The sequence below is a fragment of the Massilia sp. BAP21 genome (assembly GCF_057801335.1).
On sequence record NZ_CM173596.1, the window covers coordinates 1256120 to 1484489 of the forward strand.

Below are 228370 nucleotides of genomic sequence, written 5' to 3' on the forward strand. Positions count from 1 at the left end.
CCCCGCCAGCTCGACGACTTGCTCGAGGACAACCTCGACCTGCTGCGCTGGCGCGGCAACGCACGCGTGGACCTCGAACAACTCCAGCGCCTGGTGCGCGACACGCCCGAGCAGGCCAAGGCCCTGATCGCCACCGAAGGCTATTACTCGCCGCAAGTGTCCGCCGGTCTGGATACGAGCGGCGGCACCCCGGTGGCGCGCGTCATCGTCGAACCCGGCGAGCCGACCCTGGTGAGCGACATCGACCTGGTGCTGCAAGGCTTCGTGCCCTTCGAACAAGGCGGCGCGCCCTACGACGCCGCGGCCCTGCGCAACCGCTGGTCGCTGCCGGTCGGCGCGCGCTTTCGCCAGGCCGACTGGGAAGGCGCCAAGCGCGACCTGCTGCGCGAAGTCGTGCAGTCGCGCTTCCCGCGCGCCCAGCTGGTGGAAACCAGCGCCACCGTCGACCCCGAAACCCGCAAGGCCTCGCTGCGCGTGGTGATGGACAGCGGCCCGGAAATGCGCTTCGGCGAGCTGCGCATCCGCGGCCTGAAGCGCTATCCGTCCACGATCATCACCAACCTGAACAAGATCAGGCCGGGCGACGAATACAGCGAAACGGCGCTCCAGGCGCTGCAATCGCGCCTGCAGGAAACCGGCTACTTCTCGACCGTGGAAGTGAGCGCCGACATGCGCGCCGTGCTCAATGCCGAGATCCAGGAAATGAAGGAAGACGGCGACGACGCCGCTGCGCCGGCGTCGTCGGCTACCGCCCAGGCTGCCGACCCGAACGCCCCCGCCGTCCCCGGCCAGGCCGCCACCGGCGTCAAGCCCCCTGCTCCCGGCCCGACGGTGCTGCCGGTGCTGGTGCGCGTCACCGAAAACAAGCAGAAGAACGTCGAAGTCGGCCTCGGTTTCTCGACCGACACCGGCGCCCGCGCCCAGGTCGGCTACGACGACCTGAACGTGTTCGGCAAGCGCATGAAGAGCGACGTCATCTACGAACAGAAGCGCCAGAGCGCGCGCGCCGATTTCTACTGGCCGACCACGCCCGACGGCTACAACGACAGCGTCGGCGGCGGCGTCGAGCGCGAGGACGTGCGCGGCGAAATCACCACCACCGCCAGCGTGGCCGCCCGCCGCGCCTGGGGCACGCCGGAACTCGAACGCAGCCTGACCCTGGAGGTGCTGGCCGAGAAACGCGAAGTCGCCGGCCTCGACACCACCTATTCGCGCAGCATTCCGCTCACCTACAACGTCACGCGCCGCAAGCTCGACAATTTGCTGCAGCCGACGCGCGGCTATGCGCTGAACTGGCAGGTCGGCGTGGCGCCGCTGCCGCTGCTGACCGATGAAAAATTCATCCGCGGCTACACGCGCGGCGTGTATTACCGCCCGGTCGGCGAAACCGGCACCCTGATCCTGCGCGGCGAAGCCGGCGCCGTCTTCTCGAAGGACAAGGACGGCGTGCCGAGCAGCTTCCTGTTCCGTGCCGGCGGCGACCAGTCGGTGCGCGGCTATGGCTACCAGCAGCTGGGCGTGCAGGAAGGCAACGCCATCGTCGGCGGGCGCTACCTGCTCACCGCCGGCGCCGAGTACCAGTACTGGTTCCGTCCACCCTGGGGCGTGGCCGTGTTCTACGATGCCGGCAATGCCGGCGACAAGTTCAGCGACCTGCATCCGAAGTCGGGCTACGGCGTGGGCGCGCGCTGGCGCAGCCCGGTCGGCCCGATCAACGTCGACGTCGCCTATGGCCACGCCGTCAAAAAGGCGCGCCTGCACTTCTCACTTGGATTTACCTTCTGATGGACAGCGTCGACAACAACTCCACCCCTTCCGCGCAAGCGCAACCGCCGCAGGCGCCCGTGCCCAAGCAGCGCCGCTGGCCGCGCCGCGTCGCCATCGGCCTGGTGGTCACCGGCGTGCTGGTCGGCAGCGCCGCCTGGTACCTGGGCCGCGAGACCACGCTGCAGATGATCGCCGAACGCGCCGCCCGCGCCACCGACGGCAAGCTGACCATGACCGGCATCCGCGGCTCGATCTACGGCGCCATGCACATCGACCGCCTGGTCTGGCGCACCGACGAGCAGCTGGTGATCGCCACGAACATCGACATCGATTGGTCGCCGCGCCAGCTGCTATCGCGCGGCATCGAGATCAGTAAACTCCACGCCGCCGATTTGCGCATGGAAACCCTGCGCGAGTCGGAAGAGCCGACCACCATGCCGGCCACGCTCGAAGCGCCATTCAAGATCGCGCTCGACGATGCGCGCCTGGCGAAAGCCACGTTCGTGAGCAAGGGCGGGAATACCGAAATCTCGAACATCCGCCTGCGCCTGCATGGCGATAAAGTGACATGGCAGCTCAGCGACGCCGTCGCCACGACGCCATGGGGCCAGTTGGCAGCGAACGGCAGCATCGGCGCCCAGCGTCCGTTCAAGCTCGATGCCAACGCCAGCCTGAGCGGCACGCCAACCGGCGGCGCCACCCCGGCGCAGCTGAAACTGCACGCCGGCGGCGACCTGAACCTGACCCAGCTCGACGCATCCGGTTCGGCCGGGCGCGCCGGCGGCCAGGCGCGCATCGCCCTGTCGCCCTTCGCCGAGATCCCGCTGCGCAGCATGGATTTGAACGCGAAGAACATCGACCCCGGTTTCTTCAATCCCGAACTGCCGACCGCCGACCTGAACCTGGTGGTGAAGGCCAGCCTGGACGACAAGCGCAACATCTCCGGCAGCGTCAACCTGGTCAATGATGGCGCGACCGGCACCATCGACCAGCAACGCCTGCCGCTGCGCGCGATGCGCGGCGCACTGGGCGGCAACCTGGATGCGATGAAGATCAGCGACGTGCTGGTCGACCTGGGCGGCGCCGGCAGCTTTACCGGCAGCGGCAGCGTGCAGCGCGGCGAAGATGAAGAGGGCCTCGGCACCGCCAACTTCGCCCTGCACACCGACCGCCTGGATTTGAAGCAGATCCACGGCAGCATGAAGCCGACCAAAATCGCCGGCGACATCGCCGTGGCCAACGCCGGCAACGTGCAGTCGCTGAACCTGAACCTGGTCGACGCCGGCCTACGCCTGGCCGCGCGTGCCAAGCTGGAAAACAACGTCGTCGACATCGAAGAAGCGCGCCTGCTGGCCGGCAAGGGCGTGATCACCGTCACCGGCAACGCCAAGCTGGCCGACGACAAGGCATTCAACGTGAAAGCCAACGCCAGCCGCTTCAACCCGGCCGCGCTGGGCGACTATCCGCAAGCCGACCTGAATGCCGACATCACCGCTGCCGGCGTGCTGGCGCCCGAGTGGAAAGTGAACACCGACTTCGCCCTGCGCCCGAGCCGCCTGTTCGACCAGCCGCTGTCCGGGCGCGGCAAACTCGCCGCCGATGCGAAACACGTGAGCGGCGTGGATGCGACGATCGCCCTCGGCCAGAACAAGGTCGATCTGAACGGCGCCTTTGGCGCCCCCGGCGAAAAACTCAACTGGCGCCTCGATGGCCGCCAGCTCGCCGCCCTGCGCGCCGATTTGTATGGCGCGGTGAACGCCAGCGGCGTCGTCACCGGCACCATGCAGGCGCCGCGCACCACCTTCGAGGTCGATGCGAATGGCCTCGGATGGGTCGCGGCCCAGCGCAAGGCGAACGACGGCAAGCTGCGCGTGAGCGGCGAAGCCTGGCTCGCCGGCAGCGAGGATGCGCGCTTCGTCGAGGTCAAGGCGAACGGCAGCATGAGCCGCTTCAACCCGGCCGCCTTTGGCAGCCCGCTCCCGGGCAGCATCAACGGCAGCTTTGCCGCCAGCGGCCGTTCCGGCGCCGACTGGCGCGGCGCGCTCGATTTGAAGGTGGAAGATTCCACGCTCTCGAAGTCGCCGTTCTGGGGCCATGCGCGCCTGAACGCCGACCGCCGCCACATCTCGAACACCGACGTCGATCTGCACATCGGCCCGAACGTGATCGCGGCCAAAGGCAGCTTCGGCGCCGGGCGCGACCAGCTCGACTGGCGCATCGACGCCGGCCAGCTCGCCGCCCTCGGCCCCGACTTCGGCGGCGCCCTGCGCGGCAACGGCACCCTGACCGGGACCATGGAAACGCCTTCGCTCACTGCCGCGCTGGAAGGCCAGAACCTGAAGTTCGCCGGCACCCACACGGTGCGCTCGCTGCGCGCCAGCGCCAATCTCGGCTCCGGCCGCGGCGGCGCCGACCCGCTGGTGAGCGACATCCAGGTGCTCGACTACGCCAACGGCGACACGCGCATCGCCGCCGCCAGTCTGCAAACGGGCGGCACCCGCGCGTCGCACACCCTGCGCGCGGCCGGCCGCAGCGACGACTTCGACGCTTTAGTTGAAGTGCGTGGCGGCTGGAGCGGGAATGCCTGGAACGGCACCCTGGCCACCCTGCAGAACAAGGGCCGCTATGCGATGACCCTGGCCCAGCCGGTGCCTTTGAAGATCGGCGTGGCACCGGGCGCCGGCGTGGCCGGCCTGGCTTCGCCCGAATCGCTCGCCTTTAACGGCGCCGTGATCAGGCTCCCGACCGGTACCGTCAACATCGCCTCGCTCACCAAGCAGGGTCCGCGCTGGAACAGCCGCGGCGCGGCGGCCGGCGTGCCGCTGAACTACATCGCCCAGTTCTCGCCGGCGCTGCGCGAAAACGTGCAGGGCAATCTGACCCTCGGCGCCGACTGGTCGCTCGATATGCGTGTTGCGAATGGCGGCGCCGCGCCTGCCCTGGCCGGCGGCGTGCACGTGTTCCGCGAAGGCGGCGACGCGATTGTCGGCGCCGACGTGCCGGTGGCCCTGGGCCTGCGCACGCTCGACCTGCGCGCGGACGTCGCCGGCAGCTCGCTGCGCACGCAGGTGGCGCTCGACGGCACCCGTACCGGCAGTGCCCGCGTCGACGGCACCGTGCAGATGCTGGGCGGGCGTGTCGACGCCGACAGCCCGCTGCGCATGACGGCCACGGCCGACATGGCCTCGATCGCCTGGCTGGCCCCGCTTGCCGGCCAGCGCGACCTGGAACTCGACGGCAGCCTGAAGGCCAACCTGACGGCCGGCGGCACCATCGGCACGCCCTCGCTGAACGGCACCGTGAACGGCGACGCCCTTGCCGTGCGCTGGCCGGAACAGGGCGTGCGCCTGCGGAACGGGCAACTGCGGGCGCAATTGGAAGGCGACCGCCTGGTGCTGCAGCGCCTGTATCTGGAAGGCGTGCAGGGCAATGCCACCGCCGACGGCTCGGTGCGCTTCGGTACGGATGGCGCAATGCAGCTGCGCCTGGTGGCGAACAAGCTGGAAGCCCTGTCGCGTCCGGACCGCACGGTGATCGTCTCCGGCGAAGCCAACCTGGTGCGCGACGCCCAGCGCTTTGCGCTGGATGGCCGCTTCAAGGCCGACCGCGCCCTGATCGAATTCGCGCCGCAGGGCCGCCCGACGATTTCCGAAGACGTGATCGTGCTCGGCCGCGGCGCACCGGCAGCGCCGCAGAAGAAGGAAGCGGAGATGCCTTTGAGCATCAACCTGGCTGCGGACCTGGGCGACGACTTCCACCTGCGCGGCCTGGGCATCGACGCCTACCTGGCCGGCAGCGCGCGCGTGCGCATGGTGGGCAATGGCGACCCGCGCGTGAACGGCACCATCCGCGTGGCCAGCGGCCAGTATGCGGCCTATGGCCAGAAGCTGACCATCGACCGCGGCGTGATTACCTTCAATGGCCGCTACGACAACCCATCGCTCGACGTGCTGGCCGTGCGCAAGCAGCCGGAAGGCACGCAGCTGAGCGAAACGAATGTGGAAGCGGGCGTGCAGGTGACCGGCACGGCGCAGGCGCCGGTGGCGAAGCTGGTGTCGACGCCATCGGTGCCGGATTCCGAAAAATTGTCGTGGCTGGTGCTGGGCCACGGCATGGAAGGCACGAGCGGCAACGAGAAGGACGTGCTGAGCGCGGCGGCCGGCGCCCTGTTGGGCGGCAAGGGCGGCACTGGCGGCATCACCTCGAAGCTGGCCAATTCGCTGGGCGTGGACGAACTCGGCGTGGGCCAGGGCCGCAACGGCGACGCCGAGGGCCTGGCGAACACGGTGGTCACGGTCGGCAAGCGGATTTCCTCGCGCGCCTACCTGAGCTTCGAGCAGGGCGCGACCACGGCGTCGAGCCTGGTGCGCCTGCGTTATAAACTGAATCCGCGCTGGACGCTGCAGTTCCAGACGGGGACGAATACGGCGCTCGACGTGCTGTATGCGTGGGCCTTCGATTGAGCGCCTGACAGATCTTGTTGAAGCCTGTCAGACGCTCCGGGTTTTAATGCAGGCTCGGCTTCGGATCGGGGACCGGGTCCTCGTTCTGGGGCGTGTGGACCGGCGTGTGGTGCGGATGCGGTGCGTCGAAGGGTTCTTGCAGCGGCTCTTCGACGGGTACTGGGTCCGGGGCACGGTGCAGGCGCAGCGGCACTGGCAGGGCTGGAATCATGGTCGGGCTCTCCTGGATAATGATGCCATTACCTTAGCATGCGCCGTTTGCGGCCGCCGTCCCGCTGGCGGCGCGCCCCGTTTGCCTCGTTTACAATGCCCGCTTCGACTCAACCGGCAGCCAACTCTTCCACGATGAACATCACCACCCTTGCCCTGCTCGCCCTGACACCCATTCTCGTGTGGCGCATTTATTCGCGCCTGAAAACGCAGATGGCGCGCCAGCGCTCGATCATGTCGCGCCATTACACGGGCATTCTCGTGTTTGGCGCGCTGATCCTGGTGCCGCTGGCGCAGGTCATGGCACGGCCGATGGAACTGGCGGCGCTGGCGGCGGGTACGGCGCTGGGCGTGTTCTGGGGCGTGTTCGCGTTGCGCCGCACGCGTTATGAAGATACGCAGGAGGGCTACTGGTTCACGCCGCCGATGCGGCTCGGGATCGTGATGGCCATGGTGCTGGTGGCGCGTATTTTGTATGTGGTGTTCGAACTGTACACGCTGCAGGGGACGGGGGCGACGGCGACGCGGTTTACCGAGAGTCCGCTGAGCATGTTGTGCGTGGGGCTGACCGGGGGGTACTTCCTGGCGTATTCGGTGGGGTTGCTGGTGTGGCGGCGCAAGTTGCGCAAGGCGATTGATTTGGCGTGATGGATTGGCGGCGCGGCGGTGCTTTTTGGTGCGGCCGCGTGATTGTTGATGTGCGTAGATGTTGTCGTGGGTTCCGTGGTCGCGTCTTCATCACCGCGTGGGCACAAGTGCCCACCCTACAAAACCGGCCGATCCGCCGTTATCATCCGGAACGGCGACCGTAAGGTGGGCACCCCGTGCCCACGCGGAAGCGCGCATACACGCGGCCGCATTCCAGTCGATATGCACGCAAACCGCCAACGTCTCGGAAGCACACCGATAACCCCACCTGGTTTGCACCATGAAAAAGGGGCCCACCGGGCCCCTTCACTCAAGCGGCTTTCGCCTCTTCCTTCCGCCTCTGCAGCACGAAAATCGGCTGCGCCCACTGCGTGTCCTTCTTCTTCTTGCTCGTGATGAGCGTCAGTTCCGAAGGGTCATACACGTCGGTATTGTGCGTCAGCGGCGTGGTCATCAAATACTGCGCATCGGTGTTCTTCAGGAACTCGCCCACCAGCTGGATGTTGCGGATATCCAGGTGCGCAAACGGTTCGTCGATGAAGACAAACCCGCCCGAGCCCTCTTCCGACTTCAGCAGGCCAATCAAGAGCACCAGCGACTTCATCACCTGCTGACCGCCCGAAGCCTCGCCGTCGTTCATGCCGATCTGGTCCTTGCCGTCGAACTTGAAGCGCACGTGCAGGCCGGCCTGCGCCAGCTGCACGTCGTCATTCTCCAGGCGCACCGGGTCGGCCTGGACGTCGATGCCCGCCAGTTCGCCCAGCTCCTTGATGTTCTTCGAGTAGGTCTTGATGGTGTAGCGCAGGCGCTCGATGTAGGCGCCGCGTGCGTTGCCGGTGGCTTCGATGGCGCGGTTATTCTGGTAGCGGCGTTCCTCGGTTTCGCTCTGGCGGCCGGCAAGCTGCTCGTTCAAACGCGCATACTGGTCGATGACGGTCGCATCCAGTTCCCAGTCGTCGCGCGCCAGTGCGTGCTCCAGCGAAGACAAGCGCAAATTCACCTGGTGCGCATTCTGGTGCTGGGCCACGAGGGCAGCACGGCGCGCCGGATTCTTCCAGTTGGCCGGAACCGTGCGCCATTCGCGGCGCATGCCCAGCAAGGCCTTGGCATGCTCGGCGCGCTGCTCGATCTGGCGGCGGTGGTTCAGGCGCAGGCCCGCTTCCGCTTCCGACAAGGCCATGCGCGCGTTCTGCCACACGGTGTCGGCGCGGGTGCGCGCCACGGTCGCGTTCTTGGTCAGGGTCTGCAGCTCGCCCAGGCGTGCGCCGACCTCCAGGCGCTCGGCCTTCAGCGGCGCGATCGAACGCGTGGCTTCCTCGAACTCGGCCTGGCGTGCCGCCAGTTCCTTGGCCGCGTCGACACCGGCGATGCGCGCCTTCAGGCCGCCCACTTCGGCGGCGAGTTTGCTGATCGTGAGCGTCAGCGCATCTTCCTTCGCTTCCAGCGCCGGGAGCGACTTCTGGATCGCTTCCAGGCGCTGGGTCTTTCCGGCCGCGCCGAAACGGTAGCGCGACGGCTCGACGTACAGCGAGCGGCCGCCGCGGCGTTCGCGGTGGTAGGCGTCCGGCGTGATCCACTCATCCGAGCCGGATTTGAAGCCGGCATCAACCGAATCCACGCGGTCGATGCGCGCCAGCTGGTCGATCAGCCACGACGGCGCGGCAGCCGAGAAGTTCACCACCGACAGCAGGCTGTCGTCCTTCATCTTCGGCGCCTCGACGCAGTCCGGCACGATGAAGTGGCGATAGCGTTCTTTTTCAGCCAGGCGGTAGGCCGCCGGCGCATCCTTGGCGCGTTCGAGCAGCACCACCGACGCATAACCGCCGAGCACACCTTCCACCGCGCCCTGCCACTTCGGATCCGTCACTTCGACGATGTCCGACAGCATGGCGTGCGGAATACCCTCGTCGCGCAGGGCGCGGCGCATCTGGCGCTGGGCTTCCGGCTCCGGCATCGCGCTCTTGCCCTGCAGGGCCGAGATGGTCTGCATCTCGACCGCGATCTTGCTCGATACCGCTTCGCGCGCGGCGCGCTGGCGCGCCAGCTCGGCTTCCTTTTCTTCCAGCTGGGAGGCCACTTCCGCCATGTCGGCGCCCGCTTCCGCCGACAGCTTCTGCAGGCGTTCCTTCTGCTCCAGCAGGTTTTCGAGGGGCTTGAGCTTCTGGTTGATCGCAGTCAGGCGCGACGCCAGGGCCGTGCCTTCCTGCTCGAGCTGGGTTTCCTGGGCCTGCGAGTCGGTCAGCGCGCGCTGCTGGGCCGCCAGCGCCTGGCGCTTCTCGGCCAGCTGGCTGTCGGCCTGCAGCATGGGTTTGCGCTGCTCGCGCAGGTGGCGGCTCATGGCGGCCGCCTTTTCGCGCGCCTCGTGGTATTCCAGGCTAGGCAGCACTTCTTCGCGCAGGGCGCTCTTTTCCTTGTTCAGGTCTTCCCACTGGTGGTAGTTGGCCACGCGCAGGCGCAGGCCTTCGAGGTTGATGCGCGAGGTTTCCAGCTCGGCCTCGAAGCGCTTGAGTTCCGTCTCGGTGTCGCGCTGGTGGCGCTTGGCTTCGTCGTAGGCGTCCAGCACTTCCTTGTCGCCGAAGACCTGGAACACCAGGTCCAGCAGCTGGCGCGGCGCGTATTCGCACAGTTTATCCGTCTCGCCCTGCTCCAGGGCCAGCACCTTCGACATCGCCGGCGACAGCCCAGCGGAAGCCAAACGCTTGCGGTAGTTCTCGACACCCAGCCAGTCGGAGGCTTCGGTGACTTCCTCGATCTGCACGTTCCCCGGGCGCATCAGGTACTGGCGCTTCCAGTCGCCGCCGTTCTTCTGCACCTGGCAGAACAGCGTCACTTCGTCGTCGGCGAAGAAGCCCGAATGGCGGAAGGGACGGTTCGACAGCTGGCGCCCGACCGGCTTGTTGTCGACCACGGCGCGCAGCCAGGCGCTTTGCTGGCCCGAGTGGCGCGCATAGTGCTTATACGTGCGGCCCATCGAGCAGTCCAGCCCGAACAGGGTGCGCAGCGCGTCGAGCAGCGTGGTCTTGCCGGAGCCGTTCTGGCCGGCGATGGTGATGATCTTGGCGTCGAGCGGGATGTTCTTGATGCGCTGCCAGTAATCCCAGTGGACCAGCTCAAGTGATTTGATGTGGAACATGGTGTCTCAGTTCGGGGTATCTAGGGATTCGGCGTCGAGGTCGGCGTCGTTCGCTGCGTCGGCGGCCTTGCGCGGCACCACGGCCAGCGGCGCGCGCTTGAACACGTCCGACAGGGCGCCGTTGATGATGCGTTCCTTCAGCAGGTCGGTGTCCATCATCAGGTCGAGCAGCGGGCCTTCCAGGATCACGTCGCCGCGGCGCTCGATGAAGCCGAGTTTCGACAGCACGCCCAAGTTCATGTCCATGCGCGTCTTCTTGCCCAGCTTGTCGCCGAAGTCCGACAGCAGTGCCGTGTAGGAGATGCCGATCGAGGCGTCTTCGGCGCGCGGGATCGGCGCGTCCTTGTCGAACATGTCGCTCTGGTCGTCGGCAAAGGCCGTGTGGGTTTCCTGGCGCTCGCGCTTGGGCAGGATGATCTGCGCCCACAACACCACCAGCAGCGCCACGCCGTCGCGCGTCAGGCCGAAGTTATTGTTCTGCCAGATGTCCTTGGCGCCGAAGATCTTCGGCTCGACGTTGCGGTGCAGCGCGATCGTCACATGGTCGGCATACACGTTGTCGAGCAATTTGAGGCCCGACTCCAGCAGGCGCTTGTCGACTTCGCCGCGGAACTGCTCGTCCGACAGCGCGCGCTTGACCATCTTGTCGTCGCGGCGCAGGGTCTGGTGCGTGAGCAGGCGGGCAATCAGGATTTGTGCATCGTCATTCATTCGGCGTGCCGCTTTCGAGATCTAGTGAGAGGGTTGCAAAGGACATGGCGGCCACTTCCGGGTCGTCGAGCGCCACCATTTCGTCGCGCGCTTCGAATTTGATCGGCAGGCGCGCCAGTTCGGCGGTGGCGCCCTGCAGGCTGGCCTCGGCGGCATCGCCCAAGAGCGGCAGCAAGGAAGCGCGGTAGGACGCCACGGCGAACGATGCCGGCAGCAAGGACTCGTGCAGCTCGACCTTCTTCGGGCCGACGTCCGAGAATTCGGGGAAGTTGCCGAGGTTTGCGAAGTCGGCCAGCTTGTTGATCCAGTCGTCGAGTTCGGCCTGCATGGCCGGGTTGTCGTCGATGGTCAGCGGCGCATCCTGGCCGCTCGGCAGGCCTTTCTGCCCCACGACCACGGCACGCTCGGCCAGCAGTTCGGTCTCGGCGACGTCGATCATCTCGGCCGGCGTGCCGAACAGCGGCACCACCGGGCGGTCGATCGCGCCTTCGGCCAGGCTGGCCAAATCGTCGTGGGCCAGCAGCCAGCGCTTGACGTCGGTGGTCGAGAGACCCGACTGGCCCAGGTGCACGCGCTGGCGTTCGATCTGGTTCAGGGCGCGCGAGAACATGCCTTGCATGTTGAGCAAGGCACTTTGCGCGCGGCCGATCGCCTGCGCCGCTTTATGGGTGGCCGAATCGGCGCGCTCGTCGGAGGTAATCGCGCGCAGGATCACGGAGCCCTTCTCGACCCAGTCGCAGGCCATGTGCCACTTCGCCTGCGAGTTGCGCAGCTTGAATTCGGAACCGGAGGCGATGGCGTCGCGGAATTCCTCGGTCAGTTCGACCAGGCGGCCCAACAGGTGCTTGAGCTGTTCGACGGTCACGCCGCCCACTGCCTGGGCGCCGGCCACCTGGGACAGCAGGAAGCCCATCTCGGCTTCGTCGTCCTCGGGTTTGCCCAGCGCCAGCAGGGTGTCGAGCGCGGACAGCACGTTACGCGCCAGTGGCGTGATGCGATAGACGGCGCTCGGCGCGTCCCAGGCCAGCAGGCCGTGGGTACGCAGGCGGTTCAGCACCGTTTCCAGGCTTTCCGGGATCAGGTAGGCCAGCTTCTGGTTGATGTCGGCGCGCGAGAAGGCCGAGCTGGCGGTGTCGGCGGCCAGTTCGCGCAGCACCAGCAGGCGCACCAGCACGCCGTCCTGGCTGCCGTGGAACAGCGCCGAAAAGGCCGACAGCATGGGCTGGGCCTTCTTGAGGTGGAAAACCTGCTCGATTTCGTCCGGCGCGATGCCGTTCTGGAAATGCACCTGGAGTGGGTCCAGCTCGTCCTGTGCAATGCCATGGGGTTCCGCGGCGAGGGCCGCCTGTGTGTCGATCATCTTGGGATACCAGTCTGCATGCGGACCGCACTGCCTGAGCAGGCAAGCCGATGTGTCCGCGGGGGGCGCCAGTATAACAGTTCAGCTAGCTTAATCGGCAGCAATATTCCCCGGCGGCTGGTGTGGTTTTGCACAAATGACACAAAAATCCGGCACCCCGTACGGCTTGCATGAACTATAAGAAATGCTTCTGAAAGGGGATTTCTTATGAGTTAAACATATATATGCATGCCGGTTTGACAGGCAAACGGCAGAGGTTGAATCTAAGCACGACCGCGGGAGCCTGAGCCCCTTCCCGGTCCCCAGCCGCTGCGACGCAACGGCGCAGCTTCACACCAATAACACCGTTGCATCATGATGAGGAGAGAGGATGAACAAGAAAATCGCCACCCTGTTGTTTGCCATCGGCTTCGGCGCCGCGGCCGCACCGGCCTTTGCCAGCTGCGAGTTCTACTGCGCGTCCGACTATCGCGCCTGCGTCGCGGGCGGTACCCCGGCAGCGGAATGCGCCGCGGAACGCACGGCTTGCCTGCGCGACATGTGCGGCTACGATTACTGATCGGCTAGCTGACAAGACACGAGCCGGCATCCTTGCGACGCCGGCTTTTTTATTTGCGCGTGATGCTCTTGACCGTCTGGTCGATGGTGTCGCGCTCGTCCTCGAAGCGGATCTTCACCGGATACCATTCCTGGCCCGGCGCCAGCCAGACTTCGACGCTGTCGCCGCGGCTGTCGCGCGGCTCGCGCTTGACGTGGATGGTGTCGAGTTCGCCCATGCCGGTGCGGATCTTTTCCTGCTTGATCACCTTGAAGGTCCAGGGTTCGGCATCGCGCCGCCCGGCCACGATGAAGGTCCATTCGCTGCCCGGCTTGAACTTCGCTTCGCCGGCCGCGCGCGCCACCGAGGCCAGCTGCCAGGTGACGGAAGCACGGTCCTGCTCGCCGCCCTTCATGACATAAGGCAGCTTGGCCCCGCTGAAGCTGATCACATTCTCGTCGCGCACGAAGGTGGTCGTCGTCGCATCCTTGCGGTAGCGCTTTTCGGTAAAGGTGTCCGGCGCCAGGCCATAGGCGTCGACCGCACCCTGGCTGCGGTATTCGTTCAGCTTGCCGAGCAGCTGCACGCGCGCTTCGACGTTCACATCGTACTTGCCGTCGCCGGCGCGCCAGGTGATCAGGGCGTCGCCCTTCAGGCCGATGCTTTTCTGCTGGGCGTTCAGGTCGTAGGCCAGGTCGGCCGAGGGCGGCAATTCGACTGCGCGCTTGACCGGGGCGGCAGGCGCGGCCATGGCTGTCGAGACGCCCAGCGCCAGCAGGCCCGCCAGCGCGGAGCACTTGAATAGGTTGCTTCTCATTATTACTTTCCTGTATCGCTTAAAGCTATATTATTCACCGTTTGCGTGGTCACTGCACCGTTGGCCTCCGTATTGCGAATCCGCACCGGATACCAGCCATGCGCCGGCGCCAGCCAGACGTCCAGGCGCGAGCGGTAGGAACCCTCTTTCGGCGGACGCGACAGATGCCAGGTTTGCAACTTGCCGAGCTTGGTGTCGATTTCTTCCTGCCCGACCACGACGAAGCGGAACACGGCGGCGTCGCGGTCTTCGCCGACCAGCATGTCTATGTTGCCGCTCAATTGTGCGACATCCCCGCGCGCGATGGCGGCCAGTTGCAATGGGACACTGGCCTTGTCCTGGGCGCCGGCCGCCAGCGGGAAACTTTTCTGCGAAGCCGAGAAGCTGATCTTGTTGCCGCCCCAGTCGAAGTGGGTGGCGGTGAGCGCCCGGCCGCGGCGTTTTTCCGTCATCTTGATCGGTGCGAAACCGGTCGCGGCCACGGCGCCGTCGCTGGTCAGCACCGCCAGGTTCACGCGCGTGAACACGACCCGGATGCCGGCCTCGAAATTGATGTGATAAGTGTCGTCGCGGTAAGTCCAGTCGAGCTGGGCCTCGCCGCTCCACTGGGTACCGTCCTTGTCGGTACGCGCCACGTCCATCGTCATTTTCGCCGGCGGCGGCATGTCGACCTTGTAGCGGCGCGGTTCCGGCTGGGGTTCGGGAAGCGGCGCGGGTTCGGGCACGGGTTCGGATTCGGGCGCGGGCGTTGCGGCCAGCGCGGGCGCCGCTTCGCCTGCGGCCGGCATGCCTTCCCCCGCGCCGCCCGTGCCCGGCGCGACCGGCGGACCGATGGCGTCGTCGGCCAGCACCGGGCCGGGCTCAGGCAGCGGCGTGGGCGGCAGTTCGGGCAGGGGCGGCGGCGGCAGCGGTGCCGGCTGGGGCAGCGGCGCGGCGTCGGGCGGGGGCGGCGCAGCCGGTTCCGGCAGCAGCCGCGTCTGCACCATGTCCATTGCCGGCGGCACGATCGTGCGCGGCAGGCCCACATGGCCGCCCATCCAGGCAAACAGCAGCGCGTGCAGCAGCACGATCAGCGTGCCCAACACCAGCGCGCGGCGCCGTCCGGCGATATAGGAAACGATACCCATGCACCATAGTGTACCCGGCCACGTGCACGCCTGCTGTCCAGCAGCTTGCGCCAGCCTTTGAACCCGCCTCCTTTATCTGCTACGCTAGGCCAACAACCAACGGAGACCAAGCATGCTCAAACCACCATCGCAGACTGTGCCCGGCATGACGGATACGCTCGAGTTCGTAAAGAATCTGTGGGGCGGCATGAACGTGCCCGGCATGGGGGCCGGCAGCCTCGGCGGCGGCCTGTCCACGGACGAGCTCGACAAGCGGATCACCGACCTGAAGGCCGTGGAAAGCTGGCTGAACCTGAACCTGTCGATGCTGCGCACCTCGATCCAGGCCATGGAAGTGCAGCGCGGCACCATCGCCGCATTGAAATCGATGAGCGACAGCATGACCCAGGCGCTCAGCGGCCAAGGCAGCCAGGGTGGCGACCAGGCGGCCTCGCTGCCGCCCTTCTCCGCCTTCTTCACCGCCAGCGGCGCGCCCGAGCCAGGCAGCAACACGCCGGGCGCCGGCGCCGGCCCGGCCGCGGGGCCAGCCGCCGGCGCAGGTGGCGCAGCTGGCGCAGGTGGCGCAGGTGGCGCAGACGCCACGATGCCTGCCGCCGTCGCGTGGTGGAATCTGCTGCAGGAACAGTTCCGCCAGGCCGTGGCAAGCGCCATGCCGCCTGACGGTTCCGCCACCGCCGCCGCCCCGGCAGCACCGGCCGCCAGGGAACAGCCTGTGAAAGAGCCCACCGACATGGGTGCCCGCACAACCCGCACGAAAGCCGATAAAAGTTAAGTCTTCCGGCGATACTCCCTGCCGTTCGCCCGGCATTTGATTTGACGGGCATCACAAGCGCCCCAGCCGTGCTGAACTGATCAGTACGGCTGGGGCGCTTGACATTCCATGCTTTCCCATCCGCATTTAATCGCACTTGATTTGTGGGAGGCAAGACATGGCCCATCTCGATTTTTCCTAACTGACGGCCGAGCAGGTAGGCGACCTGCGCCGCAAGCTGGAGAGCGCCGGCTGCACCGTGCCGCCGCGTGCCTCCACCCTGGAAGAACTGGCGGGCGCCATCGCCGCCTTCCGCAAGGCCCAGGGCATCGCCGCCAGTGGCCCGCTCGACGAAACCACCTGGCGCCGCCTTGACGCGGTCAGCGGCAGCGTGTTCGGCGAAGTCTTCCAGAACGAACTCGACCTGCTGCGCCCGCGCCCGGACGGCGACGCCACGCAGGTCATGCCGGCCTCCAGCTGCGCGCTGCTGCAGCGCTCGCACGATGGCACCCTCGCCGGACTGGCGCTCTCGGGCGGCGGCGTACGCAGCGCCACCTTCAACCTCGGCGCCCTGCAGGCCCTGGCCGAACTGCGGCTACTGCGCGACTTCGATTATTTGTCGACCGTATCCGGCGGCGGCTTCATCGGCGGCTGGCTGTCGAAATGCATCCGCGAGCGGCGCGGCGACGTGCGCCAGGTCGAGGCCATGCTCACGCAGGGCAGCGCCGGCCAGGCCGTGTCTTGCGAGCCGACCGAAATCCAGTTCCTGCGCCAGTACAGCGACTACCTGTCGCCGAAGAGCGGCACCTTCAGCGCCGACACCTGGACCCTGATCGGCACCTATGTGCGCAACACCTGCCTGAATTTGGCAATGCTGGTGGCCTGGCTCTGCGCCCTGCTGGTGCTGCCGCGCTTTGCGGTCTGGGGCGTGCACCGCATCATCGGCCCGAATGGGCGCTGGGCCGCCTGGTCCGATGCCGCCTGGCTGCTCGGCATCGCCCTGTTCCTGGTTGCCGTGTTCTGCATTGCCCTCTCCATTTCCAGCAAGCCGGAAAACTCGCGCGGGCTGCGCCGCTTTCCGCTCGAGCAGGGCGCGGTGCTGGTGTGCATCAACCTGCCGCTGCTGGCGGCGGGCTTTTTGGTCAGCATCGGGCTGTGGCGCTACGGGGGCGCGGTGCCGGCCCTCTGGGACGACGGGCTGCCGGCGCGCTTTGCCGGCTGGGGCCTGGCCTGGCTGCTGGTGCCGGGGCTGGTGTATTTCATCGTCTGGGCTTGCGGCTGGTATCTGGCGCACGACCGCACCAGCCCCTACCGGAACGCCGGCTACGTCATCTGCCTGGCCGGGGCGGGTGCGGTGCTGGCGGTGTCGCTGAAGGCGGCGCTGGCCTTCGCGCCGGCCACCGTGGTCCAGCTGATGCCGCTCGCCAGCGCACGCATGCTGGCCTGGCCGGCGATCCCGATGCTGACGGTGGCGCTGCTGATCGGCGCTTGCGCCCTGGCGCTGGAACGGCGCCTCGGGCGCTGCCGCTTTCCGGCCGACGTCTCGCGCGCCGAACTGCTGGAAGGCTTCAGCCACTTCGCCTGCGCCATCGGCGCGCTGGCGGTCGGCACGCTGCTGCTGCTGGCCGGCCTGGCCCTGCTGCCCGATCCGCAGCAGCATCCGATCCTGAACAACGCGATCGCCCTGTCCACCTTCGGCATGCCGCTGATGATGACGCTGTTCTCGGTGACGATGACGCTGATGATCGGCCTGATCGGCCGCCTGTACAGCGACGCCAGCCGCGAGTGGTGGAGCCGGCAGGGCGCCTGGTCCTCGATCTTCTCGATCGGCTGGGTGATCATGTTCGGCGTCGCCTTCTTTGCGGCGCCCCTGCTGCACTGGGCCTGGCTGACCTACGAGCCGATCGCGAATGCCGGCACCGCCGCCGGCTGGCTGGTGATGACCATCATCGGCCTGAAGGCCGGCAGCGGCAGCGCCACCGGGGCACCCGGCAGCAATTGCGCCAAGCGCGAACTCGCGGCGCGCCTGGCGCCCTACTTCTTCACGGTCGGCGTGTTCATGCTGCTCTCGACCCTGGTGCAGGCCAGCGTCGCCATGCCCGACGTGCGCTGCCCCAAGCCTGTGTCGCTGCCCTGCGTGTATGCGGCCCACGCGAACGCCACCCTGGCCACCGATGGCGCCACGCTGCTGCTGGCGTTCGCGCTCTTCCTCGGCGCCGCGCTGCTGCTCGGCTGGCGCGTCGACATCAACAAGTTCTCGCTCTACATGCTGTACCGGAACCGCCTGGTGCGCGCCTACTTCGGCGCCAGCAGCGGCACGCGCAAGCCGCATCCCTTCACCGGCTTCGACCCGGAAGACGACCCGCAACTGGCCGACATGGCCGACCAGCGCCCCTACCACATCGTCAATACGGCGCTGAACCTGGTCAGCGGCGAAGAGCTGGCCTGGCAGACGCGCAAGGCCGCCTCGTTTGCCTTCACGCCGCGCTACTGCGGCTTCGAGATGCCGCTGATGCCGGCGCAGGGACCGAAGGGGGGCCTGCGCGACGCCCAGCGCGGCGCCTACCGCCCCACGCGCGAATACGCCTCGAAGTCCGGCGCCGGCGACGACGACGCCAAGGTGCGCCTCGGCATGGCGGTGGCGATGTCGGGCGCGGCGGCCAGCCCGAACATGGGCACCCACTCCTCTCCGCCGCTGAACTTCCTGATGACGATGTTTAACGTGCGCCTGGGGCGCTGGTGCCCGAACCCGCGCAAGGCCGTGTGGACGCATTCCTCGCCGGGGATCGGCCTGTTCTCGTTGATCGCGGAGCTGTTCGGGATGACGAATGCGGACGCCAACTACGTCTACCTGTCGGACGGCGGCCACTTCGAGAACCTCGGCATCTACGAACTGGTGCGGCGCCGCTGCCGCCTGATCGTGGCGGTGGACGTGGCCAGCGACCGCGGCATGGCCTTCGAAGACCTCGGCAACGCGATCCGCAAATGCGCCACCGATTTGCACGTGAACGTGGAGATCGACGTCTCGAAGATGGGCCTGCTGCCTTCGACCAGTCTGTGCGGCGCCAGCTGCGCGGTGGGCACGGTGCGCTACAGCCACGTGGATGCGGGCGGCGTGGATGGCACGCTGCTGTACATCAAGCCGGCCATCGTGGGTTCGGAGAATGCCGATGTGCTCAACTACCGCAAGGCGCACCCGGATTACCCGCACCAGAGCACGGCGGACCAGTGGTTCGACGAGGCGCAGTTCGAGAGTTACCGGGCGCTGGGCTACCACATCACCAGGGCGGCGCTGGCGGCGGCGGCGGCGGCCTCGGAGCGGGCGGATGGGTCGCACGATGTGGCGAAGCTGTGTGCGCAGTTGATGGAGGCGCATGGGTTGGTGGCGGCGCCGGCGCCGGCGCCGGTGCCTGTGCCGCCAGCTTCGGGCAGCCGCGACGCGTTCCGGTAGGGTGGACCGGGCCACGGAAGGCGGCTCCGCCGTCCACGCGTTCATCCAGCGTGTGAGATCGTAGGGTGGGCACGCTGTGCCCACGCGGAACAATGATCATTGTTAGCGCCAGATGTCGCCGCGCATGATGCATATTCGCGGCCGTTCCAAATGCGTCTCGCCGGCGTATCCACCAATGTTGACGTTTCGGGGCGAATCATCTGCGCCGCTGACTACGGACACGCACGTACCCGCGTGGGCACGGAGTGCCCACCGTACGGTTCAGGCCTCGGGCTCCGTTGGCGGCGTCGGTGTTTCCTCAGCCGGCGCCTCTTCCACCTTCGGCACCAGCGCCGCCAGCTGCTCCATCAACTGCGCAAACCGCTGCTGCCCCGGCTGCAGCTGGTCCACATGCGCCAGCACTTCGTGCGCCTCGGCGGCCATCAGTTCGTCGTAGCCCTTTTCCTTCATGTGCGACACCAGCACCTGCGCCGCGTTGAACAAAATCCGCTGGTTGTTCGGCAGCCTGGTGCGCGCACTGCGCATCCATGCCACCGCCTCGCCCAGCTTGCCGGTCTTCCACAGCAGCACGGCCTGGTTCATCAGGTCCGACGCTTCCTTCTTCGCCGCGCGGATCAGCTCAGCGCCCTCCTCGCCCATGCGCGCCTTCTCGAAAATCGCCTGCACCTCGTCGAGCAGCACCGCGTTGTCGTGGTTGTTGCGCGCCACGTGGCACAACAGCTCGACCGGCGCATCCTTCACGCCGACGGCGAACAGCAGGGTCGCCATCTCCAGGCAGGTCGGCACATCCGGCCGTTCGGGATGCGCATTCAGCTGGGCTTCCAGCTCGTCGCCGGCCTTGCGCGCATGGCGGTAGTCGCCGCTTTCGTGGTAGACCAGGCCCTCGGTGATCTTGGCGCGCAGCGGCATGTCGGGATGCTCGGCGCCGAACTCGCGCTGCGCCGCGCCCAGCAGTACCAGCGCCTCCTTCGGATCGTTCTTCAAGCCGCACACGCGCGCCAGCCCGAAGTAGGCGTCGGGCGTCTTGCGCACCGAGTATTCGCCGATCGCGATGCACTTGCGGAAGGCCTTTTCCGCCATCCCCACGTTCCCCAGCTTCAGGCAGACCTTGCCGAGGTTGCGCTGGCGCGGCACCGAGTTCGGCGACAGCCTGGTCGCGCGTTCGAGGATGCTGCAGGCCTCCTCGTACTTGCCCATGTCCTGGTAGACCTGGGCCAGCTGGTCGTAGGCATCGATGTAGTAGCGGTTCTCCGCGATCACGCCGAGGAACATCTGGCGCGCCTGTTCGAGTTCGCCGTTCACCATGCGGATCTTCGCCAGGCCCGAGCGCGCCCACTGGTATTCACGCTCGACCAGCACGCGCTCGTAGGCTTCGCGCGCCTTTTCCGGCTCGCCGCTCTTTTCCATCAGGCGCGCCTTCATGCGCAGCAGCTCGGTCTCGTGCACGCGGCTGGCGGCGATCTGCTCGTCGCACAGGCGCGCCGCGCGCAGGTAGTCCTTCTCGGCATAGGCCTGGTCGATCGGCCGGAACACCTGCTTGCGGTGCCAGGCGCGGTTCAGGCGCGTGAGCAGCACGCCTTCGGTGATCGGCTTCACCAGGTAGGCGTCGGGCTGGTGCTCGGCCGCCCCCATCACGGATTCCACGCTCTTCTCGGCCGACACCATCATCCACACGCTCGACGGCAGCAGGAAGTTGCGCACGCGCGCTTCTTCCAGCACCTGCTGGCCGTTCTTGCCGTCGCCGAGGTTGAAGTCGCACAGCACCACGTCGTAGCGCGTTTTCGCCAACAAGGCAATCGCTTCGCCGCCGCTCGCCGCCTGGTCGATGTTCCGGGCGCCCAGGCTGCGCAGGCTTTCGCGCAGCAGCTGGCGCACGCCGATGAAGTCGTCGACCACCAGGTAGTTCTTGCCGGCCCAGTCGATCTGCTCGGCCTTGCGCTCCAGCGGGCTGTTCATGGCAGGGTCAGGATGAAGCAGCCGCCGCCAAGGCTGCCGCCATTTTCCAGGCGCACCGCGCCATGCCGGCCGCGGTGGCGGTGCATGCGTGCGACTTCGCGCGCGAAGTACAGGCCCAGGCCGGCGCTGTTGGTGCGGAAGTCGACGCCGCTGGACACGCCGCTCATCGCCTCGGCCCCGGCATCCAACAAGGCTTGCGGATAGCCGGCGCCGTTGTCCTCGACGCGGATCTCCAGCAGGTCGCCTTCCTGGCGCAGCGCCAGGCGAATCCGGTCGCGCGTGTAGTTGACGGCGTTGTTGACGGCGTGCGAGACCACGCCGACGATCAGGTCTTCGTCGAGGTGCCAGATCAGGTCCGGATCGACCTCGACGTCGAAGTCGATGCCGCGCGATTGCAGCAGCACCCGGCCCAGGGCCGCCACCTGCTCGGCCAGTTCGACCGCGGGGATAGGCTGCACGTCGAAAGGATATTCAGGCTGGCCGACCTGTTTATATAAGGCCAGCAGCTGCATCAGGTTGTCGTTCAGGCGGCGCGTCTGGTACAGCATCTGCGCCATTTGCGCGAACTGAGGGTCGGCGGTGTCGGTCTGCGGTAGAGCGCCGTCGAGCAGGCGTTCCAGGGTTCCCGAAAGCACGCTGATCGAATTCTTCATGTCGTGTGCGGTCGAGGCCAGGAACAGGGCGAGCTGCTGGGAGTGTTGGGTGTCGTCCATCGCCGGCGCCCTCCTTCCGGCGCAGAAAAGTTGCCACAAGCCAATTATACGCACAGATAACGTCAGCCCAGCGCAGCGAATACGCGGTTTATTCTGGCGCAACAGTGTGTGCGCGTCCGCTACAACCTATTTCTTGCTGAAATTGCAACAGACTCGTACACTTCAATACTGCCGGCAGCGGATTTGGACGGATTAAAGCAGGAATCACCTGCCCCTGGTCGCCATCCTCATTCACAAATTGACAGGACCCTATGCGCGCTCCCGCTTCGCTACGCTTCATGGCAGTCATTCTCCTGGCTTGCGCGGTCAACCTGGCCACTGCCGAAGAGACGGCAAACCGCGTGCAGCCCAAGCCCTGCGATAAGATCCAGTACCCTCCGGAGTCAATCCGCCTGCACGAAGAAGGCATCACCGAAATCGGCTTCCTCATTGGTACCGACGGTCTCGTCAAGAAGACAGTTATCTTGAATCCCAGCGGTTCGGCGACGCTCGACAGGGCCCCGCAAGAAATCCTGTCGACATGCGTGTTCCGGCCCGTCACATCGAATGGCCAGCCAATACCGGTATGGGCTTCAGTCTCGTATCACTGGTTTTTGGAAGATGATCCCGATATGTCCCGCGTGTCGATGCGGCTCGATCTGGTCCTGCAGAAAAAACAGGATGATGCGAACGCACTTTATTACTATGCTTTGCTGAAGCTGAAGCATCCCGCATCCATTGCCGATCGGGAGCATGCTCGGGCCCTGCTCAAACGTGCGGCAGACCTTGGTCATGTGCATGCCCAGTTCAAGATAGGGCAGTTTCACGAGCAAGGCATTGGCGGACCGGTGGATCAGGCCGAAGCCTTACGCTGGTATAAGAAAGCCGCGGCACAGGGTGACGTATTCGCCATCCAGCGTTTGGAAACCGATGCCCCGGCCCCTTGAACGACACCGTGAGGCGGGATGCGCAGACATCCAGATCGAGGTAAACCCGACAGGTTTGTCAGCCGCCCTGGGGCGCCCGGCTGTTACGTCGCGCACGCAACACGAAGCGCGCCGGATCGAGCGCATCGGCCAAGCTGGCCTCCAGCGGCAGCGGCTCGTTTTCCAGGCGCGCCGCCAGCAGCTCGGCGCACAGCGGTGCCCAGATCAAACCGCGCGATGCATAACCGAGCAGCCCGTGCAGGCCGGGATAACGCGGCACATCGCGCAAACGCTCGGTCGTGCCGGCAGCATCGAAATCGGGCAGCGCGCCGACCAGCGGCAGGCGGTCCGGCGCCACGCAGCGGAAACCCACGCGGCCCTGCAGCGGCGCATCCCTGCCCGCCTCCGGGTTCGAGACCAGCGCCTGCAGGCGTTCGATGTTTTCCTGCTGGCTGGCCGCGCGCAAGGCTGGATCGGCGTCGAGATCGTAGGTGGCGCCGGCGCAGGCCAGGCCGTTCGCAGCCGGGGTCAGGTAGGCTTCGCGGCACAGCACGTAGGGCAGCGACGGCAGCGTGGAGGCATCCAGGTGCGTAACCTGTCCGCGCAAGGCGGACAGTGGCAGGCGCGACGCCTGCGCGAAGGCACCAGAGGCCGCGCCACCGGCCAGCACCACGGTCGACGCCTGTGCAACGGCGGCGCCGTCGAGCGTGCGCACCAACCATTCATCAACGCCATCGCCAACGCGTTCCAGCCTGACGCTGCCGACGCCAAAGCGCGCCGTCAAACGGTCGCCGCAGGCCGCCATCATCGCCGCGCACACGCTGCCCGGCCGCGCCCAGCCGCCCTGGCGGAACAGCCAGGCGCCGTCGGGCGCCGGCAAGCCAAGCAGCGCCTGCGCTGCCGACGACTCCAGCCACTCGGCAAACTCGGGCGGCGTCGTCCCTGCCGCCGCGATGGCGCGCGAGGCATCGGCGTGACCAGGATCGCGCGCCAGCTGCATCACGCCGCAATCTGCCCCTTCGATCGCGCGGCCGATGCCGCCGATGCTGTCCCAGTAGCGCAGCGCGTACAGGTAGGCGGCGCGTGTCAGGCGCGTCGGGATGTTGTCGTCCTTCGAGAGCAGCGGCATGAAGATACCGGCCAGGTTGCCCGAGGCTTCCATTGCTGCCTGCGGGTGGCGCTCGACCAGGGTCACCTGCCAGCCGCGCGCGCACAGGCGCTGGGCGGCGGCGCAGCCGGCCAGGCCGGCGCCGATCACGATCGCATGGCGCGGCGGCACGGCCGGCAAAGGCTGGCGCGGCTTGCGGCTGGCGAAGCGTGCACCGCGTTGATTCTCGTCGAACGCAAAGCCCTGCGCTGCCAGCGCGGCCACCTGCTGCGCGTCGAGCGCATCGGCGGCCAGGACCGCGTCGCTTGCCACCAGCCGCGCCAAGGCGCGGGCGAAGCCGGCTCCCTGCATGCCGTCCAGCCGGACAAAGTCGATCCGTGCCGACAGCTGGCTCAGCGCAGCATCGAGCGGCGCGCACAGCAGGTCGAGCGTGACGGCATCGTCATCCTGCGGCACGCGGTGAAAACCCGGCAGCAGGCCCTCCGTCAACGCCACGATGTGCAGGCGCGCCGGCCGCATCGGATCGCGGCGCCAGGCGTCGATCAATGCCGCCACCTGGCTGCCGTCGCCATAGCGCGTGTCGAACACCGTATAGCGTTCGCGCCCCTGCCAGAACGACGATGGATTCACTTGGCGCCTGCGTAACGGAAGCAGTGCGGCGCGTGGTCGTCGACCATGCCGATGCCCTGCATGTAGGCGTAGATGATGGTCGAGCCGACGAATTTGAAGCCGCGCTTCGACAGGTCTTTCGAGAGGCGGTCCGACAGCGCCGTCTTCGTCGGCCGCGTGCCGTCGCTCCAGTCGCCGACGATGGGTTTGCCCTCGACATAGCCCCACAAATAGCTGTCCAGGGTCTGGCCTTCGGCGCGCAGCGCGAGATAGGCCCTAGCGTTGCTGATGGCGGCGGCCACTTTCAATTTATTGCGTACGATGCCGGGATTGGCCAGCAGTTCGGCCACCTTGGCTTCGTCGTAGCGGGCGATTTTTTCGGCGTCCCAGCCGTCGAAGGCGGCGCGGTAGCTGTCGCGCTTGTTCAGCACCGTTTCCCAGGACAGGCCGGCTTGCGCGCCTTCCAGGTTCAGCATCTCGAACAGGCGGTTCTCGTCATGGCAGGGCGTGCCCCACTCGTGGTCGTGGTAGTCGAGGTAGCGGGGATTGGCCGGATTGGCCCAGCTGCAGCGTGGGATCGTCATGCCTGAAGTATACGCCAGGCGAAAGCGATGAGGCAGAGGAGGAGCGGCCCCATAAAACGAAAAAAGCACCCGAAGCCCGAAGACGTCACGTGCTTTTTCAGCAATCGATCGGCCACCGCATGGCGATGGTCAATCGATCTGCCTATTTACCCGCTTACTTGCCCGCTTACTTGCCCGCTTACTTGCCCGACGTGGTGCCCGACTTGGCGGTCGGCGCCTGCTGGGCAGCTTTCAGGTGCTGCTCGACGGTCGGCTGCATCTTGGCGGCCAGGCCCTTGACGTCGGCATCCTTGGCGGACTTCTGGTTTTTCTTCAGCAGCGCCAGGGCTTCCTTGTGCGATGCCACGCCGCCGACTTTCATGTACTCACGGTCGAAGGCTTCGCCGTTCAGCTTGGCCAGCTTGTCCGACATGGCCTTGTGCTTGGCGTCGAGTTCGGTCGGCAGGGTCACGCCCTTGGCTTGCGCCACGGCTTGCACTTCTTGCAGGCCCTTGGTGTGGTCGTCGATCATTTGCTGGGCGAAGGTTTTGACTTCCGGATTCTGGCTCTTGCTCTGTGCCAGTTTGCCCATTTCGACTTCGGCCATGTTCACCATTGCCATGTCCATGATGCCCTTGCTGTCGGCCTTGCTCAGGCTCGAACCGGTGGCGCCGGCTGCGCCCGAGGCGCCCGACGACTGGTCCATGCCGGCAGCCGAGGCGCCGGTGCTGCCGCTCATGCCGTGCGCGCTGTGGGACGACGAGGACGACGACGAGCCGGTCTGGCCGGCGGTGCTGGAGCCGACCTGGGCGCTGCGGTCTTCCATGCCCTGGCTGTTGGTGTTGCTCACGGCGCCATCAGCGGCCGATTTGCCCGTCATGTTGGTGCCGGTTTGCGCACCCTGGTTCTGCAGCTCGGCTGCGGTTTGTGCGTGGACGCCATAGCTTGCGAACATGGCTGCTGCTGCCGATACGGCGAGCAGTCCTTTCAGTGCTTTGTTTTTTTGCATGATGCTCTCCTGGGGTTGGGGAAGGCGCCGGCATCATGTCTCCTGTGCCGGTTCCTGTTCAATGTGACATCGGCATCTCCGAAGCCTGCCGCACCGCGTTGGCGGTAACGGAACGGCAACGGATTCGAGCCAAATCGCAGTGTATCGCCGGGTTCAAGAACCCAGCGCGCGTTAGCCTATTGGCAATATAACGACAGGTGAAAGCAACAGCTACATTGTTCGCAGGGCTTGGGAAATGCAGCGCTGTTTTTCCAGGAAAGCCGTGTCTTTGCCGCTGCGGCGCTTCTTGAACCATCGACGCAACAGGTCATGGAACCCTGCGCGAGATCAATTTTCTGCATTCTTCGCGAACCTACAGTGGACGTTTTCCTGGAAAAGCGGAGTCGACAAATGGTAATGCGTGCCGTGATCTGCAAGGATGACCCCACCTCGCACGGCGGTGTCGTATTGGAAGGAAACGTGCGGTCGACCGCGAATGGCCGCCCGATCGCTCTGCAAGGACACATGACGTACTGCCCTCAATGCAAAGGGAATTTTCCAATTACGGAAGGGTTGAGTTTCCATGGTTACAATGGGGTCGGCACGGCCGTGGAAGGAATGAAGACCGCGTGCGGAGCGGTCCTGATTGCCACCACGACCAAGGGTTTCATGATGATCGACGACCGCTCCGAGGCCGCGGCATCGGCGGCAGCTGCCGCGGCGGCATCGGCGGCGCAGGCCATCCCGCCGAATGCCGGTTCCTTCCGCGCCGTGGACGAGCGCACCGGCAAACCGGTGCCCGGTATGTCCTACCGTATCGAACTGCCGGATGGATCGGTCCTGCGCGGGGTGACGAACGCGGACGGCCATACCGAGCGCGTGACCGGCCATGACCCGGCCACCGTCAGGCTGCACTGGGAATCCGGCACGGCAACCGATGGCAAGTAAGGCGACGGTGCACGGATGGCCGGTCCGATTCCCGACGCAAGCTGCACGCTGTCCCCGGAAGGCACCGTCACGACGGTCCTGGTCGGGCCGAAATGCAAGCTCACCTACGAGTTCGACACCAAGGCAACCAACGCGGGGCTGGCCCTGCCCTATGTGGTGGCGCTCGATGGCCAGGTGGTGCCCGAGCATGCGGACAAGCCGGGCGCGCTGCGCGACAAGCGCACCATCGACCTCATCGTGAATCCCGGCAGCAAGGTCGCCCTGTTCCTGAACAGCGACGTGCATTCGGCTCACCGCAGGAATCCGGTGTACGCGGTCCAGGTCGGCAACAACGACGTGCACGTGAAGATCACCGAACGAACGGGGCGCATCGGCCACGAACACGCCACGCTGGGGCTGCCTGCCTGCCGCGCAACGTCTACGCCGGGCAAGCGGTTGGAAGTGTACGAAGCGGCCCTTACCGGCGACATCTGGATGCAGATCTCGCACCTGTACACGGCCGCCGAAGCCGATGCGCTGCTGCCGGCCGATACCGCCCCGGCGGTGCGGGCCGCGGTGCGCAGCATCTATGCCGGCCTGGCGCGCCCGGAACTGATCGTGAATTTTCCCGCCAGCGATGCGGCGCCGAAACTGACGCTCAGGGTGGAATTTCGCGCGGAAATGCAGGACAACGTGCGGGCCAACACCACGCACTGCCCCTGGCTGACCGGCATCCTGCCGCGCACCCACCCGTGCGCCTTTGCCGCGCTGCTGAGCGAGGCGCATGCCGCCGGCGTCAGCTCGGTTGCCGTCACCTCGGCCTGGCGCCCCAGCTTCGGCTCGATCGCCCACCGCGCCGGGCTCGGGCTCGACATTACTTATCTCGAAGGCGGTGAGAAGCGGGTTTTCCTGAACCGCGCGTTTCTGATCAAAGCGGGTGGGCCGCGCAACGGCAATGTCAGCGAGCGGGAAAAGACGTTGTGGAAGGATCATCAGGATTTGAAGAAGGTGCTGGCCACTGCAGAAAGAGAACGCGATGCGGCGCAAAAACAGCTGAATAAAAACCGCGCCCCTGACAAGACGGCACAACTGGAGGCAGAGCTGGCTGATATCGACAACCGAATTGATGCGTTGAAGGCGCGTGAGATTTTGGCGAGCAAGGCATGGAACGACGAACGCAACCGCAACGAACCCGAGCTTATCCGCAAGCTGCGCGACCGGCTAGGCCGGAACAAGTCCGTGAAGCAGCTGTTCGATCCGTGGTACATGGATGCCAACACGGCGGATAACATACCGCCGGCCCCCAACGAGCAGCGGAAGACAAATCCTAACGAACTAACCCATAACAACCATCTCCACATCACTGTTCTGGAGCCGAAAATATTATGAGGCATTACCTGATCACCATACTCTCGGCCGTGCTAGCCCTGTCCACGCTGCGCGCCCATGCCGCAGGTCCTTCCAGATCGCGCGTCTGGCTTGAGCGTCCGTGGGAAATCCGCTACGTCTTGTTTGCCGAACAAGTACGCAGATTGCATTCCGAAATCAGGGTTTCGCGTGAAATTAACGTGGAAAAGGAAGCACCTGGAAGGGAGAAAATTTATCTATTTGCAGCGGCGCTATTCGAGCCGACAACCACACTCGCTGTGCCTGGAGAGGCCCCGGTCGCCGTCGTGCTGCTGGCATTCGACCGCGCTGGCCGCATCATCAATCAGCAGCGCGCACTCGGCAACATGTCAGCGAAAAAGAACATGCTTGGTGACCTTGTTCTGATCAACAACGATGCGCCCGGCGCAAGACCGTACTATTTCGCCGACTGGTCGCAAGGCATTCCAGGCGACGTCACCTTCTCGCCTGCAGTATGCAGCTCGGACGATACCCGCCGCTACGAGGCCGGCTGGGACAGCGACAGCTACACCGGCAGTTTCGGCTGCCGCGAATGGACCTCCCAACTCTACGCGCGCGACCAGCCCTACATCGACGTCACGTCCTACGCCTCCCACGGCACCTTCATCGGCGAACTGGTCGGCTGGTCGCGCTTCGAGGACCCGCCGAAGCCGGTGATCGGGCGGCATGGCAAGACCTGGCTCTGCCTGCACGAATGCCCGGCCGGCGAACGGCCCGGCGTGATCCCGAACATGAAGGCCTGGACCGCGAAACACGGCTATCCGATGCCCGAGCGCCCGCGCAAGCAGCCACTCTATCCGAATGCCGATTACCAGGATGACCTCAACGAATGAGTGGCGAGGATCTTGGGCAGAGCACGGTGCACTGCCTCCTGGATGACGCTCAGGGTAGAATTTCGCGCGGAAATGCAGGACAACGTGCGGGCCAACACCACGCACTGCCCCTGGCTGACCGGCATCCTGCCGCGCACCCACCCGTGCGCCTTTGCCGCGCTGCTGAGCGAGGCGCATGCCGCCGGCGTCAGCTCGGTTGCCGTCACCTCGGCCTGGCGCCCCAGCTTTGGCTCGATCGCCCACCGCGCCGGGCTCGGGCTCGACATCACTTATCTCGAAGGCGGTGAGAAGCGGGTTTTCCTGAACCGCGCGTTCCTGATCAAGACAGGGGCGCCGCGCAACGGCAATGTCAGCGAGAGGGAAAAGACGTTGTGGAAGGATCATCAGGATTTGAAGAAGGTGCTGGCCACCGGAGAACAGGAATTTAAAGCGGCACAAAATCGGCTGAATAAAAACCGTGATCCTGAGAAAGCCTCCCAACTGGCGCGGGAACTGGCGGATGCCAACAAGCACTTGAGCTCTTTACGCGACCGAGAGAGTGCAGCGCGCAAGGAGTGGGACAAGGAACGCAACCGCAACGAACCTGAGCTCATCCGCAAGCTGCGCGAAAGGCTGGGCCGGAACACATCCGTGAAGCAGCTGTTCGATCCGTGGTACATGGACGTCAACACAGCGGACAACATACCGCCGGTTCCCAACGAGCAGCGGAAGACGAATCCGAACGAACATACCCATAACAACCATCTCCACATCACTGTCTTGGAGCCGAAAATATTATGAGGCATTACGTGATCGCCATTGTCTCGGCCATGCTAGCCCTATTCACCCTGTCCGCCTATGCCGCAGATGGCTCTTCCAGATCGCGAATCTGGCTCGAGCGGCCGTGGGAAATCCGCTACATCCTTTTTGCCGAAGAAAAGGGAACACGACAATCTCGAACCAGGATAGCGAGGGAATTCAATGCGGAACTGGAGGCACCCGGAAAAGAGAAGGTTTACCTGAGCGGCAACGAGCTATTTTCGCCCACGGTCACGCTCTCCGTACCCGGAGAGGAGCCTCTCGCCATCGTCCTGCTAGCGTTCGACCACTCCGGTCGTATCCTCAACCAACGGTCTTTAATCGGCAAGATGTCAGCGAAAAGGAACATGCTCGATGATCTTGTTCTGATCAACAACGTTGCGCCCGGCGCAAGGCCATATTATTTCGCTGACTGGTCGCAAGGCATTCCGGGTGATGTCACCTTCTCGCCGGCAGTTTGCAGCTCGACGGACATCCGTCGCTACGAAGCCGGTTGGGACAGCGACACCTACACCGGCAGCTTCGGTTGCCGCGAATGGACGGCCCAGCTCTACGCGCGCGACCAGCCCTACATCGACGTCACGTCCTACGCCTCCCACGGCACCTTCATCGGCGAACTGGTCGGCTGGTCGCGCTTCGAGGACCCGCCGAAGCCGGTGATCGGGCGGCATGGCAAGACCTGGCTCTGCCTGCACGAATGCCCGGCCGGCGAAAAGCCGGGCGTGATCCCGAATATCAGGATCTGGGCCACGAAACATGGCTACCCGATGCCCGAGCGTCCGCGCAAGCAGCCGCTCTATCCGAATGCGGATTACGCGGACGACCTCAACGAATGAAGGCCGCAGCGCCGGGCATCAGCGGAAGCTCAGCGCCGCCGTCAGATCCCCCGGCCCGCGTGCACCGCGCGACGCAAACGCCGCATTGCGCGCCGCCAGGCCTTCCAGCAGCGGCAGGCCGTGCAGGCGCGTGATCAGGCGCAGGATCGACGTCGTGTCGTAGTAGTTGTGGTCGACCGCGCCCTTCTTCGCATGCGGCGACACCACGATGGCCGGAATACGCGAGCCCGGGCCCCAGCGGTCGCCCTGGGGCGGCGCCACGTGGTCCCACCAGCCGCCGTTTTCATCGAAGGTGATCACGACCACCATGTCTTTCCACTGCGGCGATTTTTTCAGGTGCTCGATCACGTTGGCCACGTGGGCGTCGCCCGATTCGATGTCCGAGTAGCCGGCGTGCAGGTTCAGGTTACCCTGCGGCTTGTAGAAGGAGACGGCCGGCAGCTTGCCCGCCACCGCGTCGGCGATGAATTTGTTCGAGATCGGGCTGTCGCCCAGGCCGCCGTCGCGCAGGTGTTCCTCGCGCGCCTTCGTTCCCGGTGCGAACTGCTTGAAATAGTTGAAGGGCTGGTGGTGGTGCTGGAAATTCGGACGCTGGCCGGCGCCGCGGCCGTCGATCGCCGCTTGCCAGGCGCCGCCATACCAGGCCCAGCTCACGCCCGCGCGCGACAGCAGATCGCCGATGGTGTCGTAGCTTTGCGGGGGCAGCACCGACGGGTCGCTGGCGTCGGCCACGTTCGCGTCGCCGCCCGGCGCCGGACGCACCCAGCTCGGCTGGTAAGGCGGCGCCATGGTGTTCACGGCATAGCCGTCCGGGGTGATGGCGCCGGAATGCACGAACTTCGGCTTGCCGTCGAGCGCGCTCTTCGGCGAATCCGGGGCGACGGCCAGGCGCATACCCTGCGGGCCGTCTTCCAACACGGCGATCTTCTTTTTCGCCGGGGTCTCGGCGGCGTTGAAGAATTCCGGCGTGCGGCCGCTGATCAGGAACTGGTGGTTCAGGTAAGAGCCGCCGAATGCCGCCATGAAGAAGTTGTCGCACAGCGTGTACTCGCGCGCGATCTGCCACAGGCCCAGGTGCTTGTCGGTCTCGCCGTAATGGCCCATCACCAGCGCGCCGGAGTCGCCCCAGGCAACGAAGCCGTCGTTCTTGCCGCCGTTGATCTGCATCTGGTTGTGATAAAAATTGTGCACCAGGTCGCGCGTGACCAGGCCTTCCGGCAGCGGCTTGCCCTCGCCGTCGACCAGCTTCCACGGGCCGTTCGGCAGGTTGGCGATCTTGTCTTCGCCGATCAGGTATTCCTTGCCGCCGATGTCCTGGCGGCCCGGCACCATGCCGCCCCAGATCTTCGGCAGCGTCGGCAGGATCGAGCCGTCGCGGTCCTTCTGCGGCGCGCTGGCCGGCAGCGGCGCGGCCAGGCCGGGGAAGTTGGCGAACAAATTGTTGAAGCTGCGGTTCTCGAGGTAGATCACGACCACGTTCTTGATGTTCGCCTTCAGCTTGGCGTCGAGCGAGGCCGGCCTGGCGGCGGCGCGCCTGGCCGGCGCTGGTGCGGCTTGCGCTGCGGCCGGCAGGCTGCCGGCGATCCCGGCGGCGGCGGCAGCCTGGAAGATGCGGCGGCGGCCCGGGCTGGCGGGCTGGGCGTTATCGCGCTTGTCGCTGTGATCGCTATCGTCGCGATGGTCGTGGTCTTGCATTGCTGCTCCTGTGTTCGCTAACCGGAAACGATGATTATCGTTTCTTTCTTTCCGAAGGGGAACCCACAGGCGCGGGCCGCCATGGCGTATGGACGTGGGATAACAACATCCCGCCGCCGGCAAGCGGGGGCATCGCTGGCCGCATGCCGGGGTCGGTCGGCGCCCGGTGCGCCGCAACGCGGCGCTACGGAGCTTCCTGCGCTTCCTGCGCTTCCTGCGCGATGATGTCGCCAACCGGGGCATCGGGGCCGACGTTCAGCGCGTGCAGCACGTCCTGCGTCACGGCGGCAAACACCGGCGCCGCCACCACGCCGCCGTAATGGCCGCCCACGGTGGGCTCGTCGACCATTACCGCGACGATGATGCGCGGGTCGGACACCGGCGCCAGGCCGACGAAGCTGGCCACGTAGCGCTTGACGTAGCGTCCCGCCTCGACCTTGTGCGCAGTGCTGGTCTTGCCGGCCACGCGGTAGGCCGCTACCCGGGCGCGGGTGGCGGTGCCGCCCGGCCCGGCGGCGCGTTCCATCATGGCGCGCACCTCGCGTGCGACATGGCCCGGGATGACCTGGCGCGCCGGCGGCGGGGCATCGCGCTTGAGCAGCGTCACCGGCACCATTTCGCCGTCGCGCGCGAACACCATGTAGGAGCGCGCCATCTGCATCAACGAGGTCGACAGGCCATGGCCGTACGAGATCGTGGCCTGCTCGATCGGCCGCCAGCTGCGGTAGGGCCGCAGGCGGCCGGCCACGCTGCCGGGAAAGCCCAGGTCCGGCGCCTGCCCGAATCCAAGTTCGGACAGCAGCGTCCACATGCTTTCCGGCTGCATCTGCAGCGCCAGCCTGGCGGTGCCGATGTTCGAGGACTTTTCCAGCACCTGCGACACCGTCAGCGTCCCATGGCGGCTGGCGTCGCCGATCGATGCGGTGCCGATGCGCAGGCGCCCTCCGCCGGTCTCGATCAGCGTATCCGGCGTGGCGATGCCCTGCTCCAGCGCCAGCGCGATCGTGAACGGCTTCATCACCGAACCCGGCTCGAAGGTATCGGTCAGCACGCGGTTGCGCAGCTGGGCGCCGCTCAGGCGGCGGCGGTCGTTCGGATCGTAGTCCGGCAGGTTGGCCAGCGCCAGCACCTCCCCGCTGCGCACGTCCAGCACGACGATGCCTCCGGCCTTGGCCCCGTGCCGCGCCAATGCCGCCGCCAGGTGCGTGCGCGCGATGTGCTGCAGGTTGCGGTCGATCGACAGCGACAGGTCGCGGCCATCGATGGCCGGGCGCACGCTGTCCAGGTCTTCCACCACGCGTCCGAGCCGGTCGCGGATGACGCGCCGCGCACCGGGCGTGCCCAGCAATTGCTCCTGCCGGGCCAGCTCCATGCCCTCCTGCCCGACATCCTCGATGTCGGTAAAGCCGACCAGGTGCGCTGCGATACTGCCCTGGGGATAATGGCGGCGCGTGTCCTCCCTGGCCGCGACGCCGGGAATGCCGAGCGCCAGCACGCGCCGCGCGGTGTCCATGGCGACCTGGCGCTTCAGGTAGACAAACGCGCGATCGGACGCCAGCCTGGCGCGCACCGTGCCCTCGTCCATGTCGAGCAGGCGCGCCAGTTCGCGCAGGCTGGCCGGATCGGCGCCGGCCGCCTGCCCGGGATCGGCCCACACCGCCCTGGCCGGCAGCGATACGGCCAGCACCCGCCCTTCGCGGTCGAGGATGCGTCCGCGGCTGGCCGGCAGCTTCAGCGTGCGCACATGGCGCGCCGCGCCCTGCTTCTGCAGGAAGCCGTCCGACACCGCCTGCAGCCATACCGCGCGCACGGCCAGCAGGGCGAACAGCGCGGCCAGCATGCACAACAGGAAGCGCGAGCGCCAGGCGGGCAAGGCCGGCTCCAGCAGCGGGCTGGTGGCGAACGCGAGTCCCCTGGCGGCAGCCACCCGTGGGCTGGCGCGGCTCATCGGCCTTCACCGCGGGCGGCCGGCTTGCCCTGCCCGGGAACCGGCAGCGCCAGCGACATGCGCAGCGCCGCCAGCCGCAGGTTGAATCCGGCCGCGAGCGCCGCCAGCGTGGCGACGTCGCGGTCGACCCCGTAATGCAACAGCCCCATGTAGAGCGCGCCGGTGACCAGCGACACGGTCGCGTACAAATCGCGCCGCAGCACCAGCGGCACCTGGTTGCAGACGACGTCGCGCAGCAGGCCGCCGGCTATGCCCGTGATCATTCCCATCAGGACCACCACCGCCACATGGACACCGGTTGCCGCCGCGATGTCGCAGCCGATGATGGAAAACGCCACCAGGCCCAGGGCGTCGAGCAGCAGGAAGGCCGACTTCATGCGCTGCAGCAGGCGCGCCGCCAGGGCCGCGGCCAGCGCCGCGCCGATCGTGAACAGCAGGTATTCGGGATGCCGCACCCAGCCCAGCGGATAGTGGCCGAGCAGCACGTCGCGGATCGAGCCGCCGCCCAGCGCGGTAACGGTGCCGACCAGGGCGACGCCGAACAGGTCCAACTTGCGGCGCATGGCCACCAGGGCGCCCGATCCGGCCTCGGCCGAGATGGCGATCAGGTAGATAAAATGAAGCACGTGGTTTATTCGGATGGCTGCGGGAACGCCGATTCTTGCCTACCCACGGCCTGTGCCGGAAGCTACCTGAAGAGTTTTACTGCATCCGTAATAATTCTTCGTTTGGCATGCGGCGCCAGGTTTGCCGCTACCATGATGGCTTTTCCAGAGAAGCGGTATGGATCTCGAACCCAAGCAAGCAGAAGCGTTCATGGCCGTGGCCGAAACCGGCAGCTTCGAACGCGCCGGTGCGCGCCTGAACATCACGCCGTCGGCGGTATCGCAGCGCCTGCGCGTGCTCGAGGCCTCGCTCGGCACGCCCATGATCGTGCGCAGCCGGCCCTGCCGGCCGACCCAGATGGGGCAGCGCCTGCTGCAATACCTGCGCCGCGCGCAGTTGCTCAAGACTGACTTCCAGGCCGACATCCGCGGCGGCGACGCCGGCGCGACCACCGTGTCGATGGCACTGAACTCGGACAGCCTGGGCACCTGGTTCTTTCCCGCCCTGGCCACCCTGCTGGTCAAGGACCAGTTCATCCTCGACCTGGTGGTCGAAGACCAGGACCACACCTTCGCCCTGCTCAAGACCGGCATGGTGATCGGCTGCGTGAGCACGGTGGCCGAGCCGATGCGCAGCTGCAGCGCCGAGGCGCTCGGCACCATGCGCTACCGGCTGGTGGCGAGCCGCGCCTTTTGCGCGCGCTGGCTGCCCGAGGGCCTGACGCGCGAGGCCGCGCGGCGCGCCCCGGTGGTGGCCTATACCCGCAAGGACACGCTGCAATCGAACCTGCTGCTGGAGCATTTCGGCCTGCCGGAAGGCGCCTACCCGAGCCATTATGTGCCCGGGACCGAGGCCCATTTCCATGCGGTGCGCTATGGCATCGGTTACGCGATGGTGCCGGAATGGCTGCTGCACCGCTACGACGACCGCGCCGACCCGCTGGTCGACCTGGCGCCCGCGCACCCGACCGATATCGCGCTCTATTGGCATACCTGGAAGCTGCAGTCGCCGCGCATGGAAGAATTGTCGCGGCATATCGTCAAGGCGGCGCGCGGCATGCTCGCCGGCTGAACGCAGCTCGGGCAAGCCGGACGCATGTATGGCAGCATGGCGGGCTTAGTCATCAAGGAAAACGACATGGACCTCGCATTGAAACGCCAGCTCGAACAACTCGCCGACTTCGGCAGCACGAACGATGCCGCCGTCGGCAAGAGCGGCACGCGCATGCTGAACATCACGCCGGACACCGGCGAATTCTTGTCCGTGCTGGTACGGGCGACCGTGGCGCGCCGCGTGCTGGAGATCGGGACCTCGAACGCCTACTCGACGCTATGGCTGGCCGACGCCGCCCGTGCCATCGGCGGCGCGGTCACCACCATCGAACTGGCGGCGGACAAGACGGCGATGGCGCGCGCGAACATCGCCACGGCCGGCCTGGGCGACATCGTCACGCAGGTCGAAGGCGAGGCCGGCGCCTGGCTGGCGCAGGCGCCGGACGCTTCGGCCGACCTGGTCTTCCTCGATTCGGCGCGCAGCCTGTACCTGGCCTGGTGGCCGGACCTGCGGCGCGTGCTGCGCGCGGGCGGGCTGCTGGTGGTCGACAACGCGACCTCGCATGCCCACGAGATGGCGGACTTCGTCGCCGCGGTGCAGGACGACAAGGCCTTCAACACCAGCCTGGTCCCGGTCGGCAAGGGCGAATTCCTCGCCGTGAAAGCGTCAGCGTGAACCTCAGGACTTGACGGCGCGCGCCGCCTGCGCCGCCGGCCGCAGCGCCGCCACCGCATCGACCAGCAGGCCAGGCGTGACCGGCTTGACCAGGTAGTCGGTGTAGCCGCAGGCGCAGGCGCGGTCGCGGTCTTCCTTGCGCGCAAAGGCGGACAGGGCCAGCGCCGGCACCATGCACAACTCGTTGTCCTCGATGCTGCGCACGCGCCGGATGAACTCGAAGCCATCCATGCCCGGCATGCCGATGTCGCTGATCAGGAGCTGCGGACGCTGCGCATGCAGCAGGTCGAGCGCTTCCTGCGCCGTGCCGGCCACCGCCACCTGGGCGCCGGCGCCCAGCAGGATGGTGCGCAGCACCTCGAGCGAATCGGCGTCGTCGTCCAGCGCCAGCACGCGCATGCCGGACAGGTCGGGCAAGGCGGCCGCCGCGGTCATGTCAAGCTCGCCGCCCGGCAGCGCCGGCGCCAGGCCCCAGCCGGGCAAGGCCGGCTGCAGCGGCAGGTGCACGGTAAAGCTCGCGCCCTGCCCTTCGCCGGCACTGTCGACCGCCACCGTGCCGCCGTGCAGCTCCACCAGCTGGCGCACGATCGACAGGCCCAGGCCCAGGCCGCCGTGCTGGCGCGTGGTCGAGGTGTCGGCCTGGCGGAAACGGTCGAACACGTGCGGCAGGAAGTCGGGATGGATGCCGGGGCCGTTGTCGCGCACCCGGATCGCCATCTGCTCGCCTGCGCGCCACAGCCCCACCTCCACCAGGCCGCCGCCGGGCGTGAACTTGAGCGCGTTCGACACCAGGTTCCACATCACCTGCTGCATGCGGCCGCTGTCGGCCAGCACCGGGCCGGCTTCCTCGTCGAGTTCGGCCTCGAGGCGGATGCGCTTGGCCATCGCGGTCGGGCGCAGCGATTCGACCACGGCGCCGACGAATTCGGCCGGCTTCACCGGCTGCAGGTCGAGCCGCACCTTGCCCGACAGGATGCGGCTCATGTCGAGCAGGTCGTCGATCAGCTGCACCTGCACGCGCGCATTGCGCTCGATGGTTTCCAATCCCTTGCGCAGCATGTCGTCGCCGACCCGCTCCTTTTGCGCGAGCAGCTGCGACCAGCCGAGGATGGCGTTGAGCGGCGTGCGCAGTTCGTGCGAGACGGTGGACAGGAATTCGTCCTTCAGCTGGTTGATGCGCTCGGCCTCGACGCGGGCCTCGACTTCCTGCAGGTACAGGGCCTTGCGCTCCTCGGCCACGGCCAGCGAGGCATCCAGGCTGGCGGCGCGCGCCTGCAGGCGCGCATCGAGCACCGAGAACAGCAAGGCCACGACCAGCAGGCCGACGACGACGACGGCGACGATCAGCGCCAGCTTGTGCTGGCTGATCCAGCCGGTGGCGGCACGGCAGACGCTGCCCTCCGGGAAGCCGGCGGCGGCCATGCCGGTGTAGTGCATGCCGGCGACGGCAAAACCCATCACCACGGCCGCCGCCGACTGCGCCACCCAAGCCCCGGCCGCGCCCTGGCGCAGGCGGAAGCCGATCCACAGCGCGCCGGCGGCGGAACCGACGGCAATCAGCACCGACAGCGCAAACAGCCAGGGATCGTAGTCGATGGCGGGCGACATGCGCATCGCCGCCATGCCGGTGTAGTGCATGGCGTTGATGCCCAGGCCCATCAGGAGTGCGCTCGAGGCCAGCTCGCGCGGGCGCAGCAGCGGCGCGCGCAGCTGCCACAGCGCCATGCCGGAGACCAGCACCGGCAGCAGCAGCGACAGCAGGGTCAGCGGCACGTCGTAGCCCAGCGGGATCGGCAGGCTGAAGGCGAGCATGCCGATGAAGTGCATGGCCCAGATGCCGCTGCCCATGGCCAGCGCGCCGCCGGCGGTCCAGGCCAGGCTGGCATACCCGTGCGCCTGCTTGACGCGGCCGGCCACGCTGAGCGCGGTGTAGGACGCGAAGATCGCGACCAGCACCGAGACCAGCACCAGCGATGGGTCGTAACGTCCTGTGAGCATGGGTAGTCGGGTTTCGAGTTCGGTTTGGCTGCGTCTGATGTCAATACAAACGCAGTATAGACCGGCTTCAGCCGGGCGCGTCCATTGATCGGCAATGTTTCCACAAAGATACACTTTAATCGAAATCATCCGCTTACAGTTGCTTACGAATGCATAACCGCAGCTAACAGCGCGGCGCGCCAGAATCGGTGTGAACAGAAAGGACACCCACCATGCCGCTTCGCCGCCTCGCCCTCCTCGCTTCTTTCTTTGTTTCGCTGTGCTGCGCCCCGCTGGCCCACGCCGGTGACGGCGCCTCCGTGACCCTGCCGAAGGAAGAACTCGACCAACTGATCGCGGCCTATGCCCTCGTCAAATCGCAGTACGTAGAGGCGCCGGATGAGCGCAAGCTATTGACGGCGGCGATCGGCGGCATGCTGGCCTCGCTCGATCCGCATTCCCAATACCTCGGCAAGGATGACCTGGCCGAACTGGAACGGGACAGGCTGGGCGAATACGTCGGCATTGGCGTCGAGGTCGAAGTCGAGGATGGGCAGATGCACGTGGTTGCCGTGGCCGAGGATGGCCCGGCGGCGCTGGCCGGCATCGAGCCCGGCGACACCCTCGAATCGGTGAATGGCGATGCCATCCTGCGCATGCGCGCGGCCGAATTGGAAAAACGCATGCGCGGCGTCCCCGGCACGGCGCTGACGCTGGGCGTGCGCAGCGGCGGCAAGGGCGCGCTGCGCAGCATCGACGTCACCCGCGCCGCGCTGCGCGCCGACACGGTGCGCACCCGCATGGCGGCGCCCGGCGTGGCCTGGATCCGGATCTCGTCCTTCGAAAGCCGCACCGCCGCCGACCTGGCCGCTGCCCTCACCACGCTCGACGCCGGCGCCGCGCCGCGCGGCATCGTGCTCGACCTGCGCAACGATCCGGGCGGACTGGTGGCGTCCGCCGTGGGCGTGGCCGGCGCCTTTTTGCCCGAGGGCACCCTGGTATTCTCGGCGCGCGGGCGCATGGCCGGCGCCGACAGCCAGGTGACGGTGGCCCCGCGCTGCTACCGCGGTCCGAACGAACCCGACGTGCTGGCCGGCTTGCCGGCATGGGCGCGCACGGTGCCGCTGGCGGTGCTGGTCAACGGCGGCTCGGCCTCCTCGGCGGAGCTGGTGGCCGGCGCCCTGCAGGACCATGACCGCGCGCGGATCGTCGGCACGCCAAGCTTCGGCAAGGGCTCGATCCAGACCGTGTTCCCGCTGTCCGATGACAGCGCCGTGAAGATGACGGTGGCGCGCTACTTCACGCCGCGGGGGCGCGAGATCCAGGCGCGCGGCATCGTGCCCGACGTGCCGGTGGCGCCCCTGCGCGGCAGGAGCGGCGCCGAAGGCCTGGTGCTGCGCGAGGCCGACCTGGAACACCACCTGGCGCCGACGCTGCCGGCCCAGGACGGCGCCGCCACTGCTGCCCAGGCCAGGCGCGCCGCGCCGGAAAGCACGCGCCTGTTCGGCAGCGACGACGACCTGGCCCTGGCCACGGCGGTACGCATGCTGGCGCCCGACCTCGGCCTGGCGCACGAAGCCGGCGCCCTGCTGCGCAAGCTGGGCCTCAAAATCGAAGCCTCGGCCCAGGCCGTGGCAAAAAGCCTGTAGCGTCAGCAAACTGTCACCTGGCGGTCAAACGCCTGTCACATTCATCGGCCAACATGGCGCCTGTTCACACGAACACGGCAGCTCGCCTGCCCTACCGGCGCCAGCGGTCGGGAAATATACTGGCACCAATTCCTTCCTGAAGATGATTGCTGCAGTGCGCACGGCGTTTGCCATGCCTGCGCACTGCCGGGCTCCCCGTTTGATCTGGGCCAGAAGCGGCCTCCACACCTGTCCCTAAGCTGGAACGACTGCGTTCGTCTAGCACCTATTCCTGCGTGGCATGTTGATTGAACGCACGACACTGGATCAGGAGGAACAAATGCAAGCGAGAAATACAAGCGGCAGGCTGACCCGTGCAGGCCGCAAGCCCTGGCTGTTGCGGCCCCTGGCCGCAGCCGCAGCCGCATCGGTGGCGGCAATGGCAGCGGCTGCCCCCGCCGGCGCACCCGGCAGCACCGCATCCGGCGGCACGGCGGCGATTCCGAACTACCGCGTCATCCAGCTGTCGCCCTCGAGCGCCTTTGCGGAAATCAACGTCAAGGGCCAAGTCGCGTTCACCGAATTTTCCGCCGGAACCGGCACCCGGGCCAAGTTCTACGATGGCCATACCGTGCGCGATTTGGGCACCCTCGGCGGCCCGAACGCGAACATCGGCGCGCTGAACGATTACGGCCAGATCGCCGGCAGCGCCACGGTCGATGCCGCCGGCGAGGTCTACCACGCCTACCGCTGGAGCAAGGCCACAGGGATGGTCGACATCAACCCGCCGGGTTCCGGGCGCTCGTTCGGGAATGCCATCAACAACCGCGGCTGGGTCGCCGGCGCCGTCGCCTCCGCGCCGGGCCGCTCGCCCCTGCATGCCTTCCGCTGGACGCCGGCCTCCGGCGTGGTCGACCTCGGCTCCTTCGGCAATGTATCCAGCGCCAGTGCACTCAACGAAGCCGGCACCGTCGTCGGCTACTCCGAAGGCCCGGAACTCGGCATCCTCGGCCGCGCCTTCCGCTGGACCGAGGTCGGCGGCCTGCAATCGCTGGTCAGCATCTCGAGCGTGGCCTCGGAAGGCCTCGACATCAACGAGGCCGGCAAGATCGTCGGCAGCGCCTCGTTCGACACCTCGCTCTCCGACCAGGCCTTCCTGTGGACGCCGGGCGGCGGCCTGCAGGAAATCGGCACCGCGCCCAGCTACCTCGCGTTTGCCCAGCGCATCAACGAAAAAGGCCTGGTCACGGGCCAGTACTACAGCGCACCGGTCGATCCGAACGGTTTCATCTGGAGCCGCGACACCGGCCTGCAGCTGATCGGCACGCCCGGCACCGACACCTCGAACACGGGCAACGTCAACAACCTCGGGCAGGTGGTCGGCAGCCTGAATGCGCGCGCATTCGCCTGGACGCGCGCGGCCGGCGTGGTCGACCTGAACACGCGCATCCCGGGCGCCCCGCCCGAGCTCGAGCTGTGGCAGGCCCAGGCGGTGTCCGACAACGGTTCGATCGCCGCCGTCGGCAACACCGGCCTGGTGCTGCTGGTGCCGAGCGCGGCCTATCGCCAGGCGCCGGTGGCCGCGCCGATCAAGCTCACCGGCCCCACCCGCGTGCATTCCCTGCTGTCGTTCTCGTCCTCGTTCCGCGACGTCGACCTGCGCGATACCCACAAGGCCACCTGGACCTGGGGCGACGGCGCCAGCGCCGCCGGCACCGTCAGCCAGGCGGCCGGCAGCGGCAGCGTCAGCGGCCAGTACGCCTACCGGAAAAGCGGTATCTACACGGTGCGCCTGAACATCCTCGACAGCGGCGGCCAGGGCACCAGCGTCGAGCGCAAGCTCACGGTGTGCGGCTGCAGCAGCGGCGCGGTTGCCGGCGAAGGCGCCTTCCTGTCGCCACAAGGGGCCTCGGCGCGCGACACCAAGGGCGGCGGCGTCGCCCGCTTCGCCTTCCTGTCGGAGGCGACGGGCACGCGCGCAAGACAGGGCACTGCGCTGGGCGCGTCGGAAGTCCACTTCAACACCGGCAAGCTGAACTTCCGCAGCACCGCCGTCGACAGCGTGACGGTCGACGGCAAGCGCGTGCGCTACAGCGGCAGCGGCAGCGTCAACGGCGTGGGCGGCTACCGCTTCACGCTGACGGCGCTGGCAGGCGCGGGAACAGCCAAGGACCGCGTTCACATGCGCATCACGCATGCCGACGCCCACAGCAAGGCCGAGGTGGTCGACTACGACAACGGCCTGCGCGCCGGCGCCAGGGCGGCCAGCCTCATGGCCGGCGTGGGCGCCGGTACAAGCACGGCGGCTGAAGGCAGCGCCGTGCTCGGCGACAGGGCCGTCGTGTTCGGCGGGCCGTCGGCGGGGAGTCAATGAGCAATGCGTGAGCAGGCTGGCGCGCGGTCGCGCGCCGCCCATCGGTAACCGAGGGTGCCCGGGCAGGCCGGCATGGCCAGCCTCGGGTGCCCGCATCGAATCAGGAGGAACAAATGCAATCGAACACGACAAGCGGTGCACCCCACGGCGCCGGCTGGAATCGTTGGCTGCTGTGCCCGCTGATGGGCGCGCTGTCGGCGGCGGCGCTGGCAACATCGGGCGCGGCCGTCACGGCATCTGCCGGTGTTAACGGCACAGCGACCAATACAGGGGCCCATCCAGCCGCCAACGGCCATCCGCCGGCGCCCGCCGCCACCAACTACCGGGTGGTCCAGTTGTCGGCGCTCGCCCCCGGCGTGGTGGACATCAACGCCAAGGGGCACGTCACGTTCACGGAAACCGTTCCCGGCACCGACACGCCGCGCGCCAAGTACTACGACGGCTACACGGTGCGCGACATCGGCACGTTAGGGGGCACCGGCGGCGCCGTCAGCCAGGGCATCAACGACCGCGGGCAGATCACCGGCAGCGCATCGACGCCGGGCGGGGCCTACCACGCTTTCCTGTGGAGCAAGGCAACCGGCATGGTCGACATCAATGGGCCCGGCGTCAGCATCTCGAACGCCTACGCCCTCAACAACAAGGGCTGGGTGACCGGCACCGCCGCCTTCTCCGGAACCGGGCCGTTCACCGCTTTCCGCTGGACGCCGGCCACCGGCATGGTCAACCTCGGTTCCTTCGGCAACACCTCCTACGGCTACGACATCAACGATGCCGGCACCGTGGTCGGCTACTCCGAAGGGCCCGAACTCGGCATCGTCGCCAGGGCCTTCAAATGGACGCCGTCCGGCGGCCTGCAGTCGCTGGTCAGTACTTCGAGCGTGGTCTCGTCGGCCAACGACATCAACGAGGCCGGCAAGATCGTCGGCAGCGGCACGAACGACCTCGCGCTCAACGACCGCGCCCTGCTCTGGACGCCGAGCGGCACGCAGGTCGACCTCGGCGCCGACTCCACCTTCCTCTCGTATGCCGAACACATCAACGAAAAAGGGATGGTGATCGGACAGGAAGCCTACAATCCGGTCGAGAGCCTCGGCTTCGTCTGGAGCCGCGAACAGGGCATCCTGCGCTTCGGCACGGCCGACGTCCTGCCCTCGTACGTGACCGACCTGAACAACGCGGGCCAGGTGGTCGGCCGCATCGGCGACCAGGCCATCGTCTGGACCCGCGCCGGCGGCGTGGTCAACCTGAACACGCGCATCCCCGGCGCGCCGCCCGGGTTGACGCTGTTCCAGGGCGAGGCCATTTCCGACAACGGCTCCATCGTCGCCATCGGAAGCACCGGCCTGGTGCTGCTGGTGCCGAGCGCGGCCTACCACCAGGCGCCGGTGGCCGCCCCGATCGCGCTCACGGGCGCCACGCGCGTCAATGCCCTGCTGTCGTTCTCGTCCGCCTTCCGCGACGTCGACCTGCGCGACACGCACAAGGCCACCTGGACCTGGGGCGACGGCAGCAGCAGCGTCGGAACCGTGAGCCAGGCGGCCGGCAGCGGCGACGTCAGCGGCCAGCACGCCTGGCGCAAGACCGGCATCTACACGGTGCGCCTGGACATCCTCGACAGCGGCGGCAAGCGTACCGCGGTCGAGCGCAGAGTGACGATCTGCGGCTGCAGCAGCGCCGTCACCGGCCAGGGCAGCTTCTTCTCGCCGGCAAGCGCGCGGCTGGCCAAAACAGGCGCCGCGACGCCCGGCAGCGCCATTGGCCACTTCGCCTTCGTGGCCGATGCCGGCGGCACGCGCCAGGGCGCAGTCGAAGTCACCGTGGCAGGCCTGGCCCTGCGCAGCACGGCCATCGACGCCCTGAACGTGAACGGCAACCGGGTGCAGGTCAGCGGCAGCGGCACCGTGAACGGCAAGGGCCATTACCGCTTCGCGCTGAGCACGGTCGCCGGCGGGGAGCACGGCGCCAGGGACAGGGTGCGGGTGCGCATCTCGCATAGCGAGCCGGGTACGAAAGTCCAGGTGGTCGATTACGACAATGGCGCCGGCAGCGCGAGCCAGGCAGAAGCCACACGCACCACAGCGCCTGCCGGCGGCCTGCATGCCGATGGCAGCGTGGTCGTCGATGGCGCGCTGTCGTACGGCGTGCAATAAGGTAGCGGGCGCCCCCGGGCGCAAGCAGGGGCAAGCACCGGCGCACCGCGCAGGCCTGCCCCAGGCAGCTGCGCGGTGCGGTTACATCAATCGAACTTCGAAAAGTCCGGCTTGCGCTTCTGGAAGAAAGCAGTAAACGCTTCCTTCGCTTCGGCGCCGACCAGCATGGCGCTGAACTGCTTGTTCTCGACGCTGATGGTCTCGGCCACGATGCCGGCGCGCGGGCGCTTCATGAGGGCCTTGGTGGCGCGGATCGAGGCGGCAGGCAGGGCGACCAGCTTGGCGGCCTGGCCCTGGGCGAACGCCAGCAGCTCGGCGGCCGGCAGCACGCGCGCGACGATGCCCATCTCGAAGGCTTCCTGGACGCCGAAGGCTTCGCCCAGCATCAGCTTTTCGGCGGCGCGGGTGTAGCCGGCGGCTTGCGCCACCAGCAGCGAGGAAGCGAATTCCGGGCACAAACCGAGCTGGGTGAAGGGCATCGAGAACTTGGCATTGTCCGCGGCATAGACCAGGTCGCAGTGCATCAGCATCGTGGTGCCGATGCCGACGGCAGCGCCGGCCACGGCGGCCACCACCGGCTTGGTGCAGCCTTCCAGGGCGCGCATGAACTGGAACACCGGGCGGTCTTCGGTCATGGCGCCTTCGCCGACGTTGTTCAGGAAGTCGTCGAGGTCGTTCCCGGCGGTGAAGATTTCCGGCTTGCCGGTGATGAGGACGACGCGCACTTGCGGGTCTTGTTCTGCGTCCAGCAGGGCGTCGGCCATGGTCTGGTACATGGCGCCGGTGATGGCGTTCTTGCGCTCGAGGCGGTCGAATTCGATGCTGAGGATGCCGTTTTGTTTGTTGGTCTGGATCGTCATTTTTCAGTCTCCGGGGTGTTTTGGGGCACGAAAGACAGCGTGGGCACAGGTGCCCACCCTACGAAAACCGTTAGCACCCAGGCCGACGCAATCGTAGGGTGGGCGCCCCGTGCCCACGCGGTGATAGTCGAAAGCGGCATCAACACGGAGGTCGATCTCGCCGCTTCAACGCAGGATTAAACGCGCTCGATGATACCAGCCGCGCCCATGCCGGCGCCGACGCACATCGTCACCATGCCGTACTTCAGGTTGTTGCGGCGCAGTGCGTGCACGACGGTCGCGGCGCGGATCGCACCGGTGGCGCCCAGCGGGTGACCCAGGGCGATCGCACCGCCCATCGGGTTGACCTTGGAGGTGTCCAGGCCCAGGTCGCGGATCACGGCGAGCGCCTGTGCGGCGAAGGCTTCGTTCAGCTCGATCCAGTCCAGCTGGTCCTGGGTGATGCCGGCGGCGGCCAGCGCTGCAGGAATCGCCACCTTCGGACCGATGCCCATGATTTCCGGCGGCACGCCGCGCACGGCGAACGACGAGAACTTGGCCAGCGGGGTTAGGTTGTGCTCCTTCAGGATCTTTTCGCTGACGACGATCAGGGCGCCGGCGCCGTCCGACATCTGCGACGAGGTCGCAGCGGTGACGGTGCCTTTTGCGGCGAAGACCGGCTTCAGCTTGGCCATCGATTCCATGCTGGCGTCGGCGCGCGGGCCTTCGTCGGCATCGACGGTACGGCGCTTGACCGACACTTCACCGGTAGCCAGGTTCGGCGTGCGGGTGATGATCTCGACCGGGGTGATCTCGTCCTTGAACAGGCCGGCCTGCTGGGCGGCAATCGCCCGGCGGTGCGATTCCAGGCCGAATGCGTCCTGGTCTTCGCGCGACACTTTCCACTGCTGCGCCACTTTTTCGGCGGTCAGGCCCATGCCGTAGGCCAGGCCCACGTTCTCGTCCTTGAAGGTGTCCATGTTGATCGATGGGTGGTGGCCCATCATCGGCACCATCGACATCGATTCGACGCCGCCGGCGATCATCACGTCGGCTTCGCCAACGCGGATGCGGTCGGCCGCCATGGCCAGGGCGGTGATGCCCGAGGCGCAGTAGCGGTTGACGGTCACGCCGCCGACGGTGTTCGGCAGGCCAGCCAGCACCACCGAGTTACGGGCGATGTTGAAGCCCTGCTCCGCTTCCGGGAACGAGCAGCCGACGATGGCGTCGACGATCAGGGCCGGGTCCAGGTTCGGCACGGCGGCCATGGCGCCGCGGATGGCGTGCACCAGCAGGTCGTCCGGGCGGGTGGTCTTGAACATGCCGCGTGGCGCCTTGCCGATCGGGGTGCGGGTCGCTGCGACGATGTATGCGTCTTGAAGTTGTTTGCTCATGTTGGTGTCCTGTATTCAGCCTAGTAGTTGCGCCGCGATTAGTTGCGCACCGGCTTGCCGGTCTGCATCATGCCCATGATCCGCTCTTGCGTCTTCGGGTTGTTCAGCAGTGCGATGAAGGCCTTGCGCTCCATGTCCAGCAGCCACTGCTCGGACACCACGCTGCCCTGGTCGACGTCGCCGCCGGTCACGATCTCGGCGATGGTGTCGCCCAGGTGGTAGTCGTAGGCCGAGATGAAGCCGCCGTCACGCATGTTGACCAGCTGGCCGCGGATCGTCGCCCAGCCGTAGCGGCCGGTCACGGTCACAGGGCGCTTGGCCGGGGCGCGGTAGCCGGCGTCGAACATGGCGCGCGCCTGGACTTTCGCCACGTGCAGCAGCTCGTAGGCGTTGAAGACAATGATGTCGTCTTCCTTCAGGTAGCCCATCGCCTTGGCTTCCAGTGCCGACTTCGACACCTGCGCGGTGGCCGCGTTGGTGAAACCGGTCTTCAGGAATTGCAGGATGTCGTTGCCCTTCGCTTCGGTAAAGGCGCGCACTGCCGCTTCCTTCAGGCCGCCGCCGGCCGGCACCAGGCCGACGCCGACTTCGACCAGGCCGATGTAGGACTCGATCGAAGCCACGCGCTTCGATGCGTGCAGGGCCAGTTCGCAGCCGCCGCCCAGCGCCAGGCCGGCAACAGCAGCGACCACAGGCACGTTCGAGTACTTCATCTGCATGAAGGTGTCTTGCAGTTCCTTGACGATCGGCTCCATTGCTTTCGCGCCGCCGGTCATGAAGGCCGGCAGGGCCGATTGCAGGTCGGCGCCGGCCGAGAAGGCGCCGCCTTCGGTGGCGTCGGTGTTCCAGATCACCAGGCCTTTGAAGTTGGCTTCGGCTTCCGCCAGGCCGCGCTTGATGCCTTTGATGACGCCGTCACCGATGACGTGCATCTTGGTTTTCAGCGAAATGATCAGCACGTCGTCGCCGGTATGCCACAGGCGCACCGAGTCGTCCTCGAACACGGTGGTGCCGGCGGTCTTGGCGTCTTGCGCGCCGGCGCCCAGCACCGGTGCACGGAAGGCCTGGCGCTCGTACACAGGCAGGGTCGAACGTGGCACGTAGCTGTTCGATGCGGCCGAGTACGAACCTTCGGCGGTGTGCACGCCCTTCTCGGCGACCTGGCCTTCGAAGACCCAGGCTGGCAGCGGTGCGTTCGTCAGCGCCTTGCCGGCGTCGATGTCTTCCTTGACCCACTGGGCGATCTGCGTCCAGCCGGCGGCTTGCCAGGTCTCGAACGGACCGACGCTCCAGCCGAAGCCCCAGCGCATTGCGAAGTCGACGTCGCGCGCGTTGTCGGCGATGCTGTCGAGGTGGAACGCGATGTAGTGGAAGGCGTCGCGGAAGATCGCCCACAGGAACTGCGCCTGTGGGTTGGTCGATTCGCGCATGGCCTTGAACTTCTTGACCGGGTCTTTTTCTTTCAGGATGCGCGCGACGATGTCGGCCGCTTTCGCACCGCCGGCTACGTATTCGCCGGTGGCGAAGTCGAGGCGTTGAATTTCCTTGCCGACCTTCTTGTAGAAGCCGCCGCCGGTCTTCTGGCCCAGGGCGCCCTTCTCGATCAGCTTGGCCAGGACGTCAGGCGTCTTGTAGAGGCTGAAGAACGGATCGTCCTGCAGGGTGTCCTGCATGGTCTTGATCACGTGGCCCATCGTGTCCAGGCCGACGACGTCGGCGGTACGGAAGGTGCCCGATTTCGCGCGGCCCAGCTTGGCGCCGGTCAGGTCGTCGACCACGTCCACCGACAGGCCGAACTTCTCGGCTTCATGGATGGTGGCCAGCATGCCGAAGATGCCGACGCGGTTCGCGATGAAGTTCGGCGTGTCTTTCGCACGCACGACACCCTTGCCCAGGACCGAGGTCAGGAAGGTTTCCAGCTGGTCGAGGATGACCGGATTCGTCGACGTGGTCGGGATCAGCTCGACCAGGTGCATGTAGCGCGGCGGGTTGAAGAAGTGGACGCCGCAGAAGCGCGCCTTCAGTTCTTCGTCGAAGCCTTCGGCCAGCTTGTTGATCGACAGGCCCGAGGTATTGGACGCGAAGATCGCGTTCGGGGCGATGTGCGGAGCGACCTTCTTGTACAGGTCGTGCTTCCAGTCCATGCGCTCGGCGATCGCTTCGATGATCAGGTCGCAGCCGGCCAGGACATCCAGGTTGTCTTCGTAGTTGGCGACTTCGATCAGGGCGGCGTCATCCTTGTTGCCCAGCGGCGCAGGCGACAGCTTCTTCAGGCCTTCGATGGCCTTCAAGACGATGCCGTTCTTGTTACCTTCCTTGGCAGGCAGGTCGAACAGGACGACAGGCACCTTGGCGTTGACGCAGTGCGCAGCGATCTGCGCGCCCATCACGCCCGCGCCCAGGACGGCGACTTTCTTGACGGTGAAATTGGTCATGGTTTTTATCCCTAGAAGCGGTTAGAACAGGTCGGCGTCGAGCGCCAGCAGGTTGCTTGCGCCCGAACGTGCCTGGCGGATCAGCATCGCGGTTTCCGGGTACAGGCGGGCGAAGTAGAAGCGCGCCGTGTGCAGCTTCGATTCGTAGAACTTGTCGCCGGAATCTTTCTTTTCCAGGGCGATCTTCGCCATTTGTGCGAAGAAGTAGGAGAACACCAGGTGACCGACCACGCGCAGGTAAGGCACGGCAGCGGCACCGACTTCGTCCTGGTTGGTGAAGGCCTTCATGCCGATTTCCATGGTCAGCTTGGTGACTTTTTCGCCCAGCTCGCCCAGCGGGCTCACGAATTCCGACATCGATTCGTCCAGGCCGTTTTCTTCGACGAAGGCTTTGATCTTTTCGCCGAAGGCGCGCAGCTTGGCGCCGTTGTCCATCAGGATCTTGCGACCCAGCAGGTCCAGCGACTGCACGGTGTTGGTGCCTTCGTAGATCATGTTGATGCGCGCGTCACGCACGTACTGCTCCATGCCCCATTCGGCGATGTAGCCGTGGCCGCCGTACACCTGCATGGCTTCCGAGGTAGCGATCCAGCCGTTGTCGGTGATGAAGGCCTTGACGATCGGGGTCAGCAGCGCGACTTCGCCGGCGGCTTCCTTGCGCACTTCTTCGTCAGGGTGGTTCAGTTCGCGGTCGATCTGCAGCGCGACGTACGAGGTCAGCGCGCGCGCGCCTTCGGCGTAGGCCTTGGCAGTCAGCAGCATGCGGCGCACGTCCGGGTGCACGATGATCGGGTCAGCTGGCTTGTCCGGTGCCTTCGGGCCCGACAGGCTACGCATCTGGATGCGGTCTTTCGCGTAGACCAGAGCGTTCTGGTAAGCCACTTCGGTCAGGCCGAGCGACTGCATGCCCACGCCCAGACGGGCGGCGTTCATGAACACGAACATCGCGTTCAGGCCTTTGTGCGGCTGGCCGATCAGGGTGCCGACAGCGCCGTCCAGGTTCATCTGGCAGGTCGAGTTGCCGTGGATGCCCATCTTTTCTTCGATGGCGCCGCAGAAGATCGGGTTGCGCTCGCCGATCGAACCGTCGGCGTTCGGCAGGAATTTCGGAACCAAGAACAGCGAGATGCCTTTCGAGCCTTCCGGTGCGTCCGGCAGGCGGGCCAGCACCAGGTGGACGATGTTTTCCGACACGTCGTGTTCGCCGGCCGAGATGAAGATCTTCGAGCCGGTGATCTTGTAGGTGCCGTCGCCTTGCGGTTCGGCTTTCGAGCGCAGCAGGCCCAGGTCGGTGCCGCAATGCGCTTCGGTCAGGCACATGGTGCCGGTCCACTCGCCCGAAACCAGCTTCGGCAGGTAGAACTTCTTCTGTTCTTCGGTGCCGTGTTCCTTCAGGCACTCGTAGGCGCCGTGCGACAGGCCCGGGTACATGGTCCAGGCCTGGTTGGCCGAGTTCAGCATTTCGTAGAACGAATTGTTCAGCGAAACAGGCAGGCCCTGGCCGCCGTATTCCGGGTCGCACGCCAGCGCAGCCCAGCCGCCTTCGACGTACTGCTTATACGCTTCCTTGAAACCCTTCGGGGTGGTCACGGTCTTGGTTTCCGCGTCGAAGTGGCAGCCTTCGCGGTCGCCGGAGTGGTTCAGCGGGAACAGCACTTCCTGCGTGAATTTCGCACCTTCTTCGAGCACCTGGTTGATGATGTCGGCGTCGATTTCCTGGTATGCCGGCAAGTTCTTGAACTCTTCGGTGACGTTGAGGAATTCGTGCAGAACGAACTGCATATCCCGAATTGGCGCGACGTACTGACCCATGGTTTTCTCCTGACGAAGGTAAGATTGTTTGAGACTTGCTAGACGGGCTTAGCCCGCTTGATTGCTTTGAGTGGGATTACGGTAATTCTCGATCAGCCGCACGAAGCCGCGGTTGGCGCGCTCCAGTGCGCCGGGGACGCGCAGGAAACGCGCATCGTGGTGCAAGGCCAGGATCAGCCCGTACATCTCGTAGACCAGTTGCTGCGGGTCGGTACCCGCCCGCAGCGCGCCGACGTCGATGCTTTGCTGCACGGCGCGCAGCAGCGCTCCCTGCCAGGCACGCACCATTGCCACCAGTGCTTCGCGGATTGGACCTGGACGGTCATCGTACTCCACTGCGCCACTGATATAGATGCAGCCCGACGCAATTTCTACCGAAACCCGCTTGACCCAGCGTGCAAACATGGACTCCAGACGCGGCAGGCCGCGCGGCTCCTTGACGCTGGGGAAGAAAACTTCCTGCTCGAAACGGTGGTGGTAGAGCTTGAGCACTTCCATCTGCAGGTCTTCGCGCGAACCGAAATGCGCGAAGACGCCCGATTTGCTCATGTTCATGCGGTCGGCAAGCAGGCCGATGGTCAGGCCTTCCAGACCGTTGCGGCTGGCCAACTCGAGCGCGACGTCGAGGATGGCTGCCCGCGTCTGCTCGCCCTTGCGCATGAATTTGGCTGAAGTGTTGATGACTGTCCCCTGGGTGAATCGAAAAATCCGAACGCTCGTACTATTATCTATCGGCGGGTGAATGTCAAACGGGAACTTAGAGGTGGGGTTCTATTGTGCGGGGGTGAGGATTTGTACGGCTGCGCGAACGGTCGTTGAACGCGTGGACGGCCGAGCCGTCCACCCTACCCCCTCCATTACACGTAGGGTGGACGGCTACACCGGACAGGTTGGCGCTCATGCGGCCGTTGCGCCGTCCACGCGTTCAACGGGCACATGATCATCCACGACTAATCAACTTGTGGTTGAACGCGTGGACGGCAAAGCCGCCTCTCGCGGCCCGGTCCACCCCTACTCCCCCGCACGCGTAATCGCCCTGCGATCCCGCTTGGTCGGCCGCCCCTTGATACTGCTGCCCGGTTCCGGGAACAACCTGCGCGCTTCGGAATCGTTCTCGCGCCGCGTGATGCTTTCCTGCGTCTCGCTATATAAAGTGCGCGCGATCGGCGCGCCGCCGCGCTTGTCGGAAATCCCGAGCACGGTCACTTCCCAACGGTCCGAGCCGTTGTCGATGAATATCTTGTCGTTCAGCTTCACGGCGCGGGCAGCCTTGACCGGCTCGCCGCCGATACGCACCCTGCCACGCTCCACCGCATCGGCCGCCAGCGAGCGCGTCTTGAAGAAGCGCGCGGCCCACAGCCATTTGTCGATGCGTACACTATCGTTTTCCATTGCTTGTCCTCTCCTGGTTCAAGCACCCCATATGCTGGCGAGGAGCGGTTTTTTCGACCCCTTCCGGCCAAATCAGGCGTAGCCGATGGCAAAAATCCGCATCGCAAATTTATAGGCCAGGTAAGCCGTCCCATACAGCGCCCGGCGCACCCAGCCAAAGCCGGCGAATTCCTCCAGGTGCACCGGCACCCCGTCCGCCACGCCACGCAGGATATGCGCCCGCACCGCACGCGCAAAGCCGGCGTCGCGCACCACGATGTTCGCTTCCTGGTTCACGAACAGCGACAGGCCGTCGCAATTGCTCGACCCCACCGTGGCCCAGTCGTCGTCGACCACGGCGATCTTCGCGTGGAGTTGCGTCTTGCGGTATTCCACCACCTTGATGCCGGCCGCCAGCAGCTTCGGATAGAAGGATCGCGCCACCGCATCCTGCATCTTGAATTCGCCCACGCCGATCAGCAGCGTGACCTCGACGCCGCGGGCGGCCGCATGTGCCAATGCCTCGCGGAACTTGCGCCCCGGTGCGAAATAGGGATTGGCCAGCAGCACGCATTTGCGCGCCTGGCCAATCGCCTGCAAATAGGCGCGCTGGATGGTGCGCCGGTTGCGCAGGTTGTCGCGTACCACGAAGGCGGCGCGCATCGGCTTTGCGCCCTCGGTCGGCGGCTGGCGCCGCATTTCGCGAAACAGGCCGATGCGGCGGATCAGCGGCAGGTGGCCGGCGCGCGCCCACTGGGCTTGCGCCTCTAAATGGATCTGCGCCAGCAGCGGCCCCTGCACCTGCACCGCGAAATCCCAGCGTGGCGCCGGCAAGGGGCGGTGCGGTTCGTAGTCGCACAGCATGTCATCGTTGATATTGATGCCGCCAATGAAAGCAATACTGCGATCGACCACCGTAATCTTGCGGTGGGTGCGCGTGACGCCGCGCTTGAACCAGGGATTGAACACGCGGTAATGCACGCCGGCCGCGGCAAAGGCTTCGGCGCGGCGGCAGCAGACGCGGTGGCCGGTGCCGAACCAGTCGACCAGCACCCGCACCTTGACTCCACGCTTGGCGGCCCGGATCAGGGCGTCCTCGATGCCGCGCGCGACGGCGTCCTCGGCAAAGATATAGGTTTCGAACAGGATGTCGTGGCGCGCGGCATCGATGGCGGCGATCATCGCCGGAAACAGCTGGAGGCCGGTTTCGAGCAGGGTGATGTCGTTGTTCGCTACATAGCTGACCGGGCGCATACGCTAGGCCAGCTGGAGTTCCGCGACGATCGGTGCGTGGTCCGAGAGTTTGGCCCAGATCGGGCCGGCCATGACTTGTGCGTTATCGACCTTGAAGCCGCGCACGTAGATGCGGTCGAGGCGGAACCAGGGCAGCGCGGCCGGGAAGGTACGCGCCGGCGCCAGGCGCGGCTGGCGCCCTGCCCAGCTGCGCACCATGTCGCCCAGGGCGGACTTCGGTCCCAGTTCGTCGAACACCTCGGCCACGCCGAGGGCATTGCGCAGGCGGTCGCTCAGGGTATTGCGCCAGTCGTTGAAGTCGCCGGCAATGATCACCGGTTCGCCATTCGACGATTGCTGCACTGCCTCGATCAATTGCACGGTCTGGCGCCCGCGCCCGCCTTCGAACAGGCCCAGGTGCACCACATAGCAGTGAATCCGCCCGGCCGGCGTTTCCAGCACACAGTGCAGGATGCCGCGCTGTTCATAGGCGTGGTCGGACACGTCGTGGTTATGGCTGTTTTCAATCGGGAAACAGCTGAGCAGGGCATTGCCATGGTGGCCGTGGTCGTAGACCGCGTTCATGCCGTAGGCCGAATGGTGGGATTCGCCGGCAAAGTATTCGTACTGCGCCGTTTCCGGCCAGATACGGTGCTCGCGCTTGTGGTTGGCATAGCGCGCCAGGTTGCGATCGTGCCTGCCCTGCACTTCTTGCAGGAAGACGATATCGGCGTGGAATTCAGCGATGGCTTTCTTCAGTGCCAATACCCGGGGGGTACTACGCAGCGAGGAAACACCCTTATGAATATTATAGGTAGCGACACGAATCTTCATGGGAACATTCTACCCCCATCAGTCCGTGACATTTTGGAACGACTTCCAATCGTGCGGCATGGCGCCGCGGTACTGCAAAAAACTTGTCTTGCTGGTGCGGGGTGAGCCCAGGGCTGCACCCCGCGATGCGATCAATCGAACACGGGAGCTGCTTCCCAATCGGTGCGCAGGGCAGCGTTGCGCGGTGCGGCCAGATGCTCCGCCTCGTCCAGAGGCACGGCAATCAGGCGCGGACCGCTCAGGCGCAAGCCGCACTCGAGGTCGATGTAAAAGCATTCATCGTCCACGCTCAGGGCTTTCACCTTTTCCTCGTGCTTCGGTTGGAATTGATCCATTCTTTCCTCCAGAATCCGTTGGTTGGACTATGTTGCAATTATTAAATTTCGCTGGATGCGAATTGCTGACAATATTCGACCGATTTCTGATTGTCAACCGCAGATTCTACTGTGCGCCAGTTCACATAACGAATTTCCTGTGGGAATTTTTCCTGTAGGAACTAATTTCGTTGAGCTAATAACAAAGTTTCTTTTCAATCATTTTTTGACGCAAGATGCATATTGCGGGGCGGATGACACAATTTGCGTTCACGTTTGACGATGACGAACGAACTTTCGCTGAGTAACGTTTACCAGAAGTTAAACAGAGGAATCGAAGTATTCTGACCAGCAAAAAAAATCGCCGGTCAACGCCCGTTTGGCTATCCAATTGCTGTTGTATTGACGCTTAGCGAAATAAATTTCTTGACTTGTTTCACAAGTAGTGCAGAAACGGCAAGACAGAAAAGGGCCGCGGCAATCGGGATTTCCGGCGCCAACCGGCGACCTCGTCATGAGAGAAAGATGCGATCAGCGTTCGCCGAGCACACAGCCGAGCAACTGACGTTCCAGTGCCGCGAACGCCGCACTGCCGCGCTCGCGCGGGCGCGGCAAGCTCACCGCGACGTCGTGCGCGATGCGGCCGCCATCGACTACCAGCACGCGGTCGGCCAGGGCCAGCGCTTCCTGCACGTCGTGGGTAACCAGCACGGCGGTAAAACCCTGGCGCAGCCACAGGCTTTCGATCAGGCGCTGCATCTCGATGCGGGTCAGCGCGTCGAGGGCGCCCAGCGGTTCGTCGAGCAGCAGCAGTTGCGGCGCATGCACCAGGGCGCGCGCCAGGGCCACGCGCTGGCGCTGGCCGCCGGACAGCACGGCCGGCCACTCCTGCGCCCGCTCGGCCAGGCCGACGGTGGCCAGGGCGTCGCGGGCGCGGCCGGCGCCATCCTTCAGACCCAGGGCGACATTGTCGAGCACGCTCTTCCAGGGCAGCAGGCGGGCTTCCTGGAACATCAGCCGGGTACCGCCCTCTCCCTGTCCTGCATTGGCGCCGGCATCGACCTGCAGGGCGCCGCCATCGCGCTGCTCGAGTCCGGCGATCAGGCGCAGCAGCGTGCTCTTGCCGCAGCCGCTGCGGCCGATCACGGCCACCGCTTCGCCGGGTGCGATGTGCAGGTCGATATTGTCCAGCACGGTGCGCTCGCCGTAGCGCTTGGTGAGTGCGCGCGCATGGACCTCGGCGCCGCGACTGCCGGATGCGGCCGTGGAGCCGACGCGACGGGTTTCTTCCTGGGTAATTTGCATAAGACCTCGTGATCGACAACGGTTAGCGGTAAGCCGGATTCCAGCGCAGGAAGCTGCGCTCCAGTGCCCGCGCCGCCAGGTCGGCCAGCTTGCCGAGCAGCGCGTACAGCAGAATGCCGACCAGCACCACGTCGGTCTGCAGGAACTCGCGCGCATTCATCGTCATGTAGCCGATGCCGGACTGCGCCGAGATTGTCTCGGCCACGATCAGCAGCACCCAGACCAGGCCCAGCGAAAAGCGCACGCCCACCAGGATCGAGGGCAAGGCGGCCGGCAGGATCACGTCGCGGTGCAGGGCCCAGCCGGACAAGCCATAGCTGCGCGCCATTTCGATCAGGCCCTGGTCCGCCGAGCGGATGCCGTGGAAGGTGTTCAGGTAGACCGGGAAGAATACGCCCACGGCCAGCAGGAACAGTTTCGCCGTCTCGTCGATGCCGAACCACAGGATCACCAGCGGGATCAGGGCCAGCGCCGGGATGTTACGGATCATCTGCAAGGTCGTGTCGAGCAAGGTCTCGGCGCGGCGCGAACTGCCGTTGAGCAGGCCCAGCAGCAGCCCGAGGCCGGCGCCGATGCCGAAGCCCAGCGCCGCGCGCCACAGACTGGTGCGCAGGTGCGACCACAGTTCGCCGGATTCGGCCAGCGACCAGAAGGCGGTGAGCACTTGCCAGGGTTCGGGCAGGATGCGACTCGAGAGCCAGCCGGCGTGGGCGGCCACTTGCCAGAAGGCCACCAGCGCCACAGGCAATCCCCAGGGCGCGAGCGCCGCCAGCACCTTGCTCTGGCGGCCGGCTGGCGTCCTGGCCGGCGCGCCGGCTGCCCTGCCTGGCGAGACCGAGGACACTGCGGCGCTCGTCCCCGCACCCGGCTTGCGCGCTACCGGCGTCGCGTGTGCAGGCGCCGCAGCTTCGGCGCTCCCGCTGTCGGACGCGCCCGCCGCGCTCGCCCGCAAGACCTCGAACGACGCCATTTACGCCGCCTTTTTCTTCGGCACGATGTCGCTGGCCATCATCTCGCCGAAGGGCCCGGTCAACGACTGTTCGCCGCCCTCTTTACCCTTGCCGAGCAGCGGGAACACCAGTTCGGCGAAGCGGTAGGACTCTTCCAGGTGCGGATAGCCCGACAGGATAAAGGTTTCGATGCCGAGGTCCTGGTACTCGCGCATGCGCGCCGCCACCGTTTCCGGGTCGCCCACCAGCGCGGTGCCGGCGCCGCCGCGCACCAGGCCGACGCCGGCCCACAAATTCGGTGAGACTTCCAGTTTATCGCGCCGGCCGCCGTGCAGGGCCGCCATGCGCTGCTGGCCGACCGAGTCCATCTTGGCAAACGCGGCTTGCGCCTTGGCGATGATGTCGTCATCCAGGTGGCTGATCAATTCATCGGCGGCGCGCCAGGCTTCTTCATTGGTCTCGCGCACGATCACGTGCAGGCGGATGCCGAACTTCACGGTGCGGCCACGCCTGGCGGCGCGGGTGCGGATGTCGGCCAGCTTCTCGGCCACCGCCGCCGGCGGCTCGCCCCAGGTGAGATACACGTCCATCTGCTCGGCCGCCAGTTCGTGCGCCGGCTCCGACGAGCCGCCGAAGTAGAGTGGCGGATGCGGCTTCTGGATCGGCGGATACAGGGTCTTGGCGCCCTTCACCTGGATATGCTTGCCTTCGAAATCGTAACCGGCCGCCCCACCCTCGCCGGCCAGGCTGGCGCGCCAGACGCGGATGAATTCGTCCGAGATTTCATAGCGCTTGGCGTGGTCGGCAAACAGGCCGTCGGCCTCCAGCTCGCCCTGGTCGCCGCCGGTGACCACGTTGATGAGCAAGCGGCCGTTCGACAGGCGGTCGAAAGTGGCCGCCTGGCGCACGGCCAGGCCCGGCGTCGACAGGCCGGGACGGATCGCGACCAGGAATTTCAGGCGTTTGGTGGCGCCGATCAGCGAAGCCGCCGAAATCCACGGGTCTTCGCAGGAGCGGCCGGTCGGTAGCAGCACGCCCTCGTAGCCGAGGGTATCGGCGGCAACGGCGATCTGGCGCAGGTAATCGGCATCGACCGTGCGCGCGCCTTTCGTCGTGCCGAGGTAGCGGCTGTCGCCGTGGGTGGGGAGGAACCAGAAGACGTTCGGAGAGGTGGACATGGTGTTTCCTTAGAGTGAAGAGACCAGCGCGTCTTTCACGACGATCGGTTTCGGAATCAGTTTCAGGGCGTGGAAGGCGTCGGCGATGCGCTGCTGTTCACGCACGACCTCCGCCGACATCGGCTTCACGCCATAGGCGTAGCGGCTGGCGGCCAGGTCGACCACGTTCTTCGGCAGGCCGGTCTGGCTTGACAAGATGGTCGACACTTCGCCGGGATTGGCCTTGCCCCATTCGTCGACCTTGGCGATCTCCTCGAGCAGGATGCGGTTCAGGTTCGCGTGCTGTTCGGCGAAGCTGCGCGCGGCGAGATAAAACTGGTGGTTCGACACCAGGTTGCGGCCATCGGCCAGCACGCGTGCGCCGAGCTGCTGTTCGGCGGCGGCCAGGAAGGGGTCCCAGATCACCCAGGCGTCGACGCTGCCGCGCTCGAAGGCGGCGCGCGCATCGGCCGGCGGCAGATAGATCGGCTGGATCGCGCTGTAGGGAATCCCGGCTTTTTCCAGGGCTCTCACCAGCAGGAAGTGCACGTTCGAGCCCTTGTTCAGGGCGATCTTCTTGCCGCGCAAATCGGCCAGCGTGCGCAGGGTTGAGGTCTTCGGCACCACGATGGCTTCGCTGCCCGGTGACGCCGGCTCATGGCCCACGTACACCAGGCGCGCACCGGCGGCCTGGGCAAAGATCGGCGGCGCCTCGCCCACGGTGCCGAAATCGATGCTGCCGACGTTCAAGCCTTCGAGCAGTACGGGGCCGGCCGGGAACTCGGTCCATTTCACCGCGATCTTTTGCGGGGCCAAACGCGCTTCCAGCGTGCCGCGCCCTTTCAGCAGGGTCAGGGTGCCGTACTTCTGGTAACCGATGCGGATTTCCTTCGGCGCCTGGGCGATGGCGGGAAGGTGCAGGCCGGCGGCGATGCCGGTGGCGCCGGCGGCGAGCAGGCCGAGGGCGCGGCGGCGCGCTGGCCGCAGGGTGGAGTCAGGATGCATGGGAACTTTCCGGGATGAGAAGTCAGGCGGGGACGGCTTGCAGGTCCTTGGCGGCAACGGCTTCGGTGGCCGGGCGCGGCGCCACCAGGCGCAGCTCCGAGACCAGCTGTTCGACGCCTTGCGCCACACGCACCGCGATCGGCGCGGCCAGCGTCAAGCCGCCCTCGGCGCCGCGGCCCAGCTGGTCGGAGGTCGCATAGATGCTGGGCAGGATGAAGCGCGCCGACATCGACGCCAGCACCGGGCGCAGCGCGTAATCGAGCGCCAGCATGTGCGACTGGCTGCCGCCGGTGGCCAGCGGCAGCACCAGCTTGCCGGCCAGGCCATCTTGCGGCAGCAGGTCGAGGAAGGCTTTCAGCAGGCCGCTGTAGGCTGCCTTGTAGACCGGCGTGGCGACGACGATGGCGTCGGCCTGGCGCACCCCGGCCAGGGCACGGGCAACCGAGGCTTCGTCGGTGTCGAGCGAAAGCAGTGCGCTGGCGGACAAATCGCGCACTTCGATGCGGCTCACACGCTGGCCATGCAGGGCCAGGCGCTCGCCGATGTGCTGCAACAGGCGCGAAGACGAAGAGTGCGGCGCGGGGCTGCCGCCAAGCAGGATGACGCTCATGGTGTGTCCATTCATATAAGGATGAACACAGACTAGGGCCGCACGGCTTGCATGAAAACTAATCATTTCGCACATCCTTATGCGCCTGCCGTTTTAAGGTTTTGCGCATATCGATGACCAAATTTCTTCGTTCACGCGGCCGCAAACCCGGTGCAATACTGGTTGCCACATTCTCATCAAGGCAAGCACGATGTCTTCCACCGTCTCCCCTTTGCGCGCTGCGGAACCCGCGTCTGCAACGACTTCCTTCCCCGATCCGCTGGCCCTGGCCGAGCGCCTGGCCGAGCAATTCGCCGCCACCGCCGTCGAGCGCGACGAGGCTGGTGGCCACGCGGCGCACGAGCGTGAACTGATCCGCGAAAGCGGCCTGCTGACGCTGTCGATTCCGCGCGAATTCGGCGGCCAGGGCGCGCGCTGGGAAACGGTGCAGGCCGTGATCCGCACGCTGGCGCGGGCCGACAGCGCGTTGGCCCACCTGTTCGGCTTCCATCACCTGCAGCTGGCCGGCATCCGCCTGTACGGCACGCATGTCCAGCAGCGCAACCTACTTACCGCCACCGTCGAACAGCGCCTGTTCTGGGGCAATGCCCTGAACCCGCTCGACAGGCGCACCCGTGCCCAGGCCATCCCCGGCGGCTTCATGCTCGACGGGATCAAGAGTTTTTCCTCGGGCTCGATGGGCTCGGACTGGCTTACGCTCTCGGCCTGGGACGAGGCCGCGAACGCGCCGCTGATCGCGGTGCTGCCGACGGCGCAGCCGGGCATCCGCGTGGAAGCCGATTGGGATGCCTTCGGCCAGCGCCAGACCGATAGCGGCAATGTCCATTTCGACAAAGTCTATTTGCCGGCCGCGCTGGTGTTGCAGGCGCCGGGCCAGGCGCCTACCGCGCAATCGACGCTGCGCTCGCAGGTGGCCCAGCTGATCATGACCAATTTGTACCTCGGCATTGCCATCGGCGCCTTCGAGGCCGCGCGCGACTACACGCTGGAACAGGCGCGTCCCTGGTTTGCGTCCGGCGTATCAGACGCCAGCCACGACCCGTTCACCCAGCACCGCTACGGCGACTACTGGCTCAAGCTGCGCCCGGCCAACGTGCTGGCCGACGGGGCCGCGCGCCTGCTCGACGCCGCCTTCGACAAGGGCGCGGACGTCACGGCCCAGGAGCGCGGCGAGGTGGCGGTGGCCGTGGCCGAAGCGAAGGTGCTGTCGCACCGCGCCGCCATCGACATTTCCAGCGGTATGTTCGAGCTGCTCGGCGCACGCTCGACCTCAGGCCGCTTCGGCTTCGACCGCTACTGGCGCAACGCCCGCGTGCACACCCTGCACGACCCGATCGACTACAAGCTGCGCGACCTGGGGCGCTATGCGCTCGAAGGCCGCCTGCCCGAGCCGACCGCCTATTCGTGAACCGAGCCTGATACCGCCATGAGCACCGTTCCGACTCCCGACACGCCACAGGTGGCGATCCGCCTGGTGGACATCGCCAGGACCTTCGCCACGCCCGATGGCGGCCGCTTCGAGGCGATCCGCGGCGTCTCGCTCGACATCCTCGATGGCGAGATCTTCGGTATCGTGGGAAAAAGCGGCGCCGGCAAGTCGACCCTGCTGCGCATGATCAACCTGCTCGAACGCCCCGAGCGCGGCAGCGTAACGGTGGCCGGCGAAGAACTGACCCGCCTCGGCAAGCGCGACTTGCGCAAGGCGCGCCAGCACATCGGCATGATCTTCCAGGGTTTTAATTTGCTGCAGAACGCCACCGTGTTCGAGAACGTGGCCTTTCCGCTGCGCCTGCACGACTCCCTGAACGCGCCGCGCCTGAAGGCGCGCGTGGCCGAATGCCTGGAGCTGGTTGGGCTGGCGGACAAGAGCACCAGCTATCCGGCCCAGCTCTCGGGCGGGCAGAAGCAGCGGGTAGCCATCGCGCGCGCCCTGGCCAGCCACCCGGCGGTGCTGCTGTGCGACGAGCCGACCTCTGCTCTCGACCCCGAAACCACGCGCGCCCTGCTCGACACGCTACGCAGCATCAATGCCCAACTGGGCGTGACCGTCGTCATCGTCAGCCACGAGCTGCAGGTGCTGGGCACCCTCTGCGACCGCGTCGCCGTCATCGAACACGGCGTGGTTGCGGAGCAGTTCGCGCTCGCCGACCACAGCGTCCCGCGCCAGACCGCGCTGGGGCGCGAACTTGCCTACTACGGCACCGAGGCCTTTGCCGCCGCTGCCTGGGGAGATGCCCATGCCTGAAGCTATCGTCGCCGTCCTGCCCGAACTCTGGACCGCCTTCCTGCAGACCGCCCTGATGCTCGGCATCGGCGTTACGGCGGCGGTGCTGCTGGGCGGCCCGCTCGGGGTGCTGCTGTTCATGGTATCCGATGGCCAGGCCCTGCAACACCGGCGCCTGGCGCTGGTGCTGGGCTGGTTCGTGAACACGGTGCGCTCCTTCCCTTTCATCATTTTGATGGTGGCGCTGGTGCCCTTCACGCGGGTGCTAGCCGGTACTTCGATCGGGCCGCTGGCCGCCTCGGTGCCACTGTCGATCGCGGCCATTCCCTACTTTGCGCGCCTGGTCGAGCAGAATTTGCGCGACGTGCCGCGCGGCGTGATCGAGGCGGCGCAGGCGATGGGCGCGTCGGAACTGCAGATCGTCTTGCGCGTGCTGCTGCCCGAGGCGCGCGCCGCCCTGGTGCTCTCGCTCACGGTCCTGTCCATCAGCTTCCTGTCGTATTCGGCGGTGGCGGGCGTGGTGGGCGGCGGCGGCATCGGCGACCTGGCGATCCGCTACGGCTATTACCGATTCGAGACCGACGTGATGATCTTCACGGTGACGATCCTGATCGTGCTGGTGCAGCTGATCCAGCTGACCGGCGCCCGCACCGCGCGCCGCCTCGACAAACGCTGATCCCTACTCTTCCAATAAAAAGGACTACCATGCGCTTCCATCGCCGCACCCTGCTTGCCGCTTCCCTGTCATTGCTCGTCGCTGGCGCCGCCCACGCCAAGGACCCGAAGGAACTGGTGATCGGCACCAGCGCCGGCCCCTACGCCGACCAGGTCCGCTTCGGCATCAAGCCGATCCTGGAAAAGCAGGGCTACAAGGTCAAGCTGGTCGAGTTCAACGACTACATCCAGCCGAACTTCGCGCTGGCCGAAGGCGCGCTCGACGCCAACATCTTCCAGCACATCATCTACCTGACCCGCTTCGCCGAGCAGCACAAGCTGGCGCTGTCGGAACTGATCAAGATTCCGACAGCGCCGATCGCCATCTACAGCCACAAGCACAAGTCGCTGAACGAGGTGAAGTCCGGCACCACGGTGGCGCTGCCGAACGACCCGACCAACCAGGCGCGCGCCCTGGTGATGCTGGACCAGATCGGCTGGGTCAAGCTGAAGCCCGGCATCGATCCGATCAAGGCGTCGGAAAAGGACATCGCCCAGAACCTCAAGGGCATCAAGCTGCTGCCGCTGGAAGCCGCGCAATTGCCGCGTTCCCTGCAGGACGCCGACTACGCCTTCGTGAACGGGAACTTCGCCCTGGCCTCGGGCCTGAAGCTGAAGGACGCCCTGCGCACCGAGAAGATCTCGCCGAGCTACGCCAACCTGGTAGCGGTGCGCACGGCCGACAAGGACAAGCAGTTTGCAAAGGATATCGCCGCGGCCTACCGCTCGCGCGAATTCCTGGAGGTGACCAACCAGCGGTTCGCCGACTACGCCAAGACCGATTACCAGCTGGCCCTGGAGAAGAGCGCGAAATGAGCGACGTGACGCCGCATGCGTTGAAGCCGGTGCGCTTCAACGCCTTCCAGATGAATACGCCCAGCCACCAGTCGCCAGGGCTGTGGCGCCATCCGCGTAACGACAGCGCGGGCTACGCCAGCGCCGGCTACTGGGTCGAGCTGGCGCAGCTGCTGGAAACGGGCGGTTTCGATGCGATCTTCCTGGCCGACGTGCTGGGCGCCTACGACGTCTACGGCGGCAAGCTCGACGCCGCCCTGAAGCACGGCGTGCAGCTGCCGCTGAACGACCCGCTGGCGCTGGTGCCGCTGATCGCCCACGCCACCACGCGGCTGGGCATCGGCGTGACGGCGGCCGTCACCTACGAACATCCGTACACCTTTGCGCGGCGCATGTCGACGCTGGACCACCTGAGTGGCGGGCGGGTCGGCTGGAACATCGTCACCGGCTACCTGGACAGCGCGGCGCGCAACCTGGGCCAGGCGCGCCAGCTCGGCCACGACGCGCGCTACGATCTGGCCGACGAATACCTGGATGTCGTCTACAAGCTCTGGGAAAAGAGCTGGGACGAGGATGCCGTGCTGCGCGACCGCGAACGTGGCGTCTACACCGACCCGGCGCGCGTGCACCCGATCAATCACCAAGGCCAGTATTACACGGTGCCGGGCATCCACCTGTGCGAACCCTCGCCGCAGCGCACGCCCTTCCTGTACCAGGCCGGCGCCTCGAAGCGCGGGCTGGAATTCGCCGCGCGCCATGCCGAAGCGACGTTCGTCAGCGGGCCGACGAAGGGCATCGTGCAGCGTTATGTGGACAGTGCGCGCGCCGCCGTGCAGGCCGCAGGCCGCGATCCGGCCGCTCTACGCGTGTATGCCCAGGCGCTGGTGATCGTTGGCGCCACCGAAGCCGAGGCCCGGGCGCGATTGCGCGAGTACGAAGAACACATCGACATCGAAGCTTCGCTGACGCTTTTGTCGGGCTGGACCGGCGTCGATTTCTCGCGCTATGGCCTGGATGACACGGTCGAATACATCGACACCGAAGCCGGCCGCTCGGCGCTGGCCTCGCTCAGCGTGGCCGATCCGTCGCGCCGCTGGACGGTGCGCGAAGCGGCGCGCTTCATCGGCCTGGGCGGGCGCGGGCCGGTGCTCGTCGGCGACGCGGCGCAGGTGGCCGACCAGCTGATCGACTGGCTCGACGCGACCGGCATCGACGGCTTCAATCTTGCCTTTGCCCTGCCCTACGAGGACATGCAGGGCGTGGTGGAGCTGGTGGTGCCGGAACTGAAACGGCGCGGCCGCTATCGGCAGGACAAAGAGAGCGCGACTCTGCGCGAGCAACTGCTTGGCGCCGGTCCGCGCCTGGCTCTCGACCATCCCGGCCGCCAGATCCGCATTGAACCGCCCACCGACACCGCGCTGCGCTCCGCAGCCTGAACCACGAAAGAAGAAGAACATGAAACGACGAAGCCTGCTCCAGCTTGCCGCCAGCGGCGCTGCCCTCTCCGCCCTGCCCCTGGCCAGCCGCGCCGCCAATCTGGAAGAACTGCGCCTGGACTATGCCTATTACTCGCCTACCAGCCTGGTGCTGCGCCACTTCGGCTGGCTGGAAGATGCCTTCAAGGCCGACGGTACACGTGTGAAATGGGTGCTCAGCGCCGGCAGCAACCGCGCCCTCGAATACCTGAACGCGAACAGCATCGACATCGGCTCCAGCGCCGGCCTGGCCGCCCTGCTGGCCAAGGCCAACGGCAATCCGATCAAGACGCCCTACATCTATTCGCGCCCGGAATGGACGGCGCTGGTGGTGCCGAAGCATTCGCCTATCCGCACCCTGGCCGATTTGAAGGGCAAGAAAGTGGCGGCCACCAAGGGCACCGACCCATATCTCTTCCTGCTGCGCTCCCTGCAAAGCGTGGGCCTGCGCCGCAGCGACATCGAACACGTCGCCCTGCAGCACGCCGATGGACGCGCGGCGCTGGAACAGGGTCGCGTCGATGCCTGGGCCGGGCTCGACCCGCACATGGCGGCGGCCGAACTGGAAGGCGGCGCGCGCCTGCTGTACCGGAACGTGTCGTTCAATACCTACGGCTTCCTGAACGTGCGCGAAGAGTTCCTGGCCAGGTATCCGCAGCAGACCGCACGCGTGATCGCGGCGTATGAAAAGGCGCGCCTCTGGACCCGCGCCAATCCAAGCGAAGCGGCGAAGATCCTCGCAAGCGAGGCGAAAGTCTCGCTGCCGGTGGCCCTGCTGCAGGTGAAGCTGCGCAGCGACTTTAGTAATCCGCAGCCGTCGAACGAGCACCTGAAGGCGCTGCAACTGGCCGCTCCCATCCTGCGCGAAGAATCGCTGGTAAAGCCCGGCACCGACCTGAACGCAGCCATTGCCGGCCTGATCGACACCCGCTTCGCGCAGCAGCTGATTGCACGCGCTTGAACCCATGAAGCCGCAATCGACGAACCTACCCCTGCCCTTGCCCCTGCCAGCGTCCGCGCCGGCGCCGCGCAAACCCTGGCGCTTGCCGCTTGGCCTGCTGCTGCCCCTGCTGGCCGTGGCAGCGTTGGAGTTCGGCGTGCGCAGCAGCCTGGTGCCGGCCAACCTGATGCCGGCGCCAAGCGAGATCGCCACCACCCTGGCCTGGCTGGCGCAGAACGGCTTGCCTGGCCACCTGGCCAGCAGCTGCCTGCGCGTGGCGGCCGGTTTTGCCATCGGCGCCAGCCTGGCCCTGGTGCTGGGCGCGGCGGTGGCGCTGAACCCGCGCACCGAACGCCTGCTCGACCCCAGCTTCCAGGCCCTGCGGGCGATTCCTTCGCTGGCCTGGGTGCCGCTGCTGCTGCTCTGGTTCGGCATCGACGAAACGCCGAAGCTGATCCTGATCGCCATCGGCGCCTTCTTCCCGGTCTACATGGGCGCGGTGTCGGGCATTCGCGGCGTCGACCGCAAGCTGCTCGAAGTGGGCCAGCTGTACCGCCTGTCGCCGCTGGCCCTGGCGCGCCGTGTGCTGTTGCCGGCGGCGCTGCCGGCCGTACTCACGGGCCTGCGCAATGGCCTGAGCCTGGCGTGGATGTTCATGGTGGCGGCCGAACTGATCGCGGCCAGCCAGGGCCTGGGCTACCTGCTGTCGGACGGACGCGAATCGAGCCGCGCCGACATCATGCTGGCGGCCATCGTGCTGCTGGCCTTGCTGGGTAAGGTCAGCGACACGGCCATGGGTGCGCTCGAAGCGCGCCTGCTGTCCTGGCGCGACAGCTATGCGAACCGGGGCGCGCGATGACGGCCCTGCTGGAACTGGCTGTCGACGAGAAGCGCTATGGCACGCGCACGGTACTGCGCGGTTTTCATCTGCGATTGGCGCCAGGCGAAGTGGTGAGCCTGATCGGCGCCAGCGGCTGCGGCAAGAGCAGCCTGCTGTCGATTGCCGCTGGCCTCGATGGCCAGTACCGCGGCAGCGTGCGCCTGCGCGGCGGCGCGATACGCGGCACCCATGCCGAGATCGGCCTGATCTTCCAGGAACCGCGCTTGTTCCCCTGGCTGACGGTGGAACAGAACATCGTGTTCGGTGCGACGGATGCGCCGGATGCCGGCCGCGTGGCGGCGCTGCTCGAAGAAGTGGGATTGAGCGGCTTCGGCAAGTCACTACCGAAACAGCTCTCCGGCGGCCAGGCCCAGCGCGTGGCGATTGCGCGCGGACTCTACACCCGGCCGCGCGTGCTGCTGCTGGACGAACCGTTTTCGGCCGTGGATGCATTCACCCGCATGCGCCTGCAGGACCTGCTGGCGCGCGTGGCCGAGCAGCACCGCCTGAGCGTGCTGCTGGTGACGCACGATATCGACGAAGCGCTGTACCTGAGCGACCGCATCGTGCTGATGGACGGCGTGCCCGGCCCGGCGCGCGCCGAGTTCGAGATCGATCACGCACGGCCGCGCGAACGCGCCGTGCTGGCTACGTCCACCCTGAAGCCGGCCATCCTGGAAAGTCTGCACGCGGTGCACGCGATCTGAGGCCGGTCTTCCCGAGCCTGCACGCCGTTCACGCCACCTGGCCGCCAGCCACAGCCCAAGGCGCCCGGGGAGGCTAGAGGCGGCCGGCGCCAGCGTCAAGCGCCGCGCATCTGCGCCTGCGTGACGTTGCTGCCCGGCGCCACGCTTTGCGTGAGCCAGACATTGCCGCCAATGGTCGAGCCCGCGCCCACCGTGATACGGCCGAGGATAGTGGCGCCGGCATAAATGACGACGTCGTCCTCGACGATCGGATGGCGCGGCGCCCCTTTCACCAGCGCCCCGCTGTCGTCGGTCGGGAAGCGGCGCGCACCGAGGGTCACGGCCTGGTACAGGCGCACGTGGCGGCCGATGATGGCCGTTTCCCCAATCACCACCCCGGTGCCGTGGTCGATGAAGAAGCTCGGGCCGATCTGGGCGGCCGGGTGGATGTCGATGCCGGTGAGCGTGTGCGCGATATCGGCGCCCAGGCGCGCCAGGAAAGGCACGCCGAGGCGGTGCAGGCAGTGCGCCAGGCGGTGGTAGAGCACGGCGATGGTGCCGGGATAGCACAGCATGATCTCGGCCACGGAACTGGCGGCCGGGTCGCCGGCCAGCGCCGCCTGCACGTCGGACACGAGCAATGCGCGGATATCCGGCAGGCTGGCGGCAAAGGTGCGGGTGATGGCGCGCGCCTGCTCGGCCAGCTCGGCCTCGCTCAATTCCTCGGATTCCGGACTGAAGCGCAGCGCGCGGCGCACCTGCTCGACCAGGCGGTCGAGCGCCACGTTCAGCGTGTCGCCGACGAAGTAGTCGATGCTTTCGTCGTTCAGGTCTGGGCGGCCGTAATGAGTGGGAAACAGCGCTGCCGAGATGCCTTCGATCACCTGCTTCAGGACCTCGCGCGACGGCAGCTCGCGCACCCGGCCCTGGTGGCGGATGTTATGGGTGTTCTCGCGCGAATTGCGCAGCGCCTCGATGATGGGGCCGAGCTGCCAGTGGTTGGCGCCGGCCGGGGGGAAGTGATTGTCGTTCATGCATCCAGCCTACTCCAACATGCCCGCCGCACGAACGATTTTAATTACACTTCTTTATTCCAGAACAATGCCATCGCGCCTTCTTGAGGGTAGGAAATTTCTCTAACGCAGCGACATCCGCGGTGATTTTTCTATCCGCGGTCATTCTTCATATGAAAAGCGATACGGCTCCTTCGTCAGCATCAAGGCCGGCGCCGCCTTGCCCGCTTCCACCAGCACGATGTCGGTCGGCACCGCATCCTCCGGCGCGCTGGCCGGGGTCGCCTTGATCACGCGCCGCCCGCTCGACGGCAGCAGCCTGGCCGGAATCGGCACCGCCGTGCGCCCGGCCAGCGACACCAGCCAGCCGGGCCTTCCGTCCCGGACCGGATAGCGCGGGTGAATCACCTGCATGTCGATCCGTCCGTTCACGCCCAACAGGATCGGATAGCTGCCATCTTCATTGCGCAGGACAATTGGCCCCTGGGATGGATAGGTGGCCAACAGCGGCGCATACAGCGGGTTGTCGTCGGCCGGATCGGGATGGGCGATGAAGTCGACCTGCTCGACGTGCAGCGACGGCAGGCCGCTCATCCGGCGCAAGTGTTCTCCCATCAGGATCGTCTTCGGTTCGGCTTCGGGCGACTTGTGATGGTGGGAATAGCCAACCAGGACCAGCACCTTGGCATCCTTATCCTTGGCAAAGATACGATCGACCAAATTTCGCGCCTGCATCTCTTCGCGCAGACGCAGTTGCTCGGCCGGCGTCCGGACGCGGATATCCTCGAACTCGTAGGGAACGAGCGTCCAGCCATCGGCCAGCGCGGCGTTGACGAACCCGGCGAACACCGGCTCGCTCGTGTAATAACCTGTGTCGCGGGCGACATAGCGCTTTTCGTTTGCCGCCTGGGCGCCAAGGGCGTTGAAGGTCTCGCAGGCCAGGTAGGTGTAGCCGATCTTCCTCAGCTCGGCGGCCAGGCGCTGGGCGAAGGCCCGGTGCAGGGGCACATGGTGGGCCTCGTTGATGAGCACGATCCGTTTGGTGCGTGCCTCGCGTACGATCGCCGCAATCGCCTCTTCCGCCGCGGCATGTTCCAGCAGCGCCATCTGGCGCACGATGGCGGGTGAATGGCGCGGCTGGCGCCGCCGCAAGACATCGAAGGCCGCCATTGCCCCATCGGTATCGCCGACGAAGGAACGCGCCGTGCCAAGCATCTGCAGCTGGCTGCCATGTTGCAGCACCAGCTTGTCCAGGGCGGGGTCGCTGCCGTTCGGCACACCGCCCCCACCGAAAACGGCAGCCGGTAGCGGCGCGGTCGCCGCTTCCGCCGTTTTCAGGCGCTCCATATAGGTTTCCGGCAGGCGCGTCTGGGCGACAGCATGTGGAACGAAGAGACAAGCAAGCGTAGCGAGGACGACAGCACGTATCTGCATCGGAAACCCTTCTGCTTCAGTTGGCAAAATGTTTCCAAACAGTATAACCTTGCTGCCGGCAAAAGTTGACTAGCTGATATGACAGGGCAAGCGCTTACAGATTGACACTTTTCTTACAGCGAGCGCGATACCGGCAGCCGGCTTTTGCTGACACACTATAGACGTACTTACAGCGCAGACCACCATCACGCTGGCATCGTTCCACCACTGAACCCCTGGAGTAGAAAAATGCGATTCAACCAAAACATCCAACGCATCGCCCTCGTGCTGGCACTGACCGCCGCATCCTCTTCCGCCTTTGCCCAGAGCGCCGAGTACCGCCGCGGCTACGACGACGGTTATGCCGCCGGCCAGCGCGATGCGCGTGACGGTGGCCGCGGCGGCCGTGACCGCCTGATTATCGAGGAGGCAATCTATGGCGTGCGCGGCGCCATGTGCGATGCCCGCCGTGCGGTGCGCCAGGAAGCCGAGCGCAACGGTGGCGTGGTTGTCGCCGGCAACCACCTGTGCGGCGATCCACGGCGCAACACCGAAAAACGCCTGACCATCACCTACCGCTGCGGCAACGACCGTCCTACCCAGATTTCCGCACGCGAAAACGATACGCTGCGCCTGAGCTGCTGGCGCTAAACCAGCAAGCGCCGTCAGGGCTGCTTGAAGTGCCGGGGCAATTGCAGCACCGCCTCGGCATTCGACGACGAAAAGCAGCGGTCGGCCGCTTCCAGTAGCGGCAGCCACGCATACTGCACATGCTCGCGCGGACTGAGCGTGATGGCGATGTCGCGCGGCACGCAGACCGAAAACACGTGCTCGGTGTTATGCGTCACCCCTGGCGCGTAGCGGTGGCGCCAGGTCGGGTAGATCTCATAAATATTTGACAATCCCCAATCCAACAGGCGGATTGTATCCCCATCGGCAACAATCCCCGTTTCCTCGAACAGCTCGCGCGTAGCCGTCTGCAGCAGCGGTTCGTCGAGCGCATCGAGCGAGCCCGTTACCGATTGCCAGAAACCGGGCCGGTCGGCGCGTTCGATCAACAGCACTTCCAGGTCAACCGTATGGATGACAACCAGGACCGACTCGGGAATCTTGTGCACGCTCGAACACTCCGTGAAACGCATAAAAAAGGCCGGAACCCATGACAGGTTCCGGCCTCTATTCTACCCAGCCATACGGCCGGGCGTGATTAACCGACCTTCGGTTCGTTACGCAGGCGGATATGCAGTTCTTTCAGCTGCTTCTCGTCCACTTCCGACGGTGCATTGGTCAGCAGATCCTGCGCGCGCTGGGTTTTCGGGAAGGCGATCACGTCGCGGATCGATTCCGAGCCGGTCATCAGCGTGATCAGGCGGTCCAGGCCGAAGGCCAGGCCACCGTGCGGCGGCGCGCCGTATTGCAGGGCGTCGAGCAGGAAGCCGAACTTCAGCTGCGCTTCTTCGGCGTCGATCTTCAGGGCGCGGAAGACCTTGCTCTGGACTTCTTCGCGGTGGATACGGATCGAACCGCCGCCCAGTTCCCAGCCGTTCAGGACCATGTCGTAGGCCTTGGCAACGCAGGCGCCCGGGTTGGTCTCGAGCATGTCTTCGTGGCCATCCTTCGGTGCGGTGAACGGGTGGTGGGTGGCGTTCCAGCGGTCGCCGTCTTCGTCGTATTCGAACATCGGGAAGTCGATCACCCACAGCGGCGCCCAGACGTCGTCGAACAGGCCGGCTTTCTTGCCGAATTCCGAGTGGCCGATCTTTACGCGCAGCGCGCCGATGGCGTCGTTCACGACTTTCGCCTTGTCGGCGCCGAAGAAGATCAGGTCGCCGTCTTCGGCGCCCGTCAGTTCCAGGATCTGGGCGAGGACCTCGTCCGAGATGTTCTTGACGATCGGCGACTGCAGGCCGTCACGGCCTTTCGCCTTTTCGTTGACCTTGATGTAGGCCAGGCCCTTGGCGCCGTAGATGGCGACGAACTGGGTGTACGCGTCGATTTCCGAACGCGGCATCGACGCGCCCTGTGGCACGCGCATGCCGACCACGCGACCACCGGCCATGTTGGCGGCGCTGTTGAACACCTTGAACTCGACCGACTTCATCAGCTCGGTCAGTTCGGTGAACTGCAGCTTGACGCGCATGTCCGGCTTGTCCGAACCGTAGGAGCCCATGGCGGTGGCGAAGTCCATCACCGGGAACGGGTTCGGCAGGTCGATGCCGGCGGCGTTCTTGAAGACGACGCGCATCATATCTTCGAACAAATCACGGATTTCCTGTTCGGTCAGGAACGAGGTTTCGCAGTCGATCTGGGTGAATTCCGGCTGGCGGTCGGCGCGCAGGTCTTCGTCGCGGAAGCACTTGGTGATCTGGTAGTAACGGTCGAAGTTGGCGACCATCAGCAGCTGCTTGAACAGCTGCGGCGATTGCGGCAGCGCGAAGAAGTTGCCTGGGTTCACGCGCGACGGCACCAGGTAGTCGCGGGCGCCTTCCGGGGTCGACTTGGTCAGCATCGGGGTTTCGATGTCGATGAAGCCCAGGTTGTCGAGGTACTTGCGCACTTCCATCGACACTTTGTAACGCAGGCGCAGGTTGTGCTGCATCTGGTTGCGGCGCAGGTCCAGAACGCGGTGCGTCAGGCGGGTCGTTTCCGACAGGTTGTCGTCGTCCAGCTGGAACGGCACCGGCACCGACGCGTTCAGCACTTCGAGTTGCGAGGTGTTGATTTCGACCTTGCCCGACTTCAGGTTGGCGTTGGCGGTACCTTCCAGGCGGTTCACGACGGTGCCGGTGATGCGCAGGCAGTACTCGTTACGCACGTGCTCGGCGGCCTTGAACACATCCGCATTGTCCGGATGGCAGACGACCTGCACCAGGCCTTCGCGGTCGCGCAGGTCGATGAAGATGACGCCACCGTGGTCGCGGCGGCGATGCACCCAGCCGCACAGGCTGACGGTTTGGCCCAGCAGTTCTTCGGTGACGAGGCCGCAGTAGTTGGTACGCATGGAGGACATATTTTTCTCTATTCCAGGTTGGTATTTCGGTTGCACCGCTTTCGCTTTGCTATAGCGGCCTTGATGCTATTACTTATTCGGGAGCGACGACGCCCATGGAAACGATGTATTTCAGGGCGGCGTCGACCGTCATGTCCAGCTCGACGACCTTGCTGCGTTCCATCATCAGGAAGAAGCCGGAAGTCGGGTTCGGGGTCGTCGGCACATATACGCTCAGGTATTCGCCGACCAGGTGGTTCTTCACGTCGCCGCCCGGCGCGCCGGTGACGAAAGCGATCGTGTAGGAATCCGCGTGCGGATAGGGAATCAACACCGCCTGGCGGAAGGCGTTGCCCGAGGACGAGAACAGCGTGTCGGACACCTGCTTGACGCTGCCGTACAGCGAGCTGACCACCGGAATGCGTTTCAGCAGGCGCTCGCCCAGGCGCACGACGTAGCCGCCGACCAGGTTGTTTGTCAGCAGGCCCGTCAGGAAGACAATGGCGATGGTGAGGATCGCGCCGATGCCGGGGATGTCGAAGCCGAACAGGGCGCGCGGTTGCCAGCGTGCCGGCACGAACAGCAGCGACTGGTCGAGCGTACCGATGACCATGCTCAGGACCCAGGCGGTAATTGCCAGGGGAACCAGGATCAGCAAGCCGGTAAGAAAGTATTTGCGCATCGGGTTCTCGTTGTTCTTATTGCTGCGGCCCGGAGGCCGCAGGAGAATACATCAGGTCTTGCTGGTGTCGGTGCTGGCGGCCGGGGCGGCGGCTGGCGTGCTGTCGCCCGACGACGCAGCCGGGGTGGCGCTGGCGGCGCTGTCCGACGAAGTGCTCGGCGCGGTGCCGGTGGCAGGCGCCTTGCCGCCACGGAAGTCGGTCACGTACCAGCCAGTGCCCTTCAGCTGGAAGCCGGCCGCGGTCACCTGCTTCTTGAACGCAGGCTTGCCGCAAGAGAGGCAATCGGTCAGCACCGGATCGGAAATTTTTTGCAGCACATCTTTGGAAAAACCGCATTCATCGCAGCGGTAAGCGTAAATCGGCATTGGATACTCCGCAAAAATCTTCAAAACCCTGAATTATAAAGCTTTTGTCGCCCAAGTTGCCGATTCGCTGGAAAGGGCCCGTACCGGGGCAAGCGGGTGGGCCGGCATAGCATTCCCGGAGCGGAGCAGTGTTGTTTTTAATCAGCATTTAGCGTGATTCGTTTGCCGAAAATCAACTAAGGTGATTAAATATCATCTCTCAACGGGATGCGTTACCGGCAGGTCGGAAGAACCTGTCAGGTGAAAGAGTCAAGAAACAGAAGTTTGCGCGACGCGAGTCGCCGCATGGCCGTACAAGAACGATGTACTTCAAAAAGCCCGCGCATGCGGGCGTTTTTTTGCCTGGACGGTTTGCATGCTGCAACGATGCTCTTGCCTGTGCAGGCGACCGTAGGGTGGACCGGGCCACGAAAGGCGGCTCTGCCGTCCACGCGTCGATCGCCACACGCAAGATCGTCGTACACGATGACGGAGCCGATCGTGATCGACGCGTGGACAGCGCATAGGATGCGAACGCTCATCGGTCTCAGGTAGAGCTGTCCACCCTACTTTGAGGCCGCCACCGTTCAGCGGCGGCGCCAGACCATCCAGCGTTCCTTGCCGGCGAAGACGGGAATGGAATCGACGACCTCGCTGTCTTCGATGCATTCGAAATGCGGCAGCAGCAATTCATCGAGTGCGGCACGGGCGATGCCAAACGGCGGCCCCTTCGGCGATTCGCCAAAGAAAAAGAACCCAGCCAATAAGCCACCAGCGGGCAGCAATTCGGCCCAGCGCGCCGCAATGCGTGGCCACATCGCTGGCGGCATCGCACACAGGAAAGCCTGTTCGTAGACCAGGTCCAGCACACGCGGCGGCGCATAGGCAAAAAAATCCGCCTCCACGACCCTGCCCGCCCACTGCCCGACCGCTTGACGCGCCAGTTGCACCGCTGCCGGCGAGAAGTCGATCGCCGTCGCATCCCAGCCCGCATCCATCAGGAACGCCAGCTCACGCCCGCTGCCGCAACCGGGAATCAGCGTGCTCATGGACCGGGGCGTACGGGCCACGAAGTCGCGCAAGCCCTGCGGCACCCCGCCGCGCTCCCAGGGCGTGAACGCCTTCTCGAAACGCTCGTCCCAGAAACCGGGGCTCAAGGGGTCGCGGCTGGCGAAGTCTGGCACGGGCGTCGCCATCTCAGGCTGCGCCGCCGTAGCGCGTCAACAAGGCCGCAAACAAGATCCCCGACGTGATCCCGCCCGCCAGCCAGGCCAGGAAGCCGAGCAGCCGATTACTGCGCCGCACCTCCATCAGCACCTGCTGCATCATCTCGTGGTTGGTCGCGCCATGCGGATGCGAGTGGTGTTCCAGCGCCTGGTGCATCAGGCGCGGCAGTTGCGGGAAGATGTGGGAATAGCGCGGCGCCTCGGCCTTGAAGCGCTCGACAAGGCCGCGCCAGCCGACCTGCTCGGTCATCCAGCGCTCCAGGTAGGGCTTCGCGGTCTTCCACAAATCCAGGTCCGGATCGAGCTGGCGCCCCAGGCCTTCGATGTTAAGCAGGGTCTTTTGCAGCAGCACCAGCTGCGGCTGGACTTCGACATTGAAGCGGCGCGAAGTCTGGAACAGGCGCAGCAGGATCTGGCCAAAGGAAATGTCCTTCAATGGCCGGTCGAAGATCGGTTCGCAGCAGGCGCGCACCGCCGACTCCAGTTCGTCGACGCGGGTATCGCGCGGCGCCCAGCCCGATTCGATGTGGGCCTCGGCCACGCGCTTGTAGTCGCGGCGGAAGAAGGCCAGGAAGTTCTGCGACAGGTAATCCTTGTCGAAGTCGTTCAGGGTGCCGACGATGCCGAAGTCCAGCGCAATGTAGCGCCCAAAACTTTCCGGCTCCACCGAGACCAGGATGTTCCCCGGGTGCATGTCAGCATGGAAGAATCCGTCGCGGAACACTTGGGTGAAAAAAATTTCCACGCCATCGCTGGAGAGTTTTTTCAGGTCCACGCCTTCGTCCGCCAGGCGGTCGATCTGCGACACGGGAATACCGCGCATGCGCTCCATCACGATCACGCTGCTCGAGCAATAGTCCCAGAACATTTCCGGCACCATCAGCAAGGTCGAGTCGGCAAAGTTGCGGCGCAGCTGGCTGGCGTTCGCCGCCTCGCGCATGAGGTCGAGTTCGTCGTGCAGGTATTTGTCGAACTCGGCCACGACTTCGCGCGGCTTCAGGCGGCGGCTTTCGGCCCAGACTTTTTCGATCAGGCCGGTCGCGATGTACATCAGGGCGATGTCTTCGTCGATGGTCTTCTTCATGTCCGGCCGCAGCACTTTCACGGCCACTTCGCGCCCGTTCTTCAGCGTCGCAAAGTGCACCTGCGCAATCGAGGCCGAGGCCACCGGCACCGGGTCGAAGCTGGCAAACAACTGGTCGGGCGATGCACCGAGCGCCCTGGTGATCTGGGCAATCGCCAGGTCCGAACTGAAAGGCGGCACCCGGTCTTGCAGCAGCGAGAGTTCGTCGGCGATATCCGGCGGCATCAGATCGCGCCGGGTCGACAGCACCTGGCCGAACTTGATGAAGATCGGGCCGAGTTCCTCGAGCGCCAGGCGCAGGCGGATCGCGCGCGGCGTGGTGATGCGGCGCCAGAAAAAGATACCGTTGATGAGGCGGGCGGTGCGCGGCACCCGCAGGCCGGACATTGCAATTTCATCGAGGCCATACTTGATGACGACCGTGAAGATTTTAAGCAGGCGCAGGAATTTCAATATCATCAGCTATCCAGGGTAGTGTCCCCGCTGGGGCGGGTTGTCGGAATGACGGCGCCGCGCTGCGCCGGAGTCTGCACGAGGGCGTTGGCCGGAGCGACAATGACTGCCGACCCGCGCTGTTGCGCCGGATTTTGCGCCGGATTTTGCGCCAACAACTGTTCAAGCTTGGCAATGCGTTTCGCGGCGCGTTCGACGTCGTCGCGCAGGCGCACCACGCCGGCGCCGAATTCTTCCACGTCGTTCGGGCGCACCAGCACCGGCTGTTCCTCGACCAGGAACTCGGCCAGGTTTTCCGCCAGGCGGCGCCCGGTGGCGCGGGCATTCGATACCGCGCTGCGCGCGCCGCCGGCCAGGCGCATGGCGCCGATCGGGCCGAACAGGCGCTCGAGGTCGTGTTCCGGTTCCCAGCGCAAGCCCTTGCTCAGCTGCGAGACCGTGTTCGCGAATTCCGCATCACCCTCGATGCGCACATACGAAAAGGCGCGCTCGCGATTCTGGGCAATCAGCGGCAGGTCGGCCAGCTTGACGTGGATGGTAACGCTGGGCACGGCGTCCGGCTCCCCTGCTTCGAGCAGTCCGTCGGCGGCCACGCGCAGGCGCACTTGCAGGTGGCCGGTATCGATGCAGGCCAGCTTGCCGTGGTGGCGGCGCAGCGCCGCGCGCGCCCAGTCTTCCCCGGCCAGCAAATGGTTGATCGTGGCGCTGGCCGTCGCGCTCAGGGTGCGTTGCGGGGACAAAAAAGTTGAATTCCCAGACATGAATGTGTTCGCTAAAAAACAAAGCCGCCCGGCAGTGCGCGGGCGGCTTCGATCTTACCAGTTTGCCCGCCACAAACCCGGGCGCACAGGAAAGTTTGCAAAAAAAGTATTACGCGAGCTGCTGGATACCGGCCAGGACCCAGCCGCCATTGCCCGACAGCGGTTTCGACATGTTCCAGACCTCGTTCAGCGGCTCGGTCGGCGCATTCGGCGCGGTGCGGATCAGGCCGCTGAACTGCACGCTGGCCAGGTAGTCGGTCGGCGTGGTCTCGATGCCCAGCAGCTGGGCGCCGATCTCGACCACGTCGGTGTAGTCCGCGTTCGGGCCGCGTTCCTGGATCTGCATCTTCAGTTCGGCAAACACTTCCGGCGTGGTGAATTCGCGCAGGTCGTTGGCGTCGCCCTTGTCCCAGGCCGCCTGCATGCGGATGAAGCTGGCTTTCGCATGGCGCAGGAAGGCGTCGGTGTCGAAGTCGGCCGGCACGCCCCAGGCTTGCGGCGCCGGGGCCGCCTTGTTCAGCGACACATTACCAACCGGCTGCTGGGCCTGGAAGGATTGTGGCTGGCCAAGACCGGAACCGATGGCCGGGGTACCGCCTGCCGGAACCGGCTGCTGGCTGAAACCCTGGAACGATGGATTCGCCGGGGTGTCCTTGCGGCGGAACATGCGCACGATGAACAGCACGGCCAGGGCCAGCAGCGCGAACATGATCAGGCCCGACAGGAAGGACGCCATGGCGCCGCCGATGCCGAGGTGCGAGAACAGGGCGCCAAGACCCAGGCCGAGCAGCGCGCCGCCCAGGATGCCCTTCCACATGCTCGGGCGTTTCGCAGCTTGAGAAGCCGCCGCACCAGCGGTGGCTCCCGCCGCTGCCGGTGCGGCGTTCGGCTGCGTTGTCTGGCGGTTGACCGGCGCGGACGGGGCCGGCGCAGGCGGCGGCGCCTGGCGCACGGTCTGCGACTGGCGGCCGAAGGAACGCTTGCCGCCCATCGGGCGTGCGGTGGCTTCGGCGATCATGGCGGTGGTGGTCAAGGCCAGCACTGCGGCAACTAGCAACTTTTTCATCGTCTCGCTCCTCACATCTTGATGCCGGTGTGCAAGGCTGCCACACCGGCCGTCAGGTTGTAGTACTGCACGCGTTCGAGTCCCGCGTCCTGCATCATGGTCTTCAACGTTTCCTGGTCCGGGTGCATGCGGATCGATTCAGCCAGGTAACGGTAGCTTTCCGAGTCGTTGGCGATGCGCTGGCCCAGCCATGGCAATACCGAGAACGAGTACAGGTCGTAGGGCTTCTGCAGGGGCGCCGCCACCTTCGAGAACTCCAGCACCAGCAACTTGCCGCCGGGTTTCAGCACGCGGCGCATTTCCGCCAGTGCCTGGTCCTTGTGCGTCATGTTGCGCAGGCCGAAGGCCACGCTGACCCGGTCGAAATAATTGTCCGGGAACGGCAACTTCTCTGCGTCACAAAGCAAGGTGGGGGTGACTAGTCCTTTATTCAACAGACGATCGCGGCCCACGCGCAGCATCGACTCGTTGATGTCGGTGAGCCAGACTTCGCCGCTCGGCCCCGCCTGCTTGGCAAAGGCCTTGGACAGGTCGCCGGTGCCGCCGGCAATGTCGAGCACCTTGAAGCCCGGGCGCACGCCGGCCTGGGCGATGGTGAAGGTTTTCCAGATACGGTGCAGGCCGCCGGACATGAGATCGTTCATCACGTCGTATTTCGCCGCGACCGAATGGAATACCTTGGCGACTTCGTGGACCTTGTCGTCCTCGGAGACCGTTTTGTAGCCGAAATGGGTGGTGTTGGTCATAGTGCTCTGCCGGTTGATCTTGCCACATTATACAAGCGACATAGGGCGGGGAGCGCCGGGGCCCGGCAGCCAGCCGGACGCTGCTGTTTCCGGCACGGCGCTGGAGGCTGAAAACGCCGCGCCTGCACAAAATCCGTGCACGTGCAAGGGGCGCACAATACTGTTGCAGAAGTGGTACTAGCCCCGAAAAAATTTTCCTTAAAAGAAATGGTGAATCCATTTAATTCGCCTATGGCGCATGCAAATCGCATAAAGAGAGAAACGCAAAGGCGCTTAAAAACAGATTCTCACCAATTCGCACATCTTTGTTAAAAGCAATAAAGGGATTTAACAAAAGAAACTTACCTTGCATAATTTTTTTCTTACAGCCAATAAATGTCACACAAGCTCACGAGAGAAATTTCACCTTAACAATTTACTCTAGTAAATTTAACAGACGCTTAAACAGCTTCGTGCATATACCCCATTCCGTTTCGGAAATAAAATTTCACAAGTGCATGATTTAATTACGCAATTCAATTGAACCGCGGTTGAGCAGGAAAAATCGCGATGCTAGCCTTTGATCTCCATCAACTAGGAGGTCTCATGCGTACCACTTTTAATTTCTCGAAACTGCGCCTGCGCAAACAGCGCAAACAAACCGGTCAAGGCATGACCGAGTACATCATCATCGTGGCACTGATCGCCGTGTCGGCCATCGCTGTCACCCAGCTGTTCGGCACCACGGTGCGTACCCAGATGGGCGCCATCGCCAGCGAAGTCGGCGGTAACGACGCAACGACAACCATCAACAAGGCCAAGACTGCCGGTTCCACCGCCGCCACGACTGCCGGCAAAAAACGCTCGCTGGACACCTACGGCAACCAGACCGGCGCTGGCTCGGCTGGCACGCAATAAGCGATCGCCCGATTGCGCCGCACTGTTCTCTCCTCCATGCCGTCCCGCAGACGGCATGGCGGTTCCAGTTCCCCTCGCACCATGACCGACTTCTCCTCACCAGGCCGCCTGCGCCTGCCTTTGCGGCAGCGTGGCCAGGCCATGATCTTCGGCATCCTGGTCGTGCTGGGCGCGGCCGTCGCCACCTTTTTCGTGTTCAACACCGGCCAGATGACCGCGGAGAAAACCAAGCTCGTGAATACTGCCGACGCCGTGGCCTACAGTGCCGGCGTCATGCATGCGCGCGCGCTCAATTTCGATGCGTACACCAACCGCGCCCTGATCGCCAACGAGGCGAATATCGCGCAGATGGTCAGCATCTCGTCCTGGCTGCAGTATGCGCAAGGCCATATCAAGAACGTACCGCCGCTGTCCTGCTATTCCCAGTATTCCATTCCCGTCGCGCTGGCCACGGTCAAATATGTGCCGCTGTGCTATGCGCTGTCCTATCCTCCGCTATACACGCCGGTGGTGTACGCGAATAACGCGTTCAACAGCGCCAACATCGGCAACGCAATCCTGGTGCGGGCCGACATCGCCAAGACCGAGCTGAAGGCAATGCAGGCCGCGATGTTCCTGGGCTTCACGATTGCCCGCTCCGAAGTGATGCGCGACGTAGCCGACGCCAATTACCGCGGCGACGGTGACGTGGCCATCGATACCGTGCCCCTGGACGACGACTGGAATTTCTTCGAAGGCAGCGCACCGTTCATCGCCGAGCGCAAGAACAATGCACGTACCCGCATGAAAGACGTGATCGTGGCCAGCGCGCACAAGGACGAATTCGTGCGTGAGCGTAAGTGGAGCTCCAAGTCGCCCTGGCCATGCAGCATCCCGATTGGCGAAGCCTCCCGCACCGGCAAGACAGGCCTGACTGGATTCAATTCCTGGCAGGCGAACGACAGCGCCAATTTCAAGGTCCGCTCCATGGGCTTCTTCTCATGCAAGACAAACAAGACCTATGGGCTCGGCAGCGGCAGCCGGCAAGCGTCGGCGAACAGCGGCTGGCGCTACAGCGGCGTGCCGGAGTTCTACGAACTTTCCGATGCCGCACTTGCCTACTCGCCCAACAACAAGAATGCAGCCAGGCGTGGCGACCCGCGCGTGCAGTTCGCCATCCGCCTGACGCGCGCCAGGGGCCAGACCCGCACCTCGGCCGGCACGTCGGACATCAAGCCGACCGGCGAGCTTGCCGTGTTCGACGGCGCTCTCGCCAGCGGGGTGCTGGCCGCGGTGGCGACCTCCGAAGTGTTTTTCGATCATACGCAATCGAACGGCGCCACCGAACTGGGCAGCCTGTTCAATCCCTACTGGCAAGTCCACCTGGTCGGCAATTCCGCTACCTCGGTGGCTGCCGCCAGAGCGAAGCAAGGAGCAACACCATGAACTCTGTCCGCCTGTGCGCATTCCAGGGCGCACTGCTGGCGCTGTGCCTGTCCCAGGCCGCGCCGGCGCATGCCGGCACCGCCTTCGAACGGCGTGTCGATGCGGCCCCGGCGCCGCACCTGGCCGTCAAGCCGGGACCCAGGGCCGTGACCGTGCACTATGCCCACCTGAAGGACGACTACCGCGACAGCCCGGGCATCAGGTCCAATCTCGCCGACCTGAAGCAAAAGGTGGCCTTTTGCATGGATGCGAACCGGCGCCTCGGCCGGCCGGTACGTCCTCCCGCCGAGTTTCCGGACCAGATCCTGCGTGTGAACGAGTTCGAGTATTCCGCGCCGAACCGGCGCATCACCTATTCGGTGGCCTACATCGCGCGCATGGCCGACGACTGCAGCCTGATCGAAACCGAGGAACGCAACGCGGTGCTGAGCTCGGTCAAGGGCGAATGCGACATCGACCTGGTACGCAAGACCGCGCGCGGCGTGTGCGACGCCCGCGCCCATGCCGATGCCGTCGTCCCTCCGCGCGCACCGGGGCGCGCGCAGATGGACAAGACCATGGCCGCGCTCGCAGCCGATCCGCGCATGGCCGAGCAAATGGCGGTATTGCGCAAGCTGGCCGGCCCGCCAGCCGCCGCCGGCCCGACACGCAGCATCGCCGGCCACGCATGCGAGACCGTGCAGGGCATGGGCGGCATCCATGGCTGCGTCAGCAAGGCCGGCAGTTTCGTCCCCACCGTGGGCGTGGAAGGCGTGACGCTGCAGCGCACCGTCGGCAAGGAAAGTTCGACCGCGGTGGAGGCCAGGTTCGACATGAAGGCCGACCCGGCCATCTTCGCGCCTTACCTGAACGGCGGCTACACGATCACGGCGGAGGGCACATGAACCCGCGCCGCCCTGCTCCTGCCCCAGCCGTCCGCGGCCAGGCCCTGGTCGAGTTCCTCGGCCTGGCACTGATCCTGGTGCCTTTCCTGCTGCTGCTGCCGATGATCGCCAAGTACCAGGACATCGCGCACGCCACCGACATGGCCGCGCGCTACGTGGCTTTCGACGCGACCGTCCGCAACGATGCCACGGGCAGCTGGAAGCCGAACGGCGAGCTCGCCGGCGAAGTGCGGCGCCGCTTCTACAGCAATGCGTCGGCGCCGATCAAGACAGGTGACACGCCCGGCGACTTCAAGGCCCACCAGAACCTGTTCTGGCGCGACCCGTTGGGCGACGCACTGATCCGCAACTTCGACAACGACGTGCGCATCAGCTTTGGCGAAGGCGCGAGCCAGGACCCCGGGGCGGGCTTTCGCGGCGCGAGCGACGGCACTCCTTTCCTGCGCCGGAGCGCCCTGGACCTGAAGGCGCGCGGCGTCTTCCGCGGCAACGTCAGCGTGAGCGTGGCCAACCTGCCCGATTCGCTGACCGGGCCGACCAAAAGCTACGAAGGCCTGAAGGCGCTCGACCTGGTGATCCGGCGCCACGTGGACCTGGTGCCGGACGGCTGGACCGCAAAGGATCCCGATCACACCGCCAGGCGTATCGACAGCCTCGAACTCAACGCCGGCACGATGTTCGGGGATCACGGACCGTTCAAATACATCGTCCCGCTCGTGAAGGCCGGCGCAGTCATCATGGAAAGCCCGAGCGGCTGCCTCTCCGACTGTGGCCCGCAACTCGGCAAGCTCGACTACTGGAAAGAAGTCGTGCCCACCGATCGCGTCGTGCAGCCATGACGGGGCGGATGATGAACATGCCGCTGCACACCCGCCTGGCGGGCGCCCTGGCCCTGGCATCGGCGCTGGGCCTGCCGCTGCCCGCCGCCGCCGCGCCGGCTCCCGCCTGGCCGCGCGTCGCCCTGCCATCCGGCGCCGGCGCCTACCAGATCGGCGAACAGATGTCCGTGAACGGCACCCCGACGCGCATGCAGGGCTTCGTCACCCGCACCGCGCCGCTGGCCACGGCGGCCTGGTTCCGCACCAGCCTCGGCCAGCCGCTGGTCGAGAACAACGTGCAAGGCAAGCTGGTGCTGGGCCGGGCCGAGGGCGACTACTACGTATCGGTGATGCTGGAAGCCCTGCCGGGCGAACGCGGCGGCACGCGCGGCACGGTCACCGTCGCGAACCTGAAAGCGGCCTACGAACAGCGCGACGCCAACCGCGCCGTCAACGAACGCATGCTGGCGCGCCTGCCGAACGGCAGCCGCCTGATGAACCAGCTCAGTTCCACCGAACGTGGGCGCGCCACCTCCTACATCCTGGCCACCAACGGCCACAGCCAGCAGCTGAACCGCGACCACCTGGTCCGGCGCCTCGAAGCCGAAGGCTACCTCCTCGAGCGCGAAGCTGCGCCGGACCAGGCGCGCTCGCTGGGCGTGCCGGCAGAGGTGGCGAACGGCCGCACCCTGTTCTTCAAGGGCAAGGACAAGGAAGCCATGGCCGTCATCCGCCCCGGTAACGAGGCCGGCAGCAGCATCGTGGTCCAGACAGTCAACTTCGTGGAGGAACGCAGATGAGGCAGCACCGCTCTCCAATCCCGGCGCGCTGGCGCCAGCACGGCCAGTCGATGATGGAATACACCGTCGTCTGCGCGGCACTGGCCGCAGCCCTGTTCCTGCCGGTTCCCGGCAGCGACAACGGCGCCGGCTCGCGCAACACGGTCCAGATCCTGCTCGACGGCTTCGAGAAAGCCTACAAGCGCTTTACCCATTCCATCTCCCTGCCTACCTAAATCATGAACCTCGCAGCCAAAGCCACAGCCACCGTCACCCACATCCGCCGCCTGCGGCCGAACCGCACCTGGGCCCTGCTGCTGGTTGCCCTTACCATCGGCGGCCTGGCCGCGATGTCGGCGCGCAGCTACCTGAACCGCCAGATGCAGGCCATCGAAGACAGCGCCAAGGGCAAGACCATCACCGTCATCGTCGCCAAGAACGATATCCCGAAGGGCGAGCTGCTGTCGGCCGAGAACATGGCCCTGCGCCCGATCCCGGCCGAGTTCGCGCACTCGGTCGCGCTCTCGCCCGAGGACTTCGAACGGGTCGACGGCCAGCGCCTGGCCTATCCGGTGAAAAGCGGCGAAATGATCCTCTGGGGCCTGATGGAAACGGCGCGCGTGCCGACCTTCTCGGCGAATGTCGCGGCCGGGCGGCGCGCCATGACGGTGCCGGTGGACGAGATCAATTCGATCTCCGGCATGCTGGAACCGGGCGACACGGTCGACCTGCTGGCCACGGTCGACCGCAACGGCAAGAAGCTGACCTTCCCGGTGATGCAGAGCGTGACCGTGATGGCCACCGGCCAGCGCTCCCAGAACGATCCGAAGACCGGTGACGAGCGCCAGTACACGACCGTGACCATCGACACCACGCCCGAGCAGGCCCGCTTCCTGATCGCCGCCCGCGATGGCGGCACCCTGACCGCGCTGCTGCGCAATCCGCAGGACAAGATGGCCCTGCCCGGCCAGTACGACGTGGCCGCGCTGCTGGGGCTGACCAATCCGGCGCCGCAAGGCGGCGTGCGCCGCGTGCGGGCTCCGCGCCAGGTGCCGGTCCTGTACGGCGGCAACCTGAACGGCACGCCGCCGGAAGCCCTGCGCCTGGCCCCGCGCGCGGCGGCGCCCGAGCCGGCGCCGGCCGCAGCCCCGGCAACGCCCGCAGCGCCGGCCGCGCCTGCAGCGCCGCATTCCGCCCCTGTCGTCGCCCAGGCCAACGCAGCATATTGATCCCGCGCCGCGGCCGGGCAGCACGGCCGCGGCGATAACTTCCCACCAACCGCACCCATGACATCGACCATCCTGAACCACCACCGGACAACGACCGCCCCGCTGCGCAGCGCCGTTGCCATCTGCCTGGGCCTGGCCTGCTCGGGCACCGCTTCCGTCTCCACCGCCCAGGCGGTCCCGGCGCACACCTCGCCGGCCCTGGCGCCGGCGCCGATCACCGGCGCCACCACGCCCAACCCGCCCACGGCGCGGCGCGACACGGCCGGCGAGATCCTGCGCTCGAAGCCGGGCGCCGGCGCGCGCCGCGACGCGGCCAGGAACACACCCTATGCCCCGGTGAAGAATACCGACGACAGCGGCCCGGTCCCGGAAATCCAGATGTTCGTCGGCGAGTCGCGCGTGTTCCCGACGCCCGGCGTGGCGCGCATCGCGGTGGGCAACGGCGGCATCCTGTCGGCCGCCGCGCTCGACGAGAAGGAGACCATCCTGTTCGCCAACGGCGCCGGCAGCTCGACGCTGTTCATCTGGAACGAGGACGGCCGCTACCAGCGCATCAAGGTCAACATCCTGCCCGGCGATACCGCCCGCGTGGCGCGCGAAGTGGCGGCGTTCGTCTCGGGCATTCCGCACGCCAGGACCTCGGTGGTCGGCGACAAGGTGATCGTCGAAGGCGATGCCCTGTCCGACGAAGACCGCGAGAAGGTGGCCGAGCTGGCCAAGCGCTATCCGCAGATCGTGAACTTCACCAGCGCCATCGGCTGGGAAAAGATGGTCATGCTGGACGTGAAGGTGGTCGAGTTCCCGAAAAGCGAGCTGCGCGAGATCGGCCTGAAGTGGACCGCCAACGGCGGCGGCGCGCTGGGCGCGATCTGGGCGCCGGGGCGCCGCGGCCACGACGGCCCCTACACGATCGGCATCCCGGGTGGCGGCAACGGCCTGCCGATCTCGGATGCGCCGCCGCCGGGCCAGGGCGCCGGCACCAGCAACGGCACCGCTACCCTGCCCACCTCGCTGAACGTATTGACCGGACTGAACATCGGCCTGTCGGCCCAGCTGAATTTGCTGGAGCAGCAGGGCACGGCCAGCGTCCTGGCCGAACCCCAGCTGTCGGCGCGCAGCGGCTACAAGGCCAGCTTCCTGGCCGGCGGCGAATATCCGTATTCGGTGGCGAGCCAGAACGGCGTGACGATCCAGTTCAAGCAGTACGGCATCCGGCTCGAGATCGAGCCGCGCGTCGGGCGCGACGGCATCATCCGCGCCGAGATCGAATCCGAGGTCAGCTCGCTCGACCCATCGGTCTCGACGCCGAATGGCCCGGCGCTGCTGACGCGCCGCACCAAGACCGAGTTCAACACGCGCGAAGGCGAAACCATGGTCCTGTCCGGCCTCCTGCAGCGCAACATCAGCGACGACGTCGACAAGGTGCCCCTGCTCGGCAGCCTGCCTGTGCTGGGCCCGCTGTTCCGCTCGAAGCGCTACCAGAACCGCGAAACCGAGCTGGTGGTGTTCGTGACCCCGACCGTGGTCGACTCGCGCAGCCCCGGCCTGGTCGACCGCGTGCAGAAAACCACCGAGCGCCTGTCGGAACGCCTGGACCGCTCGCCCTACCTGAGCGACCCGCTGCAGCCGGGCAGCGATTCGAACCGCCCCGGCCGCTTGCCACCCGGGACGCCGCAACAATCGCTGCCGGCGCCCGCCCCGGCCCCGGCTGGCGCGCCGCGCAACACGCAGTAAGAAGGAGACACCATGCTGCAGATCGAAATCACCGCCCCGGACGGCACCCAGCGCCTGCTGCAGGCCCCGGACGATTGCGTCATCGGCAAGGGCCGCGACAACGAGGTCCGGCTCGACAGCTGGCGCGTCGGGCGCGAGCACGCGCGCCTGTTCCGCACTCCCGGCGGCGTGCTGCTGGAAGACATGGGCGCCTTTGGCGGCGTGTTCGTCAACGAGGAACGCATCGACGCCCAGCACGGGCCGCTGCGCGGCAGCGACATCATCGGCGTCGGCCCCTACCGCCTGCGCGTGCTGGAGCACGAGCAGCCGGTGCTGGTGCAGGCCGCCGCGCCGGGCTCGCGTTCGAGCGCCGCGATACACCGCAACCAGCAGGCCACCGACGCGCTGAACGAATCGCGCGCGCATGCCGCGCGCGCCCAGCAGGAACTCCTGCGTACGCCGGCCGGCGAATCGGCGCCGGCGCAGGGCTCGGCAAACCAGGGCTATCCGGTGGTGCTGTCGGCGCAGCCCATCAAGGAGCTCGAATTCGAGTGGCGCAAGCGCATCCACAACAAGCTGCTCGACATGATCGACCTGCGCCGGCGCGACGTGTCGTCGATGACCGACGCCCAGCTGCGGGGCGAAACCAGCAGCCTGATCGCCGAGATCATGCGCGAGATCGGCAGCGAGCTGCCGCGCGAACTCGACCCGGGCGTGCTGAGCCGCCAGGTGCTCGACGAAGCCATCGGGCTCGGCCCGCTCGAGGAACTGCTGGGTGACGACAGCATTTCCGAGATCATGGTCAACCGCTACGACCAGATCTATGTGGAACGCAACGGCCGCCTGCAGCGCCACCCGCTCACCTTTACCGGCGACCGCGCCGTGCTCGGCGTGATCGAGCGCATCGTGGCGCCGCTCGGGCGCCGCATCGACGAATCCTCGCCGATGGTCGACGCGCGCCTGAAGGACGGCTCGCGCGTGAACGCCATCATCCCGCCGCTGGCACTGAAGGGACCGACCCTGACGGTGCGTAAATTCGCCAAGCGCAAGCTGACTTCGAAGGACCTGGTCGATTTCGGCGCGCTGAGCCCGGAAATGGCCGCCTTCCTGCAAATCTGCGTGGAGGCGCGCAAGAACATCATCGTCTCGGGCGGCACCGGCTCCGGCAAGACCACGCTGCTCAACATCCTGTCGAACTTCATTCCCGACGGCGAGCGCATCATCACGGTGGAAGACGCGGCCGAGCTGCAGCTGCACCACGAGCACCTGATCAGCCTCGAATCGCGCCCGGCCAACGTCGAGGGCAAGGGCCAGGTCGCGATCCGCGACCTGGTCAAGAACACGCTGCGCATGCGGCCCGACCGCATCGTCGTCGGCGAGTGCCGCGGCGCCGAGGCGCTCGACATGCTGCAGGCGATGAACACCGGCCACGAAGGCTCGCTCACCACGCTGCATGCGAACACCCCGCGCGACGGCCTGGCGCGCCTGGAGACCATGGTGCTGATGGCGGGCATGGACCTGCCGCTGACGGCGATCCGCGAGCAGATCACCTCGGCGGTCGACCTGGTGGTGCAGCAGACCCGCTTTGCCTGTGGCTCGCGCAAGGTGACCTGCATCACCGAGGTCACCGGCATGGAAAGCGGCAAGATCCAGCTGCAGGACGTGTTCCGCTTCGTGCACCGCGGCTATGGCCGCGACGAGCACGGCGAGCACAAGGTGCAGGGTTACTTCACGGGTTGCGGCATGGTGCCGACCTTCTACGAGGAGCTGCGCGCCGTGGGCAATGAGCTCGACATGAAGCTGTTCACCCAGCACCCGAACGAACTGGTGGACGAGCGCTGCCATGACGAGGTGCGGCGATGATGAGTTCCACCGTCCTGCTGTCGTACACCATCGTCGTGGCCCTGGCCAGCGCGGTGCTGGCCTGGTTCGTGATCGACATGGGCACCGTCACGCTGAAGCGCTACCGCACCAGCTTCACGAAGAGCGCCGGCTTCAAGGCCAGGGAATTCTTCCTGTTCATCGATCCGCGCAAGCTGTTCATCGTCAACCTGGCCGGCATGGCGCTGGTGCCGCTGCTGGTATCGATCCTCACCGGCAGCGCGCTGCTCGGCGTGCCGGTGCTGCTGTTCATGGCGCTGCTGCCGCGCACCCTGTATGCCTGGATGCGCAAGCGGCGCATGCGCCAGTTCGAGGAACAGCTGCCCGACGCCCTGATGATGCTGGCCGGCGGCATGCGCGCCGGTATCGGCCTGAACGCCGCCATCGCCCAGCTGGTGACCGAGACCGCGGGCCCGCTGGGCCAGGAGTTCACCCTGCTGCTGCGCGAACAGCGCCTCGGCCTGCAGCTCGAGCAAAGCCTGTCCAACCTGGCGCGCCGGGTGCCGACCCAGACCACGACGCTGGTGGTGTCGGCCATGCGCATCGCCAACGAGACCGGCGGCGGCCTGGCCGAAACCTTGGAACGCACCGCGCACACGGTACGCAGCCGCCTGCAAATGGAGGGCAAGATCGGCGCCCTGACCGCCCAGGGCAAGCTGCAGGCCTGGGTGGTCGGCGCGCTGCCCCTGGCCCTGATGCTGGTGCTGAACAAGATGGAGCCCGAGGCCATGGCCTACCTGTGGCACGACCGTATCGGCTGGGCGACGCTGGCGGTGATCGGCGTGCTCGAAGGCCTGGGCATCTACGTGATCCGCCGGATCGTCGCCATCGACGTCTGATCGTCATTCGATACTTCGCCATGCAAAACTTCCTGCTCTCGCATTCGAACACCGTACTCCTGCTGCTGGCCATCCTGATCGGCCTGGCCGCGGCGCTGGTCGGCTGGCTGGCCAGCCGCGCCGTGGCCAGCGTGCCGCCCGAGGACCGCGAATACAAGGACCCGCCGCCGCTGGGCTTTCGCCTGCTGTGGTGGCCGATCCATGCGCTTGCCTACTTCATCGACCCGCTGGTGCCGGACAAGTCGCACCAGGCGCTGCAGGGCAAACTGCGCAAGGCCGGCCTCGACTTCTCGCTGGCGCCGAGCCAGTTCCTGGCCGCGCGCCTGGTCGCGGCCATCCTGCTGGCGCTGGTCTGCTGCTGGATCCTGGGTTCCTTCGACCAGCCCGGCGCCCTGGCCGAGAACATCGGCCTGGACGCCTACCTGTGGGCGGCCTGGTTCGGCGCCGTGTGCGGCTTTGTGTATCCGGCGATCTGGCTGCGCGACCGCCTGGTCCGGCGCCGCAGCGAACTGCTGAAAAGCCTGCCCTTTTACCTCGACATCGTGACCCTGTGCGTGGAAGCCGGCCTGAACCTGCAGGGCGCGCTGAGCCAGGCGGTGGCGCGCGGCCCGAAAGGCGTGCTGCGCGACGAGATGCAGCGCGTGCTGCGCGACATCCGCGCCGGCAAGAGCCGCGCCGATGCGCTGCGCGGTATGGCCGAGCGCCTCAACGAGCCGGGCGTGAGCAGCTTCACCGGCGCCGTGATCCAGGCCGAGAGCATGGGCATGAACCTGGGCCCGGTGCTGCGCGCCCAGGCTGACCAGCGCCGCAGCGAGCGCTTCCTGCGCGCCGAGAAGCTGGCGATGGAGGCCCCGGTGAAGCTGCTGTTCCCGCTGATCGCCTTTATCTTCCCCTGCACCTTCATCGTGCTGTTTTTCCCGATCGCGATGAAGTTCATCCACGACGGACTGTAAGACCATGAACGAGCGCCCCATCCTCCTGCACACGGCCAGCGGCGCCCACCCCTTGCGGGTGGCGCTGGCCGACGGTTTCCTGACGCGCCTGCGCGGCCTGATGCTGGCGCCGCCGCTGGCGCCGGACGCCGGCCTGCTCCTGACGCGCTGCGCCAGCGTGCACTGCGCCTTCATGCGCCAGGCCATCGACGTGGTCTACCTCGACACCGCCGGCGCCGTGGTCAAGTGCGTGCCGCGCGTGAAACCCTGGCGCGCCAGCGCCGCCGATCCGCGAACCGGCGCGCGCCACACGCTGGAGCTGGCGGCCGGCGCCATCGGGCGCCTCGGCATCCGGCCCGGCGACCGCCTCGAGCATCCCGGCCTGGCGCAGGCGGTGCGGCCGCGGGTGCGCGCGCACGCCCAGGGCGGCCTGGCGATGGTCGAATTCGTCGTGGTCGGCCCGATCATCGCCGTGATCGGCCTCGGCATCATCCAGTACGCGCAGCTGTTCTTCGCCAAGAGCCAGATCAACCATGCCAGCTTCATGGCGGCGCGCGCCGGCAGCGTGGGGCATGCGAATCTCGGGACCATCAAGGCGGAATACGCCAAGGCGCTGATCCCGCTGTACGGCGGCGGTACGAATCCGGCCGAGCTGGCCGAATCGGAGGGCAAGGCGCGCAACGCGGTCGCGAACAGCGATGTCGTCATCCTGAACCCGACCGAGGAAAGCTTCGCTGCCTACAATGAGCCGAAGCTGCAAGCCAGGTACAACACCAATTCCCTGCGCGTGATTCCGAACTCGCGGCTGGCCTTCAAGACCCCGTCGGTGGACAGCGCTTCCGGCCAGACCATCCAGGATGCCAACCTGCTCAAGCTGCGCATCATCCACAGCTACAAGCCCACCATCCCGCTTGCCAGGACCATCTTCAGCGCCTACCTGAAGGCGGCCGATCCGCGCAATGACGCCGCCTACACCAGGATCGTGCAGGACAACGGCATCCCGGTGGTCACCCACGTGACGCTGCACATGCAGTCCGACGCCATCGAAGGCACGCCGGTCAGTTCGCCGGGCACGGGCAACGGCGGCAACCCGACCAATCCGGGCGACCCGCCGGTGAGCGACACGCCCTCGCCGCCCTGCACCGGGATCGCCTGCAACGAGGAAGTGCCGCCCGACCCGGTGGACCCGAACGCGCCCTGCACGGGAGCGGATTGCCCGGTCTGCCCGGTGGTGTGATGGAGAAGACATTCATGCATATATCCTGCATCCGGCTTCTTGCCGCACTCGCCCTACTGCCGCTGGGCGGTCTCTCCGCCCAGGCCGCGATTCCTGGCTTCCCCGGCACGCCGATCTGCCCGCCGAACAGCAGTTGCGCGCCGGGTACGCCAACGCCGCCGGGTACCTGTGGTCCCGGTAACGCCGGCGCAACCTGCACCAACCGCGGTCCGGCCATTATCGGCGGGAGTAGCGGCATCAACCTCGGCGCAGGCAACCCGATCAACGTCATCAACGGCAACAAGTACGGGCGTGAAGTCGACATGGCTCCACTGCCCGGCACGCTGGGCCTGGAAATCATCCGCCACTACAACAGCTCGCTAAGCGGGTCCGGCGCCTCGACCAACCTGGTCGGACGAGGCTGGAAACTGTCCTACGAAACCGACCTGTACGTATCGGGCCGCACCGTGCAGATCGTGCAGGCCGACGGCAGCCGCATCATCTTCAACCGCGATCCGCGCAACCCCAGCCTGTGCGCCAGCGCCGATCCGGCCAACGGCACCGTCAGCATCGTCAAGACGAACCGCGGCGACGAATACACCTGGCGCTGGACGAATGGCCGCCAGCTGAGCTTCGACAGCAAGGGCAAGCTGGTGCAGATCCTGGCGCCGGGCGGGCTGTTCGTCAGCCTGCGCTACGACCCGGCGGGCTTGCTGACCCGCGTCACCGACCCGCAGGGCCGTAGGCTCGACCTGAGCTATCCGAGCCGGGAACAGGCCCGCGCCGGCGACGCCTTCCGCGGCGTGCAAAGCATCGCCAGTCCCGTTGGCCGCTTTACCTACCACTATGGCAGCGCCATGGCGGCCGGCGCCGACATCGACAAGCGCCTGCTGCTGGCCAACCTGGTCAAGGTGAGCATGCCGGTTGGCGCGCGCACCTACCATTACGAACAGGCCGACCGCCCCACCCTCCTCACCGGCATCAGCGAACTGGTGAACGGCAAGGCAGGCAAGGCTGCATGGCAGCGCATCGCCACCTATGGCTATGACATCAACGGCAAGGCTAACCTGTCGGTGCGCGGCTGGCCCGCCAGGCTGGCGCGCGGCGCCGACGGCAAGCCGCTGCAGCCGGCGCGCCTGGCGGACGGCACCGGCATCGGCCAGGTGACGCTCGAGTATGGCAAAGGCGAGACGGTCGTGGCCAACAGCCAGGGGCGCCAGACCGTTTTCCGCCACGCGATCCTGGCAGGCGAATACCGGCTGCTGGAAGTACGTGGCGCCGGCTGCTCGGGCTGCGGCGAGACCAATGTACGCTACGCCTACGACGAGCTGGCGCGGCTGCAGACCACCACGCGCCTCTCGGCCACAGGCGAACCCTTGTCCTCCGAACGCCAGGAATACGACCGGCGCGGACGCCTGGCTTCGGTCAGCGACATCGCCTATACACGCGGCAAGGCCCTGCCGGCGCGTTTGAAACTGCGCTACGAGTACGAGGCGGATGCCGCCTATCCCGCGCGCATCCTCCGGCCCAGCGTGGTTCCCGGCCGTTTCTACGTGACCTCGTTCGAGTATGCGCAAGGTCCGGCGCTCGCTGGTCTGCCGGTCCAGGTCAGCGAGCAGGGCTACATGCCAACGCTGGAAGGCACGGGATCCGCCGGCACGATCATGCGCACCATCCGCTACCGCTATGACCATTACGGCCAGCGCGTGGCGGCCGACGGCCCGCTGCCGAATGCGGCGTCGAAGCCGGGCCCGGCCAACAGCGACATCACCCTCACCCGCTACGATGGCCGTACCAAGCTGCCGATTCGCACCGACATGCCGGGAGGTGGCGTTACCGAGGTGCTCGAGCGCGATGCGGCATTGCGCCCAACCGTGACGCGGTTTACCGATGCTGACGGCACCCAGGTCGTACGCGTGCGATACAACTGGCGCGGGCAACCCGAGGAAATGCGGGTGGAAGGGACAGCCGCCGACGGGAGTCCGCCCTTGTCGCAAACCGTCCACTACGCCTATGATACGAACGGAAAATTAACCAGTACCACCCACCCAGGCGACATGGTCCAGCGCTTCGACTACGATGCTGCAGGACGCATGACACGCAAATGGCTACCGGACGGCGCCAGCATGGCTGCCGTGTACGACACTGAAGGACGCCGGACATCCGCGGTCATGCTCGATGCCAGCGGCCGTAGCGTGAGCATGGCCCACTACCGTCTCGACGAGGCGGGCCGCGTGGCCGGTATGGACGACAGCCTGGGCACGACGGCCGATGCAAGCTTCACCCCGGCCGGCGCCGTCGCCGAGATCAGCAATCCGCTCGGCATCGCTACCCGCTTCGACTACGATGACAATGGCATGTTAGTGAGCCGCACGAGTGCACCGGGCACGCCGGACGCCGCCTCGATCAGCTTCGCCTACGATCCCCACGGCCGCCAGATCAAGGTGATCGACGCCAACGGCGTCACCACGCTGCGCCGCTTCGACGACTTTGGCCGGCCCATGCTGGAAGTAAACCCGGACCGCGGCGTGACATTGTACTTTCACGATCCCGCTGGCCGCCTGCTGGTACGCTCTGACGGACAGGGCAACGATACCCGTTACCGCCACGACCTGCGGGGACGATTGGTTGCGGTCGGCACTACCGCCATTCCGGAACTGACGCGTTATCGCTACGTGGGCAAGCGCCTGACCGAAATCGTGGCGACGCCGGACGGCAACGCGGACCATGCCATCGAAAGAACGGGCTACCGCTACGATGCGCTCGGCCAGGTCCTGGAAGAAAAACGCTGGTTTGCACGAGCAGGCGTCAAGAACGATGCCACAGGCCTGAGTTTTGTCACGACGAATACCTATGACGAAGCTGGACGCTTGCACACGCAAGTGCTGCCGGATGGCCATCGGCTGCAATATCGCTATGCATCCCGAGGTGGCCTGAACGCGATCCTGTTCGACGAAGACACGATCGTTGCCGATATCAAACAAGGACCGGCCGGGTTGTCGGGCCTTACATTCGGAAATGGTGTCAGGCATCGCATCGAGCGCGATGCGCGTGGCCAGCTCACTTCCATCAAGGCGACAGGCATGCCGGTTGCCGGACAAGGGTGGCTGGGGCGGCTCGGCGATTGGCTGGGCCATGCTACCGCCCCAACCGAACACCTGGTCTATGCGCAGGCCAATCGCTTCGACCAGGCAGGTCGCCTGATCAGCATCAGGCGCAACCTGGGACGTGCAGGGAACCTGTCGTCCCGGCAAGTGGACGAGCAGTATGCCTATGATGTCCATGACCGCTTGATTGGCGCCGGCACGGATGGCCAGGTGGTCCGCTATGGCTACGACAAAGGGGGGAACCGCCGTATCGAGGCCAGGCCTGATCGGTTGCTGCAAGCGACGGCTGCTAATACGCAAGCAGTCCCTGGTGCGCGCGAATATTTGTACGCGGACGGCACCAACCGGCTGGTTGCGCGGGCGCGGCTGCCGTGGGGCGGTGGCAAGCTTAATGGGACGCCGTCTGGGGTGCGCGGACAACAGGGGCTTTTCGACAATGCCTGGTTGTATGGAGATAGCGGTGCGCCGTTCGCCCGGCTTGGATTCAGTACGCTCGACGCGGTGAGGACGAATACCACGCAGATCGCCGCCAGCCACCGTTTCGAGTACGACATGGCAAACCGCCTGGTTGCGGTATATGACAGCAGAGAAAACGTCATCGCAAGATATGCCTACAACGCGCATGGCGAACGCTTCGCGAAGACCCTGTATGCGGTGCGCAGTTCAGCAGGCCCCGTTGTACGTACTTCCCTGCCTACCGAGACGACACCCGCCACGACCTACAGCTTGTATCGCAATCAGCGGCTGAGTGCCGAAGCCGACAGTGAGGGACATATCACCGCACACTACATTTACGTCGATGGCAAGCCGGTGGCGAAGATCGACATGGAGCCGAATCCAAGCCTGTTTCATGCCGTATGGCGGAGTGTCAGGGGCCTGATGAAAGCTGCCGGCGAACATCCGCCAGCGGATGCAAGCCTTGCCCGGATCTATGCCATCCACACCGATCACCTCGGAACGCCGCAAGCGGTGACCGACACACGGCAGGAGATTGTATGGCAGGCCCGCACATCGCCATTTGGCCAGGCCACAGTCATGCACGCGAGCATGAGCGGCGTCTCCGGCAAACCATTCATGATGAACCTTCGGCTCCCCGGTCAGGTATTCGATGCAGAAACCGGCCTGCACCAAAATTATCTGCGCGATTACGATCCCGAGCTGGGGCGCTACACAACGCCGGACCCGAGCGGCCTGGCGGGCGGTATCAATCCATACGCCTACGTCGACAGCAATCCGCTGACGCATACCGATACCCTGGGCCTGTATCAGAGCGACATTCACTATTACATGAATATGTTTCTGGCGCTGGCTGCAGGCATGAGCCTGGACGATGCGCAAACGCTGGCACTTGCTGCGCAGTTTGTGGACGATAACGACGACACACGCCCTCTGCACCTCGATGACTCGGAAGACCACCGGCGCAGACTGCTGACCTATCATTTCACCGCAGTACCGACAACCATCGATCCAGGCACAGGATGGGTGAGAGCAGGCGTCCGCGACTACGGAACGCCGGTAGACAATACCGCTTTCGCAAATATTCCCGAGAACGCCCAGTTGCGCCGGCTGCGCCAGGCCATCGCGACCTCCAGGAGGGAAGCCAACCTCCGCAATCCTCGCTGCACCCAATTGCAACTCATGGGGGAATACCTGCATTCGTTCGAGGATACATTCGCGCACCGCGACTCGAACAATCATCCGTTCCAGCTGTCAGTCGGGCTGGGACATGGCGGGTATGGCAGCGATCCGGACTACACCTACGACCATTTGTCTCCCATTCTGGGAAATGGCTCATTTAACTGGAATCATAACGAAGAACGCACGCTGCAGATGGAGCGCGAAGTGTATGCAAAATTGCGTGCCCTGGGCGATCCGAGCAAGGCCAAACGGTTCGCCGATTTCGAAATGATTCTTGCAGAATTCAATGACATTCCCGAGCATGAGGGGGAAGGCTTCATACCGGCCGCGCCCAGCACCAGCCGCAAGCTTCTCCTGCTGCAGCAGACACTCGCAGTATGGGGTATCCAGGTCAACTGGGCAGGGCCGGGTGCAACAACGCAATATACATACAACGAAGTGCTGGGGGAGCGTAACCGGAACACGCATCTGTGCGATGCCAACGGAAACGCACTCGACCAGAAAAAATACCAGGGAACGATCCTGCCGTCATGCAACCGATAATCAAGAAAATATGGGGGGCCATGGTGGGGTATGGCGCCCTGTCGATCGCATTGGCACAGGCTTGCGAATCAGTCGAGGCAAGAGGGATCAATGGCGGGACAAGGGGCAGCGTTCCGGCTGTCGGGAATTATTGCCTTAATGTCGATCTGGATCAACCGCGAGCTTTCGATATCCATTCGATGAGCATGAAGACGTTTCAAGGCGCCGCGCTCCTGAGTATCGTCTCCCCTGAGTTTGGTGCACCACCTTCCGCCTTCATGGAGACAGGCCTCGATATTCATTTGCAGGGCCATCGGCTCGAAGCGACAGCAAAAAACATGATGGGCATAAAGGCCAATACCGCGATATCACATGTGCGTATCCACGATGGCACGATCATCGTGCCCGGCTCCGACGAGCCGAATATCGGCATCGACCTCCATATGTTGCAGAGTCCTCGTACGACCTATGCACGACTGCCCTGTGACAACGCGGACGTCAAGTGTGATCGTGGCGCGGCAACAGGCACCTGGAGCAAAGCGCCGCCTTATACCACCACGCAGCATGTCGTCAGCAAAGTAAATATCCGCGCGGGCTGGCTGGGCGTGCAGCTGGTTGGCATCGGCAACACGATTCGAGACAGCGTGATCGAAGTGGACAGCCGTAACGGTATCGCCCTCTTTGGTCCGGGTGGGACGATTGAAAACAATACGATCATTGTGCATGGACAGGGCGTTCCCGCTTCCAGCGACGGTGCGATAGCACTGTGGGATGCCAATGGCACGGTCGTCCGAAACAACCGGTTTGTTTTCAAAGGCTGGTTCAGGAAAGCACCACCGGCGATCAGGCTCATCGATTCCAGTAACGTGCAACTGGAAGGAAATACCTTTGAGGGTTTCAGTCAAATTGTCGACAGGACCGGGAAAAGTTCGTTCAGCAACAGAAAATGACAACCGAATGCCGACTTCCGCACAGCGCGCCTGCGGGTATTAATCTGCTCGATTCGAAGGATGTGCGCATTGAAGGCACACATTCACGGGTTTTGAGCAGAAAGTGCGCGTCAATGGTGCCTCGACCTATATCTTGGAAATGACCTGCTTCTTACCAGTGTTCTTGCGAAAATCGCTCATCCCTGCATAACTGTCAATAACAATGGACATTTATATGATCGCACTTTCGTGCGCGCTGTTATATACCCTTCCTGATGCTCATGCTCAAGATGCCTGCCAGCCGATAAAGCAAATCGACCCCCAACAGACGGATATCACCATCACGGAACTCATCGAACAGCCTGGAGGCTATTGTTTGTCACATGACATAAAGAGCCCTCGTCTTTACGATATACACGGGGAAAAATACGCGAGCAGCCCGATCCTTCAGATAAGCTCGTCCAATGTTGAAATAGACTTGCAAAAGCATTCTCTTACTGCGGAAACAGGAGGGATGAGCGGGATTCTGCTATCACAAATTGACAGGCAAGGACAGCTACCTTCTCATGTCTCTATAAGAAATGGGACTGTTTCGACCCGGACGATTGGCGCCATCGAGATGGCATTCAGGGAAGGCAGCTTGCGAGCTGATTTCATGACGAAATACTCAGGCAACACGCGATCCTCCGGGAGAGATTACGAAAAACTCCAGAAAATCTCTGCAGGTGATTATCCTCTTACTGAGAATATCATCGATTCCATGAAGATCCAGGCAAATACCAGTGAAAAAAACTTTACAGCCGGCCTGGTTGGAATTGGAATGCGCGGCAAAGGAAACGTTGTGCGCAACAGCACGATAGAGATCAACAACGGCCATGCCTCGGTTTATCTTTTCGGACCGAATAATGTTATCGAGAACAATATCATCATATTCAGGGGGAATTCGGCTTACGAAAGCGCGGCTGCGATCAAGCTCCATCATAGTGACGGCACAATCGTCAGGAATAATGACATTGTAGTCCATGGCATTCCCGGAAGCTCTTCTGCCGCCGCGATATCGGTCATCGACAGCAAAGATGTGCTAATAGAAAACAACCGAGTCTATGGCATAAAGACCTTGACAAGAATATGGGATGACAAGAGCAGCACAACTGAGCGCAACAATGAAATCCGGAACTTGCCGGCCGCCCCATCGGCCAAAGGTGAGCCCAGTGTGCAATGAAAGGCTTCTGGCAGGGAGTGCGGCTCGATACCGGCCAGCCGGAGTGCGCGCTGAGGCATCAATGCCGACGCCGGTCGTGCCATCACATCTTACTGAAATAGCCGAGGTGTAGTAGCCATGTTCAAACGTTGGTTTCATTCCGCAGCGCTTTCGAGCGTGTTCGCATGTCTCTACGTCATGACTGCCATGGCACGTGCGCAGCTGCCGCCTATCGGCACGCCGACCTGCCCGCCCAACACCAGCTGCGCCCCCGGCATGCCGCCCGCCTCCCCGCCGGGCACCTGCGGCCCCGGTCCCGGCGGCGCGACCTGCGGCGGCGCCGGTCCGGCGGCCATGGGCGGCAGCACCGGCGTGAACGTCGGCGCCGGCAATCCGATCAACATCATCAACGGCAACAAATACCAGCGCGAAGTCGACATGGCGCCGTTGCCGGGCGTGCTGGGCCTGGAGATCGTCCGCCACTACAACAGTTCCCTGAGCGGCCCGGGCACCTCCACCAACCTGGTCGGGCGCGGCTGGAAGCTGTCGTACGAGACCGACCTGTACGTGTCGGGCCGCACCCTGCAGGTGGTGCAGGCCGACGGCAGCCGCATCATCTTCAATCGCGACGCGCGCGACCCGTCGCTGTGCGCCAGCGACAATCCGGCCGATGGCCGCATCACGGTGCGCAAGACGGCCAGGGGCGAGGAATATGTCTGGCGCTGGATCAATGGCCGCGAACTGAGCTTCGACAGCCGCGGCAAGCTGGTGCAGATCCTGGCGCCGGGCGGCCAGTTCGTCAGCCTGCAGCACGACGCGCGCGGCTTGCTGGTGAGCGTGACCGATCCGCAGGGGCGGCGCCTGCAACTGCAGTACCTCGACAAGGCGCAAAGCGCAGCGGGTACGGCTTTCCGCGGCGTGCAAAGCATCGTCAGCCCGGTCGGCACCTTCCGCTATCGCTACGGCAGCACGGCGCCGGAGGGCGCGCAAGTTGCAGCCAGCACGCTGCTGGCCAACCTGGTCAAGGTGGAGATGCCGACCGGCGCGCGCACCTACCACTATGAGAGTCCGAGTTTCCCGACCTACCTGACGGGCATCAGCGAACTGGCCACGAACGCCGCAGGAAAAGTCGAATGGCAGCGCGTATCGACCTACGGCTACGACAACAATGGCAAGGGTAACCTGAGCGTGAAGGGTTATCCGGCGCGCCTGGCGCGTGGCAACGACGGCAAGCTGCTGCAGCCGGCGCGCCTGGTGGCGGGCACCGGCGTGCAGCAGATCACGCTCGAGCATGGCGCGGGCACGACCACGCTGACTAACAGTCTGGGCCAGAAAATCGTCTACCGCCACGCCGTCATCGCCGGGCAGTACCGTTTGCTGGAAGCGCTCGGCGCCGGCTGCGTTACCTGTGGCGAAACGAATGTGCGCTATGGCTACGATGACGCAGGGCACCTGGTGGCCACGATGAAGCTGGATTCAAAAGGCACCGTGCTGTCGGCCGAGAGCACCCAGTACGACGCCCAGGGGCGTCCGCATATCGTATCGCATCACTCCTATGCCAACGGCAAACCGCTTGCCGGCAAATGGAAGATGCGCTTCGAGTACGCAGGAAACAGCGATTCCCCGGCACGGATCATCCGGCCCAGTGTCGTCCCCGGGAAAGAATACGTAACGGAAATTGTGTATGTCGAAACCGGCGCTGCACAGGGACAGCCAGCCTCGGTGACGGAACACGGCTTCCTGCCGACTTTCGAAGGCACGGGTATAGCCGGCGTCATCGAACGGCGCATTGGCTATCGCTATGACGGATATGGCCAGCGGATCGAAATCGATGGTCCCCTGCCCAATGCGGCTGGCAAGGCCGGCCCCTCGAACAGCGACATCAGCCGCACCGAATACGACACCCGCACCAAGATGCCTCTACGCACGATCGCGCCAGGCAACGTGGTCACCGAATTCCTGGCGCGCGACAGCGCCCTGCGCCTGACCGCGATGCGCACCCGTGACGAGGCCGGGAGCCAGACCGTCACCATACGCCACAATTGGCGCGGGCAGCCCGAGGAAGTGCGCATCGACAGCACCCTGGCCGACGGCAGCGGCCCGCAATCGCGCACCATCCGCTACAGCTATGGTCCGAACGGGCGTCTGCTCAGTGTGACCCAGCCCGGCAACCTGACCAGCCGCTATGTCCATGACGCGGCCGGCCGCATCACGCACCGTATCCTGCCGGACGGCAGCAAGCTGGTCGCCACCGTGGACACCGAGGGGCGCCAGCAGGAAGCAGCCATGTACAGCGCCCAGGACCAGCTTACCGGCCGGGCCCAATTCGGCTTCAATGCACGTAACCGCCTTGCGGCGACCGCAGATGGCCTGGGCGCGCAAGGAAGCGTTTCATATACCGATGCAGGGCAGGTCGCGCGGCTGACAAATGCGCTGGGGATCGGCACGCAATTCGCATACGACGCCTGGGGCCAGCTGATCAGCATGACCAGCGGCGCCGGCACGCCCGAGGCCAGCACGATCGGCTTTGCCTACGACGTCCACGGCAGGCAGATCAAGGTAACGGACGCAAAAGGCGTGACAACCCAGCGCCGCTACGATGACTTCGGCCGCAAGATGCTCGAGGTTAACGGCGACCGTGGCATCGACCTGTTCTACTACGACGCGGCGGGACGCCTGCTCGTGCGTTCGGATGGCCGCGGCGCAATCACGCGCTTTGCCTACGACGTGCAGGGGCGCATGCTGAGCGTCGGCTCCGACAAGATAGCCGGCCTGGTGCAGTACCGATACCTGGGACGCAGGCTGGTGGAAGTGCTGGCCACACCTGACGGCAAGGCCGAGCACGCAACGGAACGTACCCTGTATCGCCACGATGCCATCGGGCAGATGCTCGAGGAGCGCCGCAGCATGGCGCGCATGGACGCTGCCCCAGGCCAGCCACCGCTGCAGTTCATCACCGCCAGCGAATACGACGAAGCGGGACGCCTGCTGCGCCAGACCCTGCCGGACGGCCACAGCCTGTCCTATCGGTATGCCAAGGCCGGCGGCCAGCTGGAAGCCATCCTGTTCGATGACGAAGCACTTGTCACCGGCATCAGGCAGAGCGTAGCGGACGGCTTGACCGGCTATACCCATGCCAACGGCGTGCAGCAACGCATCGTGCTCGATGCACGCGGACGCACGGCCGAACTGGCAGCAGTCGGCGCTGCCCCTGACGCGCGCCGCTGGTGGACGCGCATGATGGCCTGGTTCGGCGCGCACGAAGCAGCGCAGCCGCGGGTGTTGTATGGCCAGGCGAATCGTTACGACGCGGCGGACCGCCTTACAGCCATCACGCGCCAGCTTGGCGCAAGCGGATCTGGCGCCGCGCAGGCACGCAGCGAAAGCTATGGCTATGACGCGCTCGACCAATTGACCACCATTGCAACCGACAGCGGCGCCACGTTGCACTACACCTATGACAAGGGCGGCAACCGCACGGCGGAGCGGGGCGAGCCCATATTAACCAAGGTGAACGCCGGCAATGCGGGCCATGCGCCAATGGCGCGCACCTACCTGTATGCAGAAGGCAGCAACCGCCTCCTGGGCGTGGCGCGCGCAGCGGATCGCCAGGACGGGAAGGCCGCCGAAACCGGCCTGTTCTACAGGCCAGGCGGCCTCCCGATGGCGCAGATCGCGTTCCCGCCGGCATCTGGCCAGCCCGATATGGCACAGCAACGCAGCCGCCGCATCGTGTATAACGCCGCGCACAGGCCGATTGCCGTTTACGGCACCGATGGCGAACTGCTTGCCGCCTATCGCTACAACGCCGACGGCGAGCGTTCAGCCAAGACGGTGTATGCCCCGCCAGTGGCGGCGACTGGCTTCGTTCGCACCGCCGCTGTGACAGGCCGCAAGAGTGTCACTACCTACAGTTTATACCGCGACCAGCGCCTGGCCGCCGAGGCGGACAGCGAAGGCCATATCACCGCCCACTATGTGTATTTGCACGGCAAACCGGTCGCCAGGATCGACATGTCCCCGAACCGCGGCTGGCTGAGCCGATTACGCACGTCGATATGGGGCGGCCCGGACAGCGCCGCCCACGTGTACGCCATCCATACCGACCATCTCGGCACACCGCAGGCGGTAAGCGACGGCGCCCGGAATATTGTCTGGCAGGCCAGTACCACTGCATTTGGCAAGGCACAGATCCTGCACGCCGACCTGTCCGCTGCCAGCGACCGGCCATTCGAGATGAACCTGCGCCTGCCGGGCCAGGTGTACGACGCCGAGACGGGCCTGTCGCAGAACTACCTGCGCGACTACGATCCCGAACTGGGACGCTATACCAGTCCGGATCCGCTAGGACTCCAGGGTGGAATCAACCCTTACGTATACGTGGGTTCGAATCCACTGACCCGGATCGATCCGCTGGGGCTGTACCAGAGCGACATCCACTATTACATGACGATGTTCCTGGGCATCGCTGCAGGACTAACCCCGGAAGAAGCTCGAATTGTGGCGCTCGCGTCGCAATATGTCGACGATAACCCCCTGACAAAACCTCTAAACCTTGAACACGGCCTCGGAAACGAACACCGAACCAGATTGCTGACCTACCACTTTACGGCTGTGACGTCTTATGTGGATCCAAACACTGGATTGATAAAAGGAGGAATATTTGATTACGGTTCAGCCCCCGACAGTACCGATTATGTGGGGCCTTCACTAAACGAGCAGTTACAACGCCTTTACGCTGCTGCCGATCTGAGTGGATTTGATGAAAACGTGGTGTGCAAACGTGGAACCAGACTGCAGTTCCTGGGTGAGTTCATGCATTCGTTCGCCGATACCTTTGCACATCGCGACGCGAATAACGTGCCATACGACCTAACTTTTGGCATGGGCCATGGCGCTAGTTTGAGTCATCCAGACTACACCTACAGGCACGGCAACTGGCAACTCAACGAAGCGCGTACGCTTGAAATGGAAAAAAGAATGTACGCGCTATTCGCCGAAATCGGTGGAACAGGCGCCGTTCATCCACTGAGCGAAATAGAAAAGCTCCTCGAAGATTTCAATAAAATCCCTGAGCACGAGGATGAGGACGATCACACTGCCAAATACCAAAAAACCGCTCCAGGTACAAGTAGGAAAATACAGCTTCTTCAATCCAAACTTAACGAGTGGGGTATCACGGAAGTCAATTGGACTAACCCTGGCCCTACGAAAGGAATCTATTCAGCTGATGCTGGGGCTGCAAATCGCAATAAATTCTTATGCGACGCTAATAATAACGCGTTGGATCAAAGGCTATACCAAGGCACGATTCTTCCGCTCTGCAACACTTCGGCGACACCAGGGCCAGACAATCTCCCCCCTGGTTTTCAAGGAACACCATGAGCATAATCAAATTCAGACAACCTATACTAGGACTGGGTATCGCATTAGGAATTCACGCTCTACAGGTAGGTGCTGTAGAGCCAACCTGTATGAAACTTTCGATTTCTGACCCACAAGGTGCTGGAGATAGGGCTTATATAGACAAGCCCGGCAGCTATTGTCTCCGGCAAAATATGTTGGCTATAAAGGTGTTCGATGTGCATGCGTTTAGCTATAAGGCTTTTAGCGGTGAAGGGCTGATCAGTATTACCCATCCATTCGACAGCAAAGCTAGCTATCCCCGGGGGAAGGATAGTTATGTAATCGATCTGCAAGGCCACCGTCTTGTCGCTGAGGCAAACGGTATGGTTGGCATAGAAAATCGTTCAGGTGGTGTAGGGGTGACGGTACGTAACGGCTATATCGAGGCACCGGGAAATAGCGAAGCAAATCGTGGCATGACACTTCGTCCTGACTGGCTGTCAACGAAAGCCGGAAAAGGATTTTGTCCATTAGAACGAGTAAGTTGCCAAGATATTCCCGCGTCCGCAACGCAGGGTGGCCCACCCTTGGGCTATGCCAAAACTGATTACCTGATCGAAGATATCACCATTCATGCCGGCTGGCGTGGTGTGGACATGGGCGGGGCCGGTAATATACTGCGCGACAGTATCATCGAAGTCGATGGTCGCGTTGCCGTCTTCCAATTCGGCCCGGGTGCTGTGATCGAAAACACGACCTTTATCATACACGGCAAGGGCGACGGAAAGCCGTTCGATGCAGCACTAAAACTGCGCGATGCACATGGCGCCATTGTTCGAAACAACACATTCATTTTCGAAGGCAGCATCTTCGCCAGCGCACCTGCGGCCATCAATCTGCTCGACTCGAAAGATGTGCTTATTGAAGGGAACACGTTCAAGGGCTTCGAGCAGAAAGTGCGCGTCAATGGTGACTCGACCTACACCCTGAAATGACCGTCTCCTTACCAGCGTTCTTGCGCACATCGATGATCGGACCATGTACAGCTTTGCTCTTGCCATACGGCGGACAAGCCCATGTGCAAAATACTGCATGCCAGCCGTTGCTGCCGGAAAAGAACAAAAATATCGCGTTGAGCCAGACCGGGAGTTATTGCCTCCAGGCCGATCTGGAGATTCGCGACTACAGTGAATTCTTTATCGATAGGCGATCGGGCCGGCCCTCCGAGGCTTTGGGCATTACCCACGACGATATTCGTGTCGACCTTCAGGATAATGCCGTTCGCATCGGCAATGCCAGCCTTGGCATCCGGATTGAGAATGGGGGCAAATCCAATTACAAGGCGGACTATAATGCACGGCAGCCAAAGCAGGTTGCAATCAAAAACGGTCTTCTGAGTACAACATCATCGGTCGGTATCTATTCCGGGTTCTATGAGCTATCGATTTTGTCGGACATGGGAGATCCACTTGAAAGAGCAAGCACAAAAGGGAAATCAAAGGAAGAACTGCGCAATTTATCCAACTCGTTCGGAGAAAGAAAGGAATGGATTTTCAAGAATCAGTTAGCTTTGCGCCCCTCGAAGGCAGCAGACTATCACGAGCGCAACATTCGCATTGAGAACATGCATATCGACGCCCGTGAGCTGAACGTTACGTCACGTGCGCACGCGGGCGCCATCAATATCCAGGGCGCAGGCACCATCATCCGCAACTGCGTGATCGAGACCGATGGCAGTACGGCGCTCTGGCTCTTCGGACCGGATGCCATTATTGAAGACAATACAATCATTGTAAGCGGCGCCAGTCCGGTCCGTGAGGCCGATGCGCCCATTCGCCTGCACCATGGCGATGGCGCGATCATTCGCAACAACCGGATCGTCATCAAGGACGGCGCCAACCGTCGCGGCATTTCGCTTTTCGACACCGGCGCAATCACCGTCAAGAAGAACACCTTTTACGGCATGACGGAGAAGGATGACGTAGCCAGGGCTTTCACGGGCAGCATGGAGATGAAAGAAAGCGGCAGCCGATTTGAGCCGGCATGGAAAGCGGTATTTGCCGGACACAAATAGAATGATCAGATCACTCCTGCTCGTTCTTGGAACAACCTCGGGACTCGCTGTCGCAGCGTCCGGTTCAGGACAGCTTGCGCCTTCGTCGCATGGTGCCTGCATACCTTTGACTTCCTCTCAAGGAACGTCATTCGAGCGCTGGTCCGTCCGCGTTTACCGGCCAGGTAACTATTGCCTCAGCCAGGATTTGAAACAGACCGAGTTACCCGCCTGGCTGCGCTTGCCTCATATGGCAGTGCCGCACGATCCTCTGATGGTCTCGGAGTCCGGCAACGTTTCGATCGATCTTGCAGGGCACAGCATGGTAACGACGACTGCTGCTGGCCAAGGCATGATGCATCTCGGCGGTGCTGCCTGGACTGATGGAAAAGAGCATCCTGATATGCAAGCCGCCCGTAACATTTCACTGCGCAATGGCAGCATCAGCACGAAATTTCAGCCTGCCGTCATCATGGCGCATCGATGGAACGGCAATAACAAGCGCTTTGATGGCAAGAAGGTAGGAGGACATTACCTGCTTGGTGCCAGATTAACCGACTCACGTGGCGACATCGACCGCTATGAGTCGACCGATTATGTGCTCGAAAACCTGACCCTGACTTCCGACCAGATCGTCGTGCTCATGCAGGGAAAGAACAACATCATCCGCCGCTGCAAGATCATCGGCGCCAACGCAGCCGTCAACCTCTACGGCCCGAATCTGGTGTTCGAAGATAACGAGATCGTCATGACGGCACGCGATCCGGCAGACGCCGGCGGCGAGCCGCAAGTTGCCCTGTATGTCGAGGACGGCTTTGGCGCAGTCATCCGCAACAACCGCTTCGTGATCAAAGGCCGGCCCGACGGAGCTGTTGCGATGGAATTCAGGAACTCTGCAGGAGTCGTTTTGGAGGGGAATACCGTTGAGGGCAAGGCCAACCTGTATCGAACCCTGGACGAGAAAAGCACCGTCGAAGTCAGGCCGGCTACCCAACAAACGCCTCTTGTGACCAGACACCCGGATCCCAGGGAGACGCAGTGAATATATTTAAAACGAGACCAGGCCGGGTGCACACGATCGGCAATGCATATTCTTCCGGCCTGGTTGGTGTTGGAATGCGCGGTGCCGGGAATATCGTACGCGACAGCACCATGGAGATCACTCACGGCCACGCGATGCGACTGTTGCTGACATTGTCCCTGCTGCTCATCGGTGCCAGTGCTGTCGCCCAGGACGCCGGAACATGCCAGCCGATCCAGCCGCGCCAGGGTGGGGGCGCGGTACTCACGCGCCCTGGCCTGCATTGCGTAACGCGCGACATGCTGGTCGACAGCCACTATCGCCCCTTTGCCCATGGCAGCGAATACAAGAACGATGACCATATCGTAATCCTGGTGGCGGGCGACAACGTGGTCGTGGACCTGCAACGGCATACGGTCGTGGCGAATGCAGCCATGCGCGCTGCCATCGACACGCCTGCCAGCGACTGGATCAACTACCCCGACGTCCATGGCCCGGTGCTGCCCGCGAACCTGACGATCCGGAATGGCAAGATCCGCGTGACCAGGCGCGCCGGTGACGCCTGGGGCATCAAGATCCTGTCCGCGCCTGGCTTGCCGCTCGACCTGCGTTCGGATATGGCCGGCCCTGGCGCGACCGGAGGGCTGCCAGCCGCCCAGATGACGGAACTGTCGGCATTCGCTGTCGGACAGGTCCGGCGTGCCCTGCCGGCACGCGCGCGCGACTATCCCGCGCGCGGCATCCTGGTTGAGAAGGTCGCGATTTCCAGCGCCGGTTGGGGTATCGGCGTGGAAGGCGCCGGAACCGTCATCCGCGATTCGACCATCGAGGTCGATGCCGGCACCGCCTTATGGATCTACGGCCCGAATGCGCGGATCGAGAACAACACGATCATCGTGCGCGGACGCGGCCGGGTGCGCGAGGCCGATGCGCCGATCCGGCTGCACCATGGCGACGGCGCCATCATCCGCAACAACCGCATCGTCGTGAAGGGCGATGGACACCCGTGGGCCGTCACGTCGTTCCGCACCGGCGCCATTACGCTCGAGGGCAACACCATGAACGGAAAGCCGATCGGACCCGAAGGCATCAAGGTGTTTGCAGACGATCTTTTCCAGCTTACCGAAACGACAGGAGTCTTGTAGCATGTCTACACCCTGGTTCCGTCCCGCAGCACTGTCCTGCGTGTTCGCCTGGCTCGGCGCCATGAGCGGCAGCGCGGTTGCCCAGCTGCCGCCCATTGGTATTCCAGGCACGCCCGCCTGCCCGCCCAACTCCAGCTGCGTCCCCAGCCTTCCGCCCGTATCGCCGCCCGGCACCTGCGGCCCGGGCAACGGCGGCGCAACCTGCGGCGGCGCGGGGCCCGCGGCAATGGGCAGCAGCACCGGCGTGAACGTCGGCGCGGGTAACCCGATCAACGTCATCAACGGTAACAAATACCAGCGCGAAGTCGACATGGCGCCGCTGCCCGGCACCCTGGGCCTGGAAATCATCCGCCACTACAACATCGCGCACAGCAAGGCCGGTTCGTCGACCAACCTGGTCGGGCGCGGCTGGAAGCTGTCGTACGAGACCGACCTGTACGTATCGGGCCGCACCGTGCAGATCGTGCAGGCCGACGGCAGCCGCATCATCTTCAACCGCGATCCGCGCGACCCCAGCCTGTGCGCCAGCGCCGATCCGGCCAACGGCACGGTCAGCATCGGCAAGACCGGGCGCGGCGAGGAATACACCTGGCGCTGGGCCGACGGGCGCCAGCTGAACTTCGACAGCAAGGGCAAGCTGGTGCAGATCCTGGCGCCGAACGGCCAGTTCGTCAGCCTGCAGCATGATGCGCGCGGCCTGCTGGTGAGCGTGACCGACCCGCAGGGACGGCGCCTGCAGCTGCAATACCTCGACAAGGCGCAAAGCGCAGCCGGTACCGCCTTCCGCGGCGTGCAAAGCATCGTCAGCCCGGTCGGCACCTTCCGCTACCGCTACGGCAGTCCGGCGCCGAAGGGCGCGCAGGTGCCAGCCAACACGCTGCTGGCCAACCTGGTCAAGGTCGAGATGCCGACCGGCGCGCGTTATTACCATTACGAGAGTTCCAGCTTCCCGACTTACCTGACCGGCATCAGCGAACTCGCAAGCGATGCACAAGGCAAGGCCGCGTGGCAGCGCGTGTCGACCTACGGCTACGACGATAACGGCAGGGGCAACCTGAGCGTGAAGGGTTATCCGGCACGCCTGGCGCGGGACGCCGGTGGCAAGGTACTGCAGCCGGCACGCCTGGTTGCAGGCACCGGCGTGCAGCAGATCACGCTCGAGCATGGTACGGGCATGACTACGCTGACCGTCAGCAGACGCGTGCAATTTACGCTGCCCAGCAGTTCAGCGCCCATACGGCGTCGACCCCAGACTGGGACGCTGCGACCCAGGCGCAACGCACTGCCTTCATGAACGGCACCGGTCTTGCGGCTGCCGCCGCCAAGCAACGCTGGAACGACATCAATCGTTGGAAACGCAATCCGACCGCGCGCTTCAACGGAGAAGCACGCGCGGCAATCGCAACCACCGTCCTGCTGTCAAACCCTACGTGAATACTTACCTGATGGGCATCTACAAGGATTCCCTGCCAGGTGGACGGCTGTCCATCGTGTCGATGGCACTCATGCGCAAGAGCTACAACAACGTACGTGGCCAAGTGAACGTTACCAATGACTACCCGCCGCTCGTCAACGGCCAGCCGAATCCGGCCTGGGTCAAACGGCAGCGCGAGATCGAGCCCAGCTTGCCATGCGCACCGCGCGCGAGCACAACGGCGATGGCGGCAATCATGCCAAGCACGGCAGTTTTGCCGCCATGCTCGAATACGACCGTACCGCCGACGGGGGACAATACGCCCGCCGCTTCGTGAATGCGTTCGAATATCCGGTCGCCCAGCCCGCCGATCCGCGGCGCCATCAACCGGTGGCCGATTATTTTGCCCTGCGCTGCACCAGCGACTTGCCGGACACGGTTCCGCGTGGCGGCCTTGACATTACTCCATTGGTCTTACCATAACAACATGAAAAAAATGCGTATTCTCGATGTATTGCAAATAGGTCTGGCTGTCTGCTTGGGACTCGTAGCTGCAGATAACACGCGTGCTGCCTCGGTGGAGGCCGACACGAACCCTTATGTGCTTGTCGACCTGGCGGCATGCAAGAAGCCCTCCCTTGCGCCCCCAGCGCTGCCGGCAACCAGCTACGAGCAATATGACGCCCGGCGCCGCTTCGTCAACCTGGACGGCAGTGGGCAGTGCGTCCTGCTGGATTTCTGGATCGAGCGTCTCGGCGGTAGTCCGAGCGCAGGCATGCGTGTGCTCGAGCACCGGTATCTGCGCTTCACTGGCGGCAAGTGGCAGCCATTCGTGGCTGCATTCACGTGGTATCCCTACGCGCTCAAGGAGCGCACGACTGGCAAGGTCTATCTCGTCGACGCACCCACCGAAGAAGACCTAGGCGACTTCATGGTGCTGAAAACCGGAGTGCCGCGTGTTTTCACGACGGCCGGCTGGATCAGCGAAAAGGGTTTCAACGACAGCCTGGCATTGCAAGAGGTAACCGCCGGGCGTGCGGAAATCCTGCTTGCACTGGCGCGGCGGCTGGAACCGCACGCAACACCCGCACGCGACCCTCGTGGAGCGGAACGTGCCCGCATTCGCATGCTCAGGGAAGCGGCAACAGGAAAGTCGCCATAAGGAAGTGGCCGACAGCGATGCATCGATAACCTGGAAAAACAAGTCGGCCGCGCCGGACACGACGCCAATCATGTGCAATGACAACCACCTCATTCCTGGCGAGCCCCGATACCTGATGAAAAAAATCTGCCTTTTTTCAAATGGACTGATCCTCGCCACCGCTACCGCCACGGCGCAGGGCGCAAGCATGCAACTCACGCTCGACATGCCGGATTGCCGCATGCCGCCCGGGAAGCCGCTGCCGGACAAATACCAGGCACTGGCCAGGAAGGAAAAAGAATTCGCCTGGGTACGGGACGCAAAGCCCGGCGATCATGCCGTGAACGGCAATGGCTGGGAAAGAATCGACGGCGCCTCGAACCACACCTGGTTTGCGTTTTCGAAGATCGACCTCGACAACGACGGCATGTGCGACTGGTACCTCCACGCGGCTTCTGCCCTGTCGAGCGGAGGCGACCGCGATTCCATCAATACGCTCTATCTCGGCCGCAAGAACGGCTGGCTGCGCGTTGGCGCCACGGTACCGGCCAACAAGCCGGATGAACTAGGCTTTGGTAACTCCGATGCGGAACAATCGCGGTATTTGTTTGGGGAAGACATTTCTGTTATCCATGACGCTGCCACCAAAACCAACTATTTCATTACTGCCTTTTACAGCCGCCATGTCAGCTATTCCTCCCTGCCTGGCTACCGGATCATGGTGTGGGATGAAAATAAGCGGAGTCTGCTCGTGTTGGACAAATGGGAACCGCAATCCAGAGCAGCCCAGGTCTATGCTTTCTTCAAAACGCATGGCGCGCGCAGACCTGCGTTGAAGACAGAACAGTCGAGTGACACGCTGGAGCAATTCGATCCCGATACCGAAACATTCGAGATTGCGCAGGCATGCGAAGTCACGGCCACACCGCGTACGCAAGCTGAGCACGGTAGCCCCCTGTCCCGGCACCTGCTGGCTCGCTGCAAACGCTGATTGCCCGGTGATATCAATTTGGTACAGGAGCGGCCAGATCATGTTCGAACACGGGATTCAAGCAGGTAGCGATGCCGGCAAGATGAATGCATCGAGACTGGCATTGGCGTGCCTCTTCCTTACGTTTCAGCCCGTGCAAGCGGAGTCGCTATCATTTTCGCACCTGAGTGTGCGCCCGCCTGTTCAATGCAAGGGCGCCGGCCGTCCAGCGCCCAGGACCAAGGAAACGATACGCACCGAAAGCGTCGCCACGCCGGCAAGCAATATCGATCTGAATGGTGACGGCTGGTGCGACTGGATCATTTCCCTACCCTATCCGACGAATACGCAATTACCCGAATACCGGGCAAGGGAAGCCATTTTGTTGGGAACACCGGAAGGCGCCAGATCTTTCGGGAACATGAAGCGCCTGGAATCGTTCTGGAAAAGGAAGCTGCCCGTCCCGGAAGGCCTGGTAATGCCAGGTGCTGTAACGGGAATGGCGCCGGTGCTTGTCGCGTATGCAGCCGAAGGCACTGTGCCTTACTTCGCCGGATTTTCCAGCGCCTATCCCGACTTCTGGGGCAATCCGGGAAGCTATCGAATTTACAGATGGAATCACGAGTTCGATATGCCTCAGGAAGTGTCAAAGCACGACTATGCCTTCGTCATGCGTTTTTGGCAGAAGGAATTCTGTCGAGGGCAGTATGCCAACCAGGATTTCCTGCGCCCCGATATAAAAAACGAAGAACATCCCCTGGAGATTTTTGTGTGCGCACCCTGGGTGCAAGCGGAAGTCGGCCGCGCCGGACACGACACCAATCATGTGCAATGAAAACCGCCTCATTCCTGGCGAGCCCCGATACCTGATGAAAAAAATCTGCCTGTTTTTAAATGGACTGATCCTCGCCGCCGCTACCGCCACGGCGCAGGGCGCAAGCATGCAACTCACGCTCGACATGCCGGATTGCCGCATGCCGCCCGGGAAGCCGCTGCCGGACAAATACCAGGCACTGGCCAGGAAGGAAAAGGAATTCGCCTGGGTACGGGACGCAAAGCCCGGCGACCATGCCGTGAGCGGCAATGGCTGGGAAAGGGTCGATGGCGCCTCGAACCACACCTGGTTTGCGTTTTCGAAGATCGACCTCGACAACGACGGCATGTGCGACTGGTACCTCCATGCGGCTTCTGCCCTGTCGAGCGGAGGCGACCGCGATTCCATCAATACGCTCTATTTCGGCCGCAAGAAGGGCTGGCTGCGCGTTGGCGCCACGGTACCGGCCAACAAGCCGGATGAACTGGGCTTTGGCAAGACGAACGAACAGCAGGCGCACTATTTGTTCGGCGAAGAGGTCAGCGTCATCCATGATGCGAAGAACAGGGTGAATTACCTGGTCAGCGCTTTCTACAATCGCCACGTGCGACGCGACAGCCTGCCCGGCTACCGCATCCTGGCATGGGATGCCGGCCGGCAGAGCCTGCGCCTCCTGGACAAATGGGAGCCCGGATCGAAAGCGGCCGAGGTGTACGCCTTCTTCAAGACGCACGGCGCCCGCATCCCCTCGGCAAAGGACGCGGTGCCGGAGGATGCGCTGGATCGCTTCGATCACGAGATCGAGGAAGACGAGATCGCGCAGGCCTGCAACCCGGACAGCCCGCAGCGCTCATCCCCCGAGCTGTACGGCGCCGTGTCGCGCTACCTGCTGGCGCGCTGCAAGCGCTGAGTATCGGCGTTCCGACAATGCGCTGGTCGATCCTGTCCCTGTCCGGCCTGCTCGGCCTTTTCCTGTTGAGCGGATCTGCGGCATCCGCGCCTGGTGCGTCGCACGCCGCCATCGGTGCGCAGGCAGCGCCGCCTGGAACCGGCCTGGTGCTGGCCGATGCAAGCGCCTGCGCGAAGCCGCGCCTGGCCGCGCCGCCGCGCCTGAAGGAATCCCACGCGCGCTACAACATCCGGCGCCGCTACATCGACCTCGATGGCAGCGGCACCTGCGTGCTGATGGAGTTCTGGGTAGAGCGGCTGAGCGGCAGCGACTCGCCCGGCATGCGCACGCTCGGGCATCGCTTCCTGCGTGCCACCGGCAAGAAATGGGCGGCGTTCGAGACCGCGCTGCAGTTATTTCCCTACCTGCTGCGCTCGCCGGGCGGCGGGCAGGCTTACCTGGTCGTTGCCCCCGACTACGACATGGACAGCATAAGCGCCGGTGGCGTCCAGCCGGAAGTGTATGTGCGCGGCGGCTGGCAGACCGGCGAGCCGGGTTGGGTCGATCGGTATGTGCTGCTGCCGGCCGGCCGGGAACGAGGCCACATCCTGCGTACGCTGGCTGGCCAACTGGCGCAGCGTACGGCGCCGGAGAAGCAGACACACGGCGAGCGCAAACGCATCCGTGCCCTGCTGTTCGCAGCGGCCGAGGCGGACAAGACAGGCGCAGCGGCGCCCTTGCCCTGACGCGCCGTCTCAGTCTGTCGGCGAAGCGGCTGCGCAGCGTCATTCCCCCCGTACGCCATACGGAAACCAGCCGGCTGCCGTTCGTCCGCTTCCAGGACCGTTCGGCACCTTTTTTCCTGCGCGGCCCGGACCGTCCCGATACTGGCGCTTCCTCAACCAACATCGATGACCGCCATGCGCCTTCGCCCTTGCCGCTTGCCTCTGCTCCTGCTTGCTGCCTGCATCACCCTTCCCGCCACCGCGCTCGACACCGCCCGCCTGGACCCGGCCACGCGCGCCAACGACGATCTGTTCCGCGCCGCAAATGGCGCCTGGCTGGCCGCCACCGCGATCCCCGCCGAACGCAGCGAAGTCTACGGCGCCGACCTGCCGGCCAGCGTCAACGCCCGCGTGCGCGCCATCGTCGACGGCCTGCGCGCGCATCCGCAAGCACCCGGCAGCATCGAACGCAAGCTGGTCGACTTCCATGACAGCGTGCGCGACCTGGCCGCGATCGACCGCGCAGGTCTGGCGCCGCTGCGCGCGCAGCTGGACGCGATCGACGCGATCCGCACGGTTGGCGACCTGGCGCGCTGGCAGGGCCAGGTACAGGGCATCCTCAAGACGCCGCTGTGGCTGTGGGGCGGCTTTGCCGACTTCAAGGACCCGACGCGCAACCGGGTGCTCGTGATGCAAGGCGGCCTCGGCCTGCCCGAGCGCGACTATTACCTGGGCCGGGATGCGCGCCTGCTGTCGGCGCGGGCGGCCTATCTGCGCTATCTGGAGACGCTGGCGCAGCTGGCCGGCGAGCCGCAACCGCAGGCGGCCGCGCGGCGCGTGCTGGCGCTGGAAACGCGCCTGGCGCAGGCCCACGTGCCGGCGGCCGAGGCGATGAACCCGGCGCATGTGCGCTCGCTCGACGCACACCAGCTTGCGCAATGGGCGCCCGGCCTGGCCTGGGATGCCTTTTTGCAGGCTTCGGCAATACCCGAAGGCCACGCGGTGAACCTGGTCCAGCCGGCAGCGGCTGGCGCCATCGCGGCCTTGCAGCGCGGCCTGCCGCTGGACGACTGGAAGCTGTACTTCCGCCTGCGCCTGCTGGATGTGTCGGCGCCGCTGCTGCCGGCGCCGTTCCGCGCCGCGCACTTCGAATTCCGCGGCAAAGCCCTTGGCGGCCAGCCAGCCCCGATGCCGCAGGACGAACGCGCGCTCGACGCCCTCACCGAGGCGCTGGGCGACGGTCTCGGTGCGCTCTACATGGCGCGTCACTTCCCGCCCGGGCACAAGGCGCGTGTCGAAGCCATGACGGCGCAACTGCAACGCGCCGCAAGCGAAGCGGTCGTCCACATCCCCTGGCTCGGTACCCAGGCCCGTAAGGAGGCGCAGGCGAAGATCGCCGGCATGCGCGCCAAGGTCGGCTATCCGGCTACATGGCGCGACTACGGCACGCTTGCCATCGAACCCGGCGACGCCCTCGGCAACCGTAACCGCGCGCGCCGCCACGAATGGCTGCGCCTCGCCGCCCTATCCGGCACCGCGGTCGAACGCGGCGCCTGGGCCATGAGCCCGCTGGAGGCGAACGCCTTCTACGATCCGATGCTCAACGAGATCAACCTGCCGGCCGCCATCCTGCAGGCGCCCTTCTTCGATGCGGCGGCCGACGATGCGTCCAACTACGGCGGCGTCGGCGCCCTGATTGCGCACGAGATCAGCCACGCTTTTGACGCAACCGGCTCCCAGTTCGACAGCCGCGGCGTGCAGCGCGACTGGTGGACAGCCGCCGACCATGCCGCCTTCGATGCGTTCGGCAAGCGCCTGGCGGCACGCTTCGATGCGCTGGAGGCGCTGCCCGGCACGCGCGTGAACGGCAGGCTGACCTTGTCCGAGAACATGGCCGACCTGATGGGCCTGCAGCTGGCCTGGCGCGCCTACCAGCATGCGCTGGGCGGCAAGCCGGGGCCCGTGATCGGCGGGCGCAGCGGCGCACAGCGTTTCTTCCTGGCCTATGCCCAGCAATGGGCGGTGAAGCGGCGCGACGAACGCACCCTGCAGCTGCTGACGAGCGACCCGCATGCGCCGCCAGCGCTGCGCGCTAACTTCCCGGCCATGCAGCTCGACGCTTTCCACGACGCCTTTAGCACCCGCCCGGGAGACGCCATGTACCTGGCGCCGGCCGCGCGCCTGCGGGTGTGGTGATGGCCAACGCTATACTGCGCCATCACCTTGCCATGACACAACAAACAACGACCATGGGCATCCGCTTCTTTCCGGCCAGCCGGCAATTCTGGTTCTATCACCTGGGCGCGGGCGCCTTCTGCATGGCGGTCACGCTGCTCACCGTCGTGCTGTGGAGTCCCCTGGCCCTGCTCGACGGGGTCTCTACCCTGCTCTGGCTGCCGCCCTACACGCTGGCCGTGCTGGCGTTTCGCTGGCTGTACCGGCGGCGCGGCTGGAAGAGCATGGGCATGGGGCGGCTGGTGCTGCTGGCGGTGGTCTACGCCAGCGCCGCGGCGGTGCTGGTGACGGCCAGCGTGGCGGCCATGACGCTGCCCTTCTTCTGGGACGACGTGGCCGTGTATTACGCGAAGTACGACATGACGCTGGACCCGTTGGCTTACCTGCTGCGCACCATCTACGGGGCCAGTCTGCAGGCGCAGGTCTTCATCTGCGCGTGGATCTTCATTTACATCAGCTTTACCGGCAGCCGCGATGCGCGCGAGGGCGCCCTGCAGACGGCGCACCTGCAGAACGCCCTGCACGAAACACAGCTGCGCAGCCTGTCGAACCAGTTGAATCCTCACTTCCTGTTCAATTCGCTCAACAACATCCGCTTCATGATCCACGAGGATGCGCAGCGCGCCGATGCCATGCTGGTCGGCCTGTCGGAGATCCTGCGCTATTCGCTGGCGGGCGACGAGCGGCGCAAGGTGCCGCTGGCCGAGGAGCGCGCGATCGTCGAGCGCTACCTGGCCATCGCCGGCGCCGGGCTGGAAGAGCGGCTGCGCGTGCGCATCGACATTCCGCCGCAGCTCGATGCCTGCCTGGTGCCGCCGCTGCTGTTGCAGATGCTGGCCGAGAACGCAGTCAAGCACGGCATCGAGCCGCTGCGCGAGGGCGGCGCCTTGCACCTGAGCGGCAGGCAGGATGGCGCGCTGCTGCGCCTGGAGGTGGTCAACGACAAGCCGGCACATGGCGGCCACGGCGGCCTCGAAACGGGAATGGGAATAGGCATGCGCCACCTCGCGCAGCGTCTCGGCCTGCTGTACGGCGAGCGGGCCTGGCATGCGTCGCACGACAGCGGCGCCAGCTACCGCGTGGCGCTGGCCCTGCCGCTGGAGACGGCGCCATGAAGGCCTTCGTGGTGGAAGACGCGCGCCTGGCGCGCCAGGGCCTGGTGCGCATGCTGGGTGCGCATGCGGGCATCGAAGTGGTGGGCGAGGCGGACCATCCGGACATCGCCTTGCCGCTGATCCGCGCCACCTGCCCCGACGTGCTGTTCCTCGATATCCAGATGGCCGGAGCCAATGCCTTCGATCTGCTGGCGCAGCTGGACACCCACCCGCGCATCGTGTTCACCACGGCGCATGCCGAGTATGCGGTGCGCTCCTTCGAGTTCGATACGGTCGATTACCTGCTCAAGCCGGTGAGCGCCGAGCGGCTGGCGCAGGCCGTGCGCAAGCTGGAGATGCGCGCCCTGCCTGCGCCGCCGGACGCGGTACAGGCTCCGCTGGAGGCGCACAGCCGCATCTTCATCAAGGATGGGGACCGCGCGCACATGGTGCCTCTGGCGTCGATTCGCTGCTTCGAGAGTTGCAAGAACCACGTGCAGGTGTATTTCGACCAGACCCATGCCTATGTGAAGAAGTCGCTTGGCAGCATCGAGGAACGCTTGCCGCGCCATCTGTTTTTCCGCGTCAGCCGCCAGCACATCGTGAACCTGGCTGCGATTGCCGCGATCGAGGAAGGGATGGAGGCAGCCTACATCCTGACACTTGATAACGGGAAGAAACTGGAGATATCGCGGCGCAACGCTGCACAGTTGAAAGAAACAATGAGCCTCTGAATCGTTGCCTTACAGATTTAATTGACTGCCGAGATGTCGTTACAACCCAACTCGGCAATAAAAGATATGCAAATTGTGCTTCACGAAAGCAAACTTATCCCTATAATAAATCTGCTTTGTTGAGTACGGCGCTAAACGTCATCCGTTCACACCAGTAGTTCAGGCAAGGCATAACAACTAATAACTTTAGGGGAGTAACAAAATGACGAGCGGTACCGTTAAATGGTTCAACGATGCAAAAGGTTTTGGTTTCATCACGCCTGACGGCGGCGGTGAAGACGTGTTCGCGCACTTCTCGGCGATCAACGCACAAGGCTTCAAGTCGCTGGCCGAAAACCAGCGCGTGACTTTCGAGATCACCACTGGTCCGAAGGGCAAGCAAGCTGCGAACATCCAGCCAGCGTAATATCGGCGATGCCGGCCTCGGCCGGCTTTGTTGAAACGAAAAAGCCAGCGCAAGCTGGCTTTTTTGTTTGGGGCGGGGATTATCGTTGGCGCTCTTATCGCGACGGCTTCAACCGTACGGTGGGCACCCCGTGCCCACGCGGAAGCATGATCAGTGGTAGATCATGTTTTTGACGCGAACGATGTACATTGTTGGCGGATTCAAAAGCGTCTCGTTAGCGCCTCAAATCATGGATACGCCGCGGAGCGAGTCATCACAGCAGTAGACAACGGATACGCACGTAACCGCGTGGGCACGGGGTGCCCACCGTACGGTCGAGGCCGCAGGCCGATGTGGCATTAGTGGTTGTGACCACACCCACTGCGCACCTTCGCCCCCGGCAGCACCTTGCCCGGCTCGCGGCCGCTGTCGCCTTCGAAACCGGCGGCATGCAGGCGCCCCATGTAGTCTGCCCACAGCGTGTCCTGCTCGCTGCCCAGCTTGTACAGATACGCCCAGGTAAAGATCCCGCTGCCGTGGCCATCGTCGAACAGCGGTTTGATGGCGTAGTTGCCGACCGGTTCCACGCCCGTCACGCTGACCTCGCGTTTGCCCACTTGCAGGGTTTCTTGGCCCGGGCCGTGGCCCATCACTTCGGCCGAAGGCGAATACACGCGCATCAGTTCGAAGGGAATCGAGAAGGTCTTGCCGTCGTCGAACGTGATCTCGAGGATGCGGGATTTCTGGCGGACGGCCAGGTCGGTTGGTTGTGGCATTGCTGTGTTCATCCTTGTTGGTTCATGCGCCGCGCAATCGCGTCGGCGAGCTCGGGCAGCAGCGCGCGGCGTGCAGCGAGCGTTTCCTGTTCGGTCTGGCGCACGGCCGCGGCCCACACGGGCGCGGGGAAGTGCGCATCGTCAGTGTAGCGCGGGATCACGTGCCAGTGCAGGTGCGGCACCACGTTGCCCAGGCTGGCCACGTTGACCTTGGTAGGCGCCATCACCTCGCGCACGGCCTGCTCGACCTGGTACACGGCTTCGTTCAGCTGCAGGCGATCCTCGCGCGCCAGGTCGCTCATCTCGCGCACGTGGTCGCGCCAGATTACGCGGCAAAAGCCGGGATAGTTGGCGTCGTCGACGATGATCACCGACAGCTTGCTGTCGGCGTACACCGTCATGGGCGCGGCCAGGTCGCACAGTTCGCAGCCCGGTTCGCGGATCGGCGTACTCGTCATACCAATACCCTTTCGATACCGCCGTTGTTGGCACGTGCCACGTAGTCCGGCAGCCAGTTCTCGCCCAGCAGGTGTTTCGCGATCTCGACCACGATGTAGTCGGCGCTGGTGCCGGCGTCGGCATTGTAGCGCGACAGGCCCTGCAGGCAGGATGGGCAGCTGGTCAGCACCTTGACCTCGCCCTCGAAGCCGTCTTCGCGCAGCTTGGCGGCGCCCTTCTGGATCTCGTTCTCCTTGCGGTAGCGCACCTGGGTGGCGATGTCGGGGCGGGTAATCGCAAAGGTGCCGGACTCGCCGCAGCAGCGGTCGTTCTTCTCGATCTTCACGTTGTCCACGGTCTGCACCAGCGCGTTCACGGTCTTCACCGAATCCTGCATCTTCATCGGCGTGTGGCAGGGGTCGTGGTACATGTAGCGCACGCCGTTCACGCCTTCGAGCTTGACGCCCTTCTCCAGCAGGTATTCGTGGATGTCCATGATGCGGCAGCCGGGGAAGATCTTCTCGAACTCGTAGGTCGCAAGCTGGTCGTAGCAGGTGCCGCAGGAGACCAGCACGGTCTTGATGTCGAGGTAGTTCAGCGTGTTCGCCATGCGGTGGAACAGCACGCGGTTATCGGTCATCATCTTGTCGGCCTTGTCGTACTGGCCGGCGCCGCGCTGGGGATAGCCGCAGCACAGGTAACCCGGCGGCAGCACGGTCTGCACGCCCACTTCCCACAGCATCGCCTGGGTCGCCAAACCGACCTGCGAGAACAAACGCTCGGAACCGCAGCCGGGGAAGTAGAACACGGCCTCGGTGTCGGCATTCGTCGCCTTCGGGTTGCGGATGATCGGGATGACCTTGTCGTCCTCGATATCCAGCAGTGCGCGCGCGGTCTTCTTCGGCAGATTGCCCGGCATTTTCTTGTTGATGAAGTGGATCACCTGCTCGCGCACCGGCGCCTTGCCGGTGGTCGGCGGCGGCGCCTTCACCTGGTCCTTGGCGAAGCCGCGCAGCAGCTTGTTGCCGAGGCGCTGGGCCTTGAAGCCGAAGCCGACCATCGCCTGGCGCGTGGCGTTGATGGTGGTCGGGTCGGTCGCGTTCAGGAAGAACATCGCCGCGCGGTTGGCCGGCTTGAAGCTGCGCTTGTCCATCTTGCGCAGCAAATTCCGCATGTTCATCGAGACGTCGCCGAAGTCGATGTTCACCGGGCACGGCGTGACGCACTTGTGGCACACGGTGCAGTGGTCGGACACGTCCTCGAACTCTTCCCAGTGGCGGATCGACACGCCGCGCCGGGTCTGTTCTTCGTACAGGAAGGCTTCGATCAGGGCGGACGTCGCCAGGATCTTGTCGCGCGGCGAGTACAGCAAGTTCGATTGCGGCACGTGCGTCGTGCAGACCGGTTTGCACTTCCCGCAGCGCAGGCAGTCCTTGATGGAGTTGGCAATCTCGCCAATGTCGCTCTGCTGCATGATCAGCGACTCGTGGCCCATCAGGCCGAACGACGGCGTGTAGGCGTTGGTCAGGTCGGCCGCCACCGCCGTGGTGTTCAGGAGCTTGCCCTTGTTGAAGCGGCCTTCCGGGTCGACGCGCTGCTTGTAGTCGCGGAATTCGCGGATTTCTTCGTCGGTGAGGAATTCGAGCTTGGTGATGCCGATGCCGTGTTCGCCCGAGATCACGCCGTCCAGCGAACGGGCCAGCTTCATGATGCGCTCGACCGCCTTGTGCGCATCCTGCAGCATCGCGTAGTCGTCCGAGTTCACCGGCAGGTTCGTGTGCACGTTGCCGTCGCCGGCGTGCATGTGCAGGGCCACGAAGACGCGCGAACGCAGCACCCGCTTGTGGATGGCGACGGTCTCGTCGAGGATGCATTTATACGCGGCGCCATTGAAGATCTGGCGCAGCGGCGCGCGCAGGTCCTGCTTCCACGAGATGCGCAGCGTGTGGTCCTGGACCACGTCGAACAGGGTCGTATCCGGGTGGCGGCCGATGCGGCTGTCGAAACCGGCGGACAGGTGGCCCAGGCCGAGTTCGTCGAGCTTGGCGTGCACGCCGCGCAGCGGCTGGTCGAGATTGGCCAGGATGAAGGCCCAGCGCGCACCAACCTGTTCCACCAGCGCCACGGCCTGCTGCGGGCGGTCGCCCATGATCTCGTCGCGCGCCACGGTGTCGCCAGTGGCGTCGTCGCTTTTTTCGAGCGGCAGGTTGCCGCCCGAGAGATAGGTGTGCAGCTGCTCGGCCAGCTGCAGCTTGTTCTTGATCGACAGCTCGACGTTGATGCGCTCGATGCCGTCTGTGTATTCGCCCATGCGGTTCAGGGGAATCACCACGTCTTCGTTGATCTTGAAGGCGTTGGTATGGCGGGCGATGGCCGCGGTGCGCGCGCGGTCGAGCCAGAACTTCTTGCGCGCTTCCGGGCTGACGGCGACAAAGCCTTCGCCGACACGGGTGTTCGCGATGCGCACCACTTCCGAGGCGGCCATGGCCACCGCATTTTCGTCGTCGCCAACGATGTCGCCGAACAGCGCCATTTTCGGCAGCGTGCCGCGCTTGGATTTGGTGGCATAGCCGACCGCGCGCAGGTAGCGTTCATCCAGATGTTCGAGGCCGGCGAGACGCAGTGTCTCGAATTCCGGCTTGCCGCTTTTCGGCAGGCTGTCGAGGTAATCCTTGATCTCGACGATCGACGGGATCGCATCGCGCGCCTGGCCGAAGAATTCCAGCGCCACGGTGCGCGTGAACTTCGGCATCTTGTGCAGGATCCAGCGGCCCGAGGTGATCAGGCCATCGGTGCCCTCTTTCTGCACGCCCGGCAGGCCGGCCAGGAATTTATCCGTGACGTCCTTGCCCAGGCCTTCCTTGCGGAACTTGCGGCCTTCAATCGTCAGCGTCTCGGTGCGGAAGGGTTCGCCCTTTGGCGCGCCTTTGGTCGACGGATGGGTCCATTCGAGCTTGAACACGGCGGTTGGCGCGTCGTGGATTTTGCCGAGGTTGTGGTCGATGCGCGTGACTTCGAGCCAGTCGCCGTTCGGGTCGACCATGCGCCAGGACGCCAGGTTATCCAGCGCCGTGCCCCACAGGACGGCCTTCTTGCCGCCCGCGTTCATGGCGATGTTGCCGCCGATGCAGGAGGCGTGAGCCGAGGTCGGGTCGACCGCGAACACGAAGCCGGCCTTTTCGGCGGCCTGCGACACGCGCTGGGTGACCACGCCGGCGCCGGTGTAGATGGTGGCGTAGTCGCGGTCCAGGCCGGGCAGGCGCGTCATCTCGACTTCGCCCAGGGCGATCAGCTTTTCGGTGTTGATCACGGCCGACATCGGGCTCAATGGAATCGCGCCGCCGGTGTAGCCGGTGCCGCCGCCGCGCGGGATGATGGTCAGTCCGAGTTCGATGCAGCCTTTGACGAGGCCTGCCATTTCCTCTTCGCTGTCGGGCACCAGCACCAGGAAGGGGTATTCGACGCGCCAGTCGGTGGCGTCGGTGACGTGCGAGACGCGGTGCATGCCGTCGAAGCGGATGTTGCGCTTGTCGGTGTAGGCGCCGAGCACGGCGCGGGCGCGCTTGCGCAAGTCGTACATGTCGCGGAATTCGCGGCCGAAGTCGTCGACGGCCTTGCGTGCGGCCTGCAGCAACTGTTCGACGGCGGCGCTGCGGCTGGCGGCCGAATCTGCACTGGAACCGGCGTCGCCTTCGCTGGCATCCACGGTGATGCGGCGTTTATCCACTTCGGCCAGGCGGTGGTGCAAGGCGTCGATCAGTTTCTGGCGCCGCTTCGGGTTGTCCAGCAAGTCGTCCTGCAAATACGGATTGCGGCGCACCACCCAGATATCGCCCAGCACCTCGTACAGCATGCGCGCAGAGCGGCCGGTCTGGCGCGCGCCGCGCAGCTCGTCGAGCAGCTGCCAGCACGATTCGCCCAGCAGGCGGATCACGATCTCGCGGTCGGAAAACGAGGTGTAGTTATAAGGAATTTCGCGCAGGCGGGCCGGCGCGTTGTCGGCGAGGAGCGTATGGATGTGTGCTGGGGCGTTCATGGATGGGATCGATGTTGGACTGGCCCGAAGGACAACCATTCTAGCTTATTGCGGCGCACAACGCTGGGCTGCGAGGAATCTGCGCAGGCCTGCTGAGCAACAAAATTTGCATCCGGTGCTGCGCATGCAAATTTCCTTTGCATGGAACGCTTCTTTGGCAAGGAAGATTAGCCTTGGAGCGATCGCGACCGTAGGGTGGACGGCTTCGCCGTCCACGCGCTCAACGCACGTTCTTGCCATGGCACTGCCATGCAGGCACTGGCTGGACGCGTGGACGGCGCACATGCAGTCACCGCCCCATCTCGGGTGGAGCCGTCCACCCTACGCTCAGCCGGTGATTTGCGTGATCAGGTCGCCGACACGCTTCCAGAAACCGTCAGGCACATACAGCAACACGACGGTCATGGTGAGGTAGCGCGCGAACTTGCCGATCGCCATGTACATCACGCTGGGCCAGAACGGCAGGTGCAGCCAGCCGGCCAGGGTGCACAGCGGGTCGCCGACGCCAGGCACCCAGGACAGCAGCATGGTCTTGGCGCCGAAGCGGCGCAACCAGCCGAACCAGCGGCTCTGGCGCTCCTTGGCAAAGGCGATTTTCGCGCGGTAGCCGATGCCGTAGTTCAGCACGCCGCCCAGCGTATTGCCGACGGTGGCCACCAGGATCGCCGGCCAGAACATGGCGGGATTCGCCTTGACGACGGCAAACACGGCCGGCTCGGAACCGAGCGGCACCAGGGTAGCCGACACGAATGCGATGAGAAATACCGACGTGAGCCCGACTGAGGGAGCGGCAAGAACCTTGAGCAGCCAGAGGACGGCGGTTTCGATCATCGGTGGCCATTGAGGAGTTAGAGCGGTCCATTATAATGAGGAAAATCTATCGCCCTCGACACGATACGGCGCGCTAACACCCCAGCGCCTTGTATCGGCTGCATGCCTGGTCATCCGCCAGGGAACACAGTCTCGCGTCACCGGAACCAGGACACTGGCCTTTGAATTGTCACTTCCCGACCATGACTACCGACTACCTCAAGAAAATCCTCACGTCCCGCGTCTACGACGTGGCCCAGGAAACCCCGCTCGATCTCGCCCCGACCCTGTCGCAGCGCTTCGCTAACCGCATCTATTTCAAGCGCGAAGACATGCAGAGCGTGTTCAGCTTCAAGCTGCGCGGCGCCTACAACAAGATGGCGCACCTGTCTTCCGAAGCGCTCAAGCGCGGCGTGATCTGCGCCTCGGCCGGCAACCATGCCCAGGGCGTGGCCCTGTCGGCAAGCCGCCTCGGCTGCCGCGCGCTGGTCGTGATGCCGACCACCACACCGCAGGTGAAGATCGACGCCGTGAAAGCGCGCGGCGGCGCGGCGGTGGAGGTGGTGCTGCATGGCGACTCCTACACCGACGCCTACCAGCACGCCCTGCTGCTCGAGCGCGAGCAGAAGCTCACCTTCGTCCATCCCTTCGACGACCCCGACGTGATCGCCGGCCAGGGCACGATTGCCATGGAAATCCTGCGCCAGCATTCGGGGCCGATCCACGCGATCTTTGTCGCCATCGGCGGCGGCGGGCTGATCTCCGGCATCGGCGCCTACGTGAAGGCGGTGCGGCCGGACATCAAGATCATCGGCGTACAGACGGTCGATTCGGATGCGATGGCGCGCAGCCTGAAGGCGGGCGAGCGCATCACGCTCCCCGACGTCGGCCTGTTCTCGGATGGCACGGCGGTGCGCCTGGTGGGCGAGGAAACCTTCCGCGTGGCGCAACAGGTCGTGGACGAGATCATCCTGGTCGATACCGACGCGATTTGTGCGGCGATCCAGGACGTGTTCCAGGACACGCGCAGCATCCTGGAGCCGGCCGGCGCGCTGGCGGTGGCCGGGGCCAAGGCCTACGTGGAACGTTCGCAGATGGGGCGCCAGCCGGTGAAGAACGAGACCCTGGTTGCCGTGGCCTGCGGCGCCAACATGAATTTCGACCGCCTGCGCTTTGTTGCCGAGCGCGCCGAGGTAGGCGAAGCGCGCGAAGCGGTGTTTGCGGTGACGATTCCCGAGCAGCGCGGCAGCTTCCGGCGTTTTTGTTCGCTGGTGGGGCCGCGCAATGTGACGGAGTTCACCTATCGCATCAGCGATGAGCGGCAGGCGCATGTGTTCGTGGGCGTGCAGGTGGGCAGCCGCGGCGAATCTTCATTGCTGGCGCGTACCTTCGAGCAGCATGATTTCCGGACGCTGGATCTGACGCATGATGAGCTGGCCAAGCTGCACATCCGGCACCTGGTGGGAGGCAAGAGTGCGCTGGCGCAGGATGAGCTGCTGTACCGGTTCGAGTTTCCCGAGCGGCCGGGGGCGTTGATGCGCTTCCTGGACAGCATGGCGCCGAACTGGAATATCTCCTTGTTCCATTACCGGAACCAGGGTGGGGATGTTGGGCGGATTCTGGTCGGGTTGCAGGTGCCGGGTGGAGAGATGGAGGAGTTCCGGCAGTTTTTGGCGACGCTGGGGTACCGATATTGGGATGAGAGTGCGAATCCGGTGTACAAGTTGTTCTTGTGATTGCTTGGGTTGAGTTGTCCTGTGCTTGAGGACGTGGGGCTGTTGCCTGCTCTGTTCGTGGTGGGCTGAATCCGCGTGGGCACGAGTGCCCACCCTACGGGACACGCTGCGTATCCGCGTTTCGTATGATCTCGCCGTTAACGGTGACAGTTCCTGTATGAACTTGCCGATAACGGTGATGGTTCCTTGTATGAACTCGCCGATAACGGTAACCGTAGGGTGGGCTCTCGTGCCCACGCGGATCATGCATACCGATAACGGCACAGGCAACAGCCCCATTACCGCCCGCATTCCCCGCCAACACCACGCCATCGCCACCCATCCCGCACTCAACCGAATCGCCCACCGATCAGCAGAAAGGTGTACGATACGCCGCTTTGCCGCCGCCGGGCCGGCAACCATTCGCGCAAGCAACAAGTCACTCGACCAACGCGCAGCACCGGCCCTTCGAGACCAGATCATGACCAATACTCCCGATCAATCGCCACTTGGCAAATCCTCCGCCTACCAGACCGAATACGCGCCGGAACTGCTGTTCCCGATCCCGCGCCAGCAAAAGCGCGACGAGCTCGCCATTAGCGGCACCCTGCCCTTCTTCGGCATGGACATCTGGAACGCCTATGAATTGTCGTGGCTGAACATGCGCGGCAAGCCGCAGGTGGCAATTGCCACCATCAGCGCGCCGGCCGACTCGCCGAACATCGTTGAATCGAAGTCGTTCAAGCTGTATCTGAATTCCTTCAACCAGACCCGCGTGGCCGGCCCCGACGCCCTCGTCGCCCTGCTGCGCGAAGACCTGTCGAACGCCTTTGGCGCCCCGGTCCACATCACCCTCACCGAAGCCGAGCACTTCGGCAAGCTCAAGATGGGCGAACTCGACGGCCTGCTGCTGGACCGCCTCGACATCGACATCGACGCCTATTCACCGGCGCCGGAACTGCTCAAGGCCAACTTCGACGAAGCCCCGGTCGAGGAAACCCTGGTCTCGCACTTGCTGAAATCGAACTGCCTGGTCACCGGCCAGCCGGACTGGGGCAGCGTGCAGATCCAGTATGCCGGCCCGCAGATCGACCAGGAAGGCCTGCTGCGCTACCTGATCGGCTTCCGCGAGCACAACGAATTCCACGAACAATGTGTTGAGCGTATCTTCATGGACGTGCTGCGCCAGTGCAAGCCGAGCAAGCTGTCGGTGTACGCGCGCTATACCCGCCGCGGCGGCCTCGACATCAACCCATGGCGCGCCAATTTCAGCACGGGTCGTCCGCATAATCTGCGTGGCGCGCGCCAGTAGTACTGTCGGTTTCAAACCACAGCGCATGACCGAAAAACAACAGCTCACACAACCCTGCTGTTTTCCGGGATCGTCCCCAGATATGGGTAAAAGATGGTGAAACGTGGCGCATGCCCCGCTTTCACCCATGGGATCGGGATTTTCGTTGCGGAAATTGCGTAGGCCCTTGCGAAAGCGCAAATCGTGCTGTCGCTACTGTCTGCCAAGGGGTCGAATCCATCCTCTGACAGGGGTAGGATACCGACGCGAAATCGAATCACACGGCCGTTAAAGCGGCCTATAATTCTGCACCGCAAGTTGCCCGCACAATTCACCCTGCTTTGTGCTGCACCACCAGAAGCGTGTTATGACCAACCTTAGCAAAATTCTTTCGCTTGAAAACGTCCAGCTCGACATTGAAGTATCGAGCAAGAAACGCGCTTTCGAGCAGGCCGGCCTGATCTTCGAAAACAATTGCGGCATTGCGCGCTCGACCGTGACGGACAATCTGTTCGCGCGCGAACGCCTCGGCTCCACCGGCCTCGGCCATGGTGTGGCCGTGCCGCATGGCCGCGTGAAAGGCAGCAAGAGCCTGAAGAACCCGATCGCCGCCTTTGTCCGCCTGGCTTCGCCGATTCCCTTCGAGTCGCCCGACGGCCGCCCGGTCAGCCTGCTGTTCTTCCTCCTGATTCCGGACCACGTGACCCAGCAGCACCTGGAAATCCTGTCCGAGATCGCGGAACTGTTCTCGGACGAAGCGATCCGCACTGCCCTGGCAAGCGATCCGGACCCGCGTTCCGTGCACGAACGAATTATCAACTGGCAACCAAGCTTGCAGGCACTGGGTTAAACTGAGGGGGTCCTTTTCCCCCTCGATTACTCGCCATGTTGCAGACTCCGCTCACCATCCAAAGGCTGTACGACGATAACCGCGACAGCCTGCAACTCGGCTGGTTCGCCGGCTTTCCCGGCGGCGAGCGGCTCATTTCCGGTGACGTGGCCTCGGCCGCCGACCAGGTCGGCCACCTGAACCTGATCCACCCGGGCCGCATCCAGGTGTTCGGCCACCAGGAACTGAACTATTACCACCGCCTGAAGTCCAGCTCGCGCACCCACGTGATCGGCGAGCTGATCGGCGGCGGCCCGCCGGCGCTGATCATCGCGCAAGGCCTGGAAACCCCGCCTGACATCCTCGCCATCTGCGACGAGCAGAACATCCCGCTGTTTTCCACGCCGCTGCCGGCAGCCCAGGTGATCGACTTCCTGCGCGTCTATTTGTCCAAGAAACTGGCGCAGCGCGTGATCATGCACGGCGTCTTCATGGACGTGCTCGGTGTGGGCGTCTTGATTACCGGCGATTCCGGCCTGGGCAAGAGCGAGCTGGGCCTGGAACTGATTTCGCGTTCGCACGGCCTGGTGGCCGACGATGCCGTGGAGTTCTCGCGCATTGCCCCGAACATGATCGAAGGCCGCTGCCCGCCGCTGCTGCAGAATTTGCTGGAAGTGCGCGGCCTCGGCCTGCTCGACATCAAGGCGATCTTCGGCGAGACCGCCGTGCGCCGCAAGATGCGGCTGAAATTAATTGTTCATCTGGTCAAGCGCGGCGTGCTCGACGAGGAAGTCGAGCGCCTGCCCTTCCACTTCCCGACCGAGGAAGTGCTGGGCCTGCCGATCCGCAAAGTCGTGATTCCCGTGGCGGCCGGCCGTAACATCGCGGTGCTGCTGGAAGCCGCGGTGCGCAACACCATCCTGCAACTGCGCGGCATCGATACCCTGCAGGAATTCATGGAGCGGCAACGCCAGGCCATGAGCAGCGACTGATACCGCTGTAACTGGCGCGATTGGCGGGTATGTACATCGATCGCCCCCGTATCCAACGATAAGCCCGACGACAAGCCGGTACTGTTGCGGTATCATCGCGCCATGCACATCGTACTCATTACCGGCATTTCCGGCTCGGGCAAATCGGTTGCCTTGAACGTCCTCGAAGACGCGGGTTACTACTGCGTCGACAACCTGCCGCCGGCCCTGCTGCCGCAGCTGGTGAAAACGGTCGATGCCGAGCGCACCGCCAGGCTGGCGGTTGCCGTCGATGCGCGCAGCGCCGAGTCGCTGGTTGAACTCCCGAATAGCGTTCGTTCGCTGAAGGAAGAAGGCCACGAGGTCAAGGTGATGTTCCTGACCGCCAGCACCCACTCGCTGGTGGCGCGCTTTTCCGAAACCCGGCGCAGCCACCCGCTCTCGCACCAGTTGCGCCCAGGCGAAAACCCAGCTTCGCGCCGCACCCTGATCGAGTGCATCGCCGAAGAGCGCGAGCGCCTGGCGCCGATCGAGCAGCTCGGCCACGTGATCGACACCTCGGAAGCGTCGGCGAATAAACTGCGCGCCTGGATCAAGGAACTGGCCGAGGTCAAGCATGCACCGCTGACCCTGTTCTTCGAATCGTTTGCCTTCAAGGTAGGCGTGCCGCTGGACGCCGATTTCGTGTTCGACGTGCGCGCGATCCCGAATCCCTACTACGACATCGCGCTGCGCCCGCTGACCGGCAAGGACGCGCCGGTGATCGCCTTCCTCGACGCCCAGCCCAGCGCCACCGAGATGCTGGAAGATATTCGCGCCTTTGTTGAAAAATGGCTGCCCTCGTTCAAGACCGACAACCGCAGCTACCTGACGGTGGCGGTCGGCTGCACCGGCGGCCAGCACCGCTCGGTGTACATGGCCGAGCGCCTGGCGGCGTACTTCGGCGAGACCGAACGCGTGGTGCTGCGCCACCGCGAGCAGTCGTAAGCGCGTTATCCGTCAACGTCGACGTAGGGCAAGCACCCCGTGCCCACCTACCCGGGATGCGCAGTCCCTGCTTCAATCCAGGTGCCGCAGCGGATGCGCATACGCCGGCCACACCGGCGCGAAGAAACCCTCCACCATCTCCGCCGTCACGTCCTCGAGCGATGCAGGTTTCCACTGCGGCGCATTGTCCTTGTCGATCACCAGCGCGCGCACGCCTTCCAGCACTTCGCCGTGCTCGAAATTACGGCGCACCAGCGAACGCTCCATGCGCAGGCAATCGGCCACGCTCATGGCCGCGCCACGCACCAGCATCTCGCGCGTCACGCACATCATCAGCGGCGAGCGCTGGCGCATCGCCTTTAACGCTTTTTGCGCAAAGGGATGTTCGTCACGGCCCAGGGATTCCATGATCGCTGCCACGGAAGCCGCGCCGAAGTGCGCGTCGATGGTGGCGCGTTGCGCCTGCAGTTCGCTCTCCCCTGCTTGATCGGCGAAGCCGGAGGCAAACGCACGGATCGCATCCGGCAACTGCGCACCGGGCGTGGCGTCGATCAGTTCGTTCAAGGCTTGCAATTGCGCACCTGGCACGAACACGTCCGCCAGCCCGACATACAGCGCATCGGCCGCGCCGATCGTCAGCCCGGTCAGGCCGAGATAGTTACCCAGCTGCCCAGGCGCATGCGACAGGAAGTGACTGCCGCCCACGTCCGGGAACAGGCCGATGTTCACTTCAGGCATCGCCATTTTCGTGCGGTCGGTCACGATGCGCAGGCCGGTGTCCGGACCGCCCTGGGCAATGCCCATGCCGCCGCCCATCACCACGCCATCCATGATCGCGATATACGGTTTCGGATAGAAGTGGATCAGGTGGTTCAGCGCGTATTCTTCGGTGAAGAAGTCTTCCAGCAGCGCGCTGCCACCCGTCGGCGTGGCATGGCCGGCCTCGTGGAAGAAGCGGATGTCGCCGCCCGCGCACAGGGCCTTTTCGCTACTGCTGGTGATGACCACGGCGTCGACCGACGCATCGTCGCGCCAGGTTAGCAGGGTGTCGGTCAGGCGCCGCACCATGTCCAGCGATAGGGAGTTCAAGGCTTTCGGGCGGTCGAGGGTGATCGTACCGGTGCCGTTGGCGATGCGGGTCTGGACGTGGTCGGTCATGGTCTGGAATGGTCGAAAAAACATCCATTCTACCCAAGACCCGTGGCGGCGGGGTATTGACGAGGGGGAGATAACAATGAAAAGGGCGCCCAGCGGGCGCCCTCGTTCAGACGGTGCTGGCCGGCCTGTCAGGCTGCGGCTGCCTCTCCGCCTTCAGGGAGACGCTTGAGTGCGTCGCGACTATGACTCTTGAGCATGTCCTTGTACTTCATCACTTGCCGGTCCAGCCTGTCCATCAACAGATCGATCGCAGCGTACAAATCTTGCGCCACACTTTCCACGTGCACGGTCTTGCCAGAGACGCGCAAGTTGATCTCGGCCTTCTGCCTTTTTTCTTTTTCGGTAAGATTGTCGATCGCGAGGATCACGTGGGAATCGATCACTTGATCGAAGTGGCGGGTAATGCGCTCAAGCTTGTTTTGTACGTATTCACGAATGGCGGGAGTAACGTCGAGGTGGTGACCGCTGATAGTGAGATTCATACACACTCCTTTGAAGAGGTGGCGGCTGCCGCGCCGCGCAGGAAGCGCGAGGGTGCCGCCGTTACAAGGATTTGCGGAGACTGACTGGAGGAATTTTCAGTGCCTCACGGTATTTGGCAACCGTGCGGCGTGCGATGACCATTCCTTGTTCACCGAGCATTTCCGCGATCTTGCTGTCGGATAATGGGTTCCTGGGGTCTTCTGCTCCTGTCAGTTGCGCGATGAGAGCCCGGATCGCCGTCGAAGATGCTTCGCCCCCCGCTTCGGTGGCGACGTGGCTTCCGAAGAAATACTTCAGCTCAAACATGCCGTGCGGGGTCAGCATGAATTTCTGCGTGGTTACGCGAGAGATTGTGCTCTCGTGTAGGCCTAGTGTATCAGCTATCTCGCGAAGCACAAGGGGCCGCATGGCAACCGCGCCATGGCTGAAAAAGTTGCGCTGGCGCTCCACAATTGCCTCGGAAACACGCAGGATGGTATCGAAGCGCTGGCGCATGTTCTTGATCAGCCACTTCGCTTCCTGCAGCTGCGCGCTCATCTGCCCTTCGCCTTTCCCGCCCTTCAGCAAGGCCGCGTACATGTGGTTCACGCGCAGGCGCGGCATCACTTCGTGGTTCAGGGTCACACCCCAGCCGCTCTTCGTTTTCCGGACAATAACGTCCGGAACCACATAGTCCGAGGTGCTCGATGCGAACGCGGCACCGGGGTGCGGATGGCACTGGCGGATCACGGCCTGCGCTTCGCGCAGGTCTTCGTCGTCGCAGTCGAGCGCCTTTTTCAGCTTGTTGAATTCGCGCTGCGCGAACCAGGTCAGATACCCTTCGACGATCTTTAGTGCCGTGCGCCGCGTCACCAGCGGCACGCCGGGCATGCGGCGGATCTGCAGCGCCAGGCATTCGGCCGCGCTGCGCGCACCGACGCCCACCGGATCGAGACTTTGAATCAGCGCCAGCGCGCAGCGCAGTTCGTCCATCTCGACCTCGAGTTCCTGCGGCAGGCGCGCGTGGATCTCGTCGAGCTGTTCTTCCAGGTAGCCATTGTCGTCGATGGCGTCGATCACCAGCTCGGCCAGGGCGCGGTCGCGCAGGTTCAGGTTGGTCACGCGCACCTGTTCCGACAGGTGTTCGCGCAGCGTGATGCCGCCGGCTTCCAGCTGCGGGCGGCCGTCCTCGTCTTCGCCGTTGCCCGAGGCCCGGCCGCTGTCGCCCCAGTCGCTGTCGGATCCACCCGGCTCGCCGTGTTCATGGTCGCCGCCGCCGTCGAGTCCTTCGGGCGCGTCGGCGCTGGCCGGCGCGCTTTCCTCGTTCGATGGCGCGGCCGGTGCCTCGCCCTGCGCGGGTGCGCTGTTGATGGCGCCGTCGGCCAGCAGGCGCACCGAGCGGTCGAGCGGATCGTCGAGCCGCTCCAGCAAGGGATTGTCGGACAGGATCTGCTCGATTTCCTGGTGCAGTTCGAGCGTGGACAACTGCAGCAGGCGGATCGATTGCTGGAGCTGCGGCGTCAGGGCCAGGTGCTGCGATGTCCGGAGTTGCAGGGATTGTTTCATCGATTCTTACTGTTCAACTGCGGTTCAAAGCGGTGTCGTTACCTCGATTACATGCGGAAGTGCTCGCCCAGGTAGACGCGGCGCACCGACTCGTCGGCGATGATGTCGTCGGGGCGGCCCGAGGCCAGTACGGCGCCCTGGTTGATGATGTAGGCGCGGTCGCAGATGCCGAGGGTTTCGCGCACGTTGTGATCGGTGATCAGGACGCCGATGCCGCGCTCCTTCAGGAATCGCACGATGCGCTGGATCTCGATCACGGCGATCGGGTCGACGCCGGCAAACGGTTCGTCGAGCAGCACGAAGCGCGGGTTGGTGGCCAGCGCGCGCGCGATCTCCACGCGGCGCCGCTCGCCGCCCGACAGCGACAGGGCCGGGTTCTCGCGCAGCTTCTCGATCTGCAGTTCGGCCAGCAGCGAATCAAGGCGCTCGTTGATGGCGTCCTTCGAGAGCGACTTGCCGTTGTCGTCGCGCTGCAGTTCCAGCACGGCGCGGATGTTGTCCTCGACCGTCAGCTTGCGGAACACCGAGGCTTCCTGCGGCAGGTAGGACAGGCCCAGCACCGCGCGCCGGTGGATCGGCAGGCTGGAGATGTCGGTGCCGTTGATCTCGATGGCGCCGGCGTCCGACGGTACCAGGCCGACGATCATGTAGAACGAGGTGGTCTTGCCGGCGCCGTTCGGGCCGAGCAGGCCAACGACCTCGCCGCAGCCCACTTCCAGCGACACGTCGCGCACCACCAGGCGCTTGCCGTAACTTTTCTGCAGCCCCCGCACGACCAGGGTGCTGCCTGCGCTTGCTCCCATCATGCTCATTTCCCCGCCGGCGCTGGTGCCGCTGCGGGCGTGGTCCTGCGCGGCGCGATGATCAGGGTGCCGCGTCCGCCGCCCACCTTGCTTTCGCCGCTGGCGTCGTTGCGCACGGCCGCCACTTCCTTGCGGTTGTCGTAGGAGATGAAGGGGCCGTTCAGTTCATTCGTCAGGCGCCCGTCTTCCAGCTCGCGCACGGTCGCTTTCGAGAACAGCTTCACCAGTTCCTGGCGTTCGTCGTACTCGATGCGTTCGGCCTGGCCTTCGATCCACAAATTGTTGCCGCCGTCGCGCTTCTGGCGGAAGGTGGCCACGTGCCCCGGGCCCGAGGTGAGCGTGATGCTCATGTAGCCTTCCGGCGTTTCCTTGACCAGCGCGCGGTCCGACTTCATGGTGAGCGTGCCACGCGTGAGGACGACGTTGCCGGTCAGGATGCGGGTCTGGGTGACTTCGTCGAAGTCGGCCGAATCGAAATTGACGACGGCCTCCTTCAGCGAGTCGGCACGTTCGGCCAGGGCCGACAGCGACAGCAGCGAGAGGACGGCGGCGGCGAGGATGTTTTTCATATTGATGGCTGGTTCCTAGATTTTTTGGGGTCAGCGGCGGGGTCAGGGCTGGCGCGGCGGATACACGATCTGGCCGCGGCCGAGGTGCAGCTTCTGGGTCGGGTTCTCGGCCACCAGGCCGACGCTCTTCACCGTCGAGGCGCCCAGCGTCATGTCGACCGGACGGTCGGTCTTGACGATCTCCTCGTCGGCCAGCACGGTCAGCGCATCGGTGCGTGCGCGCAGCCCTTCCGAGCCTGGCGTGGCCGGGCGCACGATATCGACGTTGTCCATCAGTTCGACCCGGTTTTCCTGGTGGTGGATCTGGGCGCGGTCGGCATGCATGGTCATGCGCGGGCGGCCCGGCGCCATGCTCTCGACCACCGGTTTACTTACTTCCGAGACGTCGGTCACCGGATGGTGGGCCAGGCGCGCGCCCGACACCACGTAGCGCGGCTGGCCGGTTGGCGTCATGCGCACGAAGCTGAAGTTCTCGACGATGTAGTCGGGTTCGTTCCCGGCATTCCCGGCGCTGGCGTCGTCGTCGCCCTGCATCGCCTGCAGCAGCCAGAAGCTGCCAAAGGCGAAGAACACGGCGGTGAGCATCAGCGCCAGCAGGCGCCAGCGGTGCGAGGTACGGCGGTTCTGGAGGATTGCCATGCGTTTAACAGGATTCAGGCGAAATACGGCGCGAGCGCCTGTTCGTAGGTGCCCTGGGCGCGCATCACCAGGTCGCAGACTTCGCGCACGGCGCCGCGCCCACCCGGCGCCTTGGTGACGTAATGCGCGCGGTACTGCACTTCCGGGTGCCCGCTCGGCACGGTGACGGCGAAGCCTACCTTGCTCAGCAGCGGCATGTCGATCACGTCGTCGCCGATGTAGCCGCACTCCTCGGCCGTGACGCCGGTTTGCGCCAGCAGCTCGGCAAAGGCCACGCGCTTGTCGTGGAAGCCCTGCCAGACGTGGTTGATGCCCAGGTCCTTGGCGCGCGCGTTGACGATCGGCGACTTGCGCGCGCTGATGATGGCGGTCTGCACGCCGGTCTTTTGCAGCAGCTGGATGCCCAGGCCGTCCAGGACGTTGAAGGTCTTCGTGACTTCGCCGTCCGGGCCGTAGGTCAGGCTGCCGTCGGTCAGGATGCCGTCGACGTCGAAGATCATGACCTTGATGCGCGCGGCGCGCTGGGTATGTGCGAGAGGAGTCACCATCAGATTACCTTTGCGCGGGTCAGGTCGTGGATGTGCAGGGCGCCGACCAGCTTGCCCTCGCCATCGACCACCAGCATCTGGTTGATGCGGAATTCTTCCATGATCGCCACCGCGTCCACGGCCAGCTGTTCCGGCTGCACAGTGCGCGGGTTGGCATGCATGACGTCGCGGATGACGATGTTCGAGAAGTCCTGCACGCGCTCGATCAGGCGGCGCAAGTCGCCGTCGGTGAACACGCCGATCGGACGCTGTTCGGCATCGACGACCGCGGTCATGCCCATGCCCTTCTGGCTCACTTCCAGCAGGGCCTGGGCCAGCGGCGCGTCAGGCGATACGGCAGGCACGGCCTCGCCGCTGCGCATCACGTCGCGCACGTGGGTCAGCAGGCGCCGGCCGAGGGCGCCGCCCGGGTGCGAGCGTGCGAAGTCTTCTTCGCGGAAGCCACGGGCGTCGAGCAGGGCCACGGCCAGGGCGTCGCCCAGGGCCAGCGTGACGGTGGTGCTGGCGGTGGGCGCCAGGTTCATCGGGCAGGCTTCTTTCGCCACCGAGATGTCGAGGTGCACGTCGCTTAGTTGCGCCAGGCGCGATTGCGGCTTGCCGGTCATGGCGATCAGGGGCGTGCCCATGCGCTTGACGACCGGCAGGATGTCCATCAGCTCCGAGGATTCGCCGGAATTCGAAATGGCGATGAAGACGTCCTGCGCCGTCACCATGCCGAGGTCGCCGTGGGCGGCTTCGCCCGGGTGCACGAACATGGCCGGGGTGCCGGTCGAGGCCAGGGTGGCGGCGATCTTGCGCGCGATATGGCCGGACTTGCCCATGCCCGACACCACCACGCGGCCGGTGCAGGCGTACAGCACGGCCACGGCGCGCACCAGGGAATCGTCGGCGTCGAGGCGGTCGTGCAGGGCCCTGACGGCGTCGGCTTCGATGGCGAGGGTCTCGCGGGCCAGGGCCATTACCCGGCGCGATGCGTTCTCGTCAAAACTGTTCTGCATTGTTTTTTCATCGGTTACACTCATTCCAGAAGTATAAACGAATTGCGTAAGCAAAAAACTTGCCAGACGTATCGAACAACGCACATCGCGACAAAAACATATTTACGCATGGCATCCGGACTCGAACTGACCCTCCTCCTGCTCGGCAGCGCGGTGCTGGGCGTGGTGGCCTTCCGCTCGCTGCACCTGCCGCCCATGCTGGGCTACCTCGCCGTCGGCGTGCTGATCGGCCCGCACGCCCTGGGCCTGGCCGCCGAAACCGCCTCCACCCACGCGCTGGCCGAATTCGGCGTCGTGTTCCTGATGTTCTCGATCGGGCTGGAATTCTCGCTGGCCCAGCTGCGCGCGATGCGGCGCATCGTGTTCGGGCTCGGCATGGCGCAGGTGGTGCTGACGATCGTCGCCGCCATGCTCGGCACCCTGCTGTTCTCGATGTGGATGCCATCGCTGGCCATCAGCTGGCAGGCGTCGTTTGCCCTGGGCGGGGCGCTGGCCATGTCCTCGACCGCCATCGTCGTCAAATTGCTCACCGAGCGCCTGGAACTGGAAAGCGAGCATGGACGGCGCATCATCGGCATCCTGCTGTTCCAGGACCTGGCCGTGGTGCCGCTCCTGATCCTGATTCCCTCGCTGGCCAGGAACCCGGAAGACCTGGCCGCCACCCTGGCCTGGGCCGGCGTGAAGGCGGCGCTGGTGCTGGCGCTGCTGCTGTTCTTCGGCCAGAAGCTGATGCGCAGCTGGTTCACGATCGTGGCCAAGCGCCGTTCGCAGGAGCTGTTCATGCTGAACCTCTTGCTGGTGACCCTGGGTGCGGCCTGGATCACCGAGCGCGCCGGGCTGTCGCTGGCCCTGGGCGCATTCGTCGCCGGCATGCTGATCTCCGAGACCCAGTTCAAGCACCAGGTGGAAGAAGACATCAAGCCTTTCCGCGACGTGCTGCTTGGCCTGTTCTTCATCACCATCGGCATGCTGCTGAATTTGCGGCTGGTGCTGGAGCACTGGTGGCTGGTGCTGGCCTTGCTGGTGCTGCCGGTGCTGTTGAAGTTCGCACTGATCGCATTGCTGGCCAAGCTGTTCGGTTCCTCGGATGGGGTGTCGATGCGCACCGGCCTGGCGCTGGCGCAGGCCGGTGAATTCGGCTTCGTGCTGCTGAACCTCGCCTCGGGCTCGAAGCTGATCGACCCGTTCCTGATGCAGCTGGTGCTGGCCTCGATGGTGCTGTCGATGCTGGTGGCGCCCTTCGTCATCGCCAACTCGGACAAGATCGTGATGAAGATCGCCTCGAACGAATGGATGATGCAGTCGCTGCAGCTCACGCAACTGGCGAGCCGCACGATGGCGGCGCAGAAGCACGTGATCCTGGCCGGCTTCGGGCGCAGCGGGCAAAGCGTGGCGACCTTGCTCAGTGACGAGAAGCTGCCCTGGTATGCGCTGGACCTCGACCCGGAACGGGTGCAGGAAGCGCAGGCGGCGGGGTCGAACGTGTCGTATGGCGATGCAGGGCGGCGCGAAGCCCTGATCGCGGCCGGCATCAACCGCGCCAGTGCATTGGTGATCACCTTTGCCGACACGCGCGCGGCGCTGAAGGTGCTGCACCTGGTGCACGAGCTGGCGCCTTCGCTGCCGGTGATCGTGCGCAGCCATGACGACAGCGACCTGGAGGTGCTGCGCATGGCCGGCGCCACCGAGGTGGTGCCGGAAGCGCTGGAGAGCAGCCTGATGCTGGCCTCGCACGCGCTGGTGGTGGTCGGCGTGCCGCTGCGGCGCGTGGTGCACCGCGTGCAGAGCGCGCGTGACGAACGCTATGCGTCGATGCGCGGCTACTTCCACGGCGCCAGCGACGTCACCGACGATCCTGAGCACATGTACGTGCGCCTGCACTCGGTGGTGCTGGGCGAGGATGCCAAGGCGGCCGGCTGCCGGCTGGGGGAACTCGGGCTCGACGAACTGGGGGCCGAGGTGACCGGCATCCGCCGTGCGCGCATGCGCGTGGAGCCGGCAGCGGAGACGGTGCTGCAGGCAGACGACGTGGTGGTGCTGCGCGGCTCGGCCGATGCGGTGACGCGGGCCGAGGGGCGCTTGCTGTAGGGTGGACGGCTATGCCGTCCACGCGTCGGGTGTTATCGGTTGCGTCATCGTGCGCGATGGATCTTGCCGCTGGCGATAGACGCGTGGGCGGCGCAAGCGGCCTGGATGATCAATCGTGCGGGTAGAGCCGCCCACCCTACGACCCTAACGATTCCCAGCTAGGGAGCGCGTGCTTCTTTTTGCTCCAGGCGTAGACGCTGGCCATCACCAGGCCGTAGGCCAGGCCGCAAATCACGGTGGCCAGCAGGGCCACTGCCGGAGCGGTGCCTTCCTTGCGCCAGTTGAACAGCCACATGATGAGGGCCCAGATGGGACCGAACCAGAGGCCGCAGAAGAAGGTGGTGCGCCAGAAGGTTTCGAAATGCAGGGGCCGCACCTGCATGCCGAGGCGGCGGAACAGGCGGATGTGGGCCGGCTCGGAGCTGGCCTGGGGGATGCCTTTGCGGTTCAGGACGGCAATGGCGCGTTTGCGGCGTTCGTCGAATGTCATGTGGTTTTCGTAGGGTGGGCTCTTGAGCCCACGCGGTCGTACCGTTGCGAGCCGCGAAGCGAATTCAAATCGTTGGCCGGTGACGATACGGTTTCAACCGCTCCGCGTCAATGATCGACATGCGTAAGTAGTACCGCGTGGGCTCAAGAGCCCACCCTACGTGAAAGAAGATTTCACGATTGCAAGCCCGGTGAAATGTTATTTCAGGCCGCAGTGACCACGCAGTTGCGCCCGGATTCCTTGGCTTGGTACAGCGCCACATCCGCCTGCCCCACCAGTTGCTGGGCCACGCTTTCGATCGGGTGCTCGCGGTCGGCATCTTCCAGGGCGGCCACGCCGATCGATACCGACACGTCGAGCAGCACGCCGTCGGCCAGGTCGACTGGCGTGCCGGCCACGCTGGAGCGGATGCGTTCGGCCACGAGCGCGGCGGCCGGCAGGTTGGCGTCGACTAGCAGCACCACGAATTCCTCGCCGCCGTAGCGCGCCAGCGCGTCGGACAGGCGCAGTTCGGTCTTGATGCGGGTGGCGACTTCGCGCAGGACCTCGTCGCCGGCCTGGTGTCCAACCTTGTCGTTGACAAGCTTGAAAAAATCGACGTCGATGAACATGCACGACACCGCATACTCCTGGCGCCGCGCGCGGGCGATCTCTTCCAGCAGGCGCCGGTCGATGTAGCGGCGGTTGTAGACGCCGGTCAGCGGGTCGGTCAGGCCGATGTACTTCAGCATCTCGTTGCTGATCACGTTTTCCAGGCAGATGGCGATGATCGAGGCCATGTGCTCGATGAAGTCGGTCGCCATGCTCGCCGTGAAGCGTTGCGGGTCGCGGCTGCCCAGGTTCAGGCTGCCGATCAGGCGCTTGTTGCGCAGCAGCGGCACGCGCGCCACGCTGGCCAGCCTGCCGCCAGCGTGCGGGAACATGCTGCGGTGCTGCGCCGTGTCGAAGGGGCCAAGGCGCGGGCGCGGCGCGGCGCCGTCGATGTGCTGGAAGCCGAGTTCCACCGCATGCTCGACGAACAGCAGATCGGTCAGCGGCTCGAAGTCCACGCCCAGCTTGTGCATCACGGTGTAGATGTCGGCGTCGGCGTCGAGCAGCGCCAGCGTTACCGCGTCGAGTTCGGAAATCACGGGCAGCAGGCGGAAGATGGTGCCTACCAGCTCCTGGAAGGTCGAGGCGCCGACGATTTCGAGGTCGAAGGCCTGGTGCCGGCACATGATGTCGTGGTTACGCTCGGCCTGTTCGACCAGGTAGGCCATGTGCGCGCGCAGGGCTTCGTTTTCGGCAATCAGGTCGCGCGGCGTCGCGTCCGGCAGGTGCATGACATTCCTTTCAGCAATAGCCGTTACATTACGCGATACGTGCCCGCTTGAAAACGAAAAACCGGCGATTCCCCTTCGGCGCCGCCGGTTGCGCGGCCTTAAAACGACAAAGCGATGTCGAGCTCCTGGCCAACCCGCAGCAGGCCGCCCTCGCCGTCCGCCACGATGCAGTTCATGCCGACGCAGACGGCGCCGTCGAGAATCGCCTTGCTGCGCCAGGATTGCAGGATGTCGAGCGGGTCCGGGCCGGGGATGCCGGTGGCCTGGTCGACCGCCGGGATCGGGCAGCGCGCGCAGGGTTTCACCGGCTTGACCAGCACGTCGCCGGCACGCAGCGACTCGGTGTAATCCTCCTCGAAGGGGTCGGTGCCGTCGACCACCAGGTTCGGGCGGAAGCGGTCCATCGGCAAGGCGGCGCGCCCGGCGGCCAGCATGCGCGCATTGATCTCTTCGAGGGCGGAACTGCCGATCAGCAGCAGCGGGTAGGCGTCGGCAAAACGCGCGCTCGAGGCCGCGCCGCCGGTCCATGTGGTGCTGGTCGGACGGTCCAGGCCGGGCAGGAAGCGCACCAGGCGGCAGGCGCCGCCCAGCGTTTGCTGGAACCAGCTTGCCGCCGCGTCGCCGCAGTCGGCGGCGTCGACCACATCGTCCCAGATCTGCACGCGCAGGGTGAGCGCAGCGGCTTGCCGGGCCAGCGGCAGCTGCAGCGGCGGCATGCCGGGGGCGGTGACCACCAGCGTCGCCCCCTCGACGCGCGGGACAACCGTGGCCATGCGCGGATACTCGCGCTGGGTCAGGAACTGGCCATCGGGCGTGACCAGCATCCACTCGCGGTCGTGCACGCCTTGCGCGGACAAGCCGGAGACGCCGGCTGCCGCCTCCTTTACCGCCATGCCGGCGCAGGACTTGATCGGATACAGGATGAGCTGGGAAAGGATGGCCATGTGCCGCGTCGGTGCGCCTGCGCGCCTGTCAATGAGAAGGCCGACAGTATCGCACCGAATGCAGCATCGGTCACTGCTCAGGCGGCGGGCTTGGCCATGCGCATCTGGCCGGAATCGGCCGTCAGGTAGCCGACCGCGGAGCCGAACTTGTCCTTGTAGTTGGCGCGCAGCAGCGGGTCGAGCGTGGTCTTGACCACGTTGTGGATGCCGCCCCAGTCGCCCGCGTGCTGGAAGTTGCTCATGATGTAGGTCCAGCCGTTGATGTCGTCGACCGCGTGCAGGCCGGTCGATTCGCCGCCGGCCGGGATCGACATGATGCGGGTGAGCTGGCGCGAGTCGACGTTGTAGGCCCACAGGAAGTTGTTGACGTGCTGGCCGCTGTCTTCGCCGATGAACAGGGTGCGCATTTTTTCCGAGAACTTCAGGTTGTCCGGGTTGGCGATGCGATTCGGGTTGCCGGTGTTGCCGAGGGCGTCGGCGGCGATGTCTTCGCCCGCCAGCAGGGCCTTGATATCGACCGGCATCCATTCGCTGGCAATCGCCGCGCCGCCCAGGTCCTTCTGGCCGCCCTTCAGGTTCAGCGCCATCACCGCGCCGGCATTCAGCGCCTTCGGGATCGATACGCCGTTGCCCGGCACGTTCAGGCGCTCGCCGGCCACCATCGAGGACTGGCAGTTCTGCAGGGCCGAGTAGGCAATCTTGTCGCGCGCGTTGACGGTCGTGCCTTCCATCTTGGTAAAGCCCATCGAGGCGCCGACGAACGAGGCATAGCGGTGGGTTTCGAGGAAGGCGGCGGCCTTTTCCATGCCCGGCACCAGCTTGATCCATTCGATGGCGCCGTTTGCGGTCACCTTCTTGTACGAGGCGTCCTGCGGGTCGCTCGTGCGCACGTCCATGATGTCGGTAGGCTTCAGGGACATGGCCAGCTGGCGGATCTCGGCGCTGGTGGCCGAGCCGAGCTTGATCCAGGTGAGCGGCGCGGCGGTGGCGGCGGCCGGGTCGATCGAGAAGCCGGCGCCGACCTTGGCCACGTACAGGGTGCCCGACGACAGGTCTTTTTCCTTGTCGGCGACGAACACGAAGTAGCCGCTGTTGGTGGCGTCGTCGCCCATCAGCACGGTGCGCTGGTCCGGCATCACCTGCACCAGCTCGTGCGAGATGCGGCCCATGCAGTAGTGCTTTTTGATCGAGGCGGTGCCGTCCGGGTTGACGGTCACTTCCGGCATGTGGCCGTAGTGGTAAGGGTTGGCGGTGGTCTCGCTGCCGTACAGGTTCTTGCTGAAGGCCCTGAACTGGGCGTCGGTGGCGGCGGTAAAGGCGTTCGGCTCGTACTCTTCGCTCGACAGGTGGGTGCCCCATGGCGACAGGCTGGCGCCGCAGGTGATCCACAGTCCTTCGACGCTGGAAGTGTCGACGTTGTGGTATTTCACGAGCGTGAGTTTACCGGTGCTCTGGTCCTGGTCCAGGGTCAGCACGGCGATCGGCGACGGCAGGCGGCCATACATGCTGGTGCGGCCATCCTGGGCGTAGGTGGCGTACTCGAACTGCACTACGGCGAACACGGGTTTGCCCTTCACGCCCGGCACGCTGGCGTTCGGCACGGTCAGCAGCGAGGTGCCATCCGGCGAATCCGAGAAGAACTGGCGCTCCTTGCCGGCGACGGTGGTGTCGATGATCGGCTGGTTGCGGATGTTGTAGTAGCCGCCGGCCAGCACCGTGCCGCCGGCGCCGTTCGGGACCATGTCGCCGGTGATGAAGAAAGGCTTGTACGACAGCTTGAAGTCCATCTTGCTGGTGTCGCTGAAGTTGACCGTCATGGTCGAGCCGACCGAGGTGGTGGCCATGGCGGCGGCATCGGCCAGGGTCGGGGCGGCCATGCCGCTGAACGAGACGCTGGCGAAGGTGGCGACCGACGACGGCGGGTTGGCGCCGTACACGTCGTCGTTGTCGCCGCCGCAGCCGGCCAACAGCGAGGTGGCGGCGAAACCGCTCAGGGGCAGCATGGGCGCGGCGCCGAGCAGGCGCAGCAGGCGGCGGCGGGACAGTTCAGGGGTCGAGGTCATGCGTCATCTCCAGTGGTGTGGGCACGGCGAGTGCCGTGCTGATGGAGGCGCAGAATAGAGGAGCTGTGTTTCGTGTTGATGACAGGCCGATATGATTTGCAGCCGAAGAGAGGCAGGCCTGCACAGCTCTGCCGGCAAGGCAGGTATGCGTGCTCCTTCGGTATCGATGTCGACAGGAGAAAAGTACGTACCAGACGATATGCTACTATTCACGCCAACACGGCCCCTCTCGGTAACTCTGCTCTCGCAGGGAAACTGCTGAGGGGTTTTTTATTGGTTCTTCACGGATTTCCTGGAAACGCGGCTTTGATCTTGAGGAAGAAGAAGTCGCTTTCCCGGTAGCCGTAGGCCATGCGCTTCATCACCTTGATACGGTTGTTGATGCCTTCGAGCTGGCCTGTATGCATCGGCCAGCGCAGCCGTGCTGCGATGCCTCGCCAGTAAGGCTTGAGCTTTGCAGCAAACTTCTTTAACGGTTCGATTCCACTGTCGCGCGGCATCTGGAGCCAGTTGCGCCAGGCAAGAAGCCACTGCCAGCCGCCAGATGTCTGCCAGAGCTCCTTGAGTGCCGTCTTCATCACGTACACCGTCATCAAGGCCTGATTGGCAGCGAGCAGCTCGTCCATATTCGCCTGCTGGGCCGGCGGGACGTTTCCCTGTTGCGCAGCAACAGCCAGCGAGAGCGCTTGACGACCTGACGCTGGCGACGATCGTCCCGCAGGCGGTTTGCCTCGTCGACGCGTACCCAGTCGATCACCTCGCGGCCATATTTGGCAATGACGTGGAACAGGTCGTAGACGACGCGTGCCTTCGGACATTGCTGCTGAACCTCCAGGTCGAAGGCGGTGTTCATGTCCATGTCGACGGCTTCGATGTTGGCGCAGCGATCAGGGCAGAGCCATTCGAAGAACGGACGGATGGCCTCGCGGCTGCGGCCTTCGCCGAACCCATAGTACCTGTCGGCTGTCTGCATCGAGCACGACGGTGGCGTAACGATGGCCCTTGAACAGCGCAAACTCGTCCATGACAAGCCTCGTTGGTTGCGCTGTGGGCAAAGCGGCCAGTTGACGTTCCAGCCTGGCACGCTCGATATTGCGTACCGTCTCCCAGTGCAGTTGCGCCAGTTTGCATACATGGGCAACCGGCAGCTTCTCGCACCACAAGCCCACAAACTTGGCCAGGGAGCGGGTGATCCGGGCATGGCGATCCAGCCAAACCACGCGCTCGGTTCGGGTGCCGCATTGACCGCAGCGAAGACGCCTGAGCGGCACCCGTAGCCAGACCGGGGAGCCGAACATCGGCATCTCACGAACCACGCGGATACCGGTTTCGTGGACCTGGTGGCAGTGATGACCACAGCCGCCGCATACCATCGGCGCCGATGGGCAGCGCCGCAGATCAATCCAAACTGCGCCTGGGCGGCGCTCCAATTGATGCAATGAAGCCTTCCCAGAACGGGAGCTCAAAATTATGATTCGTCATGAAAGCGGTGAGTCGAGTCAGCTTTGTTGGTCGCACAACAAGTCTAGCTCTTCTTCACCGCTCTCTTGTTTTTTAGCTTTGCTTCCTGCTAATCCGTGAAGAACCTAAAAGGGGGACGAGTCCCCCTTTAGGTTGGCGAAACGTCTACTGCCCTGCTACTTGTGGCAGATGTTGCACGATCCGCCGCCCTCGTCCTCGCCATACAAATCATCGATGTCGATCGGTTCGTCCCACTGACGTAAAGGATTGACGGGACGACGCGCCTTTTCACGTTCCAGGCGAACCTCATAGTCCGTTTTGATCTGGATGACGCGTTCGGGCTTTTCGAGCTCGGTCAATGCCTCGCCTTGCGTCCACGTAAATGGTGAACCGCTGTCCAGAGCGGTCTTCTCGTAGCTCTTCGCCTCCTCATACGCCTCAGGGTGAAGTTCACGCAGGCGCACCCACTCAATCTTTTGCTGGAAGAAGCAGAAAGTGCAACCAGAGCGGCTCCGCCAATCATAGTACTTGGGCATGCCCACGCCGGACGACTCGAGGATCTCGATGACGCCTGCTTTGTCGATTCCCGCTTCACGGAACGGCAACAGCACTTTCAAATTGGCTTGCTTTGCCGAGTACCCTTCCCGATAGTCCTCATCCGAGCGGATGGCGACATATGAAAAGACCTTATCGCCGGCAGCAAGCATGGGCTTGATGTACTGTTCGAAAGGTGCGAGCTTTAATTGGCGGGTACACCATCGAGTCTGCGGCGACGGCAAAAAGTTGCCATATTCACGCAGCCAAAAATCGAAGTCGCGCCGCGGATTCAGTCGCAGGATCGGCTGACCGAGATACCCTTCCAAGCGCCCTAAAAACTCATAGACTTCCGGCAGTTCTTTGCCAGTGTCTGTAAAAAAATACTCGAAATCGATTTCGGGCATGGTTTGCCGAACGTACACAGCCAGCGCCGCACTGTCTCGACCACCTGACAACCCTAGAACATGTCGTTCAGCCATTCTTTGCTTCCTTCTCATACAACGCAGCGCTTGCCTTCGCCAACGCCGCGAACAACAAGTCGCCCTTCAGGCCGAGACGTTCAAGTTGCTCTAATACATTGTTTGCCGCGTCTTGCACGACTTGCTTATCGCGACGTGCAAGCTCGAAGCTCTTTGTGATCACTTGCGACGTGCCACCAGTGCCTACCACAACCGAAATCGCTTCACGCCCGAGGCCAGCGCCCTGCACATTGATGAGCGCCTCGGCTTTGCGGAACGCCAATGCCAAGTCGGATACGGCAAGCAGTGCGCTGTCGACATCGAGGTCCGTCCAATCACGTGGAGGTTTGTTCGCTGCTAAGCTCAGAATCCCTTCGATCGCCTCCAGCGAGCCGTCCCGCTTCATCAAGCGCGATGCAAAACTTTGGAGACGAAGATCTGCGCCGAGCTTGGAAACTGGCTCCGCACGTTCACGCAATTCCAAGTCCGCACCTTCGCTTGTATCAAGCGACTCGGCCATTGCCTTATCCACCCGCTGGAGCATCTGAGGATAGGCATCGAGCAACTCCTTTAACAAGGGCTTGATCACCGGACCGACCTCAGTCATTGGAACACCAAGCGTCGTCGGCAGATCAATCATCAAGAGACGATTCGGATCACTTGCGCGCAGCAGAATATCGCGCACTGACTTCGCTTGCTTCGACACATTTTGGGTGCGTTTGGCCCAAACCGGCAGAGTAAACACCAGTTTTACGAGGCCACGTGAAATGTCGAGCGGCGAGTGTCCAGCCGGTGGGAAACCACAAGCCTGCAGCGTAGCCGCGATCGACTCAAGAGCGATGATGTGGTTACTATCCTTGTCTACCCAGCGCAGATTGAAACGGCGCGCATCTTGCAGAAGCTCGTCCGCATCGACATCGGTCAATTTCGGCTCAAACATGCCATCACGGTAGACGGCGATGTGTTCCGAATGCGTCAGCGCAAACGCAAGCAGTAAGACAGGCATCAAGCCCGGTTTTACACCATACGGTGCTCGGCCCCAATTAGCATAGATCTCAGTAGCAGTGGCCCCCTTGGCACCGCCATCAACGATGGCCTGTTTAGTCGCTTCCCAAAGCGTCGACATGCGCGCTTTATCGTTTGGCAGGGGCGCTTTGAAACCCCACGCGTTCTCACCAATTTCGCCATGCAGTCCCGGTTCAGACAAGACGGTCTCGTATAAACCGCGCTCAGCTGGGAAGCCTTCGATGTCTAGGTGTTGTTGATCGCCATTGTTGACCATCCGGTGCATCAAGTCGCGACGTGCTTTAACACTATTCGTGGACAACACATCGCGGTTGATCAGTTCACTCCAAACATTCGGACACTCTTCAAAACGTGTGTCAGCCATGTCCGAAGCCAAGGCAGCAAGACTCTTCACCTTTTCGGCATTGTCACCAACCACCCAGTGGGCTTTGGCAACCGCTTCGCGTAACGACTCTTCCAGCGCGCCTTTGACCGCCAACAGCCGCGCCGCTACTTCGCGTCTTGCCACCGAGTCGCCATCGAGCTCCGGACTTGTTTCTTCGACGATGCGCAGCGATACCAGTTCTGCGCCCAGGTCAGCAACAAGCTGGTAGTTGGGTGGAACACCAAACACGACCGTTTTGTCTTCGTCTCGCTCCAATGCGGAGAGCTTCGCGATCACGTCTTGCTGGACCGATTGACGGTCGGGTAGCACCAACGCGAAACGCCCGAACTCACCGCCCTCGGCGGTATAACTATCGGCCAGGCGCTCGGCCTCTTGTAGGGTATGCAGGGATACACGCATCCACCGGAACGTACCCGTCTCGTGGTAGTGGCGTTTAGCGACGACTGGATGCAGATTTGCCATCCCAGTGAGAGTCGCAGTGTCGACGCCAGCGAAGGTCGCGCGCGCCTTCGCCACGGCTTGATCGATATCGAAGTCGCTGCCTTCGAACACCGTCCACGACGAGATGTGCTTTCTAAATACCGCAACCCGCCAATGGCTCAGTTTTTCAAGTGCTGCGAGTACTTTTTTCTCGGGCGTGCCTGGGATAGCGGTGCGCAGTACATCATCGGTTGCTAACAAACCGGACGTGCCACGGAAGATATCGACCAAAGCGAGCACCTTAGCCAGCGCCAGCTCAACAGCGTCGGCCCCCTTCGCCTCAGCGCGCTCAACCGACTCCACGGCCTGCGCCCAGCGATGGCCATCCGGCGACGCTAAAATTGCTTGCTCGAGGTTGGCTCGCAGATAATCCCAATATCGATCCGGCCCGTAGGCAGCCTGCCCATCCCAGGCCTGCAGGAAATCTTGGAAACCATGTGGTTCAAGCGAGGACAGGAAGCCGAATACACTGCGCTCATTTTGGCCAAATTGGCGACGAGATGCGGGGCCGAGCAGAGCAGCCGTAATCGGATGCAGCGGCCAACATTGGTCGAGCAGCTCCGCCATGCTCTCACCAACACTAGGGCGGCGATTCGCAATCGCTGCCCCGATAGTGCGAGCGGTATCAACGCTCTGTGGATGCTTGATGTCGCACTCGATCGCGTTACCGATCAGCTGGACCACCTCGTCACCGGTGGCAACGAACGAAATGTCCCCGTACCGCCCCTGGATTTTCGCCCACTCCTCGCGCGCTTCAATGCCCAAACGCGAAGCGTACTGACGGAACGACTGGTGCAATAAGCCGACAATGACGAGCTTGCCTTTGCAGTGCCCCGCCTTCTCTGCGAGGTCCTGGAAGAAATGAATATCCTCACCACCGGCTGCGGCCGCTTCCAAGAATTTGCCCATCTCATCCACGAGCAGGAGCACGCCATCAAAACGCGCTCCTTCAGCGATAGCCACGAGGTCCGTCGTCACTTGGCTCGCATCGTGGGCCTTGGAACGAGGAAGTGCCTTGTCCAAGCCTTTCGCGACCTCAACGGCAATGCTGCCGCGTTTACCGACGACGGGAAGAACGAGCCATCCTTTAGAAGAGACTGGAAAAGCCTTTGCAAATCCCTGTACTTTATCGGCAAGAATGTCGGTAGCGCGTGCACATACCTCACTATCGGTCGATAATGCAGATGCTAGGACCACGGCTAAGGACGACTTACCGCCGCCGTACGGTCCAGTCCAGGTGAACGCGCGATCTTTAGAACCATTGACCTGCCGGCACATAATCGACAGCGCGTTACAAGCGGTGTCAGTCAACACATAACCGTCGAGGGCCTCCGCACGTCCAATATCCGCATCGATGCGGACAGAGCGGCGATAATGACGGGCGATCTGCACTGCTTGGCCCATTTGTATTTCCGCCGCCTTATTCATACGACTTCTCCATCATAGCCCGCTTGAAATTGCCGACATCGAGTTCGCCGCGATAGATCTGACGCAGTCCCGAAGTATCAGACCACTTCAACTTACTCTCAGTCAGACTCGACAGTGCAAAAAGGCGTTCTGCGGTCGACTCTTCATCTAATTTAAACACCCTTCCAGGTGACCCCAGTCCATAAGCAATGGACTCAAAGGTCAACGAGGTTTCGCCGGGGTGATAGCGATCCCAAAAATCCAAGAGAGCCCAGGCGAAGAATGCATCGGTGAGCGACGTTTTCGGACCGCGGCGGAACGAATACACGCCTTTACGCTCTTCTTGGATGAGACCGAGTTCTGCCAGCATTGGCTCGGCTGCCTCTTCGACGGAACTCGATGCAGAACGTGGCGCATAACCGCGTACGCAGGTTTCAAGGTCGCGAGCGAGCGTTGCTTGGGAAAGCTTTTTTCCAGCCGAGATCGACTGCGCGAACACCGAGCTAAAAGAGTTCGCACAGATCTTGGCGGAACTATCCACAAGCCGTTCTCGCGATGAGTGGGTAATGGAGCTTAGTAAGCTCAATAAGGGAGAGTGCTGGGCAATCGGCCCTCATCGCATCATCGAAGGTAAACCGATGCGTAGAGAGCCCGTGAAACTCAAAATTACTTCTCTCGACGCACGATAACGAATATGACGCAACAACCAATCCAGGGTCTCCCGCCAAGCTTTCACGAGACATTCTTTCCGGATAGGCGACACCTGTCGGCGCTACTGAAACTGGCGAAAAGCGGCTACGAGGGCACGATCGACGCAATTTCCGCCGATACAGGCATCCCCACGGGAAAAAGTTCGGGAAAGGTCCTGCCGCATCTGAAATATGCGCACGCTATGGGCATTACGACAACGGCCGCCGTTCGCGATGGCGTGTGCACGCTTCAACTCGCCCCGTTGGGGCGTCTGTTTGCTGTCGAAGATCCGTTGCTGCATGAGCCCCTTACTCAACTCATTCTGCACCTGATGCTGTCACGGTCTCTTGGAGGCGCAAGCGCCTGGCACGTTTTCTTTGGGCGCTCTCGATTGGCGCTCGGACGCACTAGTACCGTCGAGGCAGCGACGAGCTTTCTCATACAAGAGCTCGGCAACAGCTCATCCCTGCCCGGCCCCCTATTTTCGACTTACCGCGAGGAAGCGAGCTTGGCGCGAACGGGCATGCTAACAGTCGACAAGGACGTGATCTCGCGCGGCTCCTTGCCGACGCCTCAGGAATTCTATTGGGCATATGCCTATTGCTGGCTGACGTACTGGGAACAGACCGCGCCCGGCGTTCAACAGTTGCCGCTTACTGAGCTGGAGACCGTTTCTAGATTCTTTGAAGGCAGTGGTTGGGCTGATCAAGCAATCGATGATTTCTTGGCGTGGACAACGGCACAAGGTATCACACGAGTCGATCGACAAACGGGAACGCCGCTAGTTATGAAAATTAAGCGTAGCGACGAACTGACTGCGCGAATCTACAGCGAACTACTGTAGAGACAACAATTAGTCACTAGGGCTCATCATGAAAATTGGCGATTTAATTGGTTTTCGTTCGGACTTGTTCTTCGATGGGGCCGTCCAGTTGCTGTGGGCGGATGATCAGATCAAGCGTGCGGACGAGGCGGCACGAAGCTTCGTGTTTCACGGCCCACGCTACCACGGGGTCAACAAAGACGCGCACGGCGATGAGATCTATCGCTTAACTGACACAGCAACGCTAACAGCAGATCTTCTTACTCGTATTGCCGACGAGACCGCAACACACAGCAATCCGTTTTCGCTCGCGATCGCCGGCTACGGCTCGGGTAAATCGCACTTTGCCTTGGCGCTCACTCGTCTGTTACGCGAGCCTCACTCAGGGTTAAGTGAGCAAATCCTGTCTAACCTAACGCTTGCCGAGCCTCGGGCGGCCGACAGCGCACGACAAGCATTAGGGAAGATCGAGAAGCCCGCCCTTGTGATCCCACTCGACGGCACCGGGAACTTCAATCTTGGCAATGCATTGAGCGCATCGCTGTTCCGCTCGCTCAAAGAGCATCAGATCGACGACCGCGCGCTGCGTGAACTGTCACCACGGTTTGATGACGCGGCGAACTTCGTACGTCGCAACCACGAACTACGAACCAGCGAGTTCATGGCCCGGTTCCCGAATCGAACGCAGCAGGACATTGTCGATTTGCTCGAAGCGCGCGACGAAGACGCCTACGCCCTAGTGGACGCGCTGTATTGGGAAGCGAACGGCGCGCACATCCCGGTATCGGGGCGCGAATCCATCCAAGATCTCATCACTGCGTTCTGTGAGACCTATTGCTCACAAGACGGCCCCTACTCGCGTTTGGTCATCGTGTTCGATGAATTCGGTCGCTTCTTGGAATACGTGGCTGAACGTCCCGCGCTCGCAGGCGACTCGGCGCTGCAACAGATCTTCCAGGGTATTCAGGACAATGCATCGCGAGCACACTTCCTGGGCTTCATCCAATATGAACTGAAGGCATATCTGGCGCGCTTAGGCAACCGCGACGCCATGCATATTCAAAAGTACATTACGCGCTTCGACGTCGCTAAGAAGTACTACGTGTCGTCGAATCTCGAAACGATCATCGCGCACCTGCTCGAAAAGAAGGACGAGGCGGTTCTTGAATCGACGCTTGGTCAACAACGATCTGCTCATCAAGCGCTGCACGTGATGATGACGGCACTGCTGCCAGGACTCAAACAACTACCAGTATGGAATGACCCGGTGGAGTTCGGCCGTGTCATCGTTCGTGGTTGTTGGCCACTACACCCATTGGCAACCTGGTTCCTGACGCGCCAGCAAGACATTGTTCAGTCGCGCTCGGCAATTACCTTCGTCAAGAACGCCGTCGATACCGCCCTCGACCGTGAAGCCAACCAAGGGCAGTACCTAACGACGATTCCGGCCAGCCGCATTCTTGCCGGCGAAATGCTGACGGAAATGCTCGCGGCGGAGCGTGCTCACGGCGGCGTTACCGTGGACAATCTCATGGCTGCGCTTGCGAAATATGACGCTCAGCTTGACGAATTGGACCGGGGCTTGCTCATCGCTATCGCCTCAAGCAAGAAGATGCGGGTGGTGTCAAGTGAACAGGACACCTACAACCGTCTCCTCGTAGAGTTCGTTGGGCGCCCCATCGATACATGTCTTTCACATCTAACGCGTCTCGAACAAGAGCTTGGCGTGATCGCGTGGAGCAAGGAACTCAAGCAGTATGAGGTCGTTACGGATGCGGCGACTCGCGGGCAGTATCAGAAAGACTTACGCGCTAAGCTCGCTCATGTCAGCCCGACAGATGCCAAAGAAATCTTCCTCACGCGTGCAAAGGCATGGAGCGAAGACCTGTTCAATGATATCTCGACCACTTTTGGGCATGAGTTCGAGATTCCCACCCTCGAGTGGAGCTTTACGGCCCAGCTCACGAATGAGCAACGTGTCGGCGTCGGTGTTCAGAATGCTTTTAACGATTGGCGCCAGGCAGTCAAGCCAAGTCAATCGAAGGGCCAGATCCTCTACTGTCTGGCTAGCCCCGATGCTGACCTGGCAGCCTTGCAACTGCAAATTCAAAGCGTCTATGGTCTGGAGCTGAAGAAGTCGGGCGCGACAGCCGCTCCAATATGGACGGTTGTACTTTCTGATCGATCGGCGCGGGTTCAGCAATACCTCGCGACCCTGTATGTCTTGGATGAGGGCTTTGACCGCAACGAGCAAGAACGTTACGCACGCTTTATTCCCGAAGAGCGCGAGCAGGCCAAGCAAGGCCTGCGGGCCGCGCTTCGCGACACCATCAAGGACCGCGTGTCGCTTGTGGCAGGAACGGAAGTCGCAGCAGGACGACTCAATGCAGAAGCGAGCGCCATCTTCAAACAGGTATACGCGCAAGCACTCCCCTTCCCCTTTGATGGGCTCAACACGCTCAACGGTAACGGCAGCGCCGATGTCGCCGTGTTGTCGCGCGCCTTGTTTGGCAGAGAAGTGTCGCAGGCCTGGCTGGCAGTGCAACAAGTCAAACTGCAAAACCGCGTTCGCACCGTCCTTGGAACCTCTTGGGGCGTCCTCTCCCGCGATGCGCAGATAAAGCCGATTCCTGACAATCCGCAGATCCGCGCAGTCTTACAGCAACTAGAGGACGCGCATAAATCGGACCGGCAGCGCACCTTGGCGGATGACCTCGCGATGCTGACCAAGCCGCCATTTGGCTGCAGTCTTGCGTCGGCTTCCCTGTTGATTGCGCTGTTTGTTGGGAAATCAGTGCCGCCGCGTGCGATTCAATACCAGCAAACCGGCATCTCTCTGAAAGAGTGGCTGGAAGCCGCGTACGGAACAAACGGCAGGTTCTTGTCGGAGGCAGCCCTGCAGAAGACGACCGTCCTATTCCTGACCGAAGACGCCTTGACCCGCTGGCAGGTCTTTATGAACGCTTGGGAAGCGGAGACCACCCTCGAAGGCAACGTCAAGCGTTGGAATGAAGCCGAGCGCATGCGCTCACACGACCCACTGCCAGAACAGCTTGAAATCAATTTCAAATTCTTGCGTCAGAAGGCCGAGGCGGACAATGAGCAGCTGTGTAGCCACACCGGCGTACTTGAGGCGCTCGAGCGTCGTCTTGAAGGCGCGCTGAGAAATAACAACGTCCAAGAATACGTTGCTGTCGCAGACAAATACCTAACAAGACGTAAAGAGATGACTGCTCAGCCGAGCCGGTGGACCGGTGAGCAGCTTGAAGAAGTAAACGTCTTGTGCACTGAGATGGCGAACCTGACTCGTGAGGCCATGCCAAAGTGGATTCCTTTGCAAGCCTGTAATGCGCTCGAACAGATTCAAGATTTCAGGACTAAATTAAACCGCGTGCAGCGGACACTGGAAGGCCTAGGTATCAGGGATCAAGCACGGGCCATGGAGCAACATACGCAGGAGATGATTGCTAACGTCCAGGAGCGATACAAATACAAGACCGCATTGGACAGCGCCGCCGATCTGATCAGGACCCCGGATCCGTTGGCGTCAACGCCCCTACGTGAAGTTAGCGACCAGATCGAAAAAGCACAGGCATTGGTTCGCCTGTTGACCGAAGCTCTCAGCACGCTCACGAAAACGGATGACGTAAACGCCCTGATCGCACAAGTTCAGGAAAAGCAGCAAAAATTACGAGACTTCCGCAAGCAGCGGCAACAACTTTATGTTGAGCTTTTTGATATCGTCCCTGCAACAACCCAGGACGCACGTGATGTTCTGCACCGACTCACCCTCGTCGGCCAGCAATTTTCAGGCACTCGTGACGCCGAGGATATACAACATCGGATTGAAACGTGTACTGCCCTCGTCAGCTTGCTGACCGAGTTCGACAATATCGCCGGCTCCGCCGACGACGTCGCGCATCTCTTGCAAATAGCGTATGCATCATCAGTCTCTAGCGTTACCGCCGCTGTGGGTGTCGATGACGACGACGAACTCGACGAGGAGCAGGAATGGATCAAAACATGTGTCACGCGCTACATCGATGCGCGTGAAGCACTTGCGAAACAGCGTTCCAGCGTCTGGACTGTTGCAGCGTTGGAGGAACTGACAGGTCTGCTGGACAGGCCAGAACAGCTTGCTCAAGAGGGGCTTCCGGAAAAATTTGCTTCGCTGCCTGCACAACTATCGACTGCAGACCGCGCTCGTGTCACCACAAAGCTCGAAGCTCTGGACACGTTACGTAGTCAAACACTCGAATACGCAAGAGCGGCCAAGTCAGCAGCATGGATCGCCCAGTTGCAAGAGCAGCTCTCTTCGCTGGCAACCTTATCGGAGCGAGCCTGCAGCGAACTTCTGTCGGCCTTACAGGCATGCCCTCCCTACGTTTCGGCGCTCGAGTATGAACAACTTGCAGACGCCAAAAAGCAAGTTGAAAGACGAATTGATGAGCTGGACATCTCTGCTCTTGTGGCTCGCATTAACGCAATGTCAGCCGAGAAACGGGCTCTAGTCTTACAAAAACTCCTCGCATTAGAACAAGTAGCAGCTTGAATTGTTCTTCGGACAGCTATACCGACGTCGACCTCCTTGCGAAACCGACGTCGGTATAGCGCACGGTATTTGACACGCCAAGCCAGTCGCTATTGCATCCTGAGAAGGCTTTGTTGCGTAAATCAGGCTCGGCCAGTGTAGAACGCCTCGGTCTGTTAGCCTGAACGGATGAAACCAGCTCCACAGAAGTACCGCACGACCAACTAGAAGGCATACAACGAAGCCCTCAAGGCACGCGGCTCGCTGCTCATCTGGCTCAATCCGAAGATGAACTGGCACGGCCAGCCGAGCGGCAAGCGCGGGCGCAGCCAGATGTTTAGCGACGGGCGATCCAGTTCTGCCTGAGCATCAAGTGCCTATTCAATTTGCCGCTGCGCCAGGCCATGGGCATGACACAGAGCCTGCTGAGCCTGGCTGGACTCGATTGGTCGGTGCCGGACTACAGCACGGTAAGCCGGCGGCAAAAGACACTGCAGGTGACCATTGGCGCCATGCCGACGACGACAGGATTGCATCTGCTGGTGGACAGTACTGGCATCAAGATGCTGGGCGAAGGCGAGTGGAAGACGAAGAAGCATGGCGCGGAGTATCGCCGCCAATGGCGCAAGGTGCACCTTGGGATCGACGCATCCACGTTGGAGATCCGGGCCATGGAGGTGACCGACAACAGCATTGGGGATGCGCCTGTCCTGCCAGCGCTGCTCGACCAAATTCCTGTCGATGAGAAGATTGCCAGCGTCAGCGGCGATGACGCTTATGACACGAAGGACTGTCACGAGGCCATCGCCCTGCGCGCCGCTCAGGCCATCATCCCGACCCGAACGAATGCCAAACTCTGGAAGGCGAACCGCTGCGGTGCCGATGCGCGTAACGAGATACTACACACGACACGCAGGCTGGGCCGGGCAATCTGGAAAAAATGGAGCGGCTACCACAGGCGTAGCCTTGTCGAAACCAAGATGCGCTGCTTCAAGCTGCTGGGCGAACGCGTCATGGCACGCGACTTCGATCGTCAGGTCGCCGAACAGCAAGTGCGAGCTGCCGTGCTGAACCGCTTTACTCGACCGGGTACCCCGGTTACGGTCCCAGTATTGTAAAACGAGCTACAAATAGCGTTAGCTCGGCCTTTGCTCGATTTGCTCAACAAAGCCTTATTGCATGCAACAAAAAGAAACAAGAAAGCCCCGATTTACGGGGCTTTCTTGAAGATTTCAGGTAGTTTTTGCAAGGTTCTGAAACCGCCTGAAATGGCTAATTCGAATCAGACGTTAAACAAGAAGTTCAACACATCCCCATCCTTGACCACATACTCCTTGCCCTCGGCGCGCATCTTGCCCGCTTCCTTGGCGCCCGACTCGCCCTTGTAGGTGATGTAGTCGTCGAAACCAATGGTCTGCGCGCGGATGAAGCCGCGCTCGAAGTCGGTGTGGATCACGCCGGCTGCCTGCGGGGCGGTGGCGCCGACCTTCACGGTCCAGGCGCGCACTTCTTTCACGCCGGCGGTGAAGTAGGTCTGCAGGCCGAGCAGTTTATAGGCGGCGCGGACCAGGCGGTCCAGGCCCGGCTCTTCCATGCCCATGTCGGACAGGAAGGCTGCCTTGTCGGCGTCATCCAGGTCGGCGATTTCCGATTCGATGGCAGCGGAAATGGCGACGATCGGGGCGTTCTGCTTCTTGGCGAATTCGGTCAGCTGGTCCAGCAGCGGGTTGTCGGTGAAGCCGGTGTCCGAGACGTTGGCCACGTACATCGCCGGTTTCGCGGTGATCAGGTGCAGTTCGCGGATCAGGAACATCTCGTCGGCGTCCAGGCCGAGGGTGCGCACCGGCTGGCCTTCGTTCAGGTGCGGCAGCATGCGCTCGCACAGGGCGACCAGCTTGGCGGCGTCCTTGTCGCCCGAGCGGGCTTTCTTGTTTTCGCGGTGGATCGCCTTTTCGACGGCGCCCAGGTCGGCCAGGGCCAGTTCGGTCTGGATGACTTCGATGTCGTCGATCGGGCTGACCTTGCCGGCCACGTGGATCACGTTCGGGTCTTCGAAGCAGCGCACCACGTTGACGATGGCGTCGGTTTCGCGGATGTGCGACAGGAACTGGTTGCCCAGGCCCTCGCCTTTCGACGCGCCGGCCACCAGGCCCGCGATGTCGACGAATTCGACGATGGCCGGGACGATGCGCTCCGGCTTGACGATCTCGGCCAGCTGGGCCATGCGCGGATCGGGCACCTCGACCACGCCGACGTTCGGCTCGATGGTGCAGAACGGGTAGTTTTCAGCCGGGATGCCGGCCTTGGTCAGCGCGTTGAACAGGGTGGACTTGCCGACGTTGGGCAGGCCGACGATGCCGCATTGGAGACTCATGGGAATTCTTTCTCTCGATGATGATGAGCTGTAATGCCACAGCTCGGAAACCCCGCATTGTAACCCGGGCAGCGTGCGAATGCCGCAAAAACAGGCGCGCGGGCCGGGTCTCGGCCTACGCTGCGCAACAGGCAAGGGCTGGCCGAAATGGCGCCGGAATGCCTGGCTTCGTGCAGCCGGAATGCGTCTTGCCGGGACCGGACTTGCGCTCGGGCCGATCAGATCGCGCGCAGGCGCGCCGGATCGGGCCGCTCGATGAAGGCGGCCAGTTCGTCGCGCAGGCGCCCGCCTTCGGCCATCGCCGTGTTCCAGGCCTGCACGCGTGCAGCGTGGTTCAAGCCGTAGAACTTGAAGTCGGCGCGGTCGGGCAGCTTGGCGCGCGGCAGGGTCTTCAAGAAATCCTGCGACGGCGAGACGATCAATACGTTGTCGAGCCAGCCGCGGTTTGGGCCGCGGGCGCAGCGGCGCCAGGGCAAGGCCTTGTCCAGCCAGCCCGGCACGATGTGCTCGTTGAAGTGCGGGTAGAGCACGATGCCGTCCGGGTCCTGCTCTTCCACGCGCGCATACGGCAGGGCCAGGTTGTAGTCGATGATGCCGCCGTCCCAATAGTAGCCTTCCGGCACGCCGGTGATCCGCGTGACCGGCTGCATGATCAAGGGCAGCGTGCCCGAGGCCAGCAGGCCGGCCGCCAGGTTTGCGCGCGTGAGGGCCGCGAAATGGGTGGTAAAGGCGTCGAACTTGTTGCGCAGCCAGGGTGCGCCGTCGCGGGTGTCGCCGATCACCACGCGTTCGAGCAGGCCGCCCAGGCGTTCGCGCGAGGCGAAATTGGTCAGGGCCGCTTGCGCGAAGCCGCGCATCTCGGCGCGCCGGTGCGTGGGCGCGGCCAGGCCGCCCTTGCCGCGCACGGCCAGCAGGTGCAGGCGGTGGTGCGGGTGCTGCACGATGTCGTCTTCATGGCCGCTGACGAATTCGCGCAGCAGTTCCTGTACCACCGCGTTGATCTGCTGCGGGCTGGGCTTGGTGCTGGTGTAGCGCTGGCCGGCGTACAGTTCGCCCAGGCGGGCAAAGGCGCGTACCGGGTCGCGCTGGCAGGCGGCGGCCATGCGCCAGGCGCCGATCGAGGAGCCGATCAGGGTGCGCTCGCGTGGGCTGGATGGGAGCCATTCGCCGAATACGTATTGGTCGAGGTCGCGGAAGATCAGGCCTTTCGGGCCGCCCGCGGCGGCGGGGACGATGGCGATGTCGGCGGCGCGCAGGCCATGGCTGCGGATGCGGGCCAGTGCACGGGGGCCGGCGTGGAAGTTGAGGGCGCTCATCGGGGGATTATCGCAGGTAGCCGGGGATCGGGTCCTGGACAATGTGCGAGCGACGGATTGCCGTACGTGGTGCAAGGAGGCGTTCGTACCGCGTGGGCACGGAGTGCCTAGCGCGGCCCGGCCCACCGTACGAGATACGGCGCGGGTCAGGCGGTGTGCAGCTGCATCGTTGCGGCGTCGAGCTTGCCTTCGACGGCGAGCGGGATGATGCGCAGGGCCTTGTCGATCGACTCTTCGATCAGGCTTTGCTCTTCGCGGCGCGGGCGGTGCAGCACGAAGTCGGCGACGTTCTGCTGCAGGTTCAGGCTACGCGGGTGGCCGATGCCCAGGCGCAGGCGCCAGTAGTCCTGGGTGCCGAGGGCGGCGGTGATGTCCTTCAGGCCGTTGTGGCCGCCCGAGGAGCCGCCCTTCTTCAGCTTGGCGACGCCCGGCATCAGATCGAGCTCGTCGTGCACGACCAGCACTTCGTCGGGGTTGATCTTGAAGAAGCGCGCCAGCGCGCCGACCGACTGGCCGGAACGGTTCATGAAGGTCAGCGGTTCCAGCAGCCAGACTTCCTTGCCGGAGATGGCGGTTTTCGCCAGCATGGCGTTGTAGCGGCTTTCGCGCTGCAGGCGGCAGCCGGGCAGGCTGTTGGCGAGGTTGTCGACCAGCCAGAAGCCGGCGTTGTGGCGGGTTTGTTCGTATTCCGGGCCAGGGTTGCCGAGGCCGACGATGAGGCGGATGGACATAGCGGTCGCGTCAGGAAAAAGAGGATTATCGCCTAAACGGCGATGGACCAGAAAACAAAAAACCCGCCGGGCGCGAGCCGCAGCGGGTTTTTCTCGTGCAGGGCTACCCGAAGGCAGCGCCGAAGAATAATTACTTGGCTTCTTCGGTTTCGGCAGCAGCTGCGCCACGCGGCACCGAGGTGGTGACGATGGTCAGGTTCTGGCCGTGGGTCAGTGCGGTCACGCCGGCTGGCAGTTTCAGGTCGTCGGTGTGGATCGAGCCGCCGACTTCCAGGGCGCCCAGGTCGACTTCGATGAACTCTGGCAGTTGACCTGGCAGGCAGGCGACTTCCAGTTCGTTCAGCACGTGCGACACGATGGCGCCGCCCAGCTTGACTGCTGGCGAGGTCTCGGCGTTGATGAAGTGCAGGGCGACCTTGGTGTGGATCGGCTGCGAAGCGTCGACGCGCTGGAAGTCAGCGTGCAGGACCAGTTGCTTGTATGCGTGCATCTGGAAGTCGCGCAGCAGGACTTGCTGGGTCTGGCCTTCGATTTCGAGGTCCAGCACGGAACCGTGGAAAGCTTCTTTCTTGAGCGCGTGGTACAGGGCGTTGCCGTCCAGGGCGATCAGGACCGGGGCTGCTGCGCCGCCGTAGATGATGCCTGGGGTTTGGCCAGCCTTGCGCAGGCGGCGGCTCGCTCCGGTGCCCTGCAGGGTGCGGTTGAATGCAACTACTTTCATGTGAAACTCCATAGGTGTGGGGCACATGCGGGACATATTCCGCTTGAACCCCGGTTGTTGCCCGTCCCCGCGACCAGGGACCGGCTTGGCTGAGCACTGACAACGTGCTCAAGAAATCCGAATTTGCTTACAGTACAACGGCGCGCCGGGCATGAAGCCGGGCGCGCCGCGAAATGATGCTTGTCTTGCTTAGTCGACGAACAGCGACATGACCGAGTCGCCCTTGACGATACGCTTGAAGGTCTCGGCCAGCAGCGGAGCACAGGTCAGCTGGCGGATCTTCGGGCAGGCAGCGGCGGCGGCCGACAGCGGAATGGTGTCGGTGACCACCAGCTCGTCCAGCGGCGAGTTCGAGATGCGGTCGATTGCAGGACCCGACAGGACCGGGTGGGTGCAATACGCCACGACTTTCTTGGCGCCACGTTCTTTCAGGACTTCGGCGGCTTTCGTCAGCGTGCCCGCGGTGTCGACCATGTCGTCCATGATCACGCAGTTGCGGCCTTCGACTTCGCCGATGATGTTCATGACTTCCGACACGTTCGCCTTGGGGCGGCGCTTGTCGATGATCGCCAGGTCGCAACCGAGGCGCTTGGCCAGGGCACGGGCGCGGACCACGCCGCCGACGTCCGGCGACACGACCAGCAGGTCGTCGTAGTTCTGCTTCTGCAGGTCGCCCAGCAGCAGCGGCGACGCGTAGATGTTATCGACCGGAATGTCGAAGAAGCCCTGGATCTGGTCGGCGTGCAGGTCCATGATCAGGACGCGCTCGACGCCGGCTTCTTCCAGCATGTTGGCGACGACTTTGGCCGAGATCGCGACACGCGCCGAGCGCGGGCGGCGGTCCTGGCGGGCATAGCCGAAGTAAGGAATCGCGGCCGTGATACGGCCAGCCGAGGCGCGCTTGAGAGCGTCGACCATCAGCATGATTTCCATGAGGCTGTCGTTGGTAGGAGCGCAGGTCGATTGCAGCACGAAGACGTCTTTACCGCGGACGTTCTCGTTGATTTCGACCATGACTTCGCCGTCCGAGAATTTCGAGACGACTGCTTTACCGAGAGGAATACCGAGGCTTTTTGCGACCCCTTCTGCTAGCGCCGGATTAGCGTTGCCGGTAAAAACCATCAGGTTTTCGTAAGCCATGGGAGTCCTGAGAGAAGAGCGTTGATACTTTTGAAAAACAATCAGCCGGCTATACCGGCTGATTATGCTTTAAGGTCTGTACCGCCTGGTGCGGTACCGCCTATTTCATCCGCTGGACACATTCGTATCGACAGCCAGATAAAACGAATGGCAGGGGAACAAGGATTCGAACCTTGGTATGCCGGAATCAAAATCCGGTGCCTTAACCAGCTTGGCGATTCCCCTACGCAACTTACAGCTTGCCGCTTTGCTTGACTATTCTAACCGTCATTCGCTGCGACAGGCAAAATTTTATTCTACAACATACTGTTTTGCAAGAGCTTTTTTATCGGGTGCCGTGCCAGCGATCTCGCTTTCCACGCTGTCCACTTGCCTGGCACCTGGCCCAGCACATGGTTCGCTTCAGCTTCGCCAGGCAGCGCAACAAACACGCAGGCCCCGGAACCCGTCATCCTGGCCGCGCCATATTGGCTCAACCATTCAATCGCCTCCCCTACTGCTGGAAACAACCTGACAGCAACTCCTTGCAAATCATTTCTTCCGAAGCCGCTGATGTTTTGCGCCTCAGGAAAGTCCGCTATTCTGACGGGTTTGCTGTCTCTTGTCAAATCGTGTGCGGTAAAAATTGCTGGGGTCGGTACGGAGACGCCCGGCTCGATCACCACATACCAGCAATCCGGCCCCTGTACGGGCTGCATCGCCTCCCCGATTCCTTCCACGAACGCGGTCTCGCCAAAGAGGAAAAAGGGAATGTCGGCGCCCAGCGGCAAGCCGATCTCCATCAGTTCCTCGTCGCTGAAACCGCCCTGCCACAGATGGTTGGCCGCCATTAGCGCGGTGGCCGCATCCGACGAGCCGCCGCCGAGGCCGCCGCCCATGGGCAGGATTTTATCCAGGCGCACGTCGATGCCGCGCACGGCACGGCCGTGACGCTGTTCGAAGGCATCGGCCAGGCGGCGCAGCGCGCGCACCACCAGGTCGGATTCTTCCGGCACACCCGGTACGTCGTTGACGCGGCGAATCAAACCATCGTCGCGCACATCGAAGTGCAGGGTGTCGCCGCGGTCGATCAGTTGAAAGATGCTTTGCAGCAAGTGGTAGCCATCGGCGCGGCGGCCGACGACGTGCAGGAACAGGTTCAGCTTGGCAGGCGCCGGGCAATCGTGCAGCGATTTCATGAATTGGACGGAACGATGATGATGCGGATTTCCAGCTCGCCGGAAGCGGTGGTGCGGGCGGCGTCGATGCGCTTGGGCAGCGGGTGCGCTGCCGTTTCGTCCTGCCAGGATGCGAAGCGCAGGCGCCAGCCGTCGCGCGTGTAGACGCTGTTGTTGGCCGGCGAAGCGGCGAAGCGCTTGCCGTCGGCGCCGACGGCGTAGCCCTGCAGCCAGTCGCGCAGGCCGGCCACCGGCAACTGCCAGCCGAGCGCCTGGGCGGTGAGCGTGTCGATGTCCTGCGCTACCAGCGGTTCGCGCCCGGCCTGGGTCAGCGTGGCCTGCTGCGGCGTGACGCTGATGGCGGCGAGCTGGCTGAACGAGGACGACAGCGTGACGTCGATGCGGCCCGGCTGTTGCGACCAGGTGAAGTTGCCGGTCAGCGAATCCGGTTGGCCTTCCTTCAGGTAGTTCACCGACAGGCGGCCGCCCAGTTCGATGGTCTCGCGGTAGGCGCCCACGGTGGACTGGGACACGGGCGCGCTGGCGCAGCCGGCAAGCACAGCGGCAATGACAAGCAGAGATAAGCGTCGGGTGATTGGCATCGGTCGGAATAGAAGTTGAAAAACAAACGGCGGAACAGGTCCGCCGCCGGTCGTTAATGGTATTGAATTATTTCACAGGGACAGGCGCAGGCGCGCCAGCGTGCTGCGCAGGGTGTCGTTCTGCGGGTCCTTGGCGCGCGCTTCCAGCCACAGCTTCTGGGCATCGGCGCGCTTGCCCTGCTGCCACAGCACTTCGCCGAGGTGGACCGCGATTTCCGGATCGCGGCGCAGGCTGTAGGCGCGCCGCAGGTGACCCTCGGCGGCATCGAGGTTGCCGAGGCGGTATTCCACCCAGCCCATGCTGTCCATGATGAAGGGGTCTTCCGGCGCCATGGCCATCGCCTTTTCGATCAGCGCACGCGCTTCTTCCAGGCGGATGTTGCGTTCGGCCAGCGAGTAGCCGAGGGCATTGTAGGCATGGTGGTTGTCCGGGGCCAGGCGCATGACTTCGCGCAGGGCGGCTTCCATGTCGTCGACGCGGCCGGTTTTTTCGGCCAGCAGCGCGTAGTCGTAGAGCAGGTCGGGGTTGCCCGGGAAGCGCTTGGTGGCGGCCCCCATCAGCGTATAGGCCTGTTCGGCCTGGCCAGCGTCGCGCAGCACCTGGGCTTCGGCCGCCAGCACCTGGGCCTGGGCCACGGGCTCGCCGGGTTTCAGCGACGCGAGCAGGCGGCGCGCGGCCGGCACGTCGCCGCTTTTTCCGAGCAGCTGGGCGCGGCGCAGCTGGACGCCGAACACGGTCTTTTCGTCGCCTTCGGGCAGTTTATCGAGCCAGCCGACGGCGGCCTGCAGGTCTCCCCGCTCCTCGGCCAGCTGCGACAGGATCAGCAAGGCTTTCGAGGGGTCGCGCTCGTCGTCGGGATTGCGGCCCAGCACTTCCACGAAGCGCGAGAAATAGCGCTCGGCAGCCGGCGGGTCATTCAGCTGGGTCGACAGCACGCCCAGCGCATACAACGTGGTGACATTGTCCGGCTGCTGGCTGTCGAGCAGCAGGAACTGGCGCCGCGCTTCCTCGTACTGCTTGTTGTTGACCAGGATGCGGGCATGCGCCGCGCGCACTTCGCGCGCCTTCGGATTGGCGGCCAGGAACTGTTCCAGGCGTGCCGTGGCCTGGGCCTCGTTCTCGCTCGATTGCGCCAGGGTCAGCATGGCGATTTCGGAATCGGGCTTCAGGGCCAGGGCGGCCTGCGCCTCGCGTACACCCTCTTCCCGGGCGCCACGTGCCAGCGCCGCCTGGGCCAGCACCACATGGCCCTCGACCGTGTCGCGGTAAGGCGCGACCAAGCGCACGAGCATGGCGTTCGCCGCTTCCTTGTCCTTGGCGCGTGACAGCAGTTGCTGCACCTGGTACAGCACCACGCCGCGCACCGCGGGCGGCGAGCCGGCCAGGCGCTTGCGGAAGATTTCTTCTGCGTCGGAGATATTGTCGGACAGGATCACCATCCCCAGATAGTATTGCGTCGCTTCGTCCGACTCCGGATCAAGCTTGCGCCATTCGCGCACGGCTGCCAGGGTATCGTCGGGCTGGCGCGCGGCCAGGGCCATTTCGGCGGCGCGGCGCGCCAGGCGCGGGTCGCGCGTCTGCTGGGCCAGGGCCAGCATGGTGATGTAAGGACCTTGCCAGTCGCCATTGCGGAAGGCGAACTCGGCACGCAGCAGCTGGTTCAGCAGGGTGCTGGTGAGCTCGACCTTGGGCAAACGCGCCAGTTGCGCCGCTTTCTCGGCCTCCGCGGCGGCCTCGGCGGCCTGCTGCTCGGTTTCAGCATCTGCAGCCGGCGCGCCCTGTGCATTCGCCTCGGCCGGCGTCGCCGGCTGTGCCGCAAGCGGCGCGCCAGACTGCGGCTGTGGCGCCACAGCGCATGCCGCCAGCACACCGGAGAGAGTTACAATGACGAAAGCGTTTTTCAAAGCATGTCCATATCGGGAAGGATGTCCCGATTCTACGCCCAAGCCCCGCAACGCGTGCGCGCCCGCAACACGAATTTACAAGTATTTGTCAGATTTTCATGCCTGAACTCCCGGAAGTAGAAGTCACCCGGCGCGGTGTCGCGCCTCACCTGGAAGGCCGCGTGGTCGAGGAAGTCGTGTTCCGCCGCGAGGGCCTGCGCTGGCCCTTCCCTGCCCACATTGCCGCGACCCTGGTCGGGCAGCGCATCGAGCACGTCAAGCGGCGCGGCAAGTATCTGCTGCTGGGCTTTGCGGGCGGCACGCTGATCGTCCACCTGGGCATGTCGGGCCACTTGCGCGTGCTGCCGCCCGGTATCGAACTGAAGAAACACGATCACTTCGACCTGGTGGTGTCCGATGGCAGCCAGAGGCAGGTGCTGCGCCTGCACGACCCGCGCCGCTTCGGCGCCGTGCTCTGGCATGCGAATGACGACGGCGAGCTGGAGCAGCACATCCTGCTGCGCGGCCTGGGCGTGGAGCCGCTGGAAGACCAATTTTCCGCCGAGCTGCTGTACCGCGCCACGCGCAAGCGCAGCGCGCCGATCAAGCAGGTGCTGCTGGCCGGCGACATCGTGGTTGGCGTGGGCAATATCTACGCCTGCGAAAGCCTGTTCCGCGCCGGCATCAACCCGAAGACGCCGGCCGCGCGCATCAGCCGCGCGCGCTACGAAAAACTGGCCGTGGCGATCCGCGAGATCCTGGCCGCCGCCATCGTGCAGGGCGGCAGCACGCTGCGTGACTTTATTGCAGTAAATGGGCAGTCAGGATATTTCCAGCAGACATATTTCGTCTATGATCGAGCAGGAGTGCCGTGCAGAAATTGTGGCGCCCCGATCCGACAAATCAAGCAGGGCCAGCGCTCCACCTTTTATTGCGCCACCTGCCAGCGCTAATTCCTGAAGAGCGGGTGAGAGAGATGCAACAAATACAAGAATACGGCGCCTGGCGCGCCGCCATTGCGCGTGCGCTGGACGCTTACCGGGCCGCGCTGCAAGCGCTGGAACTGGGCGATGCGGCGACGCTGGCGCGCGTCGGCCAGGCCCAGGCGCGGGTGCGCGACGACCGCCTGTCGGTAGCCTTTGTTGCCGAATTCTCGCGTGGCAAATCCGAACTGATCAACGCGATCTTCTTTGCCGACTACGGCAAGCGCATCCTGCCTTCGGCCGCCGGCCGCACCACCATGTGCCCGACCGAGCTGCTGTACGACGCCGCCCTGCCGCCCTGCATCCGCCTGCTGCCGATCGCCACCCGCGCCAGCAAGCTGTCGACCGCCGATTACCGCGAGGACCCGTCGGCCTGGACCGTGATCCCGCTCGATCTCGACGCGCCCGACAGCATGAGCGCCGCCTTCCGCCAGGTGAGCCTGACGCGCCGCGTGCCAGGCGAGCAAGCCCAGGGCTACGGCCTGTACGACCCGCTCGACCCGGACCACGCCGACGCCCTGGGGCCGGACGGCACGGTCGAGATCCCGCAGTGGCGCCACGCCATCATCAACCTGCCGCACCCGCTCCTGAAGCAAGGCCTGGTGATCCTCGACACGCCGGGCCTGAACGCGATCGGCACCGAGCCCGAACTGACCCTGAACCTGATCCCGAACGCGCACACGGTGCTGTTCGTGCTGGCCGCCGAAACCGGCGTCACGCGCAGCGACATCGATGTCTGGCGCACCCACATCGGCGCCGGCCCGGGGCGCCTGGTGGTCCTGAACAAGATCGACGCCATGTGGGACCCGCTCAAGGACGACGCCGGCAACGAAGCCGAGATCGCGCGCCAGCAGCGCGGCGTGGCCCAGCAGCTCGGGCTGGAGATCGACCAGGTGTTCCCGGTATCGGCCCAGCAGGCGCTGGTCGGGCGCATCCACGGCGACATGGATTTGTTCGAGCGCAGTCGCGTCGGCGCGCTGGAAGCGGCCCTGCTGCACAGCCTGATCCCGCAAAAGAAGACCATCCTGGCGCGCCAGCTGCGCGACGACCTGGCCACGCTCGAAGGCGCCCTCGGCGCGGCCCTCGGCGCACGCACGCGCGACCTGGTCGAGCAGCTGCAGGAACTGAAAAGCCTGCGCGGCAAGAACCAGGCCGTGCTGGCGCTGATGATGCGCCGCATCGAGGCCGAGCGGAAGGACTTCGACGCCGGCCTCTTGCGCCTGCAGGAAGCACGCACCCGCTTTGCCGCGCTCTCGACCCAGCTCTACACCCTGCTTGGCGCGGACGGCGTGGCGCGCCAGGGCGAAAGCGTGCGCCTGGCGCTGCAGGCCTCGCGCTTCGCCACCGGCATGCGCGCCCCGGTGCGCGCCTTCTTCGACGAAGCGCGCGCGGCGCTCGATGCCTCGGAAGCCAAGGTCGGCGAGATCGCCGCCACCACCGAAGCCATGGTGCGCAGCTTCGCGGCCGAACACGGCCTGACGCTGTCGCCGCCGCCCTCGCTCACCCTGGCGCGCTACCGAGAAGAGATCGACGCCATCGAAACGCTCTACCTGAAGCAGTTCGGCACCGCGACCCTCTTCATGACCAGCCGCGCAACGCTGATGGAGCGCTTCTTCGACTCCATCGCCTCGCGCGTGCGGCGCGTGTTCCGCGCCGCGAATGCAGACGTGGAGGCCTGGCTGAAGGTGATCATGGCGCCGCTCGAAACCCAGATCCGCCAGCACAAGGAGCAATTGCGCCACCGCCTGGCCTCGATCCAGCGCATCCACGACGCCACCGACAGCCTGGAGCAGAAGATCGCCGCGTTCGAGGCGCGCCAGGGCGAGCTGGAACGCCAGCGCCGCCAGGTGCAAGACCTGGGCGCGGCCGTATGCACGGCGCTCGACGAGCCGGCCATGCTGGAGGCGGCGTGATGCGTGTGAAGGAATTCGCCCAGTTCGATGCGCTGGCCGACCCGACGTTTTCGGAAGCGGTGATCACCTGGCAGCGCGCGCACGGGCGCCATACCCTGCCCTGGCAAAACACGCGCGACGCCTACCGAGTGTGGCTGTCGGAGATCATGCTGCAGCAGACCCAGGTGGCCGCGGTACTCGGCTATTACGCGCGCTTCCTGGAGCGCTTTCCGAACGTGCAGGACCTGGCCGCGGCGCCGGTCGAGGACGTGATGACCTACTGGAGCGGCCTCGGTTACTACACCCGCGCACGCAACCTTCACGCCTGTGCACGGCGTGTGGTGGCTGAATACGGCGGCGTGTTTCCAAGCGATCCCTTGTTGCTGGCGGACTTGCCGGGGATCGGGCGCTCCACCGCTGCCGCGATCACGGCGTTCTCGAACGGCACGCGCGCGGCGATCCTGGACGGGAACGTGAAGCGCGTGTTCGCGCGCGTGTTCGGAGTCGAGCAGTATCCGGGCGAGAAGCGGGTCGAGGAAGCCTTGTGGCGGCGTGCGGATGCGCTGCTGCCGCTCGATGGGATCGAGTCTTATACGCAGGGGCTGATGGACCTCGGTGCGACGCTGTGCACGCGCTCGAAGCCCGACTGTGGGCGCTGCCCGCTGCAGGCGCGCTGCGTGGCGTATGCGACCGGGCGCACGGCGGAGCTGCCGGTGCGCAAGCCGAAAAAGGCGTCGCCGGAAAAGCGGGCGGACCTGCTGGTGGTCGTGTTCGATGGCGAGGTGCTGCTCGAGCAGCGACCGGGCAGCGGGATCTGGGGCGGGCTGTTGTCGCTGCCCGAGGTCGAGGGGCATGTGGCGCTGGGGGATGCGATGCCGGCGTCTCTTGCGCCTGCTTCGTCGGTGATGGCGGGTGCGCTGGCGCGATTTGGGGAGCTCGACGAGGTACAGGCGCTGCTGCCGCTGGTGCATGTGTTCACGCACTACAAGCTGCATGTCTTTCCGCACAAGGTGACGCCGCTTGTGCGGCCTGTGGCGCCGGCGGGGTGCGTGTGGTGGAAGCTGTCGGCGATCGAGGAGGCGGCGTTGCCGGCGCCGGTGAAGAAGCTGTTGCTGGAGTTGGGGCGGCCGAGTTTGTTTTAACGGGATTGGCGGCTGGTCCAATCTGCTTGGTGGCGAGGCTTTCGCTGGAAGTCCTCCGGGAAGCTACACGGAAGAGATTAGGACCATGCCGCGTGGGCACAGGTGCCTGCGCGGCCCGGCCCACCCTACAAATTCAGTCGAGCTGCGAGAGTTTTTCGATGATGTCTTCGTTGCGGCGTGCGGGGGTGTGGCGGCGGTCGAACTTGGGTTCGGCGAATCCTTTTGCTTCGGCGATGATTCCTTGCGCGGTTTTCAGGGTGGCTTCCATGGCGGCGGCGACTTCGCGCATCGCGATCATGGGCGATACGTTTTCCTTCCGCGGGTCTTCAATGCCGCATTCGCGCCGCAGTTGTGAGGCGATGCGCCAGCGGTCGTCGCCGGGACGCCGGACCGCGACGTCGCGCCAGGCATTGCGGCCGTTGCCTGCTGCAGCCATGGTGAACTGGCGCGGCGACACGGACTTGCCCTTGTGGAGGATGACGTCGCCGTCGACCTGGGCGTAGAAGGAGCCTGCCTCCGTGCTCATACGCAATTCGGTGCCGTGCGGCAGGAACAGCGATTTCCACTGGTAGCCGCCGGGCCGGGGCTGGGCGCAAATGTGGGCGCGCTGGCGCGATGCGTGGCCGAGATCGTCGTGGGAATTCTGACCCGACAGAAAAACGTCTTCAGTCGTCGCGATCCAGGCACGTACCGCCATCTCGATGGCTTCGATGGGCGACAGCGTGCTCTTGGTGCGGGCGAGGCTGTTCACGAGGTCTTGCAGCAAGCGAGGAGTGAGCAACGGCCCATTCACATATAACTGTCCCATCGGCGCTCCGCAGGTATCGAATGATATCTGTTGGACTCGCGCTTTTTGAATTGGTTCAGTTCGCCGGAAATCGCGGCGATGCCATGTCGAGGACAGGCTGGTAGGGCTCTGGAAGCGCCCTCTGTAAAGCTGTCTCGTTCCGGATGCCAAAGCTGTCGTTTTCTGCCGTATTTTGTCTCGATTTTTTTCAAGACAAAACCAGACAAGAAACGACAGGATGCACAGGTCAAACGGGACAGGTTTACAGAGGGCCTAGAAAAGAGCCCTCCCCTCCCCTTGCAGAGGGCGATGGCGGGTTTCCTCTACTCTCCCGCGTCGTGTCTTAGCTCAGAACAATTGCCCGCTCGCCTGCCAACCCTGGCGCCGCCTATAGCCTTGGCATCACCCGCAGCTCTGCCCACCCACTCCTTGCCAAACCGGTTTTTGCTAGCGAAAAGTCACCGCCTGACAACCACCCGATGACTTGGTCGCCGAGATCGCAGCTACAGCGTATCGAGCGAAAAAATCCTGCGATGCTCGCGGATCGCGTACCGGTCCGTCATCCCGGCGATGTAGTCTGCAATCTTGCGCGCCTGCTTGTGAACATCGCCCGCGGCCACCTGGTAATCCGGCGGCAGCAGCACCGGGTCCGTCATGAAGGCATCGAACAATTCGCGCACGATGCGGCTCGCCTTCACGCGCATGCGGTTCACCTGGAAGTGCCGGTACAGGTTCGCGTACAGGAAGCGCTTGAGCGCCGTGGTTTCAAGACGCATCCGGTCCGAGAAGCGGATCAGCGGCGGCCCCTTGCGCACGTCCTCGATGTCGCGCGGCGCCGCTTCCAGCAGGCGCGCCGCCGAGGTCTCGACCAGGTCGGCCGTCATCGCCGTGATCATCAGGCGGATCGTCTCGTACAGCGCGCGCCGTCCCGGCAGGCCCGGGTACTGCGCCTCCACCGCGTGACGGTTGCGCGCGAACAGCTCCACTTCTTCCATCTGCGCCATCGTCAACAGCCCGGAACGCAGGCCATCGTCGATGTCGTGGTTGTTGTAGGCGATTTCGTCGGCCAGGTTGGTCAGCTGCGCTTCCAGGCTGGGCTGGGTCTTGTCGATAAAGCGCTGGCCGAGTTCGCCCAGCTGGCGCGCATTGTTCAGCGAGCAGTGCTTCAGGATGCCTTCGCGCGTTTCGAACGTCAGGTTCAGGCCGTCGAAGGCTCCGTAGTGTTCTTCCAGGTGGTCGACCACGCGCAGGCTCTGCAGGTTGTGCTCGAAGCCGCCGTAGTCCTTCATGCATTCGTTCAGCACGTCCTGGCCCACGTGGCCGAACGGCGTGTGGCCGAGGTCGTGCGCCAGGGCCGTGGCTTCGACCAGGTCTTCGTTCAGGCGCAGGCTGCGCGCCAGGGTGCGGCCGATCTGCGCCACCTCGATCGAGTGCGTCAGGCGCGTGCGGAACAAGTCGCCCTCGTGGTTCAGGAAGACCTGGGTCTTGTACTCCAGGCGCCGGAAGGCGGTGGAGTGGATGATGCGGTCGCGGTCGCGCTGGAACTCGCTGCGCGAACCGGGCGCCGGCTCGTCGAACTTGCGCCCGCGCGACTGCGAGGAGTGCGCGGCGTAAGGGGCCAGGTTGCAGTCGAAGTCGATCATGCGCGCCTCCTCAACTTTGCTTGTCCTGCACGATGCAGGCCGCCAGCGTGGCCTGCAGCACGTCCTGCGGCACACTCGCGATGCTCGGGCTGCCCAGGGGCTTGAGCAGGATGAACTTGATCGCCCCGCCCTCGTTCTTCTTGTCGACTTCCATCAGCTCGATCCAGCGCGCCGCGCCCAGGTCCGGCGCCACGACCGGCAGGCCGGCCGCCGCCACCAGCTTGCGCAGGCGGTCCACGCTGGCGCCGTCGATCAGGCCCAGGCGCTGCGACAGATCGGCCGCCATCACCATGCCGCAGCCGACCGCTTCGCCGTGCAGCCATTCGCCATAGCCCAGGCCGGCCTCGATCGCATGGCCGAAGGTGTGGCCGAAGTTCAGCACCGCGCGCAGGCCGCCTTCGCGTTCGTCCTTGCGTACAACGTCGGCCTTGATCTCGCAGGAGCGGGCGATGGCATGCGCCAGCGCGTCCGGCTCGCGCGCCACCAGGCGTGCGATGTTCGCTTCGATCCAGTCGAAGAATTCGCCATCGAGGATGGCGCCGTGCTTGATCACTTCGGCCAGGCCGGCCGACAGCTCGCGCGGCGGCAGCGTGTCCAGGGTGGCGGTGTCGGCCAGCACGGCGCGCGGCTGGTAGAAGGCGCCGATCATGTTCTTGCCGAGCGGGTGGTTGATGCCTGTCTTGCCGCCCACCGAGGAATCGACCTGGGCCAGCAGCGTGGTCGGGATCTGCACGAATGGCACGCCGCGCATGTAGCTGGCCGCCGCAAAGCCGGTCAGGTCGCCGATCACGCCGCCGCCCAGCGCCACCAGGGTGGTCTTGCGGTCGCACTTGTTGGCCAGCAGGGCGTCGAAGACGGCCATCAGCGAGCCCCAGTGCTTGTGCTCCTCGCCGTCGGGCAGGACGATTTCCACCACCTCCTTGCCGGCCGCACCCAGCGGCGCCGCCACCTGCTCGAGGTAGAGCGGGGCCACGGTGGTGTTGGTGACGATGGCCGCCTTCGTGCCGCCGACGTGGCGCACGAGCGCCGCCGGATCGGCCAGCAGGCCGGGGCCGATCGAGATGGGATAGCTGCGTTCGCCGAGTTCGACGTTGAGGGTGAGCTGTGCTGCGTTCTGAATTGCCTGGGTCATCGATGCCGCCTTCGCGCGCCGGGCGCGCCCGGCTTCGAGCGCGTCCAGCTGTTCTAGGATAGTCTGGACCATCGATTGTACGTTAGGACGGCCGGTATCGATGACGAGGTGCGCGATCTCGCGGTACAGCGGCTCGCGCTGGACCAGCAACTGCTCGAGCTTGCGGCGCGGGTCGGCCGTCTGCAGCAGCGGACGGTTCTTGTCGTGGGAGGTGCGCTGGAGGATGCTGCCGATGCTGGCGCGCAGGTAGATCACGGTGCCGCGCTCGGCCAGCAGCGCGCGGCTGGCGGGGTCGAGGATGGCGCCGCCGCCGGTGGCCAGCACGATGCCGTCCTGGGCGGTGAGCTCGCGGATCATCTCGGCCTCGCGCCGGCGGAAGCTACCCTCGCCCTCGATCTCGAAGATCCACGGGATCGAGGCGCCGGTGCGCGCCTCGATCGCATGGTCGGAATCGACGAAGCGCTTGCCCAGCCGGCGGGCGATGAGACGGCCGATGGTGGTCTTGCCGGAACCCATCAGGCCGACCAGGAAGATGTTGTTACTGTACGCCTCGGGCACGATATTGAGCTCGCCTAAAAAGACAAACGGCCAGTTCAAGCCTGGCCGTTTGTTGTTACGGTCACCCGCTGCGGTTACCCGCTTATGGGCAGCTGAACGTCAGTTTAAACGGAATCGTGGTGACAACGTTACCTGGCGTGGTCACGGTGACGTTGAAGGTCGCCGTTACCGGGGCCGTGCAGCTTGCCGCGTTCGGGTTCGAGATCGAGAAGGTATGGCTGGTTCCCTGGCGACCCGACACGTTGTTGCCGGTGATATCGTCGGCGCTGTCGTTGTGCGGATAGATGTTCGGCACGGTGGCCGGCACCACGGCGGCGGCGCTTGCGTTCACTGCGTTGGTCACCTCGACCCGGGTGCCGACCGGCATCGGGTTCAGGTTGATGTCGTTCAGCTGCAGCACGAAGACCTTCGAATCGGCCGCGCGCACGGTGCCCAGGTCGGTCACGCCGCTGCCCAGCGGGTTGCCGTCCATGTACACCCTGGATGCGCTGCTGCCGCCGAAGAACAGGCCGATCTTGCTGAAGATCGTGTTGGTGCCGTCGCTGCTGCTGGCGCAGACCGTCGCCAGGCCGGCGCGGGCGCTGTCGTCGCTGACCAGCGGATTGCTGCCGGTATTGCAAGGCGTCGCGGGCTGGTTCTTCTCGTGGCTGCGCGGGTCCTGGGTACGGAAGTCGACCGAGCAGCCGCCGTTGACGGTGCTGCAGCCGCCCTTGTCGGACGAGCCGATCGAGCCCATGTTGGTCTGGAACACGACCGGGGTGCCGTCCGGGACCGGGTTGCCGAAGCTGTCGGCGATCATCACCTGCACGCGGGTGGCCGGATTGGTCGGGCTGCTGTCCTTGTTCAGGCCCTCGAGGTTGTAGTTCTCGGCGGTGAGCGAGAAGGCGCGCTGCACCGGCAGGCCGGTGGTGACGACGATCGAGTCCGAGGTGGTCGAGATATCGTCGGGACGGGTGGCGCTGGCGGTGTTCGGCAGCGTCGCAAAGACGCGGAACGAGGTCGCGACCGAGCCCGAATTGACCGTGGTGATGACTTCGCCGTTCTCGTCGGTGGTGTCGGTGGACTTGTTCAGGGTGACCGACGCCGGGTCCGACACGCGGAACGTCACTTCGCGGCGCGGCAGTGGGCTGCCGAAGATATCGAAGACGCGGAATTTCAGGGTGGCCGTCTCGGTGCGGTTGATACCGCCCTGGCCCCGGATCACGATCGACTTTTCGATCGGGTCGGCCGAGACGAACTGCACCGATGCCGCAGGCGGCGGCGCGATCTTCAGCGGCACGGTGGCCGGCACCGACACGCCGTCGGCGGTAACGGTGATGACGTCGTCGTTGGCGCAGCCCTTGTCGCGGTAGACCGTCTTGGCCACGCCGTTGTTGGTGGCGACGGTGGCGGCCAGGGTCGCCTTGCCGGCGATGACGCAGGCCGAGGTGAAGTTGACGTTGACCTGGTTCGGATAAGGCGCGCCGCCGGCCAGCACCGGCACCGTGATGTCGGTCGAGTTGTAGGCCTGGATCTGGGGCGCGCCGGTGGTAACGGTGCCGAAGCTGAGCGTGGTCGCGCCGACCTGGAAGTTGCGTTCGCCGACGATGGTGGCGCCGTTCACGCTGGCGGTGGCGGTGAGCTTGCCGGCGCCGCCCGCGGCCAGGCTGGCCGCGCGCAGGCTGATGCGGGCCACACCCTGGTCGTCGGTCAGCGCGGTGCCGGCCGACGGCGAGAAGATGGCCAGGCTGGCGTCGGTGGCAAAGGTGACCATCGCTTCCTTGACCGGGTTGCCGCTGGCGTCCTTGACCGTGGCCTGCACGGTCAGTGGCGTGGCGCCGCTCAGCGAATTGCTGGCCTGGCCGCCGGTGCTGGCCATGGCCAGGGTGACGGTCGGCGCCGCTGGCACAACTGGCGTGGTCGGCGTGGTCGGCGAGGTGCCGCCGCTGGCGTTGCCGGGTGCCGACACCGAGCCGGGATTGCCGCCGCCGCCGCCGCAGGCGCTCAGGGCCGCCGCCGCGATCAGGGTCAGGGCCGCCAGGCGCAGGGGCGAGGCGGAGGAAGAGGATTTGAAGGAGTGCTGCATCGTCGTTCCAGTTTTTCTCGATTGTTGGTTGTCGGTCACTCATGCAGCCGGCATACGGCCCGGCCCTTGAAACAGCGCAGCGACGCGTTCTGAGGGCGTCGCTGCGCGAAAATCAAACGGTTCCAGCTTGTTTCAGCGCGTTGCCGCCGCGCGCTCGGCCACGATCTTCGGGGTGATGAAGACCAGCAGTTCGGTCTTCGCGCTTTCGCGGCCCTTGGTCTTGAACAGGTAGCCCAGCACCGGCACGTCGCCCAGCAGCGGCACCTTGCTCTCGTTGCTGCGCTCGGTCTGCTGGTAGATCCCGCCCAGTACCACCGTGCCGCCGTTCTCGACCATCACCTTGGTCTTCACGTGCTGGGTGTTGATGGCGAAGCCGGCGCGGGTTTCCTCGCCCTTCGAATCCTTGCTGACGTCCACTTCCAGCACCACGTTGCCGTCCGGCGTGATCTGCGGGATCACTTCCAGGCGCAGGTTCGCCTTCTTGAATTCGATCGAGGTCGCGCCGCTCGACGACGCCACCTGGTAAGGCAGCTCGATACCCTGCTCGATCACGGCCACCATCTTGTCTTCGGTGACCACGCGCGGGCTGGAGATGATCTTGCCCTTGCCGTCCGCTTCCAGGGCCGACAGTTCCAGGTTCAGGAAGCGGTTGTCGGACGAGGAGAACAGGCTGAAGGCCAGGCTCGGCGCGTTGATGCCGCCGATCGCCGCCGCCGGCAGGTTCACCAGGGTCGAGTTGTCGAAGGTGCTGCCGGCGGCCTGGCCGGTGACGGCGCCGGCGCCGGCCAGGGTGCCGCTCAGGGCCAGGCGGTTGCTGCCGCCCACGCCGTAGCCGGCATCGCCGCCGGCGGCGTTGCGCGCATCGTTGAAGCCGATCTTGGCGCCCAGGTTGCGCGAGAAGCCGTCGTTCGCTTCCACCAGGCGCGCTTCGATCAGGACCTGCTTCGAGGCGATGTCGGTCTTCTGGATCAGCATCCGGATGTCCTCGATCTTCGAGGCGATGTCGGTCACGAACAGCTGGTTGGTGCGCGGGTCGATGATGGCGCTGCCGCGCTTGGACAGCACGCGGTTGCGGTCGCTGCCGCCAGCCGCGCCGGTGCCGGCATCCAGGCCGAACACGGTGCGGAAGGACTCGGCCTTCTGGTAGTTCAGCTGGAAGATCTCGGAGCGCAGCGGCTCGAGGTCGGAAATCTGGGCGCGCTGCTCGAGCTCGAGCTTCTCTTTCGTGAGCAGTTCTTCCTTCGGCGCGATCCACAGCACGGTGCCGTTCTTGCGCATGTCCAGGCCCTTCGATTGCAGGATGACGTCGAGCGCCTGGTCCCACGGCACTTCCTTCAGGCGCAGGGTCAGGCTGCCGCTCACGGTGTCGGCGGCGATGATGTTCAGGCCCGAGATGTCGGCCACCGCCTGCAGCGCGGCGCGCACTTCGATGTTCTGGAAGTCGAAGCTGATCTTCTCGCCGCGGAAGCCCTGCGGGCCGCCCAGCTTGTTCGGGTCTTCCTTCACGGCGCGCACGTCGACCACCAGCTGGGTTTCGCTCTGGTAGACCGACTGCTCCCACTGGCCTTGCGCTTCGATGACCATGCGCACGTTCTGGCCCTGGGCCGAGGTGGTGACGTTCGACACCGGCGTGCCGAAATCGGTGACGTCGAGGCGGCGGCGCAGCGCTTCCGGCAGCGCGGTGTTCAGGAAGTCGACCTGGACCCGGTTGCCGAGCTGGCGCACGTCGACCGCGGTCTGGCTGTTCGGCAGGTCGACCACGACACGGCCTTCGCCGTTGCTGCCGCGGCGGAAGTCGAGGTTGCGCAGCTGGGCGCGGGCGGGCGGCACGGCAGCCTGCGCTGCCCCGGCCGGCGCTGCGGCCGCAGCCGATGCCGATGCCGATGCAGCCGCGCCGTCCACGGTCACCAGGATCGACTTGCCGCTGATGGCGGCGCTGTAGCTCACCGTGCGCTTCAGGTTCAGCACCAGGCGCGTGCGTTCGCCGGCCTGGATCACGTTCACGCTGCGCAGGTCGCCCAGGTTGACGTCGTGGCTGCTCTTGCCGGTAGCGTTCGCGGTGGCGCCGAAGTCGAGGGCGATGCGGGCCGGGTTGGTGATGGCGAAGCCGAGCGGCAGCTTGGCGGGCGCCTCGCGCATGGCGATGTTCAGCACCACGTTCGGGCCCTGCTGGTTGGCGCTGATCGACTCGATGATGTTGACAGGCGTGCCTTGCTGGGCGTGGGCTACGCCAACGCCCAGTAAGGCGCTCATCACGGCCGCCAGCAGCAACGCCGCACGCAACAGCCAGCCCGGCAGGAAGCGCGCCGCGCCGCTGTTCATTGCAAATTGGGTCATTTCCCAGTCTCCTTACTTTCCTGCAACTCCAGCTTCGATATGCGCTCGACCCAATCGCCGCTAGCGTCCTGTACCATTTCCTTGATTTCCACTGCCGCCGGCGTCACGCGCGTCACCAGGCCGAAGTTCTGGCCCAGGTGCTGGCCGGCGCGCACGCGGTAGATGCTGCTGTCGACGCGCAGCAGCGCAAAGCTGGCGCCGCCCTTCTGCATCATGCCGACCATCGTCATCGTGTCCAGCGGGTAGGCTTCGAGCGCCTCGCGCGGCCGGTTCATGTCGGGCTGCAGCGCGCTGCGCGCCTGGGCCAGCAGGCCGGCCTCGGCCATCTTGGCCGGGCTGAACGGGTCCACCGCGCCTCCCTGGTCGTAGGCGAAGGGAATGAATTCCTTCGAGGCCGGCAGCGGTTTCACCTTCGGCTTCGTTTCGCTTTTCACCTGCTCCATCCAGCTGCGCACTTCGCGCACGTCGCTGTCGCCGCAACCGGCCAGCAGCAGGGCCGGCACCAACGCCAGCATGCCATGGCTCATCTTCATTTCGCGGCCCCTTTCGCCTTTTTGCTTCCTTTGCCACCGCTTTTGCCACCCTTGCCGCCGGCCTTTGCCTTCTGGCGCGCGGCCTTTTGTTCGGCCAGCTCCTCGGGATCGAGGTAGCGGAAGGTCTTGGCGATGGCTTCCAGCGTCAGGCTGCCGTCCTTGTTGGTCTCGAGCGACATGTTATTCAGCGTCACGATGCGCGGCATGTGCGCCATGTCGGCGGCGAACGCGCCCAGGTCGTGGTAGCTGCCGCTGATGCGGATGTCGATCGGCTGCTCGGCGTAGTAGTCGCGCACCACCGGCTGGTTCGGGCGGAACAGCTCGAACGCCAGGCCGCGGCCGACGCCGGCCTGGTTGATGTCCGACAGCAGCGCCGCCATCTCGGCCTTGCTCGGCAACTGCTTCTCCAGGCGCTCGACCGACTGGTCGACCTGGACTTTCTGCGCCTGCAGCGCCTCGAGGTTGACCGCCTGCGCGATCTTCTTCTGGTAGGCGGTGCGCAGCTTGGCTTCCTGGGCCGCGCCGGCGTCCTGGGCCTCGAACTGGCCCTGCCAGTAGGCGAAGTAGCCGAGCACGATCACCAGCGCCATCATGCCGGCCGCGCACAGCAGGCGCGGCGCCAGCGGCCACTGGCCGGGCGGGCGCCCCTGCAAGCCCTCGAACTGGGCCCCCAGGTCGGCGCTCCATTGTTTCAGGTCGATGTTCATGGGGTGGCTCCATCCTTTGCCGCCAGGCCTTTCTTGTTGCCGCCTTCGCTTCCCTCGCCACCCTCGCCGCCTTCGGCTTCCTCGGCTTCGCGCGGGCGCTTGATGTTCACGGCCAGCGTGAACTCGACGGCCTTGCGCGCCAGCTTGTTCTGGGTGACGGTGGCGGCTTTTACTTCGGTCAGGTCGGGCTGTTCCAGCCAGGGCGACTGGCCGGACAGATTGCGCAGCATCTCGGCCACGCGCTCCTGCGACTGGGCGTAGCCGTTCAGGGTCACGCGCTGGCCGTCCTGCTTCACCGATTTGAGGAACACGCCGTCCGGGGTCTGGCGCACCAGCTCGTCGAGCAGGTAGACCGGCTGGTTGCGGTCGCCCTGCAAATCCTCGACCGCCTGCTGGCGCGACTTCAGCGCCTCGATTTCTTCCTTCAGGTTGGCGATGTCCTTGATCTTCTTGTCGAGCTTTGCGTTCTCGTTCTTCAGGGCCAGGTTGCGCTGTTCCTGGATGGCGATGCGGCTGGCGTTCCAGCCGCCCACCAGCAGCACCACCGCGCCGCCGAGCAGGGCGCCGAGCACCAGCATGGCGACAAAGGCCTTTTGCTTGAGCTTGCGTTTCGCTTCCCGGTGCGGGAGCAGGTTAATCCGGATCATCCGAACCTCCGCAGGGCCAGGCCGCAGGCAACCAGGCAGGCCGGGCCTTCCTGGCGCAGTTGCTGTTCGCGCACGCCGGGGGCCAGCAGCATGCCGTCGAAGGGCGCCACCGGCGCCGTCGGGATGCGGGTGCGGCCGCCGATCAGTTCCACCAGGCCCGGCAGCAGCGCATTGCCGCCCGCCAGCCAGATCTGGTCGATGCGGGTATAGGGCGTGGAGGTGTAGAAGAACTGGATCGCGCGCGTGACTTCCAGCGCGGCGCTTTCCAGGAAGGGGGCGAGCAGGTCGGCGCGGAAGTTCTCCGGCAAGTCGCCGGCCTTCTTGCGCGCCTCGGCTTCTTCATAGCTCAGGCCATAGGTGCGCACGATCTCCTGGGTCAGCGTGTGGCCGCCGAAGGGCTGTTCGCGTTCATACACGGTGTCGCCGTCGAGCAGCACCGAGACCTGCGTCATGCTGGCGCCGATCTGGAACAGCGCCACGATCTTGTCCTTGCCGCCGCCATGGGCCCTTTCCAGGGCCGCGCGCGCGGCGTAGGATTCGATGTCCATCACGGTGGCCACCAGGCCGGCCGCCTCGGCCAGCGCCACGCGGTCCTCGACCTTTTCGCGGCGCGCCGCGGCCAGCATGACTTCCATGTCGTCCGGCGAATTGGCGGCCGGGCCGACCACGTCGAAGTCCAGGCTCACTTCGTCGAGCGCGAACGGGATGTACTGGCTGGCCTCGGACTCGACCTGCACTTCGAGCTGGTCTTCGCCCATGCCGGCCGGCAGGATGATTTTCTTGGTGATGACGGCAGCCGGCGGCATGCCCAGCGCCACGTTGCGGGCACGGGTGCCGCTCTTTTTCCAGATGCGGCGCACGGCCTCGGCCACCTGGTCGAAATTCTCGATATTCCCGTCGACCACGGCGCCGCGCGGCAGGGCTTCGAAGGCATGGCGCTCGAGGCGCAGCGCGCCCTTGCCGGCGTCGGCCAGCTCCACCAGGCGCAATCCCGACGTGCTGATGTCGAGGCCGGCCAAAGGCGGAATGGCCTTGCCGAACAGCGAACCCAGATTGATCACGAGCGTACTCCCTCACTGCTGTCTGCCTGGGCAGAACGATATTTGAACGCCCGCGTTGGGGAAAGAATTGCTTGAGAAGCCTTCATAAAAAGGCGATTGATTGCACATATATGAGGCAACACGTTAAATCGTAGCAATAAGGGTGCGGGCCGACAAGATATTTCTGCACAGGAACACTACAATCCGGCGCGCGCATGCCACACTCGTTACAGCCTTGGAAACAGGCTTTGTCGGACTGTTATCGGATCGTGCGCAAGAGGCTTGTCCTCTTGACTTCGTCCGCCAGAAAAGCCCCTGTTTTATAATGAGATGGATCAACAATGTGAACGCCATGAAATCCAAAACCGATTCCAAGTCTCCTCCTCCGAACAAGTTCAGCGCCAAACGCATGGTCCTGTGGGTGATCGGCGGCCTCGCCGGCCTGGCCCTGACCGGCGTGCTGCTGGTGGTATTTGCGCTGGCCATGGCCTACCCGAACTTGCCGGCCCTCGACACCATTACCGATTACCGCCCGAAGATGCCGCTGCGGATCTTCACGGCCGATAACGTCCTCATCGGCGAGTTCGGCGAAGAACGCCGCACCCTGGTGCGCTTCAAGGACATCCCCGACGTCATGAAGAAGGCGGTGCTGTCGATCGAGGACGACCGCTTCTACCAGCATGGCGGCGTCGACTACATGGGCGTGCTGCGCGCGACCCTGCACAACGCCACCAGCAGCTCGCGCCAGGGCGCTTCCACCATCACCCAGCAGGTGGCGCGGAACTTCTTCCTCTCCAGTGAACAGACCCTGAAGCGCAAGGCCTACGAGGCCCTGCTGGCCTGGAAGATCGAGAAGAACCTGACCAAGGACCAGATCCTCGAGGTCTACATGAACCAGATCTACCTGGGCCAGCGCGCCTTCGGCTTCCAGTCGGCGGCCCAGATCTACTTCGGCAAGGACCTGAAGGACATCAGCGTGGCCGAAGCGGCGATGCTGGCCGGCCTGCCGAAAGCCCCATCCGCCTACAACCCGGTCGTGAACCCGACCCGCGCCCGCACCCGCCAGCAGTACATCCTGCAGCGCATGCACTCGCTCGGCTACATCACCGACGCCCAGTTCGAGACCGCCAAGGCCGAGGAACTGAAGATCAAGTCCGACAGCACCGCCTTCGGCGTGCACGCCGAGTACGTGGCCGAGATGGCGCGCCAGCTGGTGTACGAGCAGTTCAAGGAAGACACCTATACCCGCGGCCTGAACGTGTTCACCACCATCACCAAGGCCGACCAGGATGCGGCCTACCTGGCCGTGCGCCGCGGCGTGATGGACTACGAGCGCCGCCACCCTTACCGCGGCCCGGAATCCTATATCGAGATCCCGAGCAACAAGACCGAAGCCGACGAAGCCATCGAGGCGGAACTGGCCGAAAAACCCGACAGCGACGACATCGTGGCCGCCGTGGTGCTGCAGGCCTCGCCGTCGCAGGTGACGGCAGTGTTGGCATCCGGCGAAGAGATCAAGATCAGCGGCCAGGGCTTGTCGTTCGCCTCGAGCTGGCTGTCCGCCAAGGCGGCGCCGAACCGCCGCATCCGCCGCGGCGCCCTGATCCGCGTGATGCAGGATGGCGCATCGACCTGGAAGATCACCCAGATGCCGGAAGTGGAATCGGCCTTCGTTGCGGCCAGCACCGAGGATGGCGCGATCAAGGCGCTGGTCGGCGGCTTCGACTACAACCGCAACAAGTTCAACCACGTCACGCAAGCCTGGCGCCAGCCAGGTTCCTCGTTCAAGCCGTTCATCTACTCGGCGTCGCTGGAACGCGGCCTGTCGCCGTCGACGCTGGTGAACGATGCGCCGATCTCGTTTGACGCCGGCCAGACCGGCGGCCAGGCCTGGGAGCCGAAGAACTACGACGCGCGCTACGAAGGCCCGATGACGATGCGGCGCGGCCTGACGAAATCGAAGAACATGATTTCGATCCGCATCCTGAACCGCATCGGCGCACGCTACGGCCAGGAATACGCGACCCGCTTCGGCTTCGACGCCGAACGGAATCCTCCTTATTTGACCTTGGCCCTGGGTGCCGGCGCCACCACGCCGCTGCAGATGGCCGGCGCCTACGCCGTGTTCGCCAACGGCGGCTACCGCGTCAGCCCGTATTTGATCTCGAAGGTCACCGACAGCGCCGGCAAGGTGTTGTCGGAAGCGCGGCCGGAACGCGCGGGTGTGGAAGCGAACCGCGTGATCGATGCGCGTAACGCCTTCCTGATGGACTCGATGCTGAAGGACGTGGCGCGCTACGGCACCGCGGCCAAGGCCTCGGCCACGCTGAAGCGCACCGACATCGCCGGCAAGACTGGCACCACCAACGACTCGATCGACGCCTGGTTCGCCGGCTACCAGCCGAAGCTGGTGGGCATTGCCTGGATGGGTTACGACCAGCCCAAGAACCTGGGCAACAAGGAAACCGGCGGCGGCCTGGCATTGCCGATCTGGATCAGCTACATGCAGACCGCGCTGAAGGGCGTGCCGATGGAAGAGCGCGAAGTGCCGCCTGGGCTGATCATGGCGGACGGCGATTACTACTATGCAGAGAACCCGCCGGGCACAGGCGTGCAGTCGCTCGACGTCGGCGCCCCGCCACCGCCGGCGCAGCAGAAGGCGCAGGACGCGGTGAGGAACGAGCTGTTCTGATCCAAACGCAATGGATCAATCGCGATGCCTGGGATTGGCAACGTTCGTTGAACGCGTGGACGGGAGACCCGTCCACCCTACGCACCCCGGCAAGCCGCGGCGGTTCACACCTCGGGCAAGTAGCGCCGATTACCCCAACTTCACCGGCGCCCCACCCTGCTGCGTCGCCAGGTCCGACAGCGCCGTGAACAGCTCGCTGTCATCCCGGGTATTGCGCCACTCGTCCCCCACCCGCTTGTAGTGGTAGCCGCCGGCCCGCGCCGCCACCCACATCTCCTTCAACGGCGCCTGGCTGTTGACGATGATCTTCGACCCGTTGGCGATGAATTCGATCTCCAGCACATTCCCGCTGCGCTTGCATTCGACGTCGACCACGTCCTGGTCGTTCAGCTCGTCGAAGCAGGTTTCGATACGGTCCAGCGTCGATTCGGCCAGGTCCAAAAATTCGGTTTCGGTCATGCTACACTCCAAGGTCTTGATCAAACCGTGATTCTAATCGTGAAGTCACCCATTGCGCTCTTCGTCCTCATTGCTTCCGCACTGACCGGCTGCGGCCAGACCGGCCCGCTCTACATGCCGACGCCGCCAGCCAGGCCGACACCGGCCAACGCGGCGCTGGGCGCCACGCCGCTCGCCACGCCTGCTCCAGCCTCGGCTCCGGTGCAGACGACAGCCCCGTCGCCAGGCGCAGGCACGGCGCAGCCATCGCCGACCAACGTCCCTCCTCAACAATAAGATCCCGCACCCAGATTCATGTCGCACTTTTCGTACCAAGACGGCGTCCTGCACGCCGAACGCACCGCCCTGTCCCGCGTCGCCGAGGAATTCGGCACCCCGACCTATGTCTACTCGAAGTCGGCCCTGCTGGAAAACTTCGCCGCCTACGCCGACGCCTGCCAGGGCCGCGACGCCCTGGTGTGCTATGCGATGAAGGCCAATTCCAACCTGGCCATCCTCGACCTGCTGGCCCGCGCGGGCGCGGGCTTCGACATCGTCTCGGGCGGCGAACTGCTGCGCGTGATCGCCGCCGGCGGCGATCCGGGCAAGGTGATCTTCTCGGGCGTAGGCAAGACCGAAGCCGAGATGCGCCTGGCCCTGGAACACGGCATCCTCTGCTTCAACGTCGAGTCGATTCCCGAACTGCACCGCCTGAACGAGGTGGCCGGCAGCATGGGCAAGCGCGCGCCGGTGTCGCTGCGCGTGAACCCGAACGTCGACGCCAAGACCCACCCCTACATTGCGACCGGCCTGAAGGCCAACAAGTTCGGCGTCGCCTTTGACGATGCCCTCGAAACCTACCGTACCGCCGCCGGCCTCCCGCACCTGGACGTGGTCGGCATCGACTGCCACATCGGCTCGCAGCTGCTCGACGACGCCCCGCTGCTCGAGGCGCTCGATAAGCTGATCGAACTGATCGACACCCTGGATACCGAAGGCATCCACATCCACCACCTGGACATCGGCGGCGGCATTGGCGTCGACTACGGCGCGGCCGGCGATGCGCCGCCGGTGCCGGTAGCCGACTACCTGGGCCGCCTGTTCGCCCGCATCGACGCCTGGCGCGCCGCGCGCCACGATGGCCGCGCCGTGAAGGTCATCTTCGAGCCGGGCCGCTCGATCGTCGCCAGCACCGGCGTGCTGCTGACGCGCGTGGAATTCCTCAAGCCGGGCGTGGAAAAGAATTTCTGCATCATCGACGCCGCCATGAACGACATGATGCGCCCGACCCTGTACGGCGCCTGGATGGACATGAAGGCGGTCGCGCCGCGCACCGGCGACGTGCCGGAACTGTACGACGTGGTCGGCCCGGTGTGCGAATCGGGCGACTGGCTCGCGCGTGAACGGGCATTGGCCGTACAGCCGGGCGATCTGCTGGCGATGATGAGCGCCGGCGCCTACGGCATGACCATGGCCTCGAACTACAACACCCGCGGCCGTGCCGCCGAGGTGATCGTCGATGGCGAACAGATGCACCTGGTGCGCCGCCGCGAAGAGCCGGCCGAGCTGTATGCGCTGGAGTCGATGCTGAAGTAATGACGTAATATCGTGGTGTCAAAAAAGGGCGCTCCCCATGCATGTGGGTAGCGCCCTTTTTCATTCGGCGTTCGTGGGGCTGTTGCCTGATATGTTATCGGTTCGTTGCGTCCGCGTGGGCACGGGGTGCCCACCCTACGGTCACCGCTAACAGCGAGGTCATACGAAACCCGGATACGTAGCGTTTCCCGTACGGTGGGCACTCCGTGCCCACGCGGATCCTGCACACCACGACCGGCACAGGCAACAGCCCCACTACTGTCTGCAAACCCTCAAGCCCTTACCGCCGCCCGCGCCTTGACCCGGCTCCAGTACACGCGCAGCGCCAGCAACACCGCCACGATCGCCGCAAACAGCATCGGCTGCGCCAGGTTGTTCTTGGCCGCCTTCATCCACCAGAAGTGCAGCACGGCGAGCGGCGCGACCACGTAGATCAGCCGGTGCAGCCACTGCCAGCGCTTGCCGCCCAGGCGCCGGATCATGGCGTTGGTGCTGGTTGCCGCCAAGGGAATCAGCAGCACGAAGGCAATGAAGCCGACCAGGATGAAAGGTCGCTTGGCCACGTCGCGCAGCATCGACGCGACGTCGAAGAAGTGGTCGAACCAGAAGAAAGCGATGAAGTGCAGCAGCGCATAAAAGAAGGCGAACAGCCCGATCATGCGCCGCAATTTGACCACCCAGTTCCAGCCCGTGAGCCGGCGCAGCGGCGTCACCGCCAGCGTGATGCACAGGGTGTACAAGGCCCAGTCGCCGCTCTGGTGCGTGATGTAGGCCAGCGGATCGACCGGCACGCCGGCCACCACCTGCCAGCCGCTCCACAGGAAAGGCAGCAGCGCCAGCACGAACAGCGCCGCCTTGATTGCGGTGATCTGTTTCGCCGAAGGACCCGCCGCCGCCATCAGAAGAACCTTTTCAGGTCCATGCCCGCGTACAGGGAGGCGACCTCGTTATAGCCGTTGAACATCAGCGTGTCGCGCTTGCGCTTGAAGAAGCCGTCTTCGCCGATGCGGCGCTCGGTGGCCTGCGACCAGCGCGGATGGTCGACCTTCGGGTTCACGTTCGAATAAAAACCGTATTCGCGCGGGGCCGACACGTTCCAGGCCGTCTTCGGCTGGTCGCGCGTGAAGCGGATGCGCACGATGGACTTCGGCGACTTGAAGCCATACTTCCACGGCACCACCACGCGCACCGGCGCGCCGTTCTGGTTCGGCAGCACCTGGCCGTACATGCCAACGGTGAGCAGCGCCAGCGGGTGCATGGCTTCGTCCATGCGCAGGCCTTCCACGTAGGGCCAGTCGAGCACGCCGCTGCGCAGGCCCGGCATCTGCGAACGGTCGGCCAGGGTGGTGAATTCGACGTACTTGGCATTGCCGGTCGGCTCCACCGCCTTGATGAGGTTCGACAGCGAATAGCCGACCCAGGGAATCACCATCGACCAGCCCTCAACACAGCGCAGGCGGTAGATGCGCTCTTCCAGCGGCGCCAATTTGGTGAGACTGTCGATGTCCAGGCGCAGCGGCTTTTTCACTTCGCCTTCGATGGCGACCGTCCAGGGCCGGGTGCGCAGGGTGTGCGCGTTCTCGGCCGGGTCGGTCTTGTCGAGGCCGAATTCGTAGAAGTTGTTGTAGTGGGTGGCGTCGCGCAGCGAGGTCTGCGGCTCGGTGGTAGAGAAGGTCGGGTTGGCTTTCGCGGCCAGTTTCTGCACCGGGGCGCCCTGGGCAAAGGCTTCGCGGTTCGCCATTTCCCACAGCGCGCTGCCGACGGCCGCGCCGGCGGCCATGCGCGCGATGAATTTGCGCCGCTCTTCGTACACCTCGCGCGGGGTGATTTCGGAGGCAAATGGCCGGTCCAGGCCGTTCGGGTTTTGTTTGATCAACATCGGGAACTCCGCAGGCAATCGACGTTCTACCTTACACCATTGCCTGCGGAACCGTCGGGCGCTTGGCCGATCGGTGATGTTGTGGGGTGTTTGAGATAATTTCAGGAAGCGCGGACGGTCCGACGTACGTTGAACGCGTGGACGGGAAACCCGCCTTTCGTGGCCCGGTCCACCCTACGTAGGGTGGACGGCTCTGCCGTCCACGCGTTCAACCACCGTTCGACTATCTAACGATTACAGCTCGCCGTAGGAATGCAACCCCGACAGGAACATGTTCACGCCCAGGAAGGCAAATGTGGTCACCAGCAAGCCCACCAGCGCCCACCAGGCCGCCATCTTGCCGCGCAGGCCGTTAATCAAACGCAGGTGCAGCCAGGCCGCGTAGTTCAGCCAGACGATCAGCGCCCAGGTTTCCTTCGGGTCCCAGGACCAGTAGCCGCCCCAGGCTTCGGCCGCCCACAGCGCGCCGAGGATGGTGGCCACAGTGAAGAAGGCGAAGCCGACGGAAATGGCCTTGTACATCACGTCGTCCAGCACTTCCAGCGACGGCAGGCGGTCCGCCAGGATGCCGTGCGATTTCAGGAGGTAGGCCGTGCCGACCATCGCCGCCAGGGCAAAGGTGCCGTAGCCGATGAAGTTGGCCGGCACGTGGATCTTCATCCACCAGCTTTGCAGGGCCGGCACCAGCGGCTGGATGGTGGCGGCGTCGCGCGACACCGTGTACCAGAGCAGGAAGGCCACCGCCGCCGCAATGATCAGGAGCACAAAGGCGCCCAGCTGGCGCGTGGCGTAGCGCTCTTCGTAATACAGGTAGAACAGCGCCGTGATCATCGCGAACAGGATGAACACCTCGTACAAATTCGATACCGGGATGTGGCCGACGTCCGGTCCGATCAGGTAAGACTCGAACCAGCGCACCATCATGCCGGTAAAGCCCAGCACCACGGCGGCCCAGCACAGGCGCGACCCGATGGCGGAGCCGGAACCGGAACGGCTGAGCAGCCCGATCCAGTAGAACACGGTCGAGAACACGAACAGCGCGCTCATCCACAGGATGGCAGACTGGCTCGACAGCATGTACTTGAGGAAGAACTTCTGCTCGGCCGCGGCCAGCGAGCCGTCGTACATCGAGATGGCCCATAGCGACAGCAGGGCCACCACCGGCATCAGCCAGCGCACCGGCTTCCAGTGCCAGCCGAGGGCGGCAAAGGTCGGGGCCGACAGCAGCAGGATCGCGCGTTCGTAGCCATCCATGAAGTGGGCGTAGCGGCTCAGCGCGAACAGGGCCGCGGCCAGCAGGCCGGCGCCGAACAGCCAGTCGATGACGCTCAGGCGGCGGAAATAGCCGGGCGTTTCGGTGTACACGCCGTCCTTGATCACGGGACGGGTCGGGTTGGGGCGGGATGCTTCCATGTGTTCTCCAATGCCTGCTTGTACTGGCAGCGCCAGCTTACGCCGATTGCGGCAGCTTGGCTGCCAGGTCGGCGAATTCTTTCTCGAAATCCAGGGTTTTACGCTGGGTGCTCATCGCCATCAGGGCGTGGGCGCCGTCGCCATCCTGGCGCACCCACACCCACAGGCGGCGCTCGCGGATGTAGAACATCGCAAAGATGCCGGCCACCAGCAGCACGCAGCCGAGGTAAACAATCTTCTTGCCTGGCGAACGCGTTACCTGCAGCACCGAGGCTTTTACTTCATGGAACTCGTCCAGCTGCAAATAGACCGGGGCGCCGTAGAAGAAGCTGTCCGACAGCGCGTTCGTCGCCAGCTGCAGGAAGCGGCCGTGCTTGTCGCTGCCTTCGATGGCCGCTTCGCCATCCTTGGCGCGCGCCACCTGCCACAGCTCCCACAGCACGCCGTTGAGCATCTTGATGAAGACATTCGCCGCCTTTTCCTGCTCGGCCGCCGGGATTTTTTCCAGGAACTGGGCCACGGCGACAAAGCCGCCCGGCGTATTGTCGCCGGCAAAGATGCCGAGCGTGCGTTCGGCAGACTGGCGCAATTGATCCGCAAAGCCGGGCTGGCTGCCCTGCCCCGGCGCCAGCGCGCGCGCCGCATAGCGTTCGGCGGCTTGCGTGCGCAGGGCCGGGTTGGCCAGCGCGGCGCGCAGGCGCATCCATTCGCGCACGCTGTAGTTGTCGTCGGCCGGGATGCGCAGGAAGCGGAAACCTTCGGACGGGCTGGTGCGCACGCCGGCCAGGAACACCTGGGAACCTTCGAGCGTCACCGGCTGCATGTAGTTCATGAATTCGCTCGCCTGGCCGGTCTGGTCGCGCAATTTATATTGCACGCTCGGGCCGACGTTCTTCAGGTCCTTGTTGTTCGCGTTCTTGCCGGCCGAACCCGAGGCCTTGCCGAGGGTGGCTGCGAATTGCTCGTTGAAGGATTGGCCCTTGGTCACGGCGCGCACGTCGTTGCCGGCCGCCGTGTTCTCGACGTTGAACGGACGGAAGCCCGACCATTCCACGGCAAAGGCGCCGCTTGGGGTCTTCAGCTCGGTGGAGCTGCCGACTTCGCCGGCCATCTCGAAGGACTTCGATTCGGTTCCGGCCATCGGGAAGCCGGTGAGTTTCAGCTTGCTGCCGCCATCCTCGAAGCTCGACTGGTAGACGGCCACGCCTTTATAAATCAGCGGCTCGTTGACCTTGATGGTGGCCGGGAAGGTCTTGCCCGCCTCGCGGTCGTGCACCACGACGTCGCTGGCGAACAGCTTCGGCATGCCGGTCGAGTAGAAATCGATGTGGAATTTCTTCAGCTCGATGGCAAACGGCAGGTCCTGCACCAACACGCCGCTGGCCTGCGGCAGGATCGCGGTGTTGCCGGTCTGGCCTTCGGCCAGCAGGGTATTGCCGCGGTAGGTCGGGTTGCCCAGGCCGAGGCGGTGCTGGGCCGGAATCTGCGCAATCACGCCGCTGCCGGCATACGGCGTTTTACCCAGGAACCATTGTTGGAAGCGGATGGGCAGTTCGGAATCGAGCATGCCGCCGACCAGGATCACGATGATCGCCGTGTGCGCAAAAATGTAGCCGAACTTGTTGCCGGCGCCCTTTTTCGCCGCCACCAGGATGCCGTGGCCCTTGTCCACCACCTTGACCTTGTAGCCGGCGTGCCCGAGGCGGTTCGCGCTCTGCTGGGCCAGGGCCACGTAGTCGAGCGGCGTGCTCCATTCGCTTTTGTGGTGGAAGTTGCGCAGCGACTCCTCGCGCACGTGGTCGCGCCAGCTGCGCATGTCGCGCATCATCTTCGGCGCGTTGCGTACCACGCACAGGCCGGTGGACACGATCAGCGCCAGCAGGATCGCCAGGAACCACCAGGCGGTGTAGACCGTGTACAGGCCCAGCTTGCGGAAGACTTCGTACCAGAAGGGACCGAACTGATTCACGTAGTTCGGCATGGCGTCGCCCTGGCGCAACACCGTGCCGATGATGGCGGCAATCGCCAGGATCATCAGCAAGCTGATGGCAAACCGCATCGATGAGACCAGCTCGACGGCTTCGGCCAGCGCGCGCCGGCGCGTCTTCAATTCAATTCCCGTGGTGCTCATTCTCAGACTTACTTTCTCATGCGGTCAGGTGCGCCGCGAGTTTACAGCAAAAAGGGCGTCAGCTCGCGCTGGACGCCCTTTCCTTACGGGTGGAGCATACCGATCAGCGCAGGCCCGCGATGTAGTCGGCAACGGCCTTCATTTCCGCATCCGACAGGCGCTGGGACAGGGTCGTCATTTGCGGGCTGTTGACGCGCGCACCGCTCCTGAAAGCGGCCAATTGCGCCAGGGTGTAATCTTGATGCTGGCCAGCCAGGCGCGGGTACTGCACCGGAATGCCGGCGCCATTCGCACCATGGCAGCTGGCGCAGGCGGCGACGCCCTTGTCGGCAATGCCGCCGCGATAGATCTTGCGGCCCAGTTCGACGGTATCCTTGTTCTTCGCGGCGCCCGGCTTGGTTTTCTGCACGGCGAGGTAGGCGGCGATGTTGCGCTTGTCTTCCTCGCTCAGCATCTTGGCGTAGGTAGTCATCACCGGGTTGTTGCGCTGCGGCGTCGTGAAGTCGACCAGTTGCTTGTGGGTGTAGGCTTCGAACTGCGCGGAGAGTTTCGGATTCGCGACAATGGTCGAGTTGCCGTTGGCGCCGTGGCAGGACAGGCAGGCCGGCAAGCCGCGCGCGGCATCGCCGCTTTCGTACAGGGTGGCGCCTTTGGCAGGATCGGCTTTGGCGGCAGCAGAAGCAGCGGCAGGCTGGGCTGCGGCAGGCTGGGCAGCGACAGCGGAACCGAACGCCAGGGTGGCAAGCAACAACGATTTCATGAACACCGCACTAGCGGACGATACAGACACACGATTCATTCGAGCACCCTGAAAAAGTCGAAAACAGTTTGATATGTACGGCGGCCTTACCGGTGGCAAACAATTGATAACCCCTTATTGTACAATAGGATTGTTTCCTCCACGCCTCATTTCCTTGCATTTTTCACCTCTCTTCCATGTCCAAACTCTGGCAAGCCCGCTTCTTCACGACCGTCAACCAACTGCGTGATCTCCCGTCCACCCGGGTTCCCGAGATCGCCTTTGCCGGCCGCTCCAACGCGGGCAAGTCGACCGCGATCAATATCCTGACGAACCAGAAAGGTCTGGCTTTTGCGTCGAAAACGCCGGGCCGCACCCAGCACATCAATTACTTCTCGATCGGCGGCGCCCACGTCGGCCAGCACCGCAAGGACCCGACCATCGTCGAGGAAATCCAGGCCCTGCTGGTCGACTTGCCGGGCTATGGCTACGCGGAAGTGTCGGGCAATGCCAAGCTGCACTGGCAAAAACTGCTGGGCGACTACGTCCAGCGGCGCGAGCAATTGGCGGCCCTGGTGCTGATCATGGATTCGCGTCGCCCCTTCACCGACCTCGACGTGCAGATGCTGGAATGGTTCGCCCCGACCGGCAAGCCGATCCACTGCATCCTGACCAAGGCCGACAAGCTGAACCGAAACGAGCAGGCCAACGTGCTGCGCGAAGCCCGCGGCATCCTCGACAGCTATGTCGACGAGGACGGCGAAGGTTTCCCGTTCACGGTGCAACTCTTCTCCGCGCTGAAGCGGATCGGCATCGAAGAGGCGGACGCCAAGATCCAGGAGTTGATTGGCCTGTCCGGCAACGATGAAGATGAGGCAGGCGACGAGGAAGAAAACCCGGTCCCCGACCAATCCTGATAGAAAGCGATCACGATGAGTTCCATCATTACCGGCCAATACCCGAACACGCGCATGCGCCGCATGCGCCGCGACCCCTTCTCGCGCGCCCTGATGCGCGAAAACACCGTTACCGCCTCGGACCTGATCTACCCGGTCTTCATCCTCGACGGCGAAAACCAGCGCCAGCAAGTGGCCTCGATGCCGGGCGTCGAGCGCGTCTCGGTCGACCTGCTGCTGAAGGTTGCCGAAGAATGCGTTAGCCTTGGCATTCCGGTGCTGGCCCTGTTCCCGGTGATCGACGCCTCGCTCAAGACCTACGACGGCGTGGAAGCGACCAATCCCGACGGCCTGGTGCCGCGCGCCGTGCGTGCGCTCAAAAAACACTTCCCTGAGCTGGGCATCCTCACCGACGTCGCCCTCGACCCCTACACCACCCACGGCCAGGACGGTTTGCCGGACGAGACCGGCTACATCGTCAACGAAAAGACGATCGCCATGCTGACCCGCCAGGCGCTGGCCCAGGCCGAAGCCGGCGTCGACATCGTCGCCCCATCGGACATGATGGACGGCCGCATGGGCGTGATCCGCAACGCCCTGGAAGAGCGCGGCTTCATCCACACCCGTTTGATGGCCTACTCGGCCAAGTACGCCTCGGCCTTCTACGGCCCCTTCCGCGACGCGGTCGGCTCGGCCGCCAACCTGGGCAAGGCCGACAAGAACACCTACCAGATGGACCCGGCCAACATCGACGAGGCCCTGCGCGAAGTGGCGCTCGACCTGGCCGAGGGCGCCGACATGGTGATGGTGAAGCCCGGCATGCCTTACCTGGACGTGGTGCGCCGCGTAAAGGACGAGTTCAAGGTGCCGACCTTTGCTTATCAGGTCAGCGGCGAATACGCGATGCTGAAGGCCGCCGCCCAGAACGGCTGGCTGGACCACGACAAGGTCATGATGGAATCGATGATGGCCTTCAAGCGCGCCGGCGCCGATGGCGTGCTGACCTATTTCGCGCTAGACGTGGCGCGCAAGCTGAAGGCTGGCGCGTAAACGTTTCCCGATATTTGGTCATAAAAAACCGTGCCTCGGCACGGTTTTTTTTATTGCCGTTGTAGGGTGGGCCGGGCCGCGCAGGCACCTGTGCCCACGCGGTATGGCACTTTCGCGTGTCGAAAATCAAAGCGCTGCAATCGCATCCAGCAAGGTCGGATCGCGATCGATCAGGCTCAACAAGATAGCCGCCTGGGCATTCGGCTTGGCCGTGCCCTGCTCCCAGTTCTTGATGGTCTGCGGTTGCGTCCGCAGGCGGCGGGCAAACACCGGCTGGGACAGGTGAAGCTTTTCCCGCACAGCTCGCACTTTTTCCGCCGTCATTTCCGGCGGGGCCTTCAGTCCCACTTTCGTCGTGCGAAGCGTAAGCTTGCCTTGCCGCGCTTCTTCCAAAGCGTCGAAGCCTTCCATCAGTTCGCCGAAAATATCGCGTTTGCTCATTGCTCCGTACTCCTTGCCTTGATTTCCAGTTCCAGACGATGTTTCAGTGCCTTGCGCTGGTCAGCACTGAGATCATCGGCCTCATCCTTGTCGTAGACCGTGAACAGCCAGAACTGGTCATCTGCGGCCTTGAAGAAGTAGATGACGCGCAGCCCGCCGCGCTTGCCTTTGCTGCGGCGTTGGTCGGCATACCTCAGCTTACGCAAGCCGCCAGTTCCCTGGATCACGTCTCCAGCATCGGGATTTTTCATCATCTCTTGCTGCAGGCGCTTGAACGATGCATCGTCCAGGTAAGCTTCACGCAAGCGCTCGAACGGAGGAAGTTCGACAAACGCGGCTTTCATTAGTGTACCCAAGTTGGGGATAGAGATGCGCTTTTTTTTAAACACCTTGTTTAAACGACAGCGGTGTAGATCCGGATTCGCGTCGGATCACATGACGGTGAACGCGTGGACGGGAAACCCGTCCACCCTACCCTCAATACACCTCGACGTTCGCCGCGACTAATTCGACATCCTCATCGTCCATGTCGTGATGCCCCATCATCGCGTGCATCGGTACCACCCGTAGCCGCAGCGCCGTGTCGTCGGATGCCGGCCCCGCCCCGCGCGCCGCGCTCAGCTTGGCGCCGAGCGGCAGCGCGAAGCTGAGTGCGCCGCAGGAGCCGCGGTGGCCGAACATCACGATCGTGGCCAGGTAGTAGGGGCTGCCGGCGTCGATGCCGTGGGGATTCTCCGGTCCGTTCATGATCACGACGTATGGGTCGCGGCAAGCCTGCGGGAAGTTCAGCGTGATGTTCGCCACCACGGTCTGCCCGGCGTCGACCGCACTCTCGAGCGTGCCCGCCGTCACTTTCACCTGGGCCGTGGCCGGCTGCGCACCGCCGACCGCGCGGCTCAGCACCGACCCGGGGAACACGCGCCGCGCCACGCGCTGTGCACGCGCCATGGCGCCAGCGGTCTTCGGCAGCGTTTCCTCGCCGCTGCCGGCTTCGTAGTCGTAGTCGAAGAAGCCGGCCGCTTCGTAGTCGCCGGCCCGGGTCTGCTGCACCGGCGCGCCCTTGGCGTCGACGAAGAACAGCAGCGGTTCGCGCGCCCAGCGGTAGTAATCGGTGGCCCTTTCCGCAGCGGACTTCTGGTCGTCCGGCAAGTCGGTGCGCAGCTCGACGCCGGCCGGCAGGATCGGCAGGCCGAGCAGCGTTTGGCGGCGCGTCCACACGTCCCACAGGCGGTCGATATTCGCGTGGTGCAGGAAGAACACCGGATCGACCGGCGACAGCATGTCGGCCATGAAGCCGCGCGTTTCCGTGAAGTTGCAGTCGCGCGAGCCGACGCAGCGGTGCACGGAATTGTGCGGCCGCGCCTCCAGCACGCCGAAGCCGGCCGAGACACTGTGATTCGCGCTTTTCGGGCTGGCAAAGGTGGGGAAGTCCGGCGCGTCGAGGGCGGCGCGGATGGTGGCCGGGGCCACCGCGTCGGATGTCGCCAGCGAGATGCCCGGCCGCTCGCGCACGATGCCGCGCGCGCCGGGCTGGTCGTAGAACATGCGCCCGGACGGGTCACGCAGGATGTCGAACATGACGTCGGCGTCGAAGCGGATGTTGCGCGCCAGTAGCTGGCCGTACTGCGAGTTGCGGGTGTAGACGCCGCCGGGCGAGGTCCAGTAGCCGGAGTTCGCCACCGCCGCGGCCAGGCGCGCCTCGAATTCGGGACCGGTGCCGGCATAGGCGCTGTGGTTCGGGTCGAGCACGCCGTCGAACATGCCCTCGGGCAGGCGCTGCTCGGCGGTCCAGTCCCAGTACGGCAGGGCGAACTGCGGGTCGCCGCTCAGTTCGCGGCAGACCTGCTCGAACCAGCCGAGGTAGCCGCGGTGCCAGGGCAAAAACCACCAGTTGCCGTGCGGGCAGTCGAGGGTGTGGACGATGGCCTGGCGGTACCAGTTGCGGGGGTCTTCGGGCGGCAGCGCCAACATGGCGCGCACGGCGCGGGCGTAGCTCTGGAGCATGCGCACGCCCATCTTCGAGCTCGTGGCCGGGCGTCGCCAGCGCGCCCGTGCAGGCGGCTGGGCCAGCCCGGCGCCGAAGGGCAGCAGGCTGGCGCCGGCGGCGAGGACGGTCGATTGCAGGATGCGGCGGCGTGCGGGATTGACGGCGTGCTGGGTCATGACAGGCTCCGGTGGCGGAAACGGCGAGATGCCCGCCTGTGGCCTGTGAAGCGAGCGCGGCGGGTCTTCTGCTCAGCCTAAGCCGGTCTGGAGCGCACGGCGCTGGTGCAGCGCAAAAGCGTGCAGCGCAATTGTGCGGAGTGCGTGCCGCCGAAAAAGAAAAGGCCACGCATCGAGCGAGGCGTGGCCAGCGGACAACGGCGGCGGATGCGTGCCGCTCAGCGCGGCGGGCTGTAATTCGGGAACATTTCCTTCATCAGGAAGGCGTGCAGCTCGGCCGTATCCTTGGGCCGCGCGCTCATCGTCACCACCTTGCCCAGGCGGTGCGATTCCCACTCGAAGTCGCCGGTCTTTTCGCGGCGGATCAGTTCGATCATCTTCTTCACCACGGCGGTCTCGACGTCCGGCTCGCTGCCCTGCTCCACGGTCACCGCGGTCAGCCAGCGGCGCTTGAAGTTCGGGTTCCAGCCGCGGAACTTCAGGTCCATGCTGTGGAAGGTCTTGTTCGAGACCGAGAAGATGCCGCCGCTTTCGTTGGCGTCGTCGCGGCCGCGGTTATTGATGGCGGCAATGTTGGCCAGCGCATTGCGGGTGCCGCGCGCGGCTTCGCTTTCCTCTTCCGACTGGCTCGGCTCGGTGGCGCCGCGCTGGGCCCGCTTGCGCGCGATGTACTCGGCCATGTCCATCGGCGGCGCTTCCTCGGGCTTGGCTTCCGGCTTCGGCTCGGGCGGCGGCGGCTCGACCTTGTCGACGATGCGCGGCTTTTCCTCGGGCAGCGTGATGGTGTCGGGCAGGCGCTCGACGCGCGGGGTCGTCGGCCGCGGTTGCGCCGGGTTCTTCGAAGGCTTGCTGGTCTTGGCCGGCGCCTGGGCCTGGGGCGGCTTCGGTTTCGACAGCGGCTGCACGTAGACCACTTCCCCGCCCGGCGGCGGCTTGGCCTTTTTCTCGGTGCGTTCCGGCTGGTAGAAGTAGAGCGCTACCAGCAGCAGGTGCAAGGCGATCGTGACCGCCAGGCCGGTGCGGCTGGGCCCCTGCCTGCCATAGGTCGGCACCACGGCGCCGGGCAGCGGCTGCCCGCAATGCTGGCAAACATCGCTGTGCTCGGCGTAGGAGTGGGAATGGTCACGCAAGATCAATAAAACTTTCCGGGAAACTGGTCAGCGCAATGCGGGGGTGAGTCGAAGTCTACCCGCGCAGTCTACCTGCTTTGGGTCTCCGGCGCACAGCCGCGTTGCGCTGCACAGCTTACAGGTCGGTTTTCCTGATAGTTGTTACATTGTGTTTCAGCCAATCTTCTGCAGCGAGACCGGCGCGCTTGCAGGCGCCGGCGCCGGCGCAGCGCCGTGGCCGGCGTCATGCATGGCTTCGTGCGCGGCGATGTCGACGTCGGTCATCGGCCCGCTGCCGCTGTACTTGTCGAGGTACAGGTAGATCACCGGCGTGATGTAGAGCGTGATCACCTGCGAGAAGATCAGGCCGCCCACCACCGCCAGGCCCAGCGGCTGGCGCAGCTCGGCGCCGGCGCCAATGCCCAGCGCGATCGGCAGCGCGCCCATCATCGCCGCCAGGGTCGTCATCAGGATAGGACGGAAACGCAGGATGCAGGCTTCGCGGATCGCCTCGACCGGGGTCATGCCGGCATTCCTTTGCGCGTCGAGCGCAAAGTCGATCATCATGATCGCGTTCTTCTTGACGATACCGATCAGCATCAGGATGCCGATCATCGCAATCAGGGTCAGGTCGAGGTTGAAGATCCACAGCGTCAGCAGCGCGCCCACCGCCGCCGACGGCAGGCCGGCGAGAATGGTCAGCGGGTGGATATAGCTTTCGTACAGCACGCCGAGCAGCACGTAGATGACGCCAATGGCCGTGATGATCAGGATCAGCTGGCTCGACTGGGTGTCCTGGAACACCGCCGCGTCGCCGCCGTAATTGGTAATGATCGAGGACGGCAACTTCATCTCGCGCTTCATCTCGTCGATGGCGGCGGTGGCATCGCCCAGCGGCACGTTCGGCGCCAGGTTGAATGCCAGCGTGATCGCCTGCAATTGCCCCTGGTGGTTGATCGCCAGCGGTCCCACGGTGCGGCGGACATTCGCAAAGCTCGACAGTTTTACCAGGTCGCCATTGCTGGAGCGCACAGACACGCGCGACAGCGCATCGTCGTAGTAGCGGTCGGCCTCGGCTGCTTCCAGGATCACGTAATAGCTGGCGGCGGTCGAATAGATGGTCGAGACCTGGCGCTCGCCGAAGGCGGCGTACAGCACGGTGCGCACGTCGGCCATGTTCACGCCCAGGCGCGCGGCCTTGTCGCGGTCGATGTCGAGGGTCGCCTGCAAGCCCTTGTTCTGCGAATCGCTGGTGACGTCGCGGAACTTCGGATCGCGCCGCATGCGTTCGAGGAACTGGTCGGCCCAGCTGCCGATCTCGCCGCCCGACACGCTTTGCAGCGAGTACTGGTAGCGGCTCTTGCTCTGGCGTCCGCCCAGCTGCAAATTCTGCACCGGCGACATGTAGACCTGTACGCCGGCCACGCCGCGGGTGGCCTTGCGCAACTCGTCCAGCACCACCGGCATGGCCGGGCGCTCGGAGCGCGGCACCAGCACCAGGAACATGCGGCCGCTATTCCCGCCGCCAACAAAAGAGGTGACGTCCTGCACGTGCTTGTTGGCGCGCATGATGTCGACCACCTTGCCCTGCAGCGCCATCATCGCCTGCGAGGAGGTGTCTTCCGAGGCTTCGACGGTGATGCGGATCTGGCCCAGGTCTTCCTCGGGGAAGAAGCCCTTCGGCATGCTCATGTACAGGATGGCGGTCAGGGCAAAGGTGCCGAATGCCAGCATCAGCACCAGGAAGCGGTGGCGCAGCGCGCCATCCAGGGTGCGCGCATAGCCGTTGCGCACGCTCGTGAACATGGCTTCGAAGCGGCGCCCGACCCAGGACATTTCGTGCGGCTCGATGTGGCCGCCGTGCTTGATCAGGCGCGAGCACAGCATCGGCACCAGGGTCAGCGACACGGCCGCCGAGACCAGCACGGCCAGGCCGACGATCACCGCGAATTCACGGAACAGCAGGCCGATCACGCCCGGCATGAAGAAGATCGGGATGAACACCGCCACCAGCGAGATCGAGATCGAGATGATGGTGAAGCCCATTTCGCGCGAGCCGACCAGGGCTGCATGGAAGGGCTTTTTCCCCATCTCCATGTGGCGGACAATGTTTTCCAGCACCACGATGGCATCGTCGACCACCAGACCGACGGCCAGCGTAATCCCCAGCAGGGAAATGTTATCCAGGCTATAGCCGAAGGCATACAGCAGCGACAGCGCGCCGAGCAGCGAGATCGGCACCGTGACTGCCGGAATCAGGGTCGCGGTCAGGCGGTGCAGGAACAGGAAGATCACCAGGATCACCAGGATCACGGTGCCGGCCAGCGTCAGATTCACGTCGTGGATCGCCTCGCGGATCGACACCGAGCGGTCGTTCACCAGGCTGATCTTGATCGAGGCCGGCAACTGCGTCTCGAACTTCGGCATCAGGTTGCGTACGGCGTCGACCACCTGCACCGTGTTCGCGTTAGGCTGGCGCTGCACCATCAGCACGATCGAGCGTTCGCCGTTCAGGCTGCCTGCGGCCTTCACCGACTGGTAACTGTCTTCGACCTGCGCCACTTCTTCCAGGCGCACCGGGAGGCCGTCGCGGGTGGCGACGATGAGTTTGGCGAAGTCGGCCGCTTTCATCAGCTGGCCGCCGCCCTGGATGGTCAGCGTCTGCGCCGGGCCGTCGAGGATGCCGAGTGGCGTATTCGAATTGGCGGCGCGCAGGGCGGCGGCCAGTTCGTCCATCGAGATATTCCGCGCGTTCATCAAGTCGGAACGGGCGCGCACGCGCACGGCGAAACGCTTCTGGCCGTTGACGGTGACCTGCGCGATGCCCGGCAGGGTCGAGATCGCCGGCGACACCACGTTTTCGGCGTAGTCGTTCAGCTCGGCCAGGCCCATCGAGGGCGAGGTCATGTGCATGAACAGGATCGGGGCGTCGGCCGGGTTGATCTTGCGGTAGGCCGGCAAGTCGGTCATTTCCAGCGGCAATTGGCGCTGGGCGGCCAGCAGCGCCGCCTGCACGTCGACCGCCGCCTTGTCGACGTCGATCGAGGTGTCGAATTCCAGGGTCAGCGAGGTGTTGCCCTGGGTACTGGTCGAGGTGATCAGCTTGATGCCGGCAATCGTCGAGAATTGCTTTTCCAGCGGCAGCGCCACCGAGGATGCCATGGTTTCCGGGCTGGCGCCGGGCAAGTTGGCGCCGACGTTGATGACCGGCGTGTTATAGCTCGGCAGCGCCGCGACCGGGATGTGCATGTAGGCCAGGATGCCGACCAGCACCAGGCTGATCGACAGCAAGACCACCATCACCGGACGGCGGATACACAGTTCGGACAGATTCATGCTCCACCACCCTTCGTCGCGGGTGCGCCTTGTGGTTTGGCAGCGGAACCGGCCTCGGCGGCGATCTTGATCCTGCCGCCCGGACGCAGGTTCTGCTTGCCCTCGGTAATCACCTGTTCATTGCCGTTCAGGCCGGTCACGGCCGCGTTCAGGCCGAAGGCATGCTGGCGTACGATCGGCACCTGGCGCGCGGTGCCGTCTTTCTCGGCAACATAGACGAAGGTGCCGTAGGCGTTGATGATAATCGCATTTTGCGGAATCACGACGGCATCCTGGATCGTGCGCACCGTGACCCGGGTGTTGACGTATTGTCCCGGCCACAGTTGGCCGTCGGCGTTGCTGAACTGCGCTTTCACGCGGATGGTGCCGCTGGTCGGGTCGACCGTGTTGTCGACGAAAATCAGTTCGCCGGTGACAGGCTTCGCCTCGCCGCCGGTGCTCGCTTCCACCGCCACCTTGCCGGCCTTCTGGGCCGCCAGCAGCGCGCCCAGCGAGGACTCGGGCAAGGTAAAGGCGACGTCGATCGGGTCGAGCTGGGTGATGGTGGTCAGCGAGGTGGTCGGCTGGACCAGGCTGCCGCCATACACATTGATGGCGCCGACGCGGCCCGACAGCGGCGCGCGGATCGTGGTGTAGCTGGCGCTGACCTGGTTCGCACGTACGGCAGCGGAGCTCGCGGCCACCGCGGCGCGCGCGGCCTCTACCTGGCTCTGCAGCGAATCGACGGCGCTCTGGGCCAGGAATTTCTGGGCAACCAGGTCCTGGCTGCGCTTGTACTGGCGCTCGAGGTCGGCCAGGTTGGCCTTGCCGCGCGCCACTTCCGCCTCGGCCTGGGCCACGGCGGCGCGGTCGCTGCGGTCGTCGAGTGAGAACATCAGCTGGCCCTTCTTGACGAACTGGCCTTCGCGGATGTGCACTTCGCGGATGGTGCTGGTGGTCTGCGGACGCAGATCGACGGTCTGCTGCGGGGTCACGGTGCCGTTGGCGGCCACATCGACGCCGACGTCCTGGCGCCGCGGCGCTACCACGTTGACGGTGGTCGGGCCCTGGGCAGCACCTGCAGCGCCGGCCGGTCCGTTCTTGCCCTCGCCTTCGGCATGGGCGCCGCGGTTCATGTACCAGGCGCCGCCGATGCCGGCTGCGACGACGACGGCGATGACTGCGAGCGTATTCTTTTTCATTCAGGTCCCTTGCCGCCAGTTCCGGCAGCTTTATCAATCAAACAATGTCTCAGGCACAAAAGCGTGGCGGGCAGTATGCCATCTGCGTGTGACAACTTACTTACATGATTCTTAACCAATGCGCTCGAGTCTGGTGCGCAGGCGCTTATTTGCCGGGATAGTACTCCGGCAGCATCAACGTGACTTCCAGCCCGCCTTCGGGATGGTTGGACAGCGCGATGCTGCCGCCGTGCTGCTCGGCGATATTCCGGGCGATGGTCAGCCCCAGGCCGGTGCCGCCGGATTCGCGCGAGCGCGAGGTCTCGACCCGGTAGAAGGGATCGAACACGCGCGCCTGCTCGGCCGGCGGAATGCCGGGGCCGCTGTCGCGTATGCGGATGCGCGCCGCGCCGTTCACGCGGTCCACGGTCACGCTCGCCTCGCGGCCGTACTTCACCGCGTTGTCGATCAGGTTGCCGAGGCAGCGGCGCAGATCGAGCGGGCGGCCGAGGATGGCCATGCCCGAGCGCCCGCTGAGCGTGACCGCCTGGTGGGCGTCGGCGGCGTCATCGCAGCTCGAGGCCAGCAGCGAATCGAGGTCGAGCATCTGCATGGTTTCGGTGGTGTCCATGCTGCGCGCCAGCTCCAGGCCCTCGCGCACCATGGCCTGCATCGCCGACAGATCGCCGATCAGGCGTTCCTGCAGATCGGCGTCGGCCACCTTTTCCAGGCGCAGGCGCATGCGCGTGAGCGGGGTTTGCAGATCGTGGGTGATGGCGGCCAGCATTTGCGTGCGCTGGAAGATGTACTGGCGGATGCGCGCCTGCATGGCGTTGAAGGCGGTACTGGCCTGGCGGATCTCGCTGGCGCCGCTCACGTCCAGCGGCGGGCGGTTGATGTCGTTGCCGAGCTCCTGGGCGGCCACCGCCAGGCGCTTCAGCGGACGGGTAGTCATGCGCGCCACCAGGTAGGCCAGGCCGGCGATGCTGAGGAAGAACAGGACGATCACGGCGCGGTAGTCGGTGTCGTCGTTGACGGCGGCCGCGCGCGGCGGCAGCACGGCCAGGCGCAGTTCCTCGCCGTCGCGCAGGCGCACGTTCAAGAATTCGCAGGCGCCGCGCCAGCGCGCCGACAGCAGGCCGTACAGCTGGGGGATGCGCGGCGGGCTGTCGCAGGCGCGCGGGCGCGAGTCGGCCGAAACGATGTGGTAGCCGGCGCCGAGCCGCTCGGCCAGGGTTTCGGCGAAGTCGCTGGTGGATTTCGCCAGCGGGCGCGGCGCGCCGACTTCGAGCGACAGGCCGGGACGGTTCGCCACTTCCAGGTAAGCCGGGCGCGCCGCGGTCGGCACGATTTCGGTGGCCATGATCAGCTGCTCGGCGCGTTCGATCAAATTCTGGTCGCGCGCATGCTCGAGCACGCGCTGGCGCTCGTTGTCGGCGAGCCACTGGGTCAGCGCGCCGGTGATCAGCACGCCGAGCAGCAGGGTAATGAAGACACGGCCCGTCATCGAGCCGAGGAAGGCTTTCACGCAGTCGGCTCCACGGTCACCTGGCCGGCCAGCACGTAGCCGCCGTTGCGCACGGTCTTGATGATCTGCGGCATGCGCGCGTCTTCGCCCAGCTTCTGGCGCAGGCGGCTGATCTGGATGTCGATCGAGCGGTCGAAGGGGTCGGCGTCGCGGCCCTGGGTAAGGTTGAGCAGCTGGTCGCGGTTCAGCACGCGGTTCGGGTGCTCGAGGAAGACGCGCAGCAGGCGGAACTCGGCGCCCGAGAGCATGATCACGATGCCTTCCGGGTTGACCAGGTGGCGCGCGGTGAGGTCGAGCGTCCAGTTCGAGAAGCGCATCTGCTGCACGTTCTCGGCCGGCGCGTTCGAGGGCATGGCGTGCGAGCGGCGCAGCACGCTGCGGATGCGCGCCAGCAGTTCGCGCGGCTCGAAGGGCTTGGGCAGGTAGTCGTCGGCGCCCATTTCCAGGCCCAGGATGCGGTCGAGCGGCTCGTTGCGGGCGGTGAGCATGATGACCGGCAGGGTCGAGGTGGCGCGCAGCTTGCGGCACAGCGTCAGGCCGTCGTCGCCCGGAAGGTTCAGGTCGAGCACGATCAGGTCGGGGCGCGACTCGTCGAGGATTTTCCACATCGCGCTGCCGTCGGCGGCGGCCAGCGCGCGGTAACCGTTCGACTCGAGATAATCGGCCAGCAGCTGGCGAATGTCGCGGTCGTCGTCGACGATGAGGATGGTAGAAGAATTGTCCATACCTGCAATTATCCTTACTTGAAGGGGCCCTGAACAGCGCATTTGTATCGGTATGTATATGGATTCAACAGGGAAACATATTGATACAAAGTGCGGGACAGGGGACACGCTGCGCTTACACTTTTTCGAGATGATGGATTCCGTGCAGAGCGCAGTTCACTTGCACGCAACGGCTGACTCACACACTGAAAGGACATCACATGAACACCCTTCGCAAGCAGATCCTGGTTGCCTTTGCCGCTGTCGGTTTCGCCGGCGCCGCGTTTGCCCAGACCACCCCGGCTGCCGCGCCGGAAGGCCGCCACGGTCATGCCGTCACGGCCGAGCAGCGCGCGGCCCACCAGGCCGAACGCCAGGCCAAGCGCGCAGAGTTCCAGGCCAAGCGCGCCGAACGCCAGGCCGCACGCGCCGCCAAGCTGCGCGCCGACCTGAAACTCACCGCGCAGCAGGAACCGGCGTTTGCCGCCTTCCTCGCCGCCGGCAAACCGGCGCAGCGTCCGCAGCATCAAGGTACGGGCAAGACCGGAGAGCGAGCCCAGTTCGCCGCCCTGCCCGCGCCGCAGCGCATGGAACGCATGGTCGAGCGCCAAAAACAACGCACCGCACGCATGGAAGCGCGTCTGGCCGCCCTGAACAACTTCTATGCCGTGCTCACGCCGGAACAGAAGAAAGTGTTCGACAGCCAGCCGATGCGCGGCGGCTTCGGCAAGCACCATGGCCACGGCGGTCCTGGTCATCACGGCGCCCGCAGCGCAGCCATGCAAAGCTAAATCAGGCAGATGTAGCAACAAAAAGGGATGCCTCGGCATCCCTTTTTTCGATAACCCTACCATGGCGAAGTTCTTGTAGGGTGGGCATTCGTAGTGCTGGCATCTAGCCAGCCGTACTGCCCACGCGGTACAACGCATGCAAGTCGAGCCGCTCCGCGTCAGCAGCCCATCAATCCAGCCTCTCCAGCGACACCAGGAACTTGCTCGCGTTCTGGTAGCCTATCACCCGGCTATCCGCAATCTCTTTGCCACCCTGGTCAAAGAAAATAATCCCGGGCGGCCCGAACAGACCAAACCGTTTCAGCATCGCCTTGTCATCCGCATCGTTCGCCGTCACATCGACCTGCAGCAGCACGGTATTTGCCAGCTTCGCCTGCACCTGCGGATCGACGAAGGTCAGCTTTTCCATCTCCTTGCAGGACACGCACCAGTCGGCATAGAAGTCAAGCATGGCGGTCTTGCCGTTCAATCGGGCGAGCGCCGCATCGAGCTCGGCCACCGTCTTCACGCGCTGGAAGTGCAGCGGCTGCTTCTGGGTTCCCGTCAGGTGCGCCAGCGGCGCCAGCGGATCGCGTCCGCCGCTGGCCACGCCGACCAGCTGCATCGCGCCGAGGATGCCGAATGCCGCGCCAAAGGCCAGTGCCGCCCAGTGGCCGCGCCGGCGCAGCAGATAGGCGCCGTAGCCGAGCAGCAGCAGCGCCCACAGGATCATCTGCGCGACCGCCGGCAGCACCGGCGACACCAGCCACAGCGCCATGGCCAGCATCAGCACGCCGAAGAAGCGTTTCACGGAATCCATCCAGGCGCCCGCTTTCGGCAGCAGCGAGCCGGCCGAGACGCCGACCAGCAGCAGCGGAATGCTCATGCCGACTGCCATCGAGAACAGTGCCGCGCCGCCGACCAGCACGTCGCGCGTCTGGCTGATGTAGACCAGGGCGCCGGCCAGGGGCGCGGCCACGCAGGGGCCGACGATCAGGGCCGAAATCGCGCCCATGGCGAACACGCCGGCCAGCTTGCCCGAGGCCTGGCGGTTCGACACGCCGCTCAGCCTTGTCTGCAGCGCGGCTGGCACCTGCAGTTCGTAGAAGCCGAACATCGACATTGCCATCGCCACGATCAGCAGGCCAAAGGCGCCCAGCACCCAGGGGTTCTGCAGCGCGGCGGCCAAGCCCTCGCCGATCAGGCCGGCCGCCACGCCCAGCGCCGTGTAGACGATGGCCATGCCGAGCGAATAGGTGATCGACAGCACCAGGCCGCGCGAGCGCTTCGCCTTGCCGCCCTCGCCCACGATGATCGAGGACAGGATCGGCACCATCGGCAACACGCAGGGGGTAAACGCCAGGCCCAGGCCGAGCAGGATGAAGGCCGGGACGATGGCCAGCAGGCGGCCGCCCTGCAGCACGGAGTCGATGGCGGACAGGTCGGATGGCGCGGCGGCGACCGATCGCGCAGTGGCGGCACCCGACGGCGAAGCGGCGACGGCGGCCGATGACGCGGGACTGGCGGCGGGCGGCGTGCCGCCCGCCGGCGTATCCGTGGCGGGTTGCTGGACCGCTGCCTGAGCAGGCGTATCGACTGCCGGCGCGCGCTCGACCGGCAAGCCGAGGCGCGCAGCAGCGCCGCCCTCGCCCTGCGGCGCCGACGACAACGGCGCCGGCGCCGCGCCATTTGCGCCGAGCGGAATGCTCGCCTGCGGCGCCGCGGCGCCGGCTGCCGTCAGTTGCGCAGTGTGTTCCTGCGGCGGATAGCACAGGCCGGCATCGGCGCAGCCCTGGCTGGTGGCGTTCAGGGTGAAGGCACCGCCCCCTTCGACCGGGATGCGGATCGTCACCGAACCATGATAGGTCTCGACTTCCTTGCCAAAGGTCTCGTCGAACTTCACCTTGCCGGCCGGGATCTGCGGCGCACCCAGGCTTGCGCCACGCGCCGTGAAGGCAAAGCGCTCGCGGTACATGTAGTAGCCGGGGGCGATGTCGTAGGTGACGACCGCGGTGCGGTCGCCGTCCATGCGCGCGGAGAACTTGAAGGCGACGGCCGGGTCGAGGAAGTCCTGCGCGCGGCCTGGCGCGGCCAGCACGGCAAGGACAATGAACAGCAGCGACAAAGCGGCCAGCAGCGGCGCGCGGATCGGACGGAGACGGAACAGGGACATGACTTCCTTTGGATGACGACAGCGCAGGAATGGTACACCGGACTGCGTACCGATGGGTAACAGGCACGATCGGCCGGCGCCATTGCTCGATGCACGCCGCGCAGGCGAAAAAAAACCAGGCGCGAGGCCTGGTTTTTTCATTCGCGAGAAGCGATTACTCGGCGGTCGGTGCTTCTTCAGCCGAGGTGACTTCCGGACGGTCCAGCAGTTCGACGTAGGCCATCGGCGCATTGTCGCCCACGCGGAAACCCATTTTCAGGATGCGCAGGTAGCCGCCGTTGCGGTTGGCGTAACGTGGGCCGAGTTCGGCGAACAGCTTCTGCACCATTTCGCGGTCGCGCAGGCGGGCGAATGCCAGGCGCTTGTTGGCCAGGGTGTCGGTCTTGCCCAGGGTCAGGATCGGTTCGATGACGCGACGCAGTTCCTTGGCTTTCGGCACGGTGGTCTTGATGGCTTCATGACGCAGCAGCGAGACGGTCATGTTGCGCAGCATGGCGAGACGGTGGGACGAGGTACGGTTCAGCTTACGGAGGCCGTGACGGTGACGCATGGTACTTCCTTTCGAGTGTATGAAATCCAGTTCTTCGATCGTTCAGGCTTGCGCAGAACGCGGACCGGTTATTAAGGGTTAGGACTATCCGGACAATGGTGTCCGGATAGGTACGACAAATTACTTTTCGAGGCCGGCTGGTGGCCAGTTTTCCAGCTTCATGCCCAGGGTCAGGCCGCGCGAAGCAAGGACTTCCTTGATTTCGTTGAGCGACTTGCGGCCCAGGTTCGGCGTCTTGAGCAGTTCGTTTTCCGAACGCTGGATCAGGTCGCCGATGTAGTAGATGTTCTCGGCCTTCAGGCAGTTTGCCGAACGGACCGTGAGTTCCAGGTCGTCGACCGGACGCAGCAGGATCGGATCGACCAGCGGAGCACGCGATGGTGCTTCGGCAGCCGCTTCCGTGCCTTCCAGCGCGGCGAAGACGTTCAGCTGGTCAACCAGGACGCGTGCCGACTGGCGGATCGCTTCTTCCGGGGTGATGACGCCGTTGGTCTCGATGTTGATGATCAGCTTGTCCAGGTCGGTACGCTGCTCGACGCGCGCCGATTCGACGGCGTACGACACGCGGCGCACTGGCGAGAACGATGCGTCCAGGATGATGCGGCCGATCGTCTTGTTGGTGTCTTCCGACAGCCGACGGACGTTACCCGGCACGTAACCACGGCCCTTCTCGACCTTGATCTGCATGTCCAGCTTGCCACCGGCGGTCAGGTGAGCGATCACGTGATCCGGGTTGATCAGTTCCACGTCATGCGGCAGATCGATGTCCGATGCCAGGACGGCGCCTTCGCCTTCCTTTTTCAGGGTCAGGGTCACGGAGTCACGGTTGTGCACCTTGAACACGACACCCTTCAGGTTCAGCAGCAGGTCGACGACGTCTTCCTGCACGCCGTCGAGCGACGAGTACTCGTGCACGACGCCGGCGATGGTCACTTCGGTCGGCGCGTAGCCGATCATCGACGACAGCAGGACGCGGCGCAGCGCGTTACCCAGCGTGTGGCCATAACCACGTTCGAACGGCTCCATCACGACTTTTGCGTGACCGGCGCCCAGGGCTTCGACGTCGATGATACGTGGCTTCAACAAACTATTTTGCATGAAATGTCCTCTTCAATACCCTCGGCTCGTTACACCGATAAGGCTGATGGCATGTGGTGAATTCTGAAAACTGCAACGCCCGCTCGGTGAGGAGCGGGCGCATGTACGACGTTTTATTAACGCGAGTACAGTTCGACGATCAGCGCTTCGTTGACGTCGGCGGCGATCTCGTTACGCTCTGGGAACGAACGGAAGGTGCCTTCCATCTTCTTGCTGTCGACCGAGACCCAGCTCGGCATGCCGACTTGTTCGGCCAGCGACAGGGCTTCGATGATACGCACTTGCTTCTTGGCCTTTTCGCGAACGGCGATGACGTCGCCGGTCTTGACGGCGTACGAAGCGATGTTCACGACGTTACCGTTGACGGTGAAGGCCTTGTGGCTGACCAGCTGGCGCGCTTCGGCACGGGTCGAGCCGAAGCCCATGCGGTAGGTAACGTTGTCCAGGCGCGATTCCAGCAGCTTCAGCAGGGTTTCGCCGGTGTTGCCCTTGCGGCGCGACGCTTCGGCGAAGTAGCGGCGGAACTGGCGTTCCAGGATGCCGTACATGCGCTTGACCTTCTGCTTTTCACGCAGCTGGTTGCCGTAGTCCGAGGTGCGGGCACCCGACTTGACGCCGTGCTGGCCTGGCTTGACGTCCAGTTTGCACTTCGAATCGAGCGAGCGGCGTGCGCTCTTCAGGAACAGGTCGGTGCCTTCACGGCGCGACAGTTTTGCTTTTGGTCCGATATAACGTGCCACGTTGAATCCTTTGATGTATTAATCACGCCCCGGAGGCATCGCGAACGATGCGGCAGGCGCTAGTCCGACCCATGTATGAGCGGACGTGGCTGAAAGAACGCCCCGGAGGATGAGTCCGAGGCGAGAATAGCCGGGCAGTATAACCCAATCTGGGCGACTGCACCGGCATATTTGATACGACGCGTTGCTTCCGCGCTGCGATCAAGGAAAAGGCGGGGGACTCCCCGCCCCTGCCTTAGATACGACGACGCTTCGGCGGACGGCAGCCGTTGTGCGGAACTGGGGTAACGTCCTGGATCTCGGTGATCTTGATGCCCAGGTTGTTCAGTGCACGCACAGCCGATTCACGGCCTGGGCCTGGGCCCTTGATGCGCACTTCCAGGTTCTTCACGCCGCTTTCTTGAGCGACCTTGCCGGCTGCTTCAGCAGCGACCTGTGCCGCGAACGGGGTCGATTTACGCGAACCCTTGAAGCCAGCGCCACCCGACGTCGCCCACGACAGGGCGTTGCCCTGGCGGTCGGTGATCGTGATGATGGTGTTGTTGAACGAAGCGTGGACGTGGGCGATGCCCTCAGCCACGTTCTTCTTGACTTTCTTGCGGACGCGAGCTGCTGCTGCGCTGCTTTGTTGCTTAGCCATGGTCGGTTCCTAGATTATTTCTTCAGCGATTGAGCGGCCTTGCGCGGACCTTTGCGGGTACGTGCATTGGTGCGGGTACGCTGACCGCGCACTGGCAGACCCTTACGGTGACGCATGCCGCGGTAGCAACCCAGATCCATCAGACGCTTGATGTTCATGGACAGTTCGCGGCGCAGGTCGCCTTCCACGACAAACTTCGCGACTTCGTCACGCAGCTTCTCGAGTTCGTTGTCGTCCAGGTCCTTGACCTTCTTGTTGGTCGCGATACCGGTCGCTTCGCAGATTTTCTGCGAACGTGGACGGCCAACACCGTAGATCGCCGTCAGGCCGATAACAGTGTGCTGATGATTTGGGATGTTAACCCCTGCAATACGTGCCATTCGTTATTCCTCTTAACCTTGACGCTGCTTGTGACGCGGCTCGACGCAGATCACGCGGACCACGCCCTTGCGCTTGATGATCTTGCAGTTGCGGCAGATCCGCTTGACTGAAGCATTAACTTTCATTTTGTACTCTCTCTGGTGAGTTTACTTAATATTTTTTACTTGGTGCGGAATACGATGCGCGCCCGGGACAAGTCGTACGGCGTAAGCTCAACCGTTACCTTGTCGCCCGGGAGGATGCGGATATAGTTCATCCGCATTTTACCCGAGATATGCCCCAGGACCACATGCCCGTTTTCCAGCTTTACCCGAAATGTCGCATTTGGGAGATTCTCGAGAATCTCGCCCTGCATTTGGATGACGTCGTCTTTTGCCATTCGGTCCATTCCTCCTGCCGCTTAACGCGACGGGATTCCGCCCTTGAAGTTAGCCTTGCGCAGCAGCGATTCGTATTGCTGCGACATGACATAGTTCTGCACTTGTGCCATGAAGTCCATGGTCACCACCACGATAATCAGGAGCGACGTGCCGCCGAAATAGAAAGGAACTTTCCAGAACGACTGCAGGAACTCCGGCACCAGGCACACGAGGGTGATATAGACCGCACCGGCCAGGGTCAGGCGCATCAGGATCTTGTCGATGTAGCGTGCGGTCTGCTCGCCCGGACGGATGCCCGGAACAAACGCGCCGCTCTTCTTCAAGTTGTCCGCCGTTTCCTTGCTGTTGAATACCAGCGCGGTGTAGAAGAAGCAGAAGAACACAATCGCCACCGCATACAGCAACGCGTGGATCGGCTCACCGGTCGTCAGCGAGGCGGCCAGGTCTTTCAGGAACCCGATGAACGGGCCGCTGGAGTCCTTGCCCCGCGTGTACCAGTCGACGATCGTCGCCGGGAACAGGATGATCGAGGACGCGAAGATCGGCGGGATCACGCCGGCCATGTTCAGCTTCAGGGGCAGGTGGCTGGTTTGGCCACCGTACACCTTGTTGCCGACCTGGCGCTTGGCGTAATTCACGAGGATCTTGCGCTGACCGCGTTCAACGAACACGACTGCATACGTAACCGCAACCACCAGGATGACGATAATGATCGCGGCGATGCTGCTGATCGAACCGTTCGAGACCAGGGTGAACAGGCCACCCAGTGCCGACGGCAGACCGGCTGCGATACCGGCGAAAATGATGATCGAAATGCCGTTGCCCAGGCCACGTTCGGTGATCTGCTCGCCCAGCCACATGAGGAACATGGTGCCGGTCAAGAGGGTCACGACCGTGACGAAGCGGAATGCCATGCCTGGTTCGAGCACGAGACCCGGCTGGGCCTCGAGCGCGACGGCGATGCCGAACGCCTGGAACAGAGCCAGTGCCACCGTGAAGTAACGGGTGTACTGGGTGATCTTGCGGCGCCCTGCTTCGCCTTCCTTCTTCAGCGCTTCCAGTTGCGGCGAGACGATCGACCCCAGCTGCATGATGATCGAAGCCGAAATGTAGGGCATGATCCCGAGTGCGAACACGGTAAAGCGGGACAGCGCGCCCCCCGAGAACATGTTGAACATGCCCAGGATGCCGTTCGAGTTTTCCTTGAACAGCGACGCCAGCGCGACCGGATCAATCCCGGGGACCGGGATATGAGCACCGATGCGGTACACGACCAATGCGCCAAGCAAAAACCACAGCCGGCCCCAGGGGAATCCGGCGGCGGCGCTTTTACCAAGTTGTGAATTAGTCGCCAATTTTTGCTCCGATCAGGCAGCGATCGCTTTACGCGACCGAACCGCCAGCTGCTTCGATGGCCGCTTTCGCGCCCGCGGTCGCTTTCAGGCCCTTGAGGGTCACCGCTTTGGTGATCTCGCCCGACAGGATGACGCGCACGTCGCGTGCCACCACCGGCAGGATGCCTGCTTGCTTCAGCACCAGGATGTCGATCTCGCCGACGGCCAGGGCGTTCAGGTCCGACAGACGGACTTCAGCCTTGAAGGTGGCGTTCAGCGACTTGAAGCCGCGCTTCGGCAGACGACGCTGCAGAGGCATCTGGCCGCCTTCGAAGCCGACCTTGTGGAAGCCGCCCGAACGCGATTTCTGACCCTTGTGACCGCGACCGGCGGTCTTGCCCAGGCCGGAGCCGATACCGCGGCCGACGCGGCGCTTCGCATGCTTGGCGCCGTCAGCTGGTTGAATGGTATTGAGTTCCATTAGTTTCTCCGTACGTAAGCCGCGGCTTACGAAACAACTTTAACGAGGTACGCGACTTTGTTGATCATGCCACGCACGGACGGGGTGTCCTGCAGCTCGGAAACCGAGTTGACACGACGCAGACCCAGGCCGCGCACGGTGGCACGGTGATCCTGACGGGTACCGATCAGGCCCTTGACGAGCTTGACTTTGACAGTGTTTGCCATGTTTGTTCCCCTTAACCCAGGATGTCTTCAACCGACTTGCCGCGCTTGGCAGCGATGTCAGCCGGAGTGCTCATTTTTGCCAGACCGTCGAGGGTCGCGCGAACCAGGTTGTACGGGTTCGACGAACCGGTCGACTTGGCGACCACGTCGGTCACGCCCATCACCTCGAAGATAGCGCGCATTGCGCCACCAGCGATCACGCCGGTACCCGGCTTGGCCGGCGACATCAGGACGCGCGAGGCGCCGTGACGACCGGTGACGGTGTGGTGCAGCGTACCGTTCTTGAGGGGCACCTTGATCAGGTTGCGGCGGGCTTCTTCCATCGCTTTTTGCACGCCGACTGGAACTTCCTTCGACTTGCCTTTGCCCATGCCGATGCGGCCATCGCCGTCACCGACAACGGTCAGCGCTGCAAAACCCATGATACGACCACCCTTGACCACTTTGGTCACGCGGTTGATCGCGATCATTTTTTCGCGCATGCCATCATCCGGCTTGTCGCTTGCCATTTTCGCTTGCATTTTTGCCATGACGATTCTTCCTTAGAACTTCAGACCGGCTTCACGCGCGGCATCTGCCAGCGCCTTGACACGGCCGTGGTAACGGAAACCCGAACGGTCGAATGCGACTTCGGTGATTCCTGCTTTCAGTGCTTTTTCTGCGACGCGCTTGCCAACCAGGGCGGCGGCTGCAGCGTTGCCGCCGGCGCCGGATTTGCCACCGAGTTCAGCGCGCACTTCTGCTTCCAGCGTCGAAGCCGAAACCAGGACCTTCGCATCCGGGCTGATCAGGTTCGCATAGATGTGCAGGTTGGTGCGGTGAATCGACAGGCGATTCACGCCCAGCTGGGCGATCTTGATGCGGGTTTGGCGTCCGCGACGCAGACGCGATTGTTTCTTGTCCATGTCAGCTCCGATTATTTCTTCTTGGTTTCTTTAAGCTTCACCACTTCGTCCGAATAACGGACACCCTTGCCTTTGTAAGGCTCAGGCGAGCGGTAAGCGCGCACTTCAGCGGCAACCTGGCCGACCTTTTGACGATCGATACCCTTGATCAGGATTTCGGTCGGGGTCGGGGTTGCTGCGGTGACGCCTTCCGGCATCGCGTGCAGCACCGGGTGCGAGAAGCCCAGCGACAGGTTCAGGGCGTTGCCCTGCACTGCTGCCTTGTAGCCCACGCCCACCAGGTTCAGCTTCTTCTCGAAGCCCTTGGTGACGCCGGTAACCATGTTGTTGACCAGGGCGCGCAGGGTGCCCGACATGGCGTTCGATTCACGCGAATCGTCCACCACGTCGAACGTCAGCGTGCCGTTGTTGTTTTCTACCTTGACCAGGCCGTTCAGCGGCTGGGTCAGGGTGCCCAGTGGGCCTTTGACCGTGATCGCTGCTGCAGTGATCGCCACTTCGGCGCCAGCTGGGACAGCGATTGGCATCTTAGCTACTCGAGACATCGTCTACTCCTTAAGCTACGTAGCAGATAACTTCGCCGCCGACGCCGGTGGCGCGGGCTTTGCGGTCAGTCATCACGCCTTGCGGGGTCGACACAATCGCCACGCCCAGGCCGTTCATGACGGTCGGGATCTCGTCTTTGCCTTTGTAGACACGCAGGCCAGGACGGGAAACGCGCTCGATGCGCTCGATGACCGGACGGCCGGTGTAATACTTCAAACCGATTTTCAGTTCCGACTTGCCACCTTCGGTGGACACGGCGAAATCCTCAATGTAACCCTCGTCCTTCAGGACGTTGGCAATGGCAACCTTGACTTTCGACGACGGCATTGCGACCGTGGTCTTTTGAACAGTTTGTGCGTTGCGAATGCGGGTCAGCATATCGGCGATAGGATCGCTCATACTCATTGCTTATTCTCCTATTACCAGCTGGCTTTGGTCATACCCGGAATTTCGCCCTTCATGGCGAATTCGCGGATTTTGGTACGGGCGAGGCCGAACTTACGGAAGGTGCCACGTGGGCGGCCGGTCATGGCGCAGCGGTTACGCTGGCGGGTCGGCGCCGAGTTACGTGGCAGGGCCTGCAGTTTCAGGCGCGCTTCGTAACGTTCTTCTTCGGTCTTCGACTGGTCGTCGATGATCGCTTTCAGAGCTGCACGCTTTGCGGCGAATTTCTCCACCAGGTCTGCACGCTTCTGTTCGCGGTTAATCAGTGCAAGTTTTGCCATGCTCTTAGTTCCTGAACGGGAATTTGAAGGCGGCGAGCAGCGCTTTGGCTTCGTCGTCGGTCTTAGCGGTGGTGGTGATCGAGATGTTCATGCCACGCAGCGCGTCGATCTTGTCGTAATCGATTTCAGGGAAGATGATCTGTTCCTTGACGCCGATGTTGTAGTTGCCACGACCATCGAACGATTTGCCGTTCACGCCACGGAAGTCACGCACGCGCGGCAGGGCCACGGTGATGAAACGATCCAGGAACTCGTACATGCGGTTGCCACGCAGGGTAACCATGGTACCGATCGGGTAGCCTTCGCGGATCTTGAAACCTGCGATTGCCTTGCGCGACTTGGTGGTCACTGGCTTCTGGCCGGCGATCTTGGTCAGGTCGCTGACAGCGTGCTCGAGCACTTTCTTATCGGCGATCGCTTCACCAACACCCATGTTCAGGGTGATCTTGGTCAGGCGCGGCACTTCCATCACCGACTTGTAACCGAATTTCTCGGTCAGGTCAGCGACGACTTTGTCTTTGTAGAATTGTTGGAGACGGGCCATGTTCTTACACCTTCACTTCTTCGCCGGAAGACTTGTAGACGCGGACTTTCTTGCCGTCCTGGTCTTTGAAGCCTACGCGGTCAGCCTTGCCGGTCGCGGCGTTGAACAGCGCGACGTTGGAGACGTGAATCGGCATCGCCTTGTCGACGATACCACCTTGGACGCCGGTCATCGGGTTCGGCTTGACGGCCTTCTTGGCGACGTTCACGCCATCGACGATGACGTGCTCGGCGTCGACGCGACGCGAAACCACGCCACGCTTGCCCTTGTCTTTACCGGCCAAAACGATGACTTCGTCGTTTTTACGAATCTTATCCATTGCGACTCCTTACAGTACTTCAGGTGCCAGGGACACGATCTTCATGAACTTTTCAGTGCGCAGCTCGCGCGTCACTGGTCCGAAGATACGGGTGCCGATCGGTTCCAGCTTGGCGTTCAGCAGTACTGCGGCATTGCCGTCGAACTTCACCAGGGAGCCGTCTTGGCGGCGCACACCTTTAGCGGTACGCACAACCACAGCGTTATAAATTTCACCTTTTTTGACACGGCCACGTGGCGCAGCAACCTTGACGGTTACCTTGATGATGTCGCCAATGCTCGCATAACGGCGCTTGGAGCCGCCCAACACCTTGATGCACAAAACTTCTTTTGCACCGGTGTTGTCGGCTACTTCGAGCCGGCTTTCGGTTTGAATCATAGTATTTTCTTTCCCAACTTAAGCCGAAGAAACCCCACGGCGAACCGTAGGCCTGCGGTCAGTCTTGGTCCCGCCGCACCGCCCCTGCTGGAGCGCTACGATTGGGTGATTGGACTTTCCAATAAACTTCGAACAGGCCGCAGTTACCGAGGGGGACAAACTGCGGCAACACATGAACGAAGCCCGCTAGTATCTCAGATACCAGCGGGCCACGCAAGACTAATTTTTACTGCTTACAGTACCTGTGCAACCTGCACAACACGGGTAACAGTCCAAGCTTTCGTCTTCGAGATCGGGCGACCTTCCGAGATCTCGACCGTGTCGCCGGTCTTGGCCTGGTTGGTTTCGTCGTGCGCGTGATACTTGTTCGAGCGCACGATGATCTTGCCGTACAGCGGGTGCTTCACGTGACGCTCGATCAGCACGGTGACGGTCTTGTCCATTTTGTCGGACACGACTTTGCCGACCAGCGTACGCTTCAGCGCCGTTTTAGTGGTGTCGTTCATTTGGCTTCCTTCGAGTTCATCACAGTCTTCACACGCGCGATGTCGCGACGTACTTTCTTGAGCTGCGCGGTATTGCCCAGCTGCTGGGTAGCGATTTGCATGCGCAGGCCGAATTGGGCCTTCAGCAGCTCATTCAGCTCCTTTTGCAGCGCTTCCTGGTCCTTGCCGCGGAGTTCCGATGCTTTCATATTCAACTCCTGTTATTGGCCGACCTGGCGCACGACGAACGTGGTAGCCAGTGGCAGTTTGGCAGCGGCCAGGCGGAATGCTTCGCGCGCCAGTTCTTCTGCGACGCCGTCCATCTCGTACAGGACTTTGCCTGGCTGGATTTCAGCGACGTAGTATTCCGGATTACCTTTACCGTTACCCATACGGACTTCGGCCGGCTTGTTCGAGATCGGCTTGTCCGGGAAGATACGGATCCAGATACGACCGCCACGCTTGATGTGACGGGTCATGGCGCGACGTGCCGCTTCGATCTGGCGCGCGGTGATACGGCCGCGGGCAACTGCCTTCAGACCGAATTCACCGAACGAGACCGCGGTGCCGCGGGTGTGCGAAATGCCGGTGTTACGGCCTTTCTGCTCTTTACGATACTTCCTGCGCGATGGTTGCAGCATGCTTATTCTCCTGCTTTCTCAGCTGGTGCAGCGGCAGCCGGGGTCGCCAGCTTGACGGCTGGACGAGCACGCACGGTCGGTGCTGCATTACCTGGGCGGGCGCCGCCAGCTGGGCGTGGGCCGCGCGATGGCTTGCCATCGTCACGACGTGGGCCGCGTGGCTTCTTCTCGTCCGGCGGGGTGTCGATGACCGGGGCTTCGCCGGTGACCGAACGGTCGCCTTTGTAGACCCAGACCTTGACACCGATGATGCCGTAGGTGGTCGACGCTTCGCTGGTGCCGTAGTCGATATCGGCGCGCAGGGTGTGCAGAGGCACACGGCCTTCGCGGTACCATTCGGTACGTGCGATTTCGATGCCGTTCAGACGGCCCGACGACATGATCTTGATGCCGACGGCGCCCAGGCGCATTGCGTTTTGCATTGCGCGCTTCATCGCGCGGCGGAACATGATGCGCTTTTCCAGCTGCTGCGAGATCGAATCGGCGATCAGCTGCGAATCGATTTCCGGCTTGCGGATTTCTTCGATATTGACGTGCACAGGCACGCCCATGATCTTCGTCAGCGACGACTTCAGCACTTCGATGTCTTCGCCTTTTTTACCGATCACAACACCAGGACGCGACGAGTAGATGGTGAAGCGCGCGTTCTTGGCTGGGCGCTCGATGACGATGCGGCCGACCGAAGCGTTCTTCAGCTTCTTCTTCAGGAAAGTACGTGCTTCCAGGTCTTCCTTCAGCATGTCGGCGAAGTTGCCGTTGCCAGCGTACCAGCGCGATGCCCAGTTACGGGTGACCGCCAGGCGGAAGCCGGTTGGGTGGATTTTCTGACCCATCGTTTGCTCCTTAGTTACCGACAGTCACGTAGACGTGACAGGATTGTTTCGAAATGCGATCGCCGCGGCCTTTTGCACGAGCAGTAAAGCGCTTCAGGATCGGGCCCTTTTCAACGTAGATCTGAACGACTTTCAGCTCGTCGATGTCGGCGCCATCATTGTGTTCCGCGTTGGCGATTGCCGACTCGAGAACCTTCTTGATGATGGTCGCGCCTTTTTTCGGGCTGAACTGCAGAATGTTGAGTGCTGCGTCAACTTTCTTGCCGCGGATCAGGTCCGCAACCAGGCGGCCCTTTTGTTCCGACAGGCGCACGCCTTTGAGGATAGCTTTAGTTTCCATTATTTTTTCGCCTTCTTGTCAGCGGCGTGGCCCTTGAACGTACGGGTCAGCGCGAACTCGCCGAGCTTGTGGCCGACCATGTTCTCCGAGACGTACACCGGCACGTGCAGCTTGCCGTTGTGGACAGCGATCGTCAGACCGATGAAGTCAGGAGTGATCGTCGAGCGGCGCGACCAGGTTTTGACTGGCTTCTTGTCTTTGGTCGCTTGCGCGGTCTCGACTTTTTTCACCAGGTGGGCGTCAACGAACGGCCCTTTTTTCAATGAACGAGTCATGATTTATCCTTATTTCTTGCCGCGGCGCGAGACGATCATCGACGAAGTGCGCTTGTTCGAACGCGTCTTCTTGCCCTTGGTCTGTTGACCCCATGGCGACACCGGATGGCGACCAGCTGCCGTACGGCCTTCACCACCACCGTGCGGGTGGTCGATCGGGTTCATGACCACACCGCGAACGGTAGGACGAACACCGCGCCAGCGCATCGCGCCAGCTTTACCGATCTTGCGCAGGCTGTGCTCGGCGTTGCCGACTTCACCCACGGTTGCACGGCATTCGATGTGAACGCGACGGACTTCACCCGAGCGCAGGCGAACCTGGGCGTAGGTGCCTTCACGGGCCATCAGGACCACGCCGGCGCCGGCGGTACGGGCCATCTGGGCACCCTTACCTGGCAGCATTTCGACGCAGTGCATCACGGTACCGATCGGGATGTTGCGGATCGGCAGGCAGTTGCCCGACTTGATCGGCGCTTCCGAACCGTTCATCACGCTGTCGCCGACAGCCATGCCTTTGGTGGCGATGATGTACGCACGGTGACCGTCGGCGTAGCACAGCAGTGCAATGTGCGCGCTACGGTTCGGGTCGTATTCGATACGCTCGACCTTGGCAGGAATGCCGTCCTTCTGGCGCTTGAAGTCGACCAGACGGTAGTGATGCTTGTGGCCACCGCCGATGTGGCGGGTGGTGATGTGACCGTTGTTGTTACGGCCAGCAGTCTTCGATTTCTTTTCAACCAGTGCTGCGAACGGACGGCCCTTGTACAGGTCGCTGTTCACAACTTTCACCATGCCGCGGCGGCCTGGGGAGGTTGGCTTCATCTTAACGAGTGCCATTATTTAGCCTCCTCGACAAAATTGATTTCCTGGCCTGGCTTCAGGCACACGAAAGCGCGCTTGGTGTGGTTGCGGCGACCGTTGAAACGGCCCGAACGCTTTTGCTTGCCTTCGCGGTTCACGGTCTGCACCGATTCCACTTCGACTTTGAACAGCAGTTCGACGGCAGCCTTGATTTCTGGCTTGGTCGCGTCAGGCAGGACCTTGAACACGATCTGCTCGTTCTTTTCCGCGATGAAGGTAGCCTTCTCGGAAATGACCGGAGCCAGCAGCACCTTCATCAGGCGCTCTTCGCTGAATTTGATTGCGGTGCTCATGCGTACATCTCCTCGATCTTGGCCAGAGCAGCTTTCGTGACCAGGACTTTTTTGTAGAACACCAGCGACATCGGGTCAGCAGCTTTAGGCTCGACAACCAGCACGTTCGGCAGGTTACGCGAGGCCAGCAGCAGGTTTTCTTCGATGGTGTCGGTGATCACCAGGACCGATTCGAGGCCCATGCCCTGCAGCTTTTGCGACAGCAGCTTGGTCTTCGGTGCTTCGATCGACAGGTTCTCGATGACGACCAGGCGGCCTTCGCGGGCCAGCTGCGAGAAGATCGAGCAGATACCTGCACGGAACATCTTCTTGTTCACTTTGTGGGTGAAGTTTTCGTCAGGCGAGTTCGGGAAGATGCGACCACCGCCGCGCCACAGTGGCGACGACGACATACCAGCACGAGCGCGGCCGGTGCCTTTTTGGCGCCATGGCTTCTTGGTGGTGTGGCTGACTTCTTCACGGTCTTTCTGCTTGCGGTTACCGCTACGTGCATTGGCAGCGTAGGCGACCACGACCTGGTGAATCAGGGCTTCGTTGTATTCGCGGCCGAAGACTTCATCGGTAGCTGCAACAGCGGCGCCGGCTTGACCTTGCTCATTCAGGAGCTGAAGTTCCATAATTAAGCTCCCTTCTTGGCTTTGACTTTGACGGCTGGCTTGACAACCACTTGGCCGTTCTTGGCGCCAGGAACGGCACCCTTCACCAGCAGCAGCTGACGCTCAGCGTCGATACGAGCGATTTCCAGGTTCTGGGTGGTGACGGTAACGTCGCCCATGTGACCGGTCATGCGCTTGCCAGGGAACACGCGGCCCGGATCCTGCGCCATACCGATGGAGCCAGGAACGTTGTGCGAACGCGAGTTACCGTGGGTCTGACGACCCGACGAGAAGTTGTAACGCTTGATGGTACCGGCGTAGCCCTTACCGATCGAGGTGCCTTGCACGTCGATTTTCTGGCCCACTTCGAACAGCGAAACGTTCACGGTGTCGCCGGTTTTGAGTTCGGCGGCTTTGGCGGCTTCGACGCGGAATTCCTTCAGCATCGTACCGGCTTCCACACCAGCTTTGGCGTGGTGACCCGCAACAGCCTTGGTCACGCGGGAAGCGCGACGTTGACCGAATGCGACCTGAACTGCGGCATAGCCGTCGGTTTCAGGAGTTTTGATTTGCGCGACACGGTTGTTCGATACGTCGAGCACGGTGACTGGGATCGAGTCCCCGTCATCCGTGAAGATGCGCATCATGCCAACCTTGCGACCGAGAAGGCCCAGGCTCATTTTTTCTCCATTCCCACCTACGATTGGGCGGGGGTTGTTTAACTACTAGGAAAAAGTACGGATTCGAAAAAGACCAATCCATACCGAAGCCGGCTAGTATAGCGCGCAAAGGGGCTTGACGCAACAAGATAATCGGGGGTATGTGAACCCTTGTTGCGCATTTTTCGCAGTAGCGTGGAGAAGAAGGAATCTGGTCTAGCTGACCAGCACAGAAAAGGCACTGTTGCGCCTTTTCTCTGCAGAACCGCGAAGGGCTCTGCGACTGTTTGAAGTGTCTTTGGTGGGCGGTGCAGGATTCGAACCTGCGACCCCTTGGATGTCGACCAAGTATTCTAACCAACTGAACTAACCGCCCGGGGAGCCGCATTATACGAAGGGTTTTCTTGGAATGCAATAGCTGAGTTTCAGAAGCGTTATGGTCATCCGTTAGTGGGGCTGTTGCCTGCTCTGTTATCGGTGCCTTGAATCCGCGTGGGCTCGAGAGCCCACCCTACGGACGAGGCCGCGGGCTCGCGGCAGCGAAAAGCAAAACCCGGTAGGCCGCAGGTTTCATCACCGCGAGCCGATGACTTGTCCCGTAGGGTGGGCTCTCGAGCCCACGCGGATCGTGCATACCAATACAAGGGCAGGCAACAGCCCCACGCACGCATGCATATATCACCTGCGAAATTCTTCCCTAAGCCTGCCATAAGCCCCCTTATGTACAATCGGGCAATTAACGCCTATATTGGCTGCCGAGGCAATCCATTCGCCACCCGGTATGCCACGGCGCAAAACAACGAGCAGTGTTAATTCAACTGAACTGAAAGGGTTTGTAATGGCAATCAGTCTGCAAAAAGGCGGCAACGTCAACCTGAGCAAAGAAGCACCGAACCTCACCAAGGTCCTGATCGGCCTGGGCTGGGACCCGCGTTCGACCGACGGCGCGGCCTTCGACCTGGACGGCAGCGCCTTCATGCTCAAGTCCGACGCCAAGGTGCGCGGCGACGCCGACTTCATCTTCTATAACAACCTGAAGTCCACCGACGGCTCGGTCGTCCACAACGGCGACAACACCACCGGCCAGGGTGACGGCGACGACGAGACCCTGCTGGTCGACCTGACCCGTGTGCCGGCCGACGTCGACAAGGTCTCGTTCTGCGTCACCATCCACGACGCCGAAGCGCGCCGCCAGAACTTCGGCATGATCGGCAAGGCCTTCATCCGCTGCGTGAATGCCGGCACCAACGCCGAGATCGCCCGCTACGACCTGTCGGAAGACAGCTCGACCGAAACCGCGATGATCTTCGGCGAACTGTACCGCGCAGGCGGCGACTGGAAATTCCGCGCCGTCGGCCAGGGCTACAACGGCGGCCTGGGCCCACTCGCACGCTCGTTCGGCGTCAACGTCTGATTCGACATCCGGACCGGATCGCAGGCGTCATGCGACGCCTGCCCTTGCCCCGCCCGCGTGCGGGGCAGCTTTTACCTGCTACAAGAAGGACTTCATGCGCGTCTGGTTCAACCGTACGTTCTCGTCCGTCTACGCCGCGATCGAACTGATCCGCCGCGACGACACCGAAGGACGCTTCCACATCGTCCACAGCAATCCCAATTCCCGCACGCCGGCCGCGCGCCTGGCCCACGAATTCCACACCGAACCGACCGGCCTGGAACCCGACCAATACGTCGACTGGTGCCTCGCCTTCTGCCGCGAACGAAAGATCGACATCTTCGTCCCGGGACGCGAAGCCACCCTGCTGGCCGGCGCCCACGACCGTTTCGAGGCCATCGGCACGCGCGTGCTCAGCACCGCCTCGGCCGAGACCCTGCAGTTCATCCACGACAAGGCCCGCTTCTACGAAGAAGCCGTGCTGCCCGAAGCCCCGGTGGCCGCGTTCCGCCGCTTCGAGAACGCCGCCGAGTTCGAAGAAGCCTACGACGCCCTGCGCCGCCGCCACGCCAAGCTGTGCGTGAAGCCTTCGCACTCGATCTACGGCCTCGGCTTCGCCATCCTCGACGAACACCGCAGCAGCGCCGAACTGCTGCTGGCCGGCGCCGAATACCATGTGTCGCTCGACGACTTCCGGCGCGCCCTGCCCGCCATGGGCCAGTTCCGCACGATGCTGCTGATGGAGTATCTGGACGGGCGCGAATACAGCGTCGACTGCGTGGGCGACAATGGCCGCCTGGTGGCAGCCGTGGCGCGCCGCAAATCGGCGCAATCGGGCAGCGGCCAGCGCATCGACCAGCGTGACGACATCCTGCAGGCCACCGCCAGCCTGGCGCGCGCCTATGGCCTGAACGGCTATTTCAATGTGCAGTTCCGCGAGGCCGCAGGAAAGCCGCGCCTCCTCGAAATCAACCCGCGCATGTCGGGCGGCATCGGCATGGCCTGCGTGGCCGGCCCCAACCTCCCGTACATCGCCCTGCGCGGCTTTGCCGACGGCTTCGACCGGGTCGAGGTGGCGCCGGTGCGCAACGGCATCCGCGTCGGCGAACTGTCCCAGGCCCTGGAGCTGGCATGAACGCGCGCAGCGATCCCGGCCTGTCGGCCAAACGCAGCGCCGAACTGCCGACCGGCCGGCTCGACGTCACGCTCACCAAGGGCGCGCACGAACTCGACGAGCTGCTCGGCTTTGCCGCGCGCGCCAACGCCAGGCGCGGCTTTCTCTTCCTGAGCAAGGTGCTGGGCAAGCACTGGCCGGTGCGTCCTTCGGCGATGCTGGCCGTGCACGAGCGCCTGGCCGCGGATATCCCCGCCAGCGAGGGCCCGGTGCTGTTCATCGCCATGGCGGAAACGGCGATCGGCCTCGGCCAGGGCGTGTTCGAAGCCTGGCTGCGCGCGAACCCGGGGCGCGAGGCGCTGTTCGTCCACACCACGCGCTACCGCGTCGGCAGCGGCGACATCATCGAATTCGAGGAAGCGCACAGCCATGCGCCGCGCCAGTTCCTGCACATGCCGGAAGGCGAGCACGAACGCGGCCTGCTGCTGGGTGCGCGCAGCATCGTGCTGGTGGACGACGAAGCCAGCACCGGCAACACGTTCGTGAACCTGGCCGCCGCCTGCCGGCGCCTGAACCCGTCGATCGAGCGCGTGCACCTGAGCGTGATCGTGAACTTCATGGGCGCCGCCGCCACCGATGGCTTGACGGCGCGCTTCGGCATTCCGACCACCATGGGCGCCCTGATCGAAGGCGAATACCGCTTCGCGGCGGCCGACATTCCGGTGGCTGCAGTGCTCAATGCCGCGCCGGCCCAGCGCTACGATGCCCAGGCCGAACGCGGCGCCAATCCCGGCTTCGGCCGCCTCGGCCTGGCGCGCCCGCTGCATGCGCCCGAGACCCTGGCCGCGCGCCTGGCGCAGGAGATCGCACAAGGCGCGAAGGTGCTGGTGCTCGGCACCGGCGAATTCATGCACGCCTCGACCCTGCTTGGCGCGGCACTGGAAGCGCGCGGCCTGGACGTGGTGGTGCAGTCGACCACGCGTTCGCCCATCCTGACCTGGGGTGCCGTGTCGCATGCCTTGACCTTCCCCGACAACTACGGCGAAGGCATCGCCAATTACCTGTACAACGTGGCGCCCGGCCAGTACGACGCCGTGCTGGTCTGCCACGAGACGCCGCCGAACGCTGCGCTGCTGGACGCGGCGCACCAGCTCGGCGCGCGCCTGTTCCATTATCAAACCGAGGACCACGTTGAAGAAGTTCCTGTTCGCTGACCTGGACGACACCCTGTTCCAGACCCTGGAAAAATGCGCGGTGCGCGAGAACCTGGAGCCGGCGGCGTATTACGCCAACGGCAGCGTCTGTTCCCTGACCACGCCGGCCCAGCGCGCGTTCTTCGCTTTCGCCAGCGAGGGCATGACGGTGATCCCGACCACCGCGCGCAGCATCGACGCCTTCCGCCGCGTGCACCTGGGTTTCAGCAGCTACGCGATCCTGAACTTCGGCGGCGTGATCCTGCAGCCCGACGGCAGCATCGACAGCGCCTGGCAAGCGCGGATGCACGAGAAGATGACGGCCGCCCTGCCCGGCCTGCAGCAGCTCGGCGCGCGCATCAACGCCCATGCCGTGCGCACCGGCTTCAAGGGCCGTGCGCGCCTGGTCGAGGATGCCGGCACGCCCTTCTTCATCGTGGTGAAGGACCCGGACAAGGTCGTGGCCAACCTGACGCCGATCGAGGACGAGGTGGTGCGCCCCTGGATCGCGGACGGCCACGGCGACTACTGCGTGCACCGCAACGGCAACAACCTGGCCATCCTGCCGACCGCGCTGGACAAGGCGAACGCGGTGGCCTACGTGCGCGAGCGCCTGGTGCGCGAGCATGGCGAGATCATCAGCTTCGGCATGGGCGACAGCCGCTCGGATGCGCGCTTCATGGCCGACTGCGACTACGCCATCATCCCGCGCCGCACGCAGCTGTCGAAACTGACCGTGGAGGCGCTGTGAACTTCTCCGGCAGCTATGCGGGCGCCGACGTCACGTTCCTGCTCAAGCCGCTGCCGCTGGCCGACTTCGTCGAGGATGTGGGCGAAAAGGAAAAACTGATCCAGTCCGGCCGGCGCCACTACAGCGAGATGCTCTCGCCCGAGCGCCTGCCCTCGCCACGCTACGAAGCCGTGTTCGAACAGGCCTGCGCCGCCAATGGCGAGCGCATGGCGCGCGACTGCCTGGTGCTGGCCGGGCTGATTGCCGCACGCCGCCAGGGGCCGGTCACGCTGGTCTCGCTGGCGCGCGGCGGCACGCCGATTGGCGTGGTCTTGCGGCGCCTGCTCGAACGCGTGCACGGCCGCAGCACGGCCCATTATTCGGTCTCCATCGTGCGCGACCGCGGCATCGACGCCAACGCCCTGCGCCACATCCTGGCACGGGGCCATGCGCCGGCGTCCATCGTCTTCGTCGACGGCTGGACCGGCAAGGGCGTGATCGCGCGCGAGCTGGCGGCATCCGTCGAACGCTTCAACATTGACAACGGCAGCGCCATCGACAGCGGCCTGCACGTGCTGTCCGACCTGGCCGGCAGCGCCGCCTGCGCCGCCTCCTGCGAGGATTACCTGATCCCGTCGAGCATCCTGAATGCGACGGTGTCGGGCCTGGTCAGCCGCTCGGTGCTGAACGAAGCCATCGGCCCGGACGATTTCCACGGCTGCGTGCTGTACAGCGATTTCGCGCCGCAGGACCGTTCGCGCGCCTTTGTCGACGCACTGGAAGAACGCGCGCTGGCACTGGCGGAAAGCGCCCCTGTCGCGGCGCAGGCCATCGACACGCAAGCCGCCGCCGAACGCTCGCGCGCCTACATTGCGGCCGCCATGGCGCGCTACGGCATCGGCGACGTCAACCTCATCAAGCCCGGCATCGGCGAAGCGACCCGGGTGCTGCTGCGCCGCGCGCCGCGCCTGCTGGTGCTGCGCGATCCCCAATCCCCTGCCACCGCGCACCTGCGCCTGCTGGCCGAAGAAAAAGGGGTAGCGGTCGAGGTCGACCCGCAACTACCCTACCAAGCTGTTTCCCTGATCAGGAGTGCATCGGATGCATAAATCGATGGGCGCGTCGCTGTACGTGCCGGCCAACCACAAACATTTGCTCGACATCGCCAACGGCGAAAAGCTGCCCGGCGTGCGCTCGCTGATCTTCTGCACCGAGGACGCCGTTGCCGACCGCGAACTGAGCTGGGCGCTGTTCAACCTGGCCGTGGTGCTGGAGAACATGCGCACGGACGTGGCGGCCGAGCGTTTCGTCCGCGTGCGCAATCCGGAAGTGCTGGCGCGCGTGCTGGCCATGCAGGGCGCGCAC

At 64.2% G+C, this 228370-nt stretch carries 201 protein-coding genes, 2 tRNA genes and 3 pseudogenes (2 of these 206 cut by a window edge); 83 read left to right on the forward strand and 123 right to left on the reverse strand.

The window, feature by feature from the left end; genetic code table 11:
- On the forward strand, window positions 1-1785 hold the 3' portion of the coding sequence (locus ACWYRN_RS05530; RefSeq protein WP_488691511.1) for an autotransporter assembly complex protein TamA. Its footprint begins 150 nt before the window's first position; only the last 1785 of its 1935 coding nucleotides appear in the window; its start codon lies off the left edge, out of view; it ends in the stop codon at window positions 1783-1785.
- On the forward strand, window positions 1785-6230 hold the full coding sequence (locus tag ACWYRN_RS05535) for a translocation/assembly module TamB domain-containing protein (protein WP_488691512.1): 4446 nt from the start codon (window positions 1785-1787) through the stop codon (window positions 6228-6230). Before ACWYRN_RS05530 ends, ACWYRN_RS05535 begins: the two co-directional genes overlap by 1 nt.
- A gap of 43 nt (window positions 6231-6273) precedes the next feature.
- Here the strand turns inward: ACWYRN_RS05535 and ACWYRN_RS05540 are convergent, their stop codons facing one another.
- A complete protein-coding gene (locus ACWYRN_RS05540) occupies window positions 6274-6441 on the reverse strand; it encodes a hypothetical protein (protein ID WP_229437596.1) in 168 nt (55 codons plus the stop codon).
- 134 nt (window positions 6442-6575) lie between these two features.
- Between ACWYRN_RS05540 and ACWYRN_RS05545 the strand changes: the two genes are divergently transcribed.
- Window positions 6576-7088, forward strand: coding sequence for a CcdC protein domain-containing protein (locus tag ACWYRN_RS05545; protein WP_488691513.1), 513 nt, complete (start codon window positions 6576-6578; stop codon window positions 7086-7088).
- A 310-nt stretch (window positions 7089-7398) separates the two neighbouring features.
- On the opposite strand, the gene ACWYRN_RS05550 is transcribed toward ACWYRN_RS05545, so the two are convergent.
- Genes ACWYRN_RS05550 through ACWYRN_RS05560 form a run of 3 tightly spaced genes read right to left on the reverse strand, consistent with a single transcriptional unit; the run spans window position 7399 to window position 12292 of the window.
- Window positions 7399-10221 (reverse strand): ATP-binding protein, encoded by a 2823-nt coding sequence (locus ACWYRN_RS05550; RefSeq protein ID WP_488691514.1) that lies wholly within the window; start codon window positions 10219-10221, stop codon window positions 7399-7401.
- Window positions 10222-10227: 6 nt separating this feature from the next.
- Complete coding sequence (locus ACWYRN_RS05555; RefSeq protein ID WP_488691515.1) at window positions 10228-10932, reverse strand: hypothetical protein; 705 nt, start codon at window positions 10930-10932, stop codon at window positions 10228-10230.
- Window positions 10925-12292, reverse strand: a complete 1368-nt coding sequence (locus ACWYRN_RS05560) for a hypothetical protein (protein ID WP_488691516.1) — start codon at window positions 12290-12292, stop codon at window positions 10925-10927. Before ACWYRN_RS05560 ends, ACWYRN_RS05555 begins: the two co-directional genes overlap by 8 nt.
- Before the next feature lie 370 nt (window positions 12293-12662).
- Between ACWYRN_RS05560 and ACWYRN_RS05565 the strand changes: the two genes are divergently transcribed.
- Complete coding sequence (locus ACWYRN_RS05565; RefSeq protein WP_488691517.1) at window positions 12663-12851, forward strand: hypothetical protein; 189 nt, start codon at window positions 12663-12665, stop codon at window positions 12849-12851.
- Window positions 12852-12900: 49 nt separating this feature from the next.
- Here ACWYRN_RS05565 and ACWYRN_RS05570 read toward each other — a convergent pair whose 3' ends face one another.
- Both ACWYRN_RS05570 and ACWYRN_RS05575 read right to left on the reverse strand, forming a co-directional pair.
- On the reverse strand, window positions 12901-13647 hold the full coding sequence (locus ACWYRN_RS05570) for a DUF3108 domain-containing protein (protein WP_488691518.1): 747 nt from the start codon (window positions 13645-13647) through the stop codon (window positions 12901-12903).
- Between the two features lie 2 nt (window positions 13648-13649).
- Window positions 13650-14774 carry a DUF3108 domain-containing protein gene (locus ACWYRN_RS05575; protein ID WP_488691519.1) on the reverse strand — a complete coding sequence of 375 codons (1125 nt, stop codon included), beginning with the start codon at window positions 14772-14774 and terminating at the stop codon, window positions 13650-13652.
- A 112-nt stretch (window positions 14775-14886) separates the two neighbouring features.
- Here ACWYRN_RS05575 and ACWYRN_RS05580 point away from each other — a divergent pair, with 112 nt between their 5' ends.
- Both ACWYRN_RS05580 and ACWYRN_RS05585 read left to right on the forward strand, forming a co-directional pair.
- On the forward strand, window positions 14887-15546 hold the full coding sequence (locus tag ACWYRN_RS05580; protein WP_488691520.1) for a PhaM family polyhydroxyalkanoate granule multifunctional regulatory protein: 660 nt from the start codon (window positions 14887-14889) through the stop codon (window positions 15544-15546).
- A gap of 238 nt (window positions 15547-15784) precedes the next feature.
- On the forward strand, window positions 15785-18976 hold the full coding sequence (locus ACWYRN_RS05585; RefSeq protein ID WP_488691521.1) for a patatin-like phospholipase family protein: 3192 nt from the start codon (window positions 15785-15787) through the stop codon (window positions 18974-18976).
- Between the two features lie 261 nt (window positions 18977-19237).
- On the opposite strand, the gene ACWYRN_RS05590 is transcribed toward ACWYRN_RS05585, so the two are convergent.
- Window positions 19238-20932, reverse strand: coding sequence for a tetratricopeptide repeat protein (locus tag ACWYRN_RS05590; protein WP_488691522.1), 1695 nt, complete (start codon window positions 20930-20932; stop codon window positions 19238-19240).
- On the reverse strand, window positions 20929-21645 hold the full coding sequence (locus ACWYRN_RS05595; RefSeq protein ID WP_488691523.1) for a sensor histidine kinase: 717 nt from the start codon (window positions 21643-21645) through the stop codon (window positions 20929-20931). Before ACWYRN_RS05595 ends, ACWYRN_RS05590 begins: the two co-directional genes overlap by 4 nt.
- 278 nt (window positions 21646-21923) lie before the next feature.
- Here ACWYRN_RS05595 and ACWYRN_RS05600 point away from each other — a divergent pair, with 278 nt between their 5' ends.
- Window positions 21924-22571: a TonB family protein gene (locus tag ACWYRN_RS05600; protein WP_488691524.1), complete on the forward strand. Its 648-nt coding sequence runs from the start codon at window positions 21924-21926 to the stop codon at window positions 22569-22571.
- 58 nt (window positions 22572-22629) lie between these two features.
- On the opposite strand, the gene mnmC1 is transcribed toward ACWYRN_RS05600, so the two are convergent.
- The 3 genes from mnmC1 to ACWYRN_RS05615 form a co-directional block, all read right to left on the reverse strand.
- Window positions 22630-24288 (reverse strand): FAD-dependent 5-carboxymethylaminomethyl-2-thiouridine(34) oxidoreductase MnmC1, encoded by a 1659-nt coding sequence (gene mnmC1 / locus ACWYRN_RS05605; protein WP_488691525.1) that lies wholly within the window; start codon window positions 24286-24288, stop codon window positions 22630-22632.
- The gene (locus tag ACWYRN_RS05610; RefSeq protein ID WP_488691526.1) at window positions 24285-24851 is read right to left on the reverse strand and encodes a DNA-3-methyladenine glycosylase I; all 567 of its coding nucleotides are present in this window, start codon (window positions 24849-24851) and stop codon (window positions 24285-24287) included. Before ACWYRN_RS05610 ends, mnmC1 begins: the two co-directional genes overlap by 4 nt.
- Window positions 24852-25029: 178 nt before the next feature.
- Window positions 25030-25839, reverse strand: coding sequence for a DUF4142 domain-containing protein (locus ACWYRN_RS05615; RefSeq protein WP_488691527.1), 810 nt, complete (start codon window positions 25837-25839; stop codon window positions 25030-25032).
- Between the two features lie 396 nt (window positions 25840-26235).
- Between ACWYRN_RS05615 and ACWYRN_RS05620 the strand changes: the two are divergent.
- The 6 genes and pseudogenes from ACWYRN_RS05620 to ACWYRN_RS05645 form a co-directional block, all read left to right on the forward strand.
- Window positions 26236-26409: pseudogene (locus ACWYRN_RS05620) on the forward strand (PAAR domain-containing protein); the annotation flags it as partial.
- Window positions 26410-26436: 27 nt separating this feature from the next.
- The gene (locus tag ACWYRN_RS05625) at window positions 26437-26766 is read left to right on the forward strand and encodes a hypothetical protein (RefSeq protein ID WP_488692897.1); all 330 of its coding nucleotides are present in this window, start codon (window positions 26437-26439) and stop codon (window positions 26764-26766) included.
- A 15-nt stretch (window positions 26767-26781) separates the two neighbouring features.
- Window positions 26782-28134, forward strand: a complete 1353-nt coding sequence (locus ACWYRN_RS05630; RefSeq protein ID WP_488691528.1) for a hypothetical protein — start codon at window positions 26782-26784, stop codon at window positions 28132-28134.
- Window positions 28131-28985 (forward strand): hypothetical protein, encoded by an 855-nt coding sequence (locus ACWYRN_RS05635; protein ID WP_488691529.1) that lies wholly within the window; start codon window positions 28131-28133, stop codon window positions 28983-28985. Before ACWYRN_RS05630 ends, ACWYRN_RS05635 begins: the two co-directional genes overlap by 4 nt.
- A 42-nt stretch (window positions 28986-29027) precedes the next feature.
- Window positions 29028-29765, forward strand: coding sequence for a hypothetical protein (locus tag ACWYRN_RS05640; RefSeq protein WP_488691530.1), 738 nt, complete (start codon window positions 29028-29030; stop codon window positions 29763-29765).
- 8 nt (window positions 29766-29773) lie between these two features.
- Window positions 29774-30619: a hypothetical protein gene (locus tag ACWYRN_RS05645; RefSeq protein ID WP_488691531.1), complete on the forward strand. Its 846-nt coding sequence runs from the start codon at window positions 29774-29776 to the stop codon at window positions 30617-30619.
- 18 nt (window positions 30620-30637) lie between these two features.
- Here the strand turns inward: ACWYRN_RS05645 and ACWYRN_RS05650 are convergent, their stop codons facing one another.
- From ACWYRN_RS05650 to ACWYRN_RS05660, 3 genes are all read right to left on the reverse strand, one after another.
- The gene (locus tag ACWYRN_RS05650; RefSeq protein WP_488691532.1) at window positions 30638-32314 is read right to left on the reverse strand and encodes an acid phosphatase; all 1677 of its coding nucleotides are present in this window, start codon (window positions 32312-32314) and stop codon (window positions 30638-30640) included.
- Between the two features lie 184 nt (window positions 32315-32498).
- Entirely contained in the window at window positions 32499-34262 is a 1764-nt protein-coding gene (locus ACWYRN_RS05655; protein WP_488691533.1) for a peptidoglycan D,D-transpeptidase FtsI family protein, read from the reverse strand.
- On the reverse strand, window positions 34259-34825 hold the full coding sequence (locus ACWYRN_RS05660) for a trimeric intracellular cation channel family protein (RefSeq protein WP_488692778.1): 567 nt from the start codon (window positions 34823-34825) through the stop codon (window positions 34259-34261). The genes ACWYRN_RS05655 and ACWYRN_RS05660 overlap by 4 nt, the downstream gene beginning before the upstream one ends.
- A 220-nt stretch (window positions 34826-35045) precedes the next feature.
- Here ACWYRN_RS05660 and ACWYRN_RS05665 point away from each other — a divergent pair, with 220 nt between their 5' ends.
- Both ACWYRN_RS05665 and ACWYRN_RS05670 read left to right on the forward strand, forming a co-directional pair.
- Entirely contained in the window at window positions 35046-35939 is an 894-nt protein-coding gene (locus ACWYRN_RS05665) for an HTH-type transcriptional regulator ArgP (protein ID WP_488691534.1), read from the forward strand.
- 66 nt (window positions 35940-36005) lie between these two features.
- Window positions 36006-36596 carry an O-methyltransferase gene (locus ACWYRN_RS05670; RefSeq protein ID WP_488691535.1) on the forward strand — a complete coding sequence of 197 codons (591 nt, stop codon included), beginning with the start codon at window positions 36006-36008 and terminating at the stop codon, window positions 36594-36596.
- A gap of 3 nt (window positions 36597-36599) precedes the next feature.
- On the opposite strand, the gene ACWYRN_RS05675 is transcribed toward ACWYRN_RS05670, so the two are convergent.
- A complete protein-coding gene (locus ACWYRN_RS05675; RefSeq protein ID WP_488691536.1) occupies window positions 36600-38594 on the reverse strand; it encodes an MHYT domain-containing protein in 1995 nt (664 codons plus the stop codon).
- Window positions 38595-38806: 212 nt separating this feature from the next.
- On the opposite strand from ACWYRN_RS05675, the gene ACWYRN_RS05680 reads away from it, so the two are divergent.
- The 3 genes from ACWYRN_RS05680 to ACWYRN_RS05690 all read left to right on the forward strand — a co-directional run bounded on the left by ACWYRN_RS05680 (window position 38807) and on the right by ACWYRN_RS05690 (window position 44728).
- A complete protein-coding gene (locus ACWYRN_RS05680) occupies window positions 38807-40222 on the forward strand; it encodes a S41 family peptidase (RefSeq protein ID WP_488691537.1) in 1416 nt (471 codons plus the stop codon).
- 319 nt (window positions 40223-40541) lie between these two features.
- The gene (locus ACWYRN_RS05685) at window positions 40542-42575 is read left to right on the forward strand and encodes a PKD domain-containing protein (protein ID WP_488691538.1); all 2034 of its coding nucleotides are present in this window, start codon (window positions 40542-40544) and stop codon (window positions 42573-42575) included.
- Between the two features lie 113 nt (window positions 42576-42688).
- Complete coding sequence (locus tag ACWYRN_RS05690; protein ID WP_488691540.1) at window positions 42689-44728, forward strand: PKD domain-containing protein; 2040 nt, start codon at window positions 42689-42691, stop codon at window positions 44726-44728.
- 86 nt (window positions 44729-44814) lie between these two features.
- Here ACWYRN_RS05690 and ACWYRN_RS05695 read toward each other — a convergent pair whose 3' ends face one another.
- From ACWYRN_RS05695 to ssuE, 14 genes are all read right to left on the reverse strand, one after another.
- Window positions 44815-45588: an enoyl-CoA hydratase gene (locus ACWYRN_RS05695; RefSeq protein ID WP_488691541.1), complete on the reverse strand. Its 774-nt coding sequence runs from the start codon at window positions 45586-45588 to the stop codon at window positions 44815-44817.
- 176 nt (window positions 45589-45764) lie between these two features.
- Window positions 45765-46961: an acetyl-CoA C-acyltransferase gene (locus tag ACWYRN_RS05700; protein ID WP_488691542.1), complete on the reverse strand. Its 1197-nt coding sequence runs from the start codon at window positions 46959-46961 to the stop codon at window positions 45765-45767.
- A gap of 38 nt (window positions 46962-46999) precedes the next feature.
- Complete coding sequence (locus ACWYRN_RS05705) at window positions 47000-49396, reverse strand: 3-hydroxyacyl-CoA dehydrogenase/enoyl-CoA hydratase family protein (RefSeq protein ID WP_488691543.1); 2397 nt, start codon at window positions 49394-49396, stop codon at window positions 47000-47002.
- Window positions 49397-49417: 21 nt separating this feature from the next.
- Complete coding sequence (locus ACWYRN_RS05710) at window positions 49418-51208, reverse strand: acyl-CoA dehydrogenase C-terminal domain-containing protein (protein WP_488691544.1); 1791 nt, start codon at window positions 51206-51208, stop codon at window positions 49418-49420.
- Window positions 51209-51256: 48 nt separating this feature from the next.
- Complete coding sequence (locus ACWYRN_RS05715) at window positions 51257-51868, reverse strand: TetR/AcrR family transcriptional regulator (protein ID WP_488691545.1); 612 nt, start codon at window positions 51866-51868, stop codon at window positions 51257-51259.
- A 351-nt stretch (window positions 51869-52219) separates the two neighbouring features.
- Window positions 52220-52600, reverse strand: coding sequence for an RNA-binding S4 domain-containing protein (locus tag ACWYRN_RS05720; protein WP_488691546.1), 381 nt, complete (start codon window positions 52598-52600; stop codon window positions 52220-52222).
- 72 nt (window positions 52601-52672) lie between these two features.
- Complete coding sequence (gene clsB / locus ACWYRN_RS05725; protein ID WP_488691547.1) at window positions 52673-53833, reverse strand: cardiolipin synthase ClsB; 1161 nt, start codon at window positions 53831-53833, stop codon at window positions 52673-52675.
- Between the two features lie 3 nt (window positions 53834-53836).
- Window positions 53837-54646 (reverse strand): endonuclease/exonuclease/phosphatase family protein, encoded by an 810-nt coding sequence (locus ACWYRN_RS05730; RefSeq protein ID WP_488691548.1) that lies wholly within the window; start codon window positions 54644-54646, stop codon window positions 53837-53839.
- A gap of 131 nt (window positions 54647-54777) precedes the next feature.
- Window positions 54778-54981, reverse strand: a complete 204-nt coding sequence (locus ACWYRN_RS05735; RefSeq protein ID WP_229437633.1) for a hypothetical protein — start codon at window positions 54979-54981, stop codon at window positions 54778-54780.
- Between the two features lie 510 nt (window positions 54982-55491).
- Complete coding sequence (locus ACWYRN_RS05740) at window positions 55492-56265, reverse strand: ATP-binding cassette domain-containing protein (protein ID WP_488691549.1); 774 nt, start codon at window positions 56263-56265, stop codon at window positions 55492-55494.
- Window positions 56266-56287: 22 nt separating this feature from the next.
- The gene (gene ssuC / locus ACWYRN_RS05745) at window positions 56288-57109 is read right to left on the reverse strand and encodes an aliphatic sulfonate ABC transporter permease SsuC (RefSeq protein ID WP_488692779.1); all 822 of its coding nucleotides are present in this window, start codon (window positions 57107-57109) and stop codon (window positions 56288-56290) included.
- Between the two features lie 126 nt (window positions 57110-57235).
- Entirely contained in the window at window positions 57236-58393 is a 1158-nt protein-coding gene (gene ssuD / locus ACWYRN_RS05750) for an FMNH2-dependent alkanesulfonate monooxygenase (RefSeq protein ID WP_488691550.1), read from the reverse strand.
- 9 nt (window positions 58394-58402) lie between these two features.
- Window positions 58403-59377, reverse strand: a complete 975-nt coding sequence (locus ACWYRN_RS05755; protein WP_488691551.1) for a sulfonate ABC transporter substrate-binding protein — start codon at window positions 59375-59377, stop codon at window positions 58403-58405.
- Window positions 59378-59399: 22 nt separating this feature from the next.
- Entirely contained in the window at window positions 59400-59987 is a 588-nt protein-coding gene (gene ssuE, locus ACWYRN_RS05760) for an NADPH-dependent FMN reductase (protein ID WP_488691552.1), read from the reverse strand.
- Between the two features lie 190 nt (window positions 59988-60177).
- Here ssuE and ACWYRN_RS05765 point away from each other — a divergent pair, with 190 nt between their 5' ends.
- The 8 genes from ACWYRN_RS05765 to ACWYRN_RS05800 are packed head-to-tail and all read left to right on the forward strand — an operon-like array spanning window position 60178 to window position 67722.
- A complete protein-coding gene (locus tag ACWYRN_RS05765; protein ID WP_488691553.1) occupies window positions 60178-61395 on the forward strand; it encodes an acyl-CoA dehydrogenase family protein in 1218 nt (405 codons plus the stop codon).
- 18 nt (window positions 61396-61413) lie between these two features.
- On the forward strand, window positions 61414-62232 hold the full coding sequence (locus tag ACWYRN_RS05770) for a methionine ABC transporter ATP-binding protein (protein WP_488691554.1): 819 nt from the start codon (window positions 61414-61416) through the stop codon (window positions 62230-62232).
- Window positions 62225-62887, forward strand: coding sequence for a methionine ABC transporter permease (locus tag ACWYRN_RS05775; protein ID WP_488691555.1), 663 nt, complete (start codon window positions 62225-62227; stop codon window positions 62885-62887). The genes ACWYRN_RS05770 and ACWYRN_RS05775 overlap by 8 nt, the downstream gene beginning before the upstream one ends.
- Window positions 62888-62916: 29 nt before the next feature.
- Window positions 62917-63741: a MetQ/NlpA family ABC transporter substrate-binding protein gene (locus tag ACWYRN_RS05780; RefSeq protein ID WP_488691556.1), complete on the forward strand. Its 825-nt coding sequence runs from the start codon at window positions 62917-62919 to the stop codon at window positions 63739-63741.
- Window positions 63738-65156 (forward strand): LLM class flavin-dependent oxidoreductase, encoded by a 1419-nt coding sequence (locus ACWYRN_RS05785; RefSeq protein WP_488691557.1) that lies wholly within the window; start codon window positions 63738-63740, stop codon window positions 65154-65156. The genes ACWYRN_RS05780 and ACWYRN_RS05785 overlap by 4 nt, the downstream gene beginning before the upstream one ends.
- A gap of 19 nt (window positions 65157-65175) precedes the next feature.
- Entirely contained in the window at window positions 65176-66156 is a 981-nt protein-coding gene (locus tag ACWYRN_RS05790; RefSeq protein ID WP_488691558.1) for an aliphatic sulfonate ABC transporter substrate-binding protein, read from the forward strand.
- A gap of 4 nt (window positions 66157-66160) precedes the next feature.
- Window positions 66161-66994, forward strand: coding sequence for an ABC transporter permease (locus ACWYRN_RS05795; RefSeq protein WP_488691559.1), 834 nt, complete (start codon window positions 66161-66163; stop codon window positions 66992-66994).
- Window positions 66991-67722: an ABC transporter ATP-binding protein gene (locus ACWYRN_RS05800; protein ID WP_488691560.1), complete on the forward strand. Its 732-nt coding sequence runs from the start codon at window positions 66991-66993 to the stop codon at window positions 67720-67722. The genes ACWYRN_RS05795 and ACWYRN_RS05800 overlap by 4 nt, the downstream gene beginning before the upstream one ends.
- Before the next feature lie 95 nt (window positions 67723-67817).
- On the opposite strand, the gene epsC is transcribed toward ACWYRN_RS05800, so the two are convergent.
- The gene (gene epsC, locus ACWYRN_RS05805; protein WP_229437647.1) at window positions 67818-68735 is read right to left on the reverse strand and encodes a serine O-acetyltransferase EpsC; all 918 of its coding nucleotides are present in this window, start codon (window positions 68733-68735) and stop codon (window positions 67818-67820) included.
- A 141-nt stretch (window positions 68736-68876) separates the two neighbouring features.
- Window positions 68877-70061: a hypothetical protein gene (locus tag ACWYRN_RS05810; protein ID WP_488691561.1), complete on the reverse strand. Its 1185-nt coding sequence runs from the start codon at window positions 70059-70061 to the stop codon at window positions 68877-68879.
- A 315-nt stretch (window positions 70062-70376) separates the two neighbouring features.
- On the opposite strand from ACWYRN_RS05810, the gene ACWYRN_RS05815 reads away from it, so the two are divergent.
- A complete protein-coding gene (locus tag ACWYRN_RS05815) occupies window positions 70377-70778 on the forward strand; it encodes a DnaJ-like protein C-terminal domain-containing protein (protein ID WP_488691562.1) in 402 nt (133 codons plus the stop codon).
- A 14-nt stretch (window positions 70779-70792) separates the two neighbouring features.
- On the opposite strand, the gene nudB is transcribed toward ACWYRN_RS05815, so the two are convergent.
- From nudB to ubiE, 9 genes are all read right to left on the reverse strand, one after another.
- A complete protein-coding gene (gene nudB, locus ACWYRN_RS05820; protein ID WP_488691563.1) occupies window positions 70793-71245 on the reverse strand; it encodes a dihydroneopterin triphosphate diphosphatase in 453 nt (150 codons plus the stop codon).
- Between the two features lie 89 nt (window positions 71246-71334).
- Window positions 71335-73137: an aspartate--tRNA ligase gene (aspS, locus tag ACWYRN_RS05825; protein ID WP_488691564.1), complete on the reverse strand. Its 1803-nt coding sequence runs from the start codon at window positions 73135-73137 to the stop codon at window positions 71335-71337.
- A 73-nt stretch (window positions 73138-73210) separates the two neighbouring features.
- Complete coding sequence (locus ACWYRN_RS05830; RefSeq protein ID WP_229437651.1) at window positions 73211-73798, reverse strand: DUF502 domain-containing protein; 588 nt, start codon at window positions 73796-73798, stop codon at window positions 73211-73213.
- A 51-nt stretch (window positions 73799-73849) separates the two neighbouring features.
- The gene (locus ACWYRN_RS05835) at window positions 73850-74164 is read right to left on the reverse strand and encodes an FmdB family zinc ribbon protein (RefSeq protein ID WP_488691565.1); all 315 of its coding nucleotides are present in this window, start codon (window positions 74162-74164) and stop codon (window positions 73850-73852) included.
- 566 nt (window positions 74165-74730) lie between these two features.
- Window positions 74731-75339 carry a methyltransferase domain-containing protein gene (locus ACWYRN_RS05840; RefSeq protein ID WP_488691566.1) on the reverse strand — a complete coding sequence of 203 codons (609 nt, stop codon included), beginning with the start codon at window positions 75337-75339 and terminating at the stop codon, window positions 74731-74733.
- Window position 75340: 1 nt separating this feature from the next.
- The gene (gene ubiB, locus ACWYRN_RS05845) at window positions 75341-76912 is read right to left on the reverse strand and encodes a ubiquinone biosynthesis regulatory protein kinase UbiB (protein WP_488691567.1); all 1572 of its coding nucleotides are present in this window, start codon (window positions 76910-76912) and stop codon (window positions 75341-75343) included.
- Window positions 76912-77646, reverse strand: coding sequence for a ubiquinone biosynthesis accessory factor UbiJ (locus ACWYRN_RS05850; RefSeq protein WP_488691568.1), 735 nt, complete (start codon window positions 77644-77646; stop codon window positions 76912-76914). The genes ubiB and ACWYRN_RS05850 overlap by 1 nt, the downstream gene beginning before the upstream one ends.
- Window positions 77647-77776: 130 nt before the next feature.
- On the reverse strand, window positions 77777-78733 hold the full coding sequence (locus ACWYRN_RS05855; protein WP_488691569.1) for a Tim44 domain-containing protein: 957 nt from the start codon (window positions 78731-78733) through the stop codon (window positions 77777-77779).
- Between the two features lie 11 nt (window positions 78734-78744).
- On the reverse strand, window positions 78745-79479 hold the full coding sequence (gene ubiE, locus ACWYRN_RS05860; protein ID WP_488691570.1) for a bifunctional demethylmenaquinone methyltransferase/2-methoxy-6-polyprenyl-1,4-benzoquinol methylase UbiE: 735 nt from the start codon (window positions 79477-79479) through the stop codon (window positions 78745-78747).
- A gap of 585 nt (window positions 79480-80064) precedes the next feature.
- Here ubiE and ACWYRN_RS05865 point away from each other — a divergent pair.
- The 32 genes from ACWYRN_RS05865 to ACWYRN_RS06020 all read left to right on the forward strand — a co-directional run bounded on the left by ACWYRN_RS05865 (window position 80065) and on the right by ACWYRN_RS06020 (window position 119476).
- The gene (locus ACWYRN_RS05865; RefSeq protein WP_488691571.1) at window positions 80065-80376 is read left to right on the forward strand and encodes a Flp family type IVb pilin; all 312 of its coding nucleotides are present in this window, start codon (window positions 80065-80067) and stop codon (window positions 80374-80376) included.
- An 81-nt stretch (window positions 80377-80457) separates the two neighbouring features.
- A complete protein-coding gene (locus tag ACWYRN_RS05870; RefSeq protein ID WP_488691572.1) occupies window positions 80458-81801 on the forward strand; it encodes a pilus assembly protein TadG-related protein in 1344 nt (447 codons plus the stop codon).
- Window positions 81798-82685 carry a hypothetical protein gene (locus ACWYRN_RS05875; protein ID WP_488691573.1) on the forward strand — a complete coding sequence of 296 codons (888 nt, stop codon included), beginning with the start codon at window positions 81798-81800 and terminating at the stop codon, window positions 82683-82685. The genes ACWYRN_RS05870 and ACWYRN_RS05875 overlap by 4 nt, the downstream gene beginning before the upstream one ends.
- A complete protein-coding gene (locus tag ACWYRN_RS05880; RefSeq protein ID WP_488691574.1) occupies window positions 82682-83524 on the forward strand; it encodes a hypothetical protein in 843 nt (280 codons plus the stop codon). Before ACWYRN_RS05875 ends, ACWYRN_RS05880 begins: the two co-directional genes overlap by 4 nt.
- Before the next feature lie 17 nt (window positions 83525-83541).
- Window positions 83542-84303 (forward strand): hypothetical protein, encoded by a 762-nt coding sequence (locus tag ACWYRN_RS05885; protein ID WP_488691575.1) that lies wholly within the window; start codon window positions 83542-83544, stop codon window positions 84301-84303.
- The gene (locus ACWYRN_RS05890; protein WP_488691576.1) at window positions 84300-84518 is read left to right on the forward strand and encodes a hypothetical protein; all 219 of its coding nucleotides are present in this window, start codon (window positions 84300-84302) and stop codon (window positions 84516-84518) included. The genes ACWYRN_RS05885 and ACWYRN_RS05890 overlap by 4 nt, the downstream gene beginning before the upstream one ends.
- Before the next feature lie 3 nt (window positions 84519-84521).
- A complete protein-coding gene (gene cpaB / locus ACWYRN_RS05895; protein WP_488691577.1) occupies window positions 84522-85511 on the forward strand; it encodes a Flp pilus assembly protein CpaB in 990 nt (329 codons plus the stop codon).
- 57 nt (window positions 85512-85568) lie between these two features.
- The gene (locus ACWYRN_RS05900) at window positions 85569-87245 is read left to right on the forward strand and encodes a type II and III secretion system protein family protein (protein WP_488691578.1); all 1677 of its coding nucleotides are present in this window, start codon (window positions 85569-85571) and stop codon (window positions 87243-87245) included.
- Window positions 87246-87257: 12 nt separating this feature from the next.
- A complete protein-coding gene (locus ACWYRN_RS05905; RefSeq protein WP_488691579.1) occupies window positions 87258-89087 on the forward strand; it encodes a TadA family conjugal transfer-associated ATPase in 1830 nt (609 codons plus the stop codon).
- Window positions 89084-89944, forward strand: coding sequence for a type II secretion system F family protein (locus ACWYRN_RS05910; RefSeq protein ID WP_488691580.1), 861 nt, complete (start codon window positions 89084-89086; stop codon window positions 89942-89944). The genes ACWYRN_RS05905 and ACWYRN_RS05910 overlap by 4 nt, the downstream gene beginning before the upstream one ends.
- Window positions 89945-89964: 20 nt before the next feature.
- Window positions 89965-90897, forward strand: a complete 933-nt coding sequence (locus ACWYRN_RS05915) for a type II secretion system F family protein (RefSeq protein ID WP_488691581.1) — start codon at window positions 89965-89967, stop codon at window positions 90895-90897.
- Between the two features lie 4 nt (window positions 90898-90901).
- Window positions 90902-92113, forward strand: coding sequence for a DUF192 domain-containing protein (locus tag ACWYRN_RS05920; protein ID WP_488691582.1), 1212 nt, complete (start codon window positions 90902-90904; stop codon window positions 92111-92113).
- Window positions 92113-97380: a DUF6765 family protein gene (locus ACWYRN_RS05925; protein WP_488691583.1), complete on the forward strand. Its 5268-nt coding sequence runs from the start codon at window positions 92113-92115 to the stop codon at window positions 97378-97380. Before ACWYRN_RS05920 ends, ACWYRN_RS05925 begins: the two co-directional genes overlap by 1 nt.
- Entirely contained in the window at window positions 97368-98309 is a 942-nt protein-coding gene (locus tag ACWYRN_RS05930) for a right-handed parallel beta-helix repeat-containing protein (protein ID WP_488691584.1), read from the forward strand. The genes ACWYRN_RS05925 and ACWYRN_RS05930 overlap by 13 nt, the downstream gene beginning before the upstream one ends.
- A 214-nt stretch (window positions 98310-98523) precedes the next feature.
- Window positions 98524-99510 (forward strand): hypothetical protein, encoded by a 987-nt coding sequence (locus ACWYRN_RS05935; RefSeq protein ID WP_488691585.1) that lies wholly within the window; start codon window positions 98524-98526, stop codon window positions 99508-99510.
- 117 nt (window positions 99511-99627) lie between these two features.
- The gene (locus ACWYRN_RS05940; protein WP_488691586.1) at window positions 99628-104874 is read left to right on the forward strand and encodes a DUF6765 family protein; all 5247 of its coding nucleotides are present in this window, start codon (window positions 99628-99630) and stop codon (window positions 104872-104874) included.
- 89 nt (window positions 104875-104963) lie between these two features.
- A complete protein-coding gene (locus ACWYRN_RS05945) occupies window positions 104964-105830 on the forward strand; it encodes a right-handed parallel beta-helix repeat-containing protein (RefSeq protein ID WP_229437670.1) in 867 nt (288 codons plus the stop codon).
- Between the two features lie 83 nt (window positions 105831-105913).
- Window positions 105914-106909 (forward strand): right-handed parallel beta-helix repeat-containing protein, encoded by a 996-nt coding sequence (locus ACWYRN_RS05950; RefSeq protein WP_488691587.1) that lies wholly within the window; start codon window positions 105914-105916, stop codon window positions 106907-106909.
- 187 nt (window positions 106910-107096) lie between these two features.
- Window positions 107097-107930 carry a right-handed parallel beta-helix repeat-containing protein gene (locus ACWYRN_RS05955; RefSeq protein ID WP_488691588.1) on the forward strand — a complete coding sequence of 278 codons (834 nt, stop codon included), beginning with the start codon at window positions 107097-107099 and terminating at the stop codon, window positions 107928-107930.
- Window positions 107927-109054, forward strand: a complete 1128-nt coding sequence (locus ACWYRN_RS05960; RefSeq protein WP_488691589.1) for a hypothetical protein — start codon at window positions 107927-107929, stop codon at window positions 109052-109054. Before ACWYRN_RS05955 ends, ACWYRN_RS05960 begins: the two co-directional genes overlap by 4 nt.
- A 1-nt stretch (window position 109055) precedes the next feature.
- On the forward strand, window positions 109056-110348 hold the full coding sequence (locus ACWYRN_RS05965) for an RHS repeat domain-containing protein (protein ID WP_488691590.1): 1293 nt from the start codon (window positions 109056-109058) through the stop codon (window positions 110346-110348).
- Entirely contained in the window at window positions 110345-110488 is a 144-nt protein-coding gene (locus tag ACWYRN_RS05970) for a hypothetical protein (RefSeq protein ID WP_488691592.1), read from the forward strand. The genes ACWYRN_RS05965 and ACWYRN_RS05970 overlap by 4 nt, the downstream gene beginning before the upstream one ends.
- A gap of 196 nt (window positions 110489-110684) precedes the next feature.
- Window positions 110685-110951 (forward strand): hypothetical protein, encoded by a 267-nt coding sequence (locus ACWYRN_RS05975; protein ID WP_488691593.1) that lies wholly within the window; start codon window positions 110685-110687, stop codon window positions 110949-110951.
- Between the two features lie 4 nt (window positions 110952-110955).
- Window positions 110956-111630, forward strand: a complete 675-nt coding sequence (locus ACWYRN_RS05980) for a hypothetical protein (protein ID WP_488691594.1) — start codon at window positions 110956-110958, stop codon at window positions 111628-111630.
- Window positions 111581-112600: a hypothetical protein gene (locus ACWYRN_RS05985; protein WP_488691595.1), complete on the forward strand. Its 1020-nt coding sequence runs from the start codon at window positions 111581-111583 to the stop codon at window positions 112598-112600. The genes ACWYRN_RS05980 and ACWYRN_RS05985 overlap by 50 nt, the downstream gene beginning before the upstream one ends.
- 40 nt (window positions 112601-112640) lie before the next feature.
- On the forward strand, window positions 112641-113414 hold the full coding sequence (locus tag ACWYRN_RS05990; protein ID WP_488691596.1) for a hypothetical protein: 774 nt from the start codon (window positions 112641-112643) through the stop codon (window positions 113412-113414).
- Window positions 113415-113448: 34 nt separating this feature from the next.
- The gene (locus ACWYRN_RS05995) at window positions 113449-114303 is read left to right on the forward strand and encodes a hypothetical protein (protein WP_488691597.1); all 855 of its coding nucleotides are present in this window, start codon (window positions 113449-113451) and stop codon (window positions 114301-114303) included.
- Window positions 114304-114320: 17 nt separating this feature from the next.
- Complete coding sequence (locus tag ACWYRN_RS06000) at window positions 114321-115028, forward strand: hypothetical protein (RefSeq protein WP_488691598.1); 708 nt, start codon at window positions 114321-114323, stop codon at window positions 115026-115028.
- Window positions 115029-115202: 174 nt separating this feature from the next.
- Window positions 115203-117203 carry a M13 family metallopeptidase gene (locus tag ACWYRN_RS06005; protein WP_488691599.1) on the forward strand — a complete coding sequence of 667 codons (2001 nt, stop codon included), beginning with the start codon at window positions 115203-115205 and terminating at the stop codon, window positions 117201-117203.
- A gap of 32 nt (window positions 117204-117235) precedes the next feature.
- The gene (locus tag ACWYRN_RS06010) at window positions 117236-118357 is read left to right on the forward strand and encodes a sensor histidine kinase (RefSeq protein WP_488691600.1); all 1122 of its coding nucleotides are present in this window, start codon (window positions 117236-117238) and stop codon (window positions 118355-118357) included.
- Window positions 118354-119070: a LytR/AlgR family response regulator transcription factor gene (locus ACWYRN_RS06015; RefSeq protein WP_488691601.1), complete on the forward strand. Its 717-nt coding sequence runs from the start codon at window positions 118354-118356 to the stop codon at window positions 119068-119070. Before ACWYRN_RS06010 ends, ACWYRN_RS06015 begins: the two co-directional genes overlap by 4 nt.
- 202 nt (window positions 119071-119272) lie before the next feature.
- The gene (locus ACWYRN_RS06020) at window positions 119273-119476 is read left to right on the forward strand and encodes a cold-shock protein (protein ID WP_229437690.1); all 204 of its coding nucleotides are present in this window, start codon (window positions 119273-119275) and stop codon (window positions 119474-119476) included.
- Window positions 119477-119814: 338 nt separating this feature from the next.
- Here ACWYRN_RS06020 and ACWYRN_RS06025 read toward each other — a convergent pair whose 3' ends face one another.
- The 4 genes from ACWYRN_RS06025 to ACWYRN_RS06040 form a co-directional block, all read right to left on the reverse strand.
- Window positions 119815-120231 (reverse strand): gamma-butyrobetaine hydroxylase family protein, encoded by a 417-nt coding sequence (locus ACWYRN_RS06025; protein ID WP_488691602.1) that lies wholly within the window; start codon window positions 120229-120231, stop codon window positions 119815-119817.
- Window positions 120232-120239: 8 nt separating this feature from the next.
- A complete protein-coding gene (locus tag ACWYRN_RS06030) occupies window positions 120240-120689 on the reverse strand; it encodes an HIT family protein (RefSeq protein ID WP_488691603.1) in 450 nt (149 codons plus the stop codon).
- Window positions 120686-124705 carry a DUF3683 domain-containing protein gene (locus tag ACWYRN_RS06035; protein ID WP_488691604.1) on the reverse strand — a complete coding sequence of 1340 codons (4020 nt, stop codon included), beginning with the start codon at window positions 124703-124705 and terminating at the stop codon, window positions 120686-120688. The genes ACWYRN_RS06030 and ACWYRN_RS06035 overlap by 4 nt, the downstream gene beginning before the upstream one ends.
- Window positions 124706-125032: 327 nt before the next feature.
- Window positions 125033-125536, reverse strand: a complete 504-nt coding sequence (locus ACWYRN_RS06040) for a YqaA family protein (RefSeq protein WP_488691605.1) — start codon at window positions 125534-125536, stop codon at window positions 125033-125035.
- A 182-nt stretch (window positions 125537-125718) separates the two neighbouring features.
- Here ACWYRN_RS06040 and ilvA point away from each other — a divergent pair, with 182 nt between their 5' ends.
- From ilvA to rapZ, 5 genes are all read left to right on the forward strand, one after another.
- The gene (ilvA, locus tag ACWYRN_RS06045) at window positions 125719-127251 is read left to right on the forward strand and encodes a threonine ammonia-lyase, biosynthetic (RefSeq protein WP_488692780.1); all 1533 of its coding nucleotides are present in this window, start codon (window positions 125719-125721) and stop codon (window positions 127249-127251) included.
- Window positions 127252-127711: 460 nt separating this feature from the next.
- Window positions 127712-128542: an NADPH-dependent 7-cyano-7-deazaguanine reductase QueF gene (gene queF, locus ACWYRN_RS06050; RefSeq protein ID WP_488691606.1), complete on the forward strand. Its 831-nt coding sequence runs from the start codon at window positions 127712-127714 to the stop codon at window positions 128540-128542.
- 346 nt (window positions 128543-128888) lie between these two features.
- Window positions 128889-129371 (forward strand): PTS sugar transporter subunit IIA, encoded by a 483-nt coding sequence (locus ACWYRN_RS06055; RefSeq protein ID WP_229437697.1) that lies wholly within the window; start codon window positions 128889-128891, stop codon window positions 129369-129371.
- A 35-nt stretch (window positions 129372-129406) separates the two neighbouring features.
- Window positions 129407-130342, forward strand: a complete 936-nt coding sequence (gene hprK / locus ACWYRN_RS06060; protein ID WP_290423857.1) for an HPr(Ser) kinase/phosphatase — start codon at window positions 129407-129409, stop codon at window positions 130340-130342.
- Between the two features lie 102 nt (window positions 130343-130444).
- Window positions 130445-131308, forward strand: coding sequence for an RNase adapter RapZ (gene rapZ / locus ACWYRN_RS06065; RefSeq protein ID WP_488691607.1), 864 nt, complete (start codon window positions 130445-130447; stop codon window positions 131306-131308).
- A 72-nt stretch (window positions 131309-131380) separates the two neighbouring features.
- Here rapZ and ACWYRN_RS06070 read toward each other — a convergent pair whose 3' ends face one another.
- From ACWYRN_RS06070 to ACWYRN_RS06105, 8 genes are all read right to left on the reverse strand, one after another.
- Window positions 131381-132466, reverse strand: a complete 1086-nt coding sequence (locus ACWYRN_RS06070; RefSeq protein WP_488691608.1) for an enoyl-CoA hydratase/isomerase family protein — start codon at window positions 132464-132466, stop codon at window positions 131381-131383.
- Between the two features lie 128 nt (window positions 132467-132594).
- Complete coding sequence (hpf, locus tag ACWYRN_RS06075) at window positions 132595-132948, reverse strand: ribosome hibernation-promoting factor, HPF/YfiA family (RefSeq protein WP_290423853.1); 354 nt, start codon at window positions 132946-132948, stop codon at window positions 132595-132597.
- A 61-nt stretch (window positions 132949-133009) separates the two neighbouring features.
- Complete coding sequence (locus ACWYRN_RS06080; RefSeq protein WP_488691609.1) at window positions 133010-134494, reverse strand: RNA polymerase factor sigma-54; 1485 nt, start codon at window positions 134492-134494, stop codon at window positions 133010-133012.
- Between the two features lie 47 nt (window positions 134495-134541).
- Window positions 134542-135297 carry an LPS export ABC transporter ATP-binding protein gene (gene lptB, locus ACWYRN_RS06085; RefSeq protein ID WP_488692781.1) on the reverse strand — a complete coding sequence of 252 codons (756 nt, stop codon included), beginning with the start codon at window positions 135295-135297 and terminating at the stop codon, window positions 134542-134544.
- A gap of 5 nt (window positions 135298-135302) precedes the next feature.
- Entirely contained in the window at window positions 135303-135866 is a 564-nt protein-coding gene (gene lptA / locus ACWYRN_RS06090; protein ID WP_229437706.1) for a lipopolysaccharide transport periplasmic protein LptA, read from the reverse strand.
- Window positions 135867-135908: 42 nt separating this feature from the next.
- Window positions 135909-136505: an LPS export ABC transporter periplasmic protein LptC gene (gene lptC, locus ACWYRN_RS06095; protein WP_488691610.1), complete on the reverse strand. Its 597-nt coding sequence runs from the start codon at window positions 136503-136505 to the stop codon at window positions 135909-135911.
- 14 nt (window positions 136506-136519) lie between these two features.
- The gene (locus ACWYRN_RS06100; RefSeq protein ID WP_229437708.1) at window positions 136520-137053 is read right to left on the reverse strand and encodes a KdsC family phosphatase; all 534 of its coding nucleotides are present in this window, start codon (window positions 137051-137053) and stop codon (window positions 136520-136522) included.
- The gene (locus ACWYRN_RS06105; protein ID WP_488691611.1) at window positions 137053-138075 is read right to left on the reverse strand and encodes a KpsF/GutQ family sugar-phosphate isomerase; all 1023 of its coding nucleotides are present in this window, start codon (window positions 138073-138075) and stop codon (window positions 137053-137055) included. The genes ACWYRN_RS06100 and ACWYRN_RS06105 overlap by 1 nt, the downstream gene beginning before the upstream one ends.
- 84 nt (window positions 138076-138159) lie before the next feature.
- Here ACWYRN_RS06105 and ACWYRN_RS06110 point away from each other — a divergent pair, with 84 nt between their 5' ends.
- Entirely contained in the window at window positions 138160-140139 is a 1980-nt protein-coding gene (locus ACWYRN_RS06110; protein ID WP_488691612.1) for a monovalent cation:proton antiporter family protein, read from the forward strand.
- Between the two features lie 136 nt (window positions 140140-140275).
- Here the strand turns inward: ACWYRN_RS06110 and ACWYRN_RS06115 are convergent, their stop codons facing one another.
- The 9 genes and pseudogenes from ACWYRN_RS06115 to ACWYRN_RS06155 all read right to left on the reverse strand — a co-directional run bounded on the left by ACWYRN_RS06115 (window position 140276) and on the right by ACWYRN_RS06155 (window position 151253).
- Window positions 140276-140629, reverse strand: coding sequence for a DUF6404 family protein (locus tag ACWYRN_RS06115; protein WP_488691613.1), 354 nt, complete (start codon window positions 140627-140629; stop codon window positions 140276-140278).
- Window positions 140630-140832: 203 nt separating this feature from the next.
- Window positions 140833-141951, reverse strand: a complete 1119-nt coding sequence (locus ACWYRN_RS06120) for a GGDEF domain-containing protein (RefSeq protein WP_488691614.1) — start codon at window positions 141949-141951, stop codon at window positions 140833-140835.
- A 98-nt stretch (window positions 141952-142049) separates the two neighbouring features.
- Window positions 142050-142895, reverse strand: coding sequence for an MOSC domain-containing protein (locus ACWYRN_RS06125; RefSeq protein WP_488691615.1), 846 nt, complete (start codon window positions 142893-142895; stop codon window positions 142050-142052).
- Between the two features lie 77 nt (window positions 142896-142972).
- Window positions 142973-144958 (reverse strand): PhoX family protein, encoded by a 1986-nt coding sequence (locus tag ACWYRN_RS06130; RefSeq protein ID WP_488691616.1) that lies wholly within the window; start codon window positions 144956-144958, stop codon window positions 142973-142975.
- Between the two features lie 281 nt (window positions 144959-145239).
- Window positions 145240-145931 (reverse strand): annotated as a pseudogene (locus tag ACWYRN_RS06135) (ISL3 family transposase).
- Window positions 145846-146331 carry a helix-turn-helix domain-containing protein gene (locus ACWYRN_RS06140; protein WP_488692782.1) on the reverse strand — a complete coding sequence of 162 codons (486 nt, stop codon included), beginning with the start codon at window positions 146329-146331 and terminating at the stop codon, window positions 145846-145848. Before ACWYRN_RS06140 ends, ACWYRN_RS06135 begins: the two are co-directional and overlap by 86 nt.
- A 264-nt stretch (window positions 146332-146595) precedes the next feature.
- Window positions 146596-147435, reverse strand: a complete 840-nt coding sequence (locus ACWYRN_RS06145) for a phosphoadenosine phosphosulfate reductase domain-containing protein (protein WP_409268564.1) — start codon at window positions 147433-147435, stop codon at window positions 146596-146598.
- Window positions 147428-150733, reverse strand: a complete 3306-nt coding sequence (locus ACWYRN_RS06150; protein WP_488691617.1) for an ATP-binding protein — start codon at window positions 150731-150733, stop codon at window positions 147428-147430. Before ACWYRN_RS06150 ends, ACWYRN_RS06145 begins: the two co-directional genes overlap by 8 nt.
- Window positions 150726-151253 (reverse strand): DUF4007 family protein, encoded by a 528-nt coding sequence (locus tag ACWYRN_RS06155; protein ID WP_488691618.1) that lies wholly within the window; start codon window positions 151251-151253, stop codon window positions 150726-150728. Before ACWYRN_RS06155 ends, ACWYRN_RS06150 begins: the two co-directional genes overlap by 8 nt.
- A 153-nt stretch (window positions 151254-151406) precedes the next feature.
- Here ACWYRN_RS06155 and ACWYRN_RS06160 point away from each other — a divergent pair, with 153 nt between their 5' ends.
- From ACWYRN_RS06160 to ACWYRN_RS06170, 3 genes and pseudogenes are all read left to right on the forward strand, one after another.
- The gene (locus ACWYRN_RS06160) at window positions 151407-152246 is read left to right on the forward strand and encodes a hypothetical protein (RefSeq protein ID WP_488691619.1); all 840 of its coding nucleotides are present in this window, start codon (window positions 151407-151409) and stop codon (window positions 152244-152246) included.
- Between the two features lie 28 nt (window positions 152247-152274).
- Window positions 152275-156777 carry an AAA family ATPase gene (locus tag ACWYRN_RS06165; RefSeq protein ID WP_488691620.1) on the forward strand — a complete coding sequence of 1501 codons (4503 nt, stop codon included), beginning with the start codon at window positions 152275-152277 and terminating at the stop codon, window positions 156775-156777.
- Between the two features lie 168 nt (window positions 156778-156945).
- A pseudogene (locus ACWYRN_RS06170) lies at window positions 156946-157874 on the forward strand (IS5 family transposase).
- Window positions 157875-158038: 164 nt separating this feature from the next.
- Here ACWYRN_RS06170 and ychF read toward each other — a convergent pair.
- The 9 genes from ychF to ACWYRN_RS06215 all read right to left on the reverse strand — a co-directional run bounded on the left by ychF (window position 158039) and on the right by ACWYRN_RS06215 (window position 166648).
- On the reverse strand, window positions 158039-159130 hold the full coding sequence (ychF, locus tag ACWYRN_RS06175; protein ID WP_229437720.1) for a redox-regulated ATPase YchF: 1092 nt from the start codon (window positions 159128-159130) through the stop codon (window positions 158039-158041).
- 218 nt (window positions 159131-159348) lie between these two features.
- A complete protein-coding gene (locus tag ACWYRN_RS06180; RefSeq protein WP_488691621.1) occupies window positions 159349-160446 on the reverse strand; it encodes a patatin-like phospholipase family protein in 1098 nt (365 codons plus the stop codon).
- Between the two features lie 146 nt (window positions 160447-160592).
- A complete protein-coding gene (gene pth, locus ACWYRN_RS06185) occupies window positions 160593-161177 on the reverse strand; it encodes an aminoacyl-tRNA hydrolase (protein WP_488691623.1) in 585 nt (194 codons plus the stop codon).
- A 130-nt stretch (window positions 161178-161307) separates the two neighbouring features.
- Window positions 161308-161898, reverse strand: a complete 591-nt coding sequence (locus tag ACWYRN_RS06190) for a 50S ribosomal protein L25/general stress protein Ctc (protein WP_488691624.1) — start codon at window positions 161896-161898, stop codon at window positions 161308-161310.
- Between the two features lie 189 nt (window positions 161899-162087).
- Complete coding sequence (locus ACWYRN_RS06195) at window positions 162088-163038, reverse strand: ribose-phosphate pyrophosphokinase (RefSeq protein WP_229437725.1); 951 nt, start codon at window positions 163036-163038, stop codon at window positions 162088-162090.
- Window positions 163039-163186: 148 nt separating this feature from the next.
- Window positions 163187-163263, reverse strand: a tRNA-Gln gene (locus ACWYRN_RS06200).
- Between the two features lie 71 nt (window positions 163264-163334).
- The gene (gene ispE / locus ACWYRN_RS06205) at window positions 163335-164216 is read right to left on the reverse strand and encodes a 4-(cytidine 5'-diphospho)-2-C-methyl-D-erythritol kinase (protein ID WP_488691625.1); all 882 of its coding nucleotides are present in this window, start codon (window positions 164214-164216) and stop codon (window positions 163335-163337) included.
- Window positions 164213-164728, reverse strand: a complete 516-nt coding sequence (locus tag ACWYRN_RS06210) for an outer membrane lipoprotein LolB (protein ID WP_488691626.1) — start codon at window positions 164726-164728, stop codon at window positions 164213-164215. Before ACWYRN_RS06210 ends, ispE begins: the two co-directional genes overlap by 4 nt.
- Before the next feature lie 141 nt (window positions 164729-164869).
- Complete coding sequence (locus ACWYRN_RS06215; protein WP_488691627.1) at window positions 164870-166648, reverse strand: tetratricopeptide repeat protein; 1779 nt, start codon at window positions 166646-166648, stop codon at window positions 164870-164872.
- A gap of 152 nt (window positions 166649-166800) precedes the next feature.
- Here ACWYRN_RS06215 and mutM point away from each other — a divergent pair, with 152 nt between their 5' ends.
- The 3 genes from mutM to mutY are packed head-to-tail and all read left to right on the forward strand — an operon-like array spanning window position 166801 to window position 170698.
- The gene (mutM, locus tag ACWYRN_RS06220; RefSeq protein WP_488691628.1) at window positions 166801-167634 is read left to right on the forward strand and encodes a bifunctional DNA-formamidopyrimidine glycosylase/DNA-(apurinic or apyrimidinic site) lyase; all 834 of its coding nucleotides are present in this window, start codon (window positions 166801-166803) and stop codon (window positions 167632-167634) included.
- A gap of 23 nt (window positions 167635-167657) precedes the next feature.
- On the forward strand, window positions 167658-169577 hold the full coding sequence (locus ACWYRN_RS06225) for a dynamin family protein (protein ID WP_488691629.1): 1920 nt from the start codon (window positions 167658-167660) through the stop codon (window positions 169575-169577).
- On the forward strand, window positions 169577-170698 hold the full coding sequence (gene mutY / locus ACWYRN_RS06230) for an A/G-specific adenine glycosylase (RefSeq protein ID WP_488692783.1): 1122 nt from the start codon (window positions 169577-169579) through the stop codon (window positions 170696-170698). Before ACWYRN_RS06225 ends, mutY begins: the two co-directional genes overlap by 1 nt.
- Before the next feature lie 133 nt (window positions 170699-170831).
- Here mutY and ACWYRN_RS06235 read toward each other — a convergent pair whose 3' ends face one another.
- From ACWYRN_RS06235 to ACWYRN_RS06275, 9 genes are all read right to left on the reverse strand, one after another.
- Entirely contained in the window at window positions 170832-171449 is a 618-nt protein-coding gene (locus ACWYRN_RS06235) for a hypothetical protein (protein WP_488691631.1), read from the reverse strand.
- A 539-nt stretch (window positions 171450-171988) separates the two neighbouring features.
- Window positions 171989-173128, reverse strand: a complete 1140-nt coding sequence (locus ACWYRN_RS06240) for a deoxyguanosinetriphosphate triphosphohydrolase (protein ID WP_229437733.1) — start codon at window positions 173126-173128, stop codon at window positions 171989-171991.
- A 10-nt stretch (window positions 173129-173138) separates the two neighbouring features.
- On the reverse strand, window positions 173139-174776 hold the full coding sequence (aroKB, locus tag ACWYRN_RS06245) for a bifunctional shikimate kinase/3-dehydroquinate synthase AroKB (protein ID WP_488692784.1): 1638 nt from the start codon (window positions 174774-174776) through the stop codon (window positions 173139-173141).
- Between the two features lie 124 nt (window positions 174777-174900).
- Window positions 174901-176883 (reverse strand): Ig-like domain-containing protein, encoded by a 1983-nt coding sequence (locus ACWYRN_RS06250; protein WP_488691632.1) that lies wholly within the window; start codon window positions 176881-176883, stop codon window positions 174901-174903.
- Between the two features lie 132 nt (window positions 176884-177015).
- On the reverse strand, window positions 177016-179220 hold the full coding sequence (locus tag ACWYRN_RS06255) for a type IV pilus secretin PilQ (protein WP_488691633.1): 2205 nt from the start codon (window positions 179218-179220) through the stop codon (window positions 177016-177018).
- A complete protein-coding gene (locus ACWYRN_RS06260; protein ID WP_488691634.1) occupies window positions 179217-179753 on the reverse strand; it encodes a pilus assembly protein PilP in 537 nt (178 codons plus the stop codon). The genes ACWYRN_RS06255 and ACWYRN_RS06260 overlap by 4 nt, the downstream gene beginning before the upstream one ends.
- The gene (locus ACWYRN_RS06265) at window positions 179750-180460 is read right to left on the reverse strand and encodes a type IV pilus inner membrane component PilO (protein WP_488691635.1); all 711 of its coding nucleotides are present in this window, start codon (window positions 180458-180460) and stop codon (window positions 179750-179752) included. Before ACWYRN_RS06265 ends, ACWYRN_RS06260 begins: the two co-directional genes overlap by 4 nt.
- A complete protein-coding gene (locus ACWYRN_RS06270) occupies window positions 180457-181107 on the reverse strand; it encodes a PilN domain-containing protein (protein WP_488691637.1) in 651 nt (216 codons plus the stop codon). Before ACWYRN_RS06270 ends, ACWYRN_RS06265 begins: the two co-directional genes overlap by 4 nt.
- Window positions 181104-182168 (reverse strand): pilus assembly protein PilM, encoded by a 1065-nt coding sequence (locus ACWYRN_RS06275; protein ID WP_229437739.1) that lies wholly within the window; start codon window positions 182166-182168, stop codon window positions 181104-181106. The genes ACWYRN_RS06270 and ACWYRN_RS06275 overlap by 4 nt, the downstream gene beginning before the upstream one ends.
- A 331-nt stretch (window positions 182169-182499) precedes the next feature.
- Here ACWYRN_RS06275 and ACWYRN_RS06280 point away from each other — a divergent pair, with 331 nt between their 5' ends.
- On the forward strand, window positions 182500-184839 hold the full coding sequence (locus ACWYRN_RS06280) for a penicillin-binding protein 1A (protein WP_488691638.1): 2340 nt from the start codon (window positions 182500-182502) through the stop codon (window positions 184837-184839).
- Between the two features lie 129 nt (window positions 184840-184968).
- Here the strand turns inward: ACWYRN_RS06280 and cyaY are convergent, their stop codons facing one another.
- A complete protein-coding gene (gene cyaY / locus ACWYRN_RS06285) occupies window positions 184969-185298 on the reverse strand; it encodes an iron donor protein CyaY (protein WP_229437741.1) in 330 nt (109 codons plus the stop codon).
- A gap of 39 nt (window positions 185299-185337) precedes the next feature.
- Here cyaY and lptM point away from each other — a divergent pair, with 39 nt between their 5' ends.
- Together lptM and lysA are read left to right on the forward strand one after the other, a co-directional pair.
- Window positions 185338-185574, forward strand: a complete 237-nt coding sequence (lptM, locus tag ACWYRN_RS06290) for an LPS translocon maturation chaperone LptM (RefSeq protein ID WP_488691640.1) — start codon at window positions 185338-185340, stop codon at window positions 185572-185574.
- A gap of 18 nt (window positions 185575-185592) precedes the next feature.
- Window positions 185593-186873 carry a diaminopimelate decarboxylase gene (lysA, locus tag ACWYRN_RS06295; RefSeq protein WP_488691641.1) on the forward strand — a complete coding sequence of 427 codons (1281 nt, stop codon included), beginning with the start codon at window positions 185593-185595 and terminating at the stop codon, window positions 186871-186873.
- 272 nt (window positions 186874-187145) lie between these two features.
- Here lysA and msrQ read toward each other — a convergent pair whose 3' ends face one another.
- The 5 genes from msrQ to ACWYRN_RS06320 form a co-directional block, all read right to left on the reverse strand.
- Window positions 187146-187772 carry a protein-methionine-sulfoxide reductase heme-binding subunit MsrQ gene (gene msrQ, locus ACWYRN_RS06300; RefSeq protein ID WP_488691642.1) on the reverse strand — a complete coding sequence of 209 codons (627 nt, stop codon included), beginning with the start codon at window positions 187770-187772 and terminating at the stop codon, window positions 187146-187148.
- Entirely contained in the window at window positions 187772-188752 is a 981-nt protein-coding gene (gene msrP / locus ACWYRN_RS06305; protein ID WP_488691643.1) for a protein-methionine-sulfoxide reductase catalytic subunit MsrP, read from the reverse strand. The genes msrQ and msrP overlap by 1 nt, the downstream gene beginning before the upstream one ends.
- 234 nt (window positions 188753-188986) lie before the next feature.
- Complete coding sequence (gene ccsB / locus ACWYRN_RS06310; protein WP_488691644.1) at window positions 188987-190165, reverse strand: c-type cytochrome biogenesis protein CcsB; 1179 nt, start codon at window positions 190163-190165, stop codon at window positions 188987-188989.
- A 37-nt stretch (window positions 190166-190202) separates the two neighbouring features.
- A complete protein-coding gene (locus ACWYRN_RS06315; RefSeq protein ID WP_488691645.1) occupies window positions 190203-192296 on the reverse strand; it encodes a cytochrome c biogenesis protein ResB in 2094 nt (697 codons plus the stop codon).
- Between the two features lie 103 nt (window positions 192297-192399).
- Complete coding sequence (locus tag ACWYRN_RS06320; protein WP_488691646.1) at window positions 192400-193056, reverse strand: c-type cytochrome; 657 nt, start codon at window positions 193054-193056, stop codon at window positions 192400-192402.
- A 176-nt stretch (window positions 193057-193232) separates the two neighbouring features.
- Here ACWYRN_RS06320 and yihA point away from each other — a divergent pair, with 176 nt between their 5' ends.
- Together yihA and hemB are read left to right on the forward strand one after the other, a co-directional pair.
- Entirely contained in the window at window positions 193233-193952 is a 720-nt protein-coding gene (gene yihA, locus ACWYRN_RS06325; RefSeq protein ID WP_229437750.1) for a ribosome biogenesis GTP-binding protein YihA/YsxC, read from the forward strand.
- A gap of 15 nt (window positions 193953-193967) precedes the next feature.
- Window positions 193968-194981 (forward strand): porphobilinogen synthase, encoded by a 1014-nt coding sequence (gene hemB / locus ACWYRN_RS06330; RefSeq protein WP_488691647.1) that lies wholly within the window; start codon window positions 193968-193970, stop codon window positions 194979-194981.
- A 126-nt stretch (window positions 194982-195107) separates the two neighbouring features.
- Here hemB and ACWYRN_RS06335 read toward each other — a convergent pair whose 3' ends face one another.
- The 8 genes from ACWYRN_RS06335 to ACWYRN_RS06370 all read right to left on the reverse strand — a co-directional run bounded on the left by ACWYRN_RS06335 (window position 195108) and on the right by ACWYRN_RS06370 (window position 205443).
- Complete coding sequence (locus ACWYRN_RS06335) at window positions 195108-195422, reverse strand: helix-turn-helix domain-containing protein (RefSeq protein ID WP_488691648.1); 315 nt, start codon at window positions 195420-195422, stop codon at window positions 195108-195110.
- Window positions 195419-195766, reverse strand: a complete 348-nt coding sequence (locus ACWYRN_RS06340) for a type II toxin-antitoxin system RelE/ParE family toxin (RefSeq protein WP_488691649.1) — start codon at window positions 195764-195766, stop codon at window positions 195419-195421. The genes ACWYRN_RS06335 and ACWYRN_RS06340 overlap by 4 nt, the downstream gene beginning before the upstream one ends.
- Window positions 195767-195899: 133 nt before the next feature.
- Window positions 195900-197585 (reverse strand): tyrosinase family protein, encoded by a 1686-nt coding sequence (locus ACWYRN_RS06345; protein WP_488691650.1) that lies wholly within the window; start codon window positions 197583-197585, stop codon window positions 195900-195902.
- A 218-nt stretch (window positions 197586-197803) separates the two neighbouring features.
- Entirely contained in the window at window positions 197804-198715 is a 912-nt protein-coding gene (locus tag ACWYRN_RS06350) for a hypothetical protein (RefSeq protein ID WP_488691651.1), read from the reverse strand.
- A gap of 153 nt (window positions 198716-198868) precedes the next feature.
- Complete coding sequence (locus ACWYRN_RS06355; RefSeq protein ID WP_488691652.1) at window positions 198869-202030, reverse strand: efflux RND transporter permease subunit; 3162 nt, start codon at window positions 202028-202030, stop codon at window positions 198869-198871.
- Window positions 202027-203211, reverse strand: coding sequence for an efflux RND transporter periplasmic adaptor subunit (locus ACWYRN_RS06360; RefSeq protein WP_488691653.1), 1185 nt, complete (start codon window positions 203209-203211; stop codon window positions 202027-202029). The genes ACWYRN_RS06355 and ACWYRN_RS06360 overlap by 4 nt, the downstream gene beginning before the upstream one ends.
- Window positions 203212-203356: 145 nt before the next feature.
- The gene (locus ACWYRN_RS06365) at window positions 203357-204718 is read right to left on the reverse strand and encodes an ATP-binding protein (RefSeq protein ID WP_488691654.1); all 1362 of its coding nucleotides are present in this window, start codon (window positions 204716-204718) and stop codon (window positions 203357-203359) included.
- Complete coding sequence (locus tag ACWYRN_RS06370; RefSeq protein ID WP_229437757.1) at window positions 204715-205443, reverse strand: response regulator; 729 nt, start codon at window positions 205441-205443, stop codon at window positions 204715-204717. The genes ACWYRN_RS06365 and ACWYRN_RS06370 overlap by 4 nt, the downstream gene beginning before the upstream one ends.
- 200 nt (window positions 205444-205643) lie before the next feature.
- On the opposite strand from ACWYRN_RS06370, the gene ACWYRN_RS06375 reads away from it, so the two are divergent.
- Window positions 205644-206213: a Spy/CpxP family protein refolding chaperone gene (locus ACWYRN_RS06375; RefSeq protein WP_488691655.1), complete on the forward strand. Its 570-nt coding sequence runs from the start codon at window positions 205644-205646 to the stop codon at window positions 206211-206213.
- A gap of 169 nt (window positions 206214-206382) precedes the next feature.
- Here the strand turns inward: ACWYRN_RS06375 and dsbD are convergent, their stop codons facing one another.
- From dsbD to ACWYRN_RS06525, 30 genes are all read right to left on the reverse strand, one after another.
- Window positions 206383-208365: a protein-disulfide reductase DsbD gene (gene dsbD, locus ACWYRN_RS06380; RefSeq protein ID WP_488691656.1), complete on the reverse strand. Its 1983-nt coding sequence runs from the start codon at window positions 208363-208365 to the stop codon at window positions 206383-206385.
- 154 nt (window positions 208366-208519) lie between these two features.
- Window positions 208520-208915 carry a 50S ribosomal protein L17 gene (gene rplQ / locus ACWYRN_RS06385; protein ID WP_005663400.1) on the reverse strand — a complete coding sequence of 132 codons (396 nt, stop codon included), beginning with the start codon at window positions 208913-208915 and terminating at the stop codon, window positions 208520-208522.
- Between the two features lie 120 nt (window positions 208916-209035).
- Complete coding sequence (locus ACWYRN_RS06390) at window positions 209036-210013, reverse strand: DNA-directed RNA polymerase subunit alpha (RefSeq protein WP_026354946.1); 978 nt, start codon at window positions 210011-210013, stop codon at window positions 209036-209038.
- Window positions 210014-210129: 116 nt separating this feature from the next.
- Complete coding sequence (gene rpsD, locus ACWYRN_RS06395) at window positions 210130-210753, reverse strand: 30S ribosomal protein S4 (RefSeq protein ID WP_229437760.1); 624 nt, start codon at window positions 210751-210753, stop codon at window positions 210130-210132.
- A gap of 235 nt (window positions 210754-210988) precedes the next feature.
- On the reverse strand, window positions 210989-211393 hold the full coding sequence (gene rpsK / locus ACWYRN_RS06400) for a 30S ribosomal protein S11 (protein ID WP_005663404.1): 405 nt from the start codon (window positions 211391-211393) through the stop codon (window positions 210989-210991).
- Window positions 211394-211407: 14 nt separating this feature from the next.
- Window positions 211408-211773, reverse strand: coding sequence for a 30S ribosomal protein S13 (gene rpsM, locus ACWYRN_RS06405; protein WP_229437761.1), 366 nt, complete (start codon window positions 211771-211773; stop codon window positions 211408-211410).
- 12 nt (window positions 211774-211785) lie between these two features.
- The gene (gene rpmJ / locus ACWYRN_RS06410) at window positions 211786-211899 is read right to left on the reverse strand and encodes a 50S ribosomal protein L36 (protein WP_005663407.1); all 114 of its coding nucleotides are present in this window, start codon (window positions 211897-211899) and stop codon (window positions 211786-211788) included.
- 35 nt (window positions 211900-211934) lie between these two features.
- Window positions 211935-212153 (reverse strand): translation initiation factor IF-1, encoded by a 219-nt coding sequence (gene infA, locus ACWYRN_RS06415; protein WP_005663428.1) that lies wholly within the window; start codon window positions 212151-212153, stop codon window positions 211935-211937.
- A 21-nt stretch (window positions 212154-212174) separates the two neighbouring features.
- Window positions 212175-213509, reverse strand: a complete 1335-nt coding sequence (gene secY / locus ACWYRN_RS06420) for a preprotein translocase subunit SecY (RefSeq protein ID WP_488691659.1) — start codon at window positions 213507-213509, stop codon at window positions 212175-212177.
- 28 nt (window positions 213510-213537) lie between these two features.
- The gene (gene rplO, locus ACWYRN_RS06425) at window positions 213538-213969 is read right to left on the reverse strand and encodes a 50S ribosomal protein L15 (RefSeq protein WP_229437763.1); all 432 of its coding nucleotides are present in this window, start codon (window positions 213967-213969) and stop codon (window positions 213538-213540) included.
- A 26-nt stretch (window positions 213970-213995) separates the two neighbouring features.
- Window positions 213996-214175 carry a 50S ribosomal protein L30 gene (gene rpmD, locus ACWYRN_RS06430; protein WP_036246278.1) on the reverse strand — a complete coding sequence of 60 codons (180 nt, stop codon included), beginning with the start codon at window positions 214173-214175 and terminating at the stop codon, window positions 213996-213998.
- Window positions 214176-214186: 11 nt separating this feature from the next.
- Window positions 214187-214705: a 30S ribosomal protein S5 gene (rpsE, locus tag ACWYRN_RS06435; RefSeq protein ID WP_488691660.1), complete on the reverse strand. Its 519-nt coding sequence runs from the start codon at window positions 214703-214705 to the stop codon at window positions 214187-214189.
- A gap of 12 nt (window positions 214706-214717) precedes the next feature.
- Window positions 214718-215080: a 50S ribosomal protein L18 gene (gene rplR, locus ACWYRN_RS06440; RefSeq protein ID WP_229437765.1), complete on the reverse strand. Its 363-nt coding sequence runs from the start codon at window positions 215078-215080 to the stop codon at window positions 214718-214720.
- Between the two features lie 11 nt (window positions 215081-215091).
- Window positions 215092-215625, reverse strand: a complete 534-nt coding sequence (gene rplF / locus ACWYRN_RS06445; protein ID WP_136219939.1) for a 50S ribosomal protein L6 — start codon at window positions 215623-215625, stop codon at window positions 215092-215094.
- 10 nt (window positions 215626-215635) lie between these two features.
- Entirely contained in the window at window positions 215636-216031 is a 396-nt protein-coding gene (rpsH, locus tag ACWYRN_RS06450) for a 30S ribosomal protein S8 (protein ID WP_192056827.1), read from the reverse strand.
- 14 nt (window positions 216032-216045) lie between these two features.
- Window positions 216046-216351: a 30S ribosomal protein S14 gene (gene rpsN / locus ACWYRN_RS06455; protein ID WP_141835681.1), complete on the reverse strand. Its 306-nt coding sequence runs from the start codon at window positions 216349-216351 to the stop codon at window positions 216046-216048.
- Between the two features lie 4 nt (window positions 216352-216355).
- Window positions 216356-216895 carry a 50S ribosomal protein L5 gene (gene rplE / locus ACWYRN_RS06460; RefSeq protein ID WP_229437766.1) on the reverse strand — a complete coding sequence of 180 codons (540 nt, stop codon included), beginning with the start codon at window positions 216893-216895 and terminating at the stop codon, window positions 216356-216358.
- 4 nt (window positions 216896-216899) lie between these two features.
- On the reverse strand, window positions 216900-217214 hold the full coding sequence (gene rplX / locus ACWYRN_RS06465; protein WP_136219936.1) for a 50S ribosomal protein L24: 315 nt from the start codon (window positions 217212-217214) through the stop codon (window positions 216900-216902).
- 9 nt (window positions 217215-217223) lie between these two features.
- Window positions 217224-217592, reverse strand: coding sequence for a 50S ribosomal protein L14 (gene rplN / locus ACWYRN_RS06470; RefSeq protein WP_005663451.1), 369 nt, complete (start codon window positions 217590-217592; stop codon window positions 217224-217226).
- A 233-nt stretch (window positions 217593-217825) separates the two neighbouring features.
- A complete protein-coding gene (rpsQ, locus tag ACWYRN_RS06475; RefSeq protein ID WP_229437767.1) occupies window positions 217826-218098 on the reverse strand; it encodes a 30S ribosomal protein S17 in 273 nt (90 codons plus the stop codon).
- Complete coding sequence (rpmC, locus tag ACWYRN_RS06480; RefSeq protein ID WP_027867254.1) at window positions 218095-218286, reverse strand: 50S ribosomal protein L29; 192 nt, start codon at window positions 218284-218286, stop codon at window positions 218095-218097. The genes rpsQ and rpmC overlap by 4 nt, the downstream gene beginning before the upstream one ends.
- A 12-nt stretch (window positions 218287-218298) precedes the next feature.
- Window positions 218299-218718 (reverse strand): 50S ribosomal protein L16, encoded by a 420-nt coding sequence (gene rplP, locus ACWYRN_RS06485; protein ID WP_005663456.1) that lies wholly within the window; start codon window positions 218716-218718, stop codon window positions 218299-218301.
- Window positions 218719-218720: 2 nt separating this feature from the next.
- Window positions 218721-219551, reverse strand: coding sequence for a 30S ribosomal protein S3 (rpsC, locus tag ACWYRN_RS06490; RefSeq protein WP_229437768.1), 831 nt, complete (start codon window positions 219549-219551; stop codon window positions 218721-218723).
- Between the two features lie 10 nt (window positions 219552-219561).
- Window positions 219562-219894 carry a 50S ribosomal protein L22 gene (gene rplV, locus ACWYRN_RS06495; RefSeq protein ID WP_170976705.1) on the reverse strand — a complete coding sequence of 111 codons (333 nt, stop codon included), beginning with the start codon at window positions 219892-219894 and terminating at the stop codon, window positions 219562-219564.
- Window positions 219891-220166 (reverse strand): 30S ribosomal protein S19, encoded by a 276-nt coding sequence (gene rpsS, locus ACWYRN_RS06500; protein ID WP_229437769.1) that lies wholly within the window; start codon window positions 220164-220166, stop codon window positions 219891-219893. The genes rplV and rpsS overlap by 4 nt, the downstream gene beginning before the upstream one ends.
- A gap of 9 nt (window positions 220167-220175) precedes the next feature.
- A complete protein-coding gene (gene rplB, locus ACWYRN_RS06505; protein WP_229437770.1) occupies window positions 220176-221003 on the reverse strand; it encodes a 50S ribosomal protein L2 in 828 nt (275 codons plus the stop codon).
- Window positions 221003-221320, reverse strand: coding sequence for a 50S ribosomal protein L23 (gene rplW / locus ACWYRN_RS06510; RefSeq protein WP_229437771.1), 318 nt, complete (start codon window positions 221318-221320; stop codon window positions 221003-221005). Before rplW ends, rplB begins: the two co-directional genes overlap by 1 nt.
- Window positions 221317-221937: a 50S ribosomal protein L4 gene (gene rplD / locus ACWYRN_RS06515; protein WP_229437772.1), complete on the reverse strand. Its 621-nt coding sequence runs from the start codon at window positions 221935-221937 to the stop codon at window positions 221317-221319. The genes rplW and rplD overlap by 4 nt, the downstream gene beginning before the upstream one ends.
- 2 nt (window positions 221938-221939) lie before the next feature.
- Window positions 221940-222596 (reverse strand): 50S ribosomal protein L3, encoded by a 657-nt coding sequence (gene rplC / locus ACWYRN_RS06520; RefSeq protein WP_229437773.1) that lies wholly within the window; start codon window positions 222594-222596, stop codon window positions 221940-221942.
- A gap of 278 nt (window positions 222597-222874) precedes the next feature.
- Window positions 222875-222951: transfer RNA gene (locus ACWYRN_RS06525), tRNA-Val, on the reverse strand.
- A 462-nt stretch (window positions 222952-223413) separates the two neighbouring features.
- On the opposite strand from ACWYRN_RS06525, the gene ACWYRN_RS06530 reads away from it, so the two are divergent.
- From ACWYRN_RS06530 to ACWYRN_RS06555, 6 genes are all read left to right on the forward strand, one after another.
- The gene (locus ACWYRN_RS06530; protein WP_229437774.1) at window positions 223414-223989 is read left to right on the forward strand and encodes a TerD family protein; all 576 of its coding nucleotides are present in this window, start codon (window positions 223414-223416) and stop codon (window positions 223987-223989) included.
- A 94-nt stretch (window positions 223990-224083) separates the two neighbouring features.
- Complete coding sequence (locus ACWYRN_RS06535) at window positions 224084-225103, forward strand: ATP-grasp domain-containing protein (RefSeq protein ID WP_488691661.1); 1020 nt, start codon at window positions 224084-224086, stop codon at window positions 225101-225103.
- Window positions 225100-226296 carry a phosphoribosyltransferase domain-containing protein gene (locus tag ACWYRN_RS06540; protein ID WP_488691662.1) on the forward strand — a complete coding sequence of 399 codons (1197 nt, stop codon included), beginning with the start codon at window positions 225100-225102 and terminating at the stop codon, window positions 226294-226296. The genes ACWYRN_RS06535 and ACWYRN_RS06540 overlap by 4 nt, the downstream gene beginning before the upstream one ends.
- Window positions 226274-227026, forward strand: a complete 753-nt coding sequence (locus tag ACWYRN_RS06545) for an HAD family hydrolase (protein ID WP_488691663.1) — start codon at window positions 226274-226276, stop codon at window positions 227024-227026. Before ACWYRN_RS06540 ends, ACWYRN_RS06545 begins: the two co-directional genes overlap by 23 nt.
- Window positions 227023-228114 (forward strand): cysteine protease StiP family protein, encoded by a 1092-nt coding sequence (locus ACWYRN_RS06550; protein ID WP_488691664.1) that lies wholly within the window; start codon window positions 227023-227025, stop codon window positions 228112-228114. Before ACWYRN_RS06545 ends, ACWYRN_RS06550 begins: the two co-directional genes overlap by 4 nt.
- On the forward strand, window positions 228107-228370 hold the 5' portion of the coding sequence (locus ACWYRN_RS06555) for an HpcH/HpaI aldolase/citrate lyase family protein (RefSeq protein ID WP_488691665.1). It continues 660 nt past the right edge of the window; only the first 264 of its 924 coding nucleotides appear in the window; its start codon is at window positions 228107-228109; its stop codon lies off the right edge, out of view. Before ACWYRN_RS06550 ends, ACWYRN_RS06555 begins: the two co-directional genes overlap by 8 nt.

What these genes read in the sequence shown, in the direction of transcription:
- ACWYRN_RS05600 (WP_488691524.1), top strand. Translation starts at nt 21,924, where the DNA reads ATGGCAGTCATTCTCCTGGCTTGCGCGGTCAACCTGGCCACTGCCGAA.
- ACWYRN_RS05655 (WP_488691533.1), bottom strand. Translation starts at nt 34,262, where the DNA reads ATGAGCCGCGCCAGCCCACGGGTGGCTGCCGCCAGGGGACTCGCGTTC.
- ACWYRN_RS05580 (WP_488691520.1), top strand. Translation starts at nt 14,887, where the DNA reads ATGCTCAAACCACCATCGCAGACTGTGCCCGGCATGACGGATACGCTC.
- ACWYRN_RS06225 (WP_488691629.1), top strand. Translation starts at nt 167,658, where the DNA reads ATGCAACAAATACAAGAATACGGCGCCTGGCGCGCCGCCATTGCGCGT.
- ACWYRN_RS05975 (WP_488691593.1), top strand. Translation starts at nt 110,685, where the DNA reads ATGCGCACCGCGCGCGAGCACAACGGCGATGGCGGCAATCATGCCAAG.
- ACWYRN_RS05670 (WP_488691535.1), top strand. Translation starts at nt 36,006, where the DNA reads ATGGACCTCGCATTGAAACGCCAGCTCGAACAACTCGCCGACTTCGGC.
- ACWYRN_RS05735 (WP_229437633.1), bottom strand. Translation starts at nt 54,981, where the DNA reads ATGGATCAATTCCAACCGAAGCACGAGGAAAAGGTGAAAGCCCTGAGC.
- ACWYRN_RS06150 (WP_488691617.1), bottom strand. Translation starts at nt 150,733, where the DNA reads ATGAATAAGGCGGCGGAAATACAAATGGGCCAAGCAGTGCAGATCGCC.
- ACWYRN_RS05700 (WP_488691542.1), bottom strand. Translation starts at nt 46,961, where the DNA reads ATGAGCAAACAACTTCAAGACGCATACATCGTCGCAGCGACCCGCACC.
- ACWYRN_RS06165 (WP_488691620.1), top strand. Translation starts at nt 152,275, where the DNA reads ATGAAAATTGGCGATTTAATTGGTTTTCGTTCGGACTTGTTCTTCGAT.
- ACWYRN_RS05925 (WP_488691583.1), top strand. Translation starts at nt 92,113, where the DNA reads ATGGAGAAGACATTCATGCATATATCCTGCATCCGGCTTCTTGCCGCA.
- ACWYRN_RS05830 (WP_229437651.1), bottom strand. Translation starts at nt 73,798, where the DNA reads ATGCGCAAATACTTTCTTACCGGCTTGCTGATCCTGGTTCCCCTGGCA.
- ACWYRN_RS05930 (WP_488691584.1), top strand. Translation starts at nt 97,368, where the DNA reads ATGCAACCGATAATCAAGAAAATATGGGGGGCCATGGTGGGGTATGGC.
- cyaY (WP_229437741.1), bottom strand. Translation starts at nt 185,298, where the DNA reads ATGACCGAAACCGAATTTTTGGACCTGGCCGAATCGACGCTGGACCGT.
- ACWYRN_RS06030 (WP_488691603.1), bottom strand. Translation starts at nt 120,689, where the DNA reads ATGACGAGTACGCCGATCCGCGAACCGGGCTGCGAACTGTGCGACCTG.
- ACWYRN_RS05625 (WP_488692897.1), top strand. Translation starts at nt 26,437, where the DNA reads ATGAAGACCGCGTGCGGAGCGGTCCTGATTGCCACCACGACCAAGGGT.
- hpf (WP_290423853.1), bottom strand. Translation starts at nt 132,948, where the DNA reads ATGAATCTCACTATCAGCGGTCACCACCTCGACGTTACTCCCGCCATT.
- ACWYRN_RS06345 (WP_488691650.1), bottom strand. Translation starts at nt 197,585, where the DNA reads ATGACCCAGCACGCCGTCAATCCCGCACGCCGCCGCATCCTGCAATCG.
- ACWYRN_RS06020 (WP_229437690.1), top strand. Translation starts at nt 119,273, where the DNA reads ATGACGAGCGGTACCGTTAAATGGTTCAACGATGCAAAAGGTTTTGGT.
- ACWYRN_RS06120 (WP_488691614.1), bottom strand. Translation starts at nt 141,951, where the DNA reads ATGCACCTGCCGGACGCGACGCCGCGCGACCTGATTGCCGAAAACGAA.
- ACWYRN_RS05840 (WP_488691566.1), bottom strand. Translation starts at nt 75,339, where the DNA reads ATGGCGACGCCCGTGCCAGACTTCGCCAGCCGCGACCCCTTGAGCCCC.
- ACWYRN_RS05965 (WP_488691590.1), top strand. Translation starts at nt 109,056, where the DNA reads ATGTCTACACCCTGGTTCCGTCCCGCAGCACTGTCCTGCGTGTTCGCC.
- ACWYRN_RS06070 (WP_488691608.1), bottom strand. Translation starts at nt 132,466, where the DNA reads ATGACCGACCACGTCCAGACCCGCATCGCCAACGGCACCGGTACGATC.
- ubiB (WP_488691567.1), bottom strand. Translation starts at nt 76,912, where the DNA reads ATGATATTGAAATTCCTGCGCCTGCTTAAAATCTTCACGGTCGTCATC.
- ACWYRN_RS05555 (WP_488691515.1), bottom strand. Translation starts at nt 10,932, where the DNA reads ATGAATGACGATGCACAAATCCTGATTGCCCGCCTGCTCACGCACCAG.
- ACWYRN_RS05935 (WP_488691585.1), top strand. Translation starts at nt 98,524, where the DNA reads ATGATCGCACTTTCGTGCGCGCTGTTATATACCCTTCCTGATGCTCAT.
- ACWYRN_RS06190 (WP_488691624.1), bottom strand. Translation starts at nt 161,898, where the DNA reads ATGAAAGTAGTTGCATTCAACCGCACCCTGCAGGGCACCGGAGCGAGC.
- ACWYRN_RS05815 (WP_488691562.1), top strand. Translation starts at nt 70,377, where the DNA reads ATGCGATTCAACCAAAACATCCAACGCATCGCCCTCGTGCTGGCACTG.
- ACWYRN_RS05780 (WP_488691556.1), top strand. Translation starts at nt 62,917, where the DNA reads ATGCGCTTCCATCGCCGCACCCTGCTTGCCGCTTCCCTGTCATTGCTC.
- ACWYRN_RS06005 (WP_488691599.1), top strand. Translation starts at nt 115,203, where the DNA reads ATGCGCCTTCGCCCTTGCCGCTTGCCTCTGCTCCTGCTTGCTGCCTGC.
- lptC (WP_488691610.1), bottom strand. Translation starts at nt 136,505, where the DNA reads ATGGCAATCCTCCAGAACCGCCGTACCTCGCACCGCTGGCGCCTGCTG.
- rplP (WP_005663456.1), bottom strand. Translation starts at nt 218,718, where the DNA reads ATGCTGCAACCATCGCGCAGGAAGTATCGTAAAGAGCAGAAAGGCCGT.
- ACWYRN_RS05945 (WP_229437670.1), top strand. Translation starts at nt 104,964, where the DNA reads ATGAAACTTTCGATTTCTGACCCACAAGGTGCTGGAGATAGGGCTTAT.
- ACWYRN_RS06000 (WP_488691598.1), top strand. Translation starts at nt 114,321, where the DNA reads ATGCGCTGGTCGATCCTGTCCCTGTCCGGCCTGCTCGGCCTTTTCCTG.
- aspS (WP_488691564.1), bottom strand. Translation starts at nt 73,137, where the DNA reads ATGTCCTCCATGCGTACCAACTACTGCGGCCTCGTCACCGAAGAACTG.
- ACWYRN_RS06280 (WP_488691638.1), top strand. Translation starts at nt 182,500, where the DNA reads ATGAAATCCAAAACCGATTCCAAGTCTCCTCCTCCGAACAAGTTCAGC.
- hemB (WP_488691647.1), top strand. Translation starts at nt 193,968, where the DNA reads ATGAGTTCCATCATTACCGGCCAATACCCGAACACGCGCATGCGCCGC.
- ispE (WP_488691625.1), bottom strand. Translation starts at nt 164,216, where the DNA reads ATGAAATCGCTGCACGATTGCCCGGCGCCTGCCAAGCTGAACCTGTTC.
- epsC (WP_229437647.1), bottom strand. Translation starts at nt 68,735, where the DNA reads ATGAACGACAATCACTTCCCCCCGGCCGGCGCCAACCACTGGCAGCTC.
- pth (WP_488691623.1), bottom strand. Translation starts at nt 161,177, where the DNA reads ATGTCCATCCGCCTCATCGTCGGCCTCGGCAACCCTGGCCCGGAATAC.
- ACWYRN_RS05715 (WP_488691545.1), bottom strand. Translation starts at nt 51,868, where the DNA reads ATGCGCAAGGGCGAGCAGACGCGGGCAGCCATCCTCGACGTCGCGCTC.
- ACWYRN_RS05640 (WP_488691530.1), top strand. Translation starts at nt 29,028, where the DNA reads ATGACGCTCAGGGTAGAATTTCGCGCGGAAATGCAGGACAACGTGCGG.
- ACWYRN_RS05875 (WP_488691573.1), top strand. Translation starts at nt 81,798, where the DNA reads ATGAACTCTGTCCGCCTGTGCGCATTCCAGGGCGCACTGCTGGCGCTG.
- rpsM (WP_229437761.1), bottom strand. Translation starts at nt 211,773, where the DNA reads ATGGCACGTATTGCAGGGGTTAACATCCCAAATCATCAGCACACTGTT.
- ACWYRN_RS06195 (WP_229437725.1), bottom strand. Translation starts at nt 163,038, where the DNA reads ATGGCTTACGAAAACCTGATGGTTTTTACCGGCAACGCTAATCCGGCG.
- dsbD (WP_488691656.1), bottom strand. Translation starts at nt 208,365, where the DNA reads ATGTCCCTGTTCCGTCTCCGTCCGATCCGCGCGCCGCTGCTGGCCGCT.
- ACWYRN_RS05540 (WP_229437596.1), bottom strand. Translation starts at nt 6,441, where the DNA reads ATGATTCCAGCCCTGCCAGTGCCGCTGCGCCTGCACCGTGCCCCGGAC.
- ssuD (WP_488691550.1), bottom strand. Translation starts at nt 58,393, where the DNA reads ATGTCCACCTCTCCGAACGTCTTCTGGTTCCTCCCCACCCACGGCGAC.
- ACWYRN_RS06055 (WP_229437697.1), top strand. Translation starts at nt 128,889, where the DNA reads ATGACCAACCTTAGCAAAATTCTTTCGCTTGAAAACGTCCAGCTCGAC.
- ACWYRN_RS05705 (WP_488691543.1), bottom strand. Translation starts at nt 49,396, where the DNA reads ATGACCAATTTCACCGTCAAGAAAGTCGCCGTCCTGGGCGCGGGCGTG.
- ACWYRN_RS06010 (WP_488691600.1), top strand. Translation starts at nt 117,236, where the DNA reads ATGACACAACAAACAACGACCATGGGCATCCGCTTCTTTCCGGCCAGC.
- ACWYRN_RS05570 (WP_488691518.1), bottom strand. Translation starts at nt 13,647, where the DNA reads ATGAGAAGCAACCTATTCAAGTGCTCCGCGCTGGCGGGCCTGCTGGCG.
- ACWYRN_RS06145 (WP_409268564.1), bottom strand. Translation starts at nt 147,435, where the DNA reads ATGGCTGAACGACATGTTCTAGGGTTGTCAGGTGGTCGAGACAGTGCG.
- ACWYRN_RS05880 (WP_488691574.1), top strand. Translation starts at nt 82,682, where the DNA reads ATGAACCCGCGCCGCCCTGCTCCTGCCCCAGCCGTCCGCGGCCAGGCC.
- ACWYRN_RS05575 (WP_488691519.1), bottom strand. Translation starts at nt 14,774, where the DNA reads ATGGGTATCGTTTCCTATATCGCCGGACGGCGCCGCGCGCTGGTGTTG.
- ACWYRN_RS06250 (WP_488691632.1), bottom strand. Translation starts at nt 176,883, where the DNA reads ATGCAGCACTCCTTCAAATCCTCTTCCTCCGCCTCGCCCCTGCGCCTG.
- ACWYRN_RS06240 (WP_229437733.1), bottom strand. Translation starts at nt 173,128, where the DNA reads ATGATCGACTTCGACTGCAACCTGGCCCCTTACGCCGCGCACTCCTCG.
- ACWYRN_RS05990 (WP_488691596.1), top strand. Translation starts at nt 112,641, where the DNA reads ATGTTCGAACACGGGATTCAAGCAGGTAGCGATGCCGGCAAGATGAAT.
- ACWYRN_RS05755 (WP_488691551.1), bottom strand. Translation starts at nt 59,377, where the DNA reads ATGCATCCTGACTCCACCCTGCGGCCAGCGCGCCGCCGCGCCCTCGGC.
- ACWYRN_RS06360 (WP_488691653.1), bottom strand. Translation starts at nt 203,211, where the DNA reads ATGAAAAAGAATACGCTCGCAGTCATCGCCGTCGTCGTCGCAGCCGGC.
- ACWYRN_RS05685 (WP_488691538.1), top strand. Translation starts at nt 40,542, where the DNA reads ATGCAAGCGAGAAATACAAGCGGCAGGCTGACCCGTGCAGGCCGCAAG.
- ACWYRN_RS05665 (WP_488691534.1), top strand. Translation starts at nt 35,046, where the DNA reads ATGGATCTCGAACCCAAGCAAGCAGAAGCGTTCATGGCCGTGGCCGAA.
- queF (WP_488691606.1), top strand. Translation starts at nt 127,712, where the DNA reads ATGACCAATACTCCCGATCAATCGCCACTTGGCAAATCCTCCGCCTAC.
- ACWYRN_RS05675 (WP_488691536.1), bottom strand. Translation starts at nt 38,594, where the DNA reads ATGCTCACAGGACGTTACGACCCATCGCTGGTGCTGGTCTCGGTGCTG.
- ACWYRN_RS05720 (WP_488691546.1), bottom strand. Translation starts at nt 52,600, where the DNA reads ATGGAAAACGATAGTGTACGCATCGACAAATGGCTGTGGGCCGCGCGC.
- ACWYRN_RS06180 (WP_488691621.1), bottom strand. Translation starts at nt 160,446, where the DNA reads ATGAGCGCCCTCAACTTCCACGCCGGCCCCCGTGCACTGGCCCGCATC.
- ACWYRN_RS05565 (WP_488691517.1), top strand. Translation starts at nt 12,663, where the DNA reads ATGAACAAGAAAATCGCCACCCTGTTGTTTGCCATCGGCTTCGGCGCC.
- ACWYRN_RS05610 (WP_488691526.1), bottom strand. Translation starts at nt 24,851, where the DNA reads ATGACGATCCCACGCTGCAGCTGGGCCAATCCGGCCAATCCCCGCTAC.
- ACWYRN_RS06270 (WP_488691637.1), bottom strand. Translation starts at nt 181,107, where the DNA reads ATGATCCGGATTAACCTGCTCCCGCACCGGGAAGCGAAACGCAAGCTC.
- lptA (WP_229437706.1), bottom strand. Translation starts at nt 135,866, where the DNA reads ATGAAAAACATCCTCGCCGCCGCCGTCCTCTCGCTGCTGTCGCTGTCG.
- ACWYRN_RS05775 (WP_488691555.1), top strand. Translation starts at nt 62,225, where the DNA reads ATGCCTGAAGCTATCGTCGCCGTCCTGCCCGAACTCTGGACCGCCTTC.
- ACWYRN_RS05785 (WP_488691557.1), top strand. Translation starts at nt 63,738, where the DNA reads ATGAGCGACGTGACGCCGCATGCGTTGAAGCCGGTGCGCTTCAACGCC.
- ACWYRN_RS06355 (WP_488691652.1), bottom strand. Translation starts at nt 202,030, where the DNA reads ATGAATCTGTCCGAACTGTGTATCCGCCGTCCGGTGATGGTGGTCTTG.
- ACWYRN_RS06320 (WP_488691646.1), bottom strand. Translation starts at nt 193,056, where the DNA reads ATGAAATCGTTGTTGCTTGCCACCCTGGCGTTCGGTTCCGCTGTCGCT.
- ACWYRN_RS05695 (WP_488691541.1), bottom strand. Translation starts at nt 45,588, where the DNA reads ATGACGATCCAGACCAACAAACAAAACGGCATCCTCAGCATCGAATTC.
- ACWYRN_RS05800 (WP_488691560.1), top strand. Translation starts at nt 66,991, where the DNA reads ATGACGGCCCTGCTGGAACTGGCTGTCGACGAGAAGCGCTATGGCACG.
- ACWYRN_RS06115 (WP_488691613.1), bottom strand. Translation starts at nt 140,629, where the DNA reads ATGACATTCGACGAACGCCGCAAACGCGCCATTGCCGTCCTGAACCGC.
- ACWYRN_RS06255 (WP_488691633.1), bottom strand. Translation starts at nt 179,220, where the DNA reads ATGACCCAATTTGCAATGAACAGCGGCGCGGCGCGCTTCCTGCCGGGC.
- ccsB (WP_488691644.1), bottom strand. Translation starts at nt 190,165, where the DNA reads ATGGAAGCATCCCGCCCCAACCCGACCCGTCCCGTGATCAAGGACGGC.
- infA (WP_005663428.1), bottom strand. Translation starts at nt 212,153, where the DNA reads ATGGCAAAAGACGACGTCATCCAAATGCAGGGCGAGATTCTCGAGAAT.
- rpmJ (WP_005663407.1), bottom strand. Translation starts at nt 211,899, where the DNA reads ATGAAAGTTAATGCTTCAGTCAAGCGGATCTGCCGCAACTGCAAGATC.
- ACWYRN_RS05680 (WP_488691537.1), top strand. Translation starts at nt 38,807, where the DNA reads ATGCCGCTTCGCCGCCTCGCCCTCCTCGCTTCTTTCTTTGTTTCGCTG.
- ACWYRN_RS06390 (WP_026354946.1), bottom strand. Translation starts at nt 210,013, where the DNA reads ATGCAAAATAGTTTGTTGAAGCCACGTATCATCGACGTCGAAGCCCTG.
- ACWYRN_RS06340 (WP_488691649.1), bottom strand. Translation starts at nt 195,766, where the DNA reads ATGAAAGCCGCGTTTGTCGAACTTCCTCCGTTCGAGCGCTTGCGTGAA.
- ACWYRN_RS06140 (WP_488692782.1), bottom strand. Translation starts at nt 146,331, where the DNA reads ATGGTATGCGGCGGCTGTGGTCATCACTGCCACCAGGTCCACGAAACC.
- rplB (WP_229437770.1), bottom strand. Translation starts at nt 221,003, where the DNA reads ATGGCACTCGTTAAGATGAAGCCAACCTCCCCAGGCCGCCGCGGCATG.
- rpsE (WP_488691660.1), bottom strand. Translation starts at nt 214,705, where the DNA reads ATGGCAAAAATGCAAGCGAAAATGGCAAGCGACAAGCCGGATGATGGC.
- ACWYRN_RS06110 (WP_488691612.1), top strand. Translation starts at nt 138,160, where the DNA reads ATGGCATCCGGACTCGAACTGACCCTCCTCCTGCTCGGCAGCGCGGTG.
- rpmC (WP_027867254.1), bottom strand. Translation starts at nt 218,286, where the DNA reads ATGAAAGCATCGGAACTCCGCGGCAAGGACCAGGAAGCGCTGCAAAAG.
- cpaB (WP_488691577.1), top strand. Translation starts at nt 84,522, where the DNA reads ATGAACCTCGCAGCCAAAGCCACAGCCACCGTCACCCACATCCGCCGC.
- ACWYRN_RS06260 (WP_488691634.1), bottom strand. Translation starts at nt 179,753, where the DNA reads ATGAAGATGAGCCATGGCATGCTGGCGTTGGTGCCGGCCCTGCTGCTG.
- ACWYRN_RS06080 (WP_488691609.1), bottom strand. Translation starts at nt 134,494, where the DNA reads ATGAAACAATCCCTGCAACTCCGGACATCGCAGCACCTGGCCCTGACG.
- ACWYRN_RS05885 (WP_488691575.1), top strand. Translation starts at nt 83,542, where the DNA reads ATGCCGCTGCACACCCGCCTGGCGGGCGCCCTGGCCCTGGCATCGGCG.
- ACWYRN_RS05810 (WP_488691561.1), bottom strand. Translation starts at nt 70,061, where the DNA reads ATGGAGCGCCTGAAAACGGCGGAAGCGGCGACCGCGCCGCTACCGGCT.
- ACWYRN_RS06015 (WP_488691601.1), top strand. Translation starts at nt 118,354, where the DNA reads ATGAAGGCCTTCGTGGTGGAAGACGCGCGCCTGGCGCGCCAGGGCCTG.
- ACWYRN_RS06025 (WP_488691602.1), bottom strand. Translation starts at nt 120,231, where the DNA reads ATGCCACAACCAACCGACCTGGCCGTCCGCCAGAAATCCCGCATCCTC.
- ubiE (WP_488691570.1), bottom strand. Translation starts at nt 79,479, where the DNA reads ATGACCAACACCACCCATTTCGGCTACAAAACGGTCTCCGAGGACGAC.
- rplR (WP_229437765.1), bottom strand. Translation starts at nt 215,080, where the DNA reads ATGGACAAGAAACAATCGCGTCTGCGTCGCGGACGCCAAACCCGCATC.
- rpsK (WP_005663404.1), bottom strand. Translation starts at nt 211,393, where the DNA reads ATGGCTAAGCAACAAAGCAGCGCAGCAGCAGCTCGCGTCCGCAAGAAA.
- rplN (WP_005663451.1), bottom strand. Translation starts at nt 217,592, where the DNA reads ATGATTCAAACCGAAAGCCGGCTCGAAGTAGCCGACAACACCGGTGCA.
- ACWYRN_RS05790 (WP_488691558.1), top strand. Translation starts at nt 65,176, where the DNA reads ATGAAACGACGAAGCCTGCTCCAGCTTGCCGCCAGCGGCGCTGCCCTC.
- ACWYRN_RS05795 (WP_488691559.1), top strand. Translation starts at nt 66,161, where the DNA reads ATGAAGCCGCAATCGACGAACCTACCCCTGCCCTTGCCCCTGCCAGCG.
- rpsS (WP_229437769.1), bottom strand. Translation starts at nt 220,166, where the DNA reads ATGACTCGTTCATTGAAAAAAGGGCCGTTCGTTGACGCCCACCTGGTG.
- ACWYRN_RS06335 (WP_488691648.1), bottom strand. Translation starts at nt 195,422, where the DNA reads ATGAGCAAACGCGATATTTTCGGCGAACTGATGGAAGGCTTCGACGCT.
- ACWYRN_RS05900 (WP_488691578.1), top strand. Translation starts at nt 85,569, where the DNA reads ATGACATCGACCATCCTGAACCACCACCGGACAACGACCGCCCCGCTG.
- rplF (WP_136219939.1), bottom strand. Translation starts at nt 215,625, where the DNA reads ATGTCTCGAGTAGCTAAGATGCCAATCGCTGTCCCAGCTGGCGCCGAA.
- rpsC (WP_229437768.1), bottom strand. Translation starts at nt 219,551, where the DNA reads ATGGGTCAGAAAATCCACCCAACCGGCTTCCGCCTGGCGGTCACCCGT.
- ACWYRN_RS05905 (WP_488691579.1), top strand. Translation starts at nt 87,258, where the DNA reads ATGCTGCAGATCGAAATCACCGCCCCGGACGGCACCCAGCGCCTGCTG.
- ACWYRN_RS06540 (WP_488691662.1), top strand. Translation starts at nt 225,100, where the DNA reads ATGAACGCGCGCAGCGATCCCGGCCTGTCGGCCAAACGCAGCGCCGAA.
- ACWYRN_RS05615 (WP_488691527.1), bottom strand. Translation starts at nt 25,839, where the DNA reads ATGCAAAAAAACAAAGCACTGAAAGGACTGCTCGCCGTATCGGCAGCA.
- rpsH (WP_192056827.1), bottom strand. Translation starts at nt 216,031, where the DNA reads ATGAGTATGAGCGATCCTATCGCCGATATGCTGACCCGCATTCGCAAC.
- ACWYRN_RS05650 (WP_488691532.1), bottom strand. Translation starts at nt 32,314, where the DNA reads ATGCAAGACCACGACCATCGCGACGATAGCGATCACAGCGACAAGCGC.
- ACWYRN_RS05940 (WP_488691586.1), top strand. Translation starts at nt 99,628, where the DNA reads ATGTTCAAACGTTGGTTTCATTCCGCAGCGCTTTCGAGCGTGTTCGCA.
- ychF (WP_229437720.1), bottom strand. Translation starts at nt 159,130, where the DNA reads ATGAGTCTCCAATGCGGCATCGTCGGCCTGCCCAACGTCGGCAAGTCC.
- ssuE (WP_488691552.1), bottom strand. Translation starts at nt 59,987, where the DNA reads ATGAGCGTCATCCTGCTTGGCGGCAGCCCCGCGCCGCACTCTTCGTCT.
- lysA (WP_488691641.1), top strand. Translation starts at nt 185,593, where the DNA reads ATGTCGCACTTTTCGTACCAAGACGGCGTCCTGCACGCCGAACGCACC.
- rplE (WP_229437766.1), bottom strand. Translation starts at nt 216,895, where the DNA reads ATGGCCCGTCTCCAACAATTCTACAAAGACAAAGTCGTCGCTGACCTG.
- ACWYRN_RS06125 (WP_488691615.1), bottom strand. Translation starts at nt 142,895, where the DNA reads ATGGCCATCCTTTCCCAGCTCATCCTGTATCCGATCAAGTCCTGCGCC.
- ACWYRN_RS05660 (WP_488692778.1), bottom strand. Translation starts at nt 34,825, where the DNA reads ATGCGCCGCAAGTTGGACCTGTTCGGCGTCGCCCTGGTCGGCACCGTT.
- ACWYRN_RS05970 (WP_488691592.1), top strand. Translation starts at nt 110,345, where the DNA reads ATGAACGGCACCGGTCTTGCGGCTGCCGCCGCCAAGCAACGCTGGAAC.
- rpsN (WP_141835681.1), bottom strand. Translation starts at nt 216,351, where the DNA reads ATGGCAAAACTTGCACTGATTAACCGCGAACAGAAGCGTGCAGACCTG.
- ACWYRN_RS05635 (WP_488691529.1), top strand. Translation starts at nt 28,131, where the DNA reads ATGAGGCATTACCTGATCACCATACTCTCGGCCGTGCTAGCCCTGTCC.
- ACWYRN_RS05560 (WP_488691516.1), bottom strand. Translation starts at nt 12,292, where the DNA reads ATGATCGACACACAGGCGGCCCTCGCCGCGGAACCCCATGGCATTGCA.
- ACWYRN_RS06370 (WP_229437757.1), bottom strand. Translation starts at nt 205,443, where the DNA reads ATGGACAATTCTTCTACCATCCTCATCGTCGACGACGACCGCGACATT.
- ACWYRN_RS06375 (WP_488691655.1), top strand. Translation starts at nt 205,644, where the DNA reads ATGAACACCCTTCGCAAGCAGATCCTGGTTGCCTTTGCCGCTGTCGGT.
- rapZ (WP_488691607.1), top strand. Translation starts at nt 130,445, where the DNA reads ATGCACATCGTACTCATTACCGGCATTTCCGGCTCGGGCAAATCGGTT.
- mutM (WP_488691628.1), top strand. Translation starts at nt 166,801, where the DNA reads ATGCCTGAACTCCCGGAAGTAGAAGTCACCCGGCGCGGTGTCGCGCCT.
- ACWYRN_RS05545 (WP_488691513.1), top strand. Translation starts at nt 6,576, where the DNA reads ATGAACATCACCACCCTTGCCCTGCTCGCCCTGACACCCATTCTCGTG.
- ACWYRN_RS06105 (WP_488691611.1), bottom strand. Translation starts at nt 138,075, where the DNA reads ATGAGTGTAACCGATGAAAAAACAATGCAGAACAGTTTTGACGAGAAC.
- ACWYRN_RS06100 (WP_229437708.1), bottom strand. Translation starts at nt 137,053, where the DNA reads ATGGTGACTCCTCTCGCACATACCCAGCGCGCCGCGCGCATCAAGGTC.
- ACWYRN_RS05865 (WP_488691571.1), top strand. Translation starts at nt 80,065, where the DNA reads ATGCGTACCACTTTTAATTTCTCGAAACTGCGCCTGCGCAAACAGCGC.
- rplO (WP_229437763.1), bottom strand. Translation starts at nt 213,969, where the DNA reads ATGGAACTCAATACCATTCAACCAGCTGACGGCGCCAAGCATGCGAAG.
- ACWYRN_RS05855 (WP_488691569.1), bottom strand. Translation starts at nt 78,733, where the DNA reads ATGAAAAAGTTGCTAGTTGCCGCAGTGCTGGCCTTGACCACCACCGCC.
- ACWYRN_RS06315 (WP_488691645.1), bottom strand. Translation starts at nt 192,296, where the DNA reads ATGAGCACCACGGGAATTGAATTGAAGACGCGCCGGCGCGCGCTGGCC.
- ACWYRN_RS06160 (WP_488691619.1), top strand. Translation starts at nt 151,407, where the DNA reads ATGACGCAACAACCAATCCAGGGTCTCCCGCCAAGCTTTCACGAGACA.
- hprK (WP_290423857.1), top strand. Translation starts at nt 129,407, where the DNA reads ATGTTGCAGACTCCGCTCACCATCCAAAGGCTGTACGACGATAACCGC.
- msrP (WP_488691643.1), bottom strand. Translation starts at nt 188,752, where the DNA reads ATGTTGATCAAACAAAACCCGAACGGCCTGGACCGGCCATTTGCCTCC.
- ACWYRN_RS05535 (WP_488691512.1), top strand. Translation starts at nt 1,785, where the DNA reads ATGGACAGCGTCGACAACAACTCCACCCCTTCCGCGCAAGCGCAACCG.
- ACWYRN_RS06035 (WP_488691604.1), bottom strand. Translation starts at nt 124,705, where the DNA reads ATGAACGCCCCAGCACACATCCATACGCTCCTCGCCGACAACGCGCCG.
- ACWYRN_RS06130 (WP_488691616.1), bottom strand. Translation starts at nt 144,958, where the DNA reads ATGACCTCGACCCCTGAACTGTCCCGCCGCCGCCTGCTGCGCCTGCTC.
- rpmD (WP_036246278.1), bottom strand. Translation starts at nt 214,175, where the DNA reads ATGGCAAACACTGTCAAAGTCAAGCTCGTCAAGGGCCTGATCGGTACC.
- ACWYRN_RS06265 (WP_488691635.1), bottom strand. Translation starts at nt 180,460, where the DNA reads ATGAACATCGACCTGAAACAATGGAGCGCCGACCTGGGGGCCCAGTTC.
- ACWYRN_RS05920 (WP_488691582.1), top strand. Translation starts at nt 90,902, where the DNA reads ATGAACGAGCGCCCCATCCTCCTGCACACGGCCAGCGGCGCCCACCCC.
- ACWYRN_RS05980 (WP_488691594.1), top strand. Translation starts at nt 110,956, where the DNA reads ATGAAAAAAATGCGTATTCTCGATGTATTGCAAATAGGTCTGGCTGTC.
- ACWYRN_RS06535 (WP_488691661.1), top strand. Translation starts at nt 224,084, where the DNA reads ATGCGCGTCTGGTTCAACCGTACGTTCTCGTCCGTCTACGCCGCGATC.
- yihA (WP_229437750.1), top strand. Translation starts at nt 193,233, where the DNA reads ATGTCCAAACTCTGGCAAGCCCGCTTCTTCACGACCGTCAACCAACTG.
- ACWYRN_RS05890 (WP_488691576.1), top strand. Translation starts at nt 84,300, where the DNA reads ATGAGGCAGCACCGCTCTCCAATCCCGGCGCGCTGGCGCCAGCACGGC.
- ACWYRN_RS05910 (WP_488691580.1), top strand. Translation starts at nt 89,084, where the DNA reads ATGATGAGTTCCACCGTCCTGCTGTCGTACACCATCGTCGTGGCCCTG.
- ACWYRN_RS06530 (WP_229437774.1), top strand. Translation starts at nt 223,414, where the DNA reads ATGGCAATCAGTCTGCAAAAAGGCGGCAACGTCAACCTGAGCAAAGAA.
- ACWYRN_RS05915 (WP_488691581.1), top strand. Translation starts at nt 89,965, where the DNA reads ATGCAAAACTTCCTGCTCTCGCATTCGAACACCGTACTCCTGCTGCTG.
- ACWYRN_RS05550 (WP_488691514.1), bottom strand. Translation starts at nt 10,221, where the DNA reads ATGTTCCACATCAAATCACTTGAGCTGGTCCACTGGGATTACTGGCAG.
- ilvA (WP_488692780.1), top strand. Translation starts at nt 125,719, where the DNA reads ATGACTACCGACTACCTCAAGAAAATCCTCACGTCCCGCGTCTACGAC.
- clsB (WP_488691547.1), bottom strand. Translation starts at nt 53,833, where the DNA reads ATGCGCCCGGTCAGCTATGTAGCGAACAACGACATCACCCTGCTCGAA.
- ACWYRN_RS06040 (WP_488691605.1), bottom strand. Translation starts at nt 125,536, where the DNA reads ATGATCGAAACCGCCGTCCTCTGGCTGCTCAAGGTTCTTGCCGCTCCC.
- ACWYRN_RS05870 (WP_488691572.1), top strand. Translation starts at nt 80,458, where the DNA reads ATGACCGACTTCTCCTCACCAGGCCGCCTGCGCCTGCCTTTGCGGCAG.
- rplX (WP_136219936.1), bottom strand. Translation starts at nt 217,214, where the DNA reads ATGGATAAGATTCGTAAAAACGACGAAGTCATCGTTTTGGCCGGTAAA.
- ACWYRN_RS05770 (WP_488691554.1), top strand. Translation starts at nt 61,414, where the DNA reads ATGAGCACCGTTCCGACTCCCGACACGCCACAGGTGGCGATCCGCCTG.
- ACWYRN_RS05765 (WP_488691553.1), top strand. Translation starts at nt 60,178, where the DNA reads ATGTCTTCCACCGTCTCCCCTTTGCGCGCTGCGGAACCCGCGTCTGCA.
- ACWYRN_RS05690 (WP_488691540.1), top strand. Translation starts at nt 42,689, where the DNA reads ATGCAATCGAACACGACAAGCGGTGCACCCCACGGCGCCGGCTGGAAT.
- ACWYRN_RS05995 (WP_488691597.1), top strand. Translation starts at nt 113,449, where the DNA reads ATGAAAAAAATCTGCCTGTTTTTAAATGGACTGATCCTCGCCGCCGCT.
- rplC (WP_229437773.1), bottom strand. Translation starts at nt 222,596, where the DNA reads ATGAGCCTGGGCCTTCTCGGTCGCAAGGTTGGCATGATGCGCATCTTC.
- ACWYRN_RS05595 (WP_488691523.1), bottom strand. Translation starts at nt 21,645, where the DNA reads ATGGACGACACCCAACACTCCCAGCAGCTCGCCCTGTTCCTGGCCTCG.
- rpsQ (WP_229437767.1), bottom strand. Translation starts at nt 218,098, where the DNA reads ATGAACGACACCACTAAAACGGCGCTGAAGCGTACGCTGGTCGGCAAA.
- rplQ (WP_005663400.1), bottom strand. Translation starts at nt 208,915, where the DNA reads ATGCGTCACCGTCACGGCCTCCGTAAGCTGAACCGTACCTCGTCCCAC.
- msrQ (WP_488691642.1), bottom strand. Translation starts at nt 187,772, where the DNA reads ATGGCGGCGGCGGGTCCTTCGGCGAAACAGATCACCGCAATCAAGGCG.
- rplW (WP_229437771.1), bottom strand. Translation starts at nt 221,320, where the DNA reads ATGAGCACCGCAATCAAATTCAGCGAAGAGCGCCTGATGAAGGTGCTG.
- ACWYRN_RS05710 (WP_488691544.1), bottom strand. Translation starts at nt 51,208, where the DNA reads ATGGGTCAGTACGTCGCGCCAATTCGGGATATGCAGTTCGTTCTGCAC.
- mutY (WP_488692783.1), top strand. Translation starts at nt 169,577, where the DNA reads ATGCGTGTGAAGGAATTCGCCCAGTTCGATGCGCTGGCCGACCCGACG.
- rplD (WP_229437772.1), bottom strand. Translation starts at nt 221,937, where the DNA reads ATGGAACTTCAGCTCCTGAATGAGCAAGGTCAAGCCGGCGCCGCTGTT.
- ACWYRN_RS05835 (WP_488691565.1), bottom strand. Translation starts at nt 74,164, where the DNA reads ATGCCGATTTACGCTTACCGCTGCGATGAATGCGGTTTTTCCAAAGAT.
- ACWYRN_RS05730 (WP_488691548.1), bottom strand. Translation starts at nt 54,646, where the DNA reads ATGAAGATTCGTGTCGCTACCTATAATATTCATAAGGGTGTTTCCTCG.
- lptB (WP_488692781.1), bottom strand. Translation starts at nt 135,297, where the DNA reads ATGGGAGCAAGCGCAGGCAGCACCCTGGTCGTGCGGGGGCTGCAGAAA.
- ACWYRN_RS05740 (WP_488691549.1), bottom strand. Translation starts at nt 56,265, where the DNA reads ATGCAAATTACCCAGGAAGAAACCCGTCGCGTCGGCTCCACGGCCGCA.
- ACWYRN_RS05630 (WP_488691528.1), top strand. Translation starts at nt 26,782, where the DNA reads ATGGCCGGTCCGATTCCCGACGCAAGCTGCACGCTGTCCCCGGAAGGC.
- ACWYRN_RS05590 (WP_488691522.1), bottom strand. Translation starts at nt 20,932, where the DNA reads ATGAACAGCCCGCTGGAGCGCAAGGCCGAGCAGATCGACTGGGCCGGC.
- aroKB (WP_488692784.1), bottom strand. Translation starts at nt 174,776, where the DNA reads ATGGGTTCCGGCAAGACCACCATCGGCCGTCTCATCGCCCGCCGGCTG.